This window comes from Shinella curvata (assembly GCF_022899935.1).
Taxonomy (GTDB): Bacteria; Pseudomonadota; Alphaproteobacteria; order Rhizobiales; family Rhizobiaceae; genus Shinella; species Shinella curvata.
Window position 1 is genome coordinate 838424 of record NZ_JALJCJ010000001.1, and the last position, 230686, is coordinate 1069109.

General features: G+C 63.3%; 207 protein-coding genes, 1 tRNA gene and 2 pseudogenes (2 of these 210 cut by a window edge). 100 read left to right on the forward strand and 110 right to left on the reverse strand.

The genetic code is table 11. The features are described from left to right. The 5 genes in view from MUU55_RS04020 to MUU55_RS04040 are tightly spaced (at most 15 nt apart) and all read right to left on the reverse strand, a layout consistent with a single transcriptional unit that may run on beyond the window. Positions 1–244: the 5' portion of a TfoX/Sxy family protein gene (locus MUU55_RS04020; RefSeq protein WP_244759461.1), read on the reverse strand. 86 nt of this gene lie to the left of the window's left edge; only the first 244 of its 330 coding nucleotides appear in the window; it begins with the start codon at positions 242–244; its stop codon lies beyond the left edge, outside the window. A gap of 15 nt (positions 245–259) precedes the next feature. Continuing rightward, complete coding sequence (locus tag MUU55_RS04025; RefSeq protein ID WP_244759462.1) at positions 260–1351, reverse strand: thiohydantoin desulfurase; 1092 nt, start codon at positions 1349–1351, stop codon at positions 260–262. Next, positions 1351–2619 (reverse strand): Zn-dependent hydrolase, encoded by a 1269-nt coding sequence (locus tag MUU55_RS04030; RefSeq protein WP_244759463.1) that lies wholly within the window; start codon positions 2617–2619, stop codon positions 1351–1353. The genes MUU55_RS04025 and MUU55_RS04030 overlap by 1 nt, the downstream gene beginning before the upstream one ends. Before the next feature lie 2 nt (positions 2620–2621). Beyond that, a complete protein-coding gene (locus MUU55_RS04035; protein ID WP_244759464.1) occupies positions 2622–3998 on the reverse strand; it encodes a dihydroorotase in 1377 nt (458 codons plus the stop codon). A 10-nt stretch (positions 3999–4008) separates the two neighbouring features. Beyond that, positions 4009–5547: an aromatic amino acid lyase gene (locus MUU55_RS04040; protein ID WP_244759465.1), complete on the reverse strand. Its 1539-nt coding sequence runs from the start codon at positions 5545–5547 to the stop codon at positions 4009–4011. Positions 5548–5713: 166 nt separating this feature from the next. Between MUU55_RS04040 and MUU55_RS04045 the strand changes: the two genes are divergently transcribed. Beyond that, entirely contained in the window at positions 5714–6868 is a 1155-nt protein-coding gene (locus MUU55_RS04045; RefSeq protein WP_244759466.1) for a LysR family transcriptional regulator, read from the forward strand. Here MUU55_RS04045 and MUU55_RS04050 read toward each other — a convergent pair. Beyond that, complete coding sequence (locus MUU55_RS04050) at positions 6865–7839, reverse strand: GlxA family transcriptional regulator (RefSeq protein WP_244759467.1); 975 nt, start codon at positions 7837–7839, stop codon at positions 6865–6867. The two genes, MUU55_RS04045 and MUU55_RS04050, sit on opposite strands and share 4 nt — an antisense overlap. A 114-nt stretch (positions 7840–7953) precedes the next feature. On the opposite strand from MUU55_RS04050, the gene bcoG reads away from it, so the two are divergent. The 9 genes from bcoG to MUU55_RS04095 all read left to right on the forward strand — a co-directional run bounded on the left by bcoG (position 7954) and on the right by MUU55_RS04095 (position 19918). Further along, on the forward strand, positions 7954–8865 hold the full coding sequence (bcoG, locus tag MUU55_RS04055; protein WP_244759468.1) for a 3-dehydrocarnitine:acetyl-CoA trimethylamine transferase BcoG: 912 nt from the start codon (positions 7954–7956) through the stop codon (positions 8863–8865). Next, positions 8862–10355: a carnitine 3-dehydrogenase gene (locus MUU55_RS04060; RefSeq protein ID WP_244759469.1), complete on the forward strand. Its 1494-nt coding sequence runs from the start codon at positions 8862–8864 to the stop codon at positions 10353–10355. Before bcoG ends, MUU55_RS04060 begins: the two co-directional genes overlap by 4 nt. Before the next feature lie 132 nt (positions 10356–10487). Continuing rightward, a complete protein-coding gene (locus tag MUU55_RS04065; RefSeq protein WP_244759470.1) occupies positions 10488–11648 on the forward strand; it encodes an acyl-CoA dehydrogenase family protein in 1161 nt (386 codons plus the stop codon). 7 nt (positions 11649–11655) lie between these two features. Further along, positions 11656–13716 carry an acetate--CoA ligase family protein gene (locus MUU55_RS04070; protein WP_244759471.1) on the forward strand — a complete coding sequence of 687 codons (2061 nt, stop codon included), beginning with the start codon at positions 11656–11658 and terminating at the stop codon, positions 13714–13716. After that, positions 13713–14495 (forward strand): carnitinyl-CoA dehydratase, encoded by a 783-nt coding sequence (locus tag MUU55_RS04075; RefSeq protein WP_244759472.1) that lies wholly within the window; start codon positions 13713–13715, stop codon positions 14493–14495. The genes MUU55_RS04070 and MUU55_RS04075 overlap by 4 nt, the downstream gene beginning before the upstream one ends. 276 nt (positions 14496–14771) lie before the next feature. Further along, positions 14772–16361, forward strand: a complete 1590-nt coding sequence (locus tag MUU55_RS04080) for an ABC transporter substrate-binding protein (RefSeq protein ID WP_244759473.1) — start codon at positions 14772–14774, stop codon at positions 16359–16361. After that, complete coding sequence (locus MUU55_RS04085; protein ID WP_244759474.1) at positions 16346–17470, forward strand: ABC transporter permease; 1125 nt, start codon at positions 16346–16348, stop codon at positions 17468–17470. Before MUU55_RS04080 ends, MUU55_RS04085 begins: the two co-directional genes overlap by 16 nt. Further along, positions 17467–18294, forward strand: a complete 828-nt coding sequence (locus tag MUU55_RS04090; protein ID WP_244759475.1) for an ABC transporter permease — start codon at positions 17467–17469, stop codon at positions 18292–18294. Before MUU55_RS04085 ends, MUU55_RS04090 begins: the two co-directional genes overlap by 4 nt. Beyond that, positions 18287–19918 carry an ABC transporter ATP-binding protein gene (locus MUU55_RS04095; protein WP_244759476.1) on the forward strand — a complete coding sequence of 544 codons (1632 nt, stop codon included), beginning with the start codon at positions 18287–18289 and terminating at the stop codon, positions 19916–19918. The genes MUU55_RS04090 and MUU55_RS04095 overlap by 8 nt, the downstream gene beginning before the upstream one ends. A 188-nt stretch (positions 19919–20106) precedes the next feature. Here MUU55_RS04095 and MUU55_RS04100 read toward each other — a convergent pair whose 3' ends face one another. From MUU55_RS04100 to MUU55_RS04110, 3 genes are read right to left on the reverse strand one after another with little or no spacing between them, the layout of a single operon-like run. Beyond that, entirely contained in the window at positions 20107–20457 is a 351-nt protein-coding gene (locus tag MUU55_RS04100) for a PAAR domain-containing protein (protein WP_244759477.1), read from the reverse strand. Then, positions 20454–20873: an ACT domain-containing protein gene (locus MUU55_RS04105; RefSeq protein WP_244759478.1), complete on the reverse strand. Its 420-nt coding sequence runs from the start codon at positions 20871–20873 to the stop codon at positions 20454–20456. The genes MUU55_RS04100 and MUU55_RS04105 overlap by 4 nt, the downstream gene beginning before the upstream one ends. After that, on the reverse strand, positions 20870–21781 hold the full coding sequence (locus tag MUU55_RS04110) for an alpha/beta hydrolase (RefSeq protein ID WP_244759479.1): 912 nt from the start codon (positions 21779–21781) through the stop codon (positions 20870–20872). Before MUU55_RS04110 ends, MUU55_RS04105 begins: the two co-directional genes overlap by 4 nt. A 123-nt stretch (positions 21782–21904) precedes the next feature. On the opposite strand from MUU55_RS04110, the gene MUU55_RS04115 reads away from it, so the two are divergent. Then, positions 21905–22813, forward strand: a complete 909-nt coding sequence (locus tag MUU55_RS04115; protein ID WP_244759480.1) for a LysR family transcriptional regulator — start codon at positions 21905–21907, stop codon at positions 22811–22813. Between the two features lie 3 nt (positions 22814–22816). On the opposite strand, the gene MUU55_RS04120 is transcribed toward MUU55_RS04115, so the two are convergent. Next, on the reverse strand, positions 22817–23884 hold the full coding sequence (locus tag MUU55_RS04120) for an acyltransferase family protein (protein WP_244759481.1): 1068 nt from the start codon (positions 23882–23884) through the stop codon (positions 22817–22819). A gap of 225 nt (positions 23885–24109) precedes the next feature. Here MUU55_RS04120 and MUU55_RS04125 point away from each other — a divergent pair, with 225 nt between their 5' ends. The 11 genes from MUU55_RS04125 (at position 24110) to MUU55_RS04175 (ending at position 35284) form a co-directional block, all read left to right on the forward strand. After that, entirely contained in the window at positions 24110–25270 is a 1161-nt protein-coding gene (locus MUU55_RS04125; protein ID WP_244759482.1) for an ABC transporter substrate-binding protein, read from the forward strand. 171 nt (positions 25271–25441) lie between these two features. Next, complete coding sequence (locus tag MUU55_RS04130) at positions 25442–26437, forward strand: ABC transporter ATP-binding protein (protein WP_244759483.1); 996 nt, start codon at positions 25442–25444, stop codon at positions 26435–26437. After that, a complete protein-coding gene (locus MUU55_RS04135) occupies positions 26434–27384 on the forward strand; it encodes an ABC transporter permease (RefSeq protein WP_244759484.1) in 951 nt (316 codons plus the stop codon). The genes MUU55_RS04130 and MUU55_RS04135 overlap by 4 nt, the downstream gene beginning before the upstream one ends. Further along, positions 27374–27988 (forward strand): hypothetical protein, encoded by a 615-nt coding sequence (locus MUU55_RS04140; protein ID WP_244759485.1) that lies wholly within the window; start codon positions 27374–27376, stop codon positions 27986–27988. The genes MUU55_RS04135 and MUU55_RS04140 overlap by 11 nt, the downstream gene beginning before the upstream one ends. Next, on the forward strand, positions 27978–28793 hold the full coding sequence (locus MUU55_RS04145; RefSeq protein ID WP_244759486.1) for an ABC transporter permease: 816 nt from the start codon (positions 27978–27980) through the stop codon (positions 28791–28793). Before MUU55_RS04140 ends, MUU55_RS04145 begins: the two co-directional genes overlap by 11 nt. A gap of 22 nt (positions 28794–28815) precedes the next feature. Then, a complete protein-coding gene (locus tag MUU55_RS04150; protein WP_244759487.1) occupies positions 28816–30243 on the forward strand; it encodes a gamma-aminobutyraldehyde dehydrogenase in 1428 nt (475 codons plus the stop codon). Between the two features lie 107 nt (positions 30244–30350). Next, positions 30351–30524: a DUF1328 domain-containing protein gene (locus MUU55_RS04155; RefSeq protein WP_244759866.1), complete on the forward strand. Its 174-nt coding sequence runs from the start codon at positions 30351–30353 to the stop codon at positions 30522–30524. Positions 30525–30665: 141 nt separating this feature from the next. Continuing rightward, complete coding sequence (locus tag MUU55_RS04160; protein WP_244759488.1) at positions 30666–32843, forward strand: TonB-dependent siderophore receptor; 2178 nt, start codon at positions 30666–30668, stop codon at positions 32841–32843. Positions 32844–32943: 100 nt separating this feature from the next. Further along, complete coding sequence (gene fhuF / locus MUU55_RS04165; protein WP_244759489.1) at positions 32944–33606, forward strand: siderophore-iron reductase FhuF; 663 nt, start codon at positions 32944–32946, stop codon at positions 33604–33606. Further along, positions 33603–34709, forward strand: coding sequence for an ABC transporter substrate-binding protein (locus MUU55_RS04170; protein ID WP_425314130.1), 1107 nt, complete (start codon positions 33603–33605; stop codon positions 34707–34709). The genes fhuF and MUU55_RS04170 overlap by 4 nt, the downstream gene beginning before the upstream one ends. Positions 34710–34768: 59 nt before the next feature. Beyond that, positions 34769–35284, forward strand: coding sequence for a hypothetical protein (locus MUU55_RS04175; protein WP_244759491.1), 516 nt, complete (start codon positions 34769–34771; stop codon positions 35282–35284). On the opposite strand, the gene MUU55_RS04180 is transcribed toward MUU55_RS04175, so the two are convergent. Then, positions 35281–35841, reverse strand: a complete 561-nt coding sequence (locus MUU55_RS04180; RefSeq protein ID WP_244759492.1) for a cysteine hydrolase family protein — start codon at positions 35839–35841, stop codon at positions 35281–35283. The two genes, MUU55_RS04175 and MUU55_RS04180, sit on opposite strands and share 4 nt — an antisense overlap. 109 nt (positions 35842–35950) lie before the next feature. On the opposite strand from MUU55_RS04180, the gene MUU55_RS04185 reads away from it, so the two are divergent. Further along, positions 35951–36397 (forward strand): Lrp/AsnC family transcriptional regulator, encoded by a 447-nt coding sequence (locus tag MUU55_RS04185; protein WP_244759493.1) that lies wholly within the window; start codon positions 35951–35953, stop codon positions 36395–36397. A 60-nt stretch (positions 36398–36457) separates the two neighbouring features. Here MUU55_RS04185 and MUU55_RS04190 read toward each other — a convergent pair whose 3' ends face one another. Genes MUU55_RS04190 through MUU55_RS04205 form a run of 4 tightly spaced genes read right to left on the reverse strand, consistent with a single transcriptional unit; the run spans position 36458 to position 43728 of the window. Further along, entirely contained in the window at positions 36458–37999 is a 1542-nt protein-coding gene (locus MUU55_RS04190; protein ID WP_244759494.1) for a trimethylamine methyltransferase family protein, read from the reverse strand. Continuing rightward, positions 37992–38837 carry an isocitrate lyase/PEP mutase family protein gene (locus MUU55_RS04195; RefSeq protein WP_244759495.1) on the reverse strand — a complete coding sequence of 282 codons (846 nt, stop codon included), beginning with the start codon at positions 38835–38837 and terminating at the stop codon, positions 37992–37994. The genes MUU55_RS04190 and MUU55_RS04195 overlap by 8 nt, the downstream gene beginning before the upstream one ends. Next, positions 38834–41281: a GcvT family protein gene (locus MUU55_RS04200; RefSeq protein ID WP_244759496.1), complete on the reverse strand. Its 2448-nt coding sequence runs from the start codon at positions 41279–41281 to the stop codon at positions 38834–38836. Before MUU55_RS04200 ends, MUU55_RS04195 begins: the two co-directional genes overlap by 4 nt. Further along, positions 41278–43728: a GcvT family protein gene (locus tag MUU55_RS04205; protein WP_244759497.1), complete on the reverse strand. Its 2451-nt coding sequence runs from the start codon at positions 43726–43728 to the stop codon at positions 41278–41280. Before MUU55_RS04205 ends, MUU55_RS04200 begins: the two co-directional genes overlap by 4 nt. A 129-nt stretch (positions 43729–43857) precedes the next feature. Here MUU55_RS04205 and MUU55_RS04210 point away from each other — a divergent pair, with 129 nt between their 5' ends. After that, a complete protein-coding gene (locus MUU55_RS04210) occupies positions 43858–44706 on the forward strand; it encodes a LysR family transcriptional regulator (protein WP_244759498.1) in 849 nt (282 codons plus the stop codon). 65 nt (positions 44707–44771) lie between these two features. Beyond that, on the forward strand, positions 44772–45029 hold the full coding sequence (locus tag MUU55_RS04215; RefSeq protein ID WP_244759499.1) for a hypothetical protein: 258 nt from the start codon (positions 44772–44774) through the stop codon (positions 45027–45029). A 250-nt stretch (positions 45030–45279) separates the two neighbouring features. On the opposite strand, the gene MUU55_RS04220 is transcribed toward MUU55_RS04215, so the two are convergent. From MUU55_RS04220 to MUU55_RS04245, 6 genes are all read right to left on the reverse strand, one after another. Further along, complete coding sequence (locus MUU55_RS04220) at positions 45280–46056, reverse strand: SDR family oxidoreductase (RefSeq protein ID WP_244759500.1); 777 nt, start codon at positions 46054–46056, stop codon at positions 45280–45282. 207 nt (positions 46057–46263) lie between these two features. Continuing rightward, positions 46264–46485 carry a hypothetical protein gene (locus MUU55_RS04225; RefSeq protein ID WP_244759501.1) on the reverse strand — a complete coding sequence of 74 codons (222 nt, stop codon included), beginning with the start codon at positions 46483–46485 and terminating at the stop codon, positions 46264–46266. Between the two features lie 171 nt (positions 46486–46656). After that, positions 46657–48042 (reverse strand): sensor histidine kinase, encoded by a 1386-nt coding sequence (locus tag MUU55_RS04230; RefSeq protein WP_244759502.1) that lies wholly within the window; start codon positions 48040–48042, stop codon positions 46657–46659. After that, complete coding sequence (locus MUU55_RS04235; RefSeq protein WP_244759503.1) at positions 48039–48695, reverse strand: response regulator; 657 nt, start codon at positions 48693–48695, stop codon at positions 48039–48041. The genes MUU55_RS04230 and MUU55_RS04235 overlap by 4 nt, the downstream gene beginning before the upstream one ends. Positions 48696–48773: 78 nt before the next feature. Beyond that, entirely contained in the window at positions 48774–50420 is a 1647-nt protein-coding gene (locus tag MUU55_RS04240) for a phosphoethanolamine transferase (RefSeq protein ID WP_244759504.1), read from the reverse strand. Between the two features lie 145 nt (positions 50421–50565). Next, positions 50566–50847, reverse strand: a complete 282-nt coding sequence (locus MUU55_RS04245) for a hypothetical protein (RefSeq protein ID WP_244759505.1) — start codon at positions 50845–50847, stop codon at positions 50566–50568. Between MUU55_RS04245 and MUU55_RS04250 the strand changes: the two genes are divergently transcribed. Beyond that, entirely contained in the window at positions 50824–51483 is a 660-nt protein-coding gene (locus tag MUU55_RS04250; protein ID WP_244759506.1) for a glutathione S-transferase family protein, read from the forward strand. The two genes, MUU55_RS04245 and MUU55_RS04250, sit on opposite strands and share 24 nt — an antisense overlap. Positions 51484–51658: 175 nt before the next feature. Here MUU55_RS04250 and MUU55_RS04255 read toward each other — a convergent pair whose 3' ends face one another. The 6 genes from MUU55_RS04255 to MUU55_RS04280 form a co-directional block, all read right to left on the reverse strand. Then, on the reverse strand, positions 51659–53815 hold the full coding sequence (locus tag MUU55_RS04255; RefSeq protein ID WP_244759507.1) for a cellulose synthase: 2157 nt from the start codon (positions 53813–53815) through the stop codon (positions 51659–51661). 160 nt (positions 53816–53975) lie between these two features. After that, the gene (locus tag MUU55_RS04260; protein ID WP_244759867.1) at positions 53976–56321 is read right to left on the reverse strand and encodes a cellulose biosynthesis cyclic di-GMP-binding regulatory protein BcsB; all 2346 of its coding nucleotides are present in this window, start codon (positions 56319–56321) and stop codon (positions 53976–53978) included. Next, positions 56321–58492 carry a UDP-forming cellulose synthase catalytic subunit gene (gene bcsA, locus MUU55_RS04265; RefSeq protein WP_244759508.1) on the reverse strand — a complete coding sequence of 724 codons (2172 nt, stop codon included), beginning with the start codon at positions 58490–58492 and terminating at the stop codon, positions 56321–56323. Before bcsA ends, MUU55_RS04260 begins: the two co-directional genes overlap by 1 nt. A gap of 85 nt (positions 58493–58577) precedes the next feature. Then, a complete protein-coding gene (gene bcsN, locus MUU55_RS04270) occupies positions 58578–59549 on the reverse strand; it encodes a cellulose biosynthesis protein BcsN (protein WP_244759509.1) in 972 nt (323 codons plus the stop codon). Positions 59550–59604: 55 nt separating this feature from the next. Further along, a complete protein-coding gene (locus MUU55_RS04275) occupies positions 59605–60384 on the reverse strand; it encodes a LytR/AlgR family response regulator transcription factor (protein WP_244759510.1) in 780 nt (259 codons plus the stop codon). Next, positions 60381–61490, reverse strand: a complete 1110-nt coding sequence (locus tag MUU55_RS04280; protein WP_244759511.1) for a sensor histidine kinase — start codon at positions 61488–61490, stop codon at positions 60381–60383. Before MUU55_RS04280 ends, MUU55_RS04275 begins: the two co-directional genes overlap by 4 nt. A 282-nt stretch (positions 61491–61772) precedes the next feature. On the opposite strand from MUU55_RS04280, the gene MUU55_RS04285 reads away from it, so the two are divergent. Next, entirely contained in the window at positions 61773–63884 is a 2112-nt protein-coding gene (locus MUU55_RS04285) for a pre-peptidase C-terminal domain-containing protein (RefSeq protein WP_244759512.1), read from the forward strand. Positions 63885–63919: 35 nt separating this feature from the next. Here MUU55_RS04285 and MUU55_RS04290 read toward each other — a convergent pair whose 3' ends face one another. Then, the gene (locus MUU55_RS04290) at positions 63920–65371 is read right to left on the reverse strand and encodes an amidohydrolase family protein (protein ID WP_244759513.1); all 1452 of its coding nucleotides are present in this window, start codon (positions 65369–65371) and stop codon (positions 63920–63922) included. A 172-nt stretch (positions 65372–65543) separates the two neighbouring features. Here MUU55_RS04290 and MUU55_RS04295 point away from each other — a divergent pair, with 172 nt between their 5' ends. Continuing rightward, positions 65544–66206 carry a flavin reductase family protein gene (locus MUU55_RS04295; protein WP_244759514.1) on the forward strand — a complete coding sequence of 221 codons (663 nt, stop codon included), beginning with the start codon at positions 65544–65546 and terminating at the stop codon, positions 66204–66206. Positions 66207–66386: 180 nt separating this feature from the next. Beyond that, positions 66387–67172, forward strand: coding sequence for a GntR family transcriptional regulator (locus MUU55_RS04300; protein ID WP_244759515.1), 786 nt, complete (start codon positions 66387–66389; stop codon positions 67170–67172). Positions 67173–67222: 50 nt separating this feature from the next. Here the strand turns inward: MUU55_RS04300 and MUU55_RS04305 are convergent, their stop codons facing one another. The 7 genes from MUU55_RS04305 to MUU55_RS04335 form a co-directional block, all read right to left on the reverse strand. Further along, positions 67223–67708: a GlcG/HbpS family heme-binding protein gene (locus MUU55_RS04305; protein ID WP_244759516.1), complete on the reverse strand. Its 486-nt coding sequence runs from the start codon at positions 67706–67708 to the stop codon at positions 67223–67225. 108 nt (positions 67709–67816) lie between these two features. Beyond that, the gene (locus MUU55_RS04310) at positions 67817–68413 is read right to left on the reverse strand and encodes a response regulator transcription factor (RefSeq protein WP_244759517.1); all 597 of its coding nucleotides are present in this window, start codon (positions 68411–68413) and stop codon (positions 67817–67819) included. After that, on the reverse strand, positions 68410–69999 hold the full coding sequence (locus tag MUU55_RS04315; RefSeq protein ID WP_244759518.1) for a sensor histidine kinase: 1590 nt from the start codon (positions 69997–69999) through the stop codon (positions 68410–68412). Before MUU55_RS04315 ends, MUU55_RS04310 begins: the two co-directional genes overlap by 4 nt. A 72-nt stretch (positions 70000–70071) precedes the next feature. Further along, on the reverse strand, positions 70072–71517 hold the full coding sequence (locus MUU55_RS04320; protein WP_244759519.1) for an amidohydrolase family protein: 1446 nt from the start codon (positions 71515–71517) through the stop codon (positions 70072–70074). Continuing rightward, positions 71510–72604, reverse strand: coding sequence for an amino acid ABC transporter permease (locus tag MUU55_RS04325; protein ID WP_244759520.1), 1095 nt, complete (start codon positions 72602–72604; stop codon positions 71510–71512). Before MUU55_RS04325 ends, MUU55_RS04320 begins: the two co-directional genes overlap by 8 nt. Before the next feature lies 1 nt (position 72605). Then, positions 72606–73754, reverse strand: a complete 1149-nt coding sequence (locus MUU55_RS04330) for an amino acid ABC transporter permease (protein WP_244759521.1) — start codon at positions 73752–73754, stop codon at positions 72606–72608. Positions 73755–73888: 134 nt separating this feature from the next. Next, the gene (locus MUU55_RS04335; RefSeq protein ID WP_244759522.1) at positions 73889–74908 is read right to left on the reverse strand and encodes an amino acid ABC transporter substrate-binding protein; all 1020 of its coding nucleotides are present in this window, start codon (positions 74906–74908) and stop codon (positions 73889–73891) included. Positions 74909–75242: 334 nt separating this feature from the next. Between MUU55_RS04335 and MUU55_RS04340 the strand changes: the two genes are divergently transcribed. From MUU55_RS04340 to MUU55_RS04350, 3 genes are all read left to right on the forward strand, one after another. Next, positions 75243–75992: an aspartate/glutamate racemase family protein gene (locus tag MUU55_RS04340; protein ID WP_303278266.1), complete on the forward strand. Its 750-nt coding sequence runs from the start codon at positions 75243–75245 to the stop codon at positions 75990–75992. A gap of 276 nt (positions 75993–76268) precedes the next feature. After that, a complete protein-coding gene (locus tag MUU55_RS04345; RefSeq protein WP_244759523.1) occupies positions 76269–76466 on the forward strand; it encodes a hypothetical protein in 198 nt (65 codons plus the stop codon). Between the two features lie 10 nt (positions 76467–76476). Beyond that, positions 76477–76638, forward strand: coding sequence for a hypothetical protein (locus MUU55_RS04350; RefSeq protein WP_244759524.1), 162 nt, complete (start codon positions 76477–76479; stop codon positions 76636–76638). A gap of 19 nt (positions 76639–76657) precedes the next feature. On the opposite strand, the gene MUU55_RS04355 is transcribed toward MUU55_RS04350, so the two are convergent. Continuing rightward, complete coding sequence (locus MUU55_RS04355; RefSeq protein WP_244759525.1) at positions 76658–77872, reverse strand: MFS transporter; 1215 nt, start codon at positions 77870–77872, stop codon at positions 76658–76660. Between the two features lie 350 nt (positions 77873–78222). Here MUU55_RS04355 and MUU55_RS04360 point away from each other — a divergent pair, with 350 nt between their 5' ends. Further along, positions 78223–79443 (forward strand): helix-turn-helix domain-containing protein, encoded by a 1221-nt coding sequence (locus tag MUU55_RS04360; RefSeq protein ID WP_244759526.1) that lies wholly within the window; start codon positions 78223–78225, stop codon positions 79441–79443. Between the two features lie 34 nt (positions 79444–79477). Beyond that, positions 79478–80116, forward strand: a complete 639-nt coding sequence (locus tag MUU55_RS04365) for an NHL repeat-containing protein (protein ID WP_244759527.1) — start codon at positions 79478–79480, stop codon at positions 80114–80116. Between the two features lie 3 nt (positions 80117–80119). Here MUU55_RS04365 and MUU55_RS04370 read toward each other — a convergent pair whose 3' ends face one another. Continuing rightward, on the reverse strand, positions 80120–80980 hold the full coding sequence (locus MUU55_RS04370) for an urea carboxylase-associated family protein (RefSeq protein WP_244759528.1): 861 nt from the start codon (positions 80978–80980) through the stop codon (positions 80120–80122). A gap of 141 nt (positions 80981–81121) precedes the next feature. Further along, positions 81122–81592: an Lrp/AsnC family transcriptional regulator gene (locus MUU55_RS04375; RefSeq protein ID WP_244759529.1), complete on the reverse strand. Its 471-nt coding sequence runs from the start codon at positions 81590–81592 to the stop codon at positions 81122–81124. Between the two features lie 183 nt (positions 81593–81775). Between MUU55_RS04375 and MUU55_RS04380 the strand changes: the two genes are divergently transcribed. Together MUU55_RS04380 and putA are read left to right on the forward strand one after the other, a co-directional pair. Continuing rightward, the gene (locus MUU55_RS04380; protein WP_244759530.1) at positions 81776–81979 is read left to right on the forward strand and encodes a hypothetical protein; all 204 of its coding nucleotides are present in this window, start codon (positions 81776–81778) and stop codon (positions 81977–81979) included. A gap of 37 nt (positions 81980–82016) precedes the next feature. Further along, positions 82017–85700: a trifunctional transcriptional regulator/proline dehydrogenase/L-glutamate gamma-semialdehyde dehydrogenase gene (gene putA, locus MUU55_RS04385; RefSeq protein ID WP_244759531.1), complete on the forward strand. Its 3684-nt coding sequence runs from the start codon at positions 82017–82019 to the stop codon at positions 85698–85700. Positions 85701–85755: 55 nt separating this feature from the next. Here putA and MUU55_RS04390 read toward each other — a convergent pair whose 3' ends face one another. The 16 genes from MUU55_RS04390 to MUU55_RS04465 all read right to left on the reverse strand — a co-directional run bounded on the left by MUU55_RS04390 (position 85756) and on the right by MUU55_RS04465 (position 103477). Continuing rightward, positions 85756–87234: an FAD/NAD(P)-binding protein gene (locus MUU55_RS04390; protein ID WP_244759532.1), complete on the reverse strand. Its 1479-nt coding sequence runs from the start codon at positions 87232–87234 to the stop codon at positions 85756–85758. A gap of 28 nt (positions 87235–87262) precedes the next feature. Further along, the gene (locus MUU55_RS04395) at positions 87263–88678 is read right to left on the reverse strand and encodes an LLM class flavin-dependent oxidoreductase (RefSeq protein WP_244759533.1); all 1416 of its coding nucleotides are present in this window, start codon (positions 88676–88678) and stop codon (positions 87263–87265) included. Between the two features lie 190 nt (positions 88679–88868). Continuing rightward, a complete protein-coding gene (locus tag MUU55_RS04400) occupies positions 88869–90083 on the reverse strand; it encodes an SfnB family sulfur acquisition oxidoreductase (protein WP_244759534.1) in 1215 nt (404 codons plus the stop codon). Between the two features lie 31 nt (positions 90084–90114). Next, on the reverse strand, positions 90115–90963 hold the full coding sequence (gene cysE / locus MUU55_RS04405) for a serine O-acetyltransferase (RefSeq protein ID WP_244759535.1): 849 nt from the start codon (positions 90961–90963) through the stop codon (positions 90115–90117). Between the two features lie 41 nt (positions 90964–91004). After that, positions 91005–92045, reverse strand: a complete 1041-nt coding sequence (locus MUU55_RS04410) for an isopenicillin N synthase family dioxygenase (RefSeq protein ID WP_244759536.1) — start codon at positions 92043–92045, stop codon at positions 91005–91007. Positions 92046–92253: 208 nt separating this feature from the next. After that, a complete protein-coding gene (locus MUU55_RS04415; protein ID WP_244759537.1) occupies positions 92254–93618 on the reverse strand; it encodes an LLM class flavin-dependent oxidoreductase in 1365 nt (454 codons plus the stop codon). 8 nt (positions 93619–93626) lie between these two features. Beyond that, the gene (locus MUU55_RS04420) at positions 93627–94892 is read right to left on the reverse strand and encodes an SfnB family sulfur acquisition oxidoreductase (protein ID WP_244759538.1); all 1266 of its coding nucleotides are present in this window, start codon (positions 94890–94892) and stop codon (positions 93627–93629) included. A gap of 72 nt (positions 94893–94964) precedes the next feature. Continuing rightward, a complete protein-coding gene (locus MUU55_RS04425) occupies positions 94965–95777 on the reverse strand; it encodes a MetQ/NlpA family ABC transporter substrate-binding protein (protein WP_244759539.1) in 813 nt (270 codons plus the stop codon). A 20-nt stretch (positions 95778–95797) separates the two neighbouring features. Next, complete coding sequence (locus MUU55_RS04430; protein ID WP_244759540.1) at positions 95798–96457, reverse strand: methionine ABC transporter permease; 660 nt, start codon at positions 96455–96457, stop codon at positions 95798–95800. Further along, the gene (locus MUU55_RS04435; protein ID WP_244759541.1) at positions 96447–97499 is read right to left on the reverse strand and encodes a methionine ABC transporter ATP-binding protein; all 1053 of its coding nucleotides are present in this window, start codon (positions 97497–97499) and stop codon (positions 96447–96449) included. The genes MUU55_RS04430 and MUU55_RS04435 overlap by 11 nt, the downstream gene beginning before the upstream one ends. Positions 97500–97503: 4 nt before the next feature. Further along, positions 97504–98736, reverse strand: coding sequence for an acyl-CoA dehydrogenase family protein (locus tag MUU55_RS04440; RefSeq protein WP_244759542.1), 1233 nt, complete (start codon positions 98734–98736; stop codon positions 97504–97506). A 236-nt stretch (positions 98737–98972) separates the two neighbouring features. Beyond that, on the reverse strand, positions 98973–100334 hold the full coding sequence (locus MUU55_RS04445; RefSeq protein WP_244759543.1) for an O-acetylhomoserine aminocarboxypropyltransferase/cysteine synthase family protein: 1362 nt from the start codon (positions 100332–100334) through the stop codon (positions 98973–98975). Between the two features lie 25 nt (positions 100335–100359). Further along, positions 100360–100659, reverse strand: a complete 300-nt coding sequence (locus MUU55_RS04450; protein ID WP_244759544.1) for a hypothetical protein — start codon at positions 100657–100659, stop codon at positions 100360–100362. After that, a complete protein-coding gene (locus tag MUU55_RS04455) occupies positions 100649–101437 on the reverse strand; it encodes an ABC transporter ATP-binding protein (RefSeq protein WP_244759545.1) in 789 nt (262 codons plus the stop codon). The genes MUU55_RS04450 and MUU55_RS04455 overlap by 11 nt, the downstream gene beginning before the upstream one ends. Next, positions 101437–102438: an ABC transporter permease gene (locus tag MUU55_RS04460; RefSeq protein WP_244759546.1), complete on the reverse strand. Its 1002-nt coding sequence runs from the start codon at positions 102436–102438 to the stop codon at positions 101437–101439. Before MUU55_RS04460 ends, MUU55_RS04455 begins: the two co-directional genes overlap by 1 nt. Positions 102439–102442: 4 nt before the next feature. Continuing rightward, entirely contained in the window at positions 102443–103477 is a 1035-nt protein-coding gene (locus MUU55_RS04465) for an ABC transporter substrate-binding protein (RefSeq protein ID WP_244759547.1), read from the reverse strand. A gap of 224 nt (positions 103478–103701) precedes the next feature. Here MUU55_RS04465 and MUU55_RS04470 point away from each other — a divergent pair, with 224 nt between their 5' ends. The 6 genes from MUU55_RS04470 (at position 103702) to pncB (ending at position 110509) form a co-directional block, all read left to right on the forward strand. Continuing rightward, the gene (locus MUU55_RS04470) at positions 103702–104004 is read left to right on the forward strand and encodes a helix-turn-helix domain-containing protein (RefSeq protein WP_244759548.1); all 303 of its coding nucleotides are present in this window, start codon (positions 103702–103704) and stop codon (positions 104002–104004) included. A 451-nt stretch (positions 104005–104455) separates the two neighbouring features. Further along, on the forward strand, positions 104456–105418 hold the full coding sequence (locus MUU55_RS04475; protein WP_425314148.1) for an amino acid ABC transporter substrate-binding protein: 963 nt from the start codon (positions 104456–104458) through the stop codon (positions 105416–105418). After that, positions 105418–106620, forward strand: coding sequence for an amino acid ABC transporter permease (locus tag MUU55_RS04480; RefSeq protein WP_244759550.1), 1203 nt, complete (start codon positions 105418–105420; stop codon positions 106618–106620). The genes MUU55_RS04475 and MUU55_RS04480 overlap by 1 nt, the downstream gene beginning before the upstream one ends. Next, positions 106617–107672 (forward strand): amino acid ABC transporter permease, encoded by a 1056-nt coding sequence (locus MUU55_RS04485; RefSeq protein WP_244759551.1) that lies wholly within the window; start codon positions 106617–106619, stop codon positions 107670–107672. Before MUU55_RS04480 ends, MUU55_RS04485 begins: the two co-directional genes overlap by 4 nt. 163 nt (positions 107673–107835) lie before the next feature. Then, complete coding sequence (gene ssuD / locus MUU55_RS04490) at positions 107836–109005, forward strand: FMNH2-dependent alkanesulfonate monooxygenase (RefSeq protein ID WP_244759552.1); 1170 nt, start codon at positions 107836–107838, stop codon at positions 109003–109005. A gap of 199 nt (positions 109006–109204) precedes the next feature. After that, positions 109205–110509: a nicotinate phosphoribosyltransferase gene (pncB, locus tag MUU55_RS04495; protein WP_244759553.1), complete on the forward strand. Its 1305-nt coding sequence runs from the start codon at positions 109205–109207 to the stop codon at positions 110507–110509. Here pncB and otsB read toward each other — a convergent pair. Next, positions 110506–111321: a trehalose-phosphatase gene (gene otsB / locus MUU55_RS04500; RefSeq protein WP_244759554.1), complete on the reverse strand. Its 816-nt coding sequence runs from the start codon at positions 111319–111321 to the stop codon at positions 110506–110508. The genes pncB and otsB overlap by 4 nt on opposite strands. Before the next feature lie 106 nt (positions 111322–111427). Here otsB and MUU55_RS04505 point away from each other — a divergent pair, with 106 nt between their 5' ends. Next, a complete protein-coding gene (locus tag MUU55_RS04505; RefSeq protein WP_244759555.1) occupies positions 111428–112519 on the forward strand; it encodes an ROK family protein in 1092 nt (363 codons plus the stop codon). Between the two features lie 28 nt (positions 112520–112547). Here the strand turns inward: MUU55_RS04505 and MUU55_RS04510 are convergent, their stop codons facing one another. Further along, on the reverse strand, positions 112548–112781 hold the full coding sequence (locus MUU55_RS04510; RefSeq protein WP_244759556.1) for a DUF2171 domain-containing protein: 234 nt from the start codon (positions 112779–112781) through the stop codon (positions 112548–112550). Positions 112782–112871: 90 nt separating this feature from the next. Continuing rightward, positions 112872–113927 carry a DMT family transporter gene (locus tag MUU55_RS04515; RefSeq protein ID WP_244759557.1) on the reverse strand — a complete coding sequence of 352 codons (1056 nt, stop codon included), beginning with the start codon at positions 113925–113927 and terminating at the stop codon, positions 112872–112874. Positions 113928–113991: 64 nt separating this feature from the next. Here MUU55_RS04515 and MUU55_RS04520 point away from each other — a divergent pair, with 64 nt between their 5' ends. Then, entirely contained in the window at positions 113992–114807 is an 816-nt protein-coding gene (locus tag MUU55_RS04520; protein WP_244759558.1) for an AraC family transcriptional regulator, read from the forward strand. Positions 114808–114964: 157 nt separating this feature from the next. Next, on the forward strand, positions 114965–115606 hold the full coding sequence (locus tag MUU55_RS04525; RefSeq protein WP_244759559.1) for a histidine phosphatase family protein: 642 nt from the start codon (positions 114965–114967) through the stop codon (positions 115604–115606). Between the two features lie 228 nt (positions 115607–115834). On the opposite strand, the gene MUU55_RS04530 is transcribed toward MUU55_RS04525, so the two are convergent. After that, on the reverse strand, positions 115835–116593 hold the full coding sequence (locus tag MUU55_RS04530; protein ID WP_244759560.1) for an SIMPL domain-containing protein: 759 nt from the start codon (positions 116591–116593) through the stop codon (positions 115835–115837). Positions 116594–116749: 156 nt separating this feature from the next. Between MUU55_RS04530 and MUU55_RS04535 the strand changes: the two genes are divergently transcribed. From MUU55_RS04535 to MUU55_RS04545, 3 genes are all read left to right on the forward strand, one after another. Further along, positions 116750–116825: transfer RNA gene (locus tag MUU55_RS04535), tRNA-Ile, on the forward strand. 430 nt (positions 116826–117255) lie between these two features. After that, positions 117256–120678: a putative Ig domain-containing protein gene (locus tag MUU55_RS04540; RefSeq protein ID WP_244759561.1), complete on the forward strand. Its 3423-nt coding sequence runs from the start codon at positions 117256–117258 to the stop codon at positions 120676–120678. 500 nt (positions 120679–121178) lie between these two features. After that, positions 121179–127193, forward strand: coding sequence for an FG-GAP-like repeat-containing protein (locus MUU55_RS04545; protein WP_244759562.1), 6015 nt, complete (start codon positions 121179–121181; stop codon positions 127191–127193). A 239-nt stretch (positions 127194–127432) separates the two neighbouring features. Here the strand turns inward: MUU55_RS04545 and MUU55_RS04550 are convergent, their stop codons facing one another. Together MUU55_RS04550 and MUU55_RS29290 are read right to left on the reverse strand one after the other, a co-directional pair. Further along, the gene (locus tag MUU55_RS04550) at positions 127433–128689 is read right to left on the reverse strand and encodes a tetratricopeptide repeat protein (RefSeq protein WP_244759880.1); all 1257 of its coding nucleotides are present in this window, start codon (positions 128687–128689) and stop codon (positions 127433–127435) included. Between the two features lie 192 nt (positions 128690–128881). Continuing rightward, positions 128882–129115 (reverse strand): annotated as a pseudogene (locus MUU55_RS29290) (winged helix-turn-helix domain-containing protein); the annotation flags it as partial. 343 nt (positions 129116–129458) lie between these two features. Here MUU55_RS29290 and MUU55_RS04560 point away from each other — a divergent pair. Then, complete coding sequence (locus MUU55_RS04560) at positions 129459–130445, forward strand: hypothetical protein (protein ID WP_244759563.1); 987 nt, start codon at positions 129459–129461, stop codon at positions 130443–130445. Positions 130446–130825: 380 nt separating this feature from the next. Here MUU55_RS04560 and MUU55_RS04565 read toward each other — a convergent pair whose 3' ends face one another. The 6 genes from MUU55_RS04565 to MUU55_RS04585 all read right to left on the reverse strand — a co-directional run bounded on the left by MUU55_RS04565 (position 130826) and on the right by MUU55_RS04585 (position 133447). Next, positions 130826–131239 carry a hypothetical protein gene (locus tag MUU55_RS04565; RefSeq protein ID WP_244759564.1) on the reverse strand — a complete coding sequence of 138 codons (414 nt, stop codon included), beginning with the start codon at positions 131237–131239 and terminating at the stop codon, positions 130826–130828. 113 nt (positions 131240–131352) lie between these two features. After that, on the reverse strand, positions 131353–131700 hold the full coding sequence (locus tag MUU55_RS04570) for a nuclear transport factor 2 family protein (protein WP_244759565.1): 348 nt from the start codon (positions 131698–131700) through the stop codon (positions 131353–131355). Between the two features lie 55 nt (positions 131701–131755). Then, the gene (locus MUU55_RS04575; protein ID WP_244759566.1) at positions 131756–132178 is read right to left on the reverse strand and encodes a secondary thiamine-phosphate synthase enzyme YjbQ; all 423 of its coding nucleotides are present in this window, start codon (positions 132176–132178) and stop codon (positions 131756–131758) included. Positions 132179–132185: 7 nt separating this feature from the next. Beyond that, positions 132186–132311 (reverse strand): hypothetical protein, encoded by a 126-nt coding sequence (locus MUU55_RS29060; RefSeq protein ID WP_280518844.1) that lies wholly within the window; start codon positions 132309–132311, stop codon positions 132186–132188. 50 nt (positions 132312–132361) lie between these two features. Continuing rightward, the gene (locus tag MUU55_RS04580) at positions 132362–132715 is read right to left on the reverse strand and encodes a DUF1428 domain-containing protein (RefSeq protein WP_244759567.1); all 354 of its coding nucleotides are present in this window, start codon (positions 132713–132715) and stop codon (positions 132362–132364) included. 159 nt (positions 132716–132874) lie between these two features. Continuing rightward, positions 132875–133447: a transglycosylase SLT domain-containing protein gene (locus MUU55_RS04585; RefSeq protein ID WP_244759568.1), complete on the reverse strand. Its 573-nt coding sequence runs from the start codon at positions 133445–133447 to the stop codon at positions 132875–132877. A 301-nt stretch (positions 133448–133748) separates the two neighbouring features. Between MUU55_RS04585 and MUU55_RS04590 the strand changes: the two genes are divergently transcribed. Continuing rightward, entirely contained in the window at positions 133749–134855 is a 1107-nt protein-coding gene (locus MUU55_RS04590) for a branched-chain amino acid ABC transporter substrate-binding protein (RefSeq protein WP_244759569.1), read from the forward strand. Positions 134856–134975: 120 nt separating this feature from the next. On the opposite strand, the gene MUU55_RS04595 is transcribed toward MUU55_RS04590, so the two are convergent. Continuing rightward, the gene (locus MUU55_RS04595; RefSeq protein ID WP_244759570.1) at positions 134976–136622 is read right to left on the reverse strand and encodes an alpha/beta hydrolase; all 1647 of its coding nucleotides are present in this window, start codon (positions 136620–136622) and stop codon (positions 134976–134978) included. A gap of 275 nt (positions 136623–136897) precedes the next feature. Between MUU55_RS04595 and MUU55_RS29295 the strand changes: the two genes are divergently transcribed. Beyond that, positions 136898–137059 (forward strand): DUF2798 domain-containing protein, encoded by a 162-nt coding sequence (locus tag MUU55_RS29295; RefSeq protein WP_342346043.1) that lies wholly within the window; start codon positions 136898–136900, stop codon positions 137057–137059. Between the two features lie 140 nt (positions 137060–137199). Here MUU55_RS29295 and rpoD read toward each other — a convergent pair whose 3' ends face one another. From rpoD to MUU55_RS04630, 6 genes and pseudogenes are all read right to left on the reverse strand, one after another. Next, entirely contained in the window at positions 137200–139251 is a 2052-nt protein-coding gene (gene rpoD / locus MUU55_RS04605) for an RNA polymerase sigma factor RpoD (RefSeq protein WP_117366676.1), read from the reverse strand. Between the two features lie 423 nt (positions 139252–139674). Continuing rightward, positions 139675–140022 carry a GFA family protein gene (locus tag MUU55_RS04610; protein ID WP_244759571.1) on the reverse strand — a complete coding sequence of 116 codons (348 nt, stop codon included), beginning with the start codon at positions 140020–140022 and terminating at the stop codon, positions 139675–139677. A 71-nt stretch (positions 140023–140093) separates the two neighbouring features. Further along, a complete protein-coding gene (gene tdh, locus MUU55_RS04615) occupies positions 140094–141131 on the reverse strand; it encodes an L-threonine 3-dehydrogenase (RefSeq protein ID WP_244759572.1) in 1038 nt (345 codons plus the stop codon). Positions 141132–141161: 30 nt separating this feature from the next. Beyond that, positions 141162–142352, reverse strand: a complete 1191-nt coding sequence (locus tag MUU55_RS04620) for a glycine C-acetyltransferase (RefSeq protein WP_244759573.1) — start codon at positions 142350–142352, stop codon at positions 141162–141164. A 36-nt stretch (positions 142353–142388) separates the two neighbouring features. Further along, positions 142389–142844: a GFA family protein gene (locus MUU55_RS04625; RefSeq protein ID WP_244759574.1), complete on the reverse strand. Its 456-nt coding sequence runs from the start codon at positions 142842–142844 to the stop codon at positions 142389–142391. Between the two features lie 130 nt (positions 142845–142974). Then, positions 142975–143702, reverse strand: a pseudogene (locus MUU55_RS04630) (class I SAM-dependent methyltransferase). A 135-nt stretch (positions 143703–143837) separates the two neighbouring features. Between MUU55_RS04630 and MUU55_RS04635 the strand changes: the two are divergent. Then, on the forward strand, positions 143838–144608 hold the full coding sequence (locus tag MUU55_RS04635) for an SDR family oxidoreductase (protein WP_244759575.1): 771 nt from the start codon (positions 143838–143840) through the stop codon (positions 144606–144608). Between the two features lie 5 nt (positions 144609–144613). Here the strand turns inward: MUU55_RS04635 and MUU55_RS04640 are convergent, their stop codons facing one another. Continuing rightward, positions 144614–145084, reverse strand: a complete 471-nt coding sequence (locus tag MUU55_RS04640; RefSeq protein ID WP_244759576.1) for a VOC family protein — start codon at positions 145082–145084, stop codon at positions 144614–144616. Between the two features lie 219 nt (positions 145085–145303). Beyond that, a complete protein-coding gene (recQ, locus tag MUU55_RS04645) occupies positions 145304–147166 on the reverse strand; it encodes a DNA helicase RecQ (protein WP_244759577.1) in 1863 nt (620 codons plus the stop codon). Between the two features lie 134 nt (positions 147167–147300). Here recQ and MUU55_RS04650 point away from each other — a divergent pair, with 134 nt between their 5' ends. Further along, a complete protein-coding gene (locus MUU55_RS04650; RefSeq protein WP_244759578.1) occupies positions 147301–147687 on the forward strand; it encodes a VOC family protein in 387 nt (128 codons plus the stop codon). 66 nt (positions 147688–147753) lie between these two features. Here the strand turns inward: MUU55_RS04650 and dnaG are convergent, their stop codons facing one another. From dnaG to MUU55_RS04665, 3 genes are all read right to left on the reverse strand, one after another. Further along, positions 147754–149748: a DNA primase gene (dnaG, locus tag MUU55_RS04655; RefSeq protein WP_244759579.1), complete on the reverse strand. Its 1995-nt coding sequence runs from the start codon at positions 149746–149748 to the stop codon at positions 147754–147756. A gap of 131 nt (positions 149749–149879) precedes the next feature. Then, positions 149880–150218 (reverse strand): hypothetical protein, encoded by a 339-nt coding sequence (locus MUU55_RS04660; RefSeq protein WP_244759580.1) that lies wholly within the window; start codon positions 150216–150218, stop codon positions 149880–149882. Positions 150219–150450: 232 nt separating this feature from the next. Then, a complete protein-coding gene (locus tag MUU55_RS04665) occupies positions 150451–150900 on the reverse strand; it encodes a GatB/YqeY domain-containing protein (protein ID WP_244759581.1) in 450 nt (149 codons plus the stop codon). Positions 150901–151224: 324 nt separating this feature from the next. On the opposite strand from MUU55_RS04665, the gene carA reads away from it, so the two are divergent. After that, positions 151225–152433: a glutamine-hydrolyzing carbamoyl-phosphate synthase small subunit gene (gene carA, locus MUU55_RS04670; protein WP_244759582.1), complete on the forward strand. Its 1209-nt coding sequence runs from the start codon at positions 151225–151227 to the stop codon at positions 152431–152433. Positions 152434–153374: 941 nt separating this feature from the next. On the opposite strand, the gene MUU55_RS04675 is transcribed toward carA, so the two are convergent. The 4 genes from MUU55_RS04675 to MUU55_RS04690 all read right to left on the reverse strand — a co-directional run bounded on the left by MUU55_RS04675 (position 153375) and on the right by MUU55_RS04690 (position 157961). Further along, the gene (locus tag MUU55_RS04675; RefSeq protein ID WP_244759583.1) at positions 153375–154757 is read right to left on the reverse strand and encodes an MATE family efflux transporter; all 1383 of its coding nucleotides are present in this window, start codon (positions 154755–154757) and stop codon (positions 153375–153377) included. 149 nt (positions 154758–154906) lie between these two features. After that, positions 154907–156160 (reverse strand): TCR/Tet family MFS transporter, encoded by a 1254-nt coding sequence (locus MUU55_RS04680; protein WP_244759584.1) that lies wholly within the window; start codon positions 156158–156160, stop codon positions 154907–154909. Positions 156161–156393: 233 nt separating this feature from the next. Further along, a complete protein-coding gene (ypfJ, locus tag MUU55_RS04685; protein WP_244759585.1) occupies positions 156394–157329 on the reverse strand; it encodes a KPN_02809 family neutral zinc metallopeptidase in 936 nt (311 codons plus the stop codon). A 110-nt stretch (positions 157330–157439) separates the two neighbouring features. Continuing rightward, a complete protein-coding gene (locus tag MUU55_RS04690; protein ID WP_244759586.1) occupies positions 157440–157961 on the reverse strand; it encodes a DUF2306 domain-containing protein in 522 nt (173 codons plus the stop codon). Between the two features lie 91 nt (positions 157962–158052). Between MUU55_RS04690 and MUU55_RS04695 the strand changes: the two genes are divergently transcribed. The 3 genes from MUU55_RS04695 (at position 158053) to MUU55_RS04705 (ending at position 160691) form a co-directional block, all read left to right on the forward strand. Further along, positions 158053–158853, forward strand: coding sequence for a LytTR family DNA-binding domain-containing protein (locus MUU55_RS04695; RefSeq protein WP_244759587.1), 801 nt, complete (start codon positions 158053–158055; stop codon positions 158851–158853). A gap of 81 nt (positions 158854–158934) precedes the next feature. After that, positions 158935–159594: a dihydrofolate reductase family protein gene (locus MUU55_RS04700; RefSeq protein WP_244759588.1), complete on the forward strand. Its 660-nt coding sequence runs from the start codon at positions 158935–158937 to the stop codon at positions 159592–159594. A 68-nt stretch (positions 159595–159662) separates the two neighbouring features. After that, the gene (locus MUU55_RS04705) at positions 159663–160691 is read left to right on the forward strand and encodes a zinc-dependent alcohol dehydrogenase family protein (protein WP_244759589.1); all 1029 of its coding nucleotides are present in this window, start codon (positions 159663–159665) and stop codon (positions 160689–160691) included. Between the two features lie 3 nt (positions 160692–160694). On the opposite strand, the gene MUU55_RS04710 is transcribed toward MUU55_RS04705, so the two are convergent. Further along, entirely contained in the window at positions 160695–161582 is an 888-nt protein-coding gene (locus MUU55_RS04710; RefSeq protein ID WP_244759590.1) for a LysR family transcriptional regulator, read from the reverse strand. A 109-nt stretch (positions 161583–161691) separates the two neighbouring features. Here MUU55_RS04710 and blaOXA point away from each other — a divergent pair, with 109 nt between their 5' ends. Next, complete coding sequence (blaOXA, locus tag MUU55_RS04715) at positions 161692–162498, forward strand: class D beta-lactamase (protein ID WP_244759591.1); 807 nt, start codon at positions 161692–161694, stop codon at positions 162496–162498. 1 nt (position 162499) lies between these two features. Here the strand turns inward: blaOXA and MUU55_RS04720 are convergent, their stop codons facing one another. Then, complete coding sequence (locus tag MUU55_RS04720; protein ID WP_244759592.1) at positions 162500–163681, reverse strand: FAD-dependent oxidoreductase; 1182 nt, start codon at positions 163679–163681, stop codon at positions 162500–162502. Between the two features lie 273 nt (positions 163682–163954). On the opposite strand from MUU55_RS04720, the gene carB reads away from it, so the two are divergent. The 7 genes from carB to MUU55_RS04755 all read left to right on the forward strand — a co-directional run bounded on the left by carB (position 163955) and on the right by MUU55_RS04755 (position 173897). After that, positions 163955–167437 carry a carbamoyl-phosphate synthase large subunit gene (gene carB, locus MUU55_RS04725; RefSeq protein WP_244759593.1) on the forward strand — a complete coding sequence of 1161 codons (3483 nt, stop codon included), beginning with the start codon at positions 163955–163957 and terminating at the stop codon, positions 167435–167437. A 177-nt stretch (positions 167438–167614) separates the two neighbouring features. Further along, positions 167615–169498: a caspase family protein gene (locus MUU55_RS04730; protein WP_244759594.1), complete on the forward strand. Its 1884-nt coding sequence runs from the start codon at positions 167615–167617 to the stop codon at positions 169496–169498. A gap of 271 nt (positions 169499–169769) precedes the next feature. Then, positions 169770–170246 (forward strand): transcription elongation factor GreA, encoded by a 477-nt coding sequence (gene greA / locus MUU55_RS04735; protein WP_244759595.1) that lies wholly within the window; start codon positions 169770–169772, stop codon positions 170244–170246. Between the two features lie 11 nt (positions 170247–170257). Next, complete coding sequence (locus MUU55_RS04740; protein WP_244759596.1) at positions 170258–171304, forward strand: glycosyltransferase family 4 protein; 1047 nt, start codon at positions 170258–170260, stop codon at positions 171302–171304. Continuing rightward, positions 171301–172122, forward strand: a complete 822-nt coding sequence (locus MUU55_RS04745) for a hypothetical protein (protein ID WP_244759597.1) — start codon at positions 171301–171303, stop codon at positions 172120–172122. Before MUU55_RS04740 ends, MUU55_RS04745 begins: the two co-directional genes overlap by 4 nt. Positions 172123–172152: 30 nt before the next feature. Next, positions 172153–172947, forward strand: coding sequence for a glycosyltransferase family 25 protein (locus MUU55_RS04750; RefSeq protein ID WP_244759598.1), 795 nt, complete (start codon positions 172153–172155; stop codon positions 172945–172947). Next, positions 172944–173897: a polysaccharide pyruvyl transferase family protein gene (locus MUU55_RS04755; RefSeq protein WP_244759599.1), complete on the forward strand. Its 954-nt coding sequence runs from the start codon at positions 172944–172946 to the stop codon at positions 173895–173897. The genes MUU55_RS04750 and MUU55_RS04755 overlap by 4 nt, the downstream gene beginning before the upstream one ends. A gap of 14 nt (positions 173898–173911) precedes the next feature. Here the strand turns inward: MUU55_RS04755 and MUU55_RS04760 are convergent, their stop codons facing one another. Continuing rightward, positions 173912–174379, reverse strand: a complete 468-nt coding sequence (locus tag MUU55_RS04760; RefSeq protein WP_023516337.1) for an Lrp/AsnC family transcriptional regulator — start codon at positions 174377–174379, stop codon at positions 173912–173914. A gap of 251 nt (positions 174380–174630) precedes the next feature. Between MUU55_RS04760 and trxB the strand changes: the two genes are divergently transcribed. From trxB to MUU55_RS04785, 5 genes are all read left to right on the forward strand, one after another. Further along, positions 174631–175605 (forward strand): thioredoxin-disulfide reductase, encoded by a 975-nt coding sequence (gene trxB, locus MUU55_RS04765; RefSeq protein ID WP_244759600.1) that lies wholly within the window; start codon positions 174631–174633, stop codon positions 175603–175605. Positions 175606–175708: 103 nt separating this feature from the next. Continuing rightward, positions 175709–176605: a LysR family transcriptional regulator VtlR gene (locus MUU55_RS04770; protein ID WP_244759601.1), complete on the forward strand. Its 897-nt coding sequence runs from the start codon at positions 175709–175711 to the stop codon at positions 176603–176605. A gap of 527 nt (positions 176606–177132) precedes the next feature. Then, positions 177133–177438, forward strand: coding sequence for an ArsR/SmtB family transcription factor (locus tag MUU55_RS04775; protein WP_244759602.1), 306 nt, complete (start codon positions 177133–177135; stop codon positions 177436–177438). Between the two features lie 35 nt (positions 177439–177473). Beyond that, positions 177474–178595, forward strand: a complete 1122-nt coding sequence (locus tag MUU55_RS04780) for an alkene reductase (protein ID WP_244759603.1) — start codon at positions 177474–177476, stop codon at positions 178593–178595. Positions 178596–178765: 170 nt separating this feature from the next. Then, on the forward strand, positions 178766–179860 hold the full coding sequence (locus MUU55_RS04785) for a calcium:cation antiporter (RefSeq protein ID WP_244759604.1): 1095 nt from the start codon (positions 178766–178768) through the stop codon (positions 179858–179860). A gap of 50 nt (positions 179861–179910) precedes the next feature. Here the strand turns inward: MUU55_RS04785 and MUU55_RS04790 are convergent, their stop codons facing one another. Next, positions 179911–181113 carry a pyridoxal phosphate-dependent aminotransferase gene (locus MUU55_RS04790; RefSeq protein ID WP_244759605.1) on the reverse strand — a complete coding sequence of 401 codons (1203 nt, stop codon included), beginning with the start codon at positions 181111–181113 and terminating at the stop codon, positions 179911–179913. Between the two features lie 322 nt (positions 181114–181435). Here MUU55_RS04790 and MUU55_RS04795 point away from each other — a divergent pair, with 322 nt between their 5' ends. The 5 genes from MUU55_RS04795 to MUU55_RS04815 all read left to right on the forward strand — a co-directional run bounded on the left by MUU55_RS04795 (position 181436) and on the right by MUU55_RS04815 (position 185329). Beyond that, positions 181436–182335 (forward strand): EAL domain-containing protein, encoded by a 900-nt coding sequence (locus MUU55_RS04795; protein WP_244759606.1) that lies wholly within the window; start codon positions 181436–181438, stop codon positions 182333–182335. Positions 182336–182508: 173 nt separating this feature from the next. After that, a complete protein-coding gene (locus MUU55_RS04800) occupies positions 182509–182715 on the forward strand; it encodes a hypothetical protein (protein WP_244759607.1) in 207 nt (68 codons plus the stop codon). Between the two features lie 73 nt (positions 182716–182788). After that, complete coding sequence (locus tag MUU55_RS04805) at positions 182789–183955, forward strand: PQQ-dependent sugar dehydrogenase (protein WP_244759608.1); 1167 nt, start codon at positions 182789–182791, stop codon at positions 183953–183955. A 556-nt stretch (positions 183956–184511) separates the two neighbouring features. Beyond that, entirely contained in the window at positions 184512–184727 is a 216-nt protein-coding gene (locus MUU55_RS04810; protein ID WP_069058105.1) for a cold-shock protein, read from the forward strand. A gap of 137 nt (positions 184728–184864) precedes the next feature. Beyond that, complete coding sequence (locus tag MUU55_RS04815; RefSeq protein ID WP_244759609.1) at positions 184865–185329, forward strand: BA14K family protein; 465 nt, start codon at positions 184865–184867, stop codon at positions 185327–185329. 69 nt (positions 185330–185398) lie between these two features. Here the strand turns inward: MUU55_RS04815 and MUU55_RS04820 are convergent, their stop codons facing one another. From MUU55_RS04820 to MUU55_RS04830, 3 genes are all read right to left on the reverse strand, one after another. Then, on the reverse strand, positions 185399–186040 hold the full coding sequence (locus tag MUU55_RS04820; protein WP_244759869.1) for an MBL fold metallo-hydrolase: 642 nt from the start codon (positions 186038–186040) through the stop codon (positions 185399–185401). A gap of 73 nt (positions 186041–186113) precedes the next feature. Next, positions 186114–186290: a hypothetical protein gene (locus MUU55_RS04825; RefSeq protein WP_244759610.1), complete on the reverse strand. Its 177-nt coding sequence runs from the start codon at positions 186288–186290 to the stop codon at positions 186114–186116. A 133-nt stretch (positions 186291–186423) separates the two neighbouring features. After that, positions 186424–186885: an Lrp/AsnC family transcriptional regulator gene (locus MUU55_RS04830; RefSeq protein WP_244759870.1), complete on the reverse strand. Its 462-nt coding sequence runs from the start codon at positions 186883–186885 to the stop codon at positions 186424–186426. A gap of 126 nt (positions 186886–187011) precedes the next feature. Here MUU55_RS04830 and hppD point away from each other — a divergent pair, with 126 nt between their 5' ends. The 4 genes from hppD (at position 187012) to MUU55_RS04850 (ending at position 189652) form a co-directional block, all read left to right on the forward strand. Beyond that, on the forward strand, positions 187012–188115 hold the full coding sequence (gene hppD / locus MUU55_RS04835; RefSeq protein WP_244759611.1) for a 4-hydroxyphenylpyruvate dioxygenase: 1104 nt from the start codon (positions 187012–187014) through the stop codon (positions 188113–188115). A gap of 252 nt (positions 188116–188367) precedes the next feature. Then, positions 188368–188631, forward strand: coding sequence for a hypothetical protein (locus MUU55_RS04840; RefSeq protein WP_117366721.1), 264 nt, complete (start codon positions 188368–188370; stop codon positions 188629–188631). A gap of 144 nt (positions 188632–188775) precedes the next feature. Next, positions 188776–189354, forward strand: coding sequence for a TetR/AcrR family transcriptional regulator (locus MUU55_RS04845; RefSeq protein WP_244759612.1), 579 nt, complete (start codon positions 188776–188778; stop codon positions 189352–189354). 10 nt (positions 189355–189364) lie between these two features. Then, positions 189365–189652 (forward strand): YciI family protein, encoded by a 288-nt coding sequence (locus tag MUU55_RS04850; RefSeq protein WP_244759613.1) that lies wholly within the window; start codon positions 189365–189367, stop codon positions 189650–189652. A gap of 63 nt (positions 189653–189715) precedes the next feature. Here the strand turns inward: MUU55_RS04850 and MUU55_RS04855 are convergent, their stop codons facing one another. Next, complete coding sequence (locus MUU55_RS04855) at positions 189716–190603, reverse strand: branched-chain amino acid aminotransferase (protein ID WP_244759614.1); 888 nt, start codon at positions 190601–190603, stop codon at positions 189716–189718. 265 nt (positions 190604–190868) lie between these two features. On the opposite strand from MUU55_RS04855, the gene MUU55_RS04860 reads away from it, so the two are divergent. The 4 genes from MUU55_RS04860 to MUU55_RS04875 all read left to right on the forward strand — a co-directional run bounded on the left by MUU55_RS04860 (position 190869) and on the right by MUU55_RS04875 (position 194146). Continuing rightward, the gene (locus tag MUU55_RS04860) at positions 190869–191345 is read left to right on the forward strand and encodes a MarR family winged helix-turn-helix transcriptional regulator (protein ID WP_244759871.1); all 477 of its coding nucleotides are present in this window, start codon (positions 190869–190871) and stop codon (positions 191343–191345) included. Positions 191346–191368: 23 nt separating this feature from the next. Continuing rightward, positions 191369–192076, forward strand: a complete 708-nt coding sequence (locus tag MUU55_RS04865) for a response regulator (RefSeq protein ID WP_244759615.1) — start codon at positions 191369–191371, stop codon at positions 192074–192076. Between the two features lie 91 nt (positions 192077–192167). Continuing rightward, positions 192168–193550, forward strand: a complete 1383-nt coding sequence (locus tag MUU55_RS04870) for an ATP-binding protein (protein WP_244759616.1) — start codon at positions 192168–192170, stop codon at positions 193548–193550. An 11-nt stretch (positions 193551–193561) separates the two neighbouring features. Further along, positions 193562–194146, forward strand: a complete 585-nt coding sequence (locus tag MUU55_RS04875) for a DUF1349 domain-containing protein (protein WP_244759617.1) — start codon at positions 193562–193564, stop codon at positions 194144–194146. A gap of 36 nt (positions 194147–194182) precedes the next feature. On the opposite strand, the gene MUU55_RS04880 is transcribed toward MUU55_RS04875, so the two are convergent. The 4 genes from MUU55_RS04880 to MUU55_RS04895 form a co-directional block, all read right to left on the reverse strand. After that, positions 194183–194524 (reverse strand): tRNA-binding protein, encoded by a 342-nt coding sequence (locus MUU55_RS04880; RefSeq protein ID WP_244759618.1) that lies wholly within the window; start codon positions 194522–194524, stop codon positions 194183–194185. 23 nt (positions 194525–194547) lie between these two features. Continuing rightward, entirely contained in the window at positions 194548–195366 is an 819-nt protein-coding gene (gene proC / locus MUU55_RS04885; RefSeq protein ID WP_244759619.1) for a pyrroline-5-carboxylate reductase, read from the reverse strand. Positions 195367–195368: 2 nt separating this feature from the next. Then, positions 195369–195869 (reverse strand): type III secretion system chaperone family protein, encoded by a 501-nt coding sequence (locus MUU55_RS04890; protein ID WP_244759620.1) that lies wholly within the window; start codon positions 195867–195869, stop codon positions 195369–195371. Between the two features lie 393 nt (positions 195870–196262). After that, the gene (locus tag MUU55_RS04895) at positions 196263–196520 is read right to left on the reverse strand and encodes an accessory factor UbiK family protein (protein WP_244759621.1); all 258 of its coding nucleotides are present in this window, start codon (positions 196518–196520) and stop codon (positions 196263–196265) included. A 212-nt stretch (positions 196521–196732) separates the two neighbouring features. On the opposite strand from MUU55_RS04895, the gene lgt reads away from it, so the two are divergent. From lgt to MUU55_RS04930, 7 genes are all read left to right on the forward strand, one after another. Then, positions 196733–197575 (forward strand): prolipoprotein diacylglyceryl transferase, encoded by an 843-nt coding sequence (gene lgt / locus MUU55_RS04900; protein WP_244759622.1) that lies wholly within the window; start codon positions 196733–196735, stop codon positions 197573–197575. 12 nt (positions 197576–197587) lie between these two features. After that, the gene (locus MUU55_RS04905) at positions 197588–198688 is read left to right on the forward strand and encodes a class I SAM-dependent methyltransferase (protein WP_244759623.1); all 1101 of its coding nucleotides are present in this window, start codon (positions 197588–197590) and stop codon (positions 198686–198688) included. 99 nt (positions 198689–198787) lie between these two features. Next, on the forward strand, positions 198788–199591 hold the full coding sequence (gene pgeF, locus MUU55_RS04910; RefSeq protein ID WP_244759624.1) for a peptidoglycan editing factor PgeF: 804 nt from the start codon (positions 198788–198790) through the stop codon (positions 199589–199591). Between the two features lie 40 nt (positions 199592–199631). Then, complete coding sequence (locus MUU55_RS04915; protein ID WP_244759625.1) at positions 199632–200783, forward strand: M24 family metallopeptidase; 1152 nt, start codon at positions 199632–199634, stop codon at positions 200781–200783. A gap of 114 nt (positions 200784–200897) precedes the next feature. Further along, the gene (locus MUU55_RS04920; RefSeq protein ID WP_244759626.1) at positions 200898–201656 is read left to right on the forward strand and encodes a hypothetical protein; all 759 of its coding nucleotides are present in this window, start codon (positions 200898–200900) and stop codon (positions 201654–201656) included. Positions 201657–201782: 126 nt separating this feature from the next. Then, positions 201783–202715, forward strand: coding sequence for a ribose-phosphate pyrophosphokinase (locus MUU55_RS04925; protein WP_244759627.1), 933 nt, complete (start codon positions 201783–201785; stop codon positions 202713–202715). Positions 202716–202871: 156 nt separating this feature from the next. After that, positions 202872–203516, forward strand: coding sequence for a Kazal-type serine protease inhibitor family protein (locus MUU55_RS04930; protein WP_244759628.1), 645 nt, complete (start codon positions 202872–202874; stop codon positions 203514–203516). Between the two features lie 64 nt (positions 203517–203580). On the opposite strand, the gene MUU55_RS04935 is transcribed toward MUU55_RS04930, so the two are convergent. From MUU55_RS04935 to MUU55_RS04945, 3 genes are all read right to left on the reverse strand, one after another. After that, on the reverse strand, positions 203581–203955 hold the full coding sequence (locus tag MUU55_RS04935; RefSeq protein WP_244759629.1) for a DUF779 domain-containing protein: 375 nt from the start codon (positions 203953–203955) through the stop codon (positions 203581–203583). A 129-nt stretch (positions 203956–204084) separates the two neighbouring features. Next, on the reverse strand, positions 204085–205593 hold the full coding sequence (adh, locus tag MUU55_RS04940) for an aldehyde dehydrogenase (protein ID WP_244759630.1): 1509 nt from the start codon (positions 205591–205593) through the stop codon (positions 204085–204087). 149 nt (positions 205594–205742) lie between these two features. Further along, entirely contained in the window at positions 205743–206702 is a 960-nt protein-coding gene (locus MUU55_RS04945; RefSeq protein ID WP_244759631.1) for a helix-turn-helix domain-containing protein, read from the reverse strand. A gap of 206 nt (positions 206703–206908) precedes the next feature. Here MUU55_RS04945 and MUU55_RS04950 point away from each other — a divergent pair, with 206 nt between their 5' ends. Then, entirely contained in the window at positions 206909–208093 is a 1185-nt protein-coding gene (locus MUU55_RS04950; protein ID WP_244759632.1) for a benzoate/H(+) symporter BenE family transporter, read from the forward strand. 3 nt (positions 208094–208096) lie between these two features. Here the strand turns inward: MUU55_RS04950 and MUU55_RS04955 are convergent, their stop codons facing one another. Further along, a complete protein-coding gene (locus MUU55_RS04955) occupies positions 208097–209542 on the reverse strand; it encodes a hypothetical protein (RefSeq protein WP_244759633.1) in 1446 nt (481 codons plus the stop codon). Positions 209543–209786: 244 nt separating this feature from the next. On the opposite strand from MUU55_RS04955, the gene MUU55_RS04960 reads away from it, so the two are divergent. From MUU55_RS04960 to pth, 4 genes are all read left to right on the forward strand, one after another. After that, entirely contained in the window at positions 209787–210395 is a 609-nt protein-coding gene (locus MUU55_RS04960; protein WP_244759634.1) for a 50S ribosomal protein L25/general stress protein Ctc, read from the forward strand. A 240-nt stretch (positions 210396–210635) separates the two neighbouring features. Further along, complete coding sequence (locus MUU55_RS04965) at positions 210636–213017, forward strand: putative bifunctional diguanylate cyclase/phosphodiesterase (RefSeq protein WP_244759872.1); 2382 nt, start codon at positions 210636–210638, stop codon at positions 213015–213017. Between the two features lie 19 nt (positions 213018–213036). After that, on the forward strand, positions 213037–213786 hold the full coding sequence (locus MUU55_RS04970) for a substrate-binding periplasmic protein (protein WP_244759635.1): 750 nt from the start codon (positions 213037–213039) through the stop codon (positions 213784–213786). 71 nt (positions 213787–213857) lie between these two features. Further along, positions 213858–214574, forward strand: coding sequence for an aminoacyl-tRNA hydrolase (pth, locus tag MUU55_RS04975; RefSeq protein ID WP_244759636.1), 717 nt, complete (start codon positions 213858–213860; stop codon positions 214572–214574). Positions 214575–214577: 3 nt separating this feature from the next. Here pth and MUU55_RS04980 read toward each other — a convergent pair whose 3' ends face one another. Together MUU55_RS04980 and clpS are read right to left on the reverse strand one after the other, a co-directional pair. Further along, entirely contained in the window at positions 214578–214961 is a 384-nt protein-coding gene (locus MUU55_RS04980; protein ID WP_244759637.1) for a hypothetical protein, read from the reverse strand. Between the two features lie 40 nt (positions 214962–215001). Next, positions 215002–215313, reverse strand: coding sequence for an ATP-dependent Clp protease adapter ClpS (gene clpS / locus MUU55_RS04985; RefSeq protein ID WP_244759638.1), 312 nt, complete (start codon positions 215311–215313; stop codon positions 215002–215004). Between the two features lie 158 nt (positions 215314–215471). Here clpS and ychF point away from each other — a divergent pair, with 158 nt between their 5' ends. Beyond that, positions 215472–216575, forward strand: a complete 1104-nt coding sequence (gene ychF / locus MUU55_RS04990; protein ID WP_244759639.1) for a redox-regulated ATPase YchF — start codon at positions 215472–215474, stop codon at positions 216573–216575. A gap of 36 nt (positions 216576–216611) precedes the next feature. Here the strand turns inward: ychF and MUU55_RS04995 are convergent, their stop codons facing one another. Further along, the gene (locus MUU55_RS04995) at positions 216612–217730 is read right to left on the reverse strand and encodes a hypothetical protein (RefSeq protein ID WP_244759640.1); all 1119 of its coding nucleotides are present in this window, start codon (positions 217728–217730) and stop codon (positions 216612–216614) included. A gap of 107 nt (positions 217731–217837) precedes the next feature. Between MUU55_RS04995 and MUU55_RS05000 the strand changes: the two genes are divergently transcribed. After that, positions 217838–218320, forward strand: a complete 483-nt coding sequence (locus tag MUU55_RS05000) for a MaoC family dehydratase (RefSeq protein ID WP_244759641.1) — start codon at positions 217838–217840, stop codon at positions 218318–218320. Further along, on the forward strand, positions 218307–218774 hold the full coding sequence (locus MUU55_RS05005) for a MaoC family dehydratase (protein WP_244759642.1): 468 nt from the start codon (positions 218307–218309) through the stop codon (positions 218772–218774). Before MUU55_RS05000 ends, MUU55_RS05005 begins: the two co-directional genes overlap by 14 nt. A gap of 15 nt (positions 218775–218789) precedes the next feature. Here the strand turns inward: MUU55_RS05005 and MUU55_RS05010 are convergent, their stop codons facing one another. The 6 genes from MUU55_RS05010 to MUU55_RS05035 all read right to left on the reverse strand — a co-directional run bounded on the left by MUU55_RS05010 (position 218790) and on the right by MUU55_RS05035 (position 226283). After that, complete coding sequence (locus MUU55_RS05010; RefSeq protein ID WP_244759643.1) at positions 218790–219332, reverse strand: adenine phosphoribosyltransferase; 543 nt, start codon at positions 219330–219332, stop codon at positions 218790–218792. Positions 219333–219440: 108 nt separating this feature from the next. Beyond that, positions 219441–220319: a cytochrome c1 gene (locus MUU55_RS05015; protein ID WP_244759644.1), complete on the reverse strand. Its 879-nt coding sequence runs from the start codon at positions 220317–220319 to the stop codon at positions 219441–219443. A gap of 24 nt (positions 220320–220343) precedes the next feature. Then, positions 220344–221612 (reverse strand): cytochrome b, encoded by a 1269-nt coding sequence (locus MUU55_RS05020; RefSeq protein ID WP_244759645.1) that lies wholly within the window; start codon positions 221610–221612, stop codon positions 220344–220346. Between the two features lie 14 nt (positions 221613–221626). Beyond that, the gene (petA, locus tag MUU55_RS05025; protein ID WP_244759646.1) at positions 221627–222205 is read right to left on the reverse strand and encodes a ubiquinol-cytochrome c reductase iron-sulfur subunit; all 579 of its coding nucleotides are present in this window, start codon (positions 222203–222205) and stop codon (positions 221627–221629) included. A gap of 262 nt (positions 222206–222467) precedes the next feature. Continuing rightward, positions 222468–224336 (reverse strand): ABC transporter ATP-binding protein, encoded by a 1869-nt coding sequence (locus MUU55_RS05030; RefSeq protein WP_244759647.1) that lies wholly within the window; start codon positions 224334–224336, stop codon positions 222468–222470. A 90-nt stretch (positions 224337–224426) separates the two neighbouring features. Further along, complete coding sequence (locus MUU55_RS05035; protein ID WP_244759648.1) at positions 224427–226283, reverse strand: ABC transporter ATP-binding protein; 1857 nt, start codon at positions 226281–226283, stop codon at positions 224427–224429. Between the two features lie 350 nt (positions 226284–226633). On the opposite strand from MUU55_RS05035, the gene MUU55_RS05040 reads away from it, so the two are divergent. Beyond that, positions 226634–227095 carry a tRNA (cytidine(34)-2'-O)-methyltransferase gene (locus MUU55_RS05040; RefSeq protein ID WP_244759649.1) on the forward strand — a complete coding sequence of 154 codons (462 nt, stop codon included), beginning with the start codon at positions 226634–226636 and terminating at the stop codon, positions 227093–227095. 1 nt (position 227096) lies between these two features. Here the strand turns inward: MUU55_RS05040 and MUU55_RS05045 are convergent, their stop codons facing one another. Further along, a complete protein-coding gene (locus MUU55_RS05045; protein ID WP_244759650.1) occupies positions 227097–228305 on the reverse strand; it encodes an MFS transporter in 1209 nt (402 codons plus the stop codon). Next, complete coding sequence (locus tag MUU55_RS05050) at positions 228302–228874, reverse strand: NADPH-dependent FMN reductase (protein WP_244759651.1); 573 nt, start codon at positions 228872–228874, stop codon at positions 228302–228304. The genes MUU55_RS05045 and MUU55_RS05050 overlap by 4 nt, the downstream gene beginning before the upstream one ends. Positions 228875–228971: 97 nt before the next feature. Here MUU55_RS05050 and soxR point away from each other — a divergent pair, with 97 nt between their 5' ends. After that, a complete protein-coding gene (gene soxR / locus MUU55_RS05055; protein WP_342346044.1) occupies positions 228972–229424 on the forward strand; it encodes a redox-sensitive transcriptional activator SoxR in 453 nt (150 codons plus the stop codon). Here the strand turns inward: soxR and MUU55_RS05060 are convergent. Further along, positions 229421–230686: the 3' portion of a hemolysin family protein gene (locus MUU55_RS05060; RefSeq protein WP_244759652.1), read on the reverse strand. It continues 18 nt past the right edge of the window; only the last 1266 of its 1284 coding nucleotides appear in the window; its start codon lies off the right edge, out of view; its stop codon occupies positions 229421–229423. The genes soxR and MUU55_RS05060 overlap by 4 nt on opposite strands.

The window sequence follows — 230686 nt, forward strand, 5'->3', positions numbered from 1 at the left end:
AGGCGCGCACCCAGCCCTCCATCACCCGTTCGCCCATCACCATCGGCGCGATGCCGTCGATGGCGAGCGCCCAGGCATCGTTGCCCTTGCCGAGGCGAGTAAGCATGCCCTCCTTGCGCGCGCCACACAGAAGGTGCCCGTCCAAGAGCCAGGCAAGCCCGCCGAACATCGGCTTTTCCGAAAGGCCCGCGCGAAAGCCGAGATCGGTGCGGACGATGTCTTCCAGTTCCCTGTCCCGTGCCATCGCCCGCTCTCCCGCCTATTTCGCCAGGGCGTAGCTGACGAGGTCGATCCCCATCGCCTTTTCGACCGAGGGATAGACCGTCGGGTCGAGCACGCTGGAGGCGAGTGGGATGATCGACTTCGGCACATGCAGCACGAAGACTTTCATGCCGACTTCGAGCTGCCCGACGCTCAGCGGCTCGCCCTCGGGCGAGAGCGTGGTGATGACATCGGGGAAGGTCGCGCGGCGCTTTCCGTCCGCCGATTCCACCGCCATATATTCATTCATGACATGCAGCACCGAGGCGGTATCGCCCTTGCCGACCGTCACCGTGCCGATGTCGAAGGCCTCCTTGGTATAGACCACCGACTTGTCGGTGATCACACCCTCGGAGAGGATCGAGCCGCCGGTCGTCTTGACGATCGCGTCGATGATCGCCGAGCCGCCCTTGCCTTCCGCCGCGATGATCGCCTCGCCAAGCGTCAGTGCCAGCGAGATGCCGCCGAGTGCAGCATTCTTGCGCACATAGGAGGCGCGCAGCGGGTTGCGGCAGGAGGCGATGAAGCCGCCGGACATGTCGGAGGCGGTGCGCAGGATCGGCGAGACCTTTGCCGTCGCACCACGCACGACGAGCTCGATATAGCGGTTCTCGTCGCGATTGCCGCCGACGGCCGTCTGGATCATCTGCTCGGGGGAGCCCGCCATGCCGATCGAGCCCATGTCACCGGTCGGATGCGCGCGCATGTCACCCACGGCATCCAGCACCTTGGTGCCGAGGATGGCCGAAGGCAGCCAGCCGTTCAGCGTCGAGGACTTACCGTTCTGGCCGACCATCAGCGCCGCGACTTTCTCGCCGAGCGCCTCCTGCAGAAGCTCCACCGCCTTCACATAATCGACGCCGCGCATTTCCCAAGGCGTGGTCGAGGCCGGAGCGCCGATGGCCGCCGCCGTCGCCACCCAGTCGTCATCGGAGAGCTCATCGATGGAGACCAGTTCCGGCTTGCCGATCGACACCGCGGCATAGCCGAGCATGCGCCCATGGTCCGCCCAACCACCGCCGCCGGCGGCATAGACCGAGCCGCCCTTGACCGCCGCCTCGACGTCTTTTTCCTTTAAAATCCGGCCCATTAGACGCTCTCCTGACTCAATTTCTGATCCAGCTGAATCACTGCATTAAAAAGCACCGCCGCCCCGAGCGCGATATCGTCGGTCTCGGCAAATTCCTCCGGCGCATGGCTGCGCCCACCGAGACACGGCACGAAGATCATCGCCGACCGCGTCACCTTCGCCATGAAGGCGGTGTCGTGACCCGCACCCGAGGCCATGCGCCGATGGCTGGCGCCGGCCGTCTCGCAGGCGGCATCCAGCACGTCGAGCACCAGCGGATCGCCCGGCGTCGGCATGTTATCGGAAATGCGCCGCGGCCCGGCGATGGTTGTGCCGGTCTCGCGCGCGATCCCATCGGCAAGCTGGTCGACCGAGGCGGCGAAGAGGTCCATCGCGTTGCGCTCCTCCGCCCGAGCATCGATCAGCAGGCGGGCGCGCGACGGCACGACATTGGCGGCATTCGGCTCGATGGAGAATTCGCCGACGGTTGCCGTGAAGTGGCCCGGTCCTTCCGAGAGCGATTTCGCCAAGGCCTCGATGCCCGAGACCAGCCGCGCGGCCGCCGCCAGCGCATCGGCACGCGAACCCATCGGCGTCGTGCCGGCATGATCCGCCCGGCCCTCGACGATGATCTCGATGCGCGTGATCCCGGCAATCGCGGTCACCACGCCGATATCAAGCCTTTCGGTCTCCAACACCGGCCCCTGCTCGATATGCAGTTCGAGAAATGCGGAAATATCCTTGCGCGCTTCGGCGGCGATGCGCGCAGGGTCGCCACCGACATCGCGGATACCTTGCTCCAGTGTCAGTCCGTCCCTCTCCCGCAACAGCCAGTCCGCAGGCAGCACACCCGCCATGCCGCGACTGCCGATGCAGGAAACGCCGAAGATCGAGACCTCCTCGGCGAGGAAATCGACGACCTCCAGATCATGATTGAGTTCGATGCCCTTGTCGGCCAGGGCCTGCGCCACTTCCAGCGCCACCGCTACGCCGGCAATACCGTCATAGCGCCCGCCATCCGGCACCGTATCGGAATGCGAGCCGAGCATGATCGTGCCGAGACCGGGCTTTTTGCCCGGCCGCCGGGCAACCAGATTGCCGGCGGCATCAATGCGTGTCTCGAGCCCCGCGGCCCGAAATCTTTCGTCGAGAAAATCCCGCCCCGCCGGGAACAGAGCGGTAAAGGCACGCCGTGTGTAGGGCCGGCCGGGCTCGGTGAGCTTGGCCAGCCCGTCGATCACATCCGCGATGCGGGCAGGATCGACCGGCAGATTGCTTGCACGAGCCATGATCAGGCCCTCGCGGAAACAAGCGTCGGCAACGGACGCACGAAGGCGCCGGTGCCGGGTTCGGAAAGCACGTTCGTGCCGTCGAAGGCGAGTTTTCCGCGCAGATAGGTCGCGGAGACACGCCACGGCAATCGAATACCATGATAGGGCGACCATCCCACGACATTGTTGCCGCTTGCTGCCGCGTCATACGTATAGGGCTCGGGCGTCAGCACGGTGATGTCGGCATCTTTGCCGGCTTCCAGCGCGCCCTTCACATGGTCGAGCCGGAAATGGCGCGCCGGGTTTAACGTCATCAGCTCGGCGGCGCGCGTCAGCGGAATGCCGCGCTCCAGCGCGCCCTTGACGAAGAGCGGCACCATGACCTCCAGCCCCGGCACGCCCGACGCATTGGCCAGCATGTCCGAATTGGTCTTGCGGTCCTCCGACCAGCTGACATGGTCCGTCGAGACCAGCGTGACATTGCCCTCGGCGACATGGCGCCAGAGCTTTTCCACCTCGGCGCGCGGGCGGATCGGCGGATTGATCTTCGCCTTGCCGCCAAGCCTGGCGACGTCGTTCTCCTCGTCGAGAACGAGATAGTGGATGCAGCATTCGATGGTCGCGCGAAAACCTTGCGCGCGGTAGACGGCGGCGATCTCGTAGCCGCGGCCGAGCGAGCAATGCACGACATGGGCCGGGCAGCCAGTCTCCGCACCGGTTTCATAAATCTGGTTGGAGGCAAGCAGTTCCGTCAGCGGCGGGCGCGACAGGCCGTGGGCGCGATAATCGGTGATGCCGGCCGCCTTCACCTTGGCGATTGCCGCGCGCACCGCCTCGTCATCCTCATTGTGCACGCCGGCCGTCAGGCCCGTGGGTGCGATGGCGCGGAAACAATCCTCCAGCAGGGCTGCCGGAATGCGCGGAAAACGCTTCGGGTCCGTGCCGAAGGTGGAGAACTTGAAGGCGGCAACGCCCGCCTCAACCATTTCCGCGATGCGAGCCGGTCCTTCTTCCGGGTCGACGGTGCCATAAAGCGCGAAATCGACGCGCGCCTGCGGCCTCGCGTGATCGACCTTGATCTTCACCGCCTCGGCGGAGCAGACGAGATTGCCCTCGTCATAGGGCATGTCGACGATGGTGGTAACGCCACCCGCCGCCGCCGAACGCGTCGACCAGATGAAATCCTCCTGGTTCTTCTGCGACAGCGAATGGACCTGCGCATCGATGGCGCCGGGCAGGATGAGCGCGCCGGACAGGTCGTGCCGCTCCTTCGCCGCCGGCATCGTGCCCTGGCCGACATGCACCACCTTGCCGTCCCGCACCGCGACATGGCCGCCTTCGACGATGCGGTCCGGCAGAACCACGGTGCCTTTCAGAACGAGATCGAAATCGGCCATCGGCGGGTCCTCACGGTTTCAGGGCAAAGAAGCTGTCGACATCCGCCATGGGCGCGGCATCGACGAAGGCGGCGAGTGCTTCGGGGCTGGCAAGGTCGCGGTCGAGCGCCTCGATTTCGGCGGAGAGCGGCCGGTCCTTGCGGTAGAAGGGGCTGATCGCCCGCGTGCGCTGGTACGCGATGGCGACGACACCCTCGGTGTTGTCACCGGAAAGATCGATCGCCTGGGCAGACAGCATGGCCTCCAGCGCCGCGAGCTGGCGCAGGTCGCGCACTTGGCTTTCCATGCGCTCGACGATGAGCGGCAGGAAGGTCGCCTCCTCCTCCAGCCCGCCGGCCACGACGATCGACTGCGCCGAGATCGGCACCGCCAGCGACTGGATGCGCATGTAGAGTTCGACGGCGAGTTTCAACAGCGGCCCGAAGCCCGTCGCCGCCTCGCCGGGCGCCACGAGATTGACCGGCAGGTTGCGGCGCACGCCGTTCGACAGCAGCACGCAGCGGTTCAGCACATTGCGGGCGAGATGGGCAAAGCCCGTCTGCGCCGCCTCGACATAGAGCGTGGTCGACAGCGGCAGCGAGCCGCCCGAGGCCATGACATGGCTGTCCATCACGACCGGATTGTCATCCGACTGCGCCGTCGCCTCGACGAGGCGCTCGGCGGCGGTCATCAGCGTATCCAGGCACGCGCCGAACACCTGGGCAGTCATGCGCAGGCTCAGCGGATCGTGGATGGCCGACGGTTTTGGCCAATGCCCCGAGGTCGCCTGCGCCTCGAACCACGTACCCGCCAGCGCCTCGCCATGCGCCGAAAGCCGTGCCGCCACCCGCCACGGATCGGCCGACGCGCCGAGCGCCAGCGACGACAGCACGCCCGTCACCATCAGATTGCGGATCGCTTTCGCTGCCTCGCGCACGACATTGGCAGCGGCGGCATGCGAGATGGCGTTGACGCTGAGTGCCGCCAGCGCATCGCGGGGCTGCATGCGGTAGGGTTTCAGGCCGGCACGCTTCAGCGCCTCCGGCGCCGGCAGGCGTTCGCCGCCATACCAGGCCTCGCCCTCGCCGGTCATGACGGCGGCGATCTGCCCCATCAGGCCGATATCGGCGCAGCCCATCGAGCCATGGCGCCGCACGACAGGCACGACATCCTTTTCGAGCAGCGCCAGGAAGGCATCGATCAGCTCCGGGCTGCAACCGGAATAGCCGCCGAGCGCCGTGTTGACGCGGATCGCCATCGCCTTGCGCACGATCGGCAGCGTGAAGGGCTCGCCGGTGCCGAAATGATGCGCCTTGACGAGATTGTTGTTGAATTCGACGAGATCGTCCGCCGTCCAGAGCTTGTCCTTCATCGACCCGACGCCGGTATTGGCGCCGTAGATCGGCAAGCCCGTGGCAAGACGGTCGGTGATCACGAGGCGCGACGTGCCGACGCGGCCCATGCCGATCTCGCAGGCCACCGGACGCCGCGCACCCGTACCGATCGCCTCCAGCGTGGCGAAATCGAGCGGTTGACCGGTGAGATAGAGCGTATCGGCGGAAGCGAGCATGTTTCAAAAAGCCTGTTTTTCAGAGGCAATCCCAAGACAGTGACGTGCGATTTCCGTCAGGAATTGCGTGTGGATGTTATGCGGAACGGGAAAGGATCGTATATCCCAAAACCCGTACGGTTTATGCTATAGGTCGAACAGCCAGCAAGACGCCGAAGGACCACCCGTGGATCTATCCACCCTCTGCCTTGTGCACAGCATTCTCGAAGAACGCGGCATCCGCAGGGCAGCCGCCGCTTGCGGCCGCCCGGCCTCCAGTGCCAGCGCCGCCCTTCGACGGGTCGAGACCGTTTTGTCCGTGCCGCTCGTGCGCCGGGACGGCCAGGCCCTCGTGCCGACACTGGAGGCGGAAGCCCGCCTGCCGCGCTTCGCCGACATCGCGCGCGCCGCCGCAGCACTCGCCGCATTGGGCGAGGGTGATGGCAGCATCCCGCTTACCGCCCTCTCCCGTTTCGCCGCTGCGGCCCGTGCCGGCAGCATCAACGCGGCCGCCAAAAGCCTCGGCCTTGGCCAGCCGCAGCTCACCCGCCAGCTCAGCCATCTGGAAGCCGCCATTGGCTGCAAGCTGCTCGACCGTTCGGCTTCCGGCATCAGCTGCACGCCAGAAGGCCTGGAGGCGCTGGCGCTCGCCGAACGCATCGGCGGCACGTGGGAACAGCTCTTCGCCGCCTCCGCCGAACGCTTCCGCCGCAGCGCCGCCACCTGGCGGCTCGGCACGATCATCCCCTTCGGCCACGAAAGCGAAATCGCCGCCATGCTGGCGCGGCTTGCCGTGGAATGGCGAAGCGCACGCCCCCGCCAGCCGCTCTTCCTGTCCTCCACCACCGCGGACGAACTCGTCTCCGGCCTGAAAAACCGCCGCTTCGACCTGATCCTGCTCGACACGGACCGCTATCCAGCGGAATTCGACGGACAGCTGATCGGCCGCTCCCAACTCGCGCTCGCCGCCCCGCGGGCACTGAAGGAGACCGAACGGCAAGATTTCGCCGCACTGTTACGCCGCTACCCCATCGCCGTCCCGAGCCCGAAGAGCGGCCTGCGCCAGATGACTGACCGCTTTCTGGAAGCGACCCTTTCCCCGGCCGAACGCTCCCGCCTGACGCTGGTCGAAGTCGATTCGATCCCCGTCATCATCAATCTCGTGCTGGACCACGGCCACCTCTCCGTTCTGCCGGAACATTCCGTCGCCAACATCAACTCGCCGCCGACGCTGCTGCCACTCGACACCGCCTACCAACAATCCCTCAGCCTCGTCTGGCCGCGCGACGCACTCTCCCGGCAGGCGGCGGAGGCGATGGTCAAGCTGCTCGCAAGATCCTAGCCCTTCGCCCCCGCCCTCAGCCGTCGCCGGGTCTCCGTCGGGCTTTCGTGATAGTGCGCGCGGTAGCTGCGCGAAAAGGCGGAGGAGGAGTTGAAGCCGGTAAGGGCGGCGATGTCGGCGAACTCGGCCTTGGTCTCGATGACCTTGCGCCGGGCGGCATTGAGGCGGAGCGCAAGATAATGCTGGTGGGGGGCGACGCCCATCGATTCCTGGAAGAGGTCCTGGAGGTGGCGGGCGCTGATGCCGACGCGCTTGGCAAGCCGTGTCAGGGTGAGCGGCGCATCCACCGTCTCTTCCATCAGCCGCACGGACTGGCTGACGCGCTGGTCGGCGACGCGCATGTTGCCGAGTGCCGGCACCTGCAAAAGGCCGCCTGTGCGCTCGTGCTCGTAGATGAACAGCCGCGAGACTTCGAGCGCCAGTGAATAGCCCTGGCGACGGCGGATGATTTCCAGCATCAGGTCGAGTGTCGGCAGCGAGCCGCCGGTTGTGATACGCTTGCCGTCGATGACATAGCGTTCGCGCATCACCGCGATCTGCGGGTAACGCGAGGCGAATTCCTCCATGTCCTCCCAGTGGATCGTCACGGAATGGCCGTTGAGCAGGCTCGCCTCGGCAAGCAGCCAGCTGCCTGATTCGATGCCGGCCATCATCGAGCGGTAGCGCGCCGTCTGCGAAAGCTGGCGCCGCAACAGAGGCGTCGCACTCATCTGCCATTGATAGCTCGAGAGCACGAAGAGCGGATGGGCCTCCTTCTCCGGCCGGAACACGCCGTCGACGGGCACGGGAATGCGGCTGCGCGTCTCCACCGGCGCGCCATCCGGCGAGAAAATGCGCCAGCGATAGAGGTCCTGGCCGGAGATGCGGTTGGCCGCGCGCAGGGGTTCGATGACCGAGGCGACGAGGATGAGGTTCGTCTCGGGCAACACGAGAATATCGATGTCGAGTGTATCGGCGGATGGATCGAGCATGGCGATATCCTGCTTTTTCATCTCTCGAATTGTCAAGGATGGATCCGAAAAGTGAAAGCACTGCGCCTTCTCTTGGCTCGTAATGGACCCAACAAGAATTCTGGGAGAGACCACATGCCCTTAGCCATGAACCGTGATGTCTTCATCACCTGCGCCGTCACCGGCTCCGGCGACACCGCCGGCAAATCGCCCCACGTTCCGCGTTCGCCAAAGCAGATCGCCGAATCGGCCATCGACGCCGCCAAGGCCGGTGCCGCCGTCGTGCACTGCCACGTCCGTGACCCGGAAACCGGCGCACCGAGCCGCCGCAACGATCTCTACCGCGAAGTGACCGAGCGCATCCGTGACGCTGAGGTGGACGTGGTGCTGAACCTCACCGCCGGCATGGGCGGCGACATGATCTTCGGCAATACCGAACAGCCGCTGCCGCTCAACCCCGTCGGCACCGACATGGTGGGCGCGACCGAACGTGTCAGCCACGTCGCCGAATGCCTGCCGGAAATCTGCACGCTCGATTGCGGCACGATGAACTTCTCGCTCGGCGACTACGTGATGACCAACACGCCGTCGATGCTGCGCGCCATGGGCAAGATGATGACCGACCTCGGCGTGCGTCCCGAAATCGAAGCCTTCGACACCGGCCATCTCTGGTTCGCCAAGCAGCTCGTCGAGGAAGGCGTCATCGAGGATCCGGTCCTCATCCAGCTCTGCATGGGCATTCCGTGGGGCGCACCCGACGACCTCAACACCTTCATGGCAATGGTCAACAACGTGCCCGCCAACTGGACCTTCTCTGCCTTCTCCATCGGCCGCAATGCGATGGCCTATCCGGCAGCCTCGATTCTCGCTGGCGGCAATGTTCGCGTCGGTCTTGAAGACAATCTCTATGTCGGCAAGGGCCAGCTCGCCACCAATGCACAGCTCGTCGAAAAAGCCGTGAACGTCGTTGAAAGCATGGGCGCCCGGATCATCGGCCCGGCCGAAGTGCGCGAGAAGCTGAAACTCCAGAAGCGGGCACCGAAATGAGCCAGATCAACAAGGCAGCCTGCGTCGGCGGCGGCGTCATCGGCGGCGCGTGGGTCGCGCGCTTCGCGCTCGCCGGCATCGACGTCAAGATTTTCGATCCACATCCGGAGGCCGAGCGCATCATCGGCGAAGTGATGGCGAATGCGGAGCGTGCCTATGGCATGCTCACCATGGCGCCGCTGCCGCCGAAGGGCAAAGTGACCTTCTGCAAGAGCTTGGAAGAAGCCGTCCAAGACGCTGACTGGATTCAGGAAAGCGTGCCGGAGCGGCTGGAGCTGAAACGCGGCGTCATCACCCAGATCGACGCGGCCGCCAAGCCCGATGCGCTGATCGGCTCGTCCACCTCAGGCCTGATGCCGACCGATCTGCAGCGCGACATGAAGCACCCCGAGCGGCTGTTCGTGGCGCATCCCTACAACCCTGTCTACCTGCTGCCGCTCGCCGAACTCGTCGGCGGCGAGAAGACGAGCAAGGCGACGCTCGAAGCCGCCAAGGCCAAGCTCGCACCCATCGGCATGAAGGGCGTGATCATCAAGAAGGAAATCGAAGCCTTCGTTGGTGACCGCCTGCTCGAAGCCGTCTGGCGCGAAGGCCTCTGGCTGATCAAGGACGACATCTGCGACACCGAGACGCTCGACGACGTGATCCGCTATTCGTTCGGCATGCGCTGGGCGCAAATGGGCATGTTCGAGACCTACCGCATCGCCGGCGGCGAAGCCGGCATGCGCCACTTCCTCGCCCAGTTCGGCCCCTGCCTGTCCTGGCCGTGGACGAAGCTGACCGACGTCGTCGATCTCAACGACGAGCTGGTCAACAAGATCGCCGACCAGTCGGACGCCCAGTCCGGCGCGCGCGGCATCCGCGAGCTGGAGCGGATCCGCGACCAGAACCTCGTCGGTATCATGCATGCGCTGAAGGCCGGCGATGACGGCAAGGGCTGGGGTTCGGGCAAGCTGCTCGCCGAGTTCGAGGAGCACCTTTGGGCCAAGGCCGGCAAGGCGAAGGTCGAGGTTTCCGCAAGCGAACCGCTGCGCCTGATCGATACCAAGGTCAATGCCGCCTGGGTCGACTACAACGGCCACATGACGGAACACCGTTATCTCCAGCTGTTCGGCGATACGTCCGATGCGCTGCTGCGGCTGATCGGGGTCGATTTCGCCTATGTCGAGGCCGGCCACAGCTACTACACGGTGGAGACCCACATCCGCCATCTCGGCGAAGGCAAGCTTGGCCAGGCGCTCTACACGACGCTCCAGCTTCTCTCCTCCGATGGCAAGCGGCTGCATTTCTTCACCCGTATCCACGACGCGGCAAGCGGCGACGTGATCGCAACGGCCGAACAGATGATGGTGCATGTCAACTCGAAGGCCGGCAAGAGCGTCGAGGCACCTGCAGAGGTGCTGGCGAAGATCAAGCCGATCGCCGACGCCCATGCCAAGCTCGCAACGCCTGACGGTGCAGGCCGCAGCGTCGGCCAGAAGCGCGCCTGATTTCATCACCCGGACGCCGAGAGGAACGGCGCCCGGCGTGACACTTCAGTCTCTCCCGGCTTTCGGGGGAGACGCCCGCCAAGGGCACCGGCCGCGACAGGTGGCCAGCAAAAGAATTCGAGGGGGAATGCCATGAATTTCGCATTGACCGACGAGCAGCAGATGATCGTGGATACGGTCCGCTCCTTCGTCGAAACAGAAATCTATCCGCACGAAAACGAAGTCGAGCGCACCGGCCATGTGCCGCCGGAACTCGGCCAGGAAATCGCCCGCAAGTGCAAGGAAATCGGCTTCTTCGGCTGCAACATGCCGGAAGAAGTGGGTGGTGCGGGCCTCGACCATACCTCGTTTACGCTCGTCGAACGCGAACTCGGCCGCGGCTCGATGGCGCTCACCGTCTTCTTCGGCCGCCCCTCCGGCATCCTGATGGCCTGCAACGACGAGCAGCGCGAACAGTACCTTCTGCCCGCCGTGCGCGGCGAGAAATTCGATGCGCTGGCCATGACCGAACCGGATGCCGGCTCCGACGTGCGCGGCATGAAGTGCTTCGCCCGCAAGGACGGCGACGACTGGGTCGTCAACGGCACCAAGCACTTCATCAGCCATGCCAATATCGCCGATTTCGTCATCGTCTTCATCGCGACCGGCGAAGAGGACACGCCGCGCGGCAAGAAGAAGCTCATCACCTGCTTCCTCGTCGACCGTGGCACGCCGGGCTTCGAAATCCGTAACGGCTACGAATCGGTCTCGCATCGCGGCTACAAGAACTGCATTCTCAACTTCGACGAATGCCGCCTGCCCTCCTCCCAGATCCTCGGCGAGGTGCACAAGGGTTTCGACATCGCCAATGACTGGCTCTATGCGACCCGCATCACGGTTGCCGCGACCTCTGTCGGCCGCGCCCGCCGCGCTTTCGACTATGCCCTGAACTATGCCGCCGAGCGCAAACAGTTCGGCAAGCCGATCGGTGCGAACCAGGGCGTTTCTTTCAAGCTCGCCGACATGATCACCGAGATCGACGCCGCCGACCTGCTGACGCTCAACGCCGCCTGGCGGCTGGATCAGGGCCTGCCGTCGAACCGCGAGATCGCCTCGGCAAAGGTCTATGCGACGGAAATGCTCGCCCGCGTCACCGACGAGGCGATCCAGATTTTTGGCGGCATGGGCCTGATGGATGACCTGCCGCTCGCCCGCTTTTGGCGCGACGCGCGCGTCGAACGCATCTGGGACGGCACGTCGGAAATCCAGCGGCACATTATCAGCCGCGATCTGCTCCGGCCGCTGGGAGCGTAATCAGAGAATGGTACGCTCCCTCGACCGTCTGATCCGGCCCAAATCCATCGCCGTCTTCGGCGGCAAGGAGGCGCGGCGGGTCATCTTCCAGTGCGACAAGATGGGTTTTTCCGGCGAGATCTGGCCGGTACACCCGCGTGAGGACGAAATCCTCGGGCGCAAATGCTACCGCTCGGTCGCCGATCTCCCCGGCGCGCCGGATGCCTCCTTCGTCGGCGTCAACCGCGAACTGACCATCGGCATCATCAGGGACCTGTCGGCGCGCGGTGCCGGCGGGGCCGTCTGCTATGCCTCCGGCTTCCGTGAGGCGGTCAGCGAACTCGCCGATGGCGACGATCTGCAAAAGGCGCTGGTGGAAGCGGCCGGCGACATGCCGATCCTCGGGCCGAACTGCTATGGCTTCATCAACATGCTGGACGGCGCCCTGCTGTGGCCCGACCAGCACGGCATGCTGCGTATCGACAAGGGCGTGGCCGTCCTCACGCAATCCTCCAACATCGCCTGCAACATTTCCATGCAGCAGCGCGGCCTGCCGCTCGCCTATATCCTGACGGCCGGCAACCAGGCGCAAACCGGCCTTGCCGATCTCGCCTGCGCCGTTCTCGAAGACCCACGCGTCACCGCCGTCGGCCTGCATATCGAAGGTTTTGATAGTCTCGAATCCCTAGAACGGCTCGCCCTTCGTTCGCGGGAGCTGAAGAAACCGGTCGTGACCCTCAAGGTCGGCAAATCCGAGCAGGCACAGCTGGCGACCGTCTCGCACACCGCCTCGCTGGCCGGCAACGACGCCGTGTCCTCCGCCCTGCTTTCCCGCCTTGGCATCGGCCGCGTCGAGACACTGCCGGAGCTTCTGGAAACGCTGAAGCTGCTGCATGTCGCCGGCCCGCTGCCGAACCACGACATCTCCTCCATGTCCTGCTCGGGCGGCGAGGCCTCGCTGATGGCGGATGCGGGTGTGAAGCGGAAGGTCAACTACCGGGACCTCAAGGATTTCCAGCGCCAGCCGCTGCGCGAAACCCTCGGCCAGATGGTGACGATCTCCAATCCGCTGGATTACCACACCTTCGTCTGGGGCAACCGCGAGAAGCAGACCGACGCCTTCACCACGATGATGAAGGGCGACTACGGCCTGAACCTCGTCGTGCTGGATTTCCCGCGCCTCGACCGCTGCGACGCCGCCGACTGGATCACCACCTGCCACGCCGTCATCGACGCCTCCAACGCCTCGGGCGCCAACGCCGGCATCGTCGCCTCGATGGGCGAGAACATGCCGGAAGCGACCGCTGAAATGCTGATGCAGAACGGCGTCGTGCCTTTCTATGGCATCGAGGAGGCGCTCGCCGCCGCCGATGTCGCGGCCGGCATCGGCGAGGCCTGGTCGAAACCGCAATCCGCCCCTCTGCTCAAAGCCGCTGCGGGTGAAGGCGAAACCGTTACGCTGAGCGAACACGAGGCCAAGCAGGCGCTCGCCGCTCATAGCCTGCCCGTTCCGCAGGGCCTCACCGCCGAGACGGCAGAGGCTGCCGCCGATGCCGCCGAAACGCTCGGTTTCCCCGTCGTGCTCAAGGGTCTCGGCGTCGCCCACAAGACGGAAGCGGGCGCGGTGAAGCTCAATCTGGCGAACCGCGACGCCGTCATGGAGGCCGCCAATGCCATGGCCGGCGTCGCCTCGGGTTTTCTCGTGGAAAAGATGGTGGGCAAACCCGTAGCCGAACTCATCGTCGGCGCGATGCGCGATCCTGTCGCCGGGCCGGTTCTGACGATCGGCGCCGGCGGCATCCTCGTCGAACTGCTTGAAGACTCAGCCATTTTGACGCTGCCGACCGACGAGAAGGCGATCCGCGAGGCACTTTCCGGGCTCAAGATCGCCAAGCTCTTGAACGGCTATCGCGGCGGTCCGAAGGGCGATATCGACGCGCTTGTCGCCGCCGTCGCATCAGCGGCATCCTATGTCGTTTCAAACGCTTCAATAATCGAAGAACTGGACGTTAATCCCATAATGGTGCTGCCCGCTGGCGACGGTGTCGTCGCAGCCGACGCGCTGATCCGTCTGAGGAAAAACCCATGACCGGACCGATAAGACAGCGCCGCGAAGGCGGCATTCTGGAAGTCACGATCGATCGCCCCAAGGCGAACGCCATCGATCTCGCGACCAGCCGCATCATGGGCAAGATTTTTGCCGATTTCCGCGACGACGACAGCCTGCGCGTCGCGATCATCACCGGCGCGGGGGAGAAATTCTTCTGTCCAGGATGGGACCTGAAGGCGGCCGCCGCAGGTGACGCGGTGGACGGCGACTATGGTATCGGCGGTTTCGGCGGCATGCAGGAACTGCGCGACCTCAACAAGCCGATCATCGCGGCGATCAACGGCATTTGCTGCGGCGGCGGGTTTGAAATCGCCTTGTCCACAGATCTCATCCTTGCCGCCGAGCACGCGACCTTCGCACTGCCGGAAATCCGCTCCGGCACGGTGGCGGACGCCGCCTCGATCAAGCTTCCGAAGCGCATTCCCTACCATATCGCGATGGACATGCTTCTGACCGGCCGCTGGCTGGACGTGCAGGAGGCGCACCGCTGGGGCTTCGTCAACGAGATCCTGCCGGCCGACAAGCTGCTTGATCGCGCCTGGGAACTGGCGCGCCTGCTCGAAAGCGGCCCGCCGCTCGTCTATGCCGCCATCAAGGAGGTGGTGCGCGCCGCCGAGGGCGACACCTTCCAGGGCACCATGAACAGGATCACCAAGCGGCAGTTCCGCACGGTCGATGTGCTCTATTCCAGCGAGGATCAGCTCGAGGGCGCACGCGCCTTCGCCGAAAAGCGCGATCCGGTCTGGAAAGGACGATAGGAAAGCGCCCCTGCATCGGGCGCAATCCAACGCCTTCCATAAGCCTGGCTTGTGGCAGAAATAGATATTTTAGGGCGTTACATGCCGCCTGTGGATAGATAGCTTTATAGATCACGAGCCGCGCAGCGGCGGGAACAGGAGGCTTCCGGGAGACGTGACGAAACCGGCATCTGCACAAAAAAGCCGGTCGTAAGGTTGCCTTAGAGGCAAAAAACAGAAATTCTGCCAACCATAACGACAAATGCCCAAAATGGGCGCAGCAAAGGGAACAGGGGAATGACTGACTACACCAAATATCTCACCGACCAGGTTTCGCTCGGCAAAATGAACCGCCGCGAATTCATGGGCCGCGCAGCCGCCTTCGGCGTCACGCTCGCCGTTGCCGGCACGATGTTCGACACCGCCGCCAAGGCGCAGGAGCCGAAGCGTGGGGGCAACCTCAAGCTTGGCCTCGAAGGTGCCGCCGCAACCGACTCGAAGGACCCTGCAAAGGCGCTCTCGCAGTTCATGTTCGTCGTGAACCGCAATTGGGGCGACATGCTGGTCGAATCCGAGCCGCTGACCGGTCAGCCGGTGCCGGCGCTCGCCGAATCCTGGGAACCGTCCGCCGACGCTTCGACCTGGACGTTCAACATCCGCAAAGGCGTAAAATTCCACGACGGCAAGGAGCTGACCGTCGATGACGTGATCAAGACCCTGCAGCGCCACACCGACGAGAAATCGGAATCGGGCGCGCTCGGCGTCATGAAGTCGATCAAGGAAATCAAGGCCGACGGCGACAAGCTCGTGCTCGTCCTCTCGGAAGGCAATGCCGACCTGCCGCTGCTTCTGACCGACTACCACCTCGTCATCCAGCCGAATGGCGGCCTCGACGATCCGAATGCGATGATCGGCACCGGGCCGTTCAAGGTCACCAGCTTCGAAGCCGGCGTGCGCGCCACCTTCGAACGCAACAAGGACGACTGGCGCCAGGACCGCGGTTATGTCGACACGGTCGAAATGATCGCCATGAACGATGCGACCGCCCGTATCGCAGCGCTGTCTTCCGGCCAGGTGCACTACATCAACCGCGTCGATCCGAAGACCGTCGACCTTCTGAAGCGTGCGCCGACCGTCGAAATACTTTCCACCTCCGGCCGCGGCCACTACGTGTTCATCATGCACGCCAACACCGCGCCGTTCGACAACAATGACCTGCGTCTCGCGCTGAAATATGCGATGGACCGCGAGACGATGCTGGAAAAGGTGCTCGGCGGCTACGGCAAGGTCGGCAACGACTTTCCGATCAACGAGACCTATGCCCTCTTCCCTGAAGGCATCGAGCAGCGCGCCTATGACCCGGACAAAGCCGCCTTCCACTACAAGAAGTCCGGCCACAGCGGCTCGGTCCTGCTGCGCACGTCGGACGTTGCCTTCCCGGGCGCCGTCGATGCGGCCGTGCTCTACCAGGAAAGCGCCAAGAAGGCCGGTATCGAGATCGAGGTGAAGCGCGAACCCGGCGATGGCTACTGGTCGAACGTCTGGAACGTCCAGCCCTTCTCGACCTCCTATTGGGGCGGTCGCCCGACGCAGGACCAGATGTATTCCACCGCCTATCTCTCGACGGCCGACTGGAACGACACCCGCTTCCTACGCCCGGACTTCGACAAAATCCTGCTTGAAGCCCGCTCGGAGCTCGACGAGGCCAAGCGCAAGGACATGTATCGCACCATGGCCATGATGGTCCGTGACGAGGGCGGCCTCATTCTTCCGATGTTCAACGACTTCGTGAACGCCTGCTCCAAGCAGGTGAAGGGCTATGTCCACGACATCGGCAACGACATGTCGAACGGCTTCGTCGCAACCCGCGTGTGGCTCGACGCCTGATGACCGGCGGCGGACCGGCGCACGGTCCGGAGCTGACAGCAACGGCTGCTGCGGGCGATAGCCCGCAGTCTGCCGGCGTTGCCGGGTCGGTTGCGTCCACTGGAGCGCCCATCAGCGAAGGCACGCCTTCGTTCTGGGCAAAACTCAGCAAGAGCAGCCCCCTGGTTGCGCTCATCCTGCAACGGCTCGCACTCAGCGTGGCCTTGCTCTTCGCCGTGTCGCTGATGATCTTCGGCGGGGTGGAAGCCCTGCCCGGCGACTTTGCCACCACCTATCTCGGCCAGTCCGCGACACCGCAGGCCATCGAGAACATCCGCAAGGATCTCGGCCTCGACCAGCCGGCAACGACGCGCTACGTCAAGTGGCTCGGCGGTGCGCTGCAGGGCGATTTCGGCAAATCCTGGGCTTCGAAAAACTCGGTCAGCGAGCAGATCGGCAAGCGTCTCGGCAATTCGCTGTTCCTCGCGTTCTTCGCGGCGATCATCTCCGTGCCGCTGGCCGTCGGCCTGGGCATGCTGGCGGTGCAGTTCCGAAACCGCCTGCCCGACAAGATCATCAACGTCGTCTCGCTTGCGGCGATCTCGTTGCCGGAATTCTTCGTCGGCTACCTGCTGATCCTGTTCTTCGCCGTGCAGCTGGGTGTCGCGACCTTCCCGGCGACGGTCTATGACTCGATGACGATCGGCCAGCGCCTGTCAGCCATCGCGCTGCCCACGGCCACCCTCGTTCTCGTGGTGCTCGCCCACATGATGCGCATGACGCGGGCGGCAATCCTCAACGTCATGTCATCGGCCTATGTCGAGACGGCGGAATTGAAGGGCCTTTCGGGCCTGCGCATCATCGCCAAGCATGCGGCGCCGAATGCGCTGGCGCCTGTCATCAACGTCATCGCGCTCAACCTCGCCTATCTCGTGGTCGGCGTCGTCGTCGTGGAAGTGGTGTTCGTCTATCCCGGCATGGGCCAGTACATGGTCGACGCTGTGACGGTACGCGACATGCCGGTCGTGCAGGCCTGCGGCCTGATCTTCGCCGCCTTCTACATTTTCCTCAACATGTTCGCCGATATCCTTGCGATCATCGCGAACCCCAGATTGAGGCACCCGCGATGAGACTTTCCTCTATTCCCGTCAGCGCATGGGTCGGCATTTTGGGCATTGCCCTTGCCGTCTTCTGCGCCCTGTTCGCACCCATCATCGCGCCCTATAGCGAGAGCCAGATCGTCGGCTCCGTCTGGGAACCGATTGGAGGCGACTATCTGCTCGGCACAGACAATCTCGGCCGCGACCTCTTCTCGCGTCTGATCTTCGGCGCCCGCACCACGATCTTCGTGGCGCTGGCGGCAACCGTGCTCTCCTTCTCGCTCGGCATGCTTCTGTCCTTTACGGCAGCGGTCACGGGCGGGCTGATCGACCAGGCCTTCTCGCGCTTCAACGACCTGATGATGGCGATCCCCACACTGATCTTCGCCCTCGTCGTTCTGGCCGTGCTGCCGCAGCAGCTCTGGATCCTCATCCTCGTCATGGCGGTGCTCGACAGTACGCGTGTCTACCGCATCGGCCGCGCCGTAGCGCTCGATGTGGCCGTCATGGAGTTCGTGGAAGCCGCACGGCTGCGCGGCGAAGGCACCGGCTGGATCATCTTCCGGGAAATCCTGCCCAACACGCTCTCGCCGTTGCTCGCCGAGTTCGGCCTGCGTTTCGCCTTCTCGATCCTGTTTCTCTCCACCCTCTCCTTCCTCGGCCTCGGCATCCAGCCGCCGGCAGCAGATTGGGGCGGCATGGTGAAGGACAACAAGGACGGCATCATCTTCGGCATTTCGGCCGCCCTCATTCCGGGCGGTGCGATCGCGGGGCTCGCCATCTGCGTCAACCTCGTCGTCGACTGGCTGATGAAACGCACCTCGAGCCTCAAGGGAGGGCGCGGCGATGCCTGATCTTCTTTCCGTCCGCAACCTCAAGATCGAGGCGACCAGCTACCCGCCGGGCGAGCCGCCGAAAACCGTGACGCTCGTCGAAGGCGTGAACTTCGACGTACAGAAGGGCAAGGTTCTCGGCCTGATCGGCGAATCGGGCGCCGGCAAATCCACCATCGGTCTCACCGCGCTCGCCTATGGGCGCGGCGGGGTGCGGATCACCGGCGGCGAGGTCAAGCTCAACGGTGAAGACCTGCTGAAACTCGGGCCCAATGGCATCCGCAAGGTGCGCGGCGCAAAGGTCTGCTACGTCGCGCAATCGGCGGCCGCGGCCTTCAACCCGGCCCATCGCCTCGGTGAACAGGTGATCGAGGCCTCGCTGAAGCACGGCATCATGAGCCGTGCGGAGGCGGAAAAGCGCGCGCTCTACCTGTTCAAGGTGCTCGGCCTACCAAGCCCGGAAACCTTCGGCCAGCGTTATCCGCACCAAGTCTCCGGCGGCCAGTTGCAGCGCGCCATGACGGCCATGGCGCTCTGCCCCAATCCGGAGCTTATCGTCTTCGACGAGCCGACGACGGCGCTCGACGTGACGACGCAGATCGACGTGCTGGCCGCCATTAAGCACGCGATCGAGGAAACCCACACGGCCGCGCTCTACATCACCCATGACCTTGCGGTCGTGGCGCAGATCACGGACGACATCCTCGTGCTGCGGCACGGCAAGATGATCGAGTACGGCTCGGTGAAGCAGATCATCGAGGCACCGACGCAGGACTATACCCGCGCATTGGTCAATGTGCGCGGCACCAGACGGGACGAAGCGCCCGACCAGACGGACACGCTCCTCAAGGTCGATAACATCACGGCCGGCTATTCCAACGGCTTCAAGGTGTTGCAGAACGTTTCCCTGCATCTGCCGAAGGGCCAGACGCTGGCGGTGGTGGGCGAATCCGGCTCGGGCAAATCGACGCTCGCCCGCGTCATCACTGGCCTGCTTCCCCCGCAGGAGGGCACGATCAGCTTCGACGGCAAGGCCTTGCCGAAGGCGCTGAAGGGCCGCTCGAACGATGAGCTTCGCCGCATCCAGATGATCTACCAGATGGCCGATACGGCGATGAACCCGCGTCAGACGGTGCGCGACATCGTCGGCCGGCCGCTCACCTTCTATTATGGCCTGCGCGGCCGTGAGAAGACGGAGCGGGTGAAGGAACTGCTGGAACAGATCGAGATGGGCGGCCGCTTCGCCGATCGCTACCCGGCCGAGCTTTCGGGCGGGCAGAAGCAGCGCGTCGCCATCGCCCGCGCCCTGGCGGCCAAGCCCGAGCTCATCCTCTGCGACGAGCCGACCTCCGCCCTCGACCCGCTGGTGGCCGAAGGCATCCTCAAGCTCCTCCTGAAGCTGCAGGAGGAAACGCAGGTCTCCTACATGTTCATCACGCACGACATCGCCATCGTGCGCGCCATCGCCGACTCAGTGGCCGTGATGCATCGCGGACGCCTCGTGCGCTTCGGCCCGAAATCGAAGGTGCTCTCGCCGCCCTTCGACGACTACACGGACCTGCTGCTGAAATCGGTTCCGGAAATGGAAATCGGCTGGCTGGAGCGGGTGCTCACCACCCGACGCATGGCCAGCGCCGGTAACTGATCAAAGCGGGCGGCTCTCGGGCCGCCCGTTTCCTTTTACGGAATGCCCTTACCTTTCCACTCGTCATCCTCGGGCCCGAGAATACACGTGGCAAACTCAGCGAATGTGGATGGATCCTCGGGTCAAGCCCGAGGATGACGTCAAGGGTGGGTTAGCCCTCCGCGCAAAGCCGCCGAAGGTCTCTCCCCTCAATTCTGCTTGCAGTTCACATCCCCGACGCGGCTCGTCGTCTCGCCTTCGGCCATCACGGTCTCTTCGCCGCGCGCCGTGCAATTGCCCTTCTCGCCCACACCGCTGCGGAACTTCACCATGGGCTGGCCCTCGATCATGATGCTCGGCACGATCTCGTAAAGCTCCGGCGGGCAGTTCACCACGTCGGAGAGCCTCAACGCCGGCGCGCCGCCGATGAAGACGCTCTGAGCACCGGTGAGCGCGCAGGCCGGAATGGGCGGAGCGGCGTCCTCGGCCACGGATAGAGACGGCAACGCCGTTGCAAGACCAAGAGCCAGAACAGCTCCTGCGAACCGGAAAAATCTCATCGTCCCTCTCCCTTTTCACGCGCCGAACGGGACAGTGCGAAAAGGGCGTCGAGCGCCCGTTCCGCATCCCGCTCCGGCACGAATATATGGTCGTGATGGTAGGCAGCAACCACGTTGGCGCTGATGCCCTCCCGCGTCAACGCCGCGGCAAAGGCGCCCGTCAGTCCCACCGCCTCCAGCGAGGAATGCACGGTGAGCGTGATCATGCGCATCGGCGGGCTGGCAGCAAGCCCTTCGGCAGCCTCCGCAGGCACGATCAGCGTCAGACCCTCCGCCTCCCGAAAGATGCCGATCGGCTTGCGGAAAAGGTGGGTCGCCAGTTCGTCCATGGGCACACAGGCATAGACGAAACGCCCCTCGGCCAGCGCCGGCTCCATCGTCTTCAGGAGTTCGTCGAGATCGGTGACGCCGCTCATGAACGGGCCATCCGGCTGACGGCATCGCACAGCGCCGCAAAGCCGGCCTTCGCCCCCTCGCTCATGAAGCGGGCGCGGAGCCAGGCATGAATCATCTGCTTTTCCTCGCGATATTCCACCGGCACGCCAGCCAGGATCAGCCGCGCCGCATAGGCCCGCGCATCGTCGCGCAGCGGGTCGAAATAGGCGCTGGTGATAAAGGCCGGCGGCAGGCCAGCCAGCTCGGCCGCCCGGAGCGGAAAGGCATGGGTCGCATCGTCAGGCGCCTTGTAGACATCGCGGTAATAGGCGACATCAGCGGTGGAAAGGCCGAGCGCCTCGGCCATCTCCACATAGGAGCCGGACACAAGATCGCCCCCCAGTCCCGGATAGATCAACGCCTGCCCGACGATGCCTTTCAGCCCCTCGTCGCGCGCCTTCAGCACGATCCCGGCCGCCAGATTGCCGCCAGCACTGTCGCCGATGACGACAACCGGCCGCCCTTCCCGCAAGAGCGAGACAAGCACGGCCCAGCAATCCTCGAAGGCAGCCGGCCAGACATGCTCCGGCGACAGGCGATAGTCGATGGAAACGAGTTCGGCACCCGCCGCTTCGGACAGTTCGGCGCAGATCGCATCGTGGCTATCGAGCGATCCCACGACGAAACCGCCACCATGAATATAGTAGAGCCGCGTCCCCGTCGCGACGGCGGCCGGCCGGTAGCGCCGCACCGGAATGCGCCCCGCCACCAGCCCATCCTCCTTGACCATGCCGGCCGGCGGCGGCGCGTCGAAGGCCGCGCACAGGGCATCGTACCAGGCGCGCTGCTGCGTGATATCGGCATCCACGGCATCGGCGGGGTAAAAATCCTCGCAGCGCTTGTGGAAGGCCAGAATGCCTTCTTCGGTCGGCATGGGACGTTCGGTCATGGCGGCTCCTCGTCTTGTCCCGGCAGCATAGCAGCGCCCTTCCCCGCCGCCTGTCCTGCAAGCGGCTTTCCCAAGGAATTTTCGGCGCTTGCCTCGCCTGCCGCCGGCATATTAACTGCCGCCATGGCATTCACCTTCCGGCAATTACAGTATTTCGTCGCCGTCGCGGAACAGGGATCCGTGACGCGCGCCGCGCAGAACCTCTCAATCTCGCAGTCTTCAATAACCGAGGCGATCAAGGAGCTCGAATCGGATCTCGGCGTCGAGCTTTTCGAGCGCCATCCGCGCGGGCTGACGACCACGCATAACGGCCACCAGTTCCTGCGCCACGCCACAAAAATCCTCGCCAATGTCTCGGATGCGCGCTCGTCCTTCTCGGACAACCGCACGCCGGAAAAGGGCCAGCTCAATCTCGGCGTCACCTCGCTCGTCGCCGGTTACGTGCTGTCGGACCTCCTATCGCGCTACCGCCGCGCCTTTCCCGGCATCGATGTCAGCGCGATCGAGGACAACGGCTCCTATCTCGAACACCTGCTGGTCGGCGGCGAGCTCGACGTCGCCGTCATGGTCATCTCGAACCTGCGCGACCGCATGGCGCTGCAGGCGGAGATCATCGAAACCTCGCCCTACCGGCTCTGGTTGCCGATCGGCCATCCTCTCGTCTCGGCAGATATCATCTCCGTCAGCGATATCGCCAAGGAGCCGCTGATCATGCTGACGGTCGATGAAATCGAGGAGAACACCGGAAAGCTGCTCTCGGCACTCGGCGCCCGGCCGCATGTCGCCTTCCGCACGCGTTCCGTGGAAGCCGTGCGCAGTCTTGTCGCGACGGGCGCCGGCATCGCGCTCTTGCCCGATCTCGTCTATCGCCCCTGGTCGCTGGAAGGCGACCGCATCGAAAGCCGCGACGTCTCCGGCGCGCTGCCGGTGGTGCAGATCGGCATGGTCTGGCGCAAGGGCTCCAGCCTGCCGCAAGCGGCGCGGGATTTCGTCGGCCTGGCGGAAGCGCTGCGCGGCGGACGGGGGCGCTGACGATCAGCTGCGGCTTGATGCCGGAACCTCGCCCTTTCCTGCGGGCGCCTGGATCAGCCCGCTGCGCAAGCGGCTCTTTCGCCACAGGCCGACCAGCCATTGCCTGGCCGGCATCTCGATCGTCACGTGCAGGAACCATGCCGCAAGCACGGCGATCAAGAATGTCAGCGGAATGACGACCGGTTCAGGAAGCAGGCCATCCAGCGTGTGTCGCGCCAGGAACATGGCGGGCACATGGAACAGATAGAGCGAGAAGCTGATGGCACCGAGAAACCGAAGTGGCGACGACGCGAAGATCCTCGCCGAGAGCGGTGACTGCCAGGCGACGAGCGCCACGATGACAGCCGAAGCGAAAGCACTGTGCATGCCCCAGAAATCGGGATCGATCGCCGGCAGGACATAGCGATAGCTCATGAACAGAAGCGGCAGCAGGAGCGCCAGCAGCCCGACCAGCAGGGAGTGCGAAGCCGGACGCCAAACGACATGCAGGCGACCGGCGACGGTACCGAAGACAAAATACGGCAGCTTCGACAGGAGCAGAATACCCGGCCCCGGCAGACCGAGCAGACCGTCCACGGCCACGAGCGCCATCAGAATCGCAATCAGGCCCGGAAAACGGCGCGGTTGGCCCAGGCAAAGCCAAAGGACTGGAAAGAAGATATAAAACTGGATCTCGGGCGGCACCGACCAGAAGACACCGCTCGAGCCGAGCAGCACGACATGCCGCACGAAATCCATCGTGCTATGGATCGGCTGGATATAGTCGAGGCCGGGCGTCATCGAGAGGATCATCACCAGGACCACGGCAGCGAGGTAGACCGGATAGATCCGGGCAAAGCGGCTGACGAGAAAATCGAGTACGGCGCCCCGCGTCACCGGCTGCGCCCCGTAGAGATAGGCCATCAGGAAGCCGCTGAGCGCAAAGAACAGGCCGACGGCTTCGCTACCCATGATCGGAAGGTGAAGGGTCGCCAGGCTTGGAAAGACGAGGCCGACATGCGCCATGACCACCATTGCGGCGGCAAGGCCGCGCAAACCATCGAGGCTGGCGATGTGATCCGGTCGGCCCATGGTCCCGCTCCTTCGTCCCAAAGCGCCAGCTTTACGCGAGACAATTTGACAGACACTTAAAACGGCCGGAAGCGGGCCATGCCCTCCGGAATAGCGGCCAGCACCCTGCGTTCGGAATTTCCGATAGCGACATTCTGATTAATGAATTTGCGAAAGCGGCAAAAGCGCGGCACCTTTTCACTCGGGAACAATACCGCTCAAAGCGGATCAAACCGGGAGACTGTCATGAAGCGACTTCTGCATTCCTGCACCGCGCTTACCCTTTCGCTCGCCTTCACCACGGCCGCCATCGCACAGGAGCCCCTGAAGGAGCTCGGCGCTGGCGAAGGCGAAGTGTCCATCGTTGCCTGGGCCGGCTATATCGAGCGCGGCGAGACCGACAAGAACTACGACTGGGTCACCGAATTCGAGAAGAAGACGAGCTGCAAGGTCACCGTGAAGACCGCCGCCACCTCGGACGAAATGGTCGCCCTGATGAATGAAGGCGGCTTCGACCTCGTCACCGCCTCGGGCGACGCGTCGCTGCGCCTCGTTGCCGGCAAGCGCGTCCAGCCGATCAACACCGACCTCATCCCTAGCTGGAAGACCGTCGACGAGCGCCTGCAGAGCGCGCCATGGCACACGGTGAACGGCGTTCACTACGGCACGCCCTATCTGTGGGGCCCCAATGTCTTGATGTACAACACCGAAGCCTTCAAGGGCGAAGCGCCGAAGAGCTGGAAGGTCGTCTTCGAAGAAATGACGCTGCCGGACGGCAAGTCCAACAAGGGCCGCGTGCAGGCCTATGACGGCCCGATCCACATCGCCGACGCCGCCCAGTACCTGATGGCGCACAAGCCGGAACTCGGCATCAAGAGCCCCTACGAACTCAACGAAGACCAGTACAAGGCCGCGCTCGACCTCCTGCGCGTCCAGCGTACCCTCGTCGGCCGCTACTGGCACGACGCCATGATCCAGATCGATGACTTCAAGAACGAAGGCGTCGTCGCCTCGGGCTCGTGGCCGTTCCAGGTCAACCTGATGCAGGCCGAAAAGCAGCCGATCGCCTCGACCTTCCCGGAAGAAGGCGTGACCGGCTGGTCGGACACGACCATGCTGCATGCCGAAAGCCAGCATCCGAACTGCGCCTATATGTGGATGGAACACTCGCTCTCCGCCAAGGTGCAGGGTGATGCTGCCGCCTGGTTCGGCGCCGTTCCCTCGGTTCCGGCCGCCTGCAAGGGCAATGCTCTTTTGACCGACGAAGGCTGCAAGGCCAACGGCTTCGACAACTTCGACAAGATCGCCTTCTGGCGCACGCCGGTTTCGAAGTGCGAAAGCCAGGGCGAATGCGTGCCTTACCACCGCTGGGTCTCCGACTATATCGGCGTGATCGGCGGCCGCTAAACCCCCTCACCATAGCCCTCTCCCCGTAAACGGGGAGAGGGACCATGCCCCACGACAGATTTCGCTCCGGCGGCAACGGACCGCTGGCGGAAAGCGCATGACCGCGTCTTCCTTTCCGAAAAGAAGCCGGCGAGCGGATGCGGGGCAAATCGCACAACACCGGGAGCCCCCATGACCGCCGTCCTGTTCCAGCAAGTATCCCGCCACTTCGGCGCCGTGCGCGCCGTCGACAGCGTGGATCTCGCCATCGCCGAGGGCGAGTTCTTCGCGATGCTCGGTCCATCCGGCTCCGGCAAGACGACCTGCCTTCGCCTGATGGCGGGTTTCGAACAACCCACCGGCGGCCATATCGAGATATTCGGCGAGACGGCGGAAGGCGTGCCGCCCTACAGACGCAACGTCAACACGGTGTTTCAGGACTACGCCCTCTTCCCGCATCTCTCGATCCTCGAGAATGTCGCCTATGGCCTGATGGTCAAGGGCGTGGGCAAGGCGGAGCGGCTGAAGGCAGCGGAAGAAGCGCTCGCTATGGTGAAGTTGCCTGGCTACGGTGCGCGCCGCCCCGGCCAGCTTTCCGGCGGCCAACGCCAGCGCGTGGCGCTCGCCCGCGCCCTCGTCAACCGCCCCCGCGTGCTCCTCCTCGACGAACCGCTCGGTGCATTGGACCTGAAGCTGCGCGAGCAGATGCAGGAAGAGCTGAAATCGCTGCAGAAGTCGCTCGGCATCACCTTCGTCTTCGTCACGCATGATCAGGGCGAGGCGCTGTCGATGGCGGACCGCATCGCCGTGTTCAGCGACGGCAAGATCCAGCAGCTCGGCACGCCGGAAGAGGTCTACAAGCGGCCGCAGACGCGCTTCGTCGCGGATTTCGTCGGCTCCTCCAACGTGCTTCCGCCGGACTTCGTGGAGCAACTTGGCTTCGGCAAACACTATGCCAGCCTACGCCCCGAGGCGATCGGGCTTGGTGACGGCCCCGGCCGCAAGCCGTTCTCCGGCCGCGTGACGGCCGCAAGCTTCCTCGGCGCTGCCAACCGCGTGACGGTCGAGACGAACGGCGCGCGTATCGCCGCCATGCTGCCGGCTTCCGTCGCCGTTCCCGCGCAGGGCGACATGGTCACCCTCTCTTTCCTGCCGCAGGACCTGCACACGATGGACGGCGCCCAATGAGCATCGTCACCGACACATCCATCCTCGCCGGCAGAACCGGACCGTCCGGGCGACTATCCGATTTCTTCTGGCGCAACCCGAGGATCCTGCTGCTCCTGATGCTGACGCCGCCGCTGCTCTGGCTCGGCGTCATCTATCTCGGTTCGCTCTTCGCCCTGCTGTTGCAGAGTTTCTTCTCGATCGACGACTTTTCCGGGCTGATCAACTACGAATTCACGCTCGCCACATACAAGCAGCTGTTGATCCCATCGAACTTCGACATCATCCTCAGAACGGTCCTCATGGCCGCGCTGGTAACGCTCGCCTCCGCCGTCATCGCCTTCCCCATCGCCTATTACGCAGCGCGTTATGCCAAAGGAAAATGGAAGGTCATCTTCTATCTCGGCGTCATGCTGCCGCTGTGGTCGAGCTACCTCGTCAAGATCTATGCCTGGAAGCTGATCCTCGCCAAGGAAGGCATCCTCACCTGGTTCCTGGCGAAGCTGAACCTTCTGTGGCTGCTGGAGGCCTGGCTGTCGCTCCCCGTCGTCGGCGGTTCCTCGCTGTCGATCAGCTACACCGGCACGTTCATCGTCTTCATCTATGTCTGGATGCCCTTCATGATCCTGCCGATCCAGGCCTCGCTGGAGCGCGTGCCCGGCAATCTGATCGAGGCCTCGGCAGACCTCGGCGGCAACCCGGCGCAGACCTTCCGCTTCGTGCTGTTCCCGCTGGCGCTTCCCGGCATCATCGCCGGCTCGATCTTCACCTTCTCGCTGACTTTGGGTGACTACATCATTCCGCAGATCATCGGCTCGTCCAGGCTGTTCATCGGCCAGGCCGTCTATGCCCAGCAGGGCACGGCCGGCAACATCCCGCTTGCCGCCGCTTTCACCGTCGTGCCGATCGTCATCATGGGCCTCTATCTCTGGATGGCCAAGCGACAGGGGGCCTTCGATGCGCTCTGATATTCGCGCTGCACTTCTTGATGAATTTCCCGAGCTTGCAGCGAAGAACGTTATCCTGCCGAAGGAGGTCTATGCCCACTTCGGGTTGGCTTTTTTCAAGTTCGCCTTGATCGAGCATTCGCTCATTAACATCATAGTCTTCTCAACTGTCGGGCAAAAATTTGCGGCAGGTGAAGTAAGAAAAAAATCTGAATGGGAACAAGCCTTTGATGCAGCAGAGGCAAAAGCAGTTGCATGCACTTTTGGCAATCTCGTTCGATACGCCATCGAGATTCAGGAATTCTCTTCACTAGCGGACAAGCTCAAAGAAGCAAAAACTCTCCGCGATTACTTTGCTCACCATTTCATGAGGGAGGAAGCCGGATTTTTCTCGAGTGAGGATGGTTGCTGGCTACTTCTGGAGAAGATCCGCGAAGTGAGAAGAAAGGCAATGTCCCTTGAAGAGGATCTAAAACCGAGGTTCGAGCAAATGTGCCTTCGTTTCGAAATCCCGCTTCCAACTGAGGGTGATATTTCGAAGGTGATTGAGCGATATCTAAAGGAGCAAGAAGACGCACTTTCAGACGACAATCCAAACGTGGGGTGGGAGAAAAATGCGCTCTGATAGAAACGCCTCCGCACCGCTCGGTCTGAAGGTCGCCGCCGGTCTCGGCCTCGCCTTCCTGCACCTGCCGATCCTGCTCATCTTCCTCTATGCCTTCACCACGGAGGAGAAGAGCTACCAGTTCCCGCCGCCGGGCTACACGCTGCAATGGTTCGCCGTTGCCTGGAACCGGCCGGATGTCTGGGAAGCGATGGGCCTTTCGGTTCGCGTCGCCTCGATCTCGACGGCCGTCGCACTGGTGCTGGGCACGCTCTGCGCCGCCGCCGTCAGCCGCACGAAATTCTTCGGCCGGGAGACGGTCTCGCTTCTGGTCATCCTGCCCATCGCGCTTCCCGGCATCATCACCGGCATCGCGCTGCGCTCGGCCTTTTCCTTTGCAGAAATCCCCTTCTCCTTCTGGACTATCGTGCTCGGTCACGCGACCTTCTGCGTCGTGGTCGTCTATAACAATGCGGTCGCCCGCTTCCGCCGGATCTCGGGTTCGCTGATCGAGGCGTCGATGGACCTCGGCGCCGACAGTTTCCAGACCTTCCGCTACATCATCCTGCCGAATATCGGCACGGCTCTGCTGGCCGGCGGCATGCTCGCCTTCGCGCTGTCCTTCGACGAGGTGATCGTCACCACCTTCACCGCCGGCCAGCAATCGACCCTGCCGATCTGGATGCTGGAAGAGCTCGTGCGCCCGCGCCAGCGGCCGGTGACGAATGTCGTCGCCATGATCGTCGTGCTCGTCACCTTCCTGCCGATCCTCGGCGCCTACTACCTCACCCGCGACGGCGACCAGGTCGCCGGCGGGGGCAAATGAACCAACGATAGGGAGAACGTCCATGGACACCCAGATGCTGATCGGCGCGCGTTTCGAAGCCGGCACCGAGGCGGAAGAGCACATCCTCAACCCGAAGACCGGCGGCAAGATCGTCGATCTGCCCGAGGCGTCCTACAGCCAGATCGACGCCGCCGTCGACGCCGCCGAAAAGGCCTTCGTCTCCTGGGCGACGACCACGCCCGCCGAACGCTCCGGCTACCTGCTGCGCATCGCCGATGCCATCGAGAAGGACGCCGACGCCTTCGCAGCACTCGAATCGCTCAACTGCGGCAAGCCGATCAATTCCGCCCGCAATGACGAGCTGCCGGCCATCGTCGACTGCTGGCGCTTTTTCGCCGGCGCCATCCGCTCGCTCAATGCCCCCGTTGCCGCCGAATACCTGCCCGGCTTCACCTCCATGGTGCGCCGCGACCCGATCGGTATCGTCGGCTCGATCGCGCCCTGGAACTATCCGCTGATGATGATGGCCTGGAAGCTGGCGCCCGCCATTGCCGGCGGCAACACCGTCGTCTTCAAGCCCTCCGAACAGACGCCGCTGACGGCGCTGAAGATGGCGAAGCTGCTCGCCGACATTCTTCCCGAAGGCGTGGTCAACATCGTGCTCGGCCGCGGCGAGACGGTCGGCAACGCGCTGATCAACCATCCGAAGATCAACATGGTCTCGATCACCGGCGACGTCGCAACCGGCAAGAAGGTGCTCGCCGCCGCGGCGAAAACCGTCAAGCGCACGCATCTGGAACTCGGCGGCAAGGCCCCGGTCGTCGTCTTCGACGATGCCGATCTCGAAGCCGTCGTCGCCGGCATTCGCGCCTTCGGCTATTACAATGCCGGCCAGGACTGCACCGCCGCCTGCCGCATCTACGCGCAGGACGGCATCTACGAAAAGCTCGTCGCCGACCTCTCCGCCGCCGTCTCCACCATCAAGTACAACGATCCCGACGACACGCTGAACGAGATCGGCCCGCTGATCTCCAAGCGCCAGCGCGACCGTGTCGCGAGCTTCGTCGAGCGCGCAGCGGAAGTGAAGCACATCGAGATCACCGCCGGTGGCCGCACCGGCAGCGACGAGGGTTACTTCTTCCAGCCGACTGTCGTGGCGGGTGCGACGCAGGACGACGAGATCGTGCGCCGCGAAGTGTTCGGTCCCGTCGTTTCCGTCACACGCTTCTCAGAGGCCGAGCAGGCAATCTCCTGGGCCAATGACAGCGACTACGGCCTCGCCTCCTCCGTCTGGACGAAGGATATCGGCAAGGCGATGAAGGCCGCGTCACGCCTGCAATACGGCTGCACCTGGATCAACACGCATTTCATGCTCACCACCGAAATGCCGCATGGCGGTGTCAAACAGTCGGGCTATGGAAAGGACATGTCGATCTATGCGCTCGAGGACTACACCGCCGTGCGCCACGTCATGATCAATCACGGCTGATCCTCCCCGCCGCCCAAGCGCGCGGCCACCTTCCGGGACGTCCTCCGCGTCCCGGAACTTTTTTGCCCGTCACGCGTCTTGTCTGCGACTACATCGGAGGCATCGCCATGCTGAAATGGGCACTGATTTTTCTCGTTATTTCGCTGATCACCGGCTTCCTCGGCTTCTCCGGCGTTTCCGCCGCCACGGCCACCATCGCCAAGGTGCTTTTCGCGATCGCACTCATCATCTTCCTGATTTTCCTTGTGCTTGCATTGACCGCAGGCAGCCTCGTCTTCTGAGTGCAATCCATCCCCAGCCACTGTTGCACTCACGCAACAGTGGCTAAATCATGACCATTTTAGTCATATAATTTGTTGCGGCGCACGGAATCCTGATAAAAACGGTCATCTTATAGATCGTCCCATCAGAAAGTGACCCGCATGCAAAACCGCACCCGCACGCTGCTTCGGCTGGCGCTCGCCGGAACCTCCCTCCTGACGCTGGCCACCATGGCCTCTGCACAGGATCAGGCGGCGACTGCCGACAACGGCGCGACCGTTCTCGAAGAGGTCGTGGTCAACGGCGGCAGCGGCGGCGTCATCACTGCCGATGGCTATGTCGGCAAGAGCAGCGCGACGGGCGCGAAGACGGACACGCCTTTCGTCCAGACGCCCCAGTCGATCTCCTCGGTCACCAAGGACCAGCTCGAAGACCGCAACCCGCAGACACTGCTCGAGACGATCGCCTATACGCCCGGTACCCGCGTCGGGGGCTACGGTTTCGACCCACGCTTTGACAGCTTCACGCTGCGCGGCTTTGACGTGACCTATTCCAGCGTGTTCCGCGACAACCTGCGCCAGCCCGGCTTCGGCTCTTCGCTTTTCAAGACCGAGCCATACGGCCTCGAAGGCGTATCGATCCTGCGCGGCCCCTCCTCGGCCCTTTACGGCCCCGCCGGTGCCGGCGGTCTGTACAACCTCATCAGCAAGCGCCCGACGGAAGAGGCGATGCGCGAGGTGGAGGTGCAATACGGAAGTCATGACCGCTATCAGGGCCAGTTCGATCTCTCCGGCCCGATCAACGAGGAAGACCCGATCTACTATCGCCTGACCGGTTTGCTCCGCGACTCCGACACGGAACAGGTCGGGGTTCCCGACAACCGGGCCTACATTGCGCCGGCCATTACCTGGAAGCCGGACGAGGACACGAAGTTGACCATCCTCGGCGAATATTCCCGAACCGAGACCGGCGGCACGGCCGCCTATTTCTTCGATGGCGTCGCCAATAAGGTCACCGACATCTTCGCGGGCAATCCAGCGTTCAACGACGCCGTCCAGAACCAGGGCCGCATCGGCTACGAGTTCGAACATCGCTTGAACGACGTCTTCGTGTTCCGTCAGAATGCCCGCGCCTCCTGGCTGAACATCGACGCCGACTGGGCCTTCGCTTCCGAGCGGAACGCGACGGATCCCACCCTGCTGGAAGGCACCGCCGGCACCTATGAAGAATGGCTGGATACCTATACGATAGACAACCAGCTTGAAGCGAAATTCGAGACCGGAGCTTTCGAACACACATTGCTCACCGGCATCGACATCACCAAGGTCTATTGGAAATCGCTCAACGGTTATGGCTCCACGCCGCCGATCGATACCAACAATCCCACGGTAGGCCGCCCGGTCGGCCCGATCGCCTTCCAGACCAAGACCGTGCAGGATCAGCTCGTGACCGGTCTCTATATGCAGGATCAGATCCGCTACGATGCGCTGACCGTGACCCTCGGCGGTCGCTACGATTGGGTATCGACGGATACCGATGACACCGACCTCGCATCCGGCGCCGTTGGCACGACCAAGCAGGATGACCGCGCGTTCACCGGGCGCATCGGCGTGAGCTATGAAACCCCGTGGGGGATCACCCCCTACGCCAGCTACTCGACCGCCTTCTTCCCGAATGGCGGCGTGGACATCGAAACGCGCGACCCGTTCAAGCCGACGGAGAGCAAACAGCAGGAAGTTGGTGTGAAGTACCTCCTGCCCGACAGCAACACGCTTCTGACCGCCGCTCTTTTCAACATCGATCAGAAGAACAGCCTGTATTACGAAGTCGTTGAACTCGACGACGGCACCGTCACCAATGCGCAGGTACAGCGCGGCGAAATCCGCTCGCGCGGCTTCGAGTTCGAAGCCAACACCTCGCTGGACAACGGCCTGTCGCTTATCGCTTCCTACACCTACACAAAAACGGAAATCCTGGATGGGCCGACCGGTACGGTCGGAAACGAGGTTTCTTCCGTACCCAACCACATGGCCTCGCTCTGGGCGCACTACGACCTGCCGGAGGATGGCCCCCTGGCCGGCCTCGGCATCGGCGCGGGCGTGCGTTTCCTCGGCTCCAGCTACGGCAGCGACTACAACACGACGAAGAACAGCGCACGGGCACTCGTCGACGCCTCGATCGATTTCGATTTCTCGGCAATCGACAAGGACTACGAAGGCCTCAAGCTGCAAGTCAATGCGACGAACCTGTTCAACCGGCAGGACTCCGTTTGCTCGGCCGGCTATTGCTATCGCGACCAGGGCCGCACGGTGATCGGCAGCCTGAAATATTCGTGGTGAGCCCTTGACGACGCTTTCCCCAGAGGATCGCGGGACCGCTTTCAGGCCGGAAGGCCTGAGGGCGGTCTTTTCCGGCGAGCATGCGTGGTGCGGCGAGAAGATGATGCTCTCATCGGATCTCGAGGGTGCCATGCCGCTCGGCGAGTTCCTGGCGGGAGACGGTTTTTCCGACACGCTTGAGCGCTTCGCCGCAAGCTACGGCAAGGCGGACCGGCGCGCGGCCGCTTCCTTCTGGTCGCTCTACTACTTTTCCACCCTGACCATCCCCTATATCGTCGCCCGCCGGGCGGAACGGGCTCTGCCCGTCGCCTTCGACGATATGACCATTGCGATTGGCGAAGACGGCCTGCCACGCGCCTTCGGCCTGCCGCATGAAGGCGAATGGAGCGACGGCGACGATCTCGTCCGCTTCGTCACTCCCCTGGTCGATTGCCACCTTGCCCGCACTGTGGCACTCCTCAAGGAAAAGTCCGGCATTGCGCCGAAACTCGCCTGGAACAATGCGGCCGTCTATATCGACTACGCCTTCAACGTGACCGACCGTGCGCCGCCCGAAGGCGACGATCCGTGGCCGTCGCGCCCACTGTTCGATTGTCCGTTGCTGGCCGACGGCAGCCGCAACCCTTTCCACGGATGCCTGCGCCACGAGCTGGACGCCGGCACGACGCAATGTCGCCGAAAGGTCTGCTGCCTGCGCTACATGCTGCCAGGCATTCCCGGCTGCGGCGAGCTGTGCGCCCTGCCCGAACTCAGAAAGCAATGATCATGCGCCTTCTCGCCTCCATCGCCGTCTTCCTGCTGCTTGCCGCTCTGCCACTGCGCGCCGAGGTCCAGTATCCGCTGACCGTCACGGACGCGCTCGGACGCGAGGTCACCATCCCTGCGCAGCCGAAGGCGATCCTGCTCGGCAGCGGTTTCAATCTGGTGGCGCTGTCGCTGATCCATCCCGACCCGGTTAGCCTGCTTGCCGGCTGGGCCAGCGACATGAAGGGCGACAACCCCGAAATCTATGCCCGCTTCAAGGACAAGTTTCCTGCCATCGAGCAGGTGCCGATCATCGGCGACGGCATCACCATGTCCTTCGAGGCAACCCTGTCGCTGAAGGCCGACCTTGCCATTCTCGCCAACTGGCAGGCCGATACCGAACTCGGCAAACAGGCGATCGGCTATCTCGAACAGACCGGCGTTCCCGTCGTCGTGGTGGATTTCAACAGCGACGCGCTGAACAACACCGCCGGCAACATGCGCCTGCTCGGCAAGGTTTTGAACCGCGAGGAACAGGCCAATGCCTTCGCCGATTTCTACGATGACCGCGTCAAGCGCATCCGCGACCGCGTGGCAGAACATCCGGAGCCCGGCCCGAGCGTACTGATGGACGCCTTCCCGAACCCGGAAAAATGCTGCTATGCCTATGGCACCGGCGGCCTCGGCGCCTTCATCGCCATCACCGGCAGCCGCAACATCGCCGAAAGCCTGCCGGCACAGGGCGGCATCGTCAATCTGGAATTCATCGTCGCCGCCGAGCCGGACGTCTATATCGCGACGGCCTCGCCGGGCGGCACATACAGCACCTTCTCCGTCGGCCCCGGCGTCGATCCCGCCGAGGCGCGCGAGACGCTCGGCCGCGCCGTGAAAGGCCCGCTGCTGTCAAGCCTCAAGGCCGTGAAGGAAGAGCGCGTCTATGGTCTCTGGAACTTCTTCAACGCCGTGCCGCTCAACATTCTCGCCGCCGAAGCCTTCGCCCACTGGCTGCGCCCGGACATCTTCGCCGATGTCGATCCCGATGCGACGCTGAAGGAAATCAACGAGCGCTTCGCCGCCGTTCCCTTTGACGGCGCCTATTGGATCGCGCTCAAGCCGAATTGAACCGGCCTGCCCTTTCGGCGGCCCGCTGCGCACGCTATATCATGCCCAGGAGGACCTGAATGATCTGGGCATTTGCGGTTGCGGCGGCGGCCATTCTTTATCTCGCACTGCGCTTCCGGCGTTTTCAGAGCTGGGTCGAACCCGTCCTCACCATCGTGGTGGCCATCGGCCTTGCGGCGGCCCTGCTGATCTGGTTCATGGAAGACCGCGCCCCCTCGGACACGCCCGTCATGCCGGAAGTGGAAACATCGGCACTTTCCGCCGACGTCGTCACGCTCTCCGAAATGCAGGCGGTCGCCGGACAGACGCGAACCAGCTTCCGCATCACCGGACAGGTGACGAACGGCGGCACCGTGCCAATGCAGTCTTTCCGGCTGGATGTCGTTCTGTCCGATTGCCCTGACGGTACCTGCCGCGAGGTGGGACGCGACGACGCGCTCATCGTCTCGCGCGTCCTGCCGAACGAAAGCGCCGACATCTCGACCTTCGCCGTCTTCCCCGGCATCGACCTCACCCCCCTTACGGCTCCGAGGTTCGACTATGGGGTCCGCGAGATACGTGCCGTCCGGCGCTAGAGGCTGGCGACAGCGTCGGCCGTGGTCAGCACGGTCGCGAATTCGTGCCGCAGCGTCGCGACATGGGCACGATGGACATCGCGCGCCGCAATCGTCCCACCATTGCCATCCGGCAGATCGAAGCAGTCACAGGCATCCTCGATGAGAAACACCTGGTAGCCCAGATTGGCGCCGACGCGCACGCTGGTCGATACGCACATATCCGTCGAGATACCGAAGAGCACAACCGTATCGACGCCGAGACGGCGCAGACGCAGATCGAGATCCGTACCGATGAAGGCCGCGTTGACGCTTTTGCGCACCAGCGGCTCGTCAGCCTGCGGCTCGAAGCCGGGACGCAGCGCGTTGCCAGGGTTTTCACGGCGGAGCGTGGAATTAGGCTCCGTGCTGTCGTGACAGACATGGATGACTGGTCGGCCGGCATCACGCCAGGCGGCGAGAAGCGAAAGGCCATTCTCGTCCAGCCGATCGTTCCAGCGCGGCGCCCAGGGCGCAGCATCGAAAGCCTGTTGCATGTCGATCGGGATCAGGACGGCATTGTGCGGTAGGGTCGGCATCGGTTTCTCCTTGAAGCGATATCCGACGAATAGTTGCTTTTCCGTCCGGTTTCGCGCAGCAAGGAGACGGAATGCCGGACGATCGTCCGGCAAAAGGAGATTATTCCGGATGAACGAGCTTGATGAGAAGGACAGATTGCTCATCGCCGCACTTCGCGCCGATGCCCGCCAGAGCCTTGTGGAGCTTGCCCGCCACACCGGCCTTTCGCGCAGCGCCGTGCACGAGCGCGTCCGGCGGCTGGAGGCGAAAGGTGTCATCGCCGGCTATACGGTGAAGCTCGGTATCGACAGGGACCGGGCCGGCGTGGAGGCGCTGATCGCCGTCGGTTTCCAGCAGGGCCGCAACTGTGATCATGTCGTGCCGCACCTTACCGGTATTCCCAATGTCGTGACCTGCTGGTCGCTCGCCGGGCCGACGGATCTGATGCTGCTCGTCGAATGCACATCCAATGCCGAGCTCGACACGGTGCGCCGTCAGATCGCGACGACGCCGGGTATCGCGAGCGTGCAGACGCATGTCTCGCTGCGCACCCATTTCGACCGTCGCGCAGGGTAGACAAAACAAGGAGATGGAGCGCTTCCGTGAATCAACACACGAGAGCGCTCATCCATCCGCTCAGAAATAAATCCTGAATTTTTCGCGCACCGCCTGGTCCGTCGCGAAGTCGAAGAGCGGGCCGCCGGCTTCAGAGAGGATGCGGTTCTTGCGCTCGATAGCCTTCTGCACGAGGTCCGGGCGACCGATCTCGGCCCATTCCTTCGGGCTCGTGCGGTCGGCGACGGCGGGATAGACATATTCCGTCTGCATCAGCGACAGCGTCTGCGGATCGCCGAGATAGTGACCAGGGCCATCGAGGCAGACGGAGCGCATGGTCTCCAGCGAGACGGAATCCTCGGTGACGTCGATGCCGCGCACGCAGCGCTGGACCTGGCCGAGCAGGTCGTCGCCCAGTACGAGGCTTTCCAAGCAGAAGCCGAGCAGCGAAGCATGCATGCCGACCGCTTCATAGACCATGTTGAGGCCGGACAGGCCGGCCATGACGTTGGAGATCGCCTGCTCCCAGCCGGCCTGCATGTCCGGCAGCTTACTATCCGCGATACCGGCGGCCGCACCACCCGGCAGACCGTAGAACTGGTGCATCTGCGCGCAGCCGGCCGTCAGCAGCGCCTGCTCGCCCGAGCCGCCGGACATGGCGCCGGTTCTGAGGTCCGAGACGAAGGGCCAGGTGCCGAAGATCGCCGGATGGCCGGGCGCCATGGCGTTGACATAGACGACGCCCGCCAAGCACTCCGCGACGGCCTGCACGATGGCCGTGGCGAGCGGCGCCGGCGCCGTCGCGCCCGCCTGCCCTGCCGAAAGCAGCAGGATCGGCATGCCGGCCCGGATGCAGGCCTCCATGGTGATGCAGCTCTCTTCGGCAAACTTCATTGGCGGCACGACGAAGCAATTGGAGTTCGACACGAAGGGCCGCGCCCGCCACTTGTCCTCGCCGCCCGCCATCATGTGGATGAGATCGAAGCAGCCTTCGACATGCGAGGGATCGGAGAAGCTGGTGCCGACATGTTTGGACGTGCCGGCGCAGCAGCCATAGAGCGTGTTGATGTCCATCAGGAAATTGTCGGCCACGTCGCGGCAGACCATCGCACGCTGGAAGAAGTGGATGTTGTCGAGATGGTGGACGAGCTGGGCGGCGTTGAAGAGATCCTTCGCGGTCGATTCGCGGTATTCCCGCTTCTCGACATCGACGATATGCACCGCTGCACCCGCTGTGCCGTAATAGACGCGGGTGCCCGACAATTCGAGGTCGTATTTCGGATCGCGGCCGTGCAGCGTGATATCCCGCGCCGCGACAGCCAGCATATCCTCCACCAGCGCACGCGGGAAGCGCAGGCGCCCGTCCTCGCCGAGTATGGCGCCGGCGCGGGTCATGATCTCGATGCCGGATTTCGGCGCATTGGCGAGGCCGATATTTTCCAGGGCATCCAGCGCCGCCTCGTGGATGCGGCGCACATTCGCGTCCGTCAGCGGCCGGTACTGGCCGCCGGGCAGGCCTGGACGGATCGGGCGAACGTTTTCCGCAAGCGGCGCGGCACGCATGGCGACGCGGGCGGCGCGGCCGCCAGCGCGGCGGGAGGACAAGGCTGCTGCTTCACTCATGATCCGTCTCCCCCGCACCAGCGGCAAGCATCCTGTTGATGAGATCCCCCGACGCGGCGGCGGACAGTTTGGCAAAGCTGCCATCCTTGACGATGGCATCCATCTGTTCGGCGATGGCCGCGTGGGTGACGCGGGCGATCATCGAGCCGAGTGAAATCCGGCGCACGCCGATGGCGGCGAGTTGAGGCACGGTGAGTTGCCTCAGCGGCCCGGCAGCAAGCGCATTGACCGGCGTCGACACCGATTGCACGACGCGGCGCAGCTCCGCCTCACCCGGCGGCACCGGCACATAGACGAGATCGGCACCGGCCTTTTCGAAGGCCTGGATACGGCGGATCGCCTCATCGAGATCGTAGACGCCGTTCATCACGCCATCGGCACGGGCGCAGAGAATAAAGGGGCGGCCAAGTGAGCGGGCGGCATCGACGGCGGCGCGGATGCGCTCGACGGCAAGGTCGAACGCATAGGCCGGATTGCCGTCCACCATCTGCGTGTCCTCGATCGAGCAGCCGGACAGGCCCACTTCCGCAGCAAGCCGGATCGTCTCGGCAACATCGTCGGGCGCATCGGCAAAGCCGTTCTCGAAATCGCCCGAGACGGGAAGCGGCGTGGCGCGCACGATCTCTTCGGCATGCTTGAGCGATTCTTCCCGCGTCACGCGGCCCATATCCGGCCGGCCGAGCGTGAAGGCAAAGCCCGCCGACGTGGTGGCGAGCGCTACGGCGCCCGACGCCGCCATCATGCGGGCGGAACCGAGATCCCAGGGGTTCGGGATGACGAAGCAACCCGACTGGTGTAGGTCGTGAAACCGCTGATGGCGTTCGGCAAGCCCGGTCATGCCCGCACCCTTTCCGATTTCGGATCATACATCGGCATGAGCGAGGCTTCCGCCTTCACCCGCGTGCCGGCGATCTCGACCTCGTAGCTCGAGGCCAGCACATCCGCCTCGCTCTCACCCTCGCAAGGCACATAGCCCATTCCGATGGCGCCACCGAGGAAGTGGCCGTAGTTGCCCGACGTGATGGTCGAGACGATCTTGCCGTCGCGCACCAGCGCCTCGTTGTGGAAGAGCAGCGGCTCGGCATCGGTGAGCCTGAACTGCACCATCCGGCGCTTCAGCCCCTCTTCCTCCTTGCGCAGCACCGCATCGCGGCCGATGAAATCGCCCTTCTTGGTGCGCACGGCAAACCCGAGGCCGGCTTCCAGCACATGGTCCTCGTCGGTGATATCATGGCCGAAATGGCGGAAAGCCTTTTCGAGGCGGCACGAGTCGAGCGTATGGAGGCCGCAGAGCTTCAGGCCGACATCGGCACCGGCTTCCTCCAGTGCCTCGAAGACATGGGCCGTCTGGTCAGTGGAAACGTAAAGTTCCCAGCCGAGCTCACCGACATAGGTGACGCGATGTGCACGGGCGAGGCCCATGCCGATCTCGATCTCCCGTGCCGAGGCGAAGGGATGCGCGGCATTGGAAAAATCGTTCGGACTGACCTTCTGCATGAGGTCGCGCGCCTTCGGCCCCATGACGCAGAGCACGCTTTCGGCCGCCGTCACATCGGTGATGACGACGAACTCGTCCTTGAGGTGCTTGCGCAACCAGGCAAGGTCACGCTGCAAGGTCGCGCCGGGCACGACGAGAAAGAACGCCGTCTCCGAGAGGCGCGTCACCGTCAGATCGCTCTCGATGCCACCGCGCGCATTGAGCATCTGGGTGTAAACGATCTTGCCGGGCGCGACGTCCATCTGGTTGGCGCAGAGCTTTTGCAGGAAGGCCAGCGCATCGCGGCCCTCCACGCGGATCTTGCCGAAGGAGGTCATGTCGAACAGGCCGACGCCGCCCCGCACGGCGAGGTGCTCTGCCTTCTGGTTCTCGAACCAGTTCTGCCGCTTCCAGGAATAGCGGTATTCCCGCTCCTGCCCCTCTTTGGCGAACCAGTTGGCGCGCTCCCAGCCGGCGACTTCGCCGAACACCGCACCGCGTGCCTTCAGGTGCTCGTGCAGCGGCGAACGGCGCACGCCGCGCGCCGTCGCCATCTGGCGATAGGGGAAATGGTCGGCATAGAGCAGGCCGAGGGTTTCGGAGACACGGTCCTTCAGATAGCTGCGGTTGCGCTGGAACGGCTGGGCGCGGCGGATATCGACCTCCCAGAGATCGAACGGCGCCTCGCCGTCGTTCATCCATTGCGCCAGCGCCATGCCCGCGCCGCCGGAGGAGACGATGCCGATGGAGTTGTAGCCGGCAGCGACCCAGTAACCCTTCAACTGCGGCGCTTCGCCGAGATAGTAGCGGTCGTCGGGCGTGAAGCTTTCCGGACCGTTGAAGAAGGTGTGGATGCCTGCCGTTTCCAGCATCGGCATGCGGTTGATGGCGTTTTCGAGGATCGGCTGGAAGTGATCGAAATCCTCCGGCAGCTGGTCGAAGCAGAAATCCTCCGAAATGCCGTCCATGCCCCAGGGTTTGGCCTTCAGCTCGAAGGCGCCGATCAGCATCTTGCCGGCATCCTCCTTGTAATAGGTGCACTCATCCGGGACGCGCAGCACCGGCAGGCGCTGGAGGTTCGGGATCGGCTCGGTGACGATGTAAAAATGCTCGCAGGCATGCAGCGGCAGCGTGACACCCGACATATCGGCCAGCGTACGGCCCCACATGCCGGCGGCGTTGACGACATTCTCCGTCTCGATGGTAAAGGTCTCGCCATTCTGCTCGCAGATCACGCCCGTTACGCGGCCCTCCTTGGTGACGACGGAGGTGACCTTAACGTTCTCGATGACAGTCGCGTCGTTCTGCCGCGCGCCCTTGGCCAAGGCCATCGCGATGTTCGCCGGATCGCACTGGCCGTCGAGCGGCAGATGCACGGCCGCCTTCACATCCGCCGTGTTGAGGTGCGGATACATCGCCTTCACCTCGTCGACACTGATTTCGCGCACATCGACATCGAAGGCACGGGCGAGCGAGGCCTGACGGTAGATCTCTTCCTTGCGCTCTTCCGTCAGCGCCACGGTCATCGAGCCGCACTGGCGCATGCCCGTGCCGATACCGGTCTCCGCTTCGAGCTTGGTGTAGAGATCGGCGGAATATTTGGCGAGCCGCGTCATGTTCTGCGAGGCGCGCAGCTGACCGATAAGGCCGGCTGCATGCCACGTCGTGCCCGACGTCAGCTGCTTGCGCTCCAGAAGCACCACATCCGTCCAGCCGAGCTTGGCCAGATGATAGGCGACCGAACAGCCGGAGACACCGCCGCCGATGATGACGGCTCTGGCCTTGGAGGGAATGGGCTTGCTCATGCGCGCAGTCTTTCATTGTTGGGGTCGAAGAGCGGGCCGTCGGGCTGGACCACCGCCTTGAAACGGTCGCCGTAGATTTCCACCTCGATTTCCGTGCCCGGCACGGCGAGATCGGCCTTCAGCATGCCGAGCGCGATGGATTTTCCGGTGCGGTAGCCCCAGTTGCCGGAGGTCGTCTCACCGACCACCTTGCCGCCATGCCAGAGCGTCGACATGTAGGGCGCATCGCAGTCACCGGCCTCCACCGTCAGCGTCACGAAGCGCTTGGTGACGCCCTGCTGCTTTTCCCGCTCCAGTGCCGCCTTGCCCTTGAAATCGGGCTTGGCCCAATCGACGAAGCGATCGAGACCGCCTTGCAGGATCGTGTAGTCGGTCGAGAGATCGCCCTTCCAGGCGCGATAGCCCTTCTCAATGCGCAGGCTGTCCAGCGCTTCCATGCCGAAGGGTTTCAGGCCATGTTTCTGGCCCGCGGCCCAGACGGCGTCGAAAATCGCGGGAGTGTCCTCGATCTTCGTGTGGATTTCCCAGCCGAGTTCACCGGCAAAGGAGACGCGCACCAGCTGGCACCAGCGGCCGGCGATCTGGCAGCTCTGATGCGTCAGCCAGCCCTTGGAGAGGTCGGCATCGGTGACATCGGCGAGAATGGCGCGGGAATTCGGACCGGACAAGATCTGGCAGGAGAAGCTTTCCGTCACGTCGTCGATGGTGAAGGCAGCGCCCTTGGGCAGATGCTTTTGCAGCCACTCGAAATCATGCCACTGCGCCGTCGCGGCGGTGATGAGGAAGAAGAAATCCTCGTCCAGCATCATGACCGACATTTCCGTGACGATGCGGCCCTTGTCGTCGGAGAAATAGGCAAGGCCGATGCGGCCGGGCTTCGGCACCTTGCCGGTGATGAGCGAGGACAGCCACGCCGTCGCCCCCTCTCCTTTCACGCGGAAGCGCGAGAAGCCGGGAAGATCGAGAATGCCGGCGGCCTCGGTGACGGCGCGGCACTCCGCCTCGATACGCGGCCGCCAGGGACCCTCACGGTTCCAGGTCTGGGTCGATTGTTCCGAAAGGTCATCGCCCGGCGCGGCATACCAGTTGGCGCGCTCCCAGCCATTATAGGGCTTGAACTGCGCACCGAGCGCCTTGATGCGATCATGGATCGGCGAGTGCTTCTGGTCGCGGCCGGCCGGCCAGGCGTATTTGGGGAAATGCATGGCATATTCGTGGCCGTAGATTTCCATGCCCTTGGCGACGCAATAGTCCTTGTCGGCGGCAAAGGACGTGTAGCGGCGCGGATCGCAGGACCACATGTCCCATTCCGTCTCACCTTCCGTCACCCATTCGGCCAGCACCTTGCCGGCACCACCCGCCTGACAGATGCCGAAGGTGAAGACGCAGGCTTCATAGGCATTCGGCACACCGGGCATCGGACCGATGAGCGGGTTACCATCCGGCGCATAGGGGATGGGACCGTTAATCATGCGCGACAGGCCGGCCGTGCCGAGGATCGGCACGCGCTCGACGGCATCGTTCAGATACCATTCGAGACGGTCGAGATCGTCAGGGAAGAGCTGGAAGGAGAAATCGTCCGGCATCGGATCGTCTGGCGTCACCCAATGCGCCTTGCAATTGCGCTCATAGGGGCCGAGATTCATGCCCGTCTTTTCCTGACGGAGGTAGTAGGAGCTGTCGACGTCGCGCAGCAGCGGCAGCTTGTGGCCGGCCTCGCGCGACCAGGCTGCCAGTTCGGGGATTTCCTCGAACAACATGTACTGATGGCTCATCACCATCATCGGCACCTCGCGGCCGAACCATTTGCCGACCTCGCGGGCATAGTAGCCGGCGGCATTGACCACCTTCTCGCAGCGGATCTCGCCCTGCGGCGTGGAAATCACCCATTCCTCGCCCTCGCGGCGCGCGCCGGTCGCCGGGCAGAAACGGAAGATTTTCGCGCCCATGTCGCGCGCGCCCTTGGCGAGCGCCTGGGTCAGCTGCGCGGGGTCGATATCGCCGTCATAGGGATCGTAGAGCGCGCCGGTCAGGTCATGGGTTTCGAGGAAGGGGTATTTCGAGCGCATCTCGTCGGGCGAGAGGATATCGAGGTCCATGCCCTGATAGCGGCCCATGCCGACGACGCGCTTGAACTCCTGCAACCGCTCCTTCGAATGGCCAAGGCGGATCGAGCCGGTGACGTGGTAGTTCATGGGGTAATCGACGAGATCGCCGAGATCGCGATACAGCGACGCCGAATAGCGCTGCATGTTCATGAGAGACCAGGAAGACGAGAAAGTCGGCACGTTGCCGGCGGCATGCCAGGTGGAGCCTGCCGTCAGCTCGTTCTTTTCGAGCAGCACGCAATCCGTCCATCCGGCCTTGGCCAGATGATAGAGCGCCGACGCGCCCACGGCGCCTCCGCCGATGATGACGACACGGGCATGGCTTGGCAGTACGGACATTCTCTTCCCCTTGGTTGCCCAGGATTTGTGGCAATCAAACAGGCAAGCGACAAGCCGGTGGAATTCGCTTTATTAATCGATAACACTGATTACACTCTCGCCAAACATTTGGAAAAATACGGCGTATTCATGCAAATCGTTCTGATTGAGACATTCCTCGACCTGATGGAAACCCGTAACTTCAACCGCACGGCGGAGCGGCTGAACATAACGCAGTCCACCGTCACCCACCGCATCAATGCGCTGGAGGTGCTTTTTGCCCGAAAACTCTTCGCCCGCAACAAGGGCGGCACGCAACCGACAGCGGCCGGCCTACGTTTTCTCGACCACGCAAAAGCCCTGCAACATCAATGGCATGAGGCGACACGCGCAGTGGAGACGGCCGGCGCCTATGAGCGCTCGATGCGCATCGGCCTGCAGCACGATCTGGCTGCCCACTATGCAGGCGACTGGCTGGCCGCTGTCCGCAAGGAATTGCCTGCGACCTCGGTCTATCTCGAGGTCGACTATTCCAGTCAGATGAACCGCGATCTGGGCGCCGGCGACCTCGACCTCGCCATCCTTTTCACCCCGCATTACCTGCCCGACCTGCACTACGAGCGTATCGGCGACGTGCATTACGAGATGGTGAGCAACAAGGTGAGCCGGATCGAGGATGTACGACCGGAAGACTATATCCAGGCCGTCTATTCCCCTGCCTTCGACCGGCTGCACCGGCAGGCGCATCCCGGCCTCTCCACCGCGCCGATCGCAAGCGGCGAAACCACCGCCATCCTCGCTCTGATGCAGAAGCTCGGCGGCTCGGCCTTCGTGACGGAGGCGGATGCAAAAAAACTCCTACGGACAGGCGCCGTCAGCCGCGTAGCCGGCGCGGAACCGATTTCGCAGGCCGTCTATGCCGCCGTCAACGTGCGTACCCGCCATGCCCACCAGCATCGGCGCATCATCGCCGTGCTTCAGGCGCTACTTGCGGCATGAGGCATTGAAACACGCAGGACCGATGCCTATTAACGGGCAAACCACACCGAATGAAGGAATCGCCCATGGCCGCCCGTGACCGCTATTCGCGCAAACTCGAATGCGCCATGTGCGGCAATTCCGGCTATGCCGAGGTCTCGGAAGACGACATGCCGACGCGCAAGGATCCGGATTTCAAGATCGATGCGCTGCCCATCGGCTTCCTCACCGAGCGCCCGTCGAAATATCCCGACAGGCACATGATCCGCTGCCGCTGCGGCCATATCTTCAAGTTCCAGCAGAAGACGGTCTATGCCGAGGGCGGCGAGCCACGACGGCGGTAACGACGGTTGTCCTCGGGGGTGGCGAGCGCGGTTGCCGAGGCTTAGCAGTCTCTGTTTCTTTGTGATCGCGGCCCTCTCCTCCTCTCTGCCGTCATCCTCGGCCTTGAGCCGAGGATCCATGCGGCAACCTCAACGCTTGTGGCATGGGTCCTAGGGTCAAGCCCGAGGATGGCGGATGAGAGGTTCGCGGCTTCCCCAAAAAGTAGCGCGTACCTTTAAAGTTCCGACATCGCGCATAGCCCGAAAAATATTACCCCCGCCCGACGAAGGGCATGTTGGTCGCCATTACCGTCATCGTCAGGACATTGGCGTCGAGCGGCAGACTGGCCATGTAGATCACGGCATCGGCGACGTGCTTGACCGACATGGTCGGTTCGCTTGCGATCTCGCCGTTGGCCTGCAACACGCCGGCGTTCATCTTCGACGTCATGTCCGTCGCGGCATTGCCAATATCGATCTGGCCGCAGGCGATGTCGTATTTGCGCCCGTCGAGCGCCGTCGACTTGGTGAGACCGGTGATGGCATGCTTCGTTGCCGTATAGGGCGCGGAATTCGGACGCGGGGCGCTCGCGGAGATCGAGCCGTTATTGATGATGCGTCCGCCGCGTGGGGTCTGGTCCTTCATGATGCGGAAGGCGTGCTGCGTGCAGAGAAAGGCGCCCGTGAGGTTGGCGGCGAGGATGCTCGACCATTCCTCGAAGGGAATATCCTCCAACAGAGCCGGCGACACATTGGAGCCGGCATTGTTGACGAGCAGGTCAAGCCGCCCGAATTCCTGCCTGACCGCGGCGAACGCCGCAGCGACCGCGCCGGGATCACCGACGTCGCAGGTGATCGCGCGAACAGGATTGCCCGTTTCGCCGGAAATATCAGCCGACGCCTTCTCCAGCACGCCCGCACGGCGGCCGGTGATGACCACGGCATACCCTTCGGCGCTGAGACCCCGTGCAATGGCAAGGCCAATGCCCGTGCCACCGCCCGTCACCAGCGCGATCCTGTCGTTTCCGGTCCTGCCCCAATCGGTCATATCAGCTCCCCGCCGTTCTCATCCAGATCCGCCTCGCCGCGCCCACCGAAAGCGACCGCCGAACGAGCCGGACCAGAAGGAACGGTGCGGGACAGGCGCGGCGGCGCAGCGGGGCGTGCTTGCCCGTTCTACGTCGTGTCTCCGCACTTGACCAGCAGGGGCGTGATCGCCCGGCAGGGGCGGCCCGCCGGGAGAGATGACAGAGCGTCAGGAATGCAGATGGATTCGCTCGCGGCGTTCACGCATCGCCACAAGCTCTTGCTCGATATGAACTTTCCGGGCGTCGTCCATCGCGGCTGCGATGGTCTGACTGATCACCTGGACACAATGCTCGGAGAGCGGTTCGGAGGCTCCGTGGCACTCTGCGGCATGGAGTTTGCTAAGTGCGCTGGCAAGAAGCCGCGCATAATCTTCCGGTTTGCGACCCATATTCCCCACCTTTTTTGCTTATACCCACAGAAAACCACAAAATGCGGCAAAAAGCCACAGCTTTGTCACATGCAACACGAAAATATTTGGGGGTTTCACAGCACCATTCAGCGCCGGAATGCTGGAAAACGAGATAGTTCAGGCATGAAGTAATGGGGCGCCGAAAAAAACTCATCCGGCGGCAGGAAACACGATCTCGGCCTGAAAGCCGTCAACACGTCCCGGTATGGGCGAGGTCAGCACCAGGCTTGCCCGCATCTGCTGGAGCAGACGCTCCGCGATGGAGAGCCCCAACCCTGAGCCGGCGGCTGCGGTTCTGCCGCGCGCAAAGCGCTTGCGCACCGCTACAAGCTCCGCCTCGGAAAGACGCGGCGCCGCGTTGGAGATGCACACATTGCCCTCGCCCGTCAGCCGGATGTCCACCGGCGCGCCGGCCTTCCCATGCAGCAGCGCATTCTCGATCAGATTGCGCAGCACGATCGCAAAGGCATCGGCCGCGCCTTCGCAAAGCCGCGGTACGGCGAGTTCACTCGAAAACCGGATCCGCTGCGCATCGTCGGATGCGCGCTGGAAATCGGTGACGACGACACCGACGACGTCGGCGATATCGAATGTGGTTTCCGCGACACCGATGCCCGCTTCGGCGCGGGCGAGCTGCAGCAGTTTTTCGGTGAGCTTGGTCAGCTTCTGCAACGATGTCTCGATCTGCTGCGCGCGCGTGCGGGCCGGAGCGTCTTTCAGTTCCGTCAGCAGAAGCTGCGTCTGGGCCAGCGCACCGGCAATAGGCGTGCGCAATTCATGTGCACTGTTGGAGGTGAATTCCCGCTCGGCGGCGACCACCGCGCGCAAACGCGCAAGCAACAGGTTGACCGAGCGCAGGATCGGCTGCAGCTCGACCGGCAGATGCGTCGCCTCGATGGCCGCAAGATTGCCGCCATCCTTTTCCGCGATCGCCGCCCGCAGCGTCTCCACCGGTGCCAGTGCGCGCCTCACGGCTAACCAGACGGCGGCAATCGTGATTGGCACGATGAGCAGCACCGGCAGCAGCAAGGCGAGCGAGCCCTCCCGCGTCGCCTCCTCGCGCTCCTCCGCCGTATCCTTGACCTGCACGAAGATCGTGCCGTCAGCCGCCGTCGCGGTGTAGATTCGCCCGTTCCCGGCCTGCCAGAACCCCGTCCTCAACGGCGCCTCGAACGGTCTGGCCGTGGCCGAGTGCGAATGCAGAAGCACACGGCCCGTCAGATCGCGCACCTGATAGGACAGATATTCCTCCTCTGCCGGCGGGCGCGACGCGTCGATACGTTGCGGTGTTTCCAGATCATCGCGGCGACGCAGGTCGTCGAGAAGAAGCGGCGTCAGGCGCTCGGCCGTCTCCTGAAGGGCACTGTCGTAGATTTCGCCGAACTCGTCGTGCATGATGAGCGCACCAAACCCGACGGCGACCAGCCAAAGTGCCGTTATGGTCACGGTGATCCACAGCATCAATCGCCCGGCGAGGCTTTTCCGTCTCGGGCGAGCGGCCCGGCGGCCGCCCTTCTGAGGAGCGTCGTCCGTCATCGTCCCAGCCTGTAGCCGATACCGCGCAGCGTCTCGACGCAATCCTTGCCGAGCTTCTTGCGCAGCCGGCTGACATAGACCTCCACCGTGTTGCTCTCGATCTCCGAGCCGAACGCGTAGAGCGCCTCCTCGATCTCGCCCTTGGAGACGATGGCGTCCGGGCGGTTGGCAAGCCGCGCGAGAACGGCCCACTCCCGGCCAGAGAGATCGACCGGCTCGCCATCGCGCAACACCCGGCGGTCGGCGAGCCGGATGCTCAGCCGGCCTGCCTCCAGCACCGGCAGCGACGACGCGGCGTAGCGCCGCGCGACGGCCAGCATGCGCGCACCGAGTTCGCCGAGATTGAAAGGTTTCACGAGATAGTCGTCTGCACCGCTGTTGAGGCCTTCGATCCGGTCGGAAATCTGGTCGTGGGCGGTGAGGATGATCACAGGCGTCACGGCACCCGCACGACGCAGCTCCGTCAGCAACGCCAGTCCGCGGCCATCGGGCAGGCGCAGATCGAGAAGAACAAGATCGTAATCGACCGTCCGCGCCGCCGTCCGGCCGTCGTCCAGCGTCTGCATCCAATCGACGGCATGGCCGAGGCCGGCGACATAGTCCCGCACCGCCTCGCCCAGAACGGCGTCGTCCTCGATCAAAAGAATTCTCAAGCCGTGCTCCCGGAACCGGTAGCCACAATAGGCGTCGCCCCTTCCGCTCGCAAGCATGCAGCCCGCCCGCCGATCCGGTCAACTCGTCGCGCCGAGCCGGCAGGCCGAAACGAGGTCGAGCGCGGGGTCCCGCACCCTGGTTTCCACCCGCATCATGCCGAGCACGGAGTGAAACAGATTGTCGTGCGATTGCGGCCTCCTCGTTTCGTCGGCGAGGCAGTCCGCCGAATAGGCGGCCTTGGCATCCTTCCCGAGCCACAGCACGAAGGGCACATGCGTCTGCTGCGGCGGTGCGATCATGTAGGGCGCACCATGCAGATACAGGCCGAATTCACCCAGAGATTCGCCATGGTCGGACATGTAGAGCATGGAGACGTCGAGCCGGTCTTCCTGCCCGACCAGCCGGTCGATCACACCTGCCAGGATATGATCCGTGTACGCGATCGTGTTGTCATAGGCGTTGACGATCTCCTCGCGCGAGCAGTCGGAGAATTCCGCGCTGCGGCAGTCGGGCTTGAAGCGGCGAAATTCTTCCGGGTAGCGCTGGGAATAGGCGGGACCGTGGCTGCCGATCTGGTGCAGCACCAGCACCGTGTCGGTCTTCACAGAACCGATCCAGGCGTCGAGATCCTCGAGCAGCACCTCGTCACGGCATTCGCCGTTGCCGCAATGGCGCGGATTGCCGTCCTTTATGACCGAGCGTTCCTTCACCCGTGCGGCGATCTTCTTGCTGCCGGTATTGTTATCCCACCATTCCACCTTCACGCCGGCATGGGAGAGCACATCCAGCAGGTTCTGGGTCTCAAGCCCCTTGCGGTGGGAATAGGCAGCACGGGTAAAGACGGAGAACATGCAGGGCAACGAGACCGCTGTCGCCGTGCCGCAGCTCGTCGTTTCCGGAAAATAGTAGATGTCCCTCTTCGCCAGCTCCGGATTGGTGTCGCGACCATAGCCGCCGAGCGAAAAATTGTCGGCACGCGCCGTTTCTCCGGCAACGACGACCATGAGGCGCGGCTTGCGTTCGCTCAAAGGAACGTCACCGACCCGCGCATCCTCACCGAGCGGCGCGGCGACGATGTTGACATCGCCGGATTCACCGACGGCGAATTGCACGGCCGTCACCATCGGCACGAACGGGTTCAGCGCCTCGAACCAATCATGATGCGCGCGCACGGCGGCAGCATAGACACGGGCATGGGAAAGACCGGCGACGAGCGCGATGACCAGCGCCGGCACGATGACGGCAAGATTACCCCGCACCTTCCACAGAAACGGACGGTGACGAACCCGGACCCAGACGAGTAGCAGTGAAGGCAGCACGCCGAAGGCCAGCATATGCAGCATGAAACCGGGCGTGATCATGTGCCCCGCCTCGGCGCTGTTGGTTTCGGCGGCGTTGCGGATCATCTCGATGTCGATGACCACACCGAACTGGTCCATGAACCATGCGCCGGCAGCACTGGCCAGGATGAGAAAGACGAAGATCGGCTTCATCACATATTTCACCGAGACGGCGACGCAGAACGCGATATAGAGGAAGGCAATGCCGATGGCGATGGAGGCGAAGGTAGTCGGCCGCCCCTCGAGATAGAGCCAGCCCTTCGACCAGAAACTCTGATTGGAAACAACCAGCAGATAGAGCGCCGTCAGAACACTGACCGTTATGCTGCCGAGCTCGGGCCGCCACAGCCAATTGCCGTGCTTTGCTCCAGTGTCTTCACCCATCGTCTTCCCTTCCGTCATTCACGCCGGCGTTCCGCATGAGGAAGCGCAGCCTGCCCGTCCCTGCCGGGACAAGCTGACAGTCGGCTGAACGGCGCCGACAACGCGTTCAGCGGCGCGTCAGCTTTTGCGGCTACAAGGGACCAGGCTATGCGTGAGGTGACATTTGAAACCGAGACTGTTCCATCCGGGAACGCTGTTCGTGACCGCTCTGATCGTCACGATCCTTGTGATCCCCTTCGCGCAAATGCAGCTTTCCAGGCAGCACGCCGGTGACGTGCAACGCGTCCTGTTGTGGCGCGCCGGCTAGAACCGTGCTTTTGCGCTTGGCGTTTCCAGGCTGCAAAAACAGATTGCATTTCGCAATCGGTTTTGCGACAAAGAAACACCAATCGCGGAGGTCGTCATGAAGCCCGTTCTCTACGCTCATCCCTTTTCCAGCTATTGCCAGAAGGTGCTGACTGCCCTTTACGAAAACGGGACCGACTTCGAATACCGCCTGCTGGACCACAACGACGCCGAGACACTCCTCGATTTCGAGACACGCTGGCCGATCAAACGGTTCCCCATCCTCGTCGACGGCGATCGTCAGGTTATGGAGGCGACGGTTCTCATCGAATATCTGGGGTTGCACTATCCGGGGCCGGTCAAGCTCATTCCGGAGGACCCGGACAAGGCGATCGAGGTGCGCATGCTCGACCGCTTCTTCGACAACTACGTTTCAACGCCGCAGCAGAAGATCGTCTTCAACGCGATCCGCCAGGAAGCCGACCGTGACCCCTATGGCGTCAGGGAAGCGCGCGACATGCTGGAGCGCGCCTACGCCTGGCTGGACCGGCACATGGAGGGCCGCGTCTGGGCATCGGGCGATACATTCACGCTTGCCGATTGCGCCGCCGGACCGTTCCTGTTCTATGCCGACTGGACACATGCCATCGATCCGGCCCTCACCCATGTGCATGCCTATCGCAAGCGCCTGCTCGACCGCCCCTCCTTCGCCCGTGCCGTGGACGAAGGCCGACCCTTCCGGAAGTACTTTCCGCTTGGAGCGCCCGACCGCGATTAGTCCACCGTCCAGGATGGGCATGGTGCCTTGAAGCAGCACAGGCCGTTGTCGCAGACGACATAGAGGCGGTCAGCCGCAGCAAATGACGTGACAAGAGAAACCGACAAGAGCGCTGTGCGAAAACCGCGGCGGAGCATCATGCCGCATCCTCCTGTGAAGGGCGACCGCAGAGCAGTCAGTTCGGCCCCCGGTCTTCAGCGCGCATTTCGGCAAGGGCACGGATCGCGTCTTGCCGCCCGGTTTCGGCAAGCGCCTCCAGCAACCGCGCGGCATCGATGCGCATGCCGAGGTTCTTGTAGGAGAAGGCGCGCAGGATCATCAGGTCCGTCGGCTCCGCGCGAAGCTGGTTGCGCTGGTCGAGAAAACCGATCGTCTCGCGATAGCGCCGGGCGCGGAAACTGCTGATGGCCCGGTCGGCAAGAATGGCGACCTGAAGCTCGGCACCTCGGCTATGATCGAGCTTGGCCTTCGTCGCGGCAACGGCGGCATCGCTGGTCAGGCCGGCGCGCAGATAGGCAAGGCTCTGGCCATAGGCGGCATCGCTGCGCGTGCGCCCCTCACCCGTCAAGGCCACTTCGAAGGCCTGAGCGGCTTCCAGTGGCCGGTTGCGTTCCATCAGGCACCAGCCGAGCGTCAGCGCATGTGCTGGCGGGAGGCCCACAGGATTGCGCGTGCTGCGGCAATCCCCCACGGCATTGCTCGGACGCCGAGCCGTGCGCACGACGCGTTGCGGCCGCGCGGCAACGTCCTCGACGACCTCGCGGGTCACGACACGCTGCCCGGCATACGCAAGCCGTGGCTGACGCTCGGTGACAATCTGCGTCCTGTCGTCCGGATCGTCCTGTTCACCGAGCCGCGCTATGCGCTCCGAACGCCCCGCCCAGGCCTGCTTGACGGCCGCAAGGCCGGCTTCATCCTCAAGGCGCAGCCGCGCAACACCGAGACCGTAGGCGGCGGGTTCATAGTCCGCCTTCCATTTCAGCACCTGCGCGAACCATTCCCCGGCGGTAACCGGTTGGTCCATGGCCAGCGCATACCAGCCGAACTGCTCGCCCGTCTCGGGATGCTTTTCCTCCAGCGTCACCTGCGCGATGCGGTTCAGCACCTTGGCATCGAGCTTTTGCGGCGGATCGAGAGCCAGGAGATTGGTGGTCGCGGCGAGATAGGTCTGCATCGCCTGCTCGGAGGTGGTCCGCCAGGCATACATCACATCCTCCGCTTCGCCCGGCATCTTGCGGGCCAGGAGGATGAGGGCGAGCCCCTGCGAGGCAGAGGCGGAATCCTCGACCGCGCGCGCCTTGCGAAAGAACGGCTCGGCGACGGCGTTCTGGTCGCGCCGGAGATGATACCAGCCGAGCAGCAGCGCGTCGGAGGCCAGCTCCTCGTCCGTCACCAGCTTCTCCACCAGCTTCAGATAGACGGGCGCCACGGTGATTTCGGCATTCTCGTCACCTTCGCCGACGAAACGGCGGGCGAGATCGGCGCGGATCGCATCGAATTCCTTGACGCCATCAGGTCCGGCGCGCTCCCGGGAGAGGAGGTCCTGCATGTCCTCGTAGTCGAGCAGCGTCGACGCCTTCTGCACCGTCGCCACGCGCACCGGCGCGTCCGTGCAATTGTCGAGCATATAGCCGTAGGCATCCTTGGCGCGCTGCATGCGGTCGGTCTTGACGAAGGCCTCGGCAACGCGCCACAGCACATCGGCATCCGAGCAGGTGAGCAGGCTCGGCGTTTCCGCGCCGAGACGCACGACATCCTCGCTCTTGCCCGCATTCGAGGCGGTGATAAGTGCGGTGCGCTTCTCCGCAACATCAAGACGCTCGACGAGATCCGCCGGGGGTGTCCATTGCGGATCCTCCTGCTGGCGCTTGGCGATCGCCGCACGCACGTCCGCATAGCGCGACTGGCTGTAAAGCGCCCACATCGCCTCCAGCTGCTTGTCTTCGTTGACAGGCACGGCAAGCGGGTTTTCCGGCGGGGTCCAGGTGGGATAGAGCGCACGCAGCCGCGCGATCTCCGCATTGAGACGGGCCGTGTCGCCACGCGACGCGAAATACCGCAATGCGCTTTCATCGACCGCGGGGCGGCTTTCCGCCGTTTCGACAACGGTACCGGTCTTCGCCTGACTGCTTTCGACCTGTGCAACTTCCAACCGGGGTTGTTTGACGGCCGCAGCCGGAAATTCTTCCGTGCTGCCGGTTGCCACGTCGTCCGTCCCCACGCCTAGGCGCGGCAATCCCTTCGTCAGGCTGTCGGGCACGCCAAAAGACAGGCCGGCGACACCCGCCGCTCCGGCCGAGGCCAGGACAACCGCCATGAGGATCGACTTCATGCCGAGCTTCCTTCGGTACACCATCAACAAGGCTCCCCCGAACTGCGACGATACGCATAGGCAACGCCAAGCGCCTCGCAGGAGAACCAACGAGCTTCGATAAAACCGCGATAGGGTTAACCCGCGGTAAACAAGCGCTCGTCAGTGTTGCGGCCGCTCGTCAGACCGGACGGCCAAAACGACGCAAAAGTCCTGATGTCGCAATGCCCAGAAGGATAGACAGGACGCAGAAGATCATCGCATAGGCGAGGATGTTGGACGAAAGCCAGTTCGCCGCGATCAACCGAAGATTGGCGAAAGTCCAGGGTTGCGTGGCAACGAAACGCGTGCGGCTGACCGCGCGCGTATCGAGCGCTTCGACATCCTTGCTTTCCAGCGTGATATAGCCGTCGAGCTGTTGCCAGCGTGCATCCTGCGCCACGGCATTCATGCCGGCGCGCAAATCCGCACCCGTGGGAGCCGAGACCACCGTCCAGACGGCCGTGCGTCCGGGGCTGTCGCCCTGCGCGACCAGGAAGCGCGACGCATCGTCGGGCGTCACCGGCGCTTCCTCGCCCGGCAAGAGGCGCAGCGAGGAGAGCGAAATGTCGAACGTCTCCTGCAGCCAGGCCTCGAAGGCGGAAAACTGTCCGCGCCAGGAACCACCCCGCACGCGCGACTGCCATTCATTGAGCGCATCCTGCGTCGCACCCTGCCCTGCGTCGCCGCCGGCACCGCCCCAGCTTGAAGCGCTCTCGGCCTCGATATGCGTCTGCGCCAGCACCAATGGCGGAAGCTGCGAGATCGTGCCGAAGAGAAGCGCATCCCGCTCGCCAATCGCAAGTGCGGAGGATTCCGGCCGAACCTGCAAGGCCCGGCCGCTCGAAACGGCCATCTTGCCGAGGAAGGTCGCGCTGCTCGACAGCGTATCCGTATCGAGACGGTCGAGATAGAGTGCGATCGGATCGACCGCCCGCGAATAGGGAAAGCCCGTGCCGGAGAGCGCTGCGAGGTTCGGCAACTGCGCGATACGGGCAAAACGCGGCATGCGGAACTCGGACGTGTCGAAAAGCGCGAAGCGCGGCTCCTCCGAGGCGCTGGAACCCGGCGCGCAAACCTTGTCGGCCGCCGTCATCAGCACGGTCTCGATATCGATACGGTTCGGGCCGGGCCGGAAATGCCGCATGGTCACGCGGATCGGAAGGTGCCTGAAAATGCCGCCGTTGCGGCTGGTGATCGGCACCGTCGAGGCGATGTTGCCATTGACATAAATATCGACGTGACTGCCCGGCTGCACCTCGGCCGAATAGGCCGCATCGAGCAGCAGGGTGGCCTCTCCATAGGCGCCGGCGAAGAAATCCGAGGGGATGCCGACATCGAAGCCGGTGCGCAGGCGCCGGCCGCTGAACTCGGCCGTGCGCACGCCGAGCGACGCCAGTCTTAGCGTCGTCGCGCCTGATAGGAGCGGCATTTCCGCGGCATTGCGCTGGCGCACGCTGAGCGCCTCGCGCGTCACGCCAAGCGGCCGGTCGATGGGGGAAACCATGCCTTCCACCGCACCCTCGATCGAGGGCCAGTCAGGCCCGCTGACGACAAAAATCTTGCGATCACCCGCAGGCGCATCGACGAAGGTGGCCACCGCCGAGACACTGGCGGACGATGGCAGGCCCGGCAACAGCGGCGAAAGGTCCGCCGCGGTGCCGACCATGACGTGCAATTCGCCCGCCCCGCCCGTCACGGGCAAGGTATCGACCACGTCGAAGGTCTGGTTCGGCATCTTCGCCATCAGGGCAAGGCCCTGGCTGAGCCGCATCAGCGCATTGGTGGTGATGGGCTGGCCCATTTCGGGCACGATCATCGTGAACCTCGTCCGGCCATCCGGGCCGACGCCAATCGCCGCAATGTCATCGGTCGTGAGCAGGCGGCCGCTGGTGTCACGCGACACCGTGAGATAGGTGCGCGCCGGATCGAGTGCAGTCCAGAGGTCATAGGTCGAGCGGATCGTGCAGTCGGTGCGATGGCGCTGCACGGCATTGAACGTCACCCGGTTGACGCCCGGCCGCAGCAACCCGGCCGGCAGTTCGAAGCGCATATCCTTCGTGCCCTCCGGCGACTGCACGGGCGTCTCGCCAACCGTCACGTCGTTGACAATGACGGTGAGGCCGGAGACTTCCGGCGCGACGACGACGGCGTTGGAGTAACCGAGATTGATCGAGGTCGCCGCTGCCGCCTGTTGCGGCGTCAGATAAACCGGAAAGGAGTGGCTCGCCGCCTCCCCTTCCAGCATCAGCGTCGTTGCGGGAATGATGTAGCGACGCGCGGCAACATCCGGAACCTCCGCCTTCTTTTCCGGCACCTTGGTCTCGACGGCCGGTGTGCCGTCGTCGGAAGCCGCGGGCTTCGTCTCGACGGTCGGCCCGCGCTCCCCCGACATGTCGAAAGGCACAGTCGCCTGCTGGGCGAACGCGGTGGAGGCGGAAAGCGCGAAAACGAGGCCGAACAGAGCGGCCTTTGCGGGAGGGAACATCACGATGTGGTCTCCCCCTTGCGTGCGCCCCCGAAGCTGCGCACGAAATAGAGGAGCCCGCGGCTCGTCTGATAAGCAGCGATACCGAGGAACCACAGGGTGCCGCGGAACAGGCCGGGATTGTAGCGGCGGGAGACCTGGAAGTCGCTCCACTGGTTGGAATTGGCGAAAATGAGGTCGGCGACAAGCGAATGGTGGCGTGCCACTTCCGGCATGAAGCGGCAGCCGACAGCCATCACGCTGCCAAGGCTTTCGACATTGCGCACCTCGACGGGCAGCGATTCTTCCTCCGTCGCGCCGGAGGGCGTAAAGCGCAGGTAACCGCGCGTATTCGCCTCTATCTGCCCTTCCAGCCCGAAGACCTGCACGCGCGCGCCATTGGCCGAAACGTTTTCGAGCGTCGACGGATAGTCGCGACCATCGATGACGAAGGTGCAGCGGCGCTTGACCGTCACGCGCCGGCTCGATGCCCTTTCGCTGCGTTCGGACACGACGCCCAATGCACAACCGGCGATCAGGAGATTGAGAAGGTTCCAGCCGCCCACCACGAAGGTGACGTCGGCCTTGAACGGCTCGGCATAGAAACGGTAGACGCTGACGAGGAAGGCGACGAACAGCACGCCGAAGATGACGAAGAACGGCCGGCTGATTTCCGACAGGCGCGAGACACTGATCGACTCGTCTTTCGCCGTCACCTTGAAGGTCGGCTTGGTCGGATTGAGCATGACCGAGACCACGGCCGGCAGCAGGTGCACGCTCTGCACATATTCATAGAGTTCGGAAATCCAGGGCCAGCGGAACGACCCGTAGAGGTAGTTCTGCATCATCAGATTCACGAGCATGTAGGCGAGCGTGTAGCCCAGGAACTCGCCGCCGGAGGCGGTGAAAATTTCAAGGTCGAAGAAGAGATAGAAGAGCGGCGCGACGAGGAAGATCGTGCGCGGGAACGGGAACAGCCAGAACAGCATGGACGACATGTAGCAGAGCCGCTGCGGCAGCGAGAGCCCGCCCTTGAACAACGGGAAGCGGAAGCGCAGGATCTGCATCATGCCCTGCGCCCAGCGGCTGCGCTGGCCGATGAAACTCGCGAAGGTCGCGGGCTGCAGTCCGGCGATCAGCGGTTTGTCGACATAGACGCTGTTCCAGCCGCGCGAATGCAGCGAAAGCGCGGTCTCGCAATCCTCGGTGATCGAGAGGCCCGAAAAGCCGCCGGCTTCGTTGAGGGCCGTGCGCCTGAGCACCGCTGCCGAACCGCAGAAGAACGACGCGTTCCATTTGTCGAGGCCGCGCTGGATGATGCCGTAGAACATCTCGTTCTCGCTCGGCATATTTTCGAAGGTGCGCAGGTTGCGCTCCAACGGATCGGGATTGAGGAAGAAGTGCGGCGTCTGCACGAGGAAAAGCTTGGGATCGTCGGCAAAAAATCCGACGGTCTCGCGCAGGAAGTCGCGCGCCGGCGCATGGTCGGCATCGAAGATGGCGATGAGTTCGCCGGTCGAATACTGCATGCCGTTGTTCATGTTGCCGGCCTTGGCATGCTCGTTGCGGGCGCGGGTCAGATAGTTGACGCCGAGATCGCGGCAGAGCGCCTGCAGCTCGCGGTGCCGCGCTTCGGCCGTCTGCGCCTCGATCACGGCGGCGGCGTTGCGCTTCTGCTCCGTGCCGCCGTCGTCGAGCAGCCACACCGTCAGCTTGTCGGCCGGATAGTCCATCGCCTTGGCGGCGGCGAGCGTGTTGGCGAGAAGGCCGATATCCTCGTTGTAGCTCGGCACGAAGACGTCGACGGAAGGAAGCCTCCCCTCCTCCGCCATGCGGCTCTTGCGCGACGGCAACGGCATCGCCACCACGAACAGGCTGAGCGCCAGCATCATGACGCTGTACATTTCGGCGAGGTAGAGCAGAAAGCCGGGGATGAAGTTTTCCAGCTGGTTCAGCGGCGGCAGCGTGCTGGTGGTACGCCAGTAGACATAGCGCAGCACGACGGCCGTGCCGAAGGCGAGCGCGATGAGGCGCCAGATCCCTTCTGCACGCAGCACCTTTATGACCGCCATGAGGGTAACGACCGCGATGCTCGCGATCAGCTGGGTCTGCAGGTTGATCGGCAGGGTGATGACCAGGATCACGAGGGCGGAGACAAACGCCCACAGGATGATCGTTCCGGTATGTCTCATACGCCGTCCTTCGCCATCATAGCGTTCCAACCCGGACCTTACGCATCATTATGTTAAGGAAAAATTAGGCCGGGCGGCCGCTTTGTCAATTACAGGTTGCCGATCCCGCCTCTCCTGTAACACAAACGGGTGACGGCACCACGATCGCCTCATCCCCCGGGGTTGTGGTCGTGGTCGTCACCGAACCGCCGGTGGGTGACGGCACGACGACGACATCCTTCGCCACCACCTGCTCCGTACGCTGGCTGAGGGGCTTCGCTTCGGTCACACGACGGGCGACAGGCGCCTGCTCGACCGTCTCGACGCTCGCCACCGCGCGACGCGGTTCCTCGATCGCGACACGCAACGGCTTGCCGCCCCCCACCCCGGCATCCACCGCCGCCGGAGTCCCATAAGGGTTCCATGTCGCGCCGGTGAAGCCGCCGACGATTGTATAGCCATACATCAGCTCGACCAGCTGCTTCTCGCTTGCGCCCGCCTGGCAGACGCGCAGGCGGATCTGCAGCATGCCGAAACTGTTCATGAGGTTGCGGTCGGCCTCGTCCGAACGGATCTGCTGCCAGCCGTAGAGGCAACCGTCATTGCCGGCGCCCGGTCCATAGGCGTAGCCGAAGGGGCCATAGGTGTTGCGCACGAAATTGCTGGAGATCGTCAAACGCCCGTCGGGAAAGTGACGGCGGATTTCCGCCTGGATCGCCGAATGGCGCACCGGCTTGAAACTCAGCGTACCGCCCGGCATCGCAACCGTCTCGGCCGGACCGAACGCCTGAATGCTGATGAAATTCTGCCCCGACGACGAGGCCGAAGTGGACAACGCGATCTGCTGCTCGATGGCGTTGGTGTATTGGCGCTGGATCACGCTGACGATGGAAAGCGTGCCCGGCGCCGGCAGGACGAGCGCACTCGCCGCCGGAACGGTCGAGGAAAGCGTGGCAACGCCCGCCCCCGGCCGCGCCGCGCAACCACCAAGAAGCGCTGCGGCCAGCGCCACAAGCAGGGAGCCCGCCCGAAAGACGCCGCCACGGCCGAAAAAACGAATCGCTGCCGAATCATCCATGACTGACTCATATTTGGACCGGAGCCGAATAGGAATCCCCAGATCCCATCACACGCTACAGAGCGACAAGCTTCATGCAAGACAGGTAGGAGCGGCCGATGCGGACCTCGCTGCCATCAAGGAGCTCGGCAAACCAGGCGCCGTGCCGGCCGCGCCGAAACCCTTTTATCGCCTCCATGCGCAGGATCGTGGAGCGGTGGACGCGAACGAACTGTTCGGCCGGCAGCCGGCTTTCGAGCGAAGCCAGCGTTTCGTCCAGCAGATAGGTTTCACCTTCGGCATAAAGGCGCGCATAGTCGCGCTCGGCATCGATGCGGGACACGCCGGCTGCCGAAACACGCACCAGCCGCCCGCGCGAACGCACCCAGAACGGCGGCAATCCGCTCTGTTCCTGGCGCATCGCCTGCCGGAGCGCATCGAACGCCGCCGTCATTTCCGCGAGCCGCTCGGTCGCGTTGCGGGTCCCGAGGCGCTGGCGCACCCGAAGAAGCGACGCGGCCAGCCGCTCTTCCTCCACAGGCTTCGTCAGGTAATCGACGGCATCGGCCGCAAAAGCGGGAAGCGCATAATGCCCGAAGGCGGTGACGAAAACGACCGCGGGCGGCGCGTCGCTCAACGCATCGACCACATCGAATCCGTCGCCCCCCGGCATTCGGACATCGAGGAGCAAGAGGTCCGGCAAATGCCGACGCGCCTCCTCGACAGCAGCCGCAACATCCCCAGCCTCGGCCACCACCTCTACGCCACCGATGGAAGCAAGCAGCCGGGCCAAGCGCCGGCGCGCGATGGGTTCGTCATCGACGATGACGGCGGTCAGGTCCCGTTCGTCCATCATGCGCACTGCCACGGCAGCGTCAGGCGCACCGCAAATCGACCCGGCCGGATGTAACCGCTGGAGAGCGTGGCAGCGCCACCGAAATGCGTGGCAATACGATCGGCGACATTGCGCAGGCCGATCCCCATGCCTGACGGCATCTCCCCGGCTTCGGCCGCCAGCGTGTCATTTTCAACCGTGACGACCAGGACATCGTCGAGACGTTCTGCCCACAGCGCGATTTCCACCGGGCCGCGCGTCGCACCGACGCCGTATTTTACGGCGTTTTCGAAGATCGGCTGGAGGATCAGCGGCGGCACACGAACGTTGCTCGCCTCCTCATCCACGGAAAACGAGACTTTCATACGGTCGGAAAAGCGCGTGCTTTCCACGGCAAGGTAGTCCGACTGGAGTGCCAGTTCCTCCCTGAGCGGGATATCCTGCATGGGGTCGAGCGTCAGCGTCTTGCGCAGGAAGCCGGAGAGTTTCAGCACCATGCTGCGCGCAGGGGCGTTCGCGCCCTCTTCGATGAGACCCGCCATGGCGTTCAGCGTGTTGAACAGGAAATGCGGATTGACCTGATAGGCGAGCGCCCGCATCTGTGCCGAGAGCGCTTCCTCGCGCAGGGCCGCCATGCGTCGCTCTCCTTCGGCCAGCGCAAAGCTGTAGCATAGCACGAGATAAAGGCAGCACCAGCCGAAGAACAGCGACATGCCGAAGATCATGCCGAAGGCGAATTCCCGGATATCGAACTGCGCCGGCTGCGGATAGACGCACACGATGTAGATGAGGTGGTCCACGGCGGCGGAAATGGGGGTGGCGGCGAGCGACAGGGCAAAGGCCACGGCCACCTGCTGCCACAGCGGCCAGCCAAGCGTGCGCCGCAGCAGCATCGTCATGCCCGTCGTCAAAACAAGCGCAAAGGCGATCGAGGCGAGCTTGCCGGGCGCGGATTCGACCGGATCGGTTCCGGCAATGGCCCAGAGCACGCTCGTGGACAGAAACACCGCCACCCAATAGGCCACAGCAAGACGGAAAACGGCCTTGCGCCGCTCGATTTTTTCCCGGTTCCGCCCGGTATCGTCCTGCGCCACCACCCCGAAACCGGTCTCGGCTAGACTGGCCATTCCATCCCTCGCATTCGTCACCATTCCCGCCGGACTATTCCGCCGATTGGCTCGCCTGTCGATAGACGCTCGTCGTCGCAGGAAGGCCGTTTGCAGAAATTCGCTCATTCGACGGTAGCGACCGTGCTCTATCCCGGACGCGGCGGGGGCGAACGAGATTCGGCGACCGGCAACAGTCAGCGTGCGGCAGCGCCAAGCGGACTCGCCGCTCCGCTGCCACGGACGGGCACCGATGTCCGCCGCGGCTCTGCATAATCCTGTATCGATTTCGAGGAGTTCATTATGTCCACTATTCCCGGCAATCCCTCGACCACCGCAACGATCAGCAAAGGCCAGGCCATCAATGGCAGCTTGACCTTCGCGGGCGACAGCGACTGGTACAAGGCTAGTTTCTCAGCCGGCCTAGACTACGGCTTCCGACTTTCCGGTGACGGCTCGTCATTGACCGACCCCGATCTCACGCTCCACGACGCCAACGGCACCGTGCTGGCGGGCGGTACCAACTATTCCTCCAACACTGTCACCGTGAATTTTTCTGCGACCCTTGGCGGCACATATTTCGTGGGCGTTAAGGACAGCTCCGACATCGGCAATTACAACCTCGTCTGGCTCGGCAACGATACGATCCGCCGCGACGCCAACACTACGGCCACGCTATCCCAGGGGCAGACCGTCAAGAGCGCCGTGGATGTCGTGGGCGATTCCGACTGGTTCAAGATCAGCCTGAAGGCCGGCCTCGACTACGGCTTCTCAGTCTCCGGCGATGGCAGCAACACGTCGCTGCCCGATGCGGACCTGATCCTGCGCGATGCGAATGGCACTCAGCTTGCCGGCGGCACGAACTACAGCAATAGCACCTACGCAATCTCCCATGCCGCAAAGCAGACCGGCACATACTTTATCGACATCCGCGACAGCGGCGAGGCTGGCAATTACAGTCTCCGTTGGCTTGGCAACGACACGATCCTGCGCAACACCTCCACGACCGTCGCCCTGGGCACCGGCGCCAGCATCACGAGCGCTATCGACGTGCAGGGCGATTCCGACTGGTTCAAGGTGAGCCTGAAGGCCGGTATCAGCTATGCATTCACCGTGACGGGCACAGGCACGTCCGGCCTTCCCGATGGCGACATTTATCTGCGTGATGCCAACGGCAACAAGATTGCGGGCAGCACGAACTATTCCTACGCCACGGGCCTTGTAACGTTCACGGCCCAGAGCGCAGGCACCTATTTTGTCGAGGTCACGGATGCCAGTGACATCGGCCGGTATATCGTTTCCAATCCCAGCCTCGACACCGTCTTCAACAACGTCAACACCGATCGCAGCCTGCTCGTCGGCCGCTCGACGACCGGCAAGATCGACGTGGAGGCTGACAGCGACTGGTACGGCTTCACCGTCAAGTCGGGCGTCACCTACCGCTTCACGTCAAGCGGCACCGGCGATGTCGCGGGCGTAGACGGTGTGAGGCTTGCACTGCGCGACGCCAACGGCAACCTCATCAAGTCGGATTCCAATTCGGTCGCCGTCGTCGAGTTTACCGCGACGAGCAGCGGCAAGATTTTCCTCGACATCGCTGGCTACAACAGCTCGGTCAAGGGCAAGTTCGTCCTGTCGGCCGTCTCCGACGCACCGGTGCTGAAGGGCACTTCGGCAAGCGAAACGCTGACCGGCGGCGATACCGCCACGAAGATCTACGGCTATGCCGGCAACGACACGCTCTACGGTGCCGATGGCAACGATATCCTGATCGGCGGCACCGGCGCGGACAGGCTCTATGGCGGTTCGGGCTCGGACACAGCCTCCTATGCCGGGGCAAAGGCCAGCATCACCGCCAGCCTGACCAAGCCCTCGATCAACACGGGAGACGCCAAGGGCGATCGCTATTCCTCGATCGAGAACCTTACCGGCTCCTCCCATGCCGACAAGCTGACGGGCAATACGAAGGCCAACAGCCTCGACGGTGGCGCGGGCAACGACATCCTCAAGGGCCTGGCCGGCAACGACAAGCTGTATGGCGGCAGCGGCAACGACAAGCTCTACGGCGGGACCGGTGCCGACAAGCTCTACGGTGGCGCGGGCGCGGATTTGTTCGTCTTCACCAGCACCAAGGACAGCACGACGAGCTCCCGCGACATGATCTATGACTTCTCGCAGAAGCAGGGCGACCGGATCCACCTGTCCGGTATCGATGCCCGCGATGCCACGAGCAAGAACGATGCCTTCACCTTCATCGGCGAGAAGGCGTTTTCCGAGAAGGCCGGCGAGCTGCGCTATTTCCACAAGAGCGGCGACACCTTCGTCTACGGCGACGTGGATGGCGACGGCAAGGCCGATTTCGCGCTTCGCCTCGACAAGACAATCGATCTCGTCAAGGGCGATTTCATCCTGTAAACAACGAACGGGGGCGGCTCTGGCCGCCCCCTTCATCATGGTGCAACGGACTCATAGCGGGTGTTGCGCCAGTAGCCGTCGGGTTCTAGAAGGCACTCCTCCAGCCCTGCCCGCGCAAAGGCCTTTCGCTGTTCGGCGGCGGCCGTTTCCAGGATGTCATCCGTATCGAGATGCACAACCTTGCGGGCGCGCATCAGCACGCGTCCGTTGACCATCACCGTATCCACGTCCGCGGCATTGGCGAAATGTGCGATACGCAGCACCGGCATGCCCGGCGGGTAGAGATGGGGCTTGCGCATGTCGACAAGCACGATATCCGCCTTCTTGCCGACCTCCAGCGAGCCGATCTCGTTTTCCAGGCCAAGCGCCCGCGCGGCATCTATCGTCACCAGTTCGATCGCCTTGCCCGGCGGCAGATAGGCGGGATCGCGGAAATGACGGCGGTGATAATGCATCGCCTGCGCCATGTGGCGGAACATGTCGTAGCCGCGGTCCGGCGCCGAGGCGTCCGAGGCGATGCAGACATTGATGCCGGCATCCAGCAGCTCCGGCACCGGGCAACGCCCATAGATCGACATGATCGCGCTCGGATTGTGGATGATCGAGGCTCCCGTTTCCTTCAGCGCCTCGAAATCCTCCGGCGTCAGATCCACGCTGTGACCGAGCAGCGCGAAACGGCCGAGCAGGCCGAAATCGCGGGCGAGCGCGATCGATCCCTCACGGTGACCGTCCTGCGTGAAGAGCACGCCGAGCCGTTCGCGCAACGCCATCACAGCCTCTCCCATCGCCGCAACAGCGCGTCGGTCAGCCGGATCCTCGATCTGTTTTTCATTGTAGACCGGCATCATCAGACACACGCCCGTGCCACGCCCGAGCACGTCGTTCCAGCGCGTGATGAGGTCTTCGCTGACCGCGAGCTGGTGTTCGAAGCTGACGGCGACATCGCGCACCGCCCCCTCGTCAAAGCGGCGGAAGCTGCGCGGAAACGGCGGACGGCGCGGGCCGACCGCGAGGATGGTGCGCAGACCCGATTCCGCCGTTGCTCCACAATGGGCATCGCCGAAGGCCGGATCGTCGGTCCGGATGATATCGGCGCCGCCGCCGAGCAGCGTCATGCCCGTCGTGACACCGGCCATCAGCCGCTCGAGCATCGTCAGCCGGGCCTCAGCGCGCCAGAAATCCGGGGTCGAGCCCTGGGCATAGACGCCCTCGCAGACTTCGGTCCAGCGGTCGACATCGCCGTAGCCGGCAGCGCGAATGAGGCCGTGACCGGCGTGCGAATGACAATCGATGAGGCCGGGCATGGCGACCATGCCGGTGCCGTCGATCGTCTCGCGCGCGCCTTCCGGTGGCGGCGTGTCGTCCTCGCTGGCTATCCCCAAGATCCGGTCGCCCGAAACGGCGATCCAGGCCCGCTCGATGACGCGACGTTCCGCATCGATGGTCATCACCGTCGCATTGCGCAAGAGCACATCCGGCTGGTCCATGTCAGTCCCCTCTCCATTCGCCGAACAACCCGGCGCCACTATTGTGTACAAAATTGTTGACAACATTTCCATCGAATGCCAGCAATAATCCGACGGATAACTGGTACTGCCGCCCGCGCTCCCGTCCGGACAGCCGGCACCATCGCACAGGCCGCCACCCGAAGGGACCCCCATGGAATTCGATTTCGCGCAACTGCCCGCCCAGGATCGCTACCGGTTGCTGGTGAGTTTTGTCGCTCCCCGCCCCATTGCGCTCGTGACGACCATCGACGACAAGGGCGGCCACAATGCCGCGCCGATGAGTTTCTTCAATGTCTTCTCGCAGGATCCGCCGCTTGTCATTCTGGGCATGCAGATGCGCCCGAACGGCGGCGTGAAGGACACGGTCGCCAATATCCGCCGCTCCGGGGAATTCGTCGTGCATATGGTGGACATGGCGATTGCCAACCAGATGATCGTCACCGGCATCAACTTCCCCTCCGACGTGGACGAGATCGCTTTTGCCGGCCTGACGCCGGTGTCCTCGGTCAAGGTCGCGCCGCCGCGCATCAAGGAGGCGCCCTGCGCCATGGAATGCCGCGTTGCCCATACGATCGAATATGAACGCCGCACCATCGTGCTCGGCGAGGTCGTCCAGATGCATGTGCGCGACGAGTGCCTGGACGAGCGCGGCCGCTATGTGCGTCCGGAGACCTACCAGCCCATCGCCCGCCTGCATGCCGACAACTACATCGTGGCCGACCGCCAGTTCGTTCTGAAGAAGCCGGAGGATCTCGCACACTACGAAATCGCAGCCGGTTATGCCGATCCACCGGCTGTAAAGACCGGTTCCTGACCGGAAATCCGCGTCGAAACCGATAAAACGGCCAGATCGACGCAGGAAAATCCCGGAAATTGGTGAAAATACCGTACACACCGGCCGCGGTGCAGGTTGCGGATCGTGGCGGTCGTCTTGTATTGCTGTGCCCAGTCGGACAGCACCTTCAAGTTTACTTGGGTAGTGAACCGCAACAGCATGGCTATAGAACGGTTGGCCGGGGCGGAGCGGCCGCCGATCGAGGGAGAGGCGATGGAACAGGCGTCGAAAACAACGGCCGGCGAACGCGCTTCGGCTACGAAATCGAGAAAACGAACAGGCCCGACCGACGAGTATATTCATGGCGAGATCTACAGCGCCATCATCAATCATCGTCTGCGCCCCGCAACACCCTTGCAGGAGGACGCGCTGGCCGGCGCCTTCGGCGTATCGCGCACCATCATCCGCAAGGTGCTGCAGCGCCTCGCGCATGAAAAGCTGGTCGAACTGATCCCCAACAAGGGCGCCTTCGTCGCCCGCCCCTCCATTGAGGAGGCAAGACAGGTTTTCGAGGCGCGGCGCGGCATCGAATGCCTGCTGATCGAAAAGCTGGCATTGACCGTAACGGAAGAGAATATCCGCCAGCTGACCGGTATGGTGGAGGCCGAAGCCGAAGCCGTGGCGCGCAACGACAAGAAGCGTCGCGTCCAGCTCTCGGGCGATTTCCATCTCGAGCTTTCCAACATGGCGGGCAATGTGGTGATGCGCGACTTCGTGCAGGAACTCGTCTCGCGCACGTCGCTCATTATCGCGCTCTACGAATCCCCCGGTGCCGTGCCCTGCTCGCATGGCGAACACGCCGAAATCATCGATGCGCTGAAGCGCAAGGATGCCAAGCGCGCGGCGAACCTGATGGACCACCATCTGCGCCACATCGAGGCTCAGATCGACCTTGAAGAGCAGCCGACCCGCGTCGATTTCACCGCGCTTTTCCGCAACGTCTGAAACGGATGCGCTCCAGCCTCCGCATGGAGGCCGGAGCCCTTCACCAGGATTTACTTCAGCTTGGCGCTGACGGCGTCGATGCCGGCGCGTGCGCATTCGTCGTCGATGTCACCGCTCGGAGCGCCGCCGACGCCGATGGCGCCGATCGTTTCCTCGCCGGCCTTGACCGGAACGCCGCCGGCGAGCACGAGCAGGCCTTCGATCGAAACAAGCTGGGCCGCGGCCGGGTTCTTGCCGACATTCTCGGCGATCTTCTGGGTCGGGGTGCGCATGGAGGCGGCGGTGTAGGCTTTGCGGACGGCGCTGTCGAGCGTGTGCGGACCGGCGCGGTCGGCACGCAGGACGACACGGGTCACGCCGGCACGATCGACGACGGCAACGGTCACATTGAACTTCTTGGCGGCGCAGGCCTTGACGGCGGCATCGGCAGCTTCGACGGCGATGTCCAGCGGCATGTTGCGCTCGGTGAGGATTTCAGCCTGGGCGGCGCCGGCAAGCGTCAGGGCGGCAAAGGCAGCGGCTACGAACGTCTTCATCTTGATCTCCATCTGGGGCCGCTCGGATCTCGTTGCGGCGACGTCCTTCTTTTCGGAGATTTCTGCGTTTTGCGGTATCGGTGAACGGACGGAGCGGGGTCCGTAGGACTACGGAGCCTGCCCGATCAGGGATAGGCGCGCGAACTCCGCGACAGAAGTCGTGCCCAGCTTCTGCGCGATGTTTGCGCGATGCGTATCGACCGTACGGGGCGAAAGCTGCAGGGCCTCGGCGATTTCCTTCGTCGACCAGCCACGGCCTACCATGTCCAGCACCTCGCGTTCACGCTCGGTCAGCTGCGCCACGAGCTGGGCTGCCTCCGCCCGCTCGGCCCGCGCGTCCAGAGCGCCCGACGCCTGCTGCAACGCTTCGATCAGCACCTGCTCGTCGATCGGCTTCGTCAGGAAATCCACGACACCGGCCTTGAAGGCCCGACGGCAGGCATGAACGTCGCCATGGCCGGTGCAGATGATCGTCGGCCAGTCGCAGCCGATGGCACCGAGCTTCTCATACAGTTGCAGGCCGGTGATGGCGGGCATGCGCAGATCCAGCATCAGCACACCGGGTTTCAGTTTCGGCGCCCGCGCGAGGAAGACGGTCGGATCGCCGAAGGTCTCGATGCGAATGCCATAGGTGCCGAGCAGCAACGAAAGCGCGCTGCGCACGCCCTCGTCGTCATCGACCAGATAGACTGGTGCCATCGTCATGCCGCTGCTTCCTCTCGTCTTGCTGCTTCCGGCGACGCCGGCAACCGCACGGTGAAGATCGCACCGCCCCCAGCACCATTCTCGGCGGAAATGTCGCCGTCGAAACGCTCGACGATGCTTTCGCAGAGGCTAAGCCCCAAACCCATACCGTCGGGCTTGCTGGAGAAGAACGGTTCGAACAACCGCGGCAGGATGTCGGGCGGTATGCCCGTGCCATTGTCGGAAACGGCGATATGGTAATTCACGCCCGCATGTTTCAGCGATACGAGAACACGGCCATCCGACCGGCCCGCCTGCTCAACCGCATCGGCGGCATTGCGGATAAGATTGTGGATCACCTGTTCGATCTCGACAGGATCGATGCGCGCCAAAGCCGGGGTGGCCGGCAAATCGATATCGAGCGCGATCCCGCGCCGATCGAGGTCGATGCGCGACAGGGCCACGATGTCGGCCACATGCCGGCAGAGATCATGTATGCCCGCCGCCTGCGCACTCTTGCCGACATAGGCGCGCAGGCGCACCAGAATGTCGGCGGCACGTTTGGCCTGCAACACATTGGCGGCAAGCACGCTATCGATGGGCGTATCCGCAAGGCCGTTCGCTGCCGCGATGCGCCGGCCGGCCTGACTCTGACTGAGCAGCGCCGTCAGCGGCTGGGTGAGTTCATGAGCGATGCCGGAGGCCATCTCGCCCATGCTGTTGATGCGCAGCGCGTGGGCAAGCTTCGTCTCGTGCTGGCGAAGCGCCTCTCGCCGGGATGCCGCCTCCGCCGCCTCGCGGGCGATGGCGGCATCCTGCCGGTGGCGCAACAGCGACCGCACGAGCACGAGCCCCAGAAGCGAGACGGCCGCGAACAGGGCGAGCGGCAGCGGCGGAAGCAATTGCGACGGCGTGACCTGCCTTTGCAGGGAAAGCCGCAAGGGCTGTGTGGCGCTGACGATCGGAGCGTCAAAGGAAATGGTCCGCGCCAGGAAAGAAGCATCCTGGGAGTTTCCAGCCCCCTCTTCCAGCAAGGGTCCCTCCGCCGTTGAAAGCGTCAGCAAGGCCCAGCGCGGCAGTTCTTCGCCCTCGACGAGCTTTGTCCCGTCGATATCGAGACTGACGGCAAGAGCGTCGTCCATGCGTTTCATCAGGCGGTAGTGGCCGGGCTTGGCATCCGGTCCATACACGGCCTTGCCGGGCGTCAGCGTTTCCACCGCCTTTAAGACCTGCATCGGGTCGGCCGTGGTTCCATCCGCCGAGGTCGCCGAACTCACGACGCCGGCCTCCTCGCCCGCACGCACGCTGACAAGATCGATGGCGACGATACGCGGGTAGAAGCGCAGGATCGATCCCGCGACGGGCCCAAAATCCTGGGACGGCTGCGCGCGGGCGAGGCCCAGCGCGCTGAGGCTCGTGAGATGCGCATCGTGCTGGGCGACCCGCTGCGAGATGATCCGTTGCAGAGTGCGGCCGCTTTCCGATACCTCCTGATCCAGTACCTGCCGGTGGCTCGTCACCGAGTAGAGGCAAAACAGCGCCACCAGCAGCAACCAGCCGCCGGCAAGAGCGACAGGGGAACGGAGGAGGGTCAGGCGTCGATGCATCGAAGGTGAAGCCGGTTCAGGGATCGGGGAAGCCATCATAGGGCCTCCCTTCCACCTTGGCGATCCGCAGCATCACGGATGCTTCAACACCGGTAGCGAGAGCGGTGCGAGTTCGGAGACCGGCCGGCCGCGCGGATCGTTGGCCTGCAGGCGGCGCAGCGCAAAATCCTGCACGGCCTGCAATTCCGCAAGCGCTCCGTCGTAGTCGACCCGCGTCGGCCGGTCGTTTTCCATCACGCAGGCGCCGTCGACGAAGACGGATGACACTGCGCGCTCGGCAGCGCAATGCAGGAGGTTGCGCAGGGGATCGTAGACCGGCTGCATGCCGGGATGCCGGAGATCGACGAGCGAAAAATCCGCCTTCGCGCCCGTGGCGATGCGGCCGATGTCGCTCCGGCCGAGCGCCCTGGCGCCGGCCAGCGTCGCCACATCGAGAATATCGGCCGTCGAGATGTCGAACACCGTGCCGCCGGCAATACGGGCGTTGATCAGTGCTGTGCGCATCTCCTCCAGCATGTTGAACGGGTAGCTGTCGGTCCCAAGCGCCACGTTCACGCCGCTGCGGCGGTAGCAGCCGACCGATTGCAGCACCATGCCGCTGCGCGCGAAGGTGACGGGGCAATGGGCCACACTTGCCCCGCTTGCCGCAAGGCGGCCGAGATCATCGGCCGTGCGCTGGCGTGTCCAGGAATGGCTGTCGATGAAAATGCAATGACCGATGATCAGATCCGGGCCGAGAAGCCCGAGTTTCTCGAGATACTGCACGGCGGTAAGACCGTGGCGCCGCAGCAGTTCCTCATACTCGGCCATCGTCTGGGCGGCATGGATGGTGATCGGCACCTTGCGGCTGCGCGCGGCCTCGGCCGCTTCCTGCAGCAGGTCCGGCGAGCAAGTCTCGACCTGCGCCGGGGCGACGATGCCGCCGAGACGGCCGGACGCGTGGGCTTGAGCGGCATCGACCGTTTCCAGTGCGCGGGCGAAGGCATCGCGGCCACGGGCGGCGTCCCAATGGAAATCGAGGCGATGGCTGTCCTCGACATGCCAGGCCGCCTCGCGGAAGCCGGGGGCGACATAGGCGCGGGCGCCACTGTCTGCCAATGTCGGCAACCAGCAGTCATGCGGACCGGCAATGTCGACAAAGGTGGTGACGCCACTGCGCAGGAGATCGCCGAGCATGACCGTCAGCGCGGCTTTCACCGCGTCGTCTCCGATCTCGATGAGCGAGGAATATTCGTACATCGCCTGTCCCCAGAGGGCGGCGCTCCCCTGGTCCTCGAAGAGGCTCTTGGAAACAGGCTCTTCACCGGAATGGGTGTGCACATTGACGAAGCCCGGCAGGACCATGCGGTCGCGACCTGAGATTTCGTGCGTGAAGGGACCGTCGTAGCGGCCACCGACATGCAGGAAACCGCTGTCATCGAAGGCGACGTCGGCATCGTTGAGATAGGCGTGGCCACCCGTCCCCGCATCATAGGCGATGACGGTATGGGCGTTTCGGATGACGGTGATGTCAGGCATGGGTTGTCCTGAAGTGCTTTTCGAGGAAGCGGCTATAGGCGCCCATCAGGGCACTGAAGGTGAAATAGACGGCGGCGGCAACGAGATAGCCCTCCAGCACCGCAATGCCCTGCCATTCCGGATCGCGGATGGCGGCACGCACCGTATCGAGGAAATCGACGAGACCGACGATGGTGACGAGCGTGGTGTCCTGAAAGAAACCGATGAACAGGCCGACCATCGGTGGAATCACCTTCTTCAGCGCCTGCGGCAGCACGATCTTGCGCATCACCTGCCAGTAATGCAGGCCGAGCGACTTGCCGGCCTCGACCTGGCCGGCCGGCACGTCCTGCAGGCCGCCGCGCACGATCTCGGCGATATAGGCGGACGCGAAGAGGATGATCGCCACCTGCGCACGCACCAGTTTGTCGATGGTGACGCCATCGGGCATGAAGAGCGGCAGCATGACCGTCGCCATGAAGAGGATGCTGATCAGCGGCACGCCGCGCACGATCTCGATGAAACCGACGGCAAGAACCCGGATCGCCGGCAGGTTGGAAGCACGCGCCAGCGCCAATACGATACCCAGCGGCAATGCCAGGGTCAGCCCCACGAAGGAGAGCATGAAGGAAAGCGGCAGGCCGCCCCAGCTCGTCGTCGCCACCGGCGTCAGGCCGAAAACCCCGCCCGCCATGAGGATATAGAGCACCGGCAGGATGACGACGATCCAGGCGATGAGCAGCGCCCGGCTCCAGAAGCGCGGTATCATGGAGAACAGGCAGGCACCGAAAAGCAGGAGCAGCGCCAGGAGCGGTCGCCATTGCTCTTCGTAGGGATAGAAGCCGAACAGCATGTAGCGCAGCTTTTGCGCGACGAACGGCCAGCAGGCGCCGCTTGCCACCTTGCAGGCCTCGCCGGTGCCGGCAAAGACGGCATCGATGAACAGCCATCCGATGGCAAGCTTTGCGACGAAGACGATCGCCACGATGGAGGCGACGCTGATGATCGTGTTGCCCGGCGTGCCGAAATAGGCGGAGAATTTTCCCATGCGCGCCGCGGCGGGCGCCGGTTGCGGCGGGGCCAAAGCCAAGGCTTGAATATCAGCCATATCAGCGCTCCCTCAGCGCGACATGCGCATTGTACCAGTTCATCAGGAGCGAGATGGCGATCGACAGCGCGAGATAGACGCCCATGAAGATCGCGATCGTCTCGATCGCCTGGCCGGTCTGGTTCATCACGGTGTTGGAGACCATGACGAGATCCGGATAACCGATGGCAATCGCCAGCGAACTGTTCTTGAAGACGGTTAGATAGGTGTTGGTGAGAGGGGGAATGATAATGCGCAGCGCCTGCGGCAGCACGACAAGCCGCATGGCCTTGCCCCGCGAAAGCCCCAGTGCAGCCGACGCCTCCCACTGTCCCTTGTTGACGGCCTGGATGCCGGCGCGCACGATTTCGGCGACATTGGCCGAAACGCTGAGCGCGAGGCCGAAGAGCAGCGCGACGAATTCCGGCCGCACATGCAGCCCGCCGGTCAGGCGGAATTTTCCTGCCGTCGGGAAATCCCAGTTCACCGCGACGCCATTTGCCAGCCACAACAGCAATGCAGGCACGAGGAGCGCTGCAAGCGCGATGAGCCCGCCGTGGTTGGACTGGCCGGTCGCCACGCGCCGGCGGGTCGAGGCGATGCGGATGGCAAGCGCTGCGGCAGCACCGCCGACAAGGCAGGCGAAGAGCGCGATCCCGCCCCTTTCAACAAGGGCGGCCGGCACGACGAGGCCGCTATTGGAGAGATAGACGCCCGGCAGCAGATGAAGTGCCTGCTTGACCGGCGGGAGGATCAGGATGATCAGCGAATACCAGAGGAAGAGATAGAGCAGCAGCGGCACATTGCGCAGAAGCTCGACATAGACGAGTGCCAGACGTGCCAGGAGCGGATTGTGCGAAAGGCGTGCAATGCCCACGCCAAGGCCGAGCATGGTACCGAAAATGGCCGCCAGCAGTGACACTTTCACCGTGTTGGCGATGCCGACGAGGATCGCCCGGCCGACCGTGTCGGTCGCCTCGAAGGCAATCGCCGACTCGGTGATGACGAAACCGGCCGGCCGCGTCAGGAAGTCGAAGCCCGTCGCGATGTTCTGCTTGGCGAGGTTGCCGCTCGCCGTCGAAAACATGGTCCAGCCGACGAGGGCCACGAAGCCGATCGCGACGATCTGGTAGAAATAGGCGCGAAAGCGCATGTCATGCAGGAAAGCCATGAATCCTCGCCGCCGACGTTGAGAAAAAAGAGGGCGCGCGCACCGCCATGCGCGCGCCCGGGTGATCGCTGAAGCATTCCGCGGTCAGGAGAGAAACCCGACGTCGCAAAATGCGGCAAGGCAGAAGACAGCGATCAGCGGATCGGCGGCGAGTAGATCAGGCCGCCGGCGTTCCACAGCGCGTTCGGGCCGCGCGTCAGGCCGAGCTTGGTGCCCTCGCCCACGTTGCGCTCGAAGACTTCTCCGTAGTTGCCGACGCTCTTGATGACGTTGTAGCCCCACTTGTTGTCGAGGCCGAGCATCTTGCCGAGCTCTTCCGTGGCGCCCAGCATGCGCTGCACATCCGGGTCCTCGCTCTTCAGCTTCTCATCGACATTCGCCTGGGTGATACCCTTCTCTTCAGCGGCCATCAGCATCCAGACCGACCAGGAAACGATGTCGCCCCACTGCGAATCGTTCTGGCGGAAGGCCGGGGCAAGAGGCTCCTTGGAGATCGTTTCCGGCAGAACGATATAGTCGGCCGGATTGTTGGCAACGGCGCGGATCGACGCGAGGTCCGAACGGTCGGACGTGATCGCCTCGCAGCGGCCGGAATAGAAGGCAGCGCGGTTTTCGTCCGGGCTTTCGAAGACGACGAGTTCGAACTTGCCGTTGATGGCACGGAAGAAATCGGAAATGTTCTGCGCCGTCGTGGTGCCCGGCAGGGTGCAGATGGCGGCTTCCGTCAGTTCCTTGGCGCTGGAGACGCCGAGCGACTTCGGCACCATCAGGCCCTGGCCGTCGTAAAACACCGTCGGGCCGAAATCGAGGCCGAGCGAGGCATCGCGGGAGAAGGTGTGCGTCGTCTGGCGCGAGAGAACGTCGATCTCGCCGGACTGCAACGCCTGGAAGCGCGTGTTGATGTTGGTCGGGACGAATTCGACCTTGTCGCCGTCGCCGAAGACGGCAGCGGCGATCGAGCGGCAGATATCCGCGTCGAAGCCCTGCATACGCCCCTTGTCGTCGGGGGCGGCAAAGCCCGGCGTTGCCAGCGAAACGCCGCAAACGAGCTTGCCGCGCGCCTTGACAGTTTCGAGCGTGGTTGCGGCCGAGGCCGAGCCGGCTGCGGCCAGGCCCAGTGCGGCGGCGCAAATCGAAAGAAGTGCCTGTTTCATGCTTCCCCTCCGGGTGTTGGTTGGGCCGGGAGCGCCAGCTCTACAACAGCGCCCCGACCAGTGTCGCGATCTCCCCGATCGCACAAATTGTGTACAATGATAGAAATCCAACAGCAACAGACTCGTATATAAAATCCGCATTACCGCACACGAAGCTTCCCGGCCAATGATCATCATCATATGCCGGAATTGCATGAAGGATGGGGTTTCGGCGCTATAGCGTCGTGTATGATGGCACACGGATGAAGAGCCGGATTGACAGGCGCCTAAAAAATACAATACCAAATTATATAGTATACAATAATTACAGCACATTCAGCCAAGCGAGGACATCGTGAAGATCAAGCTGATCAATCCGAACACCACACGCTCGATGACCGACCTTATCGCGGAGGCCGGCCGGGAGGTGGCCGCACCGGGTACGGAAATCATCGCTGCGACCTCGCTCTCCGGCCCCGCTTCCATCGAAGGGCATTTCGACGAGGCGATGAGCGTGCTCGGCCTCGTCGATGAAATCCTGGACGGCCCGCGGGCCGACGCCTACATCATCGCCTGCTTCGGCGATCCGGGCCTGATGGCGGCCCGCGAGATCACCGATGCACCGGTACTCGGCATCGCCGAGGCAGCCATGCACGCCGCCACCTTCATCGCCACGGGTTTTTCCGTGGTGACGACGCTCGAACGCACGCGCATCATCACCGAGCACCTCGTGCGCAGCTACGGCATGGAGCATCATTGCCGGCGCGTGCGCGCCACGGAGGTCGCCGTTCTGGAACTGGAAAATCCACAGTCGAACGCCCGCGCCACGATCCTCGCCGAATGTGAACGGGCGCTCGCCGAGGACCAGTCCTCCGCCATCGTGCTCGGCTGCGCCGGCATGGCCGATCTCGTGCGCTACCTCGAGGACAAGCTGCAGGTTCCCGTCATCGATGGCGTGGCGGCCGCTGTGAAGATGGCCGAAGCCCTGGTCGGCATGGGCCTCAAGACGTCCAAACGTGGCGACCTCGCCCCGCCATTGCCAAAACCCTATCGCGGCAAGCTCTCGGCCTATAGCCCGAAGGGTCCTGCGCTGATCGCAAGCTAGACGCCACCAACGGCTTTCTCCCGGACGACATGGCTGGAACGCGAATGTTCCGGCCCTGTCGTCGTTTCGAACAGCGCAGATCCCAAGGCTTTCGGCGATGAGCGGCAGGCGCGCACCCATGGCGCCTGGTTCTGATCGAATCCCTGCCAGCCCGGTCTTCCTATTCGAGGGATGCCCAACCCGTCAGACGGCCCGATTTTTTCCGTAAGCCGGCAGGAACAATCGAAGCCCCTGCCGGTTCAAGCTCCGTACCATGATGATTGGGCGTGATCGCACATGACGGAACAGTCCAAGCTCTTTCCCGAACACCGCAGGCTTTCGGGCGAGCGCTACACAATCGAAACCTTCCGCACGGCCTATGACCTTTCCGGGGCGGAGGCCAAGCGGCTTTTCGAAAAATTCGGCCCCTCGAAACGGGAGCTCGACCTCTTGATGCGCGCGCGCCGTGATCCCGAACAATTCCTGAATTTTTAAGGAAACGGCCATGACGAAGATCGACGCGCGGAACACGCCACCCCCATCCTCTCCCGACAAGAGCAAGATCGAAACCGATGCGAAGCCGGAGACGGAAGAGGAGAAGATCAAGCGAGAGCAGGCAACGAAGCCCGCGCTGATGCCGATCGGTGATCCCTCAGGGGCGGCGTGAAGGGCCGTCCGCCGCCTGTTCAGACCGCAGCCAGTCCCTCACGGGTTTTGGGAATCGGCTTGAACGTCATCGCGATCAGGAACGCACCGATGCCGATGCCCCAGGACCCGACATAGAGCCAGGTATAGCTGGCGAAGGTATCGTAGATCAGGCCGCCAGCGACCGGCCCCAGCGCCATGCCGAGACTGCCGGCCATGGCCGTGCCGCCGATGACCGTCCCCATCAGCCGCAGCGGGAAGTTTTCCCGGGCAATGACCGCATAGAGCGGCATCACGCCCGCATAGATGAAGCCGAAAATGCCCGCGACGAGATAGAACGAGGCAAGCCCGCCGGTGAAGACATAAGCGAGCGCACCGAAAGCCTGCGCCAGAAGGCCGATCACAAGAATATGCTTGGCGCCGAAACGGTCGCCGAGTACCCCGAACACCACACGGCCGCCCATCCCGGCCAGGCCCTCGACGGAGTAGATGGTCACGGCCGCGATCATCGGAATGCCGCAGGTGATGGCATAGCTCACCGTATGGAAAATCGGTCCCGAATGGGTGGCGCAGCAGAAGAAATTCGTCATGCAGAGGATGATGAATTGCGGCGAGCGCAGCACGTCGCGCGTCGTCATGCCGTCCTGCGGCTCGTCCGCCACGGCAAGGGCATCGTTGCCCGCTTCCAGCGCCGGCGGACGCTTGATGAGCAGGGAGACGGGGATCATCACCACCGCGACCACGACAGCGATGATCTGCATCGATGTACGCCAGTCATGGCCCGAGACCAGCCAGGCGGCAAACGGCGACATGGTCATCGGCGCCATGCCCATGCCGGCGGAGACCAGCGAGACGGCAAGGCTGCGATGCGTATCGAACCAGCCGGTGACGCAGGCCATCATCGGCGCGAAGACAGCGGCCGCAGCCACCCCGACGAGCAGGCCGAAGGTGAACTGGAAGGCCACAAGCGAGGTCGTGATACTGGCGGCAGCGAGGCTCGCGGCCAGCAACACCGAGCCCGCCAGTACCACAGGCCGCGGCCCCCAGCGGTCGGACAGACTGCCCCAAGCCATGCTGGCGAAAGCCATGGCGAGGAACCCGATGGTCATGGCGGTGGAAACGCCTGTCACCGACCAGCCGGTCTCCTTGGAAATCGGCAGCAGGAAGACCGGCAGCGAGAACATGGCACCGATGGCGATGCAGCCGAGCAGACCGCCCGCCGCCACGATCACCCAGCGATAATGCGTATGGATCATTGTCATCTCCTTCGCGGTCGCTCGGCCCGGCCGGAACCGCCCCAAACCCGATACTGATCGCGCGCCGTATTCCCGTCTCGAAAGCAGGGACAGGCGGGCACTCTACACCTTCCCGAAGCGGGCAAAAGCCGGAAGACATCAGCACCTACTCCCTGCCCGCCTCTCTGAAAGACGCTGTCCTTTTCCGTTTCCGACATCGGCAGCGTGAAATTTTGCGCTTTTGCAAAACGCACCTCGCTGCCATCTATTGTAGACGCCTCAAGGGTTCTCGTTGCTCTGTCCGGATACGGCCAATCCAGACTAGGCGGCATGCCTTTGCAGGCGGGAGTTACAAGTGTGACGGGAATGCAATGGACTCGATGATCACTGCCGCCGCCCGCGCGCTTGCCGCCGGCGATCCGCTCGGCGCACTGAACCGCGTGGCCCTGCGCGACGATGCCCCGGCGCTCGCGCTGCGCGGCATCGCCATGGCGCAGCTCGGCGATCTCGACCGGGCGAAAACACTCTTGAAAAGTGCCATCAGCGCCTTCGGGCCGCTCGAAACGGTGGCGCGGGCGCGGTGCATCGTGGCGGAAGCGGAGGTCGCGCTTGCCAGCCGCGACCTCACCTGGCCGGCCAAGGCGCTCGAGGCTGCCGGCGAAACACTCGCTGCCCATGGCGACAGCCTCAACGCCGCCCACGCCCGCACCCTTGCCATCCGCCGCCTGCTGCTGATCGGCCGGCTGGACGAGGCCAGCACCCGGCTTGCCGAAACAGATCCCGCCATCCTCGTCGCGCCGCTGCGCGCCGCCCACGAACTCGCCGCCGCCGGCATTGCCATCCGCCGCTTGCGCACGAAGGTGGCGCGAGATGCCTTCAACCGCGCGATCGATGCCGCCCGGCAAGCCCGTATCCCGGCGCTGCTGCACGAAATCGAACTCGCCGCGACGGTGTTGGAAAAGCCGGCCGCACGGGCAATCGCCAACGGCACGGAACGGCCCCTGCTACCCGACGACGTGGAAGCACTCTTTGCCGGCAAGGCACTGATCATCGATGCCTGCCGCCATGTCGTGCGCTGCGAGGCGGCCACCCTGTCGCTCGCCACGCGCCCGATCCTGTTTTCGCTGCTGCGCACAATGGCAGAGGCCTTTCCCGGCGATGCCAGCCGGGAAAAACTGCTCTTCAATGCCTTCCGCGCGCGGCATGCCGATGAATCGCATCGCGCCCGCCTGCGCGTGGAAATGGGCCGGCTGCGCGCCGAACTCGCGCCCTTCGCCGGGATCGAGGCGACCAGACACGGCTTCATGCTTTCGCCGCATGGCGACCGGCTGGTCACGGTGCTGGCGCCGCCGCTCGAAGAGCCGCATGCCGATATTCTCGCGCAGTTTGCCGATGGCGAGGCGTGGTCGAGCTCGGCGCTGGCGATTGCGCTCGGCACCAGCGCCCGCACCGTGCAGCGCGCGTTGGAACAGCTCCATGCGGCGGGGAAAGTGCAGGCGATTGGCAGCGGGCGCGCGCGGCGCTGGCTCACCCCGACGCCGGGTTCCTTCTCGACACTCTTGTTACTCCCGGCTCCGCTGCCGGGCGACTAAGATTGCGATCATCAACGATCCCAAGGAGATGACGATGACGACTTCGCAAGCCCAGATCCTGCGCGAATACGGCCCCTTCCCCGATGTGGAGCAGGTGGGCGGCGTAACCTATGACGGCAAGAAGGTGTGGTTTGCCGTCGGCGACCGGATCAACGCCCTCGATCCTGATAGTGGCAAGGTCGTCGGCGCCATCGCGCTCGCCGCGCATGCCGGCACCGCCTATGACGGCCGCCATCTCTTCCAGATCTCCGAGGATGTCATCCACAAGATCGACCCCGTCTCGGGCGCGGTGCTCTCCACCATTCCCGCCCCCGGCAAGGGCGGCGATTCCGGCCTCACCTGGGCGGAAGGGTCGCTGTGGGTCGGCGAGCATCGCAGCCGAAAAATCCACCAGATCGATCCTGAGACCGGCGCGATCCTCCGCACCATCGAGAGCAACCGCATGGTGACGGGCGTCACCTGGGTGGATGGCGAATTCTGGCACGGCACCTGGGAGGGAGACGAGAGCGACATCCGCCGGATCGATCCCGAAACCGGCGTGGTGCTGGAGACACTCGTCATGCCCGAGGGCACCGCGGTCTCCGGTCTTGAATCCGATGGCGGCGCGCGTTTCTTCTGCGGCGGCGGACGCAGCGGAAAGGTCCGCGTCGTCCGCCGTCCGGAACGTGTGTAAGCCTTAAAGACCGTGGGTGCCGTCGTAGCCGTTGACCGGCGGCGGCGCCCAGCCTTCCGGCCGGCCCTTGGGCTTGTAGATCTCGACGACCATGGGATGGCAGGCCGCCGTATCGGAAGAGTGCTCGGCCGAGCAATCGCCGCCGGGGCAAGCCGACATGCAGCCCAGAAGATCGATCTCTGCGAAGAATTCCAGATAATCGCCCGGCCGCACCGGGCTCGCCTTCATGAAATACTGGCCGGTGTCGCGCGTGAAGCCCGTGCACATGAAGACGTTCAGCACGTCATGCACATAGGCCTCCGCCTCGCGCGGCGCCATGCCGGTCTTCTTGGCGAAGGCGCGCGTCAGGTTGGAATGGCAGCAATGGTGGTACTGGCCGCCATGACTGAGCAGATTGTGCGTATAGGGATCGCAGCGCGTGCCGATCACGTCATGCACCGCGCCGCCGAACGCGTCGAAGCCGTACCAGTCGAGCGTGTCATGCGTGATGGTGGCGATGGGGCGCAGATAGGGAAAATTCGAGAAGAGCTGGTCGCCGAGGCCGACATGGGTGCCGTTCAGCGCCCGCGTCTTGCCGGTGTAGAGGCGTTCCTTGAGATCGTTGGCGTTGAAAAGGTTGAGGTCGCCGACCTGCGGGCCTTCCGAACAGACGATGCGGCAGAAATGCCCCGCCGGCACCGACCAGGTCGCGGCCTCACGCGGCGGCACGATCACGGTCTCGACCAGCGTGAGGTCGTCGCGCAGCGCACGGTAGGTGGAAAGATCCGGACGCGGCAGCGTCTCGACGGGGTAGCAGACGACCGGCTTGATTGCCTTGCGGGCGCTTGCATCGGCAGGGGCCGCGGTAATCGGATCTGGCTTCATGAAAATCCTCCCTCTCCTTCCCGGCGACACGTTCCGAACGGTGCTGCATGCCCCGAGAAGTCCATTTTTGTTGAATAACAAAAATATCATTGTTCAACAAGATCGGCCCCACGCGCAACACCGCGATTCGGGAGCTTTCCGCTAGCCACTCTCCTTCACCGTCTCCATCGCCACATTGGTGGAGGTGTTGGCAACGTAGGGCAGGTTCGAAATCCGCTCGCCCAGCACCAGCCGGTATTTCTTGATGTCGCGTGTGCGGATCTTCAGGAGATAGTCGAAGCGACCGGCGATCATATGGCACTCCTCCACCTCGCGGATCTTCTTCACCGCGGCGTTGAAGCTCGTCAGCGCCGCCTCGTGCGTGTGGGTCAGCTTCACCTCGGCAAAAGCGATGTGATCAAGGTTCATTTTCGATGGATTGAGGATCGCCTTGAAGCCCTGGATGAAACCTTCGGCGATCAGCCGCTTGAAGCGGTTCTGGCAGGGCGTCTTGGAAAGACCGACCTTCTCGGCGAGCTCCGCCACCGAGATGCGGCCGTTTTGCCCGAGTTCTTCGAGGATTTTCCGGTCGAAACCGTCCAGTGACCCATCAGGTTGCGAATTATCAATCAATCGGACCTCCATATGGCAAAAAATAGATCCATATAGCCTAAATCACGCAGATATGAAGTCCATCCGTTTTCAGGCCGCATGATATCAATTACGCCCAGTTTCCCGGAATGAACACTCCGAAACGCTGGCAGCAAAGCGCGTCGGCGACGGCGGCATTCCGGACCAAAGACCGGAGGAGATGGGATGCAAGCCAAGAACTTCGATGCTAGCATGCCGGCGGACCTTATCCGCCACTACAAGCCGCTCGCCATCCGGGCCGTCGTGGCAGCCTGCAGCATCAGGGCGGAGCGGTCCGAAAGCGCCGCGGAGCGTATGATGCTCCATGGCGCATCGGAGTTCGACGACGCCCCGTTCCGGGACGAGCCTGCCCCTGCCTTCATCCGCTGATCCCTTCAGACACCGAACGCTTCTCATAGGTCCTTCCATGCAGAATTCCGCAAACGCATCCGCCGCCCCGTTCTCCGATTTCGCCCCGCCGATCCGTCCGCAGAGCGCGCTGCGCCAGGCCATCACGGCCGCCTATCGCCGTCCCGAGACCGAGTGCCTGCCACCGCTGGTCGCCGCCGCCCGTGTTTCCGAGCGCGAGCGCTACGACATCCGCAGCACCGCCCGCACGCTGATCGAGGCGCTGCGCGCCAAGCACAAGGGCACGGGCGTGGAAGGCCTGGTGCAGGAATATTCGCTGTCGAGCCAGGAAGGCGTGGCGCTGATGTGCCTGGCCGAGGCGCTGCTGCGCATTCCCGATACCGATACGCGCGACGCGCTGATCCGCGACAAGATCGCCGAGGGTGACTGGACCTCCCATATCGGCGGCGGCAAGTCGCTGTTCGTCAACGCCGCGACCTGGGGCCTCGTCGTCACGGGAAAACTCACCTCCACCGTCAACGACCGGGGCCTGTCTGCAGCCCTGACCCGCCTCATCGCCCGTGCCGGCGAGCCGGTCATCCGCCGCGGCGTCGACATGGCCATGCGCATGATGGGCGAACAGTTCGTTACGGGCGAGACCATCGAGGAAGCGCTGAAGCGCTCCAAGCCGCTGGAAGCCCGCGGCTTCCGCTATTCCTACGACATGCTCGGCGAAGCCGCCACGACCTCGGCCGACGCCGAGCGCTACTATCGCGACTACGAAAACGCCATCCACGCGATCGGCAAGGCCTCCGGCGGGCGCGGTATCTATGAAGGCCCCGGCATCTCCATCAAGCTTTCGGCGCTGCACCCGCGCTATGTCCGCGCGCAGACCGCCCGCGTGATGGGCGAACTGCTGCCGAAGGTCATCAAGCTCGCCGCACTCGCCAAGAGCTACGATATCGGCCTCAACATCGACGCCGAGGAAGCCGACCGTCTGGAACTGTCGCTCGACCTCTTGGAAAGCCTGTGCTTCGATGAGGCGCTGAATGGCTGGAACGGCCTGGGCTTCGTCGTGCAGGCCTATGGCAAGCGCTGCCCCTTTGTGCTCGATTTCATCATCGACCTCGCCCGCCGCTCCGGCCGCCGCGTCATGGTGCGTCTCGTCAAGGGCGCCTATTGGGACGCCGAAATCAAGCGTGCGCAACTCGATGGCCTGGAAGGCTTCCCCGTCTATACGCGCAAGATCTATACCGACGTCGCCTATGTCGCCTGCGCGCGAAAACTTCTGGCCGCGCCGGATGCGATCTTCCCGCAGTTCGCCACCCACAACGCCCAGAGCCTCGCCACCATCTACCAGCTCGCCGGCCCGGATTTCGCCGTCGGCAAATATGAATTCCAGTGCCTGCACGGCATGGGCGAACCGCTCTATGACGAGGTCGTCGGCAAGGACAAGCTCGACCGCCCCTGCCGCATCTATGCGCCGGTCGGCACCCACGAGACGCTGCTCGCCTATCTCGTGCGCCGTCTGCTCGAAAACGGCGCCAACTCCTCCTTCGTCAACCGCATCTCCGACCCCAAGGTATCCGTGGAATCGCTGATCGCCGACCCGGTCGAGATTGTCGCCTCCATGCCCGTCGTCGGGGCGCAGCACGATCAGATCGCGCTGCCCGACGGCCTGTTCGGCGCCTCGCGCAAGAATTCCGCCGGCCTCGATCTGTCGAACGAAGAGACCCTTGTCGAGCTGTCGGCCGAATTGGCTGGCACCGCCGCGAAGCAATGGCATGCCGCCCCGCTTCTCGCGGACGGCAGCGCCGCCGGCGAAACGCAGAACGTGCTGAACCCCGCCGACCACCGCGACATCGTTGGCCGCGTCACCGACGCGAAGGCCGAGGATGCCGCCCGTATCGTCGCCATGGCCGCTGACAGCGTCGCAAGCTGGTCCGCCGTTTCGCCCGCCGACCGCGCCGCCTGCCTCGACCGCGCCGCCGATATCATGCAGGCCCGCATCGAGCCGCTGATGGGCGTCATCATGCGTGAAGCCGGCAAGTCGGCGGCGAACGCCATCGGTGAAGTGCGCGAAGCCATTGACTTCCTGCGCTACTATGCCGAACAGGCCCGCCGCACGCTTGGGCCCTCGCACCTGCCGCTCGGCCCGATCGTCTGCATCAGCCCGTGGAACTTCCCGCTCGCCATCTTCACCGGCCAGGTTGCCGCAGCGCTGGTCGCCGGCAACCCGGTTATCGCCAAGCCCGCGGAAGAAACGCCCATTGTCGCCTATGAAAGCGTGAAAATCCTGCACGAGGCCGGCGTTCCCCTCGGCGCGCTGCAGTTCACGCCCGGAGCCGGCGCCCTCGGTGCAGCCCTCGTCGGCGCGGACAAGACGGCCGGTGTCATGTTCACCGGCTCGACGGAAGTCGCCCGCCTCATCCAGGCGCAGCTTGCCGAACGTCTTTCCGCCAATGGCAAGCCGATCCCGCTGATCGCCGAAACCGGCGGCCAGAACGGCATGATCGTCGATTCCTCCGCACTCGCCGAGCAGGTCGTCGCCGATGTCATCGCCTCCTCCTTCGACAGCGCAGGCCAGCGCTGCTCGGCGCTGCGCGTGCTGTGCCTGCAGGACGACGTCGCCGACCGCACGCTCGCCATGCTGAAGGGTGCGCTTCAGGAACTGACGCTCGGCCGCACGGACAGCCTGAATGTCGATATCGGCCCCGTCATCACGGGCGAAGCGCGCGACAACATCGTCAGCCATATCGAGCGCATGCGTGGCCTCGGCAACAAGGTCGAACAGCTGCCGCTGCCGGCTTCCGCCGAACACGGCACCTTCGTTGCGCCGACGATCATCGAGATCAAGAAGCTTGGCGATCTCCAGCGCGAAGTCTTCGGCCCCGTGCTGCATGTCATCCGCTTCCGCCGCGCCGATCTCGACCGGTTGATCGACGACATCAACGCCTCGGGCTACGGCCTCACCTTCGGCCTGCACACGCGCCTCGACGAGACGATCGCGCATGTCACCAGCCGCATCAAGGCGGGCAATCTCTATGTGAACCGCAACATCATCGGCGCCGTGGTCGGCGTGCAGCCCTTCGGCGGCCGCGGCCTCTCCGGCACCGGCCCCAAGGCCGGCGGCCCGCTCTATATCGGCCGCCTCGTGCAGAAGGCACCGGTGCCTCCGCAGCAGGATTCGGTGCATACCGACCAGGCGCTGCGCGATTTCATCTCCTGGCTCGACCGCAAGGGCAAGGCCGCCGAAGGCGAAACCGCCCGCAGCTTCGCCAACCGCTCGGCGCTCGGCCTGGTACGCGAACTCGCGGGCCCCGTCGGCGAACGCAACCTCTATGCCCTGCACGCCCGCGGCAACGTGCTGCTCGTGCCGAAGACGGAAGCCGGCCTGCTGCGCCAAATCGCAGCCGGCCTCGCCACCGGCAACATGCTGGCCATCGACAGTGTGGATGCGCTGAAGCCGGTGCTCGCCGACCTGCCCGCTTCCGTCGCCGCCCGTCTCGTTTGGACAGCCGACTGGTCCAAGGACGGCCCGTTTGCCGGCGCACTGGTGGAAGGGGATGCGGAAGCGGTTCGCGCCGTCAACCGCAAGATCGCCGCCCTGCCCGGTCCGCTGGTTCTGGTGCAGGCTGCGACCACCGAAGAATTGCAGAGCGACCCGGACGCCTATTGCCTCAACTGGCTGCTGGAGGAGGTTTCGACCTCGATCAACACGGCCGCCGCCGGCGGCAATGCTAGCCTGATGGCCATCGGCTGAGCCGGACCACCAATTCGATCTCATGCGAAGGCCTGCGAAAGCGGGCCTTTGTGCTTTATGCCGTTGCCAGCGAGAGCGCGGCCAGAACCGCCGCCGACCGATGTTCGAGTTCCCGGGAGGCAATATCGCGCGCGACATTCTCGGCGACGAAGACGGCATGTTCCGTCACCTGCGGCAGGCCCATCAATTCGCCAAACATTCCGCGTGCGAGCGGGCCGGCGATGTAGAGCGATTCTGCGACCGCTCCGTCGGCGCCGACGGCATGGCTTTGCCGATCGACAGCCAGCCCGAGACCGACGGCATCGGCCCGCAGCACACCCGCCTTGCCGAGCCCGGTCAGGAACGGCTGGCTTGACAGGACGCCTCCATGCCCCGGCCCCGTCGTTACCACGACGGCATCATACTGGTCGTCGAACGTGCCGCGCCCATGACGCAGCCGGAACCGAACCTCGATCGCATCGTCCGCCCCGCGCTGGACATCGCTGACGGACGCCGCATGGAAGGCGTACTGCCCATCGGCAATCCCCCGTTCTATGACAGCCTCGACCTGCGGCGCGATGCGGAAGCGGTGGACATCCCAATGGGAACGCAGGAAGCGCAACAGCCGGCGTTGCTCTATGACCGGCAAGGCTTGCCAGATGTTCCGGCCCTGCGCACGCAGCCGGTCGAAGACCGCATGCCATGTCACGCCGGCCCCCTCGGCGTCAGCAATGGTCTGCCGCACGCGCCGCAGCAATTCACGGGCCGACCGCGCCGGCGGCAGGGCAAAGTCGCCGAACGGATCCTGCGCAAGCAGGTTGTGACCGCGCGAACGCAGGCCGCGGCGGGAAATGGCGGTGATCGGCCCCGTGTGCCCGGCCGCATCCAGCGCGGCAATCACGTCCGCCGCCGTCAACCCCGCGCCGACGACGAGAACGCGATCCCCAGGCCGAATGCCGGACAAGGCGCCGGGCACCGTGGCATCCGGGACATAACGCGGATGGCCGGCCAACTGTCGCGTGAGCGCTGCGGGCGCCTGCGGACTTGGATGCGTCGCCGCGAGGATAACGAGATCGGCGAGCAAGCTTGATCCGTCCTCGGCTTCGATGCGCCACCGTGCTCCGCTTTTCTCGATGGCGCGGACGAGATTGCGGTGATGCTCCACCGCGCCATCGTCAAGCAATGGCTGGAGCTGCGTGGTGACATAGCGGCCGAAGTCCGAGCGGCGGGCAAAAACATGTCCATCCGCCGTGGTCGCCTCCGCATCGTCCTTCAGCACATCCGTCTCGAAAAGCCAGCGCTGAAAATGTTCGTCGTCACCGGGAACGAGCGTCATGCGCGAAGCCGGCACGTTGATTCGGTGGACAGGTTCGACGGTATCGTAAGCGAGGCCGCCACCAAGGACGGCGCGCGGCTCGTAGATCACGATTCGCGCCGCCTCCTGCGGCAAGAGCCGGACGAGATGGTAGGCAAGCGCCGCCCCCGTGAAGCCGCCTCCAACGATGGCGACGACAGGGCGATGGACGGAAGGAGGGGTCTTGGGCGCAGCAACCATGGTTCAGCTCCAGCGGTTTCCCGCCATGTTAGGCACCGACCGATTTCAACGCCGGTACCGCCTCAGCCTCGCGGCGCTTCACCGCTTCGATATCGCGATAGCCGTCGGCCGGATGCGCCTTCGGCAGGTATGGTCCGTCGCCGAAAAGCTTTTCGCGCAATGTACCCTCCTTGTAAGCCGTCGGATAGGCGCCACGCTTCTGCAGTTCCGGCACAATATGGGCAACGACGTCCTCGAAACTATCGGGTGTCACGGCATAGGCAAGATTGAAGCCGTCGACATCGGTGTCCTCGACCCATTCCTGAAGAATATCGGCGATACGCTGCGGCGAGCCGACAAAGACCGGTCCCATGCCGCCGATACCGCCGAACTGCGCAAGCTCGTCGATCGTCCACGACTTGTCGCCACCGGCAATATGCTCGACGAAGGAATGGATGGCGTTGGTCTCGATCTTCTCCACCACATCATCAGGGGCATACTGGCCGAAGTCGATGCCGCTCCAGCCGGACATGAAGGTGAGCGAGCCGTCATAGGAGACGTAGCTCTTGTAGTCCTCGAACTTCTTCTGCGCCTTCGCCTCCGTCTCGTCGGTGATGACGGTGACCAGCGTGTAGATATAGACCTTCTTCGGATCGCGGCCGGCGGCGGCGATGCGCTGGCGGATATCGGCGACATAGGCTTTCAGCACGGATTTCGTGGGAGCGGCGACGAAGATGCATTCGGCATGCCCGGCCGCAAAGGCCTTGCCCGGACCGGAGGCGCCAGCCTGATAGAGCACCGGCGTGCGCTGCGGTGACGGTTCGGTCAGGCCATAACCCGGCACCTCGAAGAACTTGCCCTTATGAGCAATCTCATGGACCTTTTCCGGATCGGTGAAGATGCGGTTGTTGCCGTCGCGCACGACCGCGCCCTCCTCCCAGGAGCCCTCCAGCAGCTTGTAGAGCACCTCGACATATTCGGCGGCAACCTCGTAGCGGTTGTCATGCCGGCGAAGGCCGCCCTGCCCGACATTCTTTGCCCCGCTCTCCAGGTAGGACGTAACGATATTCCAGCCGACGCGGCCTTTGGAATGATGATCCGCCGTCGCAAGGCGACGAGCGAAGGTATACGGGTGCTCGAAGGAGGTGGAGGCCGTGATGCCGATGCCGAGATGCTTCGTCGCAAGCGCGATGGGAGCCGCCAGCTGCAAGGGATCATTGACCGGGATTTGCGCGGCCTGATGGATCGCGTGATAGTTCGAGCCCTTGTAGACGTCGTAGTAGCCGATGACATCGGCGATGAAGATGCCGTCGAAAATGCCACGCTCAAGGGTGCGGGCGAGATCCTGCCAATAGTCCAGGTCCTTGTATTTGAAGGACTTGTCGCGTGGATGGGCCCACAGGCCCGGTGACTGGTGGCCGACGCAGTTCATGTCGAAGGCGTTGAAACGGATGTGGCGTGCCATTGGTATCTCCGGCGTCTCTGGAATGCCTCGCGGCATCGATTTCACCCGACGATAACGCTTGCCGCCCACAAATACAGAAATTCTATCTTTTATATAGATTAATTTCCGAAATGACTTTTCACCGCTCGAAAAAAGGCCGCAACCCCGAGAGATTGCGGCCAGGCGACCACCCCCACCACGAGGGTAGATTTCAGAGCGCGCCGTTGCGCGGCGGCGCCACACCGTTCAGGTGATAGTTGCCGACAACGTGGTATTTCCAGCGCACCGGATCGTGCAGCGTGTGCGTGCGCGCATTGCGCCAGTGGCGCTCCAGATTAAGGCCACGCTTGGTGGCGGAAGTTCCCGCCAGCTCGAACAGGACATTGGTCGCGTCGATGGCAAGCTCTGTCGTCAGCACCTTCGCGGCGGCAACGGCGAGTGTGGCGGCAACGGAATTCTCCTGGCTGAGATTGACCTGCGCCAGATCGACCTTTCGCCCTGCCCGCTCCAGCACCGCCTCGGCCGCCTCGATACGGATGGCCAGTTCACCGATGCGTGAAATGGTCAGTGGATCGTCCGCCGCGCGCTCGACGCCGCTGTCCGTCCAGGGCCGCGCCTTGTCGCGCACATAGCCGATCGTCTCCTTCAGCGCCGCGCGTGCAATGCCGAGGTCGACACCCGCATGGATGATCTGGCCAACCGAGCCGATCGTGCCGGGGCGCTCGAACCCCTTCTGGTGCTGCACGACCGCGTCGGCCGGCACATAGACGTCGCGCAGGATCGTCGTGCCGCTGCCCGTGGTGCGCTGGCCGAAGCCGTCCCAGTCGTCGACGATCTCGATGCCATCCGTGTCGCGTGGCGCAAACGACATCGTCAGGCGCTCGCTCTCGTCGAGCGCGAAAATCGTCACCCAATGGGCGAAAAGCACGCCGGTGGAATAGAACTTACGGCCATTGATGCGGAAGCCAGCGCCATCGGGCGTGATGCGCGTATTGTAGTTGCCCACCGTCCGGGTGCCGACCTCGGACAGCGCATTGCCGAAACGGTCGCCTGCAAGCGCGCGACCGAAATAGAAGCGCTTTTGCGCGTCACTGCCGTCATGCCGCAAGGCCTCGAGAATGTAGAAATGGTTTTGCGGGATCTGGCCGATGGAGCTGTCGGCCTCCGAGAGGATCGCCGTCACCTCGGCCAGGACTGCATTCGACACATCGATGCCGCCGAACTCGGCCGGCACGGTGATCGCAAGCAGGCCCGAGGCGGAGAGCCGGTCGAGCTCCTCATAAGGCAGCGCCCGCTCATAATCCCGGCGGCTGGCGCCGGCGACGAATTCGGCGGCCAGCGTGCGGGCAACGTCGAGCGCTTCTTCCTCGCTCGCAATGCGATGGGCGGCCTGTTGCTGTTCGGCGAGCTTGATGACGCTGCTCATGACGGGTCCTTTCAAAGGCGAGGCCAGAGCCTCAGATGATATATTCAGGCTCACTGACGCTCTGATCCATGGTGACGCCCGGCAATGCCGTGTGCCGCCGGCCGACCGTCCGCGCGGGAACACCGACGACGGAGCTGTAAGGTGCGACGGGTGACACCACGACGCTGCCAGCGCCGACCTTGGCGCCGATCCCAATCTCGATATTGCCGAGGATTTTTGCGCCAGCACCGATCAGCACGCCGCGACGCACTTTCGGGTGGCGATCGCCCGTCTCCTTGCCCGTGCCGCCGAGCGTGACGTTCTGGAGGATCGAGACCTCGTCCTCCACAACCGCGGTCTCGCCGATGACGAGACCGCTGCCATGATCGAGCATGACACCACGTCCGACGACAGCTGCCGGGTGGATGTCGATGCCGAAGGCTTCCGAAATCCGGCTCTGGATGTGTCGGGCCAGGTGCTTGCGGCCGTTCGCCCAGAGCCAGTGTGCGATGCGGTAGCCTTGCAGCGCTGAAAAACCCTTGAAGTAGAGGAAGGGCGTCAGCACCTCGGCATTGCTCGGATCACGATCCTTCACCGCCTGGAGATCGGCTGCCGCCGCGCCCAGCAGGCCCGGCCGGTCCATATAGGCGCCGTGGATCAGAGCCAGCAGCTCGTCGCGGTCGATATCGTGGTCAGCAAGCTTGATGGCCAGCCGGTGTGACAGCGCGTGGCCGAATCCGGCATGCATCAGCACGGCCGAATTCATCGCCCGCGCCAGCGCGGTATCGCGGTGGACGGCGGCATTCGCTTCCAGCCGCAGCGTATCCCAGAGCGCGGAGACCTCCCGGCGGGCGGCGTCCTCGACGGGGAGAAAGACAATGTTGCTTTCCTGTCCTTGCATGGAACGACCCTCGTGACGGCAGGTGCTGCAGCTCTCGTTATTCAGGCCTTGACCGGTTTTTCCAGAAGATGGAGCAGGTCGGCGTGGTGCTTTGCGGCAACATCGGGATGCGAGCGCAGACGGCTCTTCAGATGATTGATGCCGACTTCGCGGAAGATGGGATTGAGCGGATCGACCGTGACGCCGCGTTCGGCACGCTTGAGCTCCTCGGGCAAGGGAATGACGGGGATCGTCGCGTCGTAGCGAGCGCCGAGGAAGAAGGCGACGGAGAAACGCTCCACGCCGGCCGGCGGCGTGACCACGTCATGCACGTCCGCGCGCACGAAACCGTTTGTCGCCAGCTCGAGAAGCTCGCCGCTGTTGATGATGAAGGTGCCGGGCACCGGCGGCGCCTCGATCCAGACGCCCTCCTCCGTGCGGATGCGCAGGCCCGGGGTCGTATCCTGCAACAGCACGGTTACGAAGCCGCCATCCTTGTGCGCTCCAACACCCTGATCGCTGCCGGCAGCCTCACGGCCGGGATAACGGATGATCTTCAGGAGCTGCGAGGGCGACGGCTCGTAGATATCGGCAAAGGCATTTTCCGGCTGGCCGAGCGCAAGCGCGATGGCCTTCAGGACGTCGATACCGATGCGGGTGACTTCCGCCTGGTAGCGCAAAAGCAGCGGCTTCAGCTCCGGCAGGGCCTCCGGCCACTGGTTGGGGCCGAAAAGCCGGTTCCATGGCGTCTCGGGCCCGGATGCCACCGGCGTGCCTTCCGTATTGATGTCGAGCTGCTCACGCCAATCCTGCTCGCCGCGTGTGCGCTCGTAGCCGGCGCGATTGTAGCCCCGGAAATGCGAGGACTTCACCATCTCGATCGCCAGCTTGTCGGCTTCCGGCAGCGCGAAAAAGCGTTTCGAAGCCGCCAGCACATCGTCGATCAAACTTTGCGGCACACCGTGGCCGGTGAGATAGAAGAAGCCGTGATCGTGCAGGACACGCGTCAGCTCCCTGACGAAGCCCTGCCGCTCCGTGGCGTCACCATAGAAGCGGGAAAAGTCGATCGTCGGCAGGTGGACAGGTTTCGTATGGATGGTCATGGGCTCTCGCTCCTCCAGAACATGTTTGTTTCGTGCGCGTGGCAGGCGGGGCGGAACGGGTCTTCGATGCCGATCGAACCTGTCGCCGAGATGCGCATCGCCGCAAGCCTTTGAATGAAATCAGGTGGCCCCAAACCTATTGTCGATAAATTCTATAGGCAAAGAAATTTATTCCATCTATCAGGCGGCTGCGAAAAAAGACCTGATGTCACGACTGCCCCGCCCCGGCACGAAACCCTGCCGCCGGATGGCGGGCCGGCAACCGATCACCCTCGCCAAACAACCGGTTGCGCAGGCTTGCCTCGCCATAGGCCGTCTTGTAGCGCCCACGCTCCTGCAGCAACGGCACGACGAGAGCGATGAAATCCTCATAGCTTTCCGGCGTCACCGTTCGTGCGAGATTGAAACCATCCACCTCACCTTCGTCGATCCATGCCTCGAGTGCGTCGGCAACCTGGTTGGCATCCCCGACGATGAGCGGGTAACGCCCACCGAGCGCCATGCCCGAGAGGATGGTGCGCTTCGTCCAGCCGCGCTCACGCGCCAGATCGACAGAAGTCTGGACGAAATTCCCTTTGCCGTAGGTGATGGGCTCGTCGAGCTCATATTGCGAGAAATCGATGCCGGTGCCGGCTGAGAAATGCGCAAGCCCCGCCTCCGGGCTGGCATGGCGCGCATAGTCCTCGTATTTTTCCCGTGCCGCCTTTTCCGTGCGGTCCACCACGACGGTAAGGCCCGCAAAGATGCGCACGTCCGTGGGTCGCCGCCCCGCCTCAGCCGCCCCCTGCCGGATCGCGCGCGAGGCCGTGCGGGCAACCGCGATTTCCGGCGACGAGATGAAAACGCATTCGGCGTGCCGTGCGGCAAACTGTCGGCCACGACCGGATGTGCCGGCCTGATAGAGAACGGGCGTACGCTGGCGGGACGGTTCCGAGAGATGATAGCCCTCCGCCTTGAAGTACGTGCCCTCGTGCCGGATTTTCCGCACCTTGGCCGGATCGGCATAGACGCGTGTGGCACGGTCGCGCCGCACGGCATCGTCATCCCAGCTGCCTTCCCACAGCGCATAGAGCAGATCGAGACATTCATCGGCGCGGTCGTAGCGGCTGTCGTGCTCAGCGAGTGCAACCTGTCCCACGGCGCGCGCAGCGCTGTCGAGATAGCCTGTCACGATGTTCCAGCCGATGCGGCCGTCCGTCAGGTGATCCAGCGTTGAGAGGCGCCGAGCGAAAATATAGGGCTCCTCGGCATGCACGTTGACGGTCACGCCGAAGCCGAGCCCCTTCGTCACCGCCGCCATCGCGGAGACCAGCATCAGAGGATCGTTGACCGGAAGCTGGATGGATTCGCGCAGCGTCAGGTCGACCGACTGCTGGTAGACGTCATAGACCCCGACGATATCGGCAAGGAAGAGCCCGTCGAACAGCCCACGCTCCAGGGTCGCGGCGAGCGATGTCCAGTAGTCCAGCCTGGTGTAGTCGCTCGAACGGTCGCGAGGATGCGTCCAGAGCCCGTGATTGATGTGGCCGACGCAGTTCATGTTGAACGCGTTGAGCAGGATTTCCTTTGCCATGGACCGGTTCAGATCCAGGAATGCAGCGGCGGCTGCACACCGTTGAGATAATATTGCCCCACGGCATGGAACTTCCAGCGCACCGGATCGTGCAGGGTGTGCGTGCGGGCATCGCGCCAGAAGCGGTCGAGATTGTGCGCGCCGAGTGTCGAGCGTGTACCGGCGAGTTCGAAGAGCTTGTTGGCGGCGGCAAGCGCAATTTCGGTCGTCAGTACCTTGGCTTCCGCCACGGCAATCTTCGCCTTGCCGATCGTCTCGTCGTTGACATCGGCAATCGTCTCGTCGAGTTGCCGGCCGGCGCGGTCCAGGAGAGCCTCGGCCGCATGCAGGCGGATCTTCAGGTCGCCGATGGCGGCAATCGTATAGGGATCGTCGCCGGCCCGATCCGAGCCGCTGTCGATCCAGGGTCTGGCATGGTTGCGCACCAGATCGATCGTCGCCGCGATGGCGCCGCGCGCGATCCCGGCATCGATGGCCGCATGGATAAGCTGGCTTTGCGGACCGACGGCGCTCTGGTTCTCGTAGACGATATGGGCCGGCAGCACGCGGCTTGCGGGAATGGCGACCTCATCGAGGATCACCGTGCCGCTGGCCGTGGTGCGCTGACCGAAGGCGGACCAGTCGTTGACGACCTCCAGCCCCGCCGCATCGCGATCCGCGACCGCGACGACGACATGGCCCTCCTCATCCAGCGCCACGATGGGCACGAGATGGGCGAAGAGCGCGCCCGTCGAATAGAATTTTTTGCCCGAGACCACGAAGTGATCGCCCTTGCGGACAAGCTTCGTCTCGAAGGCCTCGACATTCTTGCCGCCGAATTCGGAGAAGGCATTGCCAAGGCGTTTTCCGGAAAGCACCGCGCCGAACAGTTCGCGCTTCTGCGTCTCGCTACCCGTCTGCCTGATCACATCGATGATTTCGAAGCTGTTTTGAGCAATCTGCGTCAAGGAGGGGTCGCCGGCGGCAAGGATCGCGAAGACGTTTGCAAGTGTGACCTGCGATACGCCGGCACCGCCGTATTCTCTGGGAATGGTGATGCCCCAAAGCCCGCTCTGCGAAAAAAGATCGACCTCGCGGAAGGGCAGCCGCCGCTCGCGATCCCGTTCCTTCGCCTCGGCGGCAAAGAGCGGCCGGAGCTGCTCGGCGACAGCGATCGCCTCCGCATCGTCGCGGATGACATGGGCGGGTGCCACCGGCGGATTGGGCAGCCAGCCCGGTTCGCCCGGCTCTGCATGGGTGGAAGGACGGGTTGCGTGCGCGGTGTTCGCGGTCATGGATCTTTTGCCATCTGTCTGAGAAGAAGGCCGGGCTGCGACTGGCACAGCCCGGCGGCGAAGGGCGGAAAATCAGAAGGCGGCGACCACCTGTCCCTTGTAGCGCTCCTCGATGAACTTCCGCGTCTCCTCACTGTTGAGCACCTTGGCGAGCTTGGCGACGCGCGCGTCGTTCCTGGTCTCCGGGCGCGTCACGAGATATTCGCTCCACACGTTGTAGCCGTCCTGACCACGATCGATGAGCAGCGACTTGGTGATGTCCAGCTTGGCCTCGAAGACATAGTTGCCGTTGAGGGCCGCCAGATCGACTTCACCCAGCGCACGCGGCAGGAGCGCGGATTCCAGTTCGACGATCTTCAGGTTCTTCGGGTTCTCGACGACGTCCTTGATGGTCGGCAGCGCATCCTCCGGCGAGGTGAGTTCCGGCTTGCCGGAGACCTTGATCAGTCCGAGCTTCTGGAGCAGCAGCAGGCCGCGCCCGCCATTGACCGGGTCGTTCGGGATCGCGACGGTCGCGCCGTCAGCGAGCTTGTCGACGGCATCGATCTTCGTCGAATAGGCGACGAAGGGCTCGATATGCACGGGCACGATCGGCACCAGTTCCGTGCCGCGCTGCTTGTTGTAGTCGTTCAGGAACGGTCTGTACTGATAGTAGTTGGCGTCGAGCTCACCCGAGACGAGCTGCGCGTTCGGCTGGATGTAGTCCGTGAAGACGCGGATATCGAGATCGAGGCCCTCCTTGGCGAGGATCGGCTTCACGAATTCGAGGATTTCAGCATGCGGAATGGCCGTGGCCCCGACAACGAGGGTTTCATCGGCCTTGGCCGGGCCGAAGGCGGCAAGAGCAAGGCCGGCTGCGATGGTGATGGATTTCAGGATGCGCATATGGGTCCTCCGTGCGCTGGTCATTTGCGGGAAAAGTGGGTGACGAGGCGGTTGCCGCTCGCCTGGATGAGTTGAACGAAGACGATGAGGATCGCGACGCAGACCAGCATGATTTCGGTCTGGAACCGGTGGTAGCCGTAGCGGATCGCCAGATCCCCCAGCCCGCCGCCGCCGATGGCACCGGACATGGCCGTGTAATCGACAAGCACGATGGCCGTGACGGTGATGGCAGCGAGCAGGCTCGGAAGTGCCTCCGGCAGGACGGCACGGAAAATCGTCTGCGTTGTCGAGGCACCCATGGCGAGGCTCGCCTCGATGATGCCGCGATCCACCTCGCGCAAGGCCGTTTCGACCAGACGGGCAAAGAACGGCGCGGTGCCGACGACGAGCGGGAAGATGACGCCGCGAATCCCGAGCGAGGTGCCCGTCACGAGCACAGTCACCGGCATCAAGACGATGAGCAGGATGATGAAGGGCACCGAGCGGATGATGCTCAACACGAAGGACAGGCTGCCATAGGCGACCGGCGCCTGGAACAACTGCTGCCGGCCGGTCAGGAAGAGCAGAATGCCGAGCGGCAGACCGACGAGCACGGTGAGCAGCAGCGCACCCCCGACCATGGCCAGTGTCTGGGCGAGCGCTGCGCCGATATCGCCCCAGTAGAGGTTCTCAAACGACATGGCGCGGCCTCTCCTCGAGCTGCGGCAGGGGTATCCCGGCCTGCAATTCCACATCGACTCCGCTTGCTCTGAGCCCCGCGATCGCGCCCGCCACATCCCGCCCGCTGAGCGATACGGTGAACTGGGCATAGGGTGTCTCGCGGATATGGCCGACGCGGCCGGCGAGGATCGCGTAGTCGACGAGGTTTTCGCACGCGATACGGCCGAGGATCGGCTGATGCGCGGCGGCTCCGGTGAACGTGAGACGCACGGCGCGACCGCCGAGATCGGAAGCGGCAACCGCATCCAGCGAGCCGCCGTCCGGCTCGGCCTCGCGCACGAGGCGCAGCGTCGCGGCGTGGCGCGGATGCAGGAAGACGTCCGTCACAGGCCCCTCCTCCACCACGCGACCACGATCGAGCACGGCGACGCGGTCGCAGGTGCGACGAATGACGTCCATCTCGTGGGTGATGAGCACGATGGTGACGCCGAGATCGCGGTTGATCTGGCGCAGCAGATCGAGCACGGCGCCCGTCGTCTGCGGGTCGAGCGCGCTGGTCGCCTCATCGCAGAGCAGTACCTGCGGCTCCGAGGCAAGCGCCCTGGCAATGCCGACGCGCTGCTTTTGTCCGCCCGAGAGCTGGCGCGGGTATTTTTTCGCGTGTTCGGACAGGCCGACGCGGGCAAGCAATGCGGCCACCCGCTCGGCGATCTCGACCCTGCCGTACTGGCCGGTGAGCTCCAGCGGATAAGCAACGTTGCCGGCTACCGTGCGGGCGCTCAGCAGGTTGAAGTGCTGGAATACCATGCCGATCGATCGGCGCAGGTCCCGCAGCCGCTCTCCCTTCGCATCCGTCACCCGCTCGCCGGCCACGAAGACCTCGCCGCCGGTGGGACGCTCCAGCAGGTTGATCAGCCGCACCAACGTGGATTTTCCCGCGCCGGAGGAACCGATGATACCAAAGATCTCGCCCTTGGCGATGGTGAGGTCGATGCCGTCGAGTGCCACGACCGCGCCCTCCTTGCCGGCAAAGCTTTTGGTGATGCCTTCGAGCCGGATCATCGTGTCAGCCCGCGCTCGCGCCGATACGCCACTGATAGGGCGGCGGCGTGCCATTGACGGCGAAGTCGCCGATGATGCGGTGCTTATAGATGCGCGGATTGTGCGAGGCGAGCGTGCGCGCATTGCGCCAGTGACGGTCGAGGCCGGCTGGCTTCTTGGTTGCCGACGCGCCGAGCGCGTCGAACAGCAGGGTGGAGGCTTCCAGGATCAGGTCGGAGACGACCGTCTGGGCCTGCGCGGCTTCCAACTCGGCAATCGCGTTCGCCTTTTCCTCGGCATCGGCGTCGTCGATGAAATGCGCGTCGAAAGCCCGCTGCAGGCTGGCGGCCGCCTGAAGCGTGATAGCGGCTGCCGCATAGGCAGCGGCACGGATGCGGCCGACGACCTGCAAGACCTGCGGGTCTTCGCTGGAGCGGGCGGCAGCGGCATGCGTGTAGGTGCGACGGCGTTCGGCCACGGCCTTGGCGACATCGGCCGTGATCGCGCGGCCGATGCCGGCCAGCGTGGCGAGATGCACGAGCTGGTAGAAAGCGGCCGAATATTTGAAGCGCTCGTCATCGATGACGATATCCTGCGGCTCCACCGCGACATCGCGGAACGTGGTCGTGCCGCTGGCTGTCAGGATCTGGCCGAAACCGTCCCAATCATCGACGACATCGACGCCCTCGGCGTGACGGCGCACCGCAACCGAAATGCCCTCGCCTACCGCATTGGAGGCACCCACATCGATCCAGTCGGCAAAGAGCGAGCCCGTCGTGTAATATTTCGCGCCGTTGAGCACGAGCCTTCCGTCCTTCTCCGCAACATTGGTGGAGAAACGGTCAAGAGCAGCCCCGGAGCCGATCTCGCTCCAGGCGTTGCCGGTGATCTCGCCGCCGCCGATGCGGCCAAGCCAGAGACCACGACGCCCAGCATCCCTGGTATTGAGGATGTCCTCGGTGAAGCCGAAATGACCGCGCAGCGCCTGTGTAATGTTGGAATCGGCCGCGGAAAGCTCGATCAGCAGGTTGAAGAACTGCGGCAGGCTGGCGCCGCTGCCCCCGGCCTCCACCGGCAAGCGCACCGCGCCGAACCCGGCCTCCTTGAGGTGGCGGATCGCTTCATGCGGCAGACCGCGATTGAGGTCGCGTTCGGTAGCACTTGCCGCGATCTCCGCGAAAATCGGCCGGAACCGTGCAGCCAGTGTTTCATATCCCTCACCGGGGCCAGCGCCCCAGGCGTTTTCGATCTGCGTCATGCTACCCTGCTCTCGCTGTCGTGCCCGATGAAGCCGGCCACGTTTGGAATTGGCCCTGAGAGTAGCGGTCGCTCCATCGAAATACAGAAAATCTATCTTTTATATGTATTTTAAAGTGGAATGGCGTTTCTTTTTGTAGGTCGACCGCGAACGAGGAAGGGGCATCAAAAGACGAAAAACCCCGGCGCGAGGAGGAGCGCCGGGGCATTTGGCCGATCGGATATCGGGGCGTGGCATCAGGCCAGTGCGATGGCCCGTTCCAGATCGGCGATCAGGTCATCCGGGTGTTCAAGGCCGATGGAAAGGCGCACGTAGCCCGGTGTGACGCCCGTCGCGAGCTGATCTTCCAGCGATAGCTGCGAATGGGTGGTCGTCGAGGGGTGAATCGCCAGCGAGCGCGCATCGCCGATATTGGCGAGGTGGTAGAAGAGTTGCAGACTGTCGATGAAGCGGCGGCCGGCCTCGCGCCCGCCTTTCAGTTCGAAGCCGACCAGCGCACCGAAATAGCCGGGCTTGAAGTATTTGTCCGCCCGGGCCTTCGCCGTGCCCTCCTGGAACTTCGGGAAGATCACGCGCTCGACCTTGGCATGACCTTTCAGGAATTCCGCGACCTTCACCGCATTCTCGTTGTGCTGGCGCAGACGCAGCGGCAGGGTTTCGAGGCCCTGGATGAACTGGAAGGCATTTTGCGGGCTGATCGCCGCGCCGAGATCGCGCAGGAGCACGGCACGGGCTCGCAGGATATAGGGGTGGAAACCGATGGCCTCGGCCTTCTCGATCCAGGTCTTGCCCTGGTAGCTCGAATCCGGCTCGGTAAGGTTCGGCTGCCGCGCCGGGTTCTCCGTCCAGGGGAAAGTACCGCCATCAATGATGGCGCCGCCGATCGAGGTGCCGTGGCCACCGATATATTTCGTCGTGGAATAGACGACGACGGCCGCGCCATGTTCCAGCGGACGAATGATCAGCGGGGCCGCGGTGTTATCGACGATCAGCGGGATGCCGTGCCTGCGGCCGATGGCGGCGACTTCGGCGATCGGAAACAGTTCCAGTTTCGGGTTCGGCAGGGATTCGGCGTAGTAGGCGCGCGTGCGGTCGTCCGTCGCCTTTTCGAACGCTTCCGGATCGGACGCATCGACGAAGCGGGTTTCGATGCCAAAGCTTTTGAGCGTTGCCGCAAAAAGCGCCCAGGTGCCGCCATAGAGGCCGGCCGCGCTGACGATGTTATCACCCGCACGGGCAACGTTGAGGATGGCGAAGGCCGAGGCTGCCTGACCGGAGGAAAGCGCCAGTGCCGCCGCGCCGCCCTCCAGCTCCGCGAGACGCTGCTCGAAGGCATCCTGCGTGGGATTGGAAACGCGGGTGTAGAGGTGGCCGGGCGCTTCGAGCGCAAAGAGCTTGTCGGCGCCGTCGGTCCCGGGCAGCTGGAAAGAGGTCGTCTGGTAAATCGGCACGGCGACCGCGCCGCTCGCCGGATCGTAGCGGAAGCTGCCGCCGTGCAGCGCGATGGTTTCCGGATGTCGGCTCTTGAAGGTCGCCGTTCCCGCCGGGACCTGAACGATATCCTGCTCGGCGACCTCGGGGGCTTGATGGATCGTCATGACACTTCTCCTTCGATGAGCGCCCTCAGGCGCGCTGGGGACGGGCCGACAGAACGACGCCGGCGACGAGGATGGCCGCTGCGGCCCAGAAGGCTTCCGGCGCGTACCACCGGATGCCGTAGAGATGATCATCGGTGCAGAGCGCCTGGGCGAGCGCGCAGAGATCCGACGCCCCGGCGATGCAGGTCACCGCCTGGCCGACGGTGAGATAGTCGGCGTCGACGACCTTGCTGAAGATCAGCCACCACCAGCCGAGCGACAGCAGTGCGAAGCCCGCACCCACGACGGCCACGGCGTGGTGGGAAAAGCGCGAGCTAGACGTCATGGGAGATCCCCAGCTTCTCCAGCAACTGACTGCGAAGCGCGACGAGCCCGGCATCGTCGCGTCGGCGCGGATGCGGCTGGTCGACCCTGATTTCCGCGACGATGGAGGCCGGCCGATCCGACAGCACGATCACCCGGTCGGCAAGCAGCAGCGCTTCCTCGACATCATGCGTGACAAGCAGCGCGGTGAAGCCGGCACTCTTCCAGAGATCGAGCAGCTCGTTCTGCATGCGAAGCCGGGTGAGCGAGTCGAGCTTGCCGAAGGGTTCGTCGAGCAGGAGCAGCTTGGGATCGTTGACGAGCGCCCGGGCGAGCGCCGCGCGCTGCGCCATGCCGCCGGAAAGCTGGTGCGGATAGAAGTCCGCAAAACCTTCAAGCTTGACCAGCTTCAGCACCTCGTCGATGCGATAGCCCTTGGTGCCAAGCAGGCCGCGGGCTTCCAGCCCCGTTGCGATGTTGTCGCGCACCGTCCGCCAGGGAAACAGCGTGGCATCCTGGAAGACGAGGATACGATCCGGATTCGGCGCGGTGATCGGCCTGCCGTCCTCCAGAACCTTGCCGGTCGCCGCCGTTTCGAGGCCGGCGGCAAGGCGCAGCAGCGTGGACTTGCCGCAGCCGGAGGGACCGAGCAGGGCGACAAACTCACCCGGTGCGATCGTCAGGCTCACATTGTCGAGAACCTGCAGCGCCCCGCCGTCACGTTCGTAGAGATGGGAGACGCCTTCGACATCGAGCGCGATGCTGTCGACCGCCGCGGTTTCTGCAAGAGCGAGCGCCATCAGAGAATTCCCTTCTGCCAGCCGAGCAGGCGATCACGTGCCACGAAGAGCAGGCGCACAAGGCCGGCGCAGATCAGCGCCATGATGATCAGGGCGGCATAGACGTTGGCATAGGCCGAATAGGCCGTGTTGAACTGGAGATACCAGCCAAGGCCGAACTTGGCGCCGAGCATCTCGGCGACGACCAGAACCGCGAAGGAATAGTAGAGCCCCATGAAAATACCGACGAAGACGTTCGGCAGCGAGGCCGGGATCGCGACCTTGAAGATCAGGAAGCGATTGTCGGCGCCGAGCGTGCGGGCAACGTCGTAGAAGGAGCGGTTGACCTGGCTGACCCCTGCCGCCGTCAGGATCGCGACCGGAATGCCGGAGGCCAACGCCACGAGGAAGATCGAGGCATGGAAGGTCGATGGAAAAATGAAGAAGGTGCAGGGTATCCAGGCGCTTGCCGGAACCGGGCCGATCAGTTTCAGAAGCGGCATGCCCCAATAGGCAAAACGCTTCGACCAGCCGAGCGCCACACCGCCGGCAAAACCTACGAGGATGCCCGAAAAGAAACCCAGGCCCCAGAGCCGTCCGGTATAGGCGATGCAGATCAGCAGGCGGTCCCAATCAGTCAGATAGACATGCAGCAGGCCCTGCGGCGGCGAGAAGAACGGCTTTGGCAGCCAGCCGAGCTTGGCCGTCAACACTTCCCAGACGGCAAGCCACAGGCCGAGCACGATGAACCACGGCCCATAGTGCACGAGCGTACGGCCAAAGCCGCCGAGCCGGTGCACCGTCACGGACAGGGCGAGAAAAATCCCCGCGCCGGCGAGCATGATGATGGCAAAGAGCTCCGTTGCGCCCCAGCTGATGACATCGGGCAGACCGTAGCTCAGCGCCGCGGTCAAAAACCACGTGCCGGCGGCGAAAAGCCCATTGCGCCAGATGGTTGCGACCGGCAGAGCAAGAGATCGCTCTCCTGCCCTGCCATAGGTGTTTTCGACCGCGGCACTCATGGCATCACGCGAAGATGTCGATGGTGATGCGGTTGGCGATCTCCGCCGGATCGGTGCCCGCATCGATGACGCCGGTGAGCTTCAGATCCTCGTAGCCGATCTGCACTTCCTTCAAGAGATCCTTGCCAAACCAGTGATCGTGATAGGTGAAGGCGGCGAGAACTTCGGTGAGGTCCTCAAGCGACAGGCCGGGCTTCAGCGTGTCGAAATACCACTTGGCAACTTCGTCCGGGTGTTTGGCGGTGTACTGGTGGATTTCGAGATTGGCAGCGGCGACGCGCTTGATGGCGTCCTTGTTGGCTTCATAATAATCGCCGTTGACGCCGAGCACGCAGCAGACGCGGTCCTTGAACGTGCCGGTCTGGGTATCCGCCACACGGCGGAAACCATGTTTCTTCTCGTAGGAATAGGCCCAGGGGTCCATATGCGCGACGGCATCCGCCTCGCCCTTCAGAACACCCTCGGCGACGAGATCGAAGGGGAAGACCTTCCAGGTGACATCGGTTTCCGGGTTGAGGCCGGCCTTGGCGAGCGCGACCGAGAAGGCGACGCGCGAGGGCGACATGACGTCGAAGGTACCGATCGTCTTGCCCTTGAGGTCGGTCAGCGTCTTAATGTCGGAATCCGGCTGGACGAGGACGCTCTGGCAGCCGCCATGCGAACCGGCGAACAGACGCACATCGAAGCCCTGCTCGATCGGCTTCAGCCAATCATACAGCAGGCCCGGGCCGGCCTCGGCCTTGCGGGTGGCAAGCGCCTGGATGAGCGTCTGGCCGCTGGCGCCCTGATAGAACAGTTCCACATCCAGCCCGTGCTTGGCATAGATGCCCTTGGACAGGCCGAAGCCGACGGGCGAATGGCAGGCGGCCACTTCGGTCCATTCCAGCTTGATCGGAATGAGATTGCCGGCAATGGCGTAGCGCGTGGAACGCGCGCCGATCACGCCGGCCGTGGCGGCCACCGCCGTCACGCCAGCCGCCTTGATCAGGCCACGGCGCGAAAGGCCTCTGGAAAGAATGGATTCGGGTTGCTGGCTCATCTGTTGTCCCCTGACAAATTGATGCAGCTAGCCTATCGAGAAATTATATTGTTTATAGATTTTATAGATTATTTCCCTCGACATGTGGAGAATATTCTTTCATCGCCACGCGGTCGTTTGGATAGGCGTCCTCACGCAGGGGCTCACCCCGGCACCGGCAGGTCAGTCCGGCGCCGTTGACCCGCCACAACCATTGAACCATATTGCCGCGAAAGGAGACCTCCATGATTACAGGCTCTCAGTGCCGGGCAGCGCGAGCACTCGTCGAATACAGCCGGGAGCGCCTCGCAAAAGCCTCAGGTATCGATATCGAAACAATCGCAAGTTTCGAGCGCAAGCTCGCCAGGCCGGATGACCGGGTCATCGCGGTCCTGCAGGCGTCGCTCGAGACGGCAGGCGCCGTCTTCCTGCCTGACGGAGAGCATGGCGGCATCGGCATTCGCCTGAAATTCAATCGCTCCGAAACGCGGCGCATCGCCACCCTGGAAGGTGAAGGCGGCATCGTGGCGCAGGACGACGTTCCTTAAGCTGCCAACCATCAGCGCTCCGTTTTCCCATTGAAGGTTTCCGTTCTAACTCCGGCAGCACCCTGCCGGTTCAACCCGGTTTGACGGCGAGCGCAACCCAGCCACGCCTCCACCTGACCCGAAGACGCTGTCCTGAAAGCATGACGCGCACGCCGCTCTTCCTCGCCCTGCGAGGCGGCGTTGCAAGCATCCAGCCATCTGCAATCCGCAAATCGAAACAGGACGGTTCGGCGAGAAGCAATTTGCTTCGAACAGCATAAATTTGGACGCCGATTTCTTAAGTGCACTAATTTTATAGATAACATAGATATATCTTCCATCACTTGGCGAAACCGCCCTGCGACGGAAGCTCGGTTTTTTTTGAAAATGGGGACATTTCAATATGATGAAGCATAATACCTTCCGGCGGGCGATCCAGTCGGCCGCAGCCGCTGCCTTCCTCGCCACCACCATGCTTTCCGGTCTCGCCCATGCCGGCCCGACGCTCGACAAGATCAATCAGCGCGGCGCCATCAAGGTCGGCGTCGGCACGACGCCCGGCTTCTTCGCGCCCAGCAGCGACGGCAAGTGGCAGGGCTTCTTCGTCGATTTCGGCCGCGCGCTGTCCATCGCCGTCTTCAACACGCCCGACAAGGTGGAGTTCACCTCCTCCTCGCCGCAGCAACGCCTTCCCGCCCTCCAGAGCGGCGAGTTCGACATCCTGCTTTCGGGCGTGACGGTCACGGCAACCCGCGCCTTCAAGCTCGGCTTCCATTTCGGCCCGACGGTCTTCTATGACGGTCAGGGCATTCTGGTGCGCAAGGATCTCGGCGTGACCAAGGCCGCCGACCTCGACGGCGCGACCATCGGCGCACAGAGCGGCACGACGGGTGAATTGAACGTCGCCGACTTCTTCCGCAAGACCGGCAAGACCTTCACGCCCGTCACCATCGAGGATACCGGGCAGTTCATCGATGCGCTGGAATCCGGCCGCGTCGACGCGATCACGCAGGATTCGTCCGATCTCGTCGGCAAGCGCACCCAGCTGAAGAAGCCGGACGATTACGTCCTGCTGCCCGAGCGCCTCTCCAAGGAACCACTCGCACCAGCCATTGCCGGCGGCGACGACCGCTGGCTTGAGCTGGTAAACTGGACGGTGAACGCCACCATCCAGGCCGAAGAATGGGGCATCACCTCGGCGAATGTGGACCAGTTCCTGGAATCGGAAGATCCGGCCATCCAGCGCTTCCTCGGCGTCGATCCGTCCTTCGCCAAGGATATCGGGCTCGATCCGAAATGGGCCTACAACATCATCAAGACCGTCGGCAATTACGGCGAGATCTATGACCGCAACCTCAAGCCGCTCGGCTGGGACCGCGGCTATAACAGCCTGTGGACCGATGGCGGCCTGCTCTATTCGCCGCCGTTCCGTTGATGTCTGACAGGCGCGTGTTCCGCACCGCCATTGTGCCGGGTCCCCCACGACCCGGCACGTTTGGCAAGATCCGCGCCTGGTGGGGCGGCTGGCCGATCGGCCAGCTTGCCTTCCTGGCGGCACTTGCGTTCCTTGGCTGGCTGTTCGTCGCGAACGTGCTGGGAACCATGGCGCGCATCGGCATCCTGCCCGGCTTCGGCTTCCTCTCCAGCTCCGCCAATTTCGAGATCGGCGAAAGCGCCATCGCCTTTCGCGCGGGCGATACCTATCTGAGGGCCATCTCCGCCGGCCTTCTCAACACCCTCAAGGTCTCGCTGCTCGGCTGCGTGCTCGCCACCATTCTCGGCGTCTTCATCGGCGTTGCCGGCCTCTCGCGCAATCTGCTGCTGTCAGGCCTCGTGCGCTGGTTCATCGAGATTACCCGCAACACGCCGCTGCTGTTGCAGCTCTTCTTCTGGATGGCGCTCGCCAAGGCTTTGCCCGCGCCACGCCAGGCGCCTGCTTTGTTCGATGCGGTCTTTCTCACCAATCGCGGCGTCTATATCCCCTCCCTGTCGCTGGAAGGCGCGCCGTTCGGCGTGCTCGCGGCTTTTGCCCTTGCCGGCGCACTTGGCGGTGCGCTCCTCCTCGCACTTCGCCTTTCCGGGCGGCTGACACGTCGCACCGGTACCGCAGCGATCGTCCTGTCCGTCGCCGCAATCCTCCTGCTGCTCACGCTTTCCGGAGCCCGGCCCGTTGCACAGGCGCCCGCCCTTTCCGGCTTCAACATTCGCGGCGGGCTCAATCTCTCGCCGGAATTCGCCGCCCTTCTGATCGGCCTTGTGGTGAAGTTCTCCGCCCTCATCGCCGAGATCGTGCGCGCCGGCATCCAGTCGGTCGGCGCAGGTCAGTGGGAAGCCGCCCGCGCGCTCGGCCTACATGACGGCCAGATCATCCGCCTCGTCGTGCTGCCGCAGGCGCTGCGCGTTATAACACCGCTGACCACATCGAGTTATCTCGATCTCACCAAGGATTCGAGCCTCGCCGTCGCCATCGGCTTTCCCGATCTCGTCAGCATCATCAACACCACCGCCAACACAACCGGCCAGTCGATGGAAGCCCTGATCATCCTGATCGGCGCCTTCCTCACCATCAACCTCGCACTTTCCGCCCTCATGAATATCTACAACAACCGCGTCGCGCTCCGGGGCTCGAGCCGATGACGACAGCCTCCCCTCGCCTCGTCCAGACCCTGCGCACCGGCCTTTTCGGCACGCGCGCCAACACGCTGATCACGCTCGCAACGCTGGTGTTTCTGTCGCAGATCCTGCCACCGCTGTTCCGCTGGGCGGTGCTCGACGCCACTTTCGTCGGCGATGCGGCGGCCTGCACCCGCGAAGGTGCCTGCTGGGCCTTCGTGACCGCGAAGCTGCGCTTCATCCTCTTCGCCTTCTATCCGACCGAACTCATCTGGCGGCCGGCGCTGATCATCCTGCTCCTCGCCGCCATCCTCACGGCAAGCGCCCTGCCCCGTTTCTGGGGACGCTCCCTGCTCGTCGCATGGCCGCTCACCATCCTGGCTTGCTGGCTTCTGATGCAGGGCACGTTCACGTCGACGCCCATCGCCTCGAACCAATGGGGCGGCCTGCCGGTAACGCTTTTCGTCTGGGCGGTCTGTTTTGCCGCGGCGACGCCGATCGCCGTGCTGCTGGCGCTCGCCCGCCGTTCGACGCTCGGAGGCCTAAGAACCTTCTCGGTGCTCTATATCGAACTGATGCGCGGCACGCCGATGGTCGGCATCCTCTATGTCGCCATGCTGATCCTGCCCATGGCGCTGCCCGACGCGATCTCGCTCGACAAGATGCTGCGCGCCATCGTCATGATCACGCTGTTCTGGGCGGCCTATATAGCCGAAGTCATCCGCGCCGGGCTGCAGGCCATTCCCATCGGTCAGCGCGAAGCGGCCACCGCGCTTGGCCTCGGCTATTGGCGCACGCAACGGCTCGTCATCCTGCCGCAGGCCTTTCGCATCGTCATTCCCGGCATGGTGAACCTCGCCATCGGCTTCCTGCTCGCCACGTCGCTGCTCGCCGTCATCGGCATCTTCGACCTGCTCAACGCCGCGCGTGCATCGGCCGCCGATCCGCAATGGCTGGGCTTTTACAACGAGGCCTATCTCGTCGTCGCCGTCATCTACTTCGTGATCTGCTTCGGCGCGTCACGCTACAGCCGGTGGCTGGAGAAGCGGCTCGCAGCAGGGTCGAAACACGCGTGAGACGCGAAAAGAAGCACCATCGGTCGGCAACGAAAAATCCTAACATGCGCTGCAGGAAGAAATATAATTCCTTACTGAAACTATAGAATTTATTATTCTGCTATCGACCGGACGGGCCGAAACCTGTCCTCTGATCGACAGCCCGCACTGCAGGATGACATTCATGACCCAAACCGACCAGCCTCTCGATTTCCTCTGGTTCATTCCAAGCTCCGGCGATGGTTCCTATCTCGGTTCCGACGATCTCGCCCGCCCGGCAGATCCCGGTTACTTTCGCGAGATCGCGGTCGCCGTCGACCGGCTGGGCTATTCGGGCGTGCTGATTCCCGTGGGGGCGGCTTGCGAAGAATCCTTCGTGCTGGCCGCCGATCTTGCCGCCCGCACGGAGCGGTTGAAATTTCTCGTGGCGATCCGCCCCGGCACCGCCACGCCGGCGTACTACGCCCGCCTCGCCGCGACGCTCGATCGCGTTTCGAACGGCCGCCTGCTGCTCAACATCGTGGTGGGCGGCAGCGCGCAGGAGCTTGCCGGCGACGGCATCTTCCTGCCCCACGACGAACGGTATGATCATGCCTCGGAATTCTTCCAGGTGTTTAACGAGCTGATCGAAACCGGTCATTCCACGCTCGATGGCAAATATATCAAGGCCATCGACGCCAAGCTGGGACTGCCACCCGTGCAGCAGCCGCGCCCGCCGATCTATTTCGGCGGTTCCTCGGATGCGGCCATCGATTTCGCCGGCGGCCTCGTCGACAAGTACCTGACCTGGGGCGAGCCACCGGCGCAGGTGGCCGAAAAGATCGCCCATGCCCGCAAGGCCGCCGCTGCCAGAGGCCGGCAAGCCTCCTTCGGCATCCGCCTGCACTTCATCGTGCGCGAGACGGACGACGAGGCGTGGGAAGCGGCCGACCGGCTGATCTCGAAGCTTTCCGACGAGGCCATCGCCTCGGCGCAGGAAGTGCTGACGAAGAATTCCGATTCCGTCGGCCAGGCGCGCATGGTGGCGCTGCACAACGGCCGGCGCGACAAGCTCGAAGTTTCGCCGAACCTCTGGGCCGGCATCGGCCTGGTGCGCTCCGGCGCCGGTACGGCATTGGTCGGCTCGCCGGAAACCGTTGCCGCGCGCCTTCGCGAATACCAGGCGCTGGGCATCGACACCGTCATCGCATCGGGCTACCCGCATCTCGAGGAAGCCTACCGGGTCTCCGAGCTGCTCTTCCCAGCACTCGGTCTGCCCGGCCCGCGAGGCCAGCTCCGCTCCTCCTTCGGCGCCCATCAGGTCTTCGGCGGCGGCGGCCATGGCGGCAACGTCAAACTCACCTCGGCGTCCTGACGCCACGTTCTCCTGGCCGTGAAAATCGGCAAAACCGCTCGCGCTGCAGATCGGCGCGGGCGGTTTTTTCGTTGGAGGATTTCTTTAGCGCCCCTCCCGGCCCGCCGATGTTGCGTTAAGGTGGCTCCGCCGGAAGGGGAGATTCACGCATGCACACTCGAAATTCAGTCGCCGCGTCAAGAGTTGAAGGGAGTGCGGCGTGACCGTCACAGATTTCGCGACCCGAACCTACGACCACAACTTCCGGCTCGATCCGATCGTGCGCAGCCTGCTCGATACGGATTTCTACAAGCTCCTGATGCTCCAGATGATCCGGCAGCTCCATCCGGAGGTGAATGCGACCTTTTCCCTGATCAACCGCACAAGGACCGTTCGGCTCGGCGAAATCATCGACGAGGGGGAACTGCGCGCCCAGCTCGACCATGCCCGCAGCTTGCGCTTCACCAAGAAGGAGCTGATCTGGCTCGCCGGCAACAGCTTTTACGGCAGGGCTCGGATGTTCGGGCCGGAATTCATCGCCTGGCTTTCCGCCTTCCAGCTGCCCGACTACGAACTGCGCAGAGCCGACGGCCAGTACGAGCTGCATTTCGACGGGCCGTGGACACAAACGATGATGTGGGAAATCCCGGCGCTCACCATCATAAACGAGCTGAAATCCCGCGCCGCCATGCGCGACAAGGGCCGCTTCGCGCTCGATGTGCTCTACGCCCGCGCCAAGGCCCATCTCTGGGAGAAGGTGGAGCGTCTGCGCCTCCTGCCCGATCTTGTCATTTCGGACTTCGGCACACGCCGCCGTCATAGTTTCCTGTGGCAACGCTGGTGCGTGGAGGCGCTGAAGGAAGGGCTCGGCGACCGTTTCATCGGCACCTCCAACGTGCTGCTCGCCATGGATGCCGATCTCGAAGCGATCGGCACCAATGCGCACGAGCTGCCGATGGTCGCCGCGGCACTCGCTGAGGACGACGCGGCCCTTGCGCATGCCCCCTACCAGGTGCTGGAGGAATGGCGCCAGCACTATAACGGCAACCTACTCATCGCCCTGCCCGATGCTTTCGGCACCACGGCTTTCCTCGCCCAGGCGCCGGACTGGGTAGCGGACTGGACCGGTTTCCGCCCGGACAGCGCGCCGCCGATCGAAGGCGGCGAACAGATCATCCGCTGGTGGAAGGAAAAAGGCCGCGATCCCCGCGAAAAGCTGCTGATCTTCTCCGACGGCATGGATGTCGACACGATCGAGGACACCTATCGGCATTTTCACGGCCGCGTGCGCATGAGCTTCGGCTGGGGCACCAACCTCACCAACGATTTCCGCGGCTGCGACCCGGATGGCGGCAACGGCCTCGACCCGATCTCGCTGGTCTGCAAGGTGACGAGCGCCAACGGTCGCCCGGCGGTGAAGCTCTCGGACAACCCGCTGAAGGCAACGGGCGACCCTGCCGAAATCGCGCGTTACCGCCGCGTCTTCGGCACCGATGTGCAGGAGGCGCGCCCGGTGCAGGTCTAGGATCGGGAGGCGGCAGCCGGCCCCTCGCCTGCCGCGGCAATCGTCGAGAGCGCCGAGCGGATCGCCGAGGGCGACGAGGCTTTCGCCAGAGCGCAGGTGGGCGTCGAAAGCGACCCGACCCGGATCGACTGTCCGCCGCGGGCATTGGCGAGCGCGAACATGGTCTCATCGGTCAGGTCGTCGCCAATGGCGATGGGCATACGGCCGGCGAAGGCCGGTTGCTCCAGATAGGTTGCAACGGCATCGCCCTTGTCGGCGCGCGCAGGGCGGATTTCGAACACCATCTTGCCCGGCTGCAAAACCCAGTCCGGTCCCGCTTCTTCGGCGAAGCTCCGCATGATGCCTTCGAGCGCCGAATCGAAGGCTGGCGCCAACCGGTAGTGCGCGGCCACGGCAGCCCCCTTGTCCTCGATCAGCACGCCCTCCATCCACGTCGTTTGCTCGATCAGGCGCTGCTTGAGAGAAACGAAGGCCGGCGTGGCCGCGGCAACGACCGTCTGCCCGTCGAACCCCCGGAATTCCGCGCCATGCAATCCGGCGATCGGGAAGCGGCAGGGCGTAAAAAGAGCGTCGGCATAGGACAGGCTGCGCCCGGTCACCAGCGCAAGCGCCCCCTTGAGACGGTGGGCGACGGCCTGCAGATCGCCGGGAAGGGAAAGCGGCACCTGGATGGCATCAGGCGTCGCGGCAAGGTCCAGAAGCGTGCCGTCGATATCGAGAAACAGCGCCCAGCGGTCCGGCTCGTCGATCAGACGGCGCACCAGATGGCGGGTGGCCGCATCTGTCGGCCGCAGTTTTTCAAGCTCGTCCATGGCCTTGCAAGTAGATCACAACGCCCGGCCGGCAAGGGCCCGCAGGAACAAGTTTTCTCGCGCCGCATTGTGCCCTTCGCCACGCAATCGCAGCAAGGGAGCAGCAATGGGCAACCAGAAGGCACGGCGGAACACAGACAACGACGCCCCCGTCATCCACGGAGCCGAAGACCTGCCGATGGTCACGGTGTCCAGCTACAATCTCGAACTGCGCAACAGGCAGGGCTTCATCGGCGATCGCGCCAACAAGGCTGCCTTTCGCGAGACGCTCGATGCATGGCGGATGCGCATCCGTAAGGGCGGCGACGATCCGCTCGGCGAGGTCCCGACCGATACCCTGTCCAAAAAGGAAATCGACGCGCTGCTGAAGGACGGGGAGACGGAAGCAGCGGCTCTCGTGCGCGCCGCCGTGGATGATTTCGCAGCCGAACTCGCCGACGTCCTGATGCGCTATTTAAGGGAGGATGCGTGGAAAGGAACGGAACGCATCGCCGTCGGCGGCGGTTTCAAGGACAGCAAGACTGGCCTGATGGCGATTGCCCGCGCCCAGTTGCTACTGAAAGCGGAAGGGGTAAAGGTCCGGTTGTCACCGATCGCCCACCATCCGGACGAAGCAGGTCTCATCGGCGCCGTCCATCTCATTCCCGCCTGGATGCTGAAGGGACACGATGCGATCCTGGCCGTGGATATCGGCGGCACGAACATCCGCGCCGGCGTCGTCAAGCTGAACCTCGACGACGCCGAGGATTTCAGCAAGGCCAATGTGTGGAAATCTGAACTCTGGCGTCATGCAGACGACGAGCCCAAGCGCACGGCCACGATCGAATATCTCGTCCGCATGATCGAGACGCTCATCGGCAAGGCGAAGAAGGCGAAGCTGGCGCTTGCCCCCGTCATCGGCATCGGCTGCCCCGGCATCATCGCCGCCGACGGGTCGATTGCGCGCGGGGGCCAGAACCTGCCGGGCGGCAACTGGGAAAGCACCCATTTCAACCTGCCGGAGGCACTGCGCACGGAAATACCCGATATCGGCGGCCAGCCGACCTTCGTGATCATGCACAACGACGCGGTGGTGCAGGGTCTCTCGGAAGTGCCGCGCATGACCGACATCAAGACATGGGCCGCCGTGACGATCGGCACGGGCCTTGGCAATGTCAGCTTCGTCAACAAGATCGACAAAAAGAGCAGGACGAAATGAAAAAGCCGCCCGGAGGCGGCTTCTTCCATCAGTTCAGGGTGGACCATTCCCGGCGCACCGTATCCGCATCCTTGTTCAGATGCACATGGGCGTCGACGTGATCAACCCAGTCGAGCGGGATGAGGTGGTGTTTGCCATCTTCGGAATCGGTCCGGGTCAGCTTGATGCGGCTCGTGCCTTCCATATGGTCGACAGTGCCGACATGACCGCCATCGGCGGCGCGCACTTCCATATGTTCGCGGATTTCATTTGCAGCGACCATTGTCGTTCTCCTTTGTTGAACTTGCCGCTGGAGAACGTCGAAACCCGCCCACGGTTCCGGCCAATGTGTTCGGCATCGGGCACGAGGATCTCAGGCCACGTCACCAGCCCCCTGCCTATGGCGGGCCTCTGCTGTTGCCCTCTTAGGATTGCCGGCTCGACCGCCTGGCATGGTGCGCGCAGCACCGGGAAGCCGCTGAAATTCGCGTTCAGAAGGAAGCGTTCCGCGCGCCTCAGCCGGGAACAGCCAGGGATAGACGCTCACGATCACGATGCCCGTCAGGACACCCGCCGCCCCGATGGCGAATTCCCGCGTCAGCGGCTCGCCCAGAAGCACGACGCCCAGGAGAACACCGAACACCGGCGTCATGAACGAAAAGACGCCGAGCTGCGACGCCCGATATTTCGTCAGTAGCCAGAACCATGTCAGGAAACTGAGGAAGGAGACGGCGAGCGCCTGGAAGGCAAGGTTCAAGAGCAGCGCCTGCGAAGGGATGAAGGCTGCGTCGCCCGAAAGCACGGCGGCCCCGGTCAGGAGGGGAAAGGCGGTCGCAAGCTGGTAGAACAGGACATGCGTGGCCGGAGCCGCACTCAAGCGCGTCGTCCGGATCAGAACCGTCGTCAATCCCCAGGCCGCGCCGCCAATCAGCGCCAGTCCGTCGCCCCAGAGCACGTCACCGAGGTCGCCCGCCACCTGATGGCTATCCTGGGGCGCGAGAAAGGCAAAGACGATCCCCAGCGCGGCCACGGCGATCCCGCCCCATTGCATGGCCGAGAGGCGCTCGGCAGGCAGTTTCCAATGCAGGCCGAGCGCGGCGAATATCGGCGCCGTGTAAAGGAAGACCACGACATGCGAGGCGGAGGTGTGCTTGAGCGCCTCGCCGACCAGGAAGAACTCGAAGGCGAACAGGAAACCTGCACAAACACCGAGCACCACGGTTTTTCCCCACAGATCCACCTTCTGCCCTCTGATGCGGACCAACACGAACACGCAGAGCGCGGCAAGGCCGGATCGCAGGCCGATCTGAAGCACGGGCGCGGCAAACACGCTCGTGGATTTCAAGCCGATCTGCTGAAACGCCCAGATAAGGCAGATACCCACCATGAGGCCTACGGCCGTTATGTCGACGGATTTGCGGCTGTCCAAGATCGTAGCTCCGGTTTCGCAAGCCGCAATAGCATTTGGCATGAAAGGCGGATATAATGACTTCATGACAGTCGGTATCGAAATCCTGACAGGCGCGCCGGGCATCGCGCATTTCCGCGACGTGCCTTTTCGCGATGCCCTGCCCTATCCCTTGTATTTCCGCTCGGCGCAGATGCCGCAAAACGCGACCTATCCACGCCACAGCCATCCCTGGGGCGAGTTCGTCTACTCCTACAGCGGCATGATGGAAGTCAGCCTTGCCGACGCGCACTTTCTGGCGCCGCCGCACTATGCCGTCTGGCTACCGCCCGACATAGAACATCGGGGCCTGAACCGCCACGCCGCTGTCCATTGCTCGCTTTATGTCGATCCTTCGCTCTGCGGTAACCTTCCGCAGGAAACGACGGCGCTCGAGGTCAGCCCGTTGTTGCGCGCGATGCTGGAGCATCTGCGCGAGAACGCCGAACGAGACCACGGTGCGGTCGAACATCTGCGTTTCCTCCAGGTCGTCGTCGATCTCGTCACGGCGGCGCCGAATGTCGGCACCTACCTGCCCTGGTCGGTCGATCCGCTGCTTGAACCGATGCTTGTCCACCTGCGGGAAAATCCCGCCGACAATCTTTCGCTTGCCGAACACGCGCGCCGCGCCGCGACCGCGGAACGTACGCTGATCCGCCGATGCCTGCGTGATCTCGGCATGCCTTTCGCCGAATGGAAACAGCGGCTTCGGGTTGTCAAGGCCATGCCGATGCTCGAGGCGAACGATACGGTCGAAAGCATCGCCATTGCCCTGGGATACAGAAACGCGTCGTCATTCATCGCCATGTTCAAACGCATGACCGGCACGACTCCCGACGACTACCGGGCTTCGGCGCGCTGAATGCCGGGAGTGTTGACCGCGGAAACCGACCGCAACACGAGCCGATCGCACTCCAGAATTCCACACGCCTCCCGAAGTGATATGCATAGCTATCGGTGACGTGGATCACCCGCACCACAACCGGTCGCGCCCTTCTGCGGCTTGGAGAACGGAACCCTTGAGCAGCCAGACCGAACAGCCGAAGCCGGTAATCAGCAGAGCGACACGACTTACACTCCTGTGCCGTGGCGCAACCCTGGCCAACCGGCAATCGCGCCTCTCCTCCGACGATCCCCTGCTGCCCGGAGAGCAGGCGCGGTTGCGCGCGCTTGCGCTGCAACTTCGTCCGTTCTTTCCGGTGTTTTGCGCGCCCGAGCGTGCGGCAGCCGAAACGGCGGCTGTCTTTTCCGGCGACGCGGCATCGTGCCCGGCGCTTCGGGATCTCGATTATGGCCGATGGGCCAACCGAACGATCACGGACATCGCGCAGCAATCCCCGGACGACCTGCAGGATTGGAGGACAGACCCGGCATCCTCCCCACATGGCGGCGAGCCCTTTCTGGCAGCGCAGGCGCGGGCGTCGGTCTGGCTGGAGAGCCTTCATTCGACCGGCGGAAACACGCTGGCCGTGACGCATGCCATCGTCCTGAAGCTTCTTTTCCTGCACGTGATCGACGCGCCGCTCACCTCGCTCTGGCGTATCGACGTCGAACCACTCGCTATGCTGACGCTGACCAGCGACGGCAGGCGCTGGGCGCTTCGCAGCTTCGGAACACAGCTCGCGGCGGGATCGCCACCCGGCGAGGAACCCCTTGGCTAGTCATTCCAAACCGAAAGATGGCTATCATGGTGATGCCGTCCGCCTGGAGGAATGAACGCCGCATCTGCCGTGACCCGTTGGACGCTGGCAGTCCCATCGTCGCACCGTCACGGTCCGGCCCAAGCCGCAAACGAAGCTCCATCGAAGATTGCCGCCGGATACCGCAAAAACCGCAAAACAAAAGGGACCGGTTTCCCGATCCCTTTCGCATGGTGCATGTCGCGTCGATTACTGACCGAGCGCGAAGGTCACGTTGACGACGACGGAATAGCTGTTTTCGCCCGTGGCAAGCGGCACGGCGCCGCCTTCGGCAGCGAAGTCCTTGGCCATGGCGCGCATCATCGGCATGGGCTCGGCCCGGTAGCTGGTTTCCGAAATTTCCAGGACGCGGCCGAGACCGACGCCTGCGGCGTCCGTCAGTTCCTTCGCCTTTGCGATGGCATTCTCGACCGCATTTCGACGGGCGGCGCTGATGACCGTTTCCGGCTTGTCATTGGTGAAACGGATACCGCCACCCTGGTTGGCGCCGAGCGTCACGGCCTTGTCCATGATTTCGCCGAGCTTGGAGAGGTCGCGCACGCGTAGCGTCACCGTATTGGTGACCTGGAAGCCGGTCAGCACCGGCGGCGGGTTTTCGCCGTTTGAACTCTGCGGAAACGTGTACTGCGGGTTGATCATGAAGCCGGAGGTCTGCAGATCGCGCCCTTCGATGCCGATTTCCCGCAGCGCGGCGAGAATTTCGGCCATGGCCTTGTTGTTGGCGTCGAGCGCTTCGCGGGCGGTCTTCGCATCCTTGACGACACCGAGGTCGATCAGCGCCATGTCCGGAGCGACGACAGCCGAGCCTTCGCCGGTCACGACGACTGTTGCGGCGCGCGGCTTTGCAGCCTCCTCAGCCTTCGCGGACAGCGGCAGCGCCGCGGCGAGAGCAAGCGAAAGCGCAAGAAGGCTGGCGCCGGTGCGGCGGCCGAGGATTCCGTGGACCATGTTGGAAAATCTCCTGATAGTTGTGTCCCTTGCGCCGTTCTTCGCTTGTCATTGTGTAGAGAATGCGGCGGCGCTTGTGAGGAAAGCCGATTTCGTCTAGACGATCTTCAACCGTCGGCCGCCATTGACCGACGGCCCCGGCAAAACCGCCGGGCCGGGCCTGTAGCTCAATGGTTAGAGCCGGCGGCTCATAACCGCTTGGTTGGGGGTTCGAGTCCCTCCGGGCCCACCATTCCCCGTCATCCAACATAGTCCAGCTTGGATGATGGGATGCGAGATAATCGCGGTTTTTCAATAGGTTTCAGCGTTTATTTGTCCAAAGCGTGTTGCCGGCGAACGGTGACATCCGGCAAAATTGTTGGACGTTTCGTTGGTGTTATTCTCTGCTTGCCGCAAAATGCCGAACGTTGCCGTTGACCGATGTCTTTTTGCCGGGATGTCAATCCGGCCGATAAGCCGCGAAAAATCATCAATGGGGGACAGCCTTTCCCTGCGTATCGAAACGCGCGGGCGTTGACCTTCAGTGACCTCGATGCCGGACACGCTCGGCAAGTGAGCGGCGACGACACTCCCCGCGTCAGAAATGGACGCTGACGACCTCCGGGTCGTTCGATACCGCTTCGGATCAAAATCCTATGCCGGCAGTCTTGAGGGAGCGCGCGATGACGATCGGAAGCGGGGCGGAAACGCAGGTCAACACCTATACGATGAACGACCAGATGTATCCACAGACCACGGCGCTGGCCGACGGTGGATGGGTCGTCACCTGGGCGTCTTACGAGCAGGACGGCTCCAATTTCGGTGTCTACCAGCATGCCTTTGATGCCGACGGAACGAAGCGAGGCGTCGAAACCCGGGTCAGTACCCATACGGCGAGCGAGCAGAGCAACCCGCAGGTCGCAGCCTTGTCGGGCGGCGGATGGGTCGTCACGTGGCGGTCCTACGAGCAGGACGGCTCCGGTTATGGGGTCTATCAACAGGCTTTCGACGCAGACGGAACGAAGCTTGGCGACGAAAAGCAGGTCAACACCCATGCGACGAGCGACCAGAACAGTCCGCAAATCACGGCTCTGTCAGGTGGCGGGTGGGTCGTCACGTGGATATCCGACGGGCAGGATGGATGGGGGGCGGGTGTCTACCAGCAGGCGTACGACGCCGATGGAATGACGAGCGGCGGCGAATCACGGGTCAACACCGTCACGGATGACTACCAGTACGTTCAGAAGCTCACGGCGCTGTCGGACGGCGGATGGGTCGCCACGTGGTGGTCATGGGGCCAGGACGGATCCAACTGGGGTGTCTACCAGCAGGCCTTCAACGCCGACGGAACGAAGCGTGGCGTCGAAACGCAGGTCAATACGCACACAGGGCACGATCAGGCCTACCAGGAGATCGCGGCGCTGCCGGACGGCGGATGGGTGACCATTTGGGCGTCCGACGATCAGGACGGATCCGGCATGGGTATCTACCAGCAGGTCTTCAATGTCGACGGAACGCGGCGCGGCGATCCCGTCGAAACTCTGGTCAATACCCATACGACGCACGACCAGCAAGGTCCGCAGATCGCTGTGCTGGCGGACGGCGGCTGGGTCGTCACCTGGCACTCCTACGGACAGGACGGCTCCGGCTGGGGCATCCACCAGCAAGCCTTCGACGCCGACGGAACGAAACGCGGGGTCGAAACGCAGGTCAACACCTATGCGACGAATGAACAGTCCGCTCCGCAGATCACGGCACTGTCGGATGGCGGTTGGGTCGTTACGTGGCATTCCTGGGAACAGGACGGTTCCGAAACCGGCGTCTACCAGCAGGCCTTCGAGGCCGACGGAACGAAACACGGCGACGAAACACAGGTCAACACCTATACGACCGGCAGCCAGTACATCCCGCAGGTCACGGCGGTGGCGGACGGCGGATGGGTCGTCACATGGATATCCGCAGGCCAGGACGGCTCCGGCTACGGCATCTATCAACGCACCTTCTGGCGCAACGACGCACCGACGCTGAACAATGATATCGACGCGCAAACCGCGCACAAGCTGCAACCACTCAACTTCACCTTCGATGCCAACACGTTCACCGATCCCGACCAGCTCGACAGCCTGACCTACCAGGCGACGCTGGACAACGGCGACCCGCTGCCTTCATGGCTGTCTTTCGACGAAACAACCCGCACATTCACCGGTACGCCGACGCTCGCCAACACCGGCGTCATCACGGTGCGCGTGACCGCCACGGATATCAGTGGAGAGACCGTCTCCACCACCTTCGTGCTCAACGTGGAAAACAGGGCGCCGATCCTGCCGGTCAACACCACCGTCTCGACGTTCGAGAACGCGAAGACGGCGATCGACGTCCTGTCGGGTGCCCAAGACCTCGACGGCGACACGCTGACCGTAACAGCCGCCTCGGTGCTCTCCGGCTTCGGCTCGGTCTCCATCGACGGCAGCGGCCGCCTGCTCTACGATCCCACAACTGCGGCGAACCAGAACATCGCGGCCGGCGAAACCCGCAGCGTCGTGCTCCGCTACACCGTTTCCGACGGGGATGGCGGCACGAAGACGGCCAATGTGACGGTCACGGTAAAGGGTATCTCTCCCGACATTTTCAAGGGAACCTCAGGCCACGACACCCTGAACGGCAGCCTCCACGGCGATCTCCTTTACGGCTATGAAGGCAGGGACACGCTCGACGGCAAGGCGGGCGCCGACCAGATGCGCGGTGGCGACGGCGATGACACCTATCTGGTCGATAACACCGGCGACGTTATCGTGGAACTGACGGGCGAAGGCACGGATCTTGTAAAAGCCTCGGTCAGCTACACGCTTTCCAGCAATGTCGAAAACCTGACGCTGACAGGTTCATCAACGCTCAGCGGCACGGGCAACACGCTCGCCAACGTCCTCGTCGGCAACGATGGGAATAATGTGCTGGACGGCAAATCCGGTGCGGATCGTATGATCGGCGGCAAGGGCAACGACACCTATGTGATAGACAACGTCGCCGACGCGGTGGTGGAAAGCGCGAGCGCCGGCACGGATCTGGTTAAAGCCTCGGCAAGCTACACGCTTGCCAGCAATGTCGAGAACCTGACGCTGACAGGAGCCGGAAAGATCAATGCAACCGGCAACACACTCGCCAACACCCTCACCGGCAACGACGCGAATAACATTCTCGACGGAAAGACCGGTGCGGACCGGATGATCGGCGGCAAAGGCAACGATATCTACCGTATCGACAACCTCGGCGATGTCGTGGTGGAGGGGACCGGCGCCGGGACCGATCTCGTGCAATCCTCGATCAGCTATACACTCGGGGGCAATGTCGAAAACCTGACGCTCATCGGCACGGCCAGGCTCACCGCTTCCGGCAACAGTCTCGCCAATGTCCTGACCGGCAACGACGCCAACAACATTCTCGACGGCAAGACCGGTGCGGATCGCATGATCGGCGGCAAAGGCAACGACACATACATCGTCGATAATGCCGGCGATGCCATCACGGAAGGAGCCTGCGCGGGAACCGACCTTGTGCAATCCTCCGTCAGCTATACGCTCGCATCGAATATCGAGAAGCTGACGCTGACCGGCTCGGCGAAAATCGGCGGCTTCGGAAACAGTCTTTCCAACACCATCATCGGCAACAATGCCAACAACATCCTCGAAGGCAAAGGAGGGACCGACACCCTTGTGGGCGGCGGCGGCGATGACAGGCTGATCGGCGGAGGGGACGGCACGCGCGACAATCTCTACGGCGGTACGGGCGCGGATATCTTCGTGTTCCTGCCGGCACAGGGAAAAAAGGTCATCTCCGCCGAAGATCGCGATACCATCTTCGATTTCTCCCAGAGCCAGGGCGACAAGATGGACCTGAAGGGCATGGACGCCGATACGAAGACAAGCGCCGACGATGCCTTCCGTTTTCTGGGAACCGACCGGTTCCACAAGACGGCCGGCGAGTTGCGCTACGAAATCAGGAACGGCGAAGCTTATGTCTCTGGCGACACGGATGGCGACGGCTTTGCAAACTTCTCGATCAAGATCGCCCTCAACCTTGCCTTGAAGGGAACCGACTTCATTCTGTAACAAGCCTATCCGGCAAACGAGAATTTGACCGGGCCAGCAACGCCCGACTTGGGCGCCGGGATGCGAGATACTCGCGAATATTCAATGGTTTTCAAAGCCTCATCGATCCAAGAGGTTTCTGGCGCGGTGGCACCAGCCGGATGCCTGCGGCTTCGCAACCTTGGCGCACCGTGCACCACGGCCGGCGTCGCGCATGCCCGCTTCCTTCCGTGTCAAAAATGGACGCAGACACCCTGAAGGCATTTCGGTAACGCTCCCGAAGAACGAGGGGTTTGCTCAAGCAGCACGCCCAAGGATTTTGGCCGCCCTGCCCTTTCAGCGCCTTCGCGCGGCAGAGTGGCGCGATGGGAGATTGCGACCGCTCTGCGCTTGCGCCCTTTTGGAACGCCGTGTCGGCGGCACCGAATGGGGAGCGGCGTGCCGCGGTTTCTCTTGTGCATTCCAGGAACGCGCTGCTGCGAATTCCTGTCTTTCAAACGCTTGTTATCCGGGGGAACACGATGGGCACGACCTTTACCAGACAGGACTACAGCATCGGCACCAACGCGGTTGACGTTGCCATCGCCGACATCGACGGAGATGGCGCGCTCGACCTGGTGGTGAGCAATCTCGGCTCTACGGCCAAACTTCTGGTGTTGACGGGAACCGGGACCGGCAGCTTCTCAACAACGACAAACCTCAACGTTACGGCGGGCGATCCCAGCATGGGCTTCGTCAGGGTCGCCGACATGAACGGCGACGGCCATCTCGATGTCGTCTACGACAGCTACTACGACTATAGCGTCCGGGTGCTCCTCAGCGACGGCGCGGGCGTGTTTTCTCAGCCCGGGCTCGCTGTGAGCTTCGGATCCCGCCCCATGTCGATGACGACCGGCGACGTGAACGGTGACGGCCGGACAGATGCGGTGACGACAAGCCAGAACGGTGTGATCACCGTGCTGCTGGGCGATGGTCAGGGCGGTTTCCAGAGTGTGACCACAAACGCGTCCATCAGCTCTCGTGCCCCCGGCTCCGTCACCCTGGCGGACATGAACGGCGACGGAAAGCTCGACATCGTCACGTCGGGCAACGCTCCCCCGTTCGGCAGCGTCTCCGTGCTGCTGGGGGATGGCGCCGGCGGCTTTTCGGCCGCGACCTATTACAGCATGGGATCGCGCCTTACGGGCACTGTGACCGTCGCGGATGTCAACGGTGACGGGAAGCTCGACGCCCTGACAACCAATATCGGAACCAGCACGATTTCTGTCCTGCTCGGCAATGGCAATGGCGGCTTCACATCCGCGACGGACATAAGCGTCGGCGCCAATCCCGCGTCCCTCGCGGTGGCAGATCTGAACGGCGACGGCAAACTCGACCTCGTCACTGCAAACGCCAATGCCAACAGCGTTTCGGTGCGCTGGGGAGACGGCAGCGGCAGTTTCTCGGGTGGCACGGACATCGCCGTCGCAAGCATGCCGAAGACCGTCAAGCTGGCCGATGTCAACAAAGACGGCAGGATGGACATCGTCGTGACCGGCGTCACAGGCAACGCAGTCACCGTCCTGCTGGGTGGGGAGAAGGCGGACGTCACGGCGATATCGTCAAGCGCCACGGGCACCCTGAAGACCGGCGACGCGGTTACTTTCACCCTGACCACGGACCGTCCTGTCAGCGTGACCGGCATGCCGGAACTGGTGCTCAGCAACGGTGCACGCGCCGTCTATGCCGGGCTCGATAACAATGGCAGGCCGACATTCACCTACACGGTCGTCGAAGGTGATGCAGGCACCAGCACTCTTTCCATTACGAGTATCGACAGCAGCAACGGTGCGATCGCGGGGTTGTCAGAAACAAGCTTTCAAACACCGACCACCGTTGAGCCAGGAGGCAACGCATCCTTCACGGCCGTCGCCGATGTGAACCGCGATGGCAAGCTCGACCTGCTGACGACAGACAGTGCAACGGACACCGTCGCGGTGCAGTTCGGCGACGGCGCCGGCGGCTTCTCCAGCGCCACGCAGATCGCAGTCGGTGACGCTCCACGGTTCATCACGACCGCGGATGTCAATGGTGACGGCAAGCTCGACCTGCTCACGGCAAATCAGAGCAACGTTACCGTCTCCGTACGACTGGGAGATGGTGCCGGAAACTTCTCCGGCTCGACGGAAGTCAACGTGGGCCTCGGTCCGATTTCGATCGCTCTTGGTGATGTGAATGGCGACGGAAAACTTGACTTGCTGGCGGTGAATGGAAGCCGTACCTCCATACGGCTGGGTGACGGTGCTGGCAACTTTACAGGATCAACGGAGATTATCGGCTCAGCCTTCTCCCTCGCCCTTGTCGATGTCAACCGCGACGGCAAACTCGACCTGCTTCGGGGCTTCTCCGCCAACAATGAGGTCCGTGTGGCGCTGGGTGACGGTGCCGGCAACTTTACCGAGATGGTGCAAGCTGTCAGCACCGCTGACAACCCGAATGAACTCGCCTTCGCCGACGTGAATGGCGATGGCAATGTGGATCTGCTGACAACGCATAATGACACGGCCGTCGTCTCCGTTCGCCTGGGTGACGGCGCCGGCGGCTTTTCCGGCTCGACGCAGGTTTCCATTGGTGCGAGAGCAACATCCATCGCCACCGGCGACATGAACGGCGATGGCGAGACCGACCTGGTAACAGGGAACCTGAACGGAACCGTTTCCGTGCGGCTGGGGGACGGCGAAGGCAATTTCTCCGGCTCGACCGAAATCAGCGTGGGCAATGCACCGACCTCCCTGACCCTTGCCGACGTGAACGGCGACGGCAAGCTTGACATCATCGCGCCCGCCTACGCCGGGCAGGTATCCATCGTTCTCAACACGTCGCGTACAGCTGCGTCCTCCTTCGACGGGACGACCGTGACCACGGCGCAGGGCGCCGATACCGGGCTCAGCGTGGATGCGACCCGGCCGGATGCGCCGGATCTCGCGCTCACCCATGATACCGGCATCTCCTCGGCCGACCTGCGGACAAATGATGGTTCGCTGACGATCGACAAGGAGGTTGGGGCAACGCTGAGCTATGTCATCGACGGTGGTCAACCCTCGGCCAGCTACGATCCGACGACGCTTGCAGAGGGCGAACACACGATCGAGGTCACGCAGACCGATCTTGCTGGCAACGTTTCCCTGCCCAGCAGCATCACGTTTACCATCGACCGGACCGCGCCAGACGCGGCCGTTGTGGCGGTGGCAACCGATAGCGGCAGGTCAAGCACGGACGGTATAACGAACGATGGTGCGATCGCCATTTGGGGGGTGGAGGACGGCGCGAAACTCACGCTCCTCGTGGATGGCGTGGCGACCTCGAACTATGATGCGAATGCGCTTGCCGACGGCGTGCACACACTGGAGGCAACGGTGACGGATGTCGCTGGAAACGTCTCTGCCATCACGAGCGTCACGTTTACGCTCGACAGGACCGCTCTGGCCCCTATCCTCAGCTTGGCATCGGATACCGGTGCATCCCCGACCGACAATGTGACGAACAGCAACGGCGCGCTTGATATCACGGGCGTGGAGGCCGACGCGACGCTGAGCTACATCGTCGACGGCGGCGCGGCATCCGGCAGCTACGATCCGGACGGACTTGCCGATGGCGAGCACACCGTAGAGGTGAGGCAGACGGATGTCGCAGGCAATGTTTCAGACACCGCCAGCATCACCTTCACGATCGACCGGAGCGCACCGGATGCGGTGATCGTGGCGCTGGCATCCGACACCGGCACGTCCGATACGGACGGCATCACGAACGATGGCACGCTCGCGATCTCCGGCCTGGAAGGCGGCACGACGCTGAGCTATGTCGTGGATGGCGGCGCGGCATCGTCGAACTTCGACCCGGATGCGCTTGCCGACGGCGAGCACACCGTGGAGGTGAGACAGACGGATGTCGCCGGCAATGTTTCGGACGCCACCAGCATAACCTTCACCATTGATAAAACCGTCGCGACACCGGCCCTTGCCCTGACGTCGGATACCGGCTCATCCTCGACCGACAAGATCACCAGCAGCGGCGTCCTGACGATCGGCAAGGAGAATGGTGCCACGCTCAGCTACGTCGTTGACGGTGGCCCAGCATCCTCAAGCTACGATGCGGCCGCCCTCACCGATGGCATTCACACGGTCCAGGTCGTCCAGACGGACGTCGCCGGCAATATTTCGGACGCCGGCAGCATAACCTTCACGGTCGACAAGACCGTGGCAGCACCGGTCCTTGCCCTGACATCGGATACCGGCGCGTCGTCGATCGACAAGATCACCCGCAGCGGCGCGCTGACGATCACAAAGGAGAGCGGTGCCACGCTCAGCTATGTCGTGGACGGCGGGACGGCCTCAAACAGCTACGCCCCAGCTGCGCTTGCCGATGGCATCCACACGGTCCAGGTGATCCAGACGGATCTCGCCGGCAATGTCTCCGACGCCGGCAGCATCACCTTCACCCTCGACAGGACCGTCGCGACGCCGGTCCTTGCCCTGACGTCGGACACGGGCGCGTCCTCGACCGACAAGATCACCAGCACCGGCGCGCTGACGATCACGAAGGAGAGCGGTGCCACGCTCAGTTACATTGTGGATGGCGGGGCGGCCTCAGGCAGCTACGATCCGTCCGCGCTTGCCGATGGCACGCACACGGTCCAGGTCGTGCAGACCGATATCGCCGGCAATGTCTCCGACGCCCGCAGCATAACCTTCACGCTCGACCGGACAAAGCCGGTCACACCGGTCCTTTCGCTGACCTCGGACACGGGTTCGTCGGCGACCGACAGGATCACCAGCAACGGCGCCCTGACGATCACTGGCAAGGAGAGCGGGACAACGCTGAGCTATATCGTCGATGGCGGTCCGGCCTCCGGCACCTACGATCCGTCGGTTCTCACAAATGGCGCCCATACGGTGAAGGTCGTCCAGACCGACAAGGCCGGCAACGTCTCGTCGACCGGCGTCCTGGCCTTCACGCTGGACAAGGCTGCGCCGACCGTAGCCGGTGTCACCACCTCCGGCCCCGGCATCAGCGGCGGCTCTGGCACACTCACCACCGGCCAGACCGCCGAATTCAGGCTCGCGCTCAGCGAGGCGGTGGTGCTGACCGGCGCGACCAAACTGACGTTGACGCTCAGCAACGGCAAACAGGCCGTCTACGATGCCGCGGCATCGGGCAGCAAGACGCTTGTCTTCGACTACAAGGTCGGACTTGAGGACAAGGCGAGCGACCTCTCCGTCACAAAACTCAACCTCAACGGCGCCACCATCAAGGATGCCGCCGGCAATGTTCTCAACATTACGGGTGCCAGCATCAATCCGGCCGGCAAACTCGTCATCGACGGCTATACGGGCACATCGGCCGCAGACATCTTCAACGGCACCGTCGGTGCAGAGACATTCCGTGGCCTGGGCGGCAACGACATCTATGTCGTCAACAATGCGGGCGATGTGGTGGTGGAAGGCGCAAACGCCGGCACCGATCTCGTCAAGGCATCGGTCAGCTACGCGCTGAGCTCCAATGTCGAGAACCTGACCCTGACCGGCTCCGCGAAGATCAACGGCGCGGGCAACGTGCTTGCCAACACCCTGACCGGCAACAGCGCCGACAACGTGCTCGACGGCAAGGCCGGTGCGGATCGTTTGGTCGGCGGCAAGGGCAACGACACCTATGTCGTCGATAACCTGGGCGACGTGGTGGTGGAGAGCGCAAGCGCCGGCACCGATCTCGTCAAGGCATCGGTCGGCTACACGCTGAGCTCCAATGTCGAGAACCTGACCCTGACCGGCTCCACGAAGATCAACGGCACGGGCAATGTGCTTGCCAACACCCTGACTGGCAACAGCGCCGACAACGTGCTCGACGGCAAGGCCGGTGCGGATCGCTTGGTCGGCGGCGCGGGCAACGACACCTATGTCGTCGACAATCTGGGCGATGTGGTGGTGGAGAGCACAAACGCCGGCGCCGATCTCGTCAAGGCATCGGTCAGCTACGCGCTGAGCTCCAATGTCGAGAACCTGACCCTGACCGGCTACGCGAAGATCAACGGCGCGGGCAATGTGCTTGCCAACACCCTGACCGGCAACAGCGCGGATAACATCCTCGATGGCAGGGCCGGAAATGATACGCTCGTCGGCGGCGCTGGCGTCGATACGCTCTATGGCGGCACGGGGGCCGACAAGCTGACCGGTGGTGCCGGCGCGGATATATTCCTCTTCAAGGCCGTCTCGGACACGACGAGCGCAGCCGCCGGCCGCGACACGATCATCGATTTCAGCCGTAGCCAGGCGGACAAGATCAATCTGAAAGCGATCGACGCCAACCCGGACCTGAAGAACGATCAGGCCTTCACGTTCATCGACACGCAACAATTCCACAAGAAGGCCGGTGAGCTGCGCTACGAGATCAAGAACGGCGATACCTTCATATTCGGCGATATCGACGGCGACGGCGTGACGGACCTCTCCATCAGGCTGGACACCAGCCTGGCCATGAAGGGGACGGACTTCATCCTCTGATCGCGTGACCCTGCAAGGGCGACGACCGGTTCGTCGCCCGGACGGCTGCACCGGACAAATCCGGGACGCAGCCGGGCAGCAGGCCAACAAAAGTGGGGGCATCGTGCGACGCCCATATCAAGCCTGTTTCCTGATGGGCCATGGCTTGTCACGGTGATGCAGCGCGGCACGGCCGCGAATGGAGAAGCGCACGAAAGCCTCTGGAACAAACGCGCGTCCGGTATCTCTTGCCGTCGTCCCTAGGGTTTTCCGTCTCTCGGCAGGCCGAGTTTCGCAAGCGTCTCACTGATCTCGCGGGCAGCCCGGAGATAGGTTTCGCTGGCGTTGCGGGTGGGTAGCGCAATGTTGAGCGTGGTCGAGCCGGGGCGAAGGGCCATGCCCTTGCGCAGGGCTTCCTTGGCTTCGTCCTGCCGGCCGAGACGCTGATAGGCAACGGCAAGCAGCATGTATGTGCGCCCCGAGGCAGGCGTAACCTCAAGGGAGCGCAGCAGCCATTGCGCCGCCTCCTCATTGCGCTCGAGGATGAGGGACGCGAAGCCAGCGCCGAGCAGCCAGGTCCAGCGTGAGACTTCCGGGGTTCCGAAGCTGTCGGCCTTGAGGAAGCTGGCAAGCGCGTCGTCGAAGCGACCGAGCTGAAGCTGGGTCAGGCCGAGCTGGAAGAGAGCTGTCCCGTCCCAGGGATTGATGGCAAGGGTCCGCGCGCAGGCAACGAGACTGTCGGAAAACTGGTTGGTTGCCGTCAGGAAGCGGCAATAGGCACCGAGCACCGGTGCGGAATTCGGCATGGCCCGTACGGCTGCCTCCAGCAGCGCGCGCGCATCGTTCTCCGCCTTGCTTTCCTCGGCGGGAGGGTACCAGCTCATCTGAATCGCACGCAGGTGCAGTGCGGCGAGCGCGACCTGAACATCCACGTTGTCGGGTTCGTCGGCGCGGTATTTTTCAAGAATCGCGCGCGCGGTAGCGAAACGTTCGCGCGTCGTCTGGTTGATCGAGGCGACGGCCTGCTGAATGGCGATGCGCGCCGGGTCGCTCTGCGGAGTCACGTCGCCGTTCTCGAGGGTGTTGAGCCGCAGGGCGAGCGCGTAGCCTGCACCGGCTGCGAGCCGTGATCGCAGATGTCTTGCGTCCGCCGTCCGTGCATCTATCGCGATATCGGCGACCGATTGAATTTCGTGCGTCGCCGGGTTGGTCAGACGAAGCTGCAGCGTCCAGGCTTGCGGATCCCTTTGCAGGGCGCCTTCAACCAGCAGGCTCGCGACCCGCATGTTCTGCGACGTCGATTTCTTGTCGTCTTCGGGTGGCGCGACAAGACGGATGCCATCGATCCTGGAAAGGCCTCCGATCAACTCGCCAGCCACCTCATGGGCAAGCGCGGCGCTTTGTGGGTCATTCTCATTGAAGGTGAACGGGACGACCGCCAGCGCCGGCTCCGTCCGGTCGGAGACGCCGCCGGACAATAGAAGGAATGCGGTGAAAGCAGCCCCGGCAGCCAGCATGGCGAGCCCCGCGGGAAAAAGCCTCCTGCGTCCGGCTAGACGGAAGCGAGGGACGGCGTCAGGCTGCTCCGCAGCGGCGATCACGGGCGCATCCGCAATGGCGGCTGCGTCACCGGTGGAGACATCGCTCGCGAAAAGGTAGCCCCGCCCCGAAACGAGCTTAACCGTCTGGCGTTGATGATCACCAAGCGCCGCACGGATTTCGCGGATGCACTGGAAGAGGCTGTCTTCTCCGACGTGAACGCCTGTCCAGACCCCGTCGAGCAGTTCCTGCTTGGTGAGAAGACGGTGGCTGTTGGAGACCAGAAGGCGGAGCAATTCGAAGGTTTTCGGGCGCAGATGAATCACGGCTCCATCGGGACCGCGCAACTCGACACGATCCGGATCCAGAACGAATCCCGAAAAAAAGAACACCAGACCCCTCACGATCTTCGCCGCGGTTGGACGCGCAAAATAGAGAGGGGCCGGCCCACCCGTCAACCTGCCTTCGCGCAGTCGGGTATGCGCATGGTAAAGCCGCCGCGCCTTTTCTGCCGTGCCGCGCGGATTTCAGAAAAATTTCAGAAAATCGCCGCCCTGCGCCACCCCGCTGTCAGGACCTTGGCGCGGATGCGTATTATCAATTGAGGAGATGCGAAAGCAGGAACAAAACCAGTGACTTCAAGGGTGAGGACGATGCGGAAAGACATAGTGAGGACCGCTGGCGTGTTTTTCCTGCCGGAGCGCGGCCTTTCGGGAGCGGGCGGGCGAACGCCGCGCCGGAAAAACCATGCTTGACCAACACAACGCTACCTTGACGTCCCGGCTTTCCGAACTGCCGGAAGACCAGCTTGCCCGACTGATGCAGGCATCCGCGTTTCCACACGTTCTGCGAATGCTCGCGGAGGGTTTCGTCACGCTTTACGAAGCATCCCCGCGGGTCTCGTCACTCTTCGCCTCGCAGCAACGGTGGCTGCTTTGCCATGCCGCGCTCGCCCACCATTTCCGCGCGATGTTCGATGGCACCACAGGACTGACAAGACGTGGCCTCGGGCTCATGGCGGTCGAACTCGGCCTTGCCAGCCGCAACACGGCCTATGCATTTTTCGACGAGGCGCTGAAATACGGCATCATCCGCCCTTCGATGAGGGGGGATGGCTGCCGTGTCGGCGAGGTCGAATTGTCATCCGAGCCGACGACCGCGCTGATCCATTGGTACGATCTGCATTTCAAAGCCCTCGACCTCATCGACGGCGCCGGTCGCAGCGACCGATTTCTGGCGCAACCGGAGCGCGCGCTCGCCATTCTCGCGCCGCGCTTCGCGCCAGCCCTGCTGTCGAGCACGCAGGTGCGCATGCCTGGTCCCTTTTACACAATCTTCACCTGGGCGGATGCGGGCGGCAACCTTATGGACCGCCTGATCGCAGGTATCGAGAACCATGCTTTGCCGAAAGACGGCTGCTTCCCGACGGATGTGATGTCGATTTCCCAGCTGGCCGAATCCTTCGCCTTGTCGCGATCCCACACGAGCCGGAAACTCGCGGCAGCCGAAGCGCTTGGCGGTATCGGCTGGAGCGGGCGGCGCGGATATTCGTCGATGTGGATCTCGACAGATTTCTACAAGGAATATGCCCGAGCCCAGGCCCAGAAACTGTTCCTGCTCGACAACGCCTTCGCCGAAGTCATGCCGGTGCACTCCGCAAAGGGCTCCCCGAGCCCACGCCCTCTCTCCGCCAGGGAAACGACAGAGACACGGCTTCGCTCAAGGCAGCGGTGACCACGAGCCACGTCAAAAATGGACGGAGACGCTAACCCTTCCGCGCCGTAGCTTTGCCTGGCTTGAGGGACCCTCGCGGCTGCCCTGCAATCTTTCCGGGGGACGATTGCAGGGCGGTCGCGGGACGGGCTTTCTGGCAGACGGACCGATCGGGTTGAATCTGGAGCGACGACGCGGCAGACATCGACGGCAGGCTGCGTCCCTTTCTGGCAACAGGTTCAGAGGCCTGCCTTGCCCGGGCTGGCCGGGCGCATCTTTCGTGGCTGCTTAGGCCCCAACGCAAACCCTCCCGGCTTGCGCCGGGAGGGAGGCCGTTCGCCAGCCGGGGGTGACGAGACGAACGGCTTTCGGTCAGGCGGGCGCCGGCGGACCGGCCCTCCTTAGCGCCAGAGAACCGGGCAATGGCGATCGTTTGCGAAGACGACACGGCTGTAGCCGCCATAACGGAAGCCCTCGACCACGACCTTGCGCGGCGTCACATCGGCAAGACGGGCACGGCGCAGACCCAGGTCACGCGCTTTGGCGACGGCAAAGTCCGGCGAGCAGCGGCCGCGACGGCCCCAGTCGCCATGACGGCGCTCGTGGCGACGGTCCCAGCGATCACGGCGGTCGCTGCGGCGATCCCAACGATCACGGTCACGGCCATAGTCGTGCACTTCGAAGAAGCCGTTGCGGTAGCCGACCTGTTCGATGGAGAGATTGATATCGCCAGCGGAAGCGGCCGGGGCAACGGCGGTCAGGGCGCCGAGGCCGAGAAGGGCGGCGAGCACGGTCTTTTTCAGAAAGCTGGTCATCGAGGGGTCTCCTGTTTGCTCTGCCCTGACCATCTTGCGTCGGGCGATTGAGGAGACCCTAGAGCCACATGCCTGAACGCAGTCCGAAGCGTCCGTTCAGCCTGCGTTCAACTTCATGAACCGTCGAAAAAGGCGATCCGTGTGATGGAACCATCCTCGACTTCCAGCAGAAGGATCTTTTCCTTGGAGTAACTGCCGCCGGAGGACGTGCCACGGGCGGTAAGACGGATGGCGATGTTGTGGCCGAGGGCATCACTCATCACGAGAGCATCCGCATAGCTTTCATCGTGCGCCGCGAAGTGCCGGGCCAGGCGTTCGCGCAACGCGTCGCGCCCGTTGTCCATGCCCTCGCCAATGCCGGAAATCACGACATCCTTATTCACCCTGGCGGCGAGCGCGGCAAAATCGCGCGCATTCAGCGCCTCGATCACGGCATGATTGATGCTTTCGGTGTCGGCCATGGCTCTCTCCTCGTCCCGGATGCAGCAGAACGTTCCACCGTGTGACGCGGTTCCGTCAAGAGCCGAGATGCAGCACGATTTCCCGCCGGTGCGGCCGGTCACGGTGTTCGAAGAGATAGAGACCCTGCCAGGTTCCGAGCATTATCCGGCCGTCGGCAACGGGAATGCCGATGGAGACCTGGGTGAGCGCCGCCTTGATATGGGCCGGCATGTCGTCCGGCCCCTCCTGCGTGTGTACGATCCACCGCATGGAAGGGTCGTCTGACGGCGGCACGAGCCGGCGAAAAAACCGGTCGAGGTCGCGCCGCACATCCGGATCGGCATTTTCCTGGATGAGCAGCGAGCAGGAAGTGTGGCGCACGAAGACGGTGAGCAGGCCCGTTTCGAAGTCCGCGTCACGAACGAAAGATCCGGCCTCGTCAGTGAATTCGTAGAGCCCCTGCCCGCGCGTCGGAAGGGTCAGGATCGTCTGCGGCATCCGCGCCTCAGCCGATCGCCCAGAACAGGCCGCCGACGAGCACGATGAAAACCAGGATCACGCCCATGAAGCGAGCGAGCCCCATATTCGTATCCGTGGTATCGCCGACGATGGCATAGTAGAGATCGAGCATGGCAAGGCCTTTCTTCCGGTGTAGCCCGTGATAGCCCACCTGCCCTCACCTCACAACTCGACAACCGCCTGGAAGCCGCCGTAGATCATGCGCTTGCCGTCAAAGACATCCTTCCAGTCGTCGCCCTTCAGCCGCTCATCGGCCATTACCTTGGCGACGATTTCGTCACGCCTTTCGCGGGATTCATAAGTGACCCAGGCGAAGATCACGATCTCGTCATCACTCGCCTGGACGGCGCGTGGGAACGAGGTCAGCTCGCCATAGGGCACGTCGTCGCCGATACATTCGACATAGTCGATCGCGCCGTGTTCCTTCCAGACGGCACCGGCCGCGCGCGCCATGGCCTTGTAAGCCTCGATATTGGCCTTCGGCACGGCAAGCAAAAATCCATCCACATAGGTCATGATCGTCTCCTCCGTTGGTTTGACGTCCCAAGGACGTGGAGCGCCACGACAATCCGACAAGGGGCACGATTTTTTTGTGCGGCACGGAGGAGACAACGGGATGATGGCCGCGAAGATCGACATCGCCGCGTCCGAACGAACGAAGGCTGCTAGGCCCGATTACCAGGAGCCGCAGTTCTTGAGTTGACGCGAATAGTTGGAGGCGATGTTGGCGGCACGTTTCGCGCCGGCCTTCGACGTGGCGCTCCAGTTGCCGCGCGAATAGCCGGAATGGCCGTGGTAATAGGCAATGTAGAGCCGGTAGGTATCGTTGAGCGCGATGCCGTTCTTGCGGTTGCTCTCGGCGTGATACCAGGCGATGAAGCGGATCGCATCCTTGAAATCGGTGCGCTTGGCCATCCAGCGGCCCGTCACGCGCTTGTAGCTCGCCCAGGTGCCGTCAAGCGCCTGCGAATAGCCGAGTGCACTCGACTGGCGCTTCCATGGAATGAAACCGAGGAGCTTCGTGCGTGGTGGGCGTGCATTATGACGGAAGCCGGATTCCGTATAGATGGTGGCCATCAGCACGGCAACGGGCACCCCATATTCCCGCTCGGCACTGTAGGCGGCCCGCCGCCAGTTCTCGAAAAGGCCGTCGCGCTGCTCGAAAATGGCACAGGCATTCTGCGTCTGCTTGGGAACGGACGCACAGCCAGCGAGCAGCAGGAGGACGACGATCAATACGCAACGCATCGCAAATCCTCAGAATTTGCGGATATTTATAATTGGTAAATCTTAAGAATTGGTTTTGATTCAATTGCCTTTCATCGCCTCCCATTCACTGGCGTGATCCGCCCATCAAATATGCAAATGCATTATTTTGTTGCGCTTTTTCCCCTCTCGGCCTAATCAATCTGCAGCACGCCGGGCTTTCGCGCACGATTGTTCCGGACCGTGGATGAACCCCTTCCCTCCGGATTAAGGCCAGCGCCGTCCGGGCGCGGGATGGTTTGCGACCGGGCCCGTCCCAGGCCCCAGTTCAGGAGAACGACCCATGAAGAAACCTCTTTTCGCCGCCGCCGCACTCGCAGCATCCGTCGCCTTCGCGCCGCTCGCCCATGCCGATATCGTCATCGGCCTCATCGCGCCGCTGACCGGCCCGGTCGCCGCCTATGGCGACCAGGTCAAGAACGGTGCGGAAGCGGCCGTTGCCAACATCAACAAGAATGGCGGCATCCTCGGCGAACAGGTCGTCTTGAAGCTGACGGACGATGCAGGCGAACCCAAGCAGGGCGTTTCGGCCGCAAACCAGATCGTCGGTGAAGGCATCCGCTTCGTCGTCGGCCCGGTCACCTCGGGCGTTGCCATTCCGGCTTCCGACGTTCTGGCCGAAAACGGCATCCTGATGGTCACCCCGACCGCAACGGCACCGGACCTGACGGCCCGCGGCCTCGCCAACGTACTGCGCACCTGCGGCCGCGACGACCAGCAGGCCGAAGTCGCCGCTGCCTATGTTCTGGAAAAGCTGAAGGACAAGAAGGTCGCAATCGTTCATGACAAGGGCGCTTACGGCAAGGGCCTGGCTGACGCCTTCAAGGCCGCGATCAACAAGGGCGGCATCACAGAAGCGCTCTACGATTCCGTCACGCCCGGCGAAAAGGATTTCAGCGCGCTCTTGACCCGCCTCAAGGCCGACGGCGTCGAGGTCATCTATTTCGGCGGCTACCATCCGGAAGGCGGCCTGCTCGCCCGCCAGCTGAAGGATCTCTCCGTCAACGCCACGATCATCGGCGGCGAAGGCCTCTCCAACAGCGAATACTGGGCGATCGGCAACGAAGCCTCTGCGGGCACGCTCTTCACCAACGCGTCGGATGCGCTGAAGAACCCTGATTCCTCGGCCGCCGTTGCCGTCCTCAAGGAAAAGGGCATCCCACCGGAAGCCTTCACGCTCAACGCCTATGCCGCCGTCGAAGTTCTGAAGGCCGGTATCGAGAAGGCCGGCAGCGCCGAAGACGCCGCCGCCGTTGCTACGGCGCTGAAGTCCGGCGAGCCGATCGCAACCGCCATCGGCAAGCTCACCTATGGCGAAAACGGCGACCTCACCTCGCAGAGCTTCTCGCTCTTCAAGTGGGAAGACGGCAAGATCGTCGCCGCCGAATAAGGTTCTGGTGATTTGAAATACGGACGCCGGGGTGAAAGCCCCGGCGTTTTGTTTGTGCGGTAGCGCTTGCGGCTTTGGATCCTCGGGCTTGACCCGAGGATCCACGCTGCGGGCTCTGCCTCACCGATCGGCGCGGTACTTTTCCTTCAGCCGGGCGATGTCAGCCGCGCTCCAGTCCGTCACGCCCGTCACGGCAATCCAGGGTTCGACATAGTGCTCGCCGGCATAGACGTGCCCCAGTCCCATCGGGGTCGTCGTCGCCATGGCGAGGTCGAGCGTCAGCTGCAGGAAAGTGACGACCGGATACCATTGGAAATCCGGCGAGACATCCGGCCCGCGTGGCGCAGCCATCCAGGCCGGCTGACGGTAAAGGGCATAGGGATCGTAGAACGTGATCGGATCGCTGGCATATTGCAGGTAGACGATACGCATCGGTCCCCAATGGTCACCCGCTTCGGGTAAGGCATTGCGCTGACTGGTGAAACGCACATAGGAGCCGTCACGGAAACGGGGCAGCCAGGCCGGCGTTCCGGCATTGCGATCCGCCGTCATCTTGCGCCAGATCCGGCTCGGAAACGGGGGACCGGACCAGAGCGCACCCTGGTAGGGATCGCCGATCACCTCGAACAATTCCGCCGACTGCTCGGACGACAGAGCACCGAGGCTAAGACCATAGAGATAGAGTTTCGGGCGGCTCTCCTTCGGCAGGCTCGTCCAATGGCCGTAGACCGCCCGGAAAAGCGCACGGGCCGCCTCGGCACCATAGTCCGGCTCGGCCAGCAGCGAGAGCCAGCTGGCAAGGTAGGAATACTGAATGGCGATGCTGGCGATATCGCCGTGATGCAGATACTCGACCGTATCGATGCCCTCCGGATCGACCCATCCCGTGCCGGTCGGCATGACGACGACAAGTGTCGAACGCTCGAAGCCGCCGACGCGGATCAGTTCGTCCAGGGCGATCTTCGCCCGGTCAGCCGGCGTGCGCCCTGCATTGAGACCGGCATAGACACGCAAGGGCTCCATCGCCGGCTTGCCGGTGAAGGCGGCGATATCCTTGGCGGACGGCCCGCTCGCCACGAAGGAGCGCCCCATGCGGCCAAGCTCGTTCCAGCGCACCAGCGAGGCGGCACTGCCCGATTTCAGGGGATCGGAGGGCTCCGCCGTATCGGGCTCGATCACCTGGTCAAGCCGGCGGAAGGACGAATCGGCCGTGTGCAGCACGAAGCGCGCCAACACACCATCCGCCAGCGTCCAGAACAGGATCGTCGCCAGCACCGTGCCGATGACATAGGAAAGCCGCCGAGGGGCCGCACGGCGCGAGGTGCTGGCAAAGAGCTTGACGAGCAGCGTGAAGAAGCGGCCAAGACCGATGACGACCGTAAAGACGAGAAGCGCGATAAGACCGACATAGAAAGGATGCGCCGTCTCGATCGGCGGCAGCTTCATCAGCGTGCGGATGGAGTTCTGCCACTCGGCCGTGCGCCACAGGAAGACCAGCACGACGACACCGCAGACGCCACCTGCCGCCGCCTTCAGCCCGAGCCGCACGCGGTCCCTCGGCTCCGGCAATTCAAGCCAGAACCACAAGAGCGACAGTAGCACGCCGAGACCGTAACCGCAGGCCATGGCGACACCGGAGAGCAGGCCCTGGGTGATGTAGGTGCGCGGCAGGAGGCTCGGCGTCAGCGAGGCGGCGAAGAACAGGGTGCCGAGCACGAGGCCGGTCGCCGAGAAGGACAGGAGAAAAGACCAAAACCGATCCCGCATCCGTATCCTCCTTCGCAATCTCGCGCAAACCTTGCACGGCAACCGCCACGAGGCAACCGCCGCGCCGGTGCTTTTTGCCATTATTCACCGTGTGCACAACGCGGCTTGTCAAACCGTGCGGCCTGGAGTATCCGGGCCTCGTCGATGAGACATCGGCCGTAAGCGTTTGACGTCAAGCAACGCATCCAGACCTGAAATCGTCCGTGAGGGCGTTTCCGCAAAGGTTCGAGATGCCGACGCCGAAGACGATTTCCCCTTCAAAAAGGAAAACTGCAATGCAGCTTACGCGCCTGCCGGCCCGCTATGCCGGCTTCATCATGCCCTTCATCCTCTCCATCATCATGACCATGGTCGTGTCGGCCGTCGCCACCTGGCGCAATCTCGGCATGGATGCCGACTTTCCCGCCCATTGGCTGCCGGCCTGGGTCATGTCCTGAATATCGCCTTCCCCATCCTGCTTCTGGCCCTGCCGCTCACGCGCCGCCTCGTGAAGCTGCTCGTCCGCGCCGCCTGATCCAGAAATGCAAAAGGCCCGGTCGCGAGAACGACCGGGCCCTTGCAAGAGTTGAAGACAGGCTCAGCTGTCGAGGAACGAACGCAGCTTACGCGAACGGCTCGGGTGCTTCAGCTTGCGCAGCGCCTTCGCTTCGATCTGGCGGATACGTTCGCGCGTGACCGAGAACTGCTGGCCGACTTCTTCCAGCGTGTGGTCGGTGTTCATGCCGATGCCGAAGCGCATGCGCAGGACGCGCTCTTCGCGCGGCGTGAGCGACGCCAGCACGCGGGTCGTCGTTTCGCGCAGGTTCGCCTGAATGGCGGCGTCGATCGGCAGAAGCGCGTTCTTGTCCTCGATGAAGTCGCCGAGGTGCGAATCTTCTTCGTCACCGACGGGCGTCTCCAGCGAGATCGGCTCCTTGGCGATCTTCAGGACCTTGCGGACCTTCTCGAGCGGCATGGCGAGCTTTTCGGCCAGTTCTTCCGGGGTCGGCTCGCGGCCGATCTCGTGCAGCATCTGGCGCGACGTGCGGACGATCTTGTTGATCGTCTCGATCATGTGCACCGGAATGCGGATCGTGCGGGCCTGGTCGGCGATCGAACGGGTGATCGCCTGACGGATCCACCACGTCGCGTAGGTGGAGAACTTGTAGCCGCGGCGATACTCGAACTTGTCGACCGCCTTCATGAGGCCGATATTGCCTTCCTGGATGAGATCGAGGAACTGAAGGCCACGGTTCGTGTACTTCTTGGCAATCGAGATCACGAGACGGAGGTTGGCTTCCACCATCTCCTTCTTGGCGATGCGGGCTTCGCGCTCGCCCTTCTGCACCATCGAAACGATGCGGCGGAATTCGGCGATCGAAATGCCGGTTTCCGTGGCGAGGTTCTGGATCTCCTGACGGATGTCGCGGATCGTCGTGTTTTCGCTCTTGGCGAATTCCTTCCAGCCGCGGGCGGCCAGATTGGCGATCGACTTCATCCAGTTCGGGTCGAGTTCCGCACCGGAATACTGCTCCAGGAACGAGTCGCGCTTGACGCCATAGCTTTCGGCGAGGCGCAGCAGGCGGCCCTCGTTCTGCATCAGGCGCTTGGAGATGTCGTAGAGCTGCTCGACGAGGCTGTCGACGCGGTTCTGGTTGAGCGACAGCGACTTGACGGCCGTGATCAGCTCGTCCTTGAGCTCCTTGTAGCGGCGCTCCTGGGCGGGAGACAGCGTGCCGGTGGCCTGCAAGCGGGCTTCCACCTGCTGGTCCTGCAGCTTGCGCAGCTTCTTGTAGGTCTCGGCGATCGTGTCGAGCGTCTCCATGACCTGCGGACGCAGTTCCGCTTCCATGGCGGCGAGCGAGAGGTTCGACTCGTCGTCGTCCTCTTCCTCTTCCTCCGGCGGCAGGCCTTCGCCGCCGACATTGGTGATGTCGTCGTCGTTGGCGGCGCGCGGCCGGCGGTTCTTTTCCTTCTCTTCGGCCGCCTTGCGGTCGGCCTCGATCTTTTCCGGGCTCTGGAACTGCGGGGCAGCCTTCGCCTCGGGACCGGAATAGGTCGTCTCGAGGTCGATGATCTCGCGCAGCAGGGTCTGGCCTTCGTTGAGTTCATCCCGCCAGATGATGATGGCCTGGAACGTCAGCGGGCTCTCACAGAGGCCGGCGATCATCGTCTCGCGGCCGGCTTCGATGCGCTTGGCGATCGCAATTTCGCCTTCGCGCGACAGAAGCTCCACCGAGCCCATCTCGCGCAGATACATGCGCACCGGGTCGTCGGTGCGGTCGGTCGGCTCTTTCTTCTTGGCGGTCGCAAGCGCGGTGCCGCTGGAAGGGGCAAGCTCGCCGCCTTCGCTCTCGTTGTCGTCGTCGCCGCCGTCGTCTTCGCCCGGGGCCGCCTCTTCGGCGTCCTCGTCTTCGATGACATTGATGCCCATGTCGGAGAGCATGGCCATCGTGTCCTCGATCTGCTCCGAGGTTACTTCCTCGGAGGGCAGAACCGAGTTCAGCTCGTCCATGGTCACGTAGCCGCGCTTCTTGGCGGCCTTGATCATCTTCTTGACGGCATCATCGGAAAGATCGAGAAGAGGGCCGTCGGATGCGCCTTCGCGTTCGTTTTCGACTTCCTCGTTCTCTTTGACCTTTGTCGCCATTTACTTCGTCGCTTTCTTGAGCATCCAGTTTTCAAGCGGTCAGGGTTTCCGCAGCCGAGCGCCCTTCGGCTTACGCAATCGCCTCTCGGCGCTCCTGACCTAACGGATTGACAATTAAATCCTGATTAACCACAGCCCGGCCCGCCGGCGTGTGGACGTGTCGCCGAGGCGACACAATTGACATGACTTCCCGATCCGCCGTACCCATTCTTTCTCAGCCAACAATGGTGATTCCCAGAATTTTCGGTTACGTCAAGCTTTTCCGGCAAAAAAGCCGCAAAAGGTTCCGATTCGGGTTCGCGGACATGAATGTCGACGGATCCGGGCGATTGAGCCTTCATGTAGGCGCATATCCCGAAAAGACAAGAGCCGCCAGCCTCCCCAAACCCAGTGGCTTGACGCAACCGATTCGCCGTCAAGCGATCAGAAGGACCGGCCATCCACCTTGTTGATCGTCAACGTCTCCAGATCGATAGCCGGAATGCAACGCAGATTGACCGCCGCCATCCTGTTGCCCTTGGGATCGGCCCCCTCGCCATAGGGCGCAATTCCGCAATTGGCACAGAAGTGATGCTCGATGACGTGGCGGTTGAACGTGTAGGTCGAGACGTTCTCCTTCGGCGTCGTCAGCCGCAGGTTTTCCGCCGGAACGAAAGCCAGCAGCCCGCCGCGCCGCCGGCACATGGAGCAGTTGCAGTCGAGCCCGCTGTCGAATTCGCCCTCCACCTCGAAGGCGACGTTCCCGCAATGGCAGCTTCCTTCGTACTTCATGATGTCATTCCTCCTGTTTCTTCGCGCATGGCGTTAGCGCAAAACCGCTGCACACTCTTGCGCGCCAAGCGTCAATGCCAATCCATGACGACCTTGCCGGAATTGCCCGAGCGCATCGCCTCGAAGCCATCCCGGAATTCGTCGATCTTGATGCGATGGGTGATGATCGGCGACAGATCGAGCCCGCCCTGCACGAAGGCGATCATCTTGTACCAGGTCTCGAACATCTCGCGGCCATAGATGCCCTTCAGCGTTAGCATCTTGAAGATGACTTTGTTCCAGTCGATGCCGAAGCCATCGGGCGCAATGCCCAGAATGGCGATCTTGCCGCCATTGTTCATCGTGTCGATCATCGAGCGGAAGGCCGGCGGCGCACCCGACATCTCCAGGCCGACGTCAAACCCCTCGGTCATGCCAATCTCGTTCATGACGTCCTTCAAATCCTGGCTGGAGGCATCGACGACATAATCGATGCCGACCTTGCGCGCGAGATCGAGACGGACGGGATTGATATCGGTGATGACGACCTTGCGCGCGCCGGAGCGTTTGGCGACCATCGCGCCCATGATGCCGATCGGCCCGGCACCGGTGACGAGCACGTCCTCGCCGACGAGATCGAAGGAGAGCGCGGTGTGCACCGCATTGCCGAACGGGTCGAAGATCGCCGCCACCTCGTCCGGCACGTCATCGGGGATCGGCACGACATTGTATTCGGGAATGCAGACGAACTCGCCGAAGGAGCCCGGCCGGTTGACGCCGACGCCCTTGGTGTAATGGCACAGATGCCCGCGCCCGGCGCGGCAGTTGCGGCACTTGCCGCAGACGATGTGCCCCTCACCCGAGACGCGCTCGCCGACCTTGTACTTGCTGACGGATGAACCGACCTCGGCGATCTCGCCGACGAATTCATGGCCGACAACCATCGGCACCGGAATGGTCTTCTGCGCCCATTGGTCCCAGTTCCAGATATGCACGTCCGTGCCGCAGATCGCCGATTTCTTCACCCGGATCAGCACGTCGTTCGGGCCGACGTCCGGCACCGGCACATTCTCCATCCACAGGCCGACTTCGGGTTTTGCTTTAACCAGCGCGCGCATCATGTTCGACATGACAAAACCTCCGCAAGGGATTCAGAAGACTCAGGCAATCACGCCCAGTTCACGTCCGACATCAGCAAAGACCTGTATAGCTTTGCGAACATCGGCTTCGCTGTGCGCTGCCGACATCTGGGTGCGGATGCGCGCCTGGCCGCGCGGCACGACGGGAAAGGAAAAGCCGATGACATAGACACCCCTGGCCAGCATGCGGCTCGCCATGTCCTGCGCAAGCGCGGCATCGCCGAGCATGACGGGAATGATCGCATGCCCCTCCCCCGCCAGCGTGAAGCCGAGCTTACTCATCTCGCTGCGGAACAGATCGGCATTGGCATAGAGGCGTTGGCGCAGCGCATCGCCATTGTCGATGAGGTCGAAGACCTTGAGCGAGGCGGCCGCGATGACCGGGGCGAGCGTGTTGGAAAACAGATAGGGCCGCGAGCGCTGGCGCAGCCATTCGACCACCTCGCGCTTGCCCGAGGTATAGCCGCCCGAGGCGCCGCCGAGCGCCTTGCCGAGCGTGCCGGTGATGATATCGACACGGCCCTCGACGCCGCAATGTTCGGCCGAGCCGCGACCGTGTTTGCCGACGAAGCCGACGGCATGGCTGTCGTCGACCATGACCATCGCGCCATATTTTTCCGCGAGATCGCAGACGCCGCCGAGATTGGCGATGATGCCGTCCATCGAGAAGACGCCGTCGGTGGCGATCATCTTGAAGCGCGAGCCCTCCGCCTTCTTCAATTCCTCCTCGAGTGCTGCCATGTCGTTGTTGGCATAGCGGAAGCGCTTCGCCTTGGAGAGCCTGACACCGTCGATGATCGAGGCGTGGTTCAGCGCGTCGGAGATGATGGCGTCCTCTTCGCCCAGCAGCGTCTCGAAGAGACCGCCATTCGCGTCGAAACAGGAGGAATAGAGAATCGTATCCTCCAGCCCGAGGAAGGACGAGATGCGCGCCTCGAGCTCCTTGTGCTCCTCCTGCGTGCCGCAGATGAAGCGCACCGAGGCCATGCCATAGCCGTACCGTTCCAGCGCCGCCTTGCCGGCCTCGGCCAGTTCCGCATTGTCGGCGAGGCCAAGATAGTTGTTGGCGCAGAAATTCAGGACACGCTCGCCCGAGGCAACGGCGATCTCGCCCGCCTGCTTGGAGATGATGACGCGTTCGGACTTGTACAGACCTCCCGACTTGAGGCCGTCGATTTCGGATTGCAGATGGGCGATGAAAGCGGAGGTCATGGCGGGCACTCGCAAATTGCTGAAGGGTAGAAAGGCTCAGGCCGTGCGCTGGGCATAGGCGGACAGCAGCGGCTCGAAATCCTCCATGGCGGGGAATTTCTCGTAGCTGTGTTCGGCAGGCGTAGCCGCCCAGGCGAGCTTTTCGCTCGTATAGGACTCGATGAAAGGACTGTACCAGCTGGTCTCCTCCAGCATGGTCGGCCGCACATTGACGAAGAACTCGAGGCCCTGCGGCCGGGTGAACATCCAGGTCATGCAATCGGGGCAGAAATGATGCCCGGCCTCCGGGCTCGCGCCGGCCACGACCGGCTCGCCCTCGATGACGACAAAACCCTCCGTCGGAATGGCGGCACTCAGCGAATAGGCGCTGCCGGACATGCGCTGGCAGCCGGTGCAATGACAGGCCATAGTGATGAGCGGCGGCGCATTGATGCGGATTTTCACCCGCCCGCAGCGGCACGCGCCATCCAGCGGCAATTTCGGTCGATGCATGGGCTCGGCTCCCCTTCCGATTGATGCCGGCCTGTCTTTTTAGATCGTAATGCCGGCAAATGGCTCCACGATGATAGTTCTAGCGCAGCAAAAGCCGACGTAAAGGGTCGCCATCAGCCTTTCCAAACTTTCAGCTCCGCTCGCAGGCGATCAGCAGGAACATCGGACGGTTGAGCTCGATTTGCCATTCCGGATGCGCGGCAAGCTGCGCTTCAGTCGGTCGCCATTCCTCGACATGGCGGATCGCAAAGCCGGCCGCGATCAGCGCATTCAGCGTCGTGCCGAGCGTGCGGTGATGCTTGACGACGCCCTTGGCGAGCCAGTCCGTCGTGCGCGGCCCCTCGACCAGATAGCCATCCACCGGCCAGACCGTGCGCCCGCCGACCTCGGCCCAATCCGGCGCCGACGGCGCCATGTAGAGGGGGTGCTCGATGGTGAAGACGAAGGGAGCACCCGGCACGATGGCCGCATGGATGGTGCGATGAGCCGGTCGAAATCCGCGATATAGTGGAACGCGAGCGAGGAATAGGCGAAGTCGAAACCGCCTGCCGGCAACTCCAGATGATCGAGATCGGCAATCTCGTAGCGCACGGCCGGCGACTGTGTTTCGGCTCTGGCGCGCGCGATCATGTTTTCCGAGAGATCGAGGCCAACCACACTGGCTGCCCCTTCCTCCGCCGCATAACGCGCAAACCACCCGAAGCCGCAGCCGAGATCGACAATGTGCCGGCCCTTCAAATCCGGCAGCAGGGCACGCACCGATTCCCACTCCGCCGCACCGGCAAGACCATGCAAGGATCGGGGAAGGCTGCTGTAGCCCTCGAAGAAGGCGGGCTGGTCGTAGATATTCTGGGCCATCTGACAAATCCTTTCAGGCCCGGCATACCCCCGTTTCTGCTACCGGCAAAGCCGCACTTTCTGGCAGCATGCCCTGCGCAGGGTTGACACAAGCGCTCCGCCGCTATCGGGTGGCACCGCGAAAGGATGCAGTCCATGACGATACTCGACAGGTTTTCCCAGAAGGGTCGCGTGGCGCTGGTGACCGGCGGCGCACGCGGCCTCGGCTTCGAGATTGCCAAGGCATTGGCGGAGGCCGGCGCCCATGTGGTGGTGACGGGCCGCACGCGCGCGACGCTCGAGGACGCCGTGGCGAAGATCGCGACCGGCGGCGGCAGCGCCTCGCTTGCCGCCTTCGATATCGCCGACCGCGCTGCCCAGCGCGCCGCCCTTGCCGAAATCGAGGACAATCACGGCCGGCTCGATGTGCTCGTCAACAATGTCGGCGCCCGCGACCGCCGGCCGCTGGGCGACATGGACGATGCGGCGATCGACGAGCTGATCCGCACCGATCTCTCCGTCGGCGTCAGCCTGTCGCGCGATGCCGCGGCCCTGATGAAGCGCAACGGCCACGGCCGCCTCATTACCATTACCTCGATCGGCGGCCATGTCGCCATGCCGAACGACGGCGTCTATCCGGCCGCCAAACACGGCCTCACCGGCCTGATGCGCAGCATGGCCGTCGAATACGCCCCGCACGGCATCACCAGCAACGCCATTGCCCCCGGCTGGTTTGCGACGGAAACCAATGCCGCGCTAGCCGCCAACGACGACCTCATGCCCTTCGTGCGCCAGCGCATCCCCGTCCAGCGCTGGGCGCGCCCGGACGAAATCGCCGGTGCGGCCCTGTTCCTTGCCAGCGACGCCGCCTCCTTCGTCAACGGCCATGTGCTTGTGGTGGACGGCGGAATGACTGTCAGGATGTAGGACGCTTATCCTGCGGCCGCCGCCTCCAGAGGCGCGATGTCGAGCTTGACCATCTTCAGCATCGTCTCGGTAACACGCCTGACCTTGTCCTGGTCCGGATCGCTCATCAGTTCGCCGAGCCGCGTCGGGGCGATCTGCCAGGAAAGCCCCCAACGGTCCCGGAGCCAGCCGCATTGCTCGACGGAGCCGCCGTCCTTCAGAGCATCCCAAAGACGGTCGAGATCGCCCTGCGTCTCGCATTCGACCATGATGGAAAAACTGTGGTTGAACGGATCGAGCGGGCCGGCCTCGATGGCCATGTAGCGCTGGTCGCCCAGCGTGAAGCTCGCGATCCTGACACTGCCCGGCGGGCCACTCGGCGTTTCGGCCGGCAGGCCGGAGATCCAGTGAACCGAGGAGCCGGGAATGAGCGAGGTATAGAAACCGATCGCCGCTTCCATATCCTTTTCGAACCAGAGATGCTGCGTGACTTTCATCGGAACGTCCTCCTGTGAACACGCTCAAGGACGAACGGGGCCGGAACGTTCCGACATGCGCCTGTTAAAAAACGCCGAGGGCCATCGCCACTCAGTGCGTGGCGAGTCGAAAATTGTGGTTTTACGTGACCCGGAGCGCAGCGTACTGAACGTACGTGAGCACCGGAAGCGCGAAAAAGCGCCATTTGCAGGCCAGTATGCGCTGAATGACGACAGGCCCTACCCCGCAAATTCCTCGATGACGGCAAGGAAGGCTTCACCGAACCGGTCGCGCTTGGACACGCCGATACCGGGAATATCCAGCAGCTCCTCCAAATCGCTCGGCCGTTCCCTGGCGAGCGCAATCAGCGTCGTGTCCGGGAAGACCACATAGGGCGGCACGTCGAGGTCCTTGGCGATGGAAAGACGCTCGGCGCGCAGGAGCTCGAAGAGCTCGCGATCCGAACCCGACAGGTTCGAGCGCTCGCGCGCAGCGGGCGAATTGCCGGCCTTCGGCTTGCGCCCGCTCTGCGGTCTGTCCTTGCGGAACAGCACCTCGCGCTCATGGCGGAAGACGGCGCGCGCCTCCTCCTCCAGCTTCAGCGCGCCGAAGGCCGAATGGTCGACGCTGATCAGACCCATGGCCAGCAATTGCCGGAAGATCGACTGCCAGATGCGCGGCGCGATGTCCTTGCCAGCGCCGAAGACGGGCATCTCCGTATGGCCGAAGCGCTGCGTCTTCTCATTCTCGACCCCCATCAGCACATCGATGACATGGCCAGCGCCGAACCGTTCGCCGGTGCGGTAGACGGCGGCCAGCGCCTTGATCGCCGCCTCGGTGCCATCCCAGGTCTCGACCGGATTGCGGCAGGTATCGCAATTGCCGCATCCACCGGCATGCGCCTCGCCGAAATGTGCCAGGATCGCCTTGCGGCGGCAGCCCGCGGTCTCGCAGATGGCGAGCAGCGCGGTCAGCTTGCCGCGCTCGATGCGCTTGACTTCCTCGGCCGCATTGCCCTCGTCGATCATCCGCCGCCGCTGCACGACATCGGCCATGCCATAGGCCATCCAGACCTCCGACGGCAGGCCGTCTCGCCCCGCGCGCCCCGTCTCCTGATAATAGGCCTCCACCGAGCCCGGCAGATCGAGATGGGCGACATAACGCACATCCGGCTTGTCGATACCCATGCCGAAGGCGACGGTGGCGACGAGGCAGAGGTTCTCCTCCTTCAGGAAGGCATCCTGGTTGGCATCGCGTATCGCCCGGTCGAAACCCGCATGATAGGGCAGCGCCCGCACCCCTTGCGTGTTGAGCCACTCGGCCGTGTCCTCCACCTTGGCGCGCGACAGGCAGTAAACGATACCGCTCTCGCCCTCGTGCTTCGACAAGAAGCGCAGGAGCTGCTGGCGCGGCTGGTCGCGCTCGGCGATCTCGTAGGCAATGTTCGGCCGGTCGAAGCTGGTGGTGAAGACCTCAGCATCCCCGAGCCCGAGGCGATCAATGATGTCGTCGCGCGTGTGCGGATCGGCCGTTGCCGTCAGCGCGATGCGCGGCACGCCGGGATAGCGCTCGCCGAGCATGCCGAGCGCCCGGTACTCCGGCCGGAAATCATGCCCCCACTGCGAGACGCAATGGGCCTCGTCGATGGCAAAAAGCGCGATCCTGGCATCCGCGACGAGTTCGGCAAAACCGTCCGTGACGATGCGCTCCGGCGTCACATAGAGAAGGTCGAGCTCGCCGGCGCGGATGGCGTCGCGAACGGCGAAGAACTCCTCGCGCGACAGCGACGAATTGAGCCCTGCCGCCCGCACGCCAAGCTGCTTCAGCGCCTCCACCTGGTCGCGCATCAGCGCGATCAGCGGCGAGATGACGATGCCGACACCCTGCCGGCAGAGCGCTGGGATCTGGAAGCACAGCGATTTGCCGGCGCCTGTCGGGAACAGCACGACGGCATCGCCGCCCTTAGCGACATGCTCCACTACGGCCTGCTGCTTGCCGCGGAAGGCATCATAGCCATAGACGCGTTTCAACACGTCGAGCGGTGTGGCAACAGGCGCATCGAACAGCGCGGCAAGGGAACTGGAGGATCTGGTCTGGGTCATGGTCAGCACGTTTTCCCCCATTCTGGCCGGCCCGTCCACATCGGCAACCCTTTGCCCCCGATTTTTCACGCCGCACATATTGTTCTTGATTTGTTCTATTTTCAAGATAAAGTTGCAGCCGTGGAGGAAAAAACATGACGGATGTCTATGCAACACTCGGCGCTTCGGACGCTGCCGTGACAGCGAAGTTCTACGATGCGGTGCTCGCAACGATCGGATGGGCCGTGCGCGACGATTTTCCCGGATGGCGCAGCTATTCCAAAAGCGGCGGGCCTGACGGATTCACCCTGTGGCTTTGCACGCCTTTCGATGGCGCAGCACCCAGCATCGGAAACGGCACGATGATCGGCTTCCCGGCGGCCACGCAGAACGTCGTCGACGCGTTCCATGCCGCGGCCCTTGCCCATGGCGGCACGGACGAGGGTCCGCCCGGGCCGCGCGCCCATTATGGGCCGGACTGGTACTCCGCCTATGTCCGTGATCCCTCGGGCAACAAGCTGGCCATCGTCTTCAACGGGTGAAGGGGTGCTGGGCCGCCACGCATGGGCCTGCGGCCTGCCGGAACGAAGCGCCAGGAATTTCCGGCACTAGCGTGCAGCCGGACCTTTCACACGGCCGGACATCACGCCAAAACCCTCGATGATCGCCTCCTGGCTTTCCAGGCGGACGGTCTCGTTCTGCACTTCCTGCAGGGCGCGAAGGATTTGCGGCACGCGTTCGCCGTCGCCCTCTTCCGTCGCAAGCGCCAGTTCGCGCTCGAGTTCGCGGCGCTGCCAGAGCAGGGCGCGGGTGCGCTTGTGAAGGGCGAGCGCCTGCTGGTAGCCCTCGTTCGCGTCCTCGGAGGCGGCCTCGGCCGTCGCCGTCCAGAGGCGGGAATTGCGCACCTGCTGCTCGAGACCTTTCAGCAGCGTGTCGAAACCGTTGGCCTCCAGCTCCTCAATCAGCCGCACGCGGTCAAGCCGGGCACCGACGGCACCGGCAATGCCGATCAGCGACGACCAGAGGCGTTGCAGGTCGCGGTTCTCGTATTCGATGATGGCGATCTCGTCATAATGGCTAAAGAGAAGGTCGGGATGATTGACCACCGTCAGCGCCAGCACACTTTCACGCAGGGCGGGCAGTTCCTGCGCGCCGCGCACCAGCGCCGAACGGGCAAGCCGGTCGGAAATGGCCGACGACATTGCATTGCCTTGTGGTGCGCCTCGGTTCCCGCCTCCACCACGCTGCTGCCGGTTGCCAGCAAAGCCGCCGCCACCATTGCCGCCAAAGTTGCCGCCTTGGCGCTGGACGGGGCGGAAGAACGTGTTCAGCCGGTCGCGCATGTCCTGCTGGTAATGACGGCGCACATCCTCGTCGCCGATCGCCGCCGTAATCTGGCGCAGGCGGGCCTCCAGCGCCGCGCGGCTTTCCGGCGTCTCGAAATTCGCGCCCTGCACCTCGCGGCTCCAGATCATCTCCGCCAGCGGGCGGGCGCTCGCCATCACCTTGTCAAAGGGCACCCGACCTTCATGGCGCACGAGATCGTCCGGGTCCTTGCCATCGGGCAGCAGCGCAAAGCGCACGGTGCGCTCCGGCTTGATGAAGGGCAGCGCGAGATCGGCGGCGCGATTGGCCGCGCGGATGCCGGCGCCATCGCCGTCGAAGCACAGCACCGGCTCCGGCGTCATCTTCCAGAGCAGGTCCAGCTGGTTTTCGGTGAGCGCCGTACCGAGCGGTGCCACGGCATTTTCGATGCCGGCCTGATAGAGCGCGATCACATCCATATAGCCTTCAACGGCGATGATCGTCCCTGTACCGTTCGCACCCTGCGCACTCTTGCGGGCGCGGGCGTGATTGTAAAGCACGTTGCCCTTGTGAAAGAGTTCCGTCTCGTTGGAATTCAGATATTTGGCCGGCGCGTCCGGCGACATGGCGCGGCCGCCGAAGGCGATGACCTTTTCCCTGACGGAAAGGATCGGGAACATGATGCGATCACGGAAGCGGTCGTAGGAGACCGGGATTTCCGGTCCGTGCACGACGAGGCCGCAAGCCTCGATCGCCTCCTTCGGAACACCCTTTCCGGCCAGATGCTCCTTCAGCGCATTGCGGCTGTCCGTCGCGAAGCCCAGGCGAAACGTCTCGATGGTGCGGCCGGTCAGGCCGCGGTCGCGCAGATAGGCCCGCGCCTTGGCGCCGGCCGGCGTCTGGAGCTGGTCCTCGAAGAAACGGGTCGCCATTTCCATGACCTCGACGAGGCCCATGCGCTCCTTTTCACGCTGCTCGGCCTGTACGTCCGGCTGCGGCATGGCGACGCCCGCCATGTCGGCGATCTGCTGCACGGCCTCGGGGAAGGACAGGCCTTCGAGATCGGTGAGGAACCGGAAATGATCGCCGGAAACGCCGCAGCCGAAACAATGGTAGCGGCCCTTGCGATTCTCACAATGGAAGCTCGGCGACTTCTCGCCGTGGAACGGGCAGCAAGCCCAGTAGTCGCCGCGCGAGACATTGGTTTTCTTGCGGTCGAAGGTCACGCGCCGGCCGATCACGTCCGAAATGGGGACGCGGTCACGAATCTCGTCTAGGAAGGCGTTGGAAAAGCGCATGGATACCTCGGTTGAGGTTCATATAACCATCCCCGGAGCCTGCCGCCAGCGATAGTCGCCCACCCACAGCAATTCACAGGCCAGCAGTCAAACCCAGTCTGTCAAAATCCCTGGCCTCAAAATCCCCAGCCTCAAAATCCCATGTCCGGCGCATAGAAGCAACGCGGCGTGTCCTCCGTGGGATAGAGGCAGAGATGGTACTCGCCATCCTGCGAGCGACGGGCCGTCGATTGCGGCAGGCGGAAGATGTGGCTGCGGGTGGCGAGGCGGTGATCGCCGGGCGCGAGCGTCACCTGATAACCGCCATCGATGATACGCACGGTCTCGGACGAGATTATCTGGCAGTCGCCATTGTGGCTGTTGCCGTTGCAGCAAAACAGCTCGTATTGCCAGCCGCTCGCCGCGTCATGCGCCAGCGACGGCGCGGCAAAAACAAAGCTCGCAAAAGGAAGAAGGAACGCACCACGCATCGGCTTGGCCTCCGTTTCAGGATGACCGCCGGGCACTCCAACACGATACAACAGTCCGGCGGCACGTCATGCACTGCGCCGGGGCGAGCCGATGAACGATCATCGTCAGGCTCCTGTTCTTTCCCGCATAACGGCGCGCCACCTTTTTGGTTCCAGCAACCTGTGCGGAACGCGCACGGAAAACAAAAAGGGCGGCCTGAAGCCGCCCTTTCCGCTCGATATCGATTGTCCGTTACTTGAGCAGATCCTTCACCACGCCCGAGGCCTTGGCGAAATCCATCTGACCGGGGAAGCGTTCCTTGAGCACGGCCATGACTTTACCCATGTCGCGCAAGCCCTGCGCGCCGATTTCGCCGATGACGCCGGAGATCAGCGCGCGCACCTTCTCGTCGGAAAGCTGCTCGGGCAGGAAACCCTTGATCACGGCAATTTCCTGCTGCTCTTGGGCGGCAAGCTCCGGGCGGCCGTTATCGGCAAAGATCTTCGAGGATTCCTCGCGCTGCTTGATCATCTTGGCGAGGATCTGCAGCACTTCGTCGTCCTCGACCGGGCCCTTACCCACGCCGCGGTTGGCGATGTCGCGGTCCTTCAGCGTCGCCTGGATCAGGCGCAGCGTGGAAACACGGCAGGCGTCCTTTGCCTTGAGGGCTTCCTTCAGGTCGTTTGCGAAGATTTCGCGCATTCTTTTCTCCATGAAAGGCGGTCGGCGCCGGATGCGCGACCAAGCCTTGTCGTCGTTTCCTTGTGCATGCTCATAGACCGGCAAAGGTCGTATCCGCAAACGGATTGCGCAAGCGCTTGATTACAAACACTTTATAATTCGACGCAATCCACAGGCGGCGGTTGACCCCGTCATCCGCTTTGTCTATTTTCCGGCACCTGCACGAAATTTGGCAATCAGGGCGAACCAACGCGGGTTTCCGCGCGCCTTTGCCTGCGACCTCAAATGGTGCCTGGTCCCCCGGCTTTCAAGCCGGTGGCGCTTGGTGCCGGAAACGGGATGAACATGACCTCGACCCCCGCATGGACCACTGAAAAGCCGACCGCCCTGCTCGTCCTCGCCGACGGCACGGTCATCGAAGGCAAGGGCATCGGCGCCACCGGCAAGGTGACAGCGGAAGTCTGCTTCAACACGGCGCTGACGGGCTACCAGGAAATCCTGACCGACCCCTCCTATCTCGGCCAGATCGTCACCTTCACCTTCCCGCATATCGGCAATATAGGTGCCAATGACGAGGACATCGAAGATCTGACACCCGCCGCCCGCCACGGCGCCGTCGGCACGATCTTCAAGGCCGACATCACCGACCCCTCGAACTACCGCTCGGCAAAACACCTCGATGCCTGGCTGAAGGCCCGCGGCATCATTGGCCTTTCGGGCATCGACACACGCGCGCTGACCGCCTGGATCCGCGAAAACGGCGCGCCGAACGCCGTGATCGCCCATGATCCCAACGGCGTCTTCGACATCGAGACGCTGAAGGCCGAAGCAAAGGCCTGGAGCGGCCTCGTCGGCCTCGACCTCGCCAAGGTCGCCTCGTCCGGCCAGTCCTCGCGCTGGAGCGAAAAGCCCTGGGTCTGGAACGAAGGCGCGGAAGACCTCGCGGACGGCGACGTGAAGTATCACATCGTCGCGCTCGACTACGGCGTGAAGCGCAACATCCTGCGCCTCTTCACCGGCCTCGGCTGCAAGGTCACCGTCATGCCGGCAACCTCGAGCGCCGAAGACGTGCTGGCGCAGAAGCCCGACGGCATCTTCCTGTCGAACGGTCCGGGCGACCCGGCCGCAACCGGTGAATATGCCGTCCCGGTCATCAAAAAGCTGATCGAAAGCGGCCTGCCGATCTTCGGCATCTGCCTCGGTCACCAGATGCTCGGCCTCGCCGTCGGCGCCACCACCGAGAAGATGCACCAGGGTCACCATGGCGCGAACCACCCGGTGAAGGACCACACGACCGGCAAGGTGGAAATCGTCTCGATGAACCACGGCTTCGCCGTCGCCTCGACGTCTCTGCCGGAAGGCGTTGAAGAGACCCACGTCTCGCTGTTCGACGGCACGAATTGCGGCCTGCGCCTCGTCGGCAAGCCGGTCTTCTCCGTGCAGCATCATCCCGAAGCCTCCCCCGGCCCGCAGGACAGCCACTACCTCTTCCGCCGCTTCATCAATCTGGTGCGCGAAAAGAAGGGCGAGGACGCCCTGCCGGAACGGGCGTAACGTTGAACACCCGCATTTGAAACCCCGGTTCATAGCCGGGGTTTTTGTTGCTCGGGAAGCGACGAACCTGCCCACCCGACGGCTAGGCTAGTACGGGTTGTTGAACTGGTCTCGCATGAATCCAACGGTGATGAGCGAGACGTCCTCCGAGTTGCTTTTGCAGAGCATTCGCGGCAGGAGACGCTGGCAGGTATTGCAGGACTGCGCATGCCACAGCGGCGTATATTGCGCGTTCTGCCCTGCCGGATCCCATAGCATTTCACTCATGGTCCATGGTCTCGGTGCCCGCTGGCTCAAGGCGATATGAATCATTTTAGGCGCCGCGCAACGGCCCTGGATCGGATCCTGCTGGGTGGGCCGGCAGCGTGCCATTTCAGATGGCGACATCTGTCGCCCCCCGGCAGTCGCGACACCGCGCGCAGGCACGTTCCCGCACTGTATAAACGGCACCATGCCAACCCGTTGGCACGCTTGCACAAAAGCCAGCTGTCCCGGCTGACTGTCCGCAGGCGAGCAAGCCGCGTAGACATTTCCGTTGTTTGCAACGAGAACACCTATCATCATCGGCGCCAGACCGTTCGCGGCCTGCCCGAGTTCACCTGCGATACGCCAGCAGAGCATCTTGGCGCGACTTCCCTCCGATACAGGATGACGCTGGCTGCAGATCGGGCATAGAATGTCGTCCCCATAGGTCCGGCCCGTAAATTGGCTTCCGTGGTATCGCGACATATTGCTGGGCGTCGCCAACCCATTCCTTCCCGCATTGTACATGGCAATCCTCCGAAAAACGTCCTGCATTCAGTCGGCATCGATTGTCGACGCAACGATATCAGGACTAGCCAGAAGCCAACAGTCCGGCGCCTCCAGTTTTCAACCACCCCAGCTCTCAGCGAGGGACGGAATACAATCAGGAGATTACGGTTCGAGATGAACGCGTCGGCTTAGGACCGCGTTGGAATCTCTTGCCGCACAAGCAGGTAGAAACGCCAGTTCAGCAGAATTGCCGCCGCGGCGAGGCCGGCGACGAAGCCGAACCAGATGCCGACGCCGCCGAAACCGCCGGGGAAGGCGAAGAGCCAGGCGCAGAAGAAGCCGATCGGCCAATAGGAGATCAGCGCCATGACCATCGGGATGCGCGTATCCTTGAGGCCGCGCAGCAGGCCGGCGGCGATGGCCTGAAGGCCATCGACCAGCTGGAAGATGCCGGCGATCACCACGAAGGGGCCGGCGATTGCCAGAACCGCCGCCGAATCCTTGCCGGCTTCATCGAGGAAGATCGCCGCAAGGGTCGTGGGCATGCTGGCAAAGAGCAAGCCCCCACCGATGGAAATGACCACCGCGACGGCAAGGACCGCCAGCGAGGCCCGCACGACGGCGAGATGATCGGCGCGTCCATGGGCGACGCCGACGCGCACCGTACCGGCCTGCGCAAGACCAAGCGGAATCATGAAGGCGATGGAGGCGAGCTGGAGCGCGATGCCGTGAGCGGCGAGTTCCAGCGTGCCGATATTGCCCATCAGCAGCGAGGCGCCGGTGAAGAGGCTGACTTCCGCGAGCAGGGTGAAGCTGATCGGCAGGCCGAGATGCACGACCTCGCGGAAGGCCGGCCAGTCCGGACGCCAGAAGCGCACGAAAAGCTCGTAACGCCGCATCTCCGGCCGCCACTGGATATAGGCGGTCAACAGGAGGAAGCTCAGGATATTGACGGCGACAGAGACGATGGCCGCGCCCTCGATACCGAGGGCCGGGAAGCCGAAACGACCGAGCACCAGCGCATAGGCGAAGAAGGCGTTGATCGACAGGATCGTGATGGTGACATAGAGCACGACACCGGCGCGGCCGACGGCGCTGACGAGGCCGCGCAGCGTCATGAACAGCAGCGCGGGCGCCATGCCCCATTGCACGATCTTCAGATAGCCGCCGGCAAGGGCGGCGACTTCGGGCTTCTGACCGGCATAGAGCAGAATGCTCTCCGCATTGTAGAAGATCGGCACCATGAGCGCCGAATAGATCAGCACCACCCACATGCCCATGCGGACCGCCCGGCGCACAGCGACCGGGTCGCCGCGTCCATAGGCTTGCGCGACCATCGGCATGACCGCATTGGCAAAGCCGGAACCGAAAATGAACAGCGTGAAAAAGAACTGGCTCGACAGCACGAGGGCCGCGAGAGAAACAGCACCGAGGCGGCCGACGATGACGACATCGGTCGTGTGAATGCCAAGCTGGGCCAGCTGGGCGCCGATCAACGGCACACCCAAGGCAAAGGTCGCCCGGAAATGGGCGCGCCAGCTATTGTCCGCGCGATGCGTTGCCATGTGCATGATAGTTCTCACTTTCGCATCGCTTCCGATCACAAGTTCGGGGCGCGATCAATCGACTAGAATTGATGTTTTCATCAAAAATGCGCGACTACGGTCAAAATCAGCCGGTTTTCTCGAAAATTTCGCTGAAATGTCACGTTTGACACGGCTCAAGCGCTTTCAAACGCGCCTTTTTCCGTAGGACCGGCTCCCGCCCCGCGCAGCTTCATGACAAAGATCACGAGGCCGATGAAGAGGATCAGCGCCGCCACTGCATAGGGCGCGCCGGCAAAGACGACGGGAGCATCCGGCCCGGTGAACCGGCTAAAGACCTGCGTGAAGATCAGCGGCCCGATGATCGTGGTGATGCTGGAAACGCTGGTCAGCGCGCCTTGCAATTCACCCTGTGCCGAAGGCGGCACGCGGGCCGACGCAATGGAGCGCAGCGGCGGGTCGGCCAGGCTTTCGAGCGCGGTCAGCACGATCACCACATAGACCATCCAGCCCTGCCAGGCCGCCGCATATCCCGACAGGCCGAGAACCGCGAAGGAAAGCCCGATGACGGCCGTGCGGAACTCGCCGAGCCGCTGCACGACGCGGGGCAGAACGAAGGCCATGACGACCGCGCCGCCGACGCCGAAGATGCCCAGCGACAGGCCTATCTGCCCCTCGCTCCAGCCGTAGCGCAACGCGGCAACGAAAGGCCAGACAGAAGGGTAGACGGCATGCGCCAGCCAGTAGCAGAAGAACACGAGCCCGACCCACAACACGCCCGGATACTGGCGCATCTGGAAAAGCGCGCCGAGCGGATTGGCGCGCGAAAGCTCGAACCGCCGGCGGTTTGCCGGCTGAAGGCTTTCCGGCAGCAGGAAATACGCGGCCGCGAAATTGAGGAAGGCGAGCACGGCCGCACCGTAGAAGGGGATACGCGGCCCGAACTCGCCGAGCACTCCGCCGATAACGGGACCCAGCGCGAAGCCCGTTCCGAAGGCAATGCCGATTAGACCGAAATTCTTGGCGCGCGTCTCGTCCGTCGAGACGTCGGCGATATAGGCCGCCGCCGTGCCGAAACTCGCACCGCTGATGCCCGCCAGCACCCGGCCGACGAAGAGCATCCAGTAGCTCGTCGCGAGCGCACAGATGAGATTATCGATGGCGAAGGTGAGGATGCAGGCCAGCAGCACCGGTCGCCGGCCGAAGCGATCCGACAGGTTGCCGATGAACGGAGCAAAGAGGAACTGCATGCCGGCGTAGACGAGCAACAGCCAGCCGCCGTCGATCGCCGCCTGGCTGAGATTGTCGCCGGTGAGCTCGCGCAGGTAGCTCGGCAGAACCGGCATGATGATGGCGATGCCGATCACGTCGAGAAACATGATCATGAAGACGAGAAAGAGCCCCCGCCGGGCGGACCTGGCATCGATCATGGGATGACCTCGAAAGAACGGCGCCGGCAGCGACGGACAGGAATGTCAGGCGACGACTTCTATTTCAGTTTTTTCAGCGAAACAATCCGTGAACATCGCAAATCTTCCGAGACGGGCGGCCATCATTGGCCGCACGCAGGCAAGCCTCCTGCGACGGGGCGCACTTTGAGGATCAGGCCTCGATGACGGAAAGGATATGGCGATCGCCGGTGCTCGGGACACCGGCGCGACCGTTACGGTTCACCTTTGAACGTATCGCAGGCATCGACGCGGCCGGTATCGAAGCCACGCTTGAACCAGCGGCGACGCTGGTCCGATGTGCCGTGGTTGAAGCTCTCGGGAACGACATAGCCCTGCATGCGCTTCTGCAGGGTGTCGTCACCGATCTGCGTGGCAGCGTTCAGCGCTTCCTCGAGGTCGCCGCGCTCCAGAATGCCCTTCTGCTCGGTGTACTTGCCCCAGATGCCGGCATAACAATCGGCCTGAAGCTCGACGCGGATCGACATCTGGTTGGCTTCGACTTCGCTCATGCGCTGGCGCTGCTGGTTGAAACGCGGCAGCACGCCGGTCAGGTTCTGGACATGGTGGCCGACTTCGTGCGCCACGACATAGGCCTGCGCGAAGTCGCCGGCCGCGTCGAACTTGTTGGCGAGCTCGTCGAAGAAGCTCATGTCGAGATAGACCTTGCGGTCGCCCGGGCAGTAGAACGGGCCGGAAGCCGCAGACGCAAAGCCGCAGGCCGATTGCACGGAGCCGGAGAACAGGACCATCTTCGGCTCCTCGTAACGCTCGCCCGCCGCCTGGAAGATACCGTTCCAGGTGTCTTCCGTCTCGGCCAGAACCGTTGCCATGAAGGCCTTGGTTTCCTCTTCCTGCGGCGATGAGCGCTGGCTGGCATTGTCCGTCTGCTCGATGCCGGGGCGACTGGCCTGTCCGCCGCCATCGCCCATCACCTGCAGCAGATCGATGCCCATCGCCTTGAGGATAAAGTAGATGACGACAAGGAAGATGATGGTGCCGATGCTCATGCCGCCGCCGGCGCGACGTCCGCCCATCGGAATGCGGAAACCTCCGTTGCCGCGACCGAACGGGTTGTTGCCTCCCATCGACGGACCGGCCCCGCGCTGGTCCTCGATATTGTTCGACTGGCGACGACCTTTCCATTCCATGGCGCATTTCCCCGCATTGATTTGCCGACGAACGCCCACCGCGTGAATTCGTTCCTCGGCACTAGCTTATAGGGCGAGCCGCGCCACCATGCAAAATGAAAAGCAGCCGCTCAGCGGCGCCGGAAGACCGCATTGAAACGCTGCACCCAACCAGCCTCGCGAATGACCAGAGCACCTGCGGCGACAAGCAGGAGACTGATCACCCCGGCGGCAAGTCCGCTGGCGAGATCGGATGCGCCGTCGAAAACCATCATGCCCATCACCCGATGCGGCACGAGCGTGAAAAGCCCCGCCACGACGATGCCCCCGAAATACATGCCGGCCACATGGGCCCGATGGGCCTGGATATCCCGTCGACGCGCCGCACGGATCGCCATCACGCTGCCGATGATGACGTAGACGGACAGCAGATGGATTGGGCTGAACCCGCCGACAGTGTTGAGCCCGTGAATGAAGAAGGTCGAAACACTCGTCACGACCATCAGCACCAGCCAGATTTTCCCGAGCAGTCGATGGGCAGGCGTGCCTTTGGCGCGGGCGAGCAGGACCGCACCGAGCACGGCCGCCGGCAGGACGGTCGCCACATGAAACTGGATGGCGAAGGGGGCATCGAGCAGAGGTTCGAAGGTCATGTCAGGCTCCGGCAGCGGTTGAATTCGCCCGTGTCTTCAGCCAATGATCGGACCGCCTCAAACGCTTTGGCCCGAATGGACGGAATACTTCGTGGAACGCCCCTTCCTGCAATCCGCGCTTCGTGAACTGCAGATCTTCCTGCGCGCACCGCGCTTCTGGGCGACCTTCGGCGCCGTCGTGCTGATCTTCTGGGTAACGGGCCCCTATGGCACGGCGGAACGCCTGGCCACTGCCCCGCGCCTCGGCTTCTGGCTCGTGCAGCACGCCATCGCCTGGGGCATCGCCATCGTCGCCATCGTCCTCGTCAACACGCTTCTCTTGAGCCGCGTGCCGAGCCTCCTGGGCCGCATGGCAATCGGAACGCTCGTCGCCGGCGCGCCCGTCGGGCTTGCCACGGAGGCGATCAGCCTGGTGACGTTCGGCGGCACGCCGACACTTTCGACCATCGCACAAAGCATCGCCAGCGGCCTTCTTCTCTCCGCCCTCTTCTGCGGCCTCACCTTCATGACGATGAGCAGCAAGCAGGCGGCAGTCCTTTCGCCAGCCCCGCCATCGCGGCCCGAGACTGCGGACGAGCGCGCCGAGGTGCAGCTGATGCGCCGGCTGAAGCCGGAGAACCGCGGCCCCATCCTGCACATGACCGTGGCCGATCACTATACGGAGGTGACGACAAGCCGTGGCCGGGAACTGGTGCTGCTGCGATTTTCCGATGCGCTGGAGGAACTGGGCGCGACGGCGGGCCTGCAGGTGCACCGTTCGCATTTCGTCGCCGATATCAACGTCGACAGGCTGACGCGCGCCGAGGGCCGGCTTGCGGTCCGCCTGAAGGATGGGCGGGAAATCCCGGTGAGCCGCAGCCGCACGGAGGCGGTGCGCAGCCGATGGGGTTGACGATTTTTTCGAGGACGATGTCGGATCAACCTTTCGCCGTTCGTCTCTAGGTATCTATCAACAAACGGCCAGGAGAAACCCATGAGAAAGATCATTGTCGGTGCCTTTATCAGCCTTGACGGCGTCATGCAGGCACCGGGCGGCCCCGAGGAGGATCCGATCGGCGGCTTCAAATTCGGCGGCTGGGTCGCGCCGCTCTTCGACGAGAAGATGGGCGCTGCGATCGGCGAGATGTTTGCAAATCCCTTCGACCTGCTGCTCGGCCGCAAGACCTACGACATTTTTGCCGCCCACTGGCCCTATGCTGACAAGAACGACCCGATCGGCCCGCTCTTCGACCGCATCAACAAATATGTCGCGACCCGCAATCCGGGCTTCAAGACCACCTGGCAGAACAGCCATGTGCTGGGGGCCGATACGGTCGCCGCGGTGAAGGCCCTGAAAGGCGGGGACGGGCCGGATCTCCTGACGCAGGGCTCGACGGACTTCCTCAAGACGCTGTTCGAACACGACCTCGTCGACGAGATCAACGTGTTCACCTTCCCGGTCATCCTCGGCAAGGGCAAGCGGCTGTTCGGCGATGCCTCCTTCCCGCGGGCGCTGACGCTGGTGGCCTCGAGCACCAGCGAAAACGGCATCGTCATCAGCAAATATGCCCGCGCGGGCGTGGTCACCACCGGCTCCTTCGAGTTCGAAACACCGACCGAGGCCGAGCTGGAACGCCGCCGCAACCTCACCTGAGCACGTGGCGGTCTTGACCGTCACCGCCGTTGCCGCTCCTATTCTCCGGTGGTGAACGGGAGGATGGCATGAAAGCGGCGCGGCTGGAGGCGATCGGCGGTTTTGTGGTGCGCGAGGTGGAAAAACCGGTGCCAGGCCCGGACGATCTCCTCGTGCGGGTCGAGGCCGCAGGTATCTGCGGCACCGACCGTCATCTCTTCCACGGAGAATTCCCCTGCCGGCCACCGGTGACGCTCGGCCACGAATTCTCCGGCATCGTCGAAGCCATCGGCGATGCCGTTCGCGATTTCCGGCCCGGCATGCGCATCACCGGCGATCCGAACATCGCGTGCGGCCGTTGCGCACAATGCCGGCGCGGCCGCGTCAATCTCTGCGAAAACCTCCAGGCGATCGGCATCCATCGCGACGGCGGCTTTGCCGACTATGTACTGGTGCCGCAGCGGCAGGCCTATGAACTGCCGCTGTCGCTGCCGCCGGAACATGGTGCTTTCTGCGAACCGCTGGCCTGCTGCCTGCACGGCGTGGACATGGCGGGCATTGAGCCCGGCAGCTCCGTGGTGGTGCTCGGCGGCGGGGTGATCGGCATGCTCACGGTCCAGCTCGCCCGCCTTGCCGGCGCGACCGCCGTCGTGCTCGTCACGCGTCAGGCCGTGCGCCGACAACTGGCCGAGGAGATCGGCGCCACCCATTCCTTCGATCCCGGTACAGGCGATGCGATCGAAGGCATTGCGGGCAAATCCGGCCTCGTTCCCTGCGGCGCCGACGTCGTTATCGAATGCGCGGGGGTGGCCGAAACCATGATGCTGGCGCCGAAACTCGCCCGCAACGGCGGCACCGTCGTCATTCTCGGCGTGATGCCGCAGGGCGAGAAGATCGAGATCGAACCCTTCGACCTGCTGTTTCGCGAGGTGAAAATTCTCACGTCCTTCCTCAACCCGCATGTCCATGGCCGCGCGGCGGCACTGATTGCCTCGGGCACGATCAAGGTCGACCGACTGATCTCGCGCCGCATCGGCATAAACGACCTGCCGGATGCCGTGGCAAACCCGCCGCGCCCCGGAGAGGTGAAAGTGCTTGTCATGCCCGGTCTGAGATAGGGCTCAGGCCAGCCCCTCCTCCGCCACCATTTCCCGAAGCCATGCCGAAAAAGCCGACATGGCCGGCGTGACGTTGCGCGATTGCAGGCATGTCAGCCAATAGCTGCCGAGCGCGACGCTCGTCTTGAACGGTTGCACGACCGCGCCGGAGGAGAGCAGTCGCGAAAACATCAGCGGCGGGGCAAGCCCGACGCCAAGTCCCTGCAACACCGCCTCCATCATGGCGAGCGACGTATCAAAGACGATGGCATTCTGCGGCGGCGGCGTGCGCGGCAAGCCGGCGGCCTCGAACCAGCGGGTCCACTCGTCGCGACGGTAGGAGCGCAGCAGCGTCAGGCCGAGCAGGTCTTCGGGCGCCTTGAGATCACGCGCGACCGTGGGAATCGCCAGAACCGAAAGCGGCGCATCGAACAGCCTGACGGCATCCGTGCCGTGCCAGGCGCCGGCACCGAAACGTACGGCGAAATCGAGCCCCTCGGCGGCGAGGTCGACGCGGTTGTTGTTGGTGGAGAGCCTGACTTCGACGAACGGGTGGCGCTCGCGAAAACTCGCCAGTCGCGGCAGAAGCCAGCCGACCGCAAAGGTGCCCACCGCACCGACCGTCAGGATTTCCCGCACATGGCCGCCGCGAAAGCGCTCCACCACGTCGGCCATGCGGTCGAAGCTGTCGCGCAGCACCGGCAGCAGGCTCTCGCCCTCCGCGGTGATCATCAGCCCGCGCGGCAGGCGCTTGAACAGCACGACGCCGAGCTGGTCCTCGAGGCTCTTCACCTGATGGCTGACGGCAGCCTGCGTGACGTTCAGCTCGATGGCCGCACGGGTGAAGCTCAGATGTCGCGCGGAAGCCTCGAAAGCGCGAAAGGCGTTCAGCGGAAGATATGGCCGAACCATGGCAATGCCCTAGATTTCCTCATGGCTAAGACCAGTATTGATCTTTTGTCAGCCCATCAAGCGGTTGCTATCAAGGTGGCACAAACCACTTGAAATCCGAGGAAACGGGATGGACAAACGTCTTTTCGCCGCCGGCGCCCTGCTGGCTGCAAGCTTCGCGGCACCGGCTGAAGCCCGCATTATTTGTACCATCGTTGCCGATGCCGGCAGCAATGAGGTCATCATGGAAAAGGGCGACTGCAAGAACCGCGTCACCCCCGCCTCCACCTTCAAGGTGCCGCTGGCCGTGATGGGCTACGATTCCGGCTTTCTGGAGAATGCCGAGGAGCCGGTCCTGCCCTTCCTGAAGGGCTACCCGGACTGGGGTGGTGACGCTTGGCGTCAGCCGACGACGCCGAAGCGCTGGATGGAGCTTTCCGTCGTCTGGTATTCACAACGCATCACCGAATTTCTCGGCTACGAGAAGCTGCGCGACTATGCCGAGGCCTTCGACTACGGCAATGGTGACGTGACCGGCGATCCCGGCAAGAACAATGCGCTGGAACGCTCGTGGATCGCCTCATCCCTGAAAATCTCGCCCCGCGAGCAGATCGCCTTCCTCAGGAAGCTGGTGAACCATGACCTGCCCGTCTCTTCCGACGCGATGGATGCGGCGATGAAGATCGTCGAGGGCCGGGAGATCGGCGACGGATGGCACGCGCAGGGCAAGACGGGCATGGCCTATCCTCGCCAGGCCGATGGCAGTTTCAACTACAACACGCCCTGGGGCTGGTATGTCGGCTGGGCAAGCCGTGGCGAGCAAACCGTAGTATTCGCCCGGCTGGTCCAGGACGAGAAGAAACAGGAACCGCGCACGAGCCTTCGGGCACGCGACAGCATTCTCGCGGAACTGCCAGGCATTCTCGCCACGGAGTGATCTAGCGCGGCGGAACCATGCCCAACCCCTTGCGGGCAAGGCCGGAGACGTTGAGTGCGAGCTTGCGCCGGAAGACCGGGGACGCGCCGAGGATGCGCAGGGCAAGATTGCGCAGCGTGCGACCGAAGACGCTGCGCACCATCGCCATCCGCGTCAGGCGATCGGCGAGCGCCAGCACCTCCACCGCAGCCGGGCGGCGCTTCTCCTCATAGAGGTCGAGCGTCGCTTCCGGCGCCTTGCCGTTCAGGACATCGGCCAGCAGCTGCCCGAGCACCACGGCATCGACGATGCCGGTATTCATGCCCTGCCCGCCCGCCGGGCTGTGCACATGCGCGGCATCGCCCATGACGAAAAGCGGACCGGAGCGATAGCGCGAGGCGACGCGGTGATGCACGCGGAAGCGCGAGCTCCAGATCACATCTTTTATGCGGCCCGGCACCGTGCGCGGCCCGCGCGCATCGAGCAGCGCCTGCACGAAGGCGACATCGGGCTCATGCGGCGCATCCTCGACCGGTGCGACGATGCGAAAGTGGCCGCCGGGCAGCGGGGCGACGACGCCCATGCCCTCTGCCGAGAAGAGCAAGGTCACCTCGTCGCTATAGCCCCAGTCCATATGAACATCGGCCAGCACGAAGGAGCCGGCATAGGTCTCGCCATCGAAGGCGATACCGGCCGCCTCGCGCACCACGCTGTGCATGCCATCGCCGCCGATGAGGTAGCGGGCACGGATCACCCGTTCGCCTTCGGCGGTCGCTAGATGAACGGTCGCGCCTGCCGCATCCGTCTCGACTTTCGTCGCCGTCGCGCCGCGAACCACAGAGCCGCCAAGCGCCTCCAGCCGCCCGGCAAGGACAGCCTCCGTCTCGTCCTGCGGAATCATCAGGACTTCCGCATAGCGCGAGGGCAGCATCGAGAAATCGAGCTCAAGCACCGCCTTGTCATGATCACGCAGTGTAAAGTGGATGAGCGGCAGGCCGCGGCGCTCCAGTTCCTCGGTGACGCCGATGCGCTCCAGCACTTCCAGCGTATGGGCATGGATGACGGCGGCCCGCGAGGTGTTCTGACCCGCCGCAAGCCGGTCGACGATGACGGGGCGGATGCCGGCCTGTTGCAGGGTGATGGCGAGCGCAAGGCCCGTCGGCCCCGCCCCGACGATCAGCACATCGGTTTCCTGCGGCAGCATGCTTCCCTCCCCGAATCGATATGCGTCTCTGTGCCTACATGGTTCAGCGAACCCTTGCGAAGCGGGCCAAAGGACCGCCTGTTATATCGCTGGCATGCGGGAGGGGAACAGCCCCTGCACTTTTCCTGTCGATTGCGTGATTTTCGGGGTTCCGCTCCCCCTGTCATTTGCCTATAAGCCGCTTCTAGCCTTGAAAGACCATTTTTGCGCGCCCGGCCCGGTGAACCCATCGCCATGCCGGTTTTTCGCGCACGCGGAAGATTGGATAGAGAGATGCCCAAGCGCCAAGATTTGAAATCGATCCTCATCATCGGCGCGGGGCCGATCGTCATCGGCCAGGCCTGCGAATTCGACTATTCCGGCACGCAGGCCTGCAAGGCGCTGAAGGAGGAAGGCTACCGCGTCATCCTCGTCAACTCCAACCCGGCGACGATCATGACCGATCCGGGCCTCGCCGACGCAACATACGTCGAGCCGATCACGCCCGAAGTCGTCGCCAAGATCATCGCCAAGGAACGTCCGGACGCGCTTCTGCCGACCATGGGCGGCCAGACGGCGCTCAACACCGCACTCTCGCTGAAGCGCATGGGCGTTCTCGACCGCTACAATGTCGAGATGATCGGTGCCAAGCCCGCCGCCATCGACATGGCCGAAGACCGCGCCCTCTTCCGCGAGGCCATGGCCCGCATCGGTCTGGAAACGCCGAAGTCGCTGCTCGCCAACGCCACCGAGATCAAGGATGTCGATCGCAAGGCGCACGAAGCCGAGCGCACCAAGCTGAAGGCCGAGCTTTCGGGCGATGCGCTCGACAAGGCGCTGGACGAGCTGGAAAACCAGTGGAACCTCGGCGAGACCGACCGCAAGCAGCGCTATATGAGCCACGCCATGGCGATCGGCGCCCAGGCGCTCGACGTCATCGGCCTGCCCGCCATCATCCGTCCGTCCTTCACGCTCGGCGGCACCGGCGGCGGCATCGCTTACAACCGCTCGGAATTCTTCGAGATCATCAATTCCGGTCTCGACGCCTCGCCGACGACGGAAGTGCTGATCGAAGAGTCGGTTCTCGGCTGGAAGGAATATGAGATGGAAGTCGTCCGCGACAAGGCGGACAACTGCATCATCATCTGCTCCATCGAGAACATCGACCCGATGGGCGTGCACACGGGTGACTCGATCACCGTCGCGCCGGCCTTGACCCTGACGGACAAGGAATACCAGATCATGCGCAACGCATCGATTGCGGTGCTGCGCGAGATCGGCGTAGAGACCGGCGGCTCGAACGTGCAGTTCGCCGTCAACCCGGCCAATGGCCGCCTTGTCGTCATCGAAATGAACCCGCGCGTTTCGCGTTCGTCGGCTCTGGCTTCCAAGGCCACCGGCTTCCCGATCGCCAAGATCGCCGCCAAGCTCGCGATCGGCTACACGCTGGACGAACTGGAAAACGACATCACCGGCGGCGCGACCCCGGCATCGTTCGAACCCTCCATCGACTACGTCGTCACGAAGATCCCGCGTTTCGCCTTCGAAAAGTTCCCCGGCGCCGAGCCGACGCTGACGACCGCCATGAAGTCGGTTGGTGAAGTCATGGCCATCGGCCGCACCTTCGCCGAATCACTGCAGAAGGCGCTGCGCGGCCTCGAAACGGGCCTGACCGGCCTCGACGAGATCGAAATCCCCGGCCTCGGCGATGGCAACGACAAGAACGCCATCCGCGCCGCCATCTCCACCCCGACGCCGGACCGCCTGCGCATGGTCGCCCAGGCGCTGCGCATGGGCCTGTCGCTGGAAGAGGCGCATGAAGGCTCGAAGATCGATCCGTGGTTCCTGGAGCAGTTCAAGGCCATCGTCGACATGGAAGCCCGCATCCGCGAGCACGGCCTGCCGCAGGACGCCGAAAACCTGCGCATGCTCAAGGCCATGGGCTTCTCCGACGCCCGCCTCGCCACGCTCTCGGGCAAGCGCCCGAAGGAAGTCGCCGAGCTGCGCAACGGCCTGAACGTGCGCCCGGTCTTCAAGCGCATCGATACCTGCGCGGCCGAATTCGCCTCGCCGACCGCCTATATGTACTCGACCTACGAAACGCCGTTTGCGGGCGAAACGCGCTCGGAAGCCGGCATTTCGGATCGCAAGAAGGTCGTTATCCTCGGCGGCGGCCCGAACCGCATCGGCCAGGGCATCGAGTTCGACTATTGCTGCTGCCATGCCGCCTTCGCGCTGAAGGATGCCGGTTATGAAGCGATCATGGTCAACTGCAACCCGGAAACGGTCTCGACCGACTACGACACCTCTGATCGCCTCTATTTCGAGCCGCTGACGGCCGAAGACGTCATCGAAATCCTGAAGGCCGAGCAGACCAATGGCGAGCTCGTCGGCGTCATCGTGCAGTTCGGCGGCCAGACGCCGCTGAAGCTCGCCGAAGCGCTGGAAAAGAACGGCATCCCGATCCTCGGCACCGCGCCCGACATGATCGACCTTGCCGAAGACCGCGACCGCTTCCAGAAGCTCCTGCAGAAGCTGGATCTCGCCCAGCCAAACAACGGCATCGCCTATTCCGTCGAACAGGCTCGTCTCGTTGCCGGCGAGATCGGCTTCCCGCTCGTCGTGCGCCCATCCTACGTGCTCGGCGGCCGCGCCATGCAGATCATCCATTCGGAAGGCCAGCTCCAGACCTACCTGCTCGACACGGTTCCGGAACTCGTTCCCGAGGACATCAAGCAGCGCTACCCGAACGACAAGACCGGCCAGATCAACACGCTGCTCGGCAAGAACCCGCTGCTCTTCGACAGCTACCTGTCGAACGCCGTGGAAGTCGACGTCGACGCGCTCTGCGACGGCAAGGACGTCTTCGTCTCCGGCATCATGGAGCATATCGAGGAAGCCGGCATCCACTCGGGCGACTCCGCTTGCTCGCTGCCGGTCCACACGCTCTCCACCGAGATCGTCGACGAGCTGGAACGCCAGACCAAGGCTCTGGCCAAGGCGCTCAATGTCGGCGGCCTGATGAACGTGCAGTACGCCATCAAGGACGGCACGATCTATGTGCTGGAAGTCAACCCGCGCGCCTCGCGCACGGTGCCCTTCGTCGCCAAGACCATCGGCGCGCCGATCGCCAAGATCGCTGCCCGCGTCATGGCCGGTGAAGGCCTCGATGCGGCGATCGCCGCCTATGGCAAGAAGCCCGACCCGCGCAACCTCAAGCACATCGCCGTCAAGGAAGCCGTGTTCCCCTTCGCCCGCTTCCCGGGCGTCGACACGCTGCTCGGCCCGGAAATGCGCTCGACCGGGGAAGTCATCGGCCTCGACACGGATTTCGCGCTGGCCTTCGCCAAGTCGCAGCTCGGCGCCGGCGTCGACCTGCCGCGTGAAGGCACGGTCTTCGTGTCGGTGCGTGATGGCGACAAGGATCGTGTGCTGACGGCCGTGCGCCTGCTCACCGAGATCGGCTTCCGGGTCATGGCGACCTCCGGCACCGCCCGCTTCCTCGCCGAAAACGGCATCGAGGCGATCAAGGTCAACAAGGTGCAGGAGGGACGTCCACATATCGAGGACGCTATCCGCAACCGCCAGGTCCAGCTCGTCATCAACACGACCGACGGCAACAAGGCGATCTCGGACTCGAAGTCGCTGCGTCGCGCCGCACTGATGCAGAAGGTGCCCTACTACACGACCATGGCCGGCGCGCTCGCCGCCGCCCAGGCGATCAAGGCTCTCAAGCAGGGCCAGCTCGAAGTGCGCCCGTTGCAGTCATATTTCTGAGCCACGGATCTTCCAATCTGTTGAGAGCCGGGCGGTCCCACCGCCCGGCTTTTTTATGCCGCTGGCGCGTGGAACAGACGGGGTTGGTGTCGAATAGGCGGGCAGGCTTCGCCGTCTGAGCCTTGTGTGTGAACGCGATTTCAGCGACGGTAGGACGATGGGGGTCCGGGGCATCCGATGATTGGGACGGCATGGCGATTGCTACGCTTTGCGGTCATGGCTTTGGTCATGGCCGGGCTTGGCACGTCGCTTGCGACCGCAGCGGAGCGGGTCGCCCTCGTCATCGGAAATTCGGCCTACGACCACGCCTCCATCCTGCCCAATCCCGGCACCGACGCCAAGGCAATCGCGGCCGCACTCGAACGTCTTGGCTTCGAAGTTACCCTGCGCACTGACCTCTCCAAGGCAACGTTTGAGCGAGAGCTTGCCGATTTCAGCGAACGCGCCGCCCATTCGGAGCTGGCCCTCGTCTACTATGCCGGCCATGGCATGGAATTGCAGGGCCGCAACTACCTGATCCCCGTCGATGCACGCCTCAAATCCGATCTTCGCGTGAAATTCGAGACGGTTTCGCTGGAAGACGTCCTGTCCGCCGTCGAGAGCGCGAAGGGTCTGAAGCTCGTTCTGCTCGATGCTTGCCGCGACAATCCGTTCCTTCAAACAATGTCCAGTCAGAACAAAACCCGCTCGACGAGCCGCGGCCTCGCCAAGGTCGAGACCTTTCCGGGCGTGCTCGTCAGCTATGCCGCAGCTGCGGGCACGGTCGCTGAAGACGGTCAAGGGCAGCACAGCCCCTATGCGGCCGCCCTGCTCGATCATCTGGAAACGCCGGGCCTGGAGCTCAGCCTGCTCTTCCGCAAGGTTGCCGACGATGTACAGCAACGGACCGACGGCCGGCAGACGCCCTACGAATATGGCCGCCTTCCCGGCACCAGCATCTATCTCAAGGCCCCACAGGAGATCGTGATGCCGGAGAAGAAGGAGCCTGCGGTCGATGCCTGCCGTGACGCGGCCGCCCATTGGACCGCCATTGCCGACAAGGGCGACGAGGACCTTTTCAACGATCACCTGATCCGCTTCGGCACCTGCGCCTTCTCCACGCTCGCCAAGCTGGCCATTGCCGATCTGCGCGCGGAAAAAACGCAACAGGCAGCCGATGCGAAGGCCAGGGCTGAGGCCGATGCCAGGGCGGAAGCCGAGGCCAAGGCTGCTGCCGCCGAAAAGGCGGAAGCCGATGCAAGGGCCGAGGCCACCGCAAAAGCGGAGGCCGACGCAAAAGCCGCCGCTGCCGCGAAGGCCGAAGCGGATGCGAAAGCGGCGGCCGCGAAGGCAGAAGCCGACGCGCAAGCCGCAATCGCCAAGGCCGATGCAGAGGCCAAGGCCGCCGCGGAGGCGGAAGCCGAGCGTCTGAAAAAGCAGGAGATAGAGGTCGCCGCCCTTTCCCAGGAAACCGAGAAGAAGCCGGCGCTTCTGCCCGATGAAAAGCGCGACGACGCGTTGCAGGTCACCAGCGAACCCGCCCCGACACAAGAGGAATTGGCACGCGCCCAGCAGAAGGAACTCGACCGCCTCGGCTGCGAGCCCGGAACGCCGGATGGCAAATGGGGCCGGCGGACGCGTTCGGCGATGGAAACCTTCAATCGCGAAACCAAGCTCTCGTTCGAAACCACGGCCGCGACCATGGCGGCGCTCGACGCCATGAAGATGCGCAATGGACGCGTCTGCCCGCTCGTTTGCTCACCTCTCGAGAATAAGGTTGGCGATCAGTGCGTGGCAAAGACATGCCCCTCGGGTCAGGATCTCAACAGCAGCGGCATCTGCTTCACACCGAAGAAGGCGGAGCCGACGAAGATCGTGCGCGAGAAGAAGGAAAAGCCCGCCAAGGCCCGCACGGCGACGCGCGAAAAGCCCACGAAGGAGCGCCCGGCCGCCCGCACCGCGAAGACGAAGCAGCGAGTCGTTGCCGAGAAGCAGCCAACCGTCGTGGAAAAGAAGCAGATCCAGAGGAAGACAGCCCCGGCAACAGGCAACTGCATCGTCATGACCTTCTGCGATCACTGACGGTAATTTCGGCCTTCGGTATGAGGCAAATCGCCCAAGGTCGCACGGCGCTGCGCGCGCTGTTTTGCAGAGTGCAGCAGCTCGAGAGTGTTCCAGCACCTGTGGGCGCATCGCAGCCTGCGGCAAAAAAACTGGCTTTTGGCGGCCGCACTCTGCTATAAGGACTGTTCAAACGCTTTCGACGGTTCCGGGGATTTTTCTCCGGAGACCGTTTTCTTTTGCGTTCACGCAGGTGAAAGCTTGCGCGGCGCGGTCTGAAGGACGGGATAAAATGGTTGAAAAGGTACCGATGACTCACGGCGGTTTCGTCAAGCTGCAGGAAGAACTGCGCTGGCGTCAGCAGGAAGAGCGTCCGCGAATCATCGAAGCGATCGCCGAAGCGCGCGCCCATGGCGACCTTTCGGAAAATGCCGAGTACCATGCCGCCAAGGAAGCCCAGAGCCACAATGAAGGCCGCATCACGGAGCTCGAAGACTTCGTCGCGCGCGCCGAGGTCATCGACCTCTCGAAGATGTCCGGCTCGAAGATCAAGTTCGGCGCCAGGGTGAAGCTCGTCGATGAGGACACAGAAGAAGAGAAGGTCTACCAGATCGTCGGCGACCAGGAAGCCGACGTGAAGCAGGGCCGCATCTCGATCTCCTCCCCCATCGCCCGCGCTCTCATCGGCAAGGAAGTCGGCGACTCGATCGAAGTGAACGCCCCCGGCGGCTCCAAGGCCTACGAGATTCTCGACGTTACCTGGGGCTGATCGTCGGTTCCATGCCGATCGTAAAGGACATGCGGGACGTCCAAGTCATCGCACCGAACTTCAAGCGCCGCCTGTCTGGCGTCACGTCCACGATCATCCAGCTCGTTCCGGTTCAAAACAGGCTGGGGCAGAACGTCGTGACGCTTGGCAGCGGCCTGCCGGACACATTGCCCAGGATGCGCTGGCGCGATCTGCCGGCGCTCTGGTCTCGGGGCCCACGCGTCTGGCATGCGCGCCGCAACATCGAAATGCTGTTCGGCCTCGTGCTGCGCCATCTGCTGCGCATGAAGCTGAAACTCGTCTTCACCTCGGCCTCGCAACGCCGTCACACCGGCTGGACGAAGTTCCTCATCTCCCGGATGGATGCCGTCGTCGCCACGAGCGCCCGAACCGCCTCCTATCTGGAGGTCCCCAACACCGTGATCATGCACGGCATCGATCCGCAGCGCTTCGCGCCGCCAGCCGAAAAGAGCGCGGCAAAGACGTTGCTCGGCCTCGATCCCGCGCAAAACTATGCGGGCTGCTTCGGCCGCGTGCGCCACCAGAAAGGCACGGACCTCTTCGTCGACGCGATGATTCGCCTCCTGCCGGAACAACCGGAATGGTCGGCGATCGTTGCCGGCCGCGCGACGGCGCAGCATGTCGATTTCGAGAACGGACTGAAGGCACGTGTGCGGGAGGCGGGGCTTGCCGATCGCATCCTCTTCGTCGGGGAACATACCAACATCAACGCGTGGTACCGTGCGCTAGACCTGTTCATCGCTCCGCAACGATGGGAAGGGTTTGGTCTCACGCCGCTGGAGGCGATGGCGACAGGCGTTCCCGTCGTGGCCACGAATGTCGGCGCCTTCAGCGAGATCGTCACCCCGGACACGGGCGACGTGGTGTCCGCCGATGACGTCGAGGCGCTTGCGCAGGCCGCGAGGACCTATATGGGCGACGCCACATTGCGCCGGCACGCCGGCGAGCACGGCCGGCAACGGGCGGAAGCGCATTTCAGCATCGAGGGAGAGGCGGCGGCTCTCGGGCGGGTCTACGCCGGGGTAGATCAGGCGTGAGCACGAGCAACACAGTGGCGACGTTCTGGTACGGCGCGCCCTTCGGCCCCATCGAGCAGGTCAGCGCGCTGTCGATGCTCGACGCCGGTCACAAACTGGTCGTTTATACGCGCGGCACCATCGACGGTGTTCCCCCGGGCATCGATGTGCGCGATGCCGCCGAGATTCTGGATACGGGTGATATCGTCCGGCATCGCAAGACCGGCAGCGTCGCTCTCTACTCCGACCTGTTTCGCTATGCGCTTTTCAACAAAACGGACCACACCTGGGTCGACCTCGACATCGTGGCCCTGCGGCCTCTGCCGATGGATAAGCCGTACCTCTTCGGATACGAAAGCGCGGATGAGGTGAATGGCGCCGTTCTACGCCTTCCCAGACAATCCCCAGCGCTCGCCGAGCTTTCGAAATTTACTGTCGATACGCGCGGCTATCCCCCTACATTGCAGGGTTTGCGCCGCTTGAAATACGTCGCCAGGTCCTTTGGCCGGGGATTGCCGATATCCCAGTGGCCCTGGGGCTCTCTCGGCCCCCGGGCGCTGACGCATTTCCTCGGGAAAACCGGTGAGATTTCGAATGCCCTCGGCATCGAAGCGTTTTATCCTGTGCCGTTCCAGCAAGCCGCACGTTTCGCGACGCCCGACGATCTTTCGCTGGACAGTTTCCCTGAGCCTGTCCTGGCAGTGCATCTGTGGGGAAAGGCGCTCCGCCAGCACATAAGCGAACACCATGGCGGCCGCGTTCCTTCGGGGTCGTTTCTTGAAAAGGCCGCCAATCACTATGCCACACGTTTTGATTTCGACATTTCTGTCCTATTTTAGATGGCCCCGCTGCCGACAGCAGGACGCGACATGCAGGCAATCCGCACCTATGTGATCAATCTCGACGGCAGTGATGCCCGACTGGCCGGCCTTCGAACAAAACTCGAAGCCTTCGGTATCGACTTCGAACGTGTCGCAGCGGTGGACGGCCGCGCCTATGACCTGGCATCCCTGCCGGACTACGACCTTGCCGCCGCCAAGCGGTTCATGGGTCGCGGCCTCGTCGGCGGCGAGATCGGGTGTTACTACAGTCATCTGAAGGCAGCGAGGACATTCCTTCAGTCAGACGCCCGCCACGCACTCGTTCTCGAGGACGATGCCGAGCCCCTCTGCAATGTGCTGGAACTACTCGAAGCGGCGTTGCCGGATATCGACGCCCTTGATCCCGACTGGCTTCTCCTCAATGTCGGCAACAACCGGCTGAAACTCGGCACCGCCATCGAGGAATATCCGGTGGGAAGCATGACCTTCGAACTCGTCGCCGCGCATTATTTCCCGATGACGACGAACGCCATTGTCTGGTCGCGCGAAGGCGCGCGGCGTTTCGTGACAGAGCATGCGACGATTTTTGCGCCGGTCGACAACTTCTTTCGCTATTGGCTGACACGGGAAGGACACGGATACAGCTTCCGGCCGGCCCCGGTCACGACCACGGGAGCCGACAGCCTCATTTTATCGGACAAGGGCGCGCGCCGTCAGACCGGCAATCGTTCGTGGTTCTATCAACTGGTGAAACAAAAGCGGCTGGCGGAAGAGAAACTGCTGGCCTGGCGAAAAAAGAGAAACTTCAGGCTTCTGCGCAAGCCGGTCGCGGGCGAAAAATGAACATTGCCATTTACGATACATCCATAGCCTCCCCCAATGTCGGCGACCAGATCATCATGGACGCTGTCAACCGCGAAATCGAGGCGATGTTTCCCGACGCCTTCGTGGAGCGCATCCCGAGCCATGACCGTGTCTCCGTCCGTGGCCGGCGTATCCTCAAGCACGCAGATTACGTCATCGCCGGCGGCGCAAATCTGCTCTTCTCCCACTGGACAAGGCAGCGGCACTGGAAAATGGGATGGCGTGACCTCCCTCGGATGAAGAACAAGCTCGTTCTGCTGGGCACGGGCTGGGCCGCCTATGCCGACCCTCCGGATTTTCTGACGGCCCGGATCTATCGAAGCCTTCTCTGCGACAACGCCCATCAATCGGTCCGCGACGCGTATTCCGCACGCTACCTGTCGGCGGCCGGGATCAAGAACGTCGTCAACACCGGCTGCCCTACCCTCTGGCAGCTGACCCCCGCCCACCTCGCCACGGTTCCTCAGAACAAGGCGCGGGATGTCGTGGCGACTTTGACGGACTATGCTCCGGCGCCGCACGAAGACCGCCTCATGCTGGAGACGCTCAAGAGGCAGTATCGCAACGTTCATGTCTGGATTCAGGGAAAACAGGACAAGGCCTACCTGAACTCCCTTGGAGTGACAGGTCTGCGCGAGGTCGCGCCGCATCTTTCCGCCTACGATGCGCTCCTACGCTGCGAGGATGATCTGGATTTCGTCGGCACGCGCCTACACGCGGGCATCCGGGCCCTTCAATCGGGACGACGCAGCATCATCGTCAGCGTGGACAATCGCGCGCGCGAAATGGGGCGCGACTTTAGCCTTCCGATCATCGAGCGCTCGGACATCTCAAAGCTGCAGGACCTGATAGAATCGGCGATGCCCGTGGCGATCACGCTTCCGCAGGAGCAGATCGATCTGTTCAGAACACAGTTCTCGCGGCGCTAGCCGGGCGCCACGGCCTATAGCTCGACCAGCCCGACCTTCTTGACCTGGCGGATCGTCAGCATCGTGCGCACGGTATCGACCTGCGCATTGGCGGTCAGTTCCTCGATGACGAAATCCTGGAAGCGGGTCAGGTTTTCGGCGACGCAATGCAGCAGGAAGTCGCTGTCACCGGAGACCATCCAGGCCTGGCGGACCATCGGCCATTCACCGGTCGCCGCTGCGAAAGCCTTGAGATTGGCTTCGGACTGGTGCTTGAGGCCGACCATGCAGAAGGCGACGAGATCGTAGCCGAGGGCCGGCGCGTTCAGCATCGCGGTATAGCCCTCGATGATGCCGGCCTCCTCCAGCTTGCGCACCCGGCGCAGGCAGGGCGGCGCGGAGATGCCGGCGCGCGCGGCCAGCTCCACATTGGTCATTCGGCCGTCGGCCTGAAGTTCCTTCAGGATGCGGATGTCGATGGCGTCGAGTTCGGCGCGAAACATGGGAATTGTCAGACCTTTCAGGGAGGCGACCGGAAGTGACCCGAATCGCCGCATCAGCGCAACATTGTTACCGCAAGAGGCACAAATATGTCACGCGCCTTCGCTTGCCTGTTGGCAAAGCACCCACAACACTTGAAACTATGCGCACTCCCCTCATAAATGAGCATTGAACAGAGACACGCTGGCCGCAGCCCTGGCGCAAAAGCGCCGGCGGGCCGATTGAGGGGCCTATCGCCCCGGAAGGAACGACCATGTCCGCCCGTCACGTGAAGGTGCTGATCATCGGATCCGGCCCCGCCGGCTACACCGCCGCCATCTATACGGCCCGCGCCATGCTGGAACCGGTCCTCATCGCCGGCATGGAACAGGGCGGCCAGCTGATGATCACCACGGATGTCGAGAACTATCCGGGTTATGCCGATCCGGTTCAGGGCCCATGGATGATGGAGCAGATGCTCAAGCAGGCTCAACATGTCGGCGCCGAGATCGTCAATGACCTCGTGACCAATGTCGACATGAGCGTGCGTCCCTTCCGTATCTCCACCGACAGCGGCACCGAGTGGACCGCCGACGCGTTGATCATCGCCACCGGCGCCAAGGCCAAGTGGCTCGGCATCGACACCGAACACAAGTTCATGGGCTTCGGCGTGTCGGCCTGCGCCACCTGCGACGGCTTCTTCTACCGCAACAAGGACGTGATCGTGGTCGGCGGCGGCAACTCGGCGGTCGAAGAGGCGCTTTACCTCTCCAACCTCGCCAAGACCGTGACGGTCGTACACCGCCGTGACTCGTTCCGCGCCGAACGCATCCTTCAGGAGCGCCTGTTCGCCAAGGAAAACGTCAAGATCGTCTGGGATCACGAAGTCGTGGAATATCTCGGCTCGGATCCGAAGCCGCCGATGCCGGCCTCCGTCAACGGCGTGAAGCTGCGCAACGTCAAGACCGGCGAGACGCGCGACGTGGTGACGGACGGCGTGTTCGTCGCCATCGGCCACGCGCCCGCCGTCGAACTCTTCAAGGGCAAGCTGCGCCAGAAGTCGAACGGCTATCTGTGGACAGCCGCCGATTCCACGGCGACGGACGTGCCGGGCGTATTTGCCGCAGGCGATGTCACCGATGATATCTATCGCCAGGCGGTCACAGCTGCCGGCATGGGCTGCATGGCGGCCCTCGAAACCGAAAAATACCTTGCAGGTCATATGCCTGTCGCAATTGCGGCCGAGTAGAAGCCGCCAACAAAGGGGGCGGTGACGCCCCCATGGGAACAGTTGAATCAGCGACCGGGCGGGAAGCGAGCGCTCCCCGCCTCACAGACATATGGGGGATAGAATGGCGCTCGACTGGGACAAGCTGCGGATTTTTCATGCCGCGGCCGAGGCCGGCTCCTTCACGCATGCGGCCGACAAGCTGCACCTGTCGCAATCGGCCATCAGCCGCCAGGTGAGCGCGCTCGAGCAAGATGTCGGCATCAAGCTCTTCCACCGCCATGCCCGCGGCCTGATCCTGACCGAACAGGGCGAAATCCTCTATCGCACAGCCCACGACGTGCTGATGAAGCTCGAAAGCGTGCGGGTACAGCTGACGGAAAACACCGAAAAGCCGAGCGGCAAGCTGCGCATCACCACCACGGTCGGTCTCGGCCAGGGTTGGCTGACCGACAAGGTGCAGGAGTTTCTGGCGCTTTACCCGGATATGCAGGTGCAGCTCATCCTCGACAACGAGGAGCTCGACGTGAACATGCGCCATGCGGACTGCGCCATCCGTCTGCGCGAACCGCAGCAATCGGATCTCATCCAGCGCCGGCTGTTCACCGTGCACATGCACATCTATGCGGCCCCCTCCTATATCAACCGCTACGGCGAGCCGCAGTCGATCGACGATCTCGACAATCACAAGATCATCACCTTCGGCGAGCCGGCTCCGAACTATCTGCTGGATGTGAACTGGCTGGAGATTGCCGGACGCGATTCCGACAATCCGCGCCCCTCGGTCCTGCAAATCAACAGCCAGACCTCGATCAAGCGCGCGGCCCTGCTCGGCATCGGTATCGCGATGCTGCCGGACTATATTGTCGGTCGCGATCCGGGACTTATCCAGCTGCCTGTCAGCGCCGACATCCCGTCGTTCGATACCTATTTCTGCTATCCGAGCGAGATGAAAAACTCCGCGAAACTGAAGGTTTTCAGAGACTTCATCGTGGCCAAGGCGCGCAACTGGAACTTCTGAGACAGGCATTTCGGAAGGCCTGCGCCTTATGCATGGCTGGCATGCACATTAAAAGATTGATGTATGCCCAAAAAACCATCATATCGCCCGCAGCTGATGCATTTCGGTGGCTTTTTCCTCCCAGTGCCACCGCACCAGCTGTTCCCCTCTGGAGGTTTTATTACCTTCAAAACTATAAAGGGCCCAAGTTGATCTTGCGGCCCTCTTTTTTTGCCTTGGGACAGGCGAAACAGATTTTCAACCTTGCTACGAAAGTTGGCACGCGCTTCTCTTGAAGAAACGCAAGCCCTATCCCATATTCAGTTCAGCCAATGCACATGCGGTCTTTCTCCTCCCAGTGCCGCGCGTTGGCTGTTCCCCTCTGGAGGTTCTAAAACCTTCAACCTTGCAGGGCCCAAGCTTCGCTTGTGGCCCTCTTTTTTTGCCGATTTTTCTTTGCAAGATTTTTCGGCGCGCCTCTTGTATCGGCATAGCACGAACCCAATATCGGCATTATCCGATATACACATCGCCGAGCGCCGATAGACATGACCGAACCCGACACCGACGAAATCCTCAAGGCGCTCGCCCATCCGAAGCGACTGGAGATTCTGACCTGGCTGAAGGAACCGCAGGTCCATTTCGCCGGGCAGGAACATCCTCTCGAATTCGGCGTTTGCGCCGGACAGATCGAAAAGCGTTGCGACCTTTCGCAGTCCACCGTCTCCGCCCATCTCGCCACTTTGCAGCGTGCCGGCCTCGTGACGACGCGCAAGGTCGGCCAATGGGTGTTCTTCAAACGCGACGAAGACAAGATCGCGGCCTTTCTCCACCACATCAACAGCGCCTTGTAAGCGCTCAACTCTCCCAGCCAGAAGAAGGACTTCCCATGACCTCGCTCTTCGACCCCATCAAGATCGGCGATATCCAGCTTGCCAACCGCATCGTCATGGCACCGCTGACGCGCAACCGTTCGCCGGGCGCCGTGCCGAACACGCTGAACGCCGCCTATTACGAACAGCGCGCCTCCGCCGGCCTGCTGATCACGGAAGCCACCGCCATCTCCCACCAGGGCCAGGGCTATGCCGACGTGCCGGGCCTCTACAAGCCGGAAGCGCTCGAAGGCTGGAAGCAGGTGACGGATGCCGTGCACAAGGCCGGCGGCAAGATCGTCGTGCAGATGTGGCATGTCGGCCGCATCTCGCATGACACGCTGCAGCCCGACGGCGGCAAGCCGGTCGCCCCCTCGGCGATCCGCGCCAAGTCCAAGACCTACCTGATCAATGCCGACGGCACCGGAAGCTTCGCCGAAACCTCCGAGCCGCGCGCGCTTGAGAAGGACGAGTTTCCCGGAATCATCGAGGACTACCGCCGTGCCGCCCGCGCGGCCATCGATGCCGGCTTCGATGGCGTCGAGATCCACGCCGCCAACGGCTACCTGATCGACCAGTTCCTTCGCTCGGGCAGCAACCAGCGTACCGACGAATACGGTGGCTCGATCGAAAACCGCGCCCGTCTGCTCTTCCAGGTCGCGGATGCCATCACCACGGAGATCGGCGCAGGCCGCACGGCGATCCGCATCTCCCCGGTCACACCGGCCAACGATGCCTTCGATCCGAACCCGCAGCCGCTCTTCACCCACGTGGTCGAAGGTCTCGCGAAGTATGACCTCGCCTATGTGCACATCATCGAAGGCGCCACCGGCGGTTCGCGCGAGCACCAGCAGGGCGACACGCCCTTCGACTATGCGGCGCTCCGCGCAGCCTACAAGGCCGCCGGCGGCAAGGCGGCCTGGATGGTCAACAACGGCTACAACCGGGAACTGGCCATCGACGCCGTGGAAGACGGCAAGGCCGACCTCGTCGCCTTCGGCAAGCTCTTCATCGCCAACCCCGATCTCGTCGAGCGGCTGAAGAACGACACCGTTCTCAACGCCCCCGATCAGGCCACCTTCTACGGCGGCGGCGCCAAGGGCTACACGGACTACCCGGTGCTGGAAAACGTCGCCTGACGCTTTGGGCCTTCGCGGTGGCCGTAGCCCCTTCTGACAGGCTCGCCTCACGGGGGCCGATGGAAAGGCGCATGCACCACCGGACGCCCGCGGAATCCTGCTCCGCGGGCGTTTTCTTTTTGCTTGCCTCGTCTAAATCTAGAAGGAGATAGTCGAGGAGCCCGCCGCCCATGCTCTCAAGCGCCCTGAAGGAACGTTTCCTGTTCGTCGGCCTCGCCGCCGCCATCTTCGCCTACGCGACGGAGCACAGCCTGCTGGAGATGGGGCGCCTTCCGGTGCTGATCGCCGCTTTCGCGCTGGTCGTGGCCATCATCCTCGTTTCGACGCGCATTGCCCATCATGCGGAAATCCTCGCCTCGAAGGTCGGCGATCCCTATGGCACGATGATCCTGACGCTCTCGGCAGTGCTGGTAGAAGTCGTGGTGCTCGCGATCATGATGCAGGGCGAGAGTTCGCCGACCCTGGTGCGCGACACGATCTATGCCGCCGTCATGCTCGACATCAACGGCATCCTCGGCCTCGCAGCGCTTCTCGGCGGCATTCGCCACGGAGAGCAGCCCTACAACGACGATTCGGGGAAGACCTATGGCGTGATGATCCTGACCGCCATGGGCATCTCCATGGTCGTGCCTGAATTCGTGCCGCGCGAGAGCTGGCACGTCTATTCCGCCTTCACCATCGGCGCGATGATCGCGCTCTACGGCGTCTTCCTTCGCATGCAGGTCGGCGCACACTCCTACTTCTTCAGCTATGCCTATCCCCGCGCCGAACGGAAGGAGGGTCTGCCGAGCAAGGCGCCGGACGAAAGCGAGCCCGCCACCTTCTCGATCGTCCTCATCCTCATCGGCGTGGTGCTGATCGGCGCGCTGGCGGAAGTCATGTCCGTGCTGCTGGGCGCCGGCCTCAAGGGGACGGGCGCACCGCCGGCGCTGATGGCCGTCATCGTCGCCGCCATCTCCGCCGCGCCGGAAATCCTCACAGCCCTGCGGGCGGCCCTTGCCAACCGCATGCAGTCCGTCGTCAACATCGCCATGGGCGCATCACTGTCGACGGTCATCCTCACGGTTCCCGTCATGGAGGCGATCGCGCTCTATACCGGCCAGCCCTTCGTCATGGCCATGTCGCCGACCCAGACGGTGATGGTCGCCATCACCCTGATCGCCGCCGCCATCAACCTCAACGACGGCGAGACCAACGCCATCGAAGGGATGACGCATTTCATCCTTTTCGCGACCTTCATCATGCTGACGATAATCGGGCTCTAACAAAAAACCCGCCGTTTCCGGCGGGTTCGTTATGTTGCTTGTCAGGCCGCTTACTTGCAGGCGGCGCAGAAGCGCTGGATGCGCTTGCCGGCTTCCTCGAGCTGGGCTTCCGATGTGGCGTAGGAGATGCGGAAGTTCGGGCCGAGGCCGAAGGCCGAACCGTGCACGACGGCAACACCTTCCGCTTCCAGCAGTTCCGACACGAAGTCCTCGTCGGTCTCGATGACCTTGCCCGACGGCGCGGTCTTGCCGATCAGGCCCTTGCAGGACGGATAGACATAGAAGGCGCCTTCCGGCGACGGGCATTCGATGCCCTTGGCCTGGTTGAGCATGGAGACGATGAGGTCGCGGCGGCCTTCGAAGATCTTCTTGTTTTCCGGAATGAAGTCCTGCGTGCCGTTCAGCGCTTCTACGGCCGCCCACTGGGCAATCGAGCAGGCGCCGGAGGTCTGCTGCCCCTGGATCATGTCCATGGCCTTGATCAGGTTGAGCGGGCCGGCCGCATAGCCGATACGCCAGCCGGTCATCGCATAGGCCTTGGAAACGCCGTTCATGGTGAGCGTGCGGTCATAGAGGCCCGGCTCGACTTCGACCGGGGTGGCGAACTTGAAGTCGCCATAGGTCAGGTGCTCGTACATGTCGTCCGTCAGCACCCAGACATGCGGATGGCGCATCAGCACGTCCGTCAGCGCCTTCAGCTCGTCGTGGCTGTAAGCGGCGCCCGACGGGTTGGACGGCGAGTTGAAGATGAACCACTTGGTCTTCGGCGTGATCGCCTTTTCCAGATCTTCAGCCTTCAGCTTGAACTTGTTTTCCTGGGTCGTCGCGACGAAGACCGGCGTGCCGCCGCACAGCGAGACCATTTCCGGGTAGGAAACCCAATAAGGTGTCGGGATAACGACTTCATCGCCCGGATTCATCGTCGCCATGAAGGCGTTGAAAAGAATCTGCTTTCCGCCCGTGCCGACGATCGTCTGCGCGGCGGTGTAGTCGAGGGCGTTCTCGCGCTTGAACTTCTTGACGATGGCCTCACGCAGTTCCGGGATGCCGGCAACGGGCGTGTACTTCGTCTCGCCGCGGTTAATGGCGTCGATGGCGGCCTGCTTGATATTGTCGGGTGTGTCGAAATCGGGTTCACCCGCGCCAAGCCCGATGACGTCGCGGCCCTTGGCTTTCAATTCGCGCGCTTTCTGGGAAACGGCGATGGTGGCGGAAGGCTTCACACGGGAAAGGGCGTCGGCAAGAAAGGCCATGATGGAGAGGTCCTCATCGGGTTCAAAGGCGGCTCAGGCCATGGACCCGGAGCGTCGGGCTCCATAGCGGTTAGGTCTATGTCGAATGTGCGCAGGTCTTGCAAGCGCGATAGGCGAAAAAAGCGGGAAATGCCGGGCAACGCGCGAAATTTCATGGGCGCCATCAACGCTGCGAATGGATGGAGCAGTCCGCCGAAAGCAAAAACACCAATAGGTTGAAGCGATGCGAAACAATCGAGATTTTTACGCGAAAGATTAGGCCCGCATTAACGGGTGTGGCGTAGGATCGCGGCGTCGGGATCGTCAACTGATGGTGCGCTGCATGAGCATCTTTTCCAATCTCGTCCGGCAGCCGGACGGCGCCTTCAGTGCTCTTTACGGGCCCTATCTTCTGCAATCGGCGCTTCAACCGATCTTCGCCGAATGGCCGGACGGGCGTTTACAGATCGCCGTGCTGAAGGGTCTCGTGCGCGCCAGCACCAATGGCGTGCCGTGCTCGCCGACCGACTTCTTCCAATATGTACCGGAAGGCGAGCGTGCGGCGGTGGACGGCCTTTGCCGCAGCCTGCATATCCTGAACGCCGGCACGCTCGGTCGTCGCGATGTTGCCCTCATCGTCAATTTCAACGGCGGGCTCTACATGACGCCCCAGGCGATCCGTCAGGAGGTCGAACGTCTGCGGCTTTCGGCGCACGAGGCCGGAATGGCACCGGCACGCATCGCCTGCGAGATCCGCGAACATCCCGAAGACGACCCCGACGTGCTCGCCCATTTCGCCTCGCGGCTGCATGAAGGCGGCTTTTCCATCGCCATCGACGACTATACCGGCGAGGACCACGACCTCGCACGGCTCCAGAGCCTCCAGCCTCAGTTCGTAACCTTCGATACGGCCTGGCTGCAGGATTTTTCCGAAAATTCCGCAGGCCTCGCACTGCTACGGGTTCTCATCGGCCAGTTCGCCCGCAAGAACATCCGTGCCATCGTCACCGGAATAGAAGAGCCCGAGATGGTCGCCCGCTGCCGTGACATGGGGGGGCCGTTGATGCAGGGCTATCTGCTCGCTCGTCCGGAAATCGCCCCGACGAGCTTCAACCTCGCCTTCCCCGAGCTTGAGGACGAACCGCAACAGATTGTCGGCGAAGACCCTTTTGCAAGCCATCCGTCAATGCCAGAACCACGCGCCCTGCGGCCCGTCCGGCAGTTCGGCAAAAGGGGCGCCTAAAACGGGAAAGCAGGCCGTTCTATTCGCCGCAAGGAGCTGAAAATCCTGCCTTTGCGACCCGCCATCTTTTCGCCACAATAAATGTCGGCCCTTGCCGCAATTCGGTCCTTGTCACGCCGATTTCGACGGGCCTTTTCAGCACTGCGAAAAGCGAAACAGACTGGGGGACGACGATGTTTCTGGATGATGAGAAGGCAGGCAGCCACCCGAAGGCGCGGGAATCGCGCGCACTGTTTCTGATCGCCATGACGGCGCTGGTCGCCTGCATTGTCATGGTCGTCGGCCTGATGTCGCCGCCGCCAGCCGCAATCGGCCTCGATGCCATCACCACGTCGGGCATCCCGGCGGCCGCTTCGCAGCTCGACCCCACGCAAAAGTGACCCCGCCCGCCGGCATCGCCCTTGAAAGCGCCCCGGCTCTAAGCCAGTTATCGGCAAAGGGCAGGAGAATGCGATGCGTTGGCATGGACTGGATTTGAAGAGCATTTTTGCGGGCACGGTGATCCCCCTCCTCCTCGCAGCTTCCCTCGGCACCGCATACGCCGCCGACCCCGTCGAAATCCCCAGCAAGAAGGTTCCGCTCGTCGTCGAGACGTTGGCAACCGGTCTCAGGCAGCCCTGGTCCGTCGAGGCCCTGCCCGATGGCGGCTATGTCGTTTCGGAGAAACAGGGTACGCTGCGTCTCGTGAAGGATGGCAAGGTTTCTGCCCCCATCGCCGGCGTGCCGACCGTCGCGACCGAGGGCCAGGGCGGCTTGCTCGATATCGCACTCGCACCGGATTTTTCCTCCAGCCGCACACTCTATTTCACGTACAGCGCCCGCGGCGACGGTGGTGTCGGCACCGCCCTGTCCAGGGCACGGCTGTCGAACGATGGCACGCGGCTCGAAGACGAAACCCGTCTCTTCCTGATGAACCGCCTCACCACCCGCGGCCAGCACTTCGGCTCGCGCATCGCCGTAGCCAAGGATGGCAGCCTGTTCTTCGGCATCGGTGACCGCGGTGAGCAGATGCGCGCGCAGGATCTGCGCGACCACGCCGGCGCCATTCTGCATGTCAATCCGGACGGCACCCCGCACGGCGACAACCCCTTCCTCGGCACGGCCGATGGCCTGGCGGAAATCTGGTCCAAGGGCCATCGCAACCCACAGGGCCTGACAATCGACCCCAAGGACGGCACGCTGCTTTCCGCCGAGCACGGCGCACGCGGCGGCGACGAGGTGAACCTGCCGCAGCCCGGCCGCAACTACGGCTGGCCGCGTGTCTCCTATGGCCGGCACTATTCCGGTGCGGAATTCGAGCTCGGCTCCGCCGCCGAAGGCTACGAGCCGCCGCTCTATTACTGGGACCCGTCCATCGCACCCGGCGCGATCGCCGTCTATCGCGGTGCGATGTTCCCGGAATGGGACGGCAACCTCCTGGTGGCGGCGCTGAAGTTCCAGTTGCTCGCCCGGCTGGAACGCGACGAAAGCGGCGCCGTGATCTCGGAAGAACGCCTGTTCGATGGCCAGTTCGGCCGCATCCGTGACGTCGTCGTCGCCCCTGATGGCGCGCTCCTGCTGCTGACCGACGACGCCGATGGCGCGTTGCTGCGCGTCTCGCGCGCCGTCGCGACAGAATAGCCCTGCTCGACGGGAAACCGTACAGCTACGGTGGAGGCTGACGGCCCCTCCGGCCTTATGCCGTTTCGCCGCAATGTCTGCCCTGGAACTCGAACCGGAGTTCTACACGGCCGCGGCAGCCGCCCGTCCCTCCAAGTATGATGCTGTTGGGGCGCCGCTGCATGTCCTTTGGCACCGCAATATAAATCATACTAAAACGAGCAAAGCCTCGTAAAATCTGCGGTATTTTTCGGCAATCGCCCGGAAATTGGCCAAAGTGAGGCGTGCCCCGCGCATGTTAAAACTTTTGCTTGCCAATTCAAGATAAACACATCAATCTTGCGCCGTTCGGGCAATTTGCGAACACGGGAAGACCTTGAATAAAAGCGCGCCGGAGACGCGAAATAATTCCGGGCAGCCAAGATCTGGATGATTCCTCTGGGATCATGCGGTTGGCTGGCTGCGGTGAAAACAGGACCCTTTCCTCAACCTCGAGAACTGCCTGCCTAACGCCCTTCGGGGCAAAACTAATGCTGCCCGCCGCCAATATACGGGCAGAGAGAAAAGGACCTGACGCATGGCCGAGACTGGCACTGTTAAATTCTTCAACACCGAAAAGGGCTTTGGCTTCATCAAGCCCGACAACGGTGGTGCGGATATCTTCGTACATATTTCCGCTGTACAGGCTTCCGGCCTGAACGGCCTTTCCGAAAACCAGAAGGTAAGCTTCGACACGGAACCCGATCGCCGCGGCAAAGGCCCGAAGGCGGTCAACCTGCAGATCGACGGTTGAGCCGGAACAATCTCAGGATTTTCAAGTTGAAGCCCGGCAGCGATGCCGGGTTTTTTTATTCAGCCTCGGTTCAGCCTCACTCTTCTAGTTTGCTGCCTATCGAACCGGCAAAGGGCCGGATCAAAAGGATCGACGTCATGAACAATGTCCTCAAAACAATCGTGCTTTCGCTTGCCGTTGCCGCAACGACGCTCACCGCAACGGCCGGCGTCGTCGAAGCGCGCGATCGCAACCGGGATGGTTACTGGCGTGAAGGCGACAGCGGCTATCGCCACGACCGCCCGCGCCGTCATCACCGCAACCATCGTGACCGCGATGCCCTTGTCGGCGGCGCACTCGGCCTTGCGACAGGCGTGATCATCGGCGGCGCGCTGGCTTCGCAGCCGCGCTATTCCGAACCCCGCTATGTCGAGCCGGATTACTATCCGGAGCCGGAACCCCGTGTGATCTATCGTCGACAGCCCGTCTATGATGCGCCGAGCTACGAGCCCTGGACCCAGTCCTGGTATGATTATTGCTCGCAGCGCTACCGCTCGTTCAACCCTCGCAGCGGCACCTTTATCGGCTATGACGGCCGCGAGCATTTCTGCACCGCCGGCTGATCCGGCCTGCAAGTCCATCGAAGGCGGGCGCCATGCGGCGCCCGCCTTTTTTGTGTCCCGGCTTTTGCGTCAAAGCCCTTTCAGATAGGGGTTCGTCCGCCGCTCTTCGCCGATCCGGCCACCCGGCCCGTGGCCGCAGAGGAAGCCAACCTCGTCGCCCAGCGGGAAGACCTTGTCGCGGATGGAATCCAGCAATTGCTGGTGGTTGCCGCCAGGCAGGTCCGTGCGGCCGATGGAACCCTGAAAGAGTACATCGCCGAGATGGGCGAAACTCTGGTTGCGGTTGAAGTAGATGACATGACCCGGCGCGTGGCCGGGCGTGTGGTAGACCTCGAATTCGTGCGCGCCGAACGAGACCGTGTCGCCGTCTTCCAGCCAGCGGTCCGGCACGACATTGCTGACCTTCATAGGCACACCGAACATCGAGGCCTGCGCTTCCAGCCGCTGCAGCAGCGAGAGATCATCCTTGTGCGGGCCGATGATGTCGATGCCGAGCGCGTCCTTCAGTTCCTTGGCGCCACCGGCATGATCGATATGGCCATGTGTCAGCCAGATCGCCTTCAAGGTGATGCCATTCTGATTGATGGTGTCGAGGATCACCTCGACGTCACCGCCGGGGTCGACGATCACGCCTTCCTTCGTCTCCGTATCGAAGAGAATGGTGCAGTTCTGCTGGAAGGGAGTGACGGGAATGATACCCGCCTGAAGCATGCCCATGGGGTCCTCGCTCGATTGCCGCGTTGCGACCGGTATAGCCGCTGCGCCGCACGAAGACCAAGATGAATCAACGCAGGCTCGCCATCTCCTGCGAACCGGCATGGGCCGGGACGGTTGCCAGCGTGGGCGAGACTGTCGAGATGAGCAGCGCGACGACGGCAAGGTTGATCGCGATGTAGACGAAAGCCACCGGGCGAAGGCTCGCGGCGACGGTATTCTGCGGTTTCATCGAATTGCGCTGCATTGGTCTGTTCCCTGAACCCTGCGTGGCGGCGATATGCGCCATCTGTTATCTGATGTTTACAACGGTTCAGGAGTCCGGACTGTTCCGGCAGGAACAGCTAATACAGGCGATTGTGGCATCAATGCCACAGTTTTCAGAGAGGCAGGGCCGTCGTCTCCTTCAGGGTATCGAGCACGATCGCCGTCTTCACATGCGAAACGGATTCATGCGGCAGCAGGACGTCATTGACGAAGGCCGACAGCGCCTTGAGGTTCGGTACGACGACCTTGATGATGTAGTCCATCTCTCCCGTCAGCGAATAGGCCTCCAGCACCTCCGGCAGACTGGAGATTAACTTCCCGAACCGCACGGCGTTGTCGCGGTTGTGTGTGGCCAGCGTCACCGTAACGACGATGACGATGCCGAGATCGAGCTTTTCGCGGTCGAGCTCCGCCCGGTAGGCGCGGATGATGCCCTCCTCTTCCAGCCGGATGCGCCGGCGCGAACATTGCGAGGGCGAGAGATTGATGCGCTCGGAAAGCTCGTTGTTCGTCAGCCGAGCGTCCTCCTGCAGATGTGCGAGCAGTTTACGGTCGAAAGCATCAAGATGCACGATTCTACCCCATATTCATCAATCCACGCATGAAGTTCGCATGGATTTGTAAAAGCGCAAGTACTATGCACACACATTGCATGGTAAACGCGCCATACTGCCCTTCATAGTTTTCGTGGAGGACGAACGATGGGCCCTTTCCCGCATGATGCACCGACGGCAGTGATCTCGGCCGACAACCCGGCCGGCACCGATGGCTTCGAGTTCGTCGAGTTCGCCCATCCCGAGCCGGAAAAGCTCGAAGAGCTGTTCTCCCGCATGGGCTACAGCAAAGTCGCCACGCACCGCTCCAAGGCGATCTCCGTCTGGCGCCAGGGCGACATCAACTACATCGTCAATGCCGAGCCCGGTTCGCATGCCATGACATTTGCGGGCGAACATGGCCCCTGCGCCGCCTCGATGGCCTGGCGCGTGGTCGATGCCAAGCATGCTTTCGAGCACGCCGTCTCCAAGGGCGCGACGCCCTATGAAGGCAACGACAAGGCGCTCGACGTTCCCGCCATCGTCGGCATCGGCGGCTCGCTGCTCTATTTCGTCGAGAAATATGGCGCCAAGGGCTCCGCCTATGACGCAGAGTTCGAATGGACGGGCGCACGCAACCCGAAGCCTGCCGGCGTCGGCTTCTATTTTCTCGATCACCTCACCCACAATGTCTATCGCGGCAATATGGACAAGTGGTGGGATTTTTACCGCGAGCTCTTCGGCTTCAAGCAGATCCATTTCTTCGACATCGACGGCCGCATCACCGGCCTCGTGTCGCGCGCCATCACCTCGCCCTGCGGCAAGATCCGCATCCCCTTGAACGAATCCAAGGACGAGACGAGCCAGATCGTCGAGTATCTGAAGAAATACAAGGGCGAAGGCATCCAGCACATCGCCGTCGGCACGGACGCAATCTATGACGCTACAGACAGGCTCGCCGACAACGGCATGAAGTTCATGCCCGGACCGCCGGACAATTATTACGAGCGCTCCTATGTCCGCGTTGTCGGCCATGAAGAGCCGGTCGAGCGTATGAAGAAGCATGGCATCCTCATCGACGGCGAGGGTGTTGTCGACGGCGGCATGACGAAAATCCTGTTGCAGATTTTCTCCAAGACCGTTATCGGGCCGATCTTCTTCGAATTCATCCAGCGCAAGGGGGACGAAGGATTTGGCGAGGGCAACTTCCGTGCGCTCTTCGAATCGATCGAGGAAGACCAGATTCGCCGGGGCGTCATCGCAGCAGAATAAAAACCGCGGCAACCAAGCCATGCGGGGAAGGAAGAGGCGGCCGTCTTGCGGCCGCCTCTTTACATTCGCGACATCTGAAAAACCCGGTGTACTTCGCACACGGGCAAATTGACTTATCCCAAATTTATCCGCACGTTGAAGGTGCCGAATTTTTCGGCGACGGGTGCGCGGGCTCCAGATCGCGCTCCGGTAGCGAGGCAAGTGTCCGACCCGGCCACTCTTTTTCCGGGCGGACCTTTCGGAGGGGAAGTCATGGAAGCATTGATGCCCATCATCACGCAGATCATCGCCGGCGCCGTTGGCGGCAACGTGGCGGGTGCCGCCCTGAAACAGGCGGCCGTCAGCGTGATCGTCCGCACCATCGTCGGCGCCATCGGCGGTATCGGCGGCGGTTTTCTTCTCCAGATGCTCGGCGGTGAAGCAGGCCTCTCCGGCCTCGTGGCCAACGGCATCGGCGGCCTCGTCGGCGGCGGCGTTCTGACCGGCATCGTCGGCGCGGTCCTCGGAAAGAAATAACACCCTCCCCGGCGCGGCTCTCCCCGCGCCTGCCAATCCATACAACGCCCGCCAGGCACGCCTGAGCGGGCGTTTTTGCCGGCTTGACTCTATAGGTCAATTGTCCTAATTCTCGACTTAGGACAATCGACCTAGAGAGAAGTCATGCCAGCGGAAAACACACGCCAGCATATCGTCGATGCGGCCGACCGGCTGTTTTACGAGCAGGGTTTCGAGGCGACGTCATTCGCTCACATCGCAAAGGCCGTCGGCCTGTCGCGCGGCAACTTCTACTATCACTTCAAGTCGAAGGACGAGATCCTGACCGCCGTCATCGCTTTGCGTCTGGCAAAAACGCGGCAGATGCTCGAGACATGGGAAAAGGCCGAAGCGCCTGCCGACCGCATTCGCAGCTTCATTCACATCCTGATTATGAACCGCGCGAAGATCATGAGTTACGGCTGCCCTGTCGGCACACTTTGCAGCGAACTCGCCAAGCTGGATCACGTCGCCAAGGACGAGGCGACAAAACTCTTCACGCTCTTCCGGGAATGGCTCGCCGGGCAATTTGCGCTTCTCGGTCGCGCCGGGGATGCCGACCGACTGGCGCTCCATGTCCTCATGCGCAGCCAGGGTGCCGCGACGCTTGCCACGGCTTTCCGCGACGAGGGCTTCGTCGAACGCGAAGTCGCCGATATGACCGCCTGGCTGGACGCCCAGCATCCCCGCCCCCTGCACGCCTGAAGGAGAAGACATGTTTCTCGTCACCTTGAGATTTTCCGCCAACAAAGCCAAGGCCGCCGCATTCATGGAAGGCCATAATGCCTGGATCCAGCGCGGCTTCGACGACGGGATCTTCCTGCTGACCGGCAACCTCCAGCCCAGTGCCGGCGGCGCGGTGCTCGCCCACAATGTCTCACGCGCCGACCTGGAGAGCCGGGTGAAGGACGACCCGTTCGTTGCGGAAGACGTCGTCAGTGCCGAGATCCTTGAGATCACGCCCGGGCGAACGGACGAGCGGCTGTCCTTCCTGAAAGGATGAGACCCCAACGAAAAACGCCCGCGGCGGGGCCGCGGGCGTCTGTCATCTCAAGAGGGAGAAGACTTATTCGGCAGCTGCAGCGACCGGATAGACTTCCTTCATGTAGTCGTTCATCAGGTTTTCCGAGATCGTGCCCGGCGTGAAGCGGTACGGGCCGACTTCCGAAACCGGCGTCACTTCGGCGGCCGAGCCGGTCAGGAAGCATTCGGAGAAATCCGACAGTTCCTCGGGCAGGATCGCCCGCTCGACGACCTGATAGCCCCGGCGCTTGGCCAGCTCGATCACCGTGCGGCGGGTGATGCCGTCGAGGAAGCAATCCGGCACCGGCGTATGGATGACGCCGTCCTTTACGAAGAATACGTTGGCGCCGGTCGCTTCCGCCACCTGGCCGCGATAGTCGAGCATCAGCGCGTCCGCATAGCCCTTGGCTTCGGCGGCGTGCTTGGAGATCGTGCAGATCATGTAGAGGCCGGCGGCCTTCGACTTCGATGGCGCGGTCTTCGGGTCGGGGCGGCGGTACTCGGCGATATCGAGGCGGATGCCCTTCAGCTTCTCGGCCGGATTGAAGTAGCTGCCCCACTGCCAGATGGCGATGGCGACGTTGATGCGGTTGTTCTGCGCTGAAACGCCCATCATCTCCGAGCCGCGCCAGGCGATCGGCCGCGCATAGGCCTCAGAGAAACCCTGGCGCTTCAGAAGTTCGACAGTCGCCGCATCCAGCTCTTCAACGGAGTATGGAATTTTGAAGCCGAGGATTTCGGCCGACTTGTGCAGGCGCTGGTTATGCTCGGTGAGCTTGAAGATACGCCCGCCATAGGCGCGCTCGCCTTCGAACACCGCGCTCGCATAATGCAGGCCGTGCGTCAGCACATGAATCTTCGCGTCCTTCCAGTCGACGAATTCACCGTTGAACCAGATTTGCCCGTCCAGCTGATCGAAAGGAACTGCCATGGTGTCATCCTCCGGCGCTCGCACGCCATTCTTTCTGTTGATTGTTTCGCCAGTTGCGGTCTAACCAGAAACAGGCAGGATTACCTGAGTATAGGATAATCCTGATTGGCAGCCGGGAAAACATCTCACAACGGCGCCCGGAACCGCAATTTACGGTGCGGACCCTAACAACGGTGAAAAAATATGTCAATAATACTGACGTATTTTTCCATAAATTACGCGGGGACGGCAAGGCATGAAAGGAAATGACAACGTGGCCCGACAGATGCCGGACAAACACGGCGCAGAGGAGCTGCACCATGACGTGATGACGGGTGACGGGCGTATCGACTTCGAGATCATCGAGGGCCTGTTCTTCGCCTATCGCGATTTCATTTCCGATCCGGACGCCATTCTGGCAACGAGCGGCTTCGGCCGCGCGCATCACCGGGTCGTGCATTTCGTCAACCGCGAGCCGGGCATGACGGTGGCGGACCTGCTCGACACGCTGAAGATCACCAAGCAGAGCCTGGCGCGTGTCTTGAAGGAGCTGATCGATTCCGGCTATATCCAGCAGGTGGCAGGCCCCGAGGATCGCCGCCAGCGCAAGCTCTACCCGACACGGACCGGGCGGGAACTTGCCCTTGCGCTCGCCGAGCCGCAATCCCGCCGCATCGCCCGTGCATTTGAAGACATGAATGCGGGCGACCGCCGAGCGGTGGTGAAATTCCTCGCCGGCATGCAGAACGCCAAGAGCGATTGAGAAACGGACAGGAGGAGAAGACGATGACCGCTGCCGGCGCGCCCTCCGATGATGCATCCCACCTGCTGGTCGTCGACGACGATACCCGCATCCGCGAACTCCTGAACCGTTACCTCAAGGAGCAGGGGTTTCGCGTGACCGTCGCGGGCGATGCGGACGAAGCCCGGCGAAAGCTGCGCGGTCTCGATTTCGATCTCATCATCATGGATGTGATGATGCCCGGCGAGAGCGGCCTTGCATTGACCAAGAGCCTGCGCGACATCCGCCCCGTGCCCATCCTCATGCTGACGGCGCTCGCCGAGTCGAACGCCCGCATCGAGGGGCTTGAGGCCGGCGCCGACGACTACCTTTCCAAACCCTTCGAACCGCGCGAACTGGTGCTGCGCATCAACAATATCCTCAAGCGCAACACGCCGCCGACCACGCCGAAGATCGAACAGGTCATGTTCGGGCCCTATACCTTCTCCATCGTGCGCAAGGAGCTGAAACGCGGCGGCGACGCCATCCGCCTTACCGACCGGGAGCAGGAGATCATGCTGCTCTTTTCGCTGCGTGCAGGCGAAACGATCCCGCGTCACGAGCTGATCGGCGAAGAAACAGAAGTGGGTGAACGTACAATAGACGTGCAGATCAATCGCCTGAGGCGTAAGATCGAGGACGATCCATCCAACCCGGTGTGGCTGCAGACTGTGCGCGGCATCGGCTACCGATTGAGCGTAGAGCAGGGCTGAACGTGCGTAATTCCAGGCAATTCCAGGAACAGTGTGAAGCGTTTTTCCGTTTGGAATCGCCTCAACACGCGATTTTGGAAAAATCGGTCCGATGACCACGTTCGAGACCTTCAAGCGCGATATCGAGCGCGCGCCCGCGGCCGGCTGGAAGCGTGTGGCACGCTGGCTGCGCCGGCAGTTGCCGACAGGGCTCTATGCGCGCTCGCTGCTCATCATCATCATACCGATGGTCCTGCTGCAGTCCGTCGTCGCCTTCGTGTTCATGGAGCGCCACTGGCAACTCGTCACGCAACGCCTTTCCATGGCCGTCACCCGCGACATTGCCAGCGTCATCGATCTCATCGAGACTTACCCGCAGGATGCCAACTATTCCGAGATCACGCGCATTGCACGCGAGCGGCTGGAGCTTATCATCTCCATCGAACCCGGCACGGAACTGCCGCCGCCGCGCTCCAAGCCGTTCTTCAATATCCTCGATGAAATCCTGAGCGAGGAAATCGTCCGCCAGATCCGTCGGCCGTTCTGGATCGATACTGTCGGCGAGAGCAATCTTGTCGAAATCCGTATCCAGCTCGACCAAAAGATCCTGCGTGTCTATGCGCGACGCAGCCAGACCTATGCCTCGAACACGCACATCTTCCTGCTCTGGATGGTCGGCACGTCGCTGGTACTGATCACCATCTCCATCCTCTTCCTGCGCGGCCAGATCCGGCCGATTCTCGCGCTGGCGCGGGCGGCCGAGAGCTTCGGCAAGGGCCAAAAGATGCCGGATGACTTCGCGCCGCGCGGCGCCGACGAGGTACGGCGCGCCGGCCTTGCCTTCATCCTGATGCGCGAGCGCATCGAGCGGCAGATGGAGCAGCGCACGGCGATGCTGACCGGCGTCAGCCATGACCTGCGCACCATTCTCACCCGGTTCAAGCTGCAGCTGGCGCTCGCCGGCGACAATCCCGACCTGCAGGGCCTCAACAAGGATGTCGAAGACATGCAGACCATGCTCGAGGGATACCTCGCCTTTGCCCGTGGCGACGTGGAGGAAGACGTCAGGGAGATGCGTCTCTCGGACTTCTTCGACAAGCTGGCCATGGAAGCCGAATTGCACGAGCGCGCCTTTTCCAGCGACATCGACGGCGAGGACGAGGTCATGGTGCGGCCCAACGCCTTCAGCCGGCTTGTCGGCAACCTCGTTTCGAATGCGCTGCGCTATGCCAAGACCGTGCATGTCGAAGCGCGCCACCGCGCCAAATGGCTGACGATCACCGTCGACGACGACGGACCGGGCATTCCGGAACGCTCGCGTGACGACGTGTTCAAGCCGTTCTTCCGTCTCGATGAGGCGCGCAATCTCGACGCTTCCGGCACCGGCCTCGGCCTTGCCATCGCGCGCGACATCGCCCGCAGCCACGGCGGCAACGTCACCCTGTCGGACAGCCCCATGGGCGGTCTGCGCGCCACCATCCGCATTCCCGCCTGACGGATTTCCCCATGAGCAGCTTCGATCCCGACAACCTGACATGGCTCAACCCGCCACGCGACTGCGAGCTGCGCGACGGACATCTGCATGTTTACACCACTCTCAAAAGCGACTTCTGGCAACGCACCTACTATGGCTTCACACCCGACACTGGTCATTTCCTGCATCGCGGTTGGGCGGGTGATTTCACGCTGGAGACCACGTTTCGCGGCGCTTACGGCATGCTCTACGATCAGGCTGGCCTGATGGTCCGCAAGGATGAAAACTGCTGGATGAAATGCGGCATCGAATTCACCGACGGCGCAAAACACTTCAGCGTCGTCGTGACGCGCGGCCATTCCGACTGGTCCGCCTTCCGCATCGAGCACGACTTCGATCTTATTTCGGTGCGCGTGACACGCAACGGCGATGCGTTGTTCATCCAATACCGGACAGATGCGATGACGGAATGGCGTATGGCGCGCCTCGCCTATTTCCCGCCGGAGTTTCCGGATGTGTCGGTCGGCATCATGGCCTGTTCGCCGCAGCGCGAAGGCTTTCTGGCGGAGTTTACGGATTTCCGCCTCGGGCCGCCGCTATCGCGCGATATTCACTAGGCAGCCCGGCACACCTTTGCAGCGGCTCTGCGCAGATCAGCACATCTTCTTGCCGTTCGGCACCGCTTGGCCAACACCGGCCAGCACGATGGCGCCGGTCTCGTCTTCGAAACCGAGCGTCAGAACCTCCGAACGCACCGGCCCGATCTGGCGGGGCGGGAAATTGACGACGGCAAGCACCTGGCGACCGACGAGCTCTTCCAGCGTGTAATGCACGGTGATCTGCGCCGACGACTTCTTCGTGCCGATCTCAGGACCGAAGTCGATCGTCAGCTTGTAGGCGGGTTTGCGCGCCTCCGGAAACGGCAGCGCCTCGATGATCGTGCCGACGCGAATATCGACCCGCTCGAAATCGGGATAGGTAATAGTCTCGGACATGGAAGCTTCCTAGAAGAGCCGGCTCAGCCCGCCAGCTCCTCGGCACGCGTGCGTGCGGCCGCGATGGCCTTGTCGAAGAGAGGCTGCATGCCATCCTCGGCCATGAGAATGGAAAGGGCGGCGGCCGTGGTGCCGCCGGGTGACGTCACGTTCTGGCGCAGGCGGCTGGCGTCGTCGGGGGACTGGTGAAGCAATTCACCAGCCCCCGCGACGGTTTCCCGTGCGAGACGCATGGCGAGGTCCGCCGGCAGGCCCGCTTTGCGGCCTGCCTCCGCCATGCACTCTACGAGATAAAAGACATAAGCCGGGCCGCTGCCCGAGACTGCCGTGACGGCGTCGATATCGCCCTCGGTCGCGACCCATTCGACGGGGCCGCTGACCTTGAGCAGGGAATGCACGACATCGCGCTGCGCTGCGGTGACGCGCGCATTGGCGAAGGCACCGGTGACGCCACGGCCGATCATGGCCGGCGTGTTGGGCATAGCGCGCACGGTGGCGGCCTCGCCGAGATGGCTTTCGAGATTGGCAATGGTCTTGCCGGCGGCAACCGAGACGACGACCGTCTCCGGCCCGACGAGACCCTTCAGCGGCGGCAACACCTGATCGATGACCTGCGGCTTGACCGCAACGAAGATCACCCCGGCCTTTACCCCCTCGGGCGCGGAGGTCTCGTGGCGCGCACCGTTATCGGCAATCAGCTTGGCCATGGCCGGCGACGGGCCGGGATCGATGACCAGAACGGAAGAGCCGGCAATGCCGCTCTTCAGCCAGCCCGCCAGCATGGCACCACCCATATTGCCGGCGCCGATGAGAACGATGGGACCCGAAATCGCAACAGACATTCTCAGGCTTCTCCAACCGTCTCGAAGAGCACCGCATCGACGGCGGACTGGGCGTCCATGCCGGACCAGACGACGAACTGGAAGGCCTGGAAATAGGCCTCGCAGGATTCCAGCGCGCTGGACAACAGCACTTCGACCTGACGGTTGGTGGGCTCGGCCCCCCCGGCCAAAAGCAGCGACTGGCGGAAGATCACGACATCCTCGCGGCGCCACAGGTCGAAATGCCCCATGAGCACCTGACCGTTCACATGCGAGAGCAGGCAATGCACTTCGTTGACGCGGCTTTCGGGAACCTTGATGTCGAAGGCGCAGGCCAGATGCAGCGCCTCGAATTCCTCCATCCAGGAGAAGGAGACGTGGTAGTCCGTCCACTTGCCCTCGACGGTCATGGCGATCTCGTCTTCGCCCGAACGTTCGAACGACCAGTCATTGTTGGCCGCGACGAACTCGATCATGTCGACCGGGTTGGACTGGCGTCCGATATCCAATTCCATAAGGCTCATGCATCACCTTCAAGGCCGGCAGGCATGCGACATCGTGCTCACACACACGACGCGGGCAAACCATACTCCGGATACAACACTGAATGATTGGCTCGGCACTCTGCGCAATCTGGACGACTTACCCTGCCCGAAGCTTGCGTTGCCTGTCTCGAATCATCATTTAAAATCAGTGTATAACGGCGGAGTCACGACGCCAGCCCCTGGCTTGCCATTTTCTCCGCCCGGTTGTGGACAGAGCCTGCCAAAAAGATTCAGGACGGGAGCTTAAGGGACTCTGTCGAAAGAGCTTTTCGGGAGTGTCCACAGGGGTAAAATTTTTATTAAAAAAATCGGTTGGCGCGAGGTGAATCACGCCAACCGAGTCTCGATAGATAAAAGCTGTCCTGAAACGGTTCAGGCGCTCGCGTTGAGGCGCGCTTCCAGCGCTTCGATGCGCTTGAGGAGCGCGTCGTTTTCATCACGCGCCTTGATGGCCATTTCGCGCACTGCTTCAAACTCCTCGCGCTTGACGAGGTCCATGCCGTTGATGAAACGCTCGGCCTGCGCACGGAACACGGTCTCGGCCTCCTTGCGCACGCCCTGCGCGGCACCCGCAGCGTCGGTCATCAGCTTGGCGAAGTCGTCGAGAATGCGGTTCGCACCTGTCGTCATGGTCAGCCCTCTCTTCAGGGATCGGTGGTCCTGCGGGCCATCAGCGCCCGCGCTCTGTCCCTGAGGTAGGGTCTGACGGAGCGCCTTGCAAGCGGATTCCGGTGGATCGCCGCCGGTTCCGGCCCGTCGCGGCCCGTGCATCACGATTTATCGCCTTGACCCTGCCATGTCCGGTCGCCATCTTCCCCCGCGAAAACCGGAAGACAGTGACCTTGACGACTATCGCAAATCTCTTCGCCATCATGCCCTACCCGGAGATCGATCCGATCGCCTTCTCGATCGGCCCGGTTGCCGTGCACTGGTACGGCATCGCCTATGTCGTCGGCATCATGCTCGGCTGGTTCTATGCCCGCCGGCTCATCGAGACGCCTGGACTGTGGACAGGCGAAGCACCGGCAACGCGGGTTCAGCTCGACGACTTCCTCGTCTGGGCCGCTGTCGGCATCATTCTCGGCGGCCGCATCGGCTACATCCTGTTCTATGACTTCGCCAATGTCGCGGCCGATCCGTTACGGGCCGTCCAGGTGTGGAACGGCGGCATGTCCTTCCACGGCGGCCTTGCCGGCACCACGCTCGCCATGATCCTGTTTGCCCGCCGCAATGGCATCCCGGTCTGGAGCCTGTTCGACATCGTCGCCGCCGTCGTGCCGATCGGCCTGTTCTTCGGCCGTATCGCCAATTTCGTCAACGGCGAGCTCTGGGGCCGCCTGTCGGACGCACCCTGGGCGGTGATCTTCCCGGAAGCCGGCCCTTTCGCCCGCCATCCGAGCCAGCTCTATGAAGCCGGCCTCGAAGGTATCGTACTGCTCGCGGTGCTTGCCATCGCGGTCTATCGCTTCGGTGCGCTGAAACGCCCCGGCCTCATCACCGGCCTGTTCGTCGCCGGCTATGCGCTGTCGCGCATCACCGTGGAATTCTTCCGCGAGCCGGACCCGCAGCTTGGTTACCTTTTGGGTGGCTGGCTGACCATGGGCATGCTGCTCTCGCTGCCGATGCTCGCCGTCGGCCTCTGGGCGATCGTCCGCGCCCGTGCCGCCCATCCGGCCAGCGCCTGAGCGAACGCCGTCATGACCACGCCCCTCGCCCGCAAGATCAAGGCACTGATCCGCACCAACGGCCCGATCAGCGTCACGGACTATTTCGCGCTGTGCCTCGCCGACCCTGAGCATGGCTATTATCGCACACGCGACCCCTTCGGCCGCGCCGGCGATTTCGTCACCGCGCCGGAGGTCAGCCAGCTGTTCGGCGAAATGCTCGGCATCTTCCTGATCCACGCCTGGCAGAAACATGGCGGGCCTGAGGAGGTGCGCATCGCCGAAATCGGCCCCGGCCGCGGCACGATGATGGCCGACATGCTGCGGGTCGTACACAAGCTCGCCCCGCAGCTCTATGACAGTGCTACCTTTCACCTGATCGAGACCAGCCCGAAGCTGCGCGCCATCCAGCACGAAACGCTCGGCACTCATGCCGCACGCGTCAATTGGCACGACAGCTTCGAGGAGCTGCCCGAGGGTTTCGTACTGCTTGCCGCCAACGAACTGTTCGACGCCATCCCGATCCGCCAGTTCGTCAAGACTTCGTCCGGTTTTCGGGAGCGACTGGTCGGCCTCGATGCCGAGGACGAGCTGACCTTCGCGGCCGGCGTCGCGACCCTGGATCCGGCCGCCTTGCCGGAACACCACAAGAGCATGCCGAACGGCACGATCTTCGAGATCGCGCCGGCGCGCGAAGCGGTCATGGCGACGATCGGCGAACGCATCGCCCGTTTCGGCGGCTCGGCCGTGATCATCGACTACGGCCACTTCGTCACCGGCTTCGGCGATACGCTGCAGGCGGTGCTGAAACATGATTTCGACGCACCGCTCGCCCATCCCGGCGAAGCCGATCTGACCAGCCATGTGGATTTCGAGCGCCTGGCGGGCGCGGCCGCAGGCGCCGGCCTGCATGTGCACGGTATGCTGCACCAGGGTGATTTTCTCGTCGGCCTGGGTATCGGCGAGCGCGCGTCCGCGCTCGGGCGCAACCGCGACGCTGAGACGCAGCAATCCATCCTTGCCGATGTCGACCGGCTCGCCGGCTCGGGCGCCGGGAAAATGGGCGATCTTTTCAAGGTTCTGGCCGTCGGCAGCGCACCGCTCTCGCTCTTCCCCTTCCGCCAGCCGGATTGACATGCCGGAAAAGGCCGGACAACATCCGGCCCGATTTGCACCCCGCATGCCCGGTCGCGTTCCTGCCTGGCGGCCCCTCCGAAGCCCAGCCGAGAGACCATGAAGGACCAGACGCTTCCCGCCCCGATCGAAAGCCCGCTTCTGGCCGAACGCGCCGGAAAAGCCGCACAGCACGGCTTCTTCACGCGCACCGGCGGCGTTTCCGGCGGCATCTATCGCGGCCTGAATGTCGGCCTCGGCTCGCAGGACGAGCGCGAGAACGTGCATGAGAATCGCGCGCGCGTCGCCCGCTGGTTTTCCGCAGCGCCCGAAAAGCTCGCGACCGTGCACCAGATCCATTCGCCCGACGTGGTCGTGGTCGATGACACCTACGATGGCGCGCGGCCGCAGGCCGATGCGCTGGTCAGCGCGACGCCGGGCGTCGTCATCGGCGTGCTGGCAGCTGATTGCGGCCCGATCCTGTTCTGCGATCCCGACGCCCGCATCGTCGGGGCCGCCCATGCCGGCTGGAAGGGTGCGCTCTACGGCGTGCTGGAAAACACCATCGCCGCGATGGAAAAACTCGGCGCGAAACGCAAAAACATCCTGGCCAGCCTCGGCCCTTCGATCAGCCGGCGGAACTACGAGGTCGGCCCGGAATTCGTCGCGCGCTTCCTGGCCGTCGACAAGAGCTATGAGCGCTATTTCACGCCTTCCGGCAACGAAGACCACGCGATGTTCGACCTGCCGGGCCTGACGACGCAACGCCTCTCCGATGCCGGCGTTACCGCGGAAAATCTCGACATCTGCACCTATCCTGACGAAGATCGCTTTTTCTCCTACCGGCGCACCACGCACCGGCAGGAACCGGACTACGGCCGCCAGATTTCGGCGATCATGGTCAGGGCCGACGGCCAGCCATAACAAGACGCCCACCCAAAACAAACGGACGAGGGAAACACCCATGGCACTTCACTTCGACCGCGAGGAATACGCCAACCGGCTTCAACGCCTCACCTCCCGGATGCGGGAGGAGAAGCTCGACGCCATGCTGCTCTTCGCGCAGGAGAGCATGTACTGGCTGACCGGCTACGACACGTTCGGCTACTGCTTCTTCCAGACGCTCGTGGTGAAGGCGACGGGCGAGATGGTGCTGCTGACCCGTTCGGCGGATCTGCGCCAGGCGCGCCGCACCTCGACCATCGAGAAGATCGAGGTCTGGATCGACCGCGTCAACGCGGATCCGACAATGGACCTGAAAAACCTGCTGTCCGATCTCGACCTCCTCGGCTGCCGCATCGGCGTGGAGTATGACACGCATGGCCTGACGGGTCGCAATGCGCGCCTCATAGACAACCAGCTCCAGAGCTTCGGGGAGCTTGTCGATGCCTCGACGATCATCAGCCGCCTCCGGCTCATCAAGAGCCCGGCCGAGATCGCCTATGTCGAACGCGCAGCCGCCCTCTCCGACGAAGCGCTGGATGCGGCGCTGCCGCTCATCAAGGCCGGCGGCGACGAGGCGGCGATCCTCGCCGCCCTGCAAAACGCCGTGCTCTCGGGCGGAGGCGACTATGCGGCCAACGAGTTCGTCATCGGCTCGGGCGACGATGCGCTGCTGGTGCGCTCGAAATCCGGCCGTCGTCGGCTGGAGGCGCAGGATCAGCTCAGCCTGCAATGGGCGGGCGTCAGCGCACGCTACCATGCGCCGATGATGCGCACGGCCGTGATCGGCACCCCGACCCCGCGCCACCGCGAACTCTACAGCGCCTGCCGCGAGACCATCCAGGCGATGGAAATGGTGCTGCGGCCCGGAAACACCTTCGGCACGGTCTTCGAGACCCATGCCCGCATCCTCGACGAGCGCGGCCTCGCCCGCCACCGGCTGAATTCCTGCGGCTATTCCGTCGGCGCGCGCTTTGCGCCCTCATGGATGGAGCACCAGCTGTTCCTTTCGGGCAATCCGCAGGAAATCGAACCGAACATGTCGGTCTTCGTGCACACGATCCTGCTCGATTCCGACAGCGGCACCGCCATGACCCTCGGCCAGACCTACCTCACGACGACGGACACGCCAAAGCCGCTTTCCCGTTACGGACTCGATTTCATCGAGGTTTGATCGGGTTATCCCAGGCACGCGAGATCCTGTAATTGACAGGGCCTGGAGGCCCACCCATAAATCGTTGCGGGGAACAGACGGGCAAAAACGCTCCAAAGGAGACGGACGACAAGGATGCACGAGCTGATGAAGCGGCTGGCACTGATCGGCCTCATCGCAACCCTTTCCGCGTGCAACAGCACGGATGCGCTGACGCCGCAGGTCGATGTCGGCGGCGGTTTCAACTCGCCCCCCGTCACGCAGCGCGATCTGGACCAGATGAGCGCCCAGACCACACCGGTCACCACGACGACCCAGCAGTCCGCCTTCACCACCCCAGCCGAAACGGGCACGACGACCGGCGCTGAAACGGCCGGCACGCTGCAGGGCCAGGCCGAAGCGCTGACGCGCAACAGCACGCGGACCACGACCGACACCGCGCTCGCCCGTGAAACCGCCCAGCGTTCGCTGGCGGCCGAAACCTCCGGCGGCGCTGAAGAAGTCGCCGTCGTGTCGCCCGCAAAATCCGCCGAGACAATCCGCTTCCTCCCGATCATCGGCGCGCCGGTCGAGGCCGTGACGCCGCTTTCCAAGCGCCTCGGTGCGGAAGCCCGTTCCAATGGCCTGACGATCCGCAGCGCCTCGGACAATTCCAGCAAGTACATTCTGAAGGGCTATTTCTCGGCCATGAATGACAGCGGCAAGACGACCGTCGTCTATGTCTGGGACGTGCTTGATGGTCAGGGCGCCAGGCTGCATCGCATCCAGGGGCAGGAGAGCGTTTCGGATACGGCCTCCGATCCCTGGTCGGCGGTCCCCGCCAGCACGATGGAAGGCATCGCGCAAAAAACGATCCGTGCCTATCTCGACTGGCGCGGTTCGGTGCCCGGTTAACAGCCGCGAAACATTAAATCACAGCGAAATGCGGAGATTCGCTTTCTGAAGGTGGCAAGGGCCTTGCATTCGCGGGGTTAGCCCCTTAAACGCCCCCCCATCAGCAGAATAACAGGCGGACCATAGATGAAGGTTTTCGCGGGCAATTCGAACCGGCTTCTGGCCGAAGCGATCTGCAATTATCTGAATGTTCCGCTCGGCCGTGCCACGGTCAGGCGCTTCGCAGACCAGGAGATCTTCGTCGAAATCCAGGAAAACGTGCGTGGCGAGGACATTTTCGTCGTCCAGTCGACCTCGTTCCCGACCAACGATCACCTGATGGAAATGCTGATCATGATCGATGCCATGCGCCGCTCCTCGGCGCGCCGCATCACGGCCGTGATCCCCTATTTCGGCTATGCCCGGCAGGACCGCAAACCCGGCCCGCGCACGCCGATCTCCGCCAAGCTCGTTGCAAACCTCATCACCGAGGCGGGCGCTGACCGTGTCCTGACGCTCGACCTGCATGCTGGCCAGATCCAGGGTTTCTTCGACATTCCGACCGACAACCTCTACGCCGTGCCGATCCTGGCGCGTGACGTGAAGGAAAACTACAATCTCGAAAACGTCATGGTCGTCTCGCCTGACGTCGGCGGCGTGGTGCGTGCCCGTGCGCTCGCCAAGCGCCTCGATTGCCAGCTGGCGATCGTCGACAAGCGCCGCGAGCGCGCCGGCGAATCCGAGGTCATGAACGTCATCGGCGATGTCACCGGCAAGGACTGTCTGCTGATCGACGACATCGTCGATTCGGGCGGGACGCTCTGCAACGCCGCCGAAGCGCTTCTGAAGAACGGCGCGACCAGCGTCACCGCCTATATCACCCATGGCGTTCTCTCCGGCGGAGCCGTGGCCCGTGTGACCTCGTCGAAGCTCAAGGAGCTCGTGATCACCGACTCGATCCAGCCGACCACGGCCGTGCAGTCGGCGCACAATATCCGCGTCATCTCGACGGCCAATCTGCTCGGCGAAGCCATCAACCGCACGAGCGCCGAAGAGTCCGTATCGAGCCTCTTCGACTGAGGAAATCCCAGTTTCTACCGCTTTCAAGCCTGCGCGCCCGCCTCGGTTGCGCAGGCTTTTTCATGCCGCAACCACCCCATGCTTTTTTGTTCACGGCCGATATCGGGCCGATCAAATTTGCGTTAGGGTCGGCTCAGATTCGCGAGGAGGAAACCCATGATATCAGTATCTTTCTTTAGCCGCCTGACGGCACGGGCAGCCATCCTTCTTGCTGCGGGCACGCTTGCGGCCTGCCAGGTCGAAGTCGATGAGGGCCGCCCGGATTATCGCCCCCGCCCGCAGGTCTGCACCATGGAATACATGCCCGTCTGCGGCACGCGCCGCGGCGAAATGCAGACCTTTGCAAACGCCTGTGAAGCGCGCTCGAACGGCTACCGCATCGTCGGCCGCGGCGAATGCCGCTTTGACGGTCGGCCCGATCCGCGGCCGGACGAAGGGCGCGCCTGCACACGGGAATATGCGCCGGTCTGCGGCTCGCGCGGCCGTGACCGCCAAACCTTTGCGAACGCCTGCGAGGCACGTTCGAGCGGCTATGACGTGATCGGTCGCGGCGAATGCCAGTTCCGCCGCCCGGATACCGGTTGGGAAGACCAGACGCGCGACGACCGCTCGAGCCGGGAACGCAGAAGGGACCGGGATCGCGAGCGCAGCGACAACAGACGCCAGGATGCCGATATCAGGCTCGGCCTCGATGACAGCGGCACGCGGGCTGATCGCAGCGGACGCGAAGATCGCGAACAGGATTTGCGCTGCGCGGACAAGCGTCGGGCAAAACGCGACCCGGCTTGCGCTGCAAACTGAGGCAGCCGCCACCTGAACGAAAAGCCCGCCATGCAAATGGCGGGCTTTTTCGTGGGAAGCGGGCTTAGCGGCTTGGCAGCGGACAGACCTCGCCGCCGCCGAAGAGACGCGAACGCGTGAGGAAACGCTTCTCCCGGCCGTTGTCGAGCGAGAACATGCCACCACGTCCGGGCACGACATCGATGATCAGCTGCGTGTGCCTCCAGACGGCGTATTGGCTCTCGCTGATATAGACGGGCACGCCGCCGATCTCGCCGAGCTTCACGTCACGGTCGCCGACGATGTAGTCGTGCGCCGGGTAGCACATGGGCGAGGAACCGTCGCAGCAACCGCCCGACTGATGGAACAGGATTTCGGGATACTCGGCCTGGATTTCCCGGATAAGGGCAAGCGCCGCATCGGTCGCCACCACGCGGGGCTCGGTCAGGATGTCGGACATCGCGGCTCTCCTTGAAACTGGCTTCCCCCTCCCCGGGCAGGGGGAGAGGGAACGGGCAGAAGCCATGATGGAGAGCTCCTGCCCTGTGATCGCCTCCTCCGCCGGGGAGCGGGAGAAAGCGGCGGTCGCTCAGAAGAAGCCGAGCGCCTTGGGAGAGTAGCTGACCAGCATGTTCTTGGTCTGCTGGTAGTGATCGAGCATCATCTTGTGCGTCTCGCGACCGATGCCCGACTGCTTGTAGCCGCCGAAGGCGGCATGCGCCGGATAGGCATGGTAGCAGTTGGTCCACACGCGGCCGGCCTGAATATCACGGCCGAAGTGGTAGCAGCGGTTCGCATCACGGCTCCACACGCCGGCACCGAGGCCGTAGAGCGTGTCGTTTGCGATGGCGAGCGCTTCCGCGTCGTCCTTGAAGGTCGTGACCGAAACGACCGGCCCGAAGATCTCCTCCTGGAAGATGCGCATCTTGTTGTGACCACGGAAGACCGTCGGCTTGACGTAGTAGCCTCCCGAGAGATCGCCGCCGAGATCGTTTCTTGCGCCGCCGGTCAGCACTTCCGCGCCTTCCTGCCGGCCGATGTCGATATAGGACAGGATCTTTTCGAGCTGTTCGGAGGAGGCCTGCGCACCGATCATCGTCGCCGTGTCGAGCGGGTTGCCCTGCACGATCTTCTCGACGCGCTTGACGGCCTTTTCCATGAAGCGGTCATAGATCTTCTCATGCACCAGCGCACGGCTCGGGCAGGTGCAGACTTCGCCCTGGTTCAGCGCGAACATCGCAAAACCTTCCAGCGCCTTGTCGAGATAGTCGTCGTCCTCGTTCATGACGTCGGAGAAGAAGATGTTCGGCGATTTGCCACCGAGTTCCAGCGTCACCGGAATGAGGTTCTGGCTGGCATATTGCATGATCAGGCGGCCGGTCGTCGTCTCGCCGGTAAAGGCGATCTTGGCGATGCGCGGGTTGGAGGCAAGCGGCTTACCGGCCTCGAGGCCGAAACCGTTGACGATGTTGAGCACGCCGGCCGGCAGAAGGTCGCCGATCAGTTCGGCCCAGACGAGGATCGACGACGGCGTCTGTTCGGCGGGCTTCAGCACCACGCAGTTGCCGGCGGCAAGTGCCGGCGCCAGCTTCCACGCCGCCATCAGGATCGGAAAGTTCCAGGGAATGATCTGGCCGACGACGCCGAGCGGCTCGTGGAAATGATAGGCGATGGTATTGTGGTCGACTTCGCCGATCGTGCCCTCCTGAGCGCGCACGCAGGAGGCGAAGTAGCGGAAGTGATCGATGGCGAGCGGAATGTCCGCCGCCAGCGTTTCACGCAGCGGCTTGCCGTTGTCCCAGGTCTCGGCCCGGGCGAGAAGGTCGAGATTGTCCTCCATGCGCTGGGCGATCTTCATCAGGATGTTGGCGCGCTCCGTGCTGGACGTGCGGCCCCACTTATCCTTGACGGCATGGGCCGCATCGAGGGCGAGCTCAATGTCGGCGGCGTCGGAGCGGGCGACTTCGCAGAGTTTGCCGCCGGTGATCGGGGTGATATTGTCGAAGTAGCGGCCAGCGACCGGCTCCTTCCATTCACCACCGATGAAGTTGCCGTACTTTGCCTTGTACGGGTTTTCGACGATCTTCTGATGCAGCATGTCATTCCTCCCAAAAGAGACCCGCATGGGCCGTGAGGAGAATGGTGCTGCGCTTCGCCGGATTGCGGTAGAGCCTGCGCGGCGATGGTTGCGACGACTGTTTCAGATTTGAGACAGGTCGGCGGCGCAGGCTGTGCTGCGCCGCAACATCAGTTGATCGAGAGCTTCTTCATCTTGCGATAGAGCGTCGCGCGGCTGATGCCGAGCAGGTCCGCCGCCTGGCTGATGTTTCCGCCGACCCGCGTAAGAACGCGGCGAAGCGCTGCGCGCTCGGCGTCATCGAGGTCACGCCCCTCCTCCGCCCGGTCCTCCTGAAGAAGATCCGAAGCCGCAACACCACCCGCGATGCGCCGGTCATCGAGGCCGAGCACCTGCCGTGCCGCGCGCGTGGCGCCGAGCACGAGATCGTCACGGTCGACGGCAAGCAACGCCGGTGCCGCGCGACCATCGACGGGCACCAGCAGGATCCGGGCAGAGGAGAAGGCGCGACGGAAAAGCCCGGCCTCGATACGCGCCGCGGCGTCGCGGATCGCCTGAGAGAGGATCGCCATCGTCATCTCGTTGGCATCGTCACGGCAGGTGGAAATGTCGATGGCCGCGGCAATGCGGCCGGTATGGTCGCGGATCGTTGCGGTGGTGCAGGAAAGACCGGTATTCTGCGACAGGAAATGCTGGTCCCGCAGGATCACCACCGGCCGCTCGTCTGCGAGCGCCGTGCCGATGCCGTTGGTGCCGACGCTCGCCTCGCTCCAGACCGTGCCGGACCAGAGGCCCACGCCACGAAACTCCCGGTCGTCGCCGGCCGCCCCGCGCCGCTCGAGCGCAATGCCGTTCTCATCCGTCAGCAGCAGGCAGCAGCCCGCCTTGCCGACCGTCGCAAAAAGCCGATCGAGTTCGCCCGAGGCCTCCTCGACGAGAACGCTGGAGCGGGTACGGGCCTGGCGGAATTCGCCGTCGGTCAATCGCCAGGGCGCGCGGGCTTCTTCCGGCGACAGACCATGCAGAGTGAGGCAGCGACGCCAGGAAGCGGCAACGGGCGAACTGGCGGCAGCCGACGCGTGGCCTGCCACGGTGTGCACATGATCCGCGTGGTGGACACGCAATGACATCCGCTCTCCTCCCCGAAAGCTTCCGACCGTTCGTCGCGTCAAAATATAACGCCGCTCACTATAGCCCCGTTTTGGGCGCAAGGTCCAGCGAGACCAAGGTCCTAGGGCGACGACAGAGCGCGACGCCCCGACTGCCGCACAACCCTGTTTCCAACCCCTGCGCCGCCTGTTACGACTGCACATTCCTTTCCTTAGTCGATCTCGCCATGCTTCGTGATTTTTCCGCTCAAGCCCTGTTCATGGGCCTGCTCACCGCCTTCGTCGGTTTCGCCAGTTCCTTCGCCGTCGTGCTGCATGGCCTCACCGGCGTCGGCGCCACCGAGGCGCAGGCCGCATCCGGTCTGATGGCGCTTTCGGTGTCGATGGGCGTTTGCGCCATCGTGCTCAGTGTTGCGACACGCCTGCCTGTTTCCATCGCCTGGTCGACGCCGGGGGCCGCCCTGCTCGCGAGTTCCGGCGCGGTCGAAGGCGGCTTTGCGACCGCTGTCGGCGGGTTCATCATCTGTGCGGTGCTGATCATCATCGCAGGCCTCTGGAAGCCGCTCGGTCGCATGGTCGCCGCCATTCCCGCAGCTCTGGCCAACGCCATGCTGGCGGGTGTGCTGATCGGTCTCTGCTTTGCGCCGGTAAAGGCCATTGCCTTCAATCCCGTGCTCGGCTTGCCGATCGTGCTGGCCTGGGTGATCGTCGGCAGCATCAACAGGCTCTATGCGGTGCCGGCGGCACTGGCCGCCTTCGTCGCCGTTCTCGCCTTCGGCATCGATATTCCGGACGGCGCCTTTGCCGGGCTTGCCGAAGCCCTGCTGCCGAAGCCCGAAATCGTCACGCCCGTCTTCACCTTTGCCGGCCTCGTCAGCATCGCGCTGCCGCTCTTCATCGTCACCATGGCCTCGCAGAACATTCCCGGCATCGCGGTTCTGAAGGTCAACCACTACGAGCCCAGTCCCGGCCCACTGTTTGCGACGACGGGCCTGTTCTCGCTGCTCTCGGCGCCATTCGGTGGCCATGCGGTAAACCTTGCCGCCATCACCGCCGCCATGTGCGCAGGCAGCGACGCCCATCCCGATCCCGCAAAACGCTACTGGGCGGCGATCAATGCCGGTGTCTTCTACGTGATCTTCGGCCTCGCCGCGGGCGCGGTCACCGCCTTCGTCAGCCTCGCACCGCCCGTCCTCATCCAGGCCGTCGCCGGGCTGGCGCTGATCAGCGCCTTCGCCAATTCGGCTCTCAACGCCTTCAAGGAGGTGGACGGCCGCGAGGCGGCGGCTGTGACGTTCCTCGTCACCGCTTCAGGCGTCTCCTTTGCGGGCATTTCAGGTGCTTTCTGGGGTCTGCTCGCGGGCGGCCTGATGTTGGCGCTGTCGCGTTTCACCGCGAGGCGCCGCACCTAGAGTTCACTGCTGGAAGGGCAACGGCTGGCCGTTGATCAGCACCTTGCCGTCCTCACCGACCGTCAGGTCCCAGATCTGCGCCCCTCCTTCACCCTTGCGGGCAAGGCCCTTCATCATCAGGAGGCCGAAGGAGACCTGTCCGAACTGCGGCACCTTTCCTGCATTTCGCTGCAGATAGGTGATCGTCTTGTCGAAGTCGCGCATGGTAACGGTCACATCGGCGCTGTGGCGATCCTTCTGCTCGGGATACACCATCATCTTGCCGGAAACCTCCAGGTCGTAGATCGGCGAGACGGCGGAAACATCCTCGAACTCGACGGTCATCGCGCCGTTCGGCAGAATGATCCGGCCGATCTCCCTGTTCTGCTCTTCCGTCAAGGGCTCAGGTTTGGTGAAATCCGCGTGGTCGATGAGATAGGTCACCGCACCGGCCAGATCGAGATTGGTCACAGCCGCCTTGAAGTTCGCCCGCTCCGGGAGCGCCTCGGCAAACTCTGCCGGCAAGATGCCGGCCGGTGGCTTGGGATGTTCCACACCAAAACCGAAACCGACACGCGTCGAATGGCCGATGCCGTTCATATCGATATTGTACGTGACCGCGTCGGCGCCGAAGATGCCCTTGTCGGTGCCGACGGTGACATTCGAGGCCTTGATCGTTTCGGTCAGATTGTCGAAGACCGGCAAGGACGCACGCAGCAGATCCTTCAGCCGGGCCGCATCCACCGCTTCAAGCTTGTCTTTATGCATGTTGTCGAGCACGAAGAAGACAAGGTCCTGGAAGACCTTGTAGCGCGCTCCGTCCAAGCTGACGTCGATGTCGAGCGTATCGGCACCGATATCGACCCGGCCGGAGGGGCCGCCGGTGATCGTTTCACTGAACGCCTTCATGACGCCGGTGCTGGAAATATCGATGGTACCGGGCGCCTTCTTCTCCGAGGTGATGCGCATGGCTGATTCGCCGAAGCTTGCACTCACGCTTTCCTGCTGCGTTGTGCTGGAGAAGGCGATGCGCTTCACCGACCAGTCCGCCGATGTGAAGTAAAGAATCTCCGGGTCGTAGATCCCGTCGGTCTTCATCGTATCGATGAAATAGGTAAACGAACCCTGGCCCGGCATCGTGCCCTTGATATCGAAACTGTTATTGGCCTCGACGCGGTAGGTCCCCTCGGGCTGCGGTCTGAGATAGGCCATCACAGGCTTCAGGCCTTCTACCTGAACCTTCCCCTTCTTGGCCTGCTCCATCAAAACCGTCGGGTCGAAACGCAGCTCATAGAAGGAAGACGCCGCCTTCACCGTGACGAGACCGGCATCGACGATGTCTTTCGGCAGGTAGTGCGTCAGGCGCTGCTGGAGAGCTTCTGCACCGGCAGGCGAAATCTCCTGGGCGGCAGCGGGGCTTGCCGAAACAAGCGCAAAGGCGGCCGAGGCCATCAGGATCTGTCGTCTCATGTCGTTCTCCTTCAGCGAAGCTTTCGCCACCGAACATCCAATCGCGGCGGCAGCATGTCAATCCGGGCTCAAGCCGGCCTCGGCCCTTGCATTTCCGGGCATTCTTGTTTAAGGAGCCCCCATCCGCGTAGACACCCTTGGAGGCAACGTGGATGAGGCTTTCACGAAATCCTCAAGCCTTTTGCATCGCCGGGCGCTGCCCGCTGCGCGAAAGGCTCTCCAGTAACACACGAAAGGTAAAGCCATGAGCCACGAAACTTACGAGCTCAAGGCCGAGACGCGCGAACGGGTTGGTAAGGGGTCCTCCCGTGAACTTCGCCGCAACGGCCTTATTCCTGCAGTAATCTACGGCGACAAGCAGGCCCCTGTCTCTATCGCCCTCTCGACCAAGGAAGTTACCCAGCGTATTCACGCCGGCGGCTTCAAGACGACGGTCGCCACGATCGATGTCAACGGCGAGAAGATCAAGGTTCTGCCGAAGGACTACCAGCTGGATCCGGTCCGCGACTTCACCATGCATGTCGACTTCCTGCGCGTTTCGGGTAACACCCACGTCGTCGTCGAAGTGCCGGTTCACTTCGTCAACGAAGAGAAGTCCCCGGGCATCAAGGTCGGCGGCGTCCTGAACATCGTTCGCCACGCGGTCGAGCTGCACGCTCTGGCCGGCGACATTCCGGAATTCCTGACGGCTGACCTCTCCGGCCTCAAGGTCGGCGACGGTATCCACATCTCGCACATCAAGCTGCCGAAGGGCACGAGCCCGGTCATTACCGACCGTGACTTCACGATCGCGACGATCGCTGCTCCGGCAGCCGGCGTAAAGTCGGACGAAGCCGAAGGCTCCGCAGAATAATCCCGTTCCAGGGATCTTTCTCGAACCCCGCGCCTTTCCCGAGGCGCGGGGTTTTTCTTTGCCCGCAAAACACCACACTACCGTTGCGGGAAGTTTGAATCATCAGCACTTTTACGAACGGCCATTTCAGCAACATTTAAGACTTTGATGAAAGTCTAGACCCCGGGGAACTTGGCAAAAGCCAAAGAGGGGTATCATGAACTGGCTTTGCAACGTGGCGCAGGAACGACCGGCATGAAAATGCATTCGGTTGAAAGCCGCTTCATCGCAATCGTGATCGGTGCCCTGCTCGTCTTCGTCGCCCCGCTCTTCGTGCTTTTCCTGATCCTTTCCTCCGACCGCGTCGCACGCGAGCGCCTGCAGAACACCGAAGTCCTGCTTGAGGCCAATGTCCAGGCACTCGGCAAGCCGCTTTGGGATTTCGACAAGGACAGCATCGACCAGATCGTCGCTGCCCTGCAGGCCGACACCGATATCAGCTATGTGCATGTGCGCGATACGTCCGATGTCATCGACATCAGCAGGCCCGCCGTCTCGCCCGACCCGGACGACGCCCGCTCGATCGTCAAGACCGATATCCTCTACAAAGCAGCCGACGGCATCAAGAAAGTCGGCACGGCGGAAATCTGGATCCGCAAGGCGGGCCTCTTCTCGCGCTTCTCCAAGGATGAGGTCAGCATCTTCGCGATCTTCTTCTTTGCCGTCGCAACGCTCTTCACCGCCGCGATCATCGGCAACCGCATCACCATCATCCGCCCCCTTATGCGCCTGACCGCAGCCATAGAGGCGACGCGTCGGCTCGGGTCGCGCCATCATGTCGACTGGACCTCGAACGACGAGATGGGTGCGCTTGCCCATAACTTCAACGAGATGCAGAGCAAGCTGGAGCGTGAGGAAAACGAGCTGAAGCTGGCCCATGCCCGCGCCACCGATATCTACAACCTCACCCCAGCCATGCTGTTTTCCATCGATGCGGAAAACCGCATCACGGCCGTCAGCGATTACTGGCTGACGGCAACAGGCTACCGCCGCGAACAGGTAATCGGCCAAAGCTTCACCGACTTCGTCGAAGAGGACTCGCGCGCGGCCTACCGCAAGCGCCATGAAACGTCCGATAGCGGCATCTGCGAGGTCACGGTGCGCTTCCGCTGCGCCGACACCAGCGTGATCGACGTGCTGATCCTCGAAACAGGCGCGGCAGCGAGCAGCAGCCGGCAAGCGCTGTCGCTCTCGGTCATGACCGACGTCACCGATCTCAAGGAAGCCGAGACCCGCAACCACCGCCAGGCGATCACCGACCACCTGACGGGCCTGCTCAACCGGCAGGGCTTCGAGACCGTGCTGGACGAGCTGATCGGCGATGTCGATGCGCTCGGCCAGCAGCTCGCCTGCCTCTTCGTCGATCTCGATCGTTTCAAGTGGATCAACGACAATCTCGGCCATGCCAGCGGCGACGACGTGCTTTGCCAGGTCGCCATGCGCCTGCGTCGGCAACTGCGCACCAATGATGTGATCGCCCGTCTTGGCGGCGACGAATTCGCCATCCTGCTTTCGGCCCCGAATGCCCGTCAGCTCGCCATGGACGTCAGCGACCGCCTGGTCGCGAGCCTGCGCGCGCCACTCATCGTCAACGGCGCGGAGCTCAATGTCAGCGCCAGCATCGGCATCGCGGTCTATCCCGATCACGCCGCCACCGCCGCCTGCCTGCTTCAAAAATCCGACATGGCCATGTATGCGCGCAAGCGCAGCGGCAAGAACGGCGTCCAGCTCTTCGACAACAACATGGTCGACATCGCCCGCAAGCGGCTCGAAACAGAACAGTTCATCGACCAGGGCCTCCGCGACGACTGGTTCACCGCCCATCTCCAGCCGATCGTGAGCCTTGCCAACGGCCGCGTCGCCGGTTTCGAGGCGCTGATGCGCCTTCACCACCCCGAGCACGGCATCCTGCCGCCGGCCGAAATCATCGGCATTGCGGAGGAGAATGGTTCCATCGGTCGCATCGGCGACTGCATCCTGTCGAAATCCATCGCCAGCCTCGCCGTCATCTCGAAGCTCTACGGCCTTGGCGACACGTATCTCGCCGTCAATTTCTCGCCGCTGCAGTTCGAGCCCGCCCTGCCCGCCCGCATCGCGACGCTTCTCCTCGAAAACGGCATCACGCCCGCGCGCATCGTCGTCGAGATCACCGAGGCAGTTCTGATGCTCGACAATCCCGTCGTCCGCGACGTTCTCGATGCGCTCTCCGATCTCGGCTGCCGCATCGCGCTCGACGACTTCGGTACGGGATACTCGTCGCTGAGCTACCTCAACCGCTTCCCCGTCGACATCGTAAAGATCGATCAGTCCTTCACCCGCTCGCTGTCCTCCGACCAGCCGGACGTGCGCCGCAAGAGCCGTATGCTTGTCGAGGGTATCCGCACCATCTCGCACCAGATGGGCTGTGCGGTGGTTGCGGAAGGCATCGAGACGATGGAACAGTGGGATATCCTGCAGGGCATGAAGATAGAATTCGGCCAAGGCTATCTGCTGAGCAAACCCTTGCCGCTTGACGCGCTGCTGGAAAAGCTCGACGAATTTGCAATACCCGACGGGCCCGAGCACCGGGCCATGGCCTCCTGACGGTTTGAGGGACGAGACGATGAAGACACTGCTTTTTGCGCTTTGCCTGTCCCTCGCCCCGCTGTCTCACGCCGTCGCCGACACGCTCCACTTCGTGACGGAGGAATATGCGCCCTTCAACTACATCAAGGATGGCAAGATCACCGGCATCGCGGTCGACCAGGTGGAGAAAATCGCCAAGGCTGCCGGCATCGACTACACGCTGGAGATCATGCCCTGGGCCCGCGCCTTCGCTATGGCGGAGAAACAGCCGAACACTTGCGTCTTCACGACGGGCTACAACCGCGAGCGCGCCGAACGCTTCGTCTGGGTCAACCCGCTTCTGAAGGACCAGATGGTGCTTCTCAAGCGCAAGGGGGACGCGCATGACGACCTTACGATCGTCAAGGCGCGTGAACTGAAGGTCGGCTCGCAGCGCGGCGACTTCGCCGTGGAGGCGCTTGAACTGATCGGGTTCAAGGACATCGACCTCGCCTCCGATATCGACATCACCCTGCGCAAATTGATTTCCGGCCGCATCGACCTGATGCCCACCTCCGTCAAGACCTACAAGAAGCTGGTCAAGGACGGATATCCCGTCGAAAAGGCCATGCTGATGGCCGGCCAAATCTACGGGCTCGCCTGCAACAAGCAGACGCCGCAGGGCCTGATCAAGGGGCTGCAGGCCGAGCTGGACAAGCTGATCCTGAGCGGCGAACAGGACCGGATCTTCACCGCCTACGGCCTGCCGCCGGACACGCGCACCGCCGACAACGGCACGAAGAATTGACCCGGGGCGGTTGACTTCCGTCCGCTTTCGCGGTGGTGAAGACATAACACCTCCACTTGCGGACCACTTCCATGCAGATCATCGTGGGCCTCGGCAATCCGGGCGCAAAATATGCGGGCAACCGCCACAATATCGGCTTCATGGCGCTGGATGCGATCCATCGCAAGAACCCATTCTCGCCCTGGTCGAAGAAGTTCAAGGCCGAAATCGCCGAAGGCGAGATCGCCGGCGAGAAGGTTCTGCTCGTCAAGCCGCAGACCTTCATGAACCTTTCCGGCGAATCCGTCGGGGATGCGATGCGCTTCTACAAGCTCGCTCCCAAGGACATCGTCGCGATCTATGACGAACTCGATCTCGCGCCCGGCAAGGTGCGCATCAAGATCGGCGGCGGCCATGGCGGGCACAACGGCATCAAGTCGATCGACGCGCATTGCGGCAAAGACTACCGGCGCATGCGCCTCGGCATCGGCCATCCCGGCGCCAAGGAACTGGTGACCAACCACGTGCTCGGTGATTTCGCCAAGGTCGACCACACATGGCTCGACCCGCTGCTCGACGAACTGGCGCTCAACACCGACATGCTGGTACGGGGCGAAGATTCACAGCTGATGAACAGGCTGGCGCTCGCGACCGGCGGCAAGCCGGAGGAAAAGGCCGCCCCCGAAAAGAAGCCCGCCGGCCAGTCCCATATCCGCCAGGCGCGCAACCACAATCAGCCGAAAATCCTGCCGACCACAGGCCCTATGGCGGAGATGCTGAAGAAGCTGCTCGGCAACAAGGGCGAGTGATCGCTACAGCGACCGCACCGCCTGCAGGCGATAAAGCAACAGATCCCACAGCCAGGCGAAACCGGTATCGATGCCATACGCGACCATACCAGATGCACGATCGGACAGCAGCATGATCGCAATGCCGGCGACCCCGCAGCCGAGGGCGGCGTTGCGGAAGTTCCGCCAGGAATCGAGCCGGTAGTAACCCGCATCGTCATATTCGGTGCGAAGCAGATGGTCGTTCATGTCATAGCCGTCGCTGATCAGGAGATCGAGCATCGGTTTGTCCGACAGTCGGTCCGGCAGACTGTTGAAGACCGCGCGGCAAATATGCCCGAACGCCCCGAGAATGAGGAAAAGCACGAAGGCAACGGCGTAATGCCAGGTAGAGGCTTCTTCGAACATGGTCGCACGTTAGAAAGAAACCACTAATATTGAATGAACCCTACTCTTCCGGCTCCGTCTGGAACATCAAAGGAAAGCCTGCCTCCTTGGCAAGGTCCGTCGCCTCCTTCGCCTTGGTCTCGGCGATATCGCGGGCGCAGATGACGACGACGCAGGTGCCCATCTTGTGAGCGGTCATCATGACCCGCTGGCTCGTCTCCTCGGCCATGCGGAACACGGCCTTCAGCACCAGCACAACGAATTCGCGCGGCGTATAGTCGTCGTTGACGAGCAGGACCTTGTAGAGCCTCGGCCGTTCGAGCTTCGGCTTGGTTGAGGTCTTCGGGGTTAGGGTCGTGTCACCATTGCTCATGGGAAGCTCCTCATGACGTTGGCTTCGAGCGATGTCGGGCCATTGTGCACCGCAAGAGGCGTGAGTTCAAGGCCCCACGGCAGCCTAGGCCTTGACCCTGCCCCCCGCATCCCCCATAGCGAGGGCAACGATTTTCTTACGACGAATGGACCATCTCCATGGGCTTCAAATGCGGTATCGTCGGTCTGCCGAATGTCGGCAAATCGACCCTCTTCAACGCGCTGACCAAGACGGCGGCTGCCCAGGCGGCGAACTATCCCTTCTGCACCATCGAGCCGAATACCGGCGAAGTGGCGGTTCCCGATCCGCGCATGAAGGCGCTCGCCACCATCGCGGGCTCCAAGGAAATCATCCCGACGCGCATCTCCTTCGTCGACATTGCCGGCCTCGTGCGCGGCGCATCGAAGGGTGAAGGCCTCGGCAACAAGTTCCTCGCCAATATCCGCGAAGTCGACGCCGTCGTGCATGTGCTGCGCTGCTTCGAGGATGACGACATCACCCATGTCGAGGGACGCATCAATCCAGTGGGTGACGCCGACACGATCGAGACCGAGCTGATGCTCGCCGACCTCGAGAGCCTGGAGCGCCGCGTCGAGCAGACCCGCAAGCGCGCCGCCAGCAAGGACAAGGATTCGCTCGCCCAGCTGCCGATCATGGAAGCCGTGGTGAAGCTCCTGAACGAGGGCAAGCCGGCCCGCCTGCTCCTCAAGACGCTGGCCCCGGAAGAGATCGAGGTCCTGAAGGGCCTGAATCTCCTGACCTCGCATCCGGTTCTCTATGTCTGCAACGTCGCGGAAGCCGACGCCTCGACGGGCAACGAGCACACCGCCGCCGTCGCCGCTATGGCCAAGGAACAGGGCGCGGAATGCGTCATCATCTCGGCTGCAATCGAATCCGAAGTCGCGCAGCTGCCGGAAGAGGAGGCCGAAGAATTCCTCTCGGCGCTCGGCCTCACGGAAGCCGGTCTCGACCGCCTCATCCGCGCCGGCTACCATCTGCTCGACCTCATCACCTATTTCACCGTCGGCCCCAAGGAAACGCGCGCCTGGACCATCGTGCGAGGCACCAAGGCCCCGCAGGCCGCCGGCGTCATCCACACGGATTTCGAACGCGGCTTCATCCGCGCCTTCACCATCGCCTATGACGACTACATCGCCTACAAGGGCGAAGTTGGCGCCAAGGAAGCCGGCAAGGGCCGCGACGAAGGCAAGGAATACGTCGTCAACGACGGCGACGTCATCCACTTCCGCTTCAACACGTAAGCGGCAAATGTTCCCAACGTTTCGAACTGCCGTCCCTCACCGGAGGGGCGGCAGTTTTTCTTTGAGCGCCAGAGGCAGCGGCGTCACCGTCCAGCGCCGGAAATGCGGCCAGCCGATGCCGATGGTCAGAACGACGATGCCAACGATCAACAGTGTCAGGAAGACGTAACTTTCCGGTGCTGCCGCCGTGCGCTGGAGCAGGCTTGCTGTGGCGAGGCCGAGCGAGAGCAGCCCCGAGGTCACGAAGGCGCGCCGGTCGATGGCAAGGCCGATCCCCATCAGCACGACGACGATCGCGACAATGATGAGCGCCTCCGGCAGGCCCTTGTCGCTGCTGAACAGCGTGTCATTCGCGAAATCGCCGAGGAAGACGAAGCAGAGCGTCGAATAGAGCAGCGCCGGCGCCGTCACCAGATGCAGCCAGAAGGCAATGTCGGAGCGGCGCGAGACGCGGAAGCGATCCGAAAGATCGTAGGCCATCGCGACGCAGAACAGCACGAGAGCTGCCGCAAGAAAGATGCCTGCGGACAACATCGGGCGATCGGCAATGACATCGGCGCTGCCTGTTAGCCGTGTCAACGCCAGGAAGACGAGGCCGAGCGCCACGGCCGCCAGCGACAGGAACCACAGGCTGAGCGACAGCGGAATGCGGTAACGCCAGTAGAAGGGCGGCAAAAGCAGCGCGAAGGGCAGCATGGCCAGGAGAAAGCCGAGATAGGGGCTCTTCTCCGCACCCAGAGTATCCTCCAGCAGCAGGATCGTCGTGATGCCGATCCAGTGCGCATAGAGAAGGGTCAGCAACACGGCCGGCAGAGCGAGACGTTGCCGCTTCACCAGGATTTCCGCGAGGATGACGATGGCCGGCAGCGCGGCGAGGAAGGCGCCGATGCCCCAGACGCCCGCCATGACGATGGCAACGCCGATGGTGATCAGCACATCGTGGAAGCCGCGGATGAAGCGCGGCGCTTCCGTGTCCTCGACGGGCGCGATGGCACGGTCTTCGGCAGGGCCGGCGATATCGAGCGCGCGCGCTTCAGGTGGCGTACCAAGGACCACGCCGCGCGCTTCCATATAGGGCAACAGCGTGCTCGCCTGGTCGGCGGAGAGGATCCCCTCGCCTGCCGCACCGTCGAGCACGGATTTCAAACTCTGCATATCCTGTCTTCTCCTTGCGCGGCGTCGGCCGCACCTTAACCGTCGCGAGCCCGCTGACAAGAGCTTGCAAAACGGAACCCTGCTCGCCATTGTCGGCCCGAAACAGGATGGACGAGACGGTGCCCAACTATACGTTTGAAGATTTTACGCCGGGCCGGCGCTTCGACTTTTCGAAGCGCACGATGACGGCGGACGAGATCATTGCCTTCGCTCGGGAATTCGATCCGCAGCCGATGCATATGGACGAGGCTGCCGGCCGCGCCAGCATTCTCGGTGGCCTTGCGGCCTCCGGCTGGCACTCGAGCGCCGTGATGATGCGCATGCTCTTCGAGGCCTATATCGACGGCTCCACTTCCGAGGGATCACCCGGCGTCGATCTCATGGAATGGAAGCGTCCCGTGTTGGCGGGCGACACGCTCGGCGGTCATTGCGAGGTGCTGGACGCCCGTGTCTCCCGTTCGCGACCGGAGATCGGCATCGTGCGCATGCGCGCCGAGGTGACCAACCAGCGTGGCGAGCTGGTCGCGGTGTCGGAATATATCAACATGATGCGCGTTGCTGCGAAGGGAGCCGACCATGCGGATGGCTGAGCTCTACCCGTTCGGCGAGGCCGTCGAGATCGGAAGCAACACCTTCAGTGCCGAAGACATCATCCGCTTCGCCAGAAATTTCGATCCGCAGCCGTTCCATCTCGATGAGGAGCTGGCCAGGCACGCTCTCTTCGGCGGCCTCTGCGCCTCGGGCTGGCATACCAGCGCCGGCTGGATGAAGTGCTTCGTGCCGTTCTGGCTCGGCGAGTGCAAGCGCCTCGCCACCGACGGCATCGTGCCCCCGAACCTCGGCCCCTCGCCGGGCTTCACCAAGCTCGCCTGGCTGAAACCGGTCTTTGCCGGCGACACCATCACCTATTCGGTGACGCTGCTCGCCTCCCGCGAACTGGCCACGCGCAAAGACCGGCGGATCAACTCGATCCTCTGCGCTGGCCGCAATCAGAACGGCGAGCCGGTCATCCGGTTCGAGAGCACAGTTCTAGAATTCGTCTGAGGCGAGGCGACGGACTCAATGCCCGTCGAAGGCCACGAGCGTGCGCACTTCCACGCCGAGCGCTTCCAGCTTCTTGCGGCCGCCGATCTCCGGCAGGTCGATGACGAAACAGGCGGCGACGATGTCGGCGCCCATCTGGCGCAGGAGTTTCACGGCCGCTTCCGCCGTGCCGCCGGTCGCGATGAGGTCGTCGACGAGGATGACCTTCTCCCCCGGCGTGATGGCGTCCTTGTGCATTTCCATCTCGTCCACGCCATATTCCAGGCTGTAGGCGATACGCACGGTCTCGTGCGGCAGCTTGCCCTTCTTGCGGATCGGTACGAAACCCGTCGAAAGCTGGTGCGCCATGGCGCCGCCGAGAATGAAGCCGCGCGCCTCGATGCCGGCAACCTTGGCGATGCCGATACCCGCATAGGGGTGAACCAGCTCGTCAACGGCGCGGCGGAACGCGCGCGGATTGCCGAGCATGGTGGTGATGTCGCGGAAGATGATACCCGGCTTGGGATAGTCCGGGATATTGCGGATCGCGGCGACGAGTTCTTGTTCAACGGTAGGCATGGGATTTCCCGACTGCGGAAGGATTGTCCGGTTATTGCAGGTGCGGCACCGCCCCACAACAAAAAAGGCGACCCGGAGGCCGCCTTTTGAACCGGGCGATCAGATCGCTCAGTGTTCCTTGTTCGCGTAGACCGACTTCTTCGTCAGGTAGATCAGGCCGGTGAAAATCACCAGGAAGACCATGACCATGAAGCCGGTGCGCTTGCGTGCTTCGAGATGCGGCTCGGCGGCCCACATCAGGAAGGCGGAGATGTCGCGTGCGTACTGGTCGACCGTCTGCGGCGAACCGTCGTCGTAAGTGACCTGGTCGTCGGAGATCGGCTTTGCCATGGCTAGCGCCGCGGCATTGGCGAAATACGGGTTGAAGTGCGTGCCTTCGGCGACTTCGAGATGCGCCGGCACCTCCTCGTCGTAGCCCGTCAGCAGCGAGTAGATGTAGTCAGGGCCACCTTCCTGGTACTGCGTGAAGATGTCGAAGACGAACTGCGGGAAGCCGCGCGTGATGCCGCGCGCCTTGGCGATCAGCGAGAAGTCCGGCGGGGCTGCACCGTTGTTCGAGGCCGCGGCCGCCTGCTGGTTCGGGAAGGGCGACGGGAAGTGGTCGGACGGAACGGCCTTGCGGGTGAACATTTCACCATCGCTGTTCGGGCCGTCCTGCACTTCGTAGTTCGCCGCGAAAGCCTTTACCTGCGCTTCCGAATACCCCAGGCCTTCCAGCGTGCGGAAGGCGACGAGGTTCATCGAATGACAGGCCGCACAGACTTCGGTGTAGACCTTCAGGCCGCGCTGCAGCTGGCCCTTGTCGTACTTGCCGAACGGGCCGGCAAAGGTCCAGTCCTGCTGCCTGGGCTTATGCATCGGATAATGTGGCGTGGCGTGTTCCGCCTCGGCACCGGCGGCGGGGGCTGCCTCTTCCGCTACGGCGAAGGAGACGCCGAGACCGGCGACGAGTGCGAGCGACAGAATGCCTGCAACAAGCTTTTTCATTGTCATGGTTCCTTTCGCTCGCTCTCAGGCCTTGGCCAACTTGGCGTTCTTCTTTTCCAGAACCGCTTCCGTGATCGAATTCGGAATGCGCTTCGGGGTCTCGATCAGGCCGAGCACCGGCATGATGACGAGGAAGAAACCGAAGTAATAGAGCGTGCCGAGCTGCGAGAGGACGACGTAGATGCCTTCAGCGGGCATCGCGCCGAGCCAGCCGAGCAGGATGGCATTGACCACGAACAGCCAGAAGAACAGCTTGTACCACGGGCGGTAGACGGCCGAACGGACCTTCGACGTGTCGAGCCAGGGCAGGAAGAACAGCACGATGATCGCGCCGAACATCACGAGGACGCCGCCGAGCTTGGAGTCGATCGGGCCGACGTTGAAGGTGATGGCGCGCAGCATCGCGTAGAACGGCAGGTAGTACCATTCCGGAACGATGTGAGCCGGGGTCTTCAACGGGTCGGCCGGGATGTAGTTGTCCGGGTGGCCAAGATAGTTGGGCATGTAGAAGACGAACCAGGCAAACGCGATCAGGAAGACCGAGACGCCGAGCGCATCCTTGAGCGTCGCATAGGGCGTGAAGGGGACCGTGTCGGTCTTGGACTTCACTTCGACGCCGGTCGGGTTGGTCTGGCCGGTGACGTGCAGCGCCCAGATGTGCAGGACCACGACGCCGGCGATCATGAAGGGCAGCAGGTAGTGCAACGCGAAGAAACGGTTCAGCGTGGGCTGGTCGACCGCAAAACCGCCGAGCAGGAACTGCTGGATCCACTCGCCGACCCATGGGAAGGCCGAGAAGAAGCCGGTGATAACGGTCGCGCCCCAGAAGGACATCTGACCCCAGGGCAGAACGTAGCCCATGAAGCCGGTCGCCATCATCAAGAGGTAGATGACCACGCCGAGGATCCAGAGGATTTCGCGCGGCGCCTTGTAGGAGCCGTAGTAGAGGCCGCGGGCGATATGCAGATAGACCGCGATGAAGAAGAAGGACGCGCCGTTGGCGTGCATGTAGCGCAGCAGCCAGCCGTGGTTCACGTCACGCATGATCTTCTCGACCGAGACGAAGGCCTCGTTGACGCTGGCGACATAGTGCATGGCCAGGACGATGCCGGTCAGGATCTGCACGATCAGCATCACCGAAAGCATGGCGCCGAAGGTGTAAGCATAGTTCAGGTTGCGCGGGACCGGGTAGGAGACGAAGCTGTCATGGATCATGCGCGGCAGAGGCAGGCGCGAATCGACCCACTTCTCGATGCCAGTCGTCGGCTGGTAGGTGGAATGTTCAGCACTCATTATCAGGTGTCCCCTCAACCGATCTTGATGACTGTGTCGGATACGAACGAGAAGGTCGGCACAGCGAGGTTCTCCGGGGCCGGACCCTTGCGGATACGTCCAGCGGTATCGTAGTGCGAACCGTGACAGGGACAGAACCATCCGCCGAAATCGCCGGCCTGGCCGAGCGGAACACAGCCCAGATGCGTACAGGAACCGATCATGACGATCCAGTTCTCCTTGCCCTCGCCGGCGGAGCGCTCGAGGTCCGTCGCTTCCGCGTCGGCAGCAACGTTGGCGTTACGGGCAACCGGGTCCTTGAGATCGGAAAGCGCAACGGCCTTGGCCTCTTCGACTTCCTTGTCCGTGCGGTTGCGGATGAAGATCGGCTTGCCGCGCCACTTGGCCGTCAGGGACATGCCCGGCGTCAGGCTGGAGACGTCGACCTCGATGGAGGCGAGCGCCAGCGTGGACGCATCCGGACGCATCTGATCGATGAACGGCCATGCGACCGCCACGCCGCCCACGACGCCCGCCATACCGGTGGTCAGGTAAAGGAAATCGCGGCGAGTGGGCTCGCCATGGGGTTCGCTTGTTGTCTCGTGTTCGCTCACGGCTAAACCATCCTCTCACGCAATGTCTGCGGAAACCGCAACGCCCCTTTGGAAACCGGCAATTCCGGACACAATACGGCCATAGATTCCCCGTCAATCCGGCGCGTTCTATGCTTGATCGCAAATTATGTCCAGCCTTGGCAAGGGGAGGTGGGCACATTGTCGCGGGAAAAACGGAGCATCTTGACAAGGCGCATGCATCGCCTTGAACCTTCAGCGCTTCCCGGCTCAAACGACAAGCGCGAAACGACGCTTTGCGGCCCTATTGCGCCGCTTCCTCATGGCCGAGAAACCCGCCAGACTGACGCGACCAGAGATCCGCATAGAGCCCGCCTCTGGCGACGAGCTCGGCATGGCTCCCCTCCTCCACGATATGACCGCGGTCCATGACGATCAGGCGGTCGAGCGCGGCGATGGTGGAGAGCCGGTGGGCGATGGCGAGCACGGTCTTGCCGCGCATCAGACGTTCGAGGTTCGACTGGATCGCCGCCTCCACTTCGCTGTCGAGCGCCGAGGTCGCCTCATCGAGCACCAGGATCGGCGCATCCTTCAGCATGACGCGGGCAATCGCGATGCGCTGACGCTGGCCGCCGGACAGCTTCACCCCACGCTCGCCGACATGAGCATCATAGCCGGTGCGGCCGCGCTGGTCCTCCAGCGACAGGATGAAATCATGCGCCTCGGCCTTTTTCGCCGCCTCGATCATCTGTGCTTCGCTGGCATCGGGATTGCCGAAGAGAATGTTGTCGCGGATCGAGCGATGCAGCAGGGCCGTATCCTGACTGACCATGCCGATAGCGGCGCGCAGGCTTTCCTGCGTGACCGTGGCAATATCCTGTCCGCCGACAAGGATGCGCCCGCCTTCCAGATCGTAGAAGCGCAGCAGCAGATTGACGAGCGTCGACTTTCCGGCCCCCGAGCGGCCAACGATACCGACCTTCTCGCCGGGCCGGATCGAAAGCGTCAGGTCATCGATGACGCCGGACGCGCGACCATAGTGGAAACGCACATGGTCGAAGCGGATTTCCGGATGCGCCACCGTCATGACCGCCGCATCCGGCCGGTCGACAAGGCCGATCGGCTGGGAAATCAGGTCGGCGGAATTCTGGATCGTGCCGATATTGCGCATGATGCTGTTGAGCTGCGTCATCAGGCGGTTGAGCAGGAAGTTCAGCCGCAGCACCAGCGCCATGGTGAACGCCACGGCGCCCGAGCTGATGATGCCGGTCAGCCAGAGATGGACGCACAACACCGCCATGCCGGCGATCATCAGGCCGGACAGAAAGGCAAGCGAGGCGCGCAGCGACGTGAGCAGCCGCGTGAAATTCAGGATCGTCGTCTGGAAGATGTCGAAACCGTCGCGCATGTAGCGGTCGTTCGCATCGTCCCGGCCGAACAGTTTCAGGGTCTGGATGTTCGAATAGGCATCGACCATGCGGCCGCTGATCATCGATCCCGCTTCGGCCGACTGCCGCGCATGCTCGCGGATGCGCGGCACGAAATAGCGCGCGAGCACCGCGAAGACCGACAGCCAGACGAGCAGCACCACCGCCAGCCGCCAGTCGAGCTGGCCGAGCAGCACGAGTGTCGAGACCGTATAGATCGAGACGAACCAGATGCTCTCCATGAAGGACGTGATGACATCCCCCGTCGCCTGCCCCGCCGACCAGACCTTGGTGACGATCCGCCCGGAGAAATCGTTCTGGAAGAAGGAGAGCGACTGGCGCGCGACATGCACATAGGACTGCCACCGCACCAGATTATAGAAGCCCGGCGTGATGACCTGCTGGTCGATCAGTGCGGTCAGGAACGCCACGACGAAGCGCACGACACCGATCAGCCCGAGCATGACAAGCAGCTCCGGCCCATGCGCCGAAAGCAGCCCGCCCCACCCCTCGCCCGGCGTCACCGTCGCTAGCATATCGACCAATCGCCCAACGAACCAGAAGGTCGCCGCCTCGATGCCCGCCGTGATGCCGCCAAGCACCAGCAAAGCCGCAAAAGGCGCCTTGGCCTGCCCGACATAGAACCAGACGAACGCCATCAACCCCTGCGGCGGCCGCAGATCATCACGCCGTGCGAAGGGCTGGATCCAGGTCTCGGAGAAGGAGAAAAGCGGGCGGAAGATCATGCCTTCGATATAGGCTGTTTTGGACAGGGGGCAACTTAAAGATCGGAAAGAAAAAAGCCGATCCCTCATCGGGATCGGCCTCTCTTTTTGTTACTCCGCCGCCGCTTCCGCCTCGGCCGCGTCATCCGCGATGAACCCGCCGGACTGGCGTGTCCAGAGGTCGGCATAGATGCCGCCTTTGGCGACGAGTTCGGCATGCGTGCCGGTCTCGTGCAAGCGACCCTTGTCGAGCACGACGATGCGATCCATCTCGGTCAGCGTCGACAGGCGGTGGGCGATGGCGATCACCGTCTTGCCCTGCATGAGGGCAAAGAGGTTGTCCTGGATCGCCGCCTCGACTTCCGAATCGAGCGCCGAGGTCGCCTCGTCCAGCACCAGGATCGGTGCGTCCTTCAGGAAGACGCGGGCGATCGCGATGCGCTGACGCTGGCCGCCCGAGAGCTTCACACCACGCTCGCCGACCTGGGCATCGAGACCGGTGCGGCCCTGCTGGTCGGTGAGGCTTTCAATGAAGTCCCAGGCATTCGCCCGTCTTGCCGCCTCGATGATTTCCGCGTCCGTCGCCTCCGGCTTGCCATAGGCGATGTTGTCGCGGATCGAGCGGTGCAGGAGCGACGTGTCCTGCGTCACCACGCCGATCTGCGAGCGCAGGCTGTCCTGCGTCACCGTCGCGACATCCTTGCCGTCGATGGTGATCTTGCCCGACTCCAGATCGTAGAAGCGCAGGAGCACGTTCATCAGCGTCGTCTTGCCCGCCCCCGAGCGGCCGACAAGACCGACCTTCTCGCCGGCACCGATGGTGAGCGACAGGTCTTCGATCACGCCCTTGTTCTTGCCGTAGTGGAAGCGGACGTGATCGAAGGCGATGGCGCCCTTCGCGTCCGGCAAAGCAGGCGCTTCAGGCTTGTCCTGGATGTCGTGCGGCTTGGTCATCATGCCCATGCCGTCATAGACGGTGCCGATATTCTCGAACAGCGCAGTCACTTCCCACATCACCCACTGCGACATGCCGTTGATGCGCATGACGAGGCCCATGGCCACCGCCACCGCACCGACCGAGACATCGCCGTTCATCCAGAAATAGATGCCGATCGCCGCGGTAAAGAACATTGCCAGCACGTTGTTGATGTCGATCGCGATGTTGAACAGCGTGATCTTACGCATCTGCGCGTGCACGGTCTGGAGGAACTCATCCATGCCGTCGCGAGCATAGGTTTCCTCCCGGCCGGCATGTGAGAACAGTTTTACCGTCGCGATATTGGTGTAGCTGTCGACGATCCGGCCCGTCATCATCGAGCGCGCATCCGCCTGCTCGCGCGAAATCCGCATGAGCTTGGGCACGAAATAGCGCAGGATCGAGACATAGACGACGAACCACACGAGCAGCGGCACGACGAGACGCAGGTCCGCCGCGGCGATGATTGCAATCATCGAGATGAAATAGCTCACCACATAGATGAAGACGTCGATGATCTTCATCACCGTTTCGCGCACGGCAAGCGCCGTCTGCATCACCTTCGTCGAGACGCGGCCGGCGAACTCGTTGGAGAAGAAGGTCATGCTCTGGCGGATGAGGTAGCGGTGCATCTGCCAGCGGGCGATCATCGGGAAATTGCCCGCGAGCGCCTGATGCATGGTCATCGTATGCAGCGCGCCAAAACCCGGAATGACGACGAGCAGCAGCACGGCCATCCAGACCAGCGTTCCGCCCTCGCGGGCCAGAAACGTGTGGGGATCACCAGCCGAAAGCCAGTCGACAATGTTGCCGAGAAACTGGAACAGCAGCACTTCGGCGATGCCCAGCGTCATGGAGCAGAAACCGAGCACGAACAGCCAGGGGGCCGCCGGCTTGGTATAGTGCCACAGGAAGGCGAACAGGCCCTTCGGCGGAAGCGACGGGGCCTCGGAAGGGTAAGGATTCAAGCGTCTTTCGAACCAGCCGAACATGGCTATCTCCGTAATATCAAATGACGGAACCGGGCGGTCGGCGCAAAACGGGCGCTATCGGGAACGGGGTTCCGGTAGGATGACCGCGGGGCGACGAATGGCGTCACACGGCGAATTGAAATGGGTCTGCGAAGGGAGTTTTGGCGGCGAGGTGCCTACGCGAGAAGTGGCGTGATTCCAGCCGGGAGGCGCTGTCGACGTGTGATATCCATCATGATCCTCCCTGTTCTCGCGTTGAAGATGCTGCTTGGGTAACCCGAAACGGCGCAATTTGCCAGCCACTTCGTCGCACATTCGCATCTGAGGCCAATTCTGTTGCCTTCCAGCCACATCCCGGCTACCCCCGAACCATGTCCCAACTCCGCATCGCCCTCTACCAGCCCGATATTGCCGGCAATACCGGCACGATCCTGCGTTTCGCCGCCTGCCTTGGGCTCGCCGTCGACATCATAGAGCCGGCCGGCTTCGACCTGTCCGACCGCAACCTGAAGCGCGCCGGCATGGACTATCTCGCCGCCGTGACGCTGACGCGACATGTCAGCTGGGACCGGTTCGAGGACTGGCGACAGACGACCGGCCGCCGCCTCGTGCTCGCCTCCACCAAGGCCGCCGGGCTCTACGCCGACTTTGCCTACCGGCCGGATGACATCCTGCTCTTCGGCCGTGAAAGCGCCGGCGTGCCGGACCGGGTCCACGATCTCGCCGACGGCCGCGTGCTCATCCCCATGGTCGAGGGGCAGCGCTCGATCAATGTCGCGCTCTCCGCCGCGATGATCTGCGGCGAGGCGCTGCGCCAGACCGGGTTTGCCTGACTTAGCCATCACCCCACCGTAAAAGCCGCGCGATCAAGGCCACGATGCCGAGCACCAGCACGACCGTCCCGACCACGGCGTAAGCCATGCCATAGCCGGATGCGATGATCAGCGGCTGCGAGACGATCGGCGACAGGAATTGCCCGGCGAAGATGCTGGAAACCAGAAGCCCTGAAATCCGGCCGCGCAGGGCGGGCGGCGCGAGCAGCATGGCGCTGGCCGCGAAGTTCGGCATGATCGTGCCCATGCAGATGCCGGAGACGGCCATGGCGGCCAGAACGCTGCCATAGCTTTCCGCGCTCGATAGCAGCAGGAAGGACAGACCTGACGAGATGAAGCCGAGGGCGAACACGCCCATCAGGCCGATCCGCCGGCGGACCGGTGCGAAGACCAGCGAACTGACGACACCGACCAGCTGCCCCGCCCCGATCGCCGCCCCGGCAAGGCTGGGTGCCGCAAACCCGAGATGCTCCAGATAGAACGGCAGCTGCGTCGGGATCATGTAGAAAGCGATCATGTTGATCGCGGCCGCGACGAACAGCACACCGAGCAGCACGATCCTGCGCCCGTCGAACCCACTCTCGCCTGCCACAGCAGCGGCGGAACGAACCCGGCGCGGTTCCGGCAGGAACGCGATAGCGGCGGGCAGAAGCAGGATCGCCACCATGTAGATGAAGAACGGACCGCGCCAGTGGATTTCGGCAAGGAAGCCGCCGCCCGTCAGGAAGAGCGTGCCGCCGATACCGACGAAAGCCTGCTGCAAGCCCATGTATCGATCGCGCGCCGGCCCCTGGAAGAAGTCACCGACCAGCGCCGTCGTCGCCGTCATGATGCCGCCGACGGCAAGGCCGAGCACGGCACGACCGACAAGCAGGCCGGGCAGCGTATCGAGCACCAGACCGGAGGCGCCCGCGACGGCAAAGAGCGCAAGCGAGGCCAGCAGCAGCGGCTTGCGGCCAAAGCGATCCACCAGAAAACCGGCCGCGGGTGAAAACAGCGCGATGAACACGGCCGGCAGCGTCAAAACCAGCCGGCTGAGCAGCGCGACATTTTCCACTTCGGAAAACCGGGCGGCAATACCCGGCAGGGAGGCGGAGATCGTCGCACCCGACATGATGGTCAGCGTGCTGACAAAGAGCAGCGTCGCATTGCGCCAGCGTTCCTGCGGCGAGCGGGCGATTTCCGCCACGGCATAGTGCTCCGGTTTCATGCCGCTGCCTCGTCGTAGCGCGTCGCGATGCGCGCCGCCTTCAGCGCATTCGCCCACCAGGTCAGGCGCCTCATCAACACGGCAAGCTGGCCGTTGAGATGGCCGGGACGAAAGGGGTTGCCGGCGGGATCGAACTGCGTCCAGGCATGGGCGAGGCTGACGGTCTCGCGGATTGCAACGGCATGCAACTCGGCAAAGACCAGCCGCAGCTGCTCCACGGCGCGAAGACCGCCCGAGACGCCACCATAGGAGATGAAGGCGATCGGCTTGGCATGCCAAGGGCGGAAGCAGCTGTCGATGATGGCTTTCAAGGCGGCCGGATAGGCATGGTTGTATTCCGGCACGACGATGAGGAAGGCATCCGCCTGCGAAATCCTGCTTTCGACGCTCTCCGTCGAATCCATATCGAGACCGCCGGGCGTGAAAATCAGTTCCGCCGGATCGATGCGGATGATGTCGTATTGATGGAAACCCGCGAGTTCCGGCTCCAGCCATCCCGCAATCGTATCGGCAAAGCGTCCCTCGCGGCCGCTGCCATAGATGAGGGCGATGGTCAGTCTGTCTGTCATGCGTCTGGGCTCCGTTTGAAATCAGGGAGCCCGCGGTATAAAACCTCAAGCAAAGTTGAGGTCAACAGCCATGATGGAAAATTGTCCAAACAGCAAAATGCCGCGGGAACTCAGCGTCGGCGAGGTCGCGGAGCGCAGCGGTGTGGCGGTCTCCACCCTGCATTTTTACGAGACGAAAGGACTGATCCGCAGCCAGCGCAACCGCGGCAACCAGCGGCGTTATCCGCGCAGCATCCTGCGCCGCGTCGCGGTCATCAAGGTCGCACAGCGCACCGGCATTCCGCTGTCGGAGATCGCGGACGCGCTGTCCGTGCTGCCGCATGACCGGCCCGTAACGGCCGAGGATTGGCGGACGCTGTCAAAAACCTGGCGCCGCCAGCTGGACGACCGCATCGCGCGGCTCACCAAGCTGCGCAACCAGATCGACGGCTGCATCGGCTGCGGATGTCTTTCGATGCAGGAATGCCCGCTGCGCAATCCGCTGGATACGCTTGGCGCGGAAGGCCCGGGCCCGAGATTGCTCGAGCCCGATCCGTCGGAGAGAGCTTAGGGATCCAGGCGCGTCGCCAGAAGCTTGTCGACGCGACGACCATCCATGTCGACAACCTCGAAACGCCAGCCCTGGGTTTCGGTGATCTCGCCGGTCTTCGGCAGCTTCTGCAGCGATTCGATGACGAGGCCGGCAGCCGTCTGGTAGCTGCGGCGGCCCGGCAGTTGCAGGCCGAGGCGGTCGGCCATCTCGTCGATCGGCATGGAACCGGAGATCAGCCAGGAGCCGTCCTCGCGCTGCACTGCGTGCTCGTCGTCGCCCTCTTCGATATCGGCGCGGAACACGCCGGCAATCGCCTCCAGCACGTCGGCCGGCGTGATGACGCCTTCGAAGTGGCCGTATTCGTCGTGGATGAGCAGGATCGGCACTTCGGAACTGCGCAGCGATTCGAGCACACGCATCGCATCCATCGTGTCGGGCACGATCGGCGCAGGGCGGATGAAGGCGCGGATATCGAGCGGCTGGCCGGTCAGCATGGCCGACAGCAGTTCGCGCTTCTGCACGATGCCAACGATCGTCTCCGGCCCGCCATCGGCGACCGGCAGGCGAGAATGCTGGCTCTCGATGAGTTGCTGGTGGATTTCCTCGACGGTATCGCCGAGATCGATCCAGTCGACGTCGTTGCGCGGGGTCATCAGGCCGCGCGCCTCGCGGTCGGAAAAGCGCATGACGCCGGCGATCATCAGCTTCTCGCCGCCCTCGATGACGCCGGCGGCTTCTGCCTCGGCGACGATGGTCTTGATCTCCTCGTCGGTGACGATGCTTTCGGAAACCTCATGCTGGCCGAGCAGGCGGAAGATCAGACGTGTCGAGGCATCGAGGATCCAGACCGCCGGTGCGCCGATCTTCGACAGCAACGACATGGCAGGCGCCACGAGCGTGGCAAACCGTTCCGGGTTCTTCAGCGCGATCTGCTTGGGCACCAGCTCGCCGACGACAACGGACAGGAAGGTGATGACGAAGATGACGATACCGTAGCCGAGCGGATCGGCCAGCCAGTCCGGCACGCCCTCGGCAAAGAGGATGTCACGCAGGCGGCCACCGAGTGCGGCACCGGAAAACGCACCGGCGAGAATGCCGATGAGCGTGATGCCGATCTGGACGGTGGAAAGGAATTTACCGGGATTTTCCGCCAGTTTCAGCGCCGAAGCGGCACCGCGCGAGCCTTGCGCCGCCATGGTCTTGAGGCGGGGCTTTCTTGCGGAAACGATGGAAAGTTCGGAAAGAGCAAAGACCCCGTTGAGGAGGATCAGGAAGACGGC

Excerpts from the sequence above, each read along its gene's own strand:
- MUU55_RS04950 (WP_244759632.1), top strand. The coding sequence starts at position 206,909 with ATGCTTCGTGATTTTTCCGCTCAAGCCCTGTTCATGGGCCTGCTCACC.
- MUU55_RS04090 (WP_244759475.1), top strand. The coding sequence starts at position 17,467 with ATGAGACTTTCCTCTATTCCCGTCAGCGCATGGGTCGGCATTTTGGGC.
- MUU55_RS04815 (WP_244759609.1), top strand. The coding sequence starts at position 184,865 with ATGAACAATGTCCTCAAAACAATCGTGCTTTCGCTTGCCGTTGCCGCA.
- MUU55_RS04350 (WP_244759524.1), top strand. The coding sequence starts at position 76,477 with ATGACGAAGATCGACGCGCGGAACACGCCACCCCCATCCTCTCCCGAC.
- MUU55_RS04390 (WP_244759532.1), bottom strand. The coding sequence starts at position 87,234 with ATGGTTGCTGCGCCCAAGACCCCTCCTTCCGTCCATCGCCCTGTCGTC.
- MUU55_RS04785 (WP_244759604.1), top strand. The coding sequence starts at position 178,766 with ATGCTCTCAAGCGCCCTGAAGGAACGTTTCCTGTTCGTCGGCCTCGCC.
- tdh (WP_244759572.1), bottom strand. The coding sequence starts at position 141,131 with ATGTCGAACATGATGCGCGCGCTGGTTAAAGCAAAACCCGAAGTCGGC.
- MUU55_RS04640 (WP_244759576.1), bottom strand. The coding sequence starts at position 145,084 with ATGAAAGTCACGCAGCATCTCTGGTTCGAAAAGGATATGGAAGCGGCG.
- MUU55_RS05040 (WP_244759649.1), top strand. The coding sequence starts at position 226,634 with ATGTCCCAACTCCGCATCGCCCTCTACCAGCCCGATATTGCCGGCAAT.
- MUU55_RS04290 (WP_244759513.1), bottom strand. The coding sequence starts at position 65,371 with ATGGACCAGCCGGATGTGCTCTTGCGCAATGCGACGGTGATGACCATC.
- MUU55_RS04660 (WP_244759580.1), bottom strand. The coding sequence starts at position 150,218 with ATGCGTGGTGCGTTCCTTCTTCCTTTTGCGAGCTTTGTTTTTGCCGCG.
- MUU55_RS04140 (WP_244759485.1), top strand. The coding sequence starts at position 27,374 with ATGCGCTCTGATATTCGCGCTGCACTTCTTGATGAATTTCCCGAGCTT.
- MUU55_RS04030 (WP_244759463.1), bottom strand. The coding sequence starts at position 2,619 with ATGGCTCGTGCAAGCAATCTGCCGGTCGATCCTGCCCGCATCGCGGAT.
- putA (WP_244759531.1), top strand. The coding sequence starts at position 82,017 with ATGCAGAATTCCGCAAACGCATCCGCCGCCCCGTTCTCCGATTTCGCC.
- MUU55_RS04370 (WP_244759528.1), bottom strand. The coding sequence starts at position 80,980 with ATGAAGCCAGATCCGATTACCGCGGCCCCTGCCGATGCAAGCGCCCGC.
- MUU55_RS04160 (WP_244759488.1), top strand. The coding sequence starts at position 30,666 with ATGCAAAACCGCACCCGCACGCTGCTTCGGCTGGCGCTCGCCGGAACC.
- MUU55_RS04465 (WP_244759547.1), bottom strand. The coding sequence starts at position 103,477 with ATGAGCCAGCAACCCGAATCCATTCTTTCCAGAGGCCTTTCGCGCCGT.
- MUU55_RS04190 (WP_244759494.1), bottom strand. The coding sequence starts at position 37,999 with ATGAGTGAAGCAGCAGCCTTGTCCTCCCGCCGCGCTGGCGGCCGCGCC.
- MUU55_RS05050 (WP_244759651.1), bottom strand. The coding sequence starts at position 228,874 with ATGACAGACAGACTGACCATCGCCCTCATCTATGGCAGCGGCCGCGAG.
- MUU55_RS04530 (WP_244759560.1), bottom strand. The coding sequence starts at position 116,593 with ATGGTCCACGGAATCCTCGGCCGCCGCACCGGCGCCAGCCTTCTTGCG.
- MUU55_RS05015 (WP_244759644.1), bottom strand. The coding sequence starts at position 220,319 with ATGAAAAAGCTTGTTGCAGGCATTCTGTCGCTCGCACTCGTCGCCGGT.
- MUU55_RS04565 (WP_244759564.1), bottom strand. The coding sequence starts at position 131,239 with ATGACCAGCTTTCTGAAAAAGACCGTGCTCGCCGCCCTTCTCGGCCTC.
- MUU55_RS04560 (WP_244759563.1), top strand. The coding sequence starts at position 129,459 with ATGCTTGACCAACACAACGCTACCTTGACGTCCCGGCTTTCCGAACTG.
- MUU55_RS04075 (WP_244759472.1), top strand. The coding sequence starts at position 13,713 with ATGACCGGACCGATAAGACAGCGCCGCGAAGGCGGCATTCTGGAAGTC.
- MUU55_RS04545 (WP_244759562.1), top strand. The coding sequence starts at position 121,179 with ATGGGCACGACCTTTACCAGACAGGACTACAGCATCGGCACCAACGCG.
- MUU55_RS04750 (WP_244759598.1), top strand. The coding sequence starts at position 172,153 with ATGCAGGCAATCCGCACCTATGTGATCAATCTCGACGGCAGTGATGCC.
- MUU55_RS04620 (WP_244759573.1), bottom strand. The coding sequence starts at position 142,352 with ATGACCTCCGCTTTCATCGCCCATCTGCAATCCGAAATCGACGGCCTC.
- MUU55_RS04610 (WP_244759571.1), bottom strand. The coding sequence starts at position 140,022 with ATGAAGTACGAAGGAAGCTGCCATTGCGGGAACGTCGCCTTCGAGGTG.
- MUU55_RS04690 (WP_244759586.1), bottom strand. The coding sequence starts at position 157,961 with ATGACCTTCGAACCTCTGCTCGATGCCCCCTTCGCCATCCAGTTTCAT.
- MUU55_RS04475 (WP_425314148.1), top strand. The coding sequence starts at position 104,456 with ATGCTTTCCGGTCTCGCCCATGCCGGCCCGACGCTCGACAAGATCAAT.
- MUU55_RS04285 (WP_244759512.1), top strand. The coding sequence starts at position 61,773 with ATGTCCACTATTCCCGGCAATCCCTCGACCACCGCAACGATCAGCAAA.
- MUU55_RS04865 (WP_244759615.1), top strand. The coding sequence starts at position 191,369 with ATGACCGCTGCCGGCGCGCCCTCCGATGATGCATCCCACCTGCTGGTC.
- recQ (WP_244759577.1), bottom strand. The coding sequence starts at position 147,166 with ATGACCCAGACCAGATCCTCCAGTTCCCTTGCCGCGCTGTTCGATGCG.
- MUU55_RS04135 (WP_244759484.1), top strand. The coding sequence starts at position 26,434 with ATGAGCATCGTCACCGACACATCCATCCTCGCCGGCAGAACCGGACCG.
- MUU55_RS04960 (WP_244759634.1), top strand. The coding sequence starts at position 209,787 with ATGAGCCACGAAACTTACGAGCTCAAGGCCGAGACGCGCGAACGGGTT.
- otsB (WP_244759554.1), bottom strand. The coding sequence starts at position 111,321 with ATGGACGAGCTTGAAAAACTGCGGCCGACAGATGCGGCCACCCGCCAT.
- MUU55_RS04080 (WP_244759473.1), top strand. The coding sequence starts at position 14,772 with ATGACTGACTACACCAAATATCTCACCGACCAGGTTTCGCTCGGCAAA.
- MUU55_RS04035 (WP_244759464.1), bottom strand. The coding sequence starts at position 3,998 with ATGGCCGATTTCGATCTCGTTCTGAAAGGCACCGTGGTTCTGCCGGAC.
- MUU55_RS04915 (WP_244759625.1), top strand. The coding sequence starts at position 199,632 with ATGGCACTTCACTTCGACCGCGAGGAATACGCCAACCGGCTTCAACGC.
- MUU55_RS04430 (WP_244759540.1), bottom strand. The coding sequence starts at position 96,457 with ATGTCGTTTGAGAACCTCTACTGGGGCGATATCGGCGCAGCGCTCGCC.
- MUU55_RS04105 (WP_244759478.1), bottom strand. The coding sequence starts at position 20,873 with ATGAGCGGCGTCACCGATCTCGACGAACTCCTGAAGACGATGGAGCCG.
- MUU55_RS04060 (WP_244759469.1), top strand. The coding sequence starts at position 8,862 with ATGAGCCAGATCAACAAGGCAGCCTGCGTCGGCGGCGGCGTCATCGGC.
- MUU55_RS04650 (WP_244759578.1), top strand. The coding sequence starts at position 147,301 with ATGACGGATGTCTATGCAACACTCGGCGCTTCGGACGCTGCCGTGACA.
- MUU55_RS05000 (WP_244759641.1), top strand. The coding sequence starts at position 217,838 with ATGGACGAGACGGTGCCCAACTATACGTTTGAAGATTTTACGCCGGGC.
- pth (WP_244759636.1), top strand. The coding sequence starts at position 213,858 with ATGCAGATCATCGTGGGCCTCGGCAATCCGGGCGCAAAATATGCGGGC.
- MUU55_RS04170 (WP_425314130.1), top strand. The coding sequence starts at position 33,603 with ATGATCATGCGCCTTCTCGCCTCCATCGCCGTCTTCCTGCTGCTTGCC.
- MUU55_RS04455 (WP_244759545.1), bottom strand. The coding sequence starts at position 101,437 with ATGGCGCTCGCTCTTGCAGAAACCGCGGCGGTCGACAGCATCGCGCTC.
- MUU55_RS04155 (WP_244759866.1), top strand. The coding sequence starts at position 30,351 with ATGCTGAAATGGGCACTGATTTTTCTCGTTATTTCGCTGATCACCGGC.
- MUU55_RS04840 (WP_117366721.1), top strand. The coding sequence starts at position 188,368 with ATGGAAGCATTGATGCCCATCATCACGCAGATCATCGCCGGCGCCGTT.
- adh (WP_244759630.1), bottom strand. The coding sequence starts at position 205,593 with ATGCTGCATCAGAAGATCGTCGAAAACCCGTACAAGGCAAAGTACGGC.
- MUU55_RS04445 (WP_244759543.1), bottom strand. The coding sequence starts at position 100,334 with ATGACGATCCATCAAGCCCCCGAGGTCGCCGAGCAGGATATCGTTCAG.
- MUU55_RS04775 (WP_244759602.1), top strand. The coding sequence starts at position 177,133 with ATGACCGAACCCGACACCGACGAAATCCTCAAGGCGCTCGCCCATCCG.
- MUU55_RS04625 (WP_244759574.1), bottom strand. The coding sequence starts at position 142,844 with ATGCATCGACCGAAATTGCCGCTGGATGGCGCGTGCCGCTGCGGGCGG.
- MUU55_RS04320 (WP_244759519.1), bottom strand. The coding sequence starts at position 71,517 with ATGCCTGACATCACCGTCATCCGAAACGCCCATACCGTCATCGCCTAT.
- MUU55_RS04955 (WP_244759633.1), bottom strand. The coding sequence starts at position 209,542 with ATGAGACGACAGATCCTGATGGCCTCGGCCGCCTTTGCGCTTGTTTCG.
- MUU55_RS04435 (WP_244759541.1), bottom strand. The coding sequence starts at position 97,499 with ATGATCCGGCTCGAAGGCATCACCAAAAGCTTTGCCGGCAAGGAGGGC.
- MUU55_RS04635 (WP_244759575.1), top strand. The coding sequence starts at position 143,838 with ATGACGATACTCGACAGGTTTTCCCAGAAGGGTCGCGTGGCGCTGGTG.
- MUU55_RS04360 (WP_244759526.1), top strand. The coding sequence starts at position 78,223 with ATGGACTCGATGATCACTGCCGCCGCCCGCGCGCTTGCCGCCGGCGAT.
- MUU55_RS04400 (WP_244759534.1), bottom strand. The coding sequence starts at position 90,083 with ATGAGCAGCGTCATCAAGCTCGCCGAACAGCAACAGGCCGCCCATCGC.
- MUU55_RS04920 (WP_244759626.1), top strand. The coding sequence starts at position 200,898 with ATGCACGAGCTGATGAAGCGGCTGGCACTGATCGGCCTCATCGCAACC.
- MUU55_RS04780 (WP_244759603.1), top strand. The coding sequence starts at position 177,474 with ATGACCTCGCTCTTCGACCCCATCAAGATCGGCGATATCCAGCTTGCC.
- ypfJ (WP_244759585.1), bottom strand. The coding sequence starts at position 157,329 with ATGGAATGGAAAGGTCGTCGCCAGTCGAACAATATCGAGGACCAGCGC.
- MUU55_RS04665 (WP_244759581.1), bottom strand. The coding sequence starts at position 150,900 with ATGCGCGAAATCTTCGCAAACGACCTGAAGGAAGCCCTCAAGGCAAAG.
- MUU55_RS04595 (WP_244759570.1), bottom strand. The coding sequence starts at position 136,622 with ATGCGGGATCGGTTTTGGTCTTTTCTCCTGTCCTTCTCGGCGACCGGC.
- MUU55_RS04315 (WP_244759518.1), bottom strand. The coding sequence starts at position 69,999 with ATGCATCGACGCCTGACCCTCCTCCGTTCCCCTGTCGCTCTTGCCGGC.
- MUU55_RS04145 (WP_244759486.1), top strand. The coding sequence starts at position 27,978 with ATGCGCTCTGATAGAAACGCCTCCGCACCGCTCGGTCTGAAGGTCGCC.
- bcoG (WP_244759468.1), top strand. The coding sequence starts at position 7,954 with ATGCCCTTAGCCATGAACCGTGATGTCTTCATCACCTGCGCCGTCACC.
- MUU55_RS04825 (WP_244759610.1), bottom strand. The coding sequence starts at position 186,290 with ATGCAGCGCAATTCGATGAAACCGCAGAATACCGTCGCCGCGAGCCTT.
- MUU55_RS04575 (WP_244759566.1), bottom strand. The coding sequence starts at position 132,178 with ATGCCGCAGACGATCCTGACCCTTCCGACGCGCGGGCAGGGGCTCTAC.
- MUU55_RS04485 (WP_244759551.1), top strand. The coding sequence starts at position 106,617 with ATGACGACAGCCTCCCCTCGCCTCGTCCAGACCCTGCGCACCGGCCTT.
- MUU55_RS04275 (WP_244759510.1), bottom strand. The coding sequence starts at position 60,384 with ATGATGGACGAACGGGACCTGACCGCCGTCATCGTCGATGACGAACCC.
- MUU55_RS04180 (WP_244759492.1), bottom strand. The coding sequence starts at position 35,841 with ATGCCGACCCTACCGCACAATGCCGTCCTGATCCCGATCGACATGCAA.
- MUU55_RS04970 (WP_244759635.1), top strand. The coding sequence starts at position 213,037 with ATGAAGACACTGCTTTTTGCGCTTTGCCTGTCCCTCGCCCCGCTGTCT.
- MUU55_RS04945 (WP_244759631.1), bottom strand. The coding sequence starts at position 206,702 with ATGTCATTGCGTGTCCACCACGCGGATCATGTGCACACCGTGGCAGGC.
- bcsA (WP_244759508.1), bottom strand. The coding sequence starts at position 58,492 with ATGAGACATACCGGAACGATCATCCTGTGGGCGTTTGTCTCCGCCCTC.
- MUU55_RS04480 (WP_244759550.1), top strand. The coding sequence starts at position 105,418 with ATGTCTGACAGGCGCGTGTTCCGCACCGCCATTGTGCCGGGTCCCCCA.
- carA (WP_244759582.1), top strand. The coding sequence starts at position 151,225 with ATGACCTCGACCCCCGCATGGACCACTGAAAAGCCGACCGCCCTGCTC.
- hppD (WP_244759611.1), top strand. The coding sequence starts at position 187,012 with ATGGGCCCTTTCCCGCATGATGCACCGACGGCAGTGATCTCGGCCGAC.
- MUU55_RS04790 (WP_244759605.1), bottom strand. The coding sequence starts at position 181,113 with ATGGCCTTTCTTGCCGACGCCCTTTCCCGTGTGAAGCCTTCCGCCACC.
- MUU55_RS04410 (WP_244759536.1), bottom strand. The coding sequence starts at position 92,045 with ATGACCATCCATACGAAACCTGTCCACCTGCCGACGATCGACTTTTCC.
- MUU55_RS04740 (WP_244759596.1), top strand. The coding sequence starts at position 170,258 with ATGCCGATCGTAAAGGACATGCGGGACGTCCAAGTCATCGCACCGAAC.
- MUU55_RS04240 (WP_244759504.1), bottom strand. The coding sequence starts at position 50,420 with ATGGGTGAAGACACTGGAGCAAAGCACGGCAATTGGCTGTGGCGGCCC.
- MUU55_RS04845 (WP_244759612.1), top strand. The coding sequence starts at position 188,776 with ATGCCAGCGGAAAACACACGCCAGCATATCGTCGATGCGGCCGACCGG.
- bcsN (WP_244759509.1), bottom strand. The coding sequence starts at position 59,549 with ATGGATGATTCGGCAGCGATTCGTTTTTTCGGCCGTGGCGGCGTCTTT.
- fhuF (WP_244759489.1), top strand. The coding sequence starts at position 32,944 with ATGATGCTCTCATCGGATCTCGAGGGTGCCATGCCGCTCGGCGAGTTC.
- MUU55_RS04460 (WP_244759546.1), bottom strand. The coding sequence starts at position 102,438 with ATGAGTGCCGCGGTCGAAAACACCTATGGCAGGGCAGGAGAGCGATCT.
- MUU55_RS04230 (WP_244759502.1), bottom strand. The coding sequence starts at position 48,042 with ATGACGGACGACGCTCCTCAGAAGGGCGGCCGCCGGGCCGCTCGCCCG.
- MUU55_RS04855 (WP_244759614.1), bottom strand. The coding sequence starts at position 190,603 with ATGGCAGTTCCTTTCGATCAGCTGGACGGGCAAATCTGGTTCAACGGT.
- MUU55_RS04310 (WP_244759517.1), bottom strand. The coding sequence starts at position 68,413 with ATGACGATGGCACCAGTCTATCTGGTCGATGACGACGAGGGCGTGCGC.
- MUU55_RS04425 (WP_244759539.1), bottom strand. The coding sequence starts at position 95,777 with ATGCGCATCCTGAAATCCATCACCATCGCAGCCGGCCTTGCTCTTGCC.
- MUU55_RS04520 (WP_244759558.1), top strand. The coding sequence starts at position 113,992 with ATGACAGTCGGTATCGAAATCCTGACAGGCGCGCCGGGCATCGCGCAT.
- MUU55_RS04925 (WP_244759627.1), top strand. The coding sequence starts at position 201,783 with ATGAAGGTTTTCGCGGGCAATTCGAACCGGCTTCTGGCCGAAGCGATC.
- MUU55_RS04095 (WP_244759476.1), top strand. The coding sequence starts at position 18,287 with ATGCCTGATCTTCTTTCCGTCCGCAACCTCAAGATCGAGGCGACCAGC.
- MUU55_RS04335 (WP_244759522.1), bottom strand. The coding sequence starts at position 74,908 with ATGAAACAGGCACTTCTTTCGATTTGCGCCGCCGCACTGGGCCTGGCC.
- MUU55_RS04220 (WP_244759500.1), bottom strand. The coding sequence starts at position 46,056 with ATGACCGATTGGGGCAGGACCGGAAACGACAGGATCGCGCTGGTGACG.
- MUU55_RS04710 (WP_244759590.1), bottom strand. The coding sequence starts at position 161,582 with ATGGTTCGGCCATATCTTCCGCTGAACGCCTTTCGCGCTTTCGAGGCT.
- MUU55_RS05005 (WP_244759642.1), top strand. The coding sequence starts at position 218,307 with ATGCGGATGGCTGAGCTCTACCCGTTCGGCGAGGCCGTCGAGATCGGA.
- MUU55_RS04675 (WP_244759583.1), bottom strand. The coding sequence starts at position 154,757 with ATGCACATGGCAACGCATCGCGCGGACAATAGCTGGCGCGCCCATTTC.
- MUU55_RS04880 (WP_244759618.1), bottom strand. The coding sequence starts at position 194,524 with ATGTCCGAGACTATTACCTATCCCGATTTCGAGCGGGTCGATATTCGC.
- MUU55_RS04255 (WP_244759507.1), bottom strand. The coding sequence starts at position 53,815 with ATGAAGTCGATCCTCATGGCGGTTGTCCTGGCCTCGGCCGGAGCGGCG.
- MUU55_RS04980 (WP_244759637.1), bottom strand. The coding sequence starts at position 214,961 with ATGTTCGAAGAAGCCTCTACCTGGCATTACGCCGTTGCCTTCGTGCTT.
- MUU55_RS04280 (WP_244759511.1), bottom strand. The coding sequence starts at position 61,490 with ATGGCCAGTCTAGCCGAGACCGGTTTCGGGGTGGTGGCGCAGGACGAT.
- MUU55_RS04305 (WP_244759516.1), bottom strand. The coding sequence starts at position 67,708 with ATGAAGACGTTCGTAGCCGCTGCCTTTGCCGCCCTGACGCTTGCCGGC.
- MUU55_RS04930 (WP_244759628.1), top strand. The coding sequence starts at position 202,872 with ATGATATCAGTATCTTTCTTTAGCCGCCTGACGGCACGGGCAGCCATC.
- MUU55_RS04800 (WP_244759607.1), top strand. The coding sequence starts at position 182,509 with ATGTTTCTGGATGATGAGAAGGCAGGCAGCCACCCGAAGGCGCGGGAA.
- proC (WP_244759619.1), bottom strand. The coding sequence starts at position 195,366 with ATGTCTGTTGCGATTTCGGGTCCCATCGTTCTCATCGGCGCCGGCAAT.
- MUU55_RS04590 (WP_244759569.1), top strand. The coding sequence starts at position 133,749 with ATGAAGAAACCTCTTTTCGCCGCCGCCGCACTCGCAGCATCCGTCGCC.
- MUU55_RS29295 (WP_342346043.1), top strand. The coding sequence starts at position 136,898 with ATGCAGCTTACGCGCCTGCCGGCCCGCTATGCCGGCTTCATCATGCCC.
- rpoD (WP_117366676.1), bottom strand. The coding sequence starts at position 139,251 with ATGGCGACAAAGGTCAAAGAGAACGAGGAAGTCGAAAACGAACGCGAA.
- MUU55_RS04965 (WP_244759872.1), top strand. The coding sequence starts at position 210,636 with ATGCATTCGGTTGAAAGCCGCTTCATCGCAATCGTGATCGGTGCCCTG.
- MUU55_RS04120 (WP_244759481.1), bottom strand. The coding sequence starts at position 23,884 with ATGGGCCGACCGGATCACATCGCCAGCCTCGATGGTTTGCGCGGCCTT.
- MUU55_RS04205 (WP_244759497.1), bottom strand. The coding sequence starts at position 43,728 with ATGTCCGTACTGCCAAGCCATGCCCGTGTCGTCATCATCGGCGGAGGC.
- MUU55_RS04540 (WP_244759561.1), top strand. The coding sequence starts at position 117,256 with ATGACGATCGGAAGCGGGGCGGAAACGCAGGTCAACACCTATACGATG.
- MUU55_RS04570 (WP_244759565.1), bottom strand. The coding sequence starts at position 131,700 with ATGGCCGACACCGAAAGCATCAATCATGCCGTGATCGAGGCGCTGAAT.
- MUU55_RS04025 (WP_244759462.1), bottom strand. The coding sequence starts at position 1,351 with ATGGGCCGGATTTTAAAGGAAAAAGACGTCGAGGCGGCGGTCAAGGGC.
- MUU55_RS04470 (WP_244759548.1), top strand. The coding sequence starts at position 103,702 with ATGATTACAGGCTCTCAGTGCCGGGCAGCGCGAGCACTCGTCGAATAC.
- soxR (WP_342346044.1), top strand. The coding sequence starts at position 228,972 with ATGCCGCGGGAACTCAGCGTCGGCGAGGTCGCGGAGCGCAGCGGTGTG.
- MUU55_RS04365 (WP_244759527.1), top strand. The coding sequence starts at position 79,478 with ATGACGACTTCGCAAGCCCAGATCCTGCGCGAATACGGCCCCTTCCCC.
- MUU55_RS04175 (WP_244759491.1), top strand. The coding sequence starts at position 34,769 with ATGATCTGGGCATTTGCGGTTGCGGCGGCGGCCATTCTTTATCTCGCA.
- MUU55_RS04450 (WP_244759544.1), bottom strand. The coding sequence starts at position 100,659 with ATGACGTCTAGCTCGCGCTTTTCCCACCACGCCGTGGCCGTCGTGGGT.
- MUU55_RS04210 (WP_244759498.1), top strand. The coding sequence starts at position 43,858 with ATGCAAATCGTTCTGATTGAGACATTCCTCGACCTGATGGAAACCCGT.
- MUU55_RS04195 (WP_244759495.1), bottom strand. The coding sequence starts at position 38,837 with ATGACCGGGCTTGCCGAACGCCATCAGCGGTTTCACGACCTACACCAG.
- MUU55_RS04260 (WP_244759867.1), bottom strand. The coding sequence starts at position 56,321 with ATGTTCCCTCCCGCAAAGGCCGCTCTGTTCGGCCTCGTTTTCGCGCTT.
- MUU55_RS04550 (WP_244759880.1), bottom strand. The coding sequence starts at position 128,689 with ATGCTGGCTGCCGGGGCTGCTTTCACCGCATTCCTTCTATTGTCCGGC.
- MUU55_RS05020 (WP_244759645.1), bottom strand. The coding sequence starts at position 221,612 with ATGAGTGCTGAACATTCCACCTACCAGCCGACGACTGGCATCGAGAAG.
- MUU55_RS04795 (WP_244759606.1), top strand. The coding sequence starts at position 181,436 with ATGAGCATCTTTTCCAATCTCGTCCGGCAGCCGGACGGCGCCTTCAGT.
- pgeF (WP_244759624.1), top strand. The coding sequence starts at position 198,788 with ATGAAGGACCAGACGCTTCCCGCCCCGATCGAAAGCCCGCTTCTGGCC.
- MUU55_RS04325 (WP_244759520.1), bottom strand. The coding sequence starts at position 72,604 with ATGGCTGATATTCAAGCCTTGGCTTTGGCCCCGCCGCAACCGGCGCCC.
- carB (WP_244759593.1), top strand. The coding sequence starts at position 163,955 with ATGCCCAAGCGCCAAGATTTGAAATCGATCCTCATCATCGGCGCGGGG.
- MUU55_RS04905 (WP_244759623.1), top strand. The coding sequence starts at position 197,588 with ATGACCACGCCCCTCGCCCGCAAGATCAAGGCACTGATCCGCACCAAC.
- MUU55_RS05030 (WP_244759647.1), bottom strand. The coding sequence starts at position 224,336 with ATGATCTTCCGCCCGCTTTTCTCCTTCTCCGAGACCTGGATCCAGCCC.
- MUU55_RS04115 (WP_244759480.1), top strand. The coding sequence starts at position 21,905 with ATGGCATTCACCTTCCGGCAATTACAGTATTTCGTCGCCGTCGCGGAA.
- MUU55_RS04760 (WP_023516337.1), bottom strand. The coding sequence starts at position 174,379 with ATGTTTCGCGCCGAACTCGACGCCATCGACATCCGCATCCTGAAGGAA.
- MUU55_RS04200 (WP_244759496.1), bottom strand. The coding sequence starts at position 41,281 with ATGAGCAAGCCCATTCCCTCCAAGGCCAGAGCCGTCATCATCGGCGGC.
- MUU55_RS04245 (WP_244759505.1), bottom strand. The coding sequence starts at position 50,847 with ATGAGCGTAGAGAACGGGCTTCATGACGACCTCCGCGATTGGTGTTTC.
- MUU55_RS04705 (WP_244759589.1), top strand. The coding sequence starts at position 159,663 with ATGAAAGCGGCGCGGCTGGAGGCGATCGGCGGTTTTGTGGTGCGCGAG.
- MUU55_RS04720 (WP_244759592.1), bottom strand. The coding sequence starts at position 163,681 with ATGCTGCCGCAGGAAACCGATGTGCTGATCGTCGGGGCGGGGCCGACG.
- MUU55_RS04415 (WP_244759537.1), bottom strand. The coding sequence starts at position 93,618 with ATGGCAAAGGAAATCCTGCTCAACGCGTTCAACATGAACTGCGTCGGC.
- MUU55_RS04355 (WP_244759525.1), bottom strand. The coding sequence starts at position 77,872 with ATGATCCATACGCATTATCGCTGGGTGATCGTGGCGGCGGGCGGTCTG.
- MUU55_RS04680 (WP_244759584.1), bottom strand. The coding sequence starts at position 156,160 with ATGATCGATGCCAGGTCCGCCCGGCGGGGGCTCTTTCTCGTCTTCATG.
- MUU55_RS05010 (WP_244759643.1), bottom strand. The coding sequence starts at position 219,332 with ATGCCTACCGTTGAACAAGAACTCGTCGCCGCGATCCGCAATATCCCG.
- MUU55_RS04100 (WP_244759477.1), bottom strand. The coding sequence starts at position 20,457 with ATGAGATTTTTCCGGTTCGCAGGAGCTGTTCTGGCTCTTGGTCTTGCA.
- MUU55_RS04860 (WP_244759871.1), top strand. The coding sequence starts at position 190,869 with ATGCCGGACAAACACGGCGCAGAGGAGCTGCACCATGACGTGATGACG.
- MUU55_RS04125 (WP_244759482.1), top strand. The coding sequence starts at position 24,110 with ATGAAGCGACTTCTGCATTCCTGCACCGCGCTTACCCTTTCGCTCGCC.
- MUU55_RS04700 (WP_244759588.1), top strand. The coding sequence starts at position 158,935 with ATGAGAAAGATCATTGTCGGTGCCTTTATCAGCCTTGACGGCGTCATG.
- MUU55_RS04330 (WP_244759521.1), bottom strand. The coding sequence starts at position 73,754 with ATGGCTTTCCTGCATGACATGCGCTTTCGCGCCTATTTCTACCAGATC.
- MUU55_RS04850 (WP_244759613.1), top strand. The coding sequence starts at position 189,365 with ATGTTTCTCGTCACCTTGAGATTTTCCGCCAACAAAGCCAAGGCCGCC.
- MUU55_RS04510 (WP_244759556.1), bottom strand. The coding sequence starts at position 112,781 with ATGGTCGCTGCAAATGAAATCCGCGAACATATGGAAGTGCGCGCCGCC.
- MUU55_RS04870 (WP_244759616.1), top strand. The coding sequence starts at position 192,168 with ATGACCACGTTCGAGACCTTCAAGCGCGATATCGAGCGCGCGCCCGCG.
- greA (WP_244759595.1), top strand. The coding sequence starts at position 169,770 with ATGGTTGAAAAGGTACCGATGACTCACGGCGGTTTCGTCAAGCTGCAG.
- MUU55_RS05035 (WP_244759648.1), bottom strand. The coding sequence starts at position 226,283 with ATGTTCGGCTGGTTCGAAAGACGCTTGAATCCTTACCCTTCCGAGGCC.
- MUU55_RS04755 (WP_244759599.1), top strand. The coding sequence starts at position 172,944 with ATGAACATTGCCATTTACGATACATCCATAGCCTCCCCCAATGTCGGC.
- MUU55_RS29060 (WP_280518844.1), bottom strand. The coding sequence starts at position 132,311 with ATGCTCGATCTCTACTATGCCATCGTCGGCGATACCACGGATACGAAT.
- MUU55_RS04110 (WP_244759479.1), bottom strand. The coding sequence starts at position 21,781 with ATGACCGAACGTCCCATGCCGACCGAAGAAGGCATTCTGGCCTTCCAC.
- MUU55_RS04250 (WP_244759506.1), top strand. The coding sequence starts at position 50,824 with ATGAAGCCCGTTCTCTACGCTCATCCCTTTTCCAGCTATTGCCAGAAG.
- MUU55_RS04185 (WP_244759493.1), top strand. The coding sequence starts at position 35,951 with ATGAACGAGCTTGATGAGAAGGACAGATTGCTCATCGCCGCACTTCGC.
- MUU55_RS04345 (WP_244759523.1), top strand. The coding sequence starts at position 76,269 with ATGACGGAACAGTCCAAGCTCTTTCCCGAACACCGCAGGCTTTCGGGC.
- trxB (WP_244759600.1), top strand. The coding sequence starts at position 174,631 with ATGTCCGCCCGTCACGTGAAGGTGCTGATCATCGGATCCGGCCCCGCC.
- MUU55_RS04770 (WP_244759601.1), top strand. The coding sequence starts at position 175,709 with ATGGCGCTCGACTGGGACAAGCTGCGGATTTTTCATGCCGCGGCCGAG.
- MUU55_RS04935 (WP_244759629.1), bottom strand. The coding sequence starts at position 203,955 with ATGTCCGACATCCTGACCGAGCCCCGCGTGGTGGCGACCGATGCGGCG.
- MUU55_RS04585 (WP_244759568.1), bottom strand. The coding sequence starts at position 133,447 with ATGCGTTGCGTATTGATCGTCGTCCTCCTGCTGCTCGCTGGCTGTGCG.
- blaOXA (WP_244759591.1), top strand. The coding sequence starts at position 161,692 with ATGGACAAACGTCTTTTCGCCGCCGGCGCCCTGCTGGCTGCAAGCTTC.
- MUU55_RS04440 (WP_244759542.1), bottom strand. The coding sequence starts at position 98,736 with ATGACGCAGATCGAAAACGCCTGGGGCGCTGGCCCCGGTGAGGGATAT.
- MUU55_RS04050 (WP_244759467.1), bottom strand. The coding sequence starts at position 7,839 with ATGCTCGATCCATCCGCCGATACACTCGACATCGATATTCTCGTGTTG.
- MUU55_RS04875 (WP_244759617.1), top strand. The coding sequence starts at position 193,562 with ATGAGCAGCTTCGATCCCGACAACCTGACATGGCTCAACCCGCCACGC.
- MUU55_RS04890 (WP_244759620.1), bottom strand. The coding sequence starts at position 195,869 with ATGAGCCTTATGGAATTGGATATCGGACGCCAGTCCAACCCGGTCGAC.
- dnaG (WP_244759579.1), bottom strand. The coding sequence starts at position 149,748 with ATGCGCTTTTCCAACGCCTTCCTAGACGAGATTCGTGACCGCGTCCCC.
- clpS (WP_244759638.1), bottom strand. The coding sequence starts at position 215,313 with ATGAGCAATGGTGACACGACCCTAACCCCGAAGACCTCAACCAAGCCG.
- MUU55_RS04580 (WP_244759567.1), bottom strand. The coding sequence starts at position 132,715 with ATGACCTATGTGGATGGATTTTTGCTTGCCGTGCCGAAGGCCAATATC.
- MUU55_RS04215 (WP_244759499.1), top strand. The coding sequence starts at position 44,772 with ATGGCCGCCCGTGACCGCTATTCGCGCAAACTCGAATGCGCCATGTGC.
- MUU55_RS04895 (WP_244759621.1), bottom strand. The coding sequence starts at position 196,520 with ATGACGACAGGTGCGAACCGCATTCTCGACGACTTCGCCAAGCTGATG.
- MUU55_RS04805 (WP_244759608.1), top strand. The coding sequence starts at position 182,789 with ATGCGTTGGCATGGACTGGATTTGAAGAGCATTTTTGCGGGCACGGTG.
- ssuD (WP_244759552.1), top strand. The coding sequence starts at position 107,836 with ATGACCCAAACCGACCAGCCTCTCGATTTCCTCTGGTTCATTCCAAGC.
- MUU55_RS04730 (WP_244759594.1), top strand. The coding sequence starts at position 167,615 with ATGATTGGGACGGCATGGCGATTGCTACGCTTTGCGGTCATGGCTTTG.
- MUU55_RS05045 (WP_244759650.1), bottom strand. The coding sequence starts at position 228,305 with ATGAAACCGGAGCACTATGCCGTGGCGGAAATCGCCCGCTCGCCGCAG.
- MUU55_RS04040 (WP_244759465.1), bottom strand. The coding sequence starts at position 5,547 with ATGCTCGCTTCCGCCGATACGCTCTATCTCACCGGTCAACCGCTCGAT.
- MUU55_RS04505 (WP_244759555.1), top strand. The coding sequence starts at position 111,428 with ATGGGCAACCAGAAGGCACGGCGGAACACAGACAACGACGCCCCCGTC.
- ychF (WP_244759639.1), top strand. The coding sequence starts at position 215,472 with ATGGGCTTCAAATGCGGTATCGTCGGTCTGCCGAATGTCGGCAAATCG.
- MUU55_RS04150 (WP_244759487.1), top strand. The coding sequence starts at position 28,816 with ATGGACACCCAGATGCTGATCGGCGCGCGTTTCGAAGCCGGCACCGAG.
- MUU55_RS04225 (WP_244759501.1), bottom strand. The coding sequence starts at position 46,485 with ATGGGTCGCAAACCGGAAGATTATGCGCGGCTTCTTGCCAGCGCACTT.
- MUU55_RS04070 (WP_244759471.1), top strand. The coding sequence starts at position 11,656 with ATGGTACGCTCCCTCGACCGTCTGATCCGGCCCAAATCCATCGCCGTC.
- MUU55_RS04380 (WP_244759530.1), top strand. The coding sequence starts at position 81,776 with ATGCAAGCCAAGAACTTCGATGCTAGCATGCCGGCGGACCTTATCCGC.
- MUU55_RS04295 (WP_244759514.1), top strand. The coding sequence starts at position 65,544 with ATGGAATTCGATTTCGCGCAACTGCCCGCCCAGGATCGCTACCGGTTG.
- MUU55_RS04065 (WP_244759470.1), top strand. The coding sequence starts at position 10,488 with ATGAATTTCGCATTGACCGACGAGCAGCAGATGATCGTGGATACGGTC.
- cysE (WP_244759535.1), bottom strand. The coding sequence starts at position 90,963 with ATGCAAGGACAGGAAAGCAACATTGTCTTTCTCCCCGTCGAGGACGCC.
- MUU55_RS04300 (WP_244759515.1), top strand. The coding sequence starts at position 66,387 with ATGGCTATAGAACGGTTGGCCGGGGCGGAGCGGCCGCCGATCGAGGGA.
- MUU55_RS04130 (WP_244759483.1), top strand. The coding sequence starts at position 25,442 with ATGACCGCCGTCCTGTTCCAGCAAGTATCCCGCCACTTCGGCGCCGTG.
- MUU55_RS04820 (WP_244759869.1), bottom strand. The coding sequence starts at position 186,040 with ATGCTTCAGGCGGGTATCATTCCCGTCACTCCCTTCCAGCAGAACTGC.
- MUU55_RS04810 (WP_069058105.1), top strand. The coding sequence starts at position 184,512 with ATGGCCGAGACTGGCACTGTTAAATTCTTCAACACCGAAAAGGGCTTT.
- MUU55_RS04420 (WP_244759538.1), bottom strand. The coding sequence starts at position 94,892 with ATGACCGCGAACACCGCGCACGCAACCCGTCCTTCCACCCATGCAGAG.
- MUU55_RS04395 (WP_244759533.1), bottom strand. The coding sequence starts at position 88,678 with ATGGCACGCCACATCCGTTTCAACGCCTTCGACATGAACTGCGTCGGC.
- MUU55_RS04995 (WP_244759640.1), bottom strand. The coding sequence starts at position 217,730 with ATGCAGAGTTTGAAATCCGTGCTCGACGGTGCGGCAGGCGAGGGGATC.